This window comes from Kitasatospora sp. NPDC091335 (assembly GCF_044757205.1).
Lineage (GTDB): Bacteria > Actinomycetota > Actinomycetes > Streptomycetales > Streptomycetaceae > Kitasatospora.
In genome coordinates this window covers 55,709-240,511 of the sequence record NZ_JBIVUM010000005.1, presented here as the reverse complement: position 1 = coordinate 240,511, position 184,803 = coordinate 55,709, and the positions used below count along the sequence as shown (strand labels likewise).

The 184,803-nt window shown below is 74.5% G+C and carries 141 protein-coding genes and 3 pseudogenes; 68 read left to right on the top strand and 76 right to left on the bottom strand.

Annotation, left to right across the window (positions count from 1 at the left end; translation table 11 throughout):
* Positions 1 to 238: 238 nt before the first annotated feature.
* Positions 239 to 742: a GbsR/MarR family transcriptional regulator gene (locus tag ACIQOW_RS14760; protein ID WP_401084519.1), complete on the bottom strand. Its 504-nt coding sequence runs from the start codon at positions 740 to 742 to the stop codon at positions 239 to 241.
* A 97-nt stretch (positions 743 to 839) separates the two neighbouring features.
* Between ACIQOW_RS14760 and ACIQOW_RS14755 the strand changes: the two genes are divergently transcribed.
* Complete coding sequence (locus ACIQOW_RS14755) at positions 840 to 1,766, top strand: ATP-binding cassette domain-containing protein (protein WP_401084104.1); 927 nt, start codon at positions 840 to 842, stop codon at positions 1,764 to 1,766.
* The gene (locus ACIQOW_RS14750; protein WP_401084102.1) at positions 1,763 to 3,415 is read left to right on the top strand and encodes an ABC transporter permease; all 1,653 of its coding nucleotides are present in this window, start codon (positions 1,763 to 1,765) and stop codon (positions 3,413 to 3,415) included. Before ACIQOW_RS14755 ends, ACIQOW_RS14750 begins: the two co-directional genes overlap by 4 nt.
* Positions 3,416 to 3,445: 30 nt before the next feature.
* On the opposite strand, the gene ACIQOW_RS14745 is transcribed toward ACIQOW_RS14750, so the two are convergent.
* Entirely contained in the window at positions 3,446 to 4,033 is a 588-nt protein-coding gene (locus ACIQOW_RS14745; protein ID WP_188296929.1) for a TerD family protein, read from the bottom strand.
* A gap of 329 nt (positions 4,034 to 4,362) precedes the next feature.
* Here ACIQOW_RS14745 and ACIQOW_RS14740 point away from each other — a divergent pair, with 329 nt between their 5' ends.
* Positions 4,363 to 6,660, top strand: coding sequence for a hypothetical protein (locus ACIQOW_RS14740; RefSeq protein WP_401084100.1), 2,298 nt, complete (start codon positions 4,363 to 4,365; stop codon positions 6,658 to 6,660).
* Between the two features lie 7 nt (positions 6,661 to 6,667).
* On the opposite strand, the gene ACIQOW_RS14735 is transcribed toward ACIQOW_RS14740, so the two are convergent.
* Together ACIQOW_RS14735 and ACIQOW_RS14730 are read right to left on the bottom strand one after the other, a co-directional pair.
* Positions 6,668 to 7,744 (bottom strand): TolB family protein, encoded by a 1,077-nt coding sequence (locus tag ACIQOW_RS14735; RefSeq protein WP_401084098.1) that lies wholly within the window; start codon positions 7,742 to 7,744, stop codon positions 6,668 to 6,670.
* Positions 7,745 to 7,849: 105 nt separating this feature from the next.
* Positions 7,850 to 8,515 carry a class I SAM-dependent methyltransferase gene (locus ACIQOW_RS14730; RefSeq protein ID WP_401084096.1) on the bottom strand — a complete coding sequence of 222 codons (666 nt, stop codon included), beginning with the start codon at positions 8,513 to 8,515 and terminating at the stop codon, positions 7,850 to 7,852.
* 286 nt (positions 8,516 to 8,801) lie between these two features.
* On the opposite strand from ACIQOW_RS14730, the gene ACIQOW_RS14725 reads away from it, so the two are divergent.
* Complete coding sequence (locus tag ACIQOW_RS14725; RefSeq protein ID WP_401084095.1) at positions 8,802 to 11,156, top strand: glycosyl hydrolase family 18 protein; 2,355 nt, start codon at positions 8,802 to 8,804, stop codon at positions 11,154 to 11,156.
* Positions 11,157 to 11,231: 75 nt separating this feature from the next.
* Here ACIQOW_RS14725 and yidD read toward each other — a convergent pair whose 3' ends face one another.
* The 5 genes from yidD to ACIQOW_RS14700 all read right to left on the bottom strand — a co-directional run bounded on the left by yidD (position 11,232) and on the right by ACIQOW_RS14700 (position 18,791).
* Positions 11,232 to 11,789, bottom strand: a complete 558-nt coding sequence (yidD, locus tag ACIQOW_RS14720) for a membrane protein insertion efficiency factor YidD (RefSeq protein WP_401084093.1) — start codon at positions 11,787 to 11,789, stop codon at positions 11,232 to 11,234.
* Between the two features lie 96 nt (positions 11,790 to 11,885).
* A complete protein-coding gene (locus ACIQOW_RS14715) occupies positions 11,886 to 12,656 on the bottom strand; it encodes a hypothetical protein (protein WP_401084092.1) in 771 nt (256 codons plus the stop codon).
* A gap of 1,828 nt (positions 12,657 to 14,484) precedes the next feature.
* The gene (locus ACIQOW_RS14710) at positions 14,485 to 15,891 is read right to left on the bottom strand and encodes a family 2B encapsulin nanocompartment shell protein (protein ID WP_401084090.1); all 1,407 of its coding nucleotides are present in this window, start codon (positions 15,889 to 15,891) and stop codon (positions 14,485 to 14,487) included.
* A 729-nt stretch (positions 15,892 to 16,620) separates the two neighbouring features.
* Positions 16,621 to 18,075, bottom strand: a complete 1,455-nt coding sequence (locus ACIQOW_RS14705; protein WP_401084088.1) for a PLP-dependent aminotransferase family protein — start codon at positions 18,073 to 18,075, stop codon at positions 16,621 to 16,623.
* Between the two features lie 125 nt (positions 18,076 to 18,200).
* The gene (locus ACIQOW_RS14700) at positions 18,201 to 18,791 is read right to left on the bottom strand and encodes a universal stress protein (protein ID WP_401084086.1); all 591 of its coding nucleotides are present in this window, start codon (positions 18,789 to 18,791) and stop codon (positions 18,201 to 18,203) included.
* A 484-nt stretch (positions 18,792 to 19,275) separates the two neighbouring features.
* Here ACIQOW_RS14700 and ACIQOW_RS14695 point away from each other — a divergent pair, with 484 nt between their 5' ends.
* Positions 19,276 to 19,671 (top strand): transglycosylase family protein, encoded by a 396-nt coding sequence (locus tag ACIQOW_RS14695; RefSeq protein ID WP_401084085.1) that lies wholly within the window; start codon positions 19,276 to 19,278, stop codon positions 19,669 to 19,671.
* Between the two features lie 124 nt (positions 19,672 to 19,795).
* Here the strand turns inward: ACIQOW_RS14695 and ACIQOW_RS14690 are convergent, their stop codons facing one another.
* A complete protein-coding gene (locus tag ACIQOW_RS14690; protein WP_401084083.1) occupies positions 19,796 to 20,419 on the bottom strand; it encodes a pyridoxamine 5'-phosphate oxidase family protein in 624 nt (207 codons plus the stop codon).
* Between the two features lie 188 nt (positions 20,420 to 20,607).
* On the opposite strand from ACIQOW_RS14690, the gene ACIQOW_RS14685 reads away from it, so the two are divergent.
* Entirely contained in the window at positions 20,608 to 21,519 is a 912-nt protein-coding gene (locus tag ACIQOW_RS14685) for a helix-turn-helix domain-containing protein (RefSeq protein ID WP_401084081.1), read from the top strand.
* Positions 21,520 to 21,653: 134 nt separating this feature from the next.
* On the opposite strand, the gene ACIQOW_RS14680 is transcribed toward ACIQOW_RS14685, so the two are convergent.
* Positions 21,654 to 22,088: a CBS domain-containing protein gene (locus ACIQOW_RS14680; RefSeq protein WP_188300275.1), complete on the bottom strand. Its 435-nt coding sequence runs from the start codon at positions 22,086 to 22,088 to the stop codon at positions 21,654 to 21,656.
* Positions 22,089 to 22,263: 175 nt separating this feature from the next.
* Here ACIQOW_RS14680 and ACIQOW_RS14675 point away from each other — a divergent pair, with 175 nt between their 5' ends.
* The 5 genes and pseudogenes from ACIQOW_RS14675 (at position 22,264) to ACIQOW_RS14655 (ending at position 25,882) form a co-directional block, all read left to right on the top strand.
* Positions 22,264 to 23,169, top strand: coding sequence for a helix-turn-helix domain-containing protein (locus ACIQOW_RS14675; protein ID WP_401084079.1), 906 nt, complete (start codon positions 22,264 to 22,266; stop codon positions 23,167 to 23,169).
* A gap of 3 nt (positions 23,170 to 23,172) precedes the next feature.
* A complete protein-coding gene (locus tag ACIQOW_RS14670; protein WP_401084077.1) occupies positions 23,173 to 23,607 on the top strand; it encodes a VOC family protein in 435 nt (144 codons plus the stop codon).
* 4 nt (positions 23,608 to 23,611) lie between these two features.
* Positions 23,612 to 23,959 (top strand): MmcQ/YjbR family DNA-binding protein, encoded by a 348-nt coding sequence (locus ACIQOW_RS14665; RefSeq protein WP_401084075.1) that lies wholly within the window; start codon positions 23,612 to 23,614, stop codon positions 23,957 to 23,959.
* 69 nt (positions 23,960 to 24,028) lie between these two features.
* A pseudogene (ligD, locus tag ACIQOW_RS14660) lies at positions 24,029 to 24,898 on the top strand (non-homologous end-joining DNA ligase); the annotation flags it as partial.
* Positions 24,899 to 25,027: 129 nt separating this feature from the next.
* Positions 25,028 to 25,882, top strand: coding sequence for a DNA ligase (locus tag ACIQOW_RS14655; RefSeq protein ID WP_401084516.1), 855 nt, complete (start codon positions 25,028 to 25,030; stop codon positions 25,880 to 25,882).
* Positions 25,883 to 25,914: 32 nt separating this feature from the next.
* Here ACIQOW_RS14655 and ACIQOW_RS14650 read toward each other — a convergent pair whose 3' ends face one another.
* Genes ACIQOW_RS14650 through ACIQOW_RS14635 form a run of 4 tightly spaced genes read right to left on the bottom strand, consistent with a single transcriptional unit; the run spans position 25,915 to position 27,738 of the window.
* Positions 25,915 to 26,499, bottom strand: a complete 585-nt coding sequence (locus tag ACIQOW_RS14650) for a type 1 glutamine amidotransferase domain-containing protein (RefSeq protein ID WP_401084073.1) — start codon at positions 26,497 to 26,499, stop codon at positions 25,915 to 25,917.
* Between the two features lie 11 nt (positions 26,500 to 26,510).
* Positions 26,511 to 26,807, bottom strand: coding sequence for a PRC-barrel domain containing protein (locus ACIQOW_RS14645; RefSeq protein WP_401084071.1), 297 nt, complete (start codon positions 26,805 to 26,807; stop codon positions 26,511 to 26,513).
* A 4-nt stretch (positions 26,808 to 26,811) separates the two neighbouring features.
* Complete coding sequence (locus ACIQOW_RS14640; protein ID WP_401084069.1) at positions 26,812 to 27,234, bottom strand: hypothetical protein; 423 nt, start codon at positions 27,232 to 27,234, stop codon at positions 26,812 to 26,814.
* A gap of 57 nt (positions 27,235 to 27,291) precedes the next feature.
* Positions 27,292 to 27,738: an HAD family hydrolase gene (locus tag ACIQOW_RS14635; protein ID WP_401084067.1), complete on the bottom strand. Its 447-nt coding sequence runs from the start codon at positions 27,736 to 27,738 to the stop codon at positions 27,292 to 27,294.
* A 299-nt stretch (positions 27,739 to 28,037) separates the two neighbouring features.
* Here ACIQOW_RS14635 and ACIQOW_RS14630 point away from each other — a divergent pair, with 299 nt between their 5' ends.
* Complete coding sequence (locus ACIQOW_RS14630; RefSeq protein ID WP_401084065.1) at positions 28,038 to 28,745, top strand: DUF4328 domain-containing protein; 708 nt, start codon at positions 28,038 to 28,040, stop codon at positions 28,743 to 28,745.
* Positions 28,746 to 28,773: 28 nt separating this feature from the next.
* Here ACIQOW_RS14630 and ACIQOW_RS14625 read toward each other — a convergent pair whose 3' ends face one another.
* The 3 genes from ACIQOW_RS14625 to ACIQOW_RS14615 form a co-directional block, all read right to left on the bottom strand.
* The gene (locus tag ACIQOW_RS14625; RefSeq protein ID WP_401084063.1) at positions 28,774 to 29,457 is read right to left on the bottom strand and encodes a GNAT family N-acetyltransferase; all 684 of its coding nucleotides are present in this window, start codon (positions 29,455 to 29,457) and stop codon (positions 28,774 to 28,776) included.
* An 83-nt stretch (positions 29,458 to 29,540) separates the two neighbouring features.
* On the bottom strand, positions 29,541 to 30,197 hold the full coding sequence (locus tag ACIQOW_RS14620) for a TNT domain-containing protein (RefSeq protein ID WP_401084061.1): 657 nt from the start codon (positions 30,195 to 30,197) through the stop codon (positions 29,541 to 29,543).
* Between the two features lie 229 nt (positions 30,198 to 30,426).
* Positions 30,427 to 31,806: a geranylgeranyl reductase family protein gene (locus ACIQOW_RS14615; RefSeq protein ID WP_401084059.1), complete on the bottom strand. Its 1,380-nt coding sequence runs from the start codon at positions 31,804 to 31,806 to the stop codon at positions 30,427 to 30,429.
* 495 nt (positions 31,807 to 32,301) lie between these two features.
* Here ACIQOW_RS14615 and gap point away from each other — a divergent pair, with 495 nt between their 5' ends.
* From gap to ACIQOW_RS14540, 15 genes are all read left to right on the top strand, one after another.
* Positions 32,302 to 33,312, top strand: a complete 1,011-nt coding sequence (gene gap / locus ACIQOW_RS14610; RefSeq protein ID WP_401084057.1) for a type I glyceraldehyde-3-phosphate dehydrogenase — start codon at positions 32,302 to 32,304, stop codon at positions 33,310 to 33,312.
* 397 nt (positions 33,313 to 33,709) lie between these two features.
* Complete coding sequence (gene penM / locus ACIQOW_RS14605; RefSeq protein WP_401084055.1) at positions 33,710 to 34,906, top strand: pentalenolactone synthase; 1,197 nt, start codon at positions 33,710 to 33,712, stop codon at positions 34,904 to 34,906.
* A 199-nt stretch (positions 34,907 to 35,105) separates the two neighbouring features.
* On the top strand, positions 35,106 to 35,957 hold the full coding sequence (gene ptlH, locus ACIQOW_RS14600; protein ID WP_401084053.1) for a 1-deoxypentalenic acid 11-beta-hydroxylase: 852 nt from the start codon (positions 35,106 to 35,108) through the stop codon (positions 35,955 to 35,957).
* Between the two features lie 60 nt (positions 35,958 to 36,017).
* On the top strand, positions 36,018 to 37,472 hold the full coding sequence (locus ACIQOW_RS14595; RefSeq protein ID WP_401084052.1) for an MFS transporter: 1,455 nt from the start codon (positions 36,018 to 36,020) through the stop codon (positions 37,470 to 37,472).
* Between the two features lie 127 nt (positions 37,473 to 37,599).
* A complete protein-coding gene (gene ptlF / locus ACIQOW_RS14590; protein ID WP_401084050.1) occupies positions 37,600 to 38,439 on the top strand; it encodes a 1-deoxy-11-beta-hydroxypentalenate dehydrogenase in 840 nt (279 codons plus the stop codon).
* Positions 38,436 to 40,190 carry a neopentalenolactone/pentalenolactone D synthase gene (ptlE, locus tag ACIQOW_RS14585; RefSeq protein WP_401084515.1) on the top strand — a complete coding sequence of 585 codons (1,755 nt, stop codon included), beginning with the start codon at positions 38,436 to 38,438 and terminating at the stop codon, positions 40,188 to 40,190. The genes ptlF and ptlE overlap by 4 nt, the downstream gene beginning before the upstream one ends.
* A 35-nt stretch (positions 40,191 to 40,225) precedes the next feature.
* Positions 40,226 to 41,125 (top strand): neopentalenolactone/pentalenolactone F synthase, encoded by a 900-nt coding sequence (gene ptlD, locus ACIQOW_RS14580; protein ID WP_401084048.1) that lies wholly within the window; start codon positions 40,226 to 40,228, stop codon positions 41,123 to 41,125.
* A gap of 34 nt (positions 41,126 to 41,159) precedes the next feature.
* Complete coding sequence (locus tag ACIQOW_RS14575; RefSeq protein WP_401084046.1) at positions 41,160 to 42,173, top strand: polyprenyl synthetase family protein; 1,014 nt, start codon at positions 41,160 to 41,162, stop codon at positions 42,171 to 42,173.
* Positions 42,174 to 42,295: 122 nt separating this feature from the next.
* On the top strand, positions 42,296 to 43,309 hold the full coding sequence (gene ptlA / locus ACIQOW_RS14570; protein ID WP_401084044.1) for a pentalenene synthase: 1,014 nt from the start codon (positions 42,296 to 42,298) through the stop codon (positions 43,307 to 43,309).
* 113 nt (positions 43,310 to 43,422) lie between these two features.
* Positions 43,423 to 44,817: a pentalenene oxygenase gene (ptlI, locus tag ACIQOW_RS14565; RefSeq protein ID WP_401084042.1), complete on the top strand. Its 1,395-nt coding sequence runs from the start codon at positions 43,423 to 43,425 to the stop codon at positions 44,815 to 44,817.
* Entirely contained in the window at positions 44,814 to 45,812 is a 999-nt protein-coding gene (ispH, locus tag ACIQOW_RS14560; protein WP_401084041.1) for a 4-hydroxy-3-methylbut-2-enyl diphosphate reductase, read from the top strand. Before ptlI ends, ispH begins: the two co-directional genes overlap by 4 nt.
* A 29-nt stretch (positions 45,813 to 45,841) precedes the next feature.
* Entirely contained in the window at positions 45,842 to 47,629 is a 1,788-nt protein-coding gene (locus tag ACIQOW_RS14555) for a 1-deoxy-D-xylulose-5-phosphate synthase (protein ID WP_401084039.1), read from the top strand.
* Between the two features lie 147 nt (positions 47,630 to 47,776).
* Positions 47,777 to 48,916, top strand: coding sequence for a flavodoxin-dependent (E)-4-hydroxy-3-methylbut-2-enyl-diphosphate synthase (gene ispG / locus ACIQOW_RS14550; protein ID WP_401084037.1), 1,140 nt, complete (start codon positions 47,777 to 47,779; stop codon positions 48,914 to 48,916).
* A gap of 107 nt (positions 48,917 to 49,023) precedes the next feature.
* A complete protein-coding gene (fdxA, locus tag ACIQOW_RS14545; protein WP_401084035.1) occupies positions 49,024 to 49,344 on the top strand; it encodes a ferredoxin in 321 nt (106 codons plus the stop codon).
* Positions 49,341 to 50,291, top strand: coding sequence for a 4-(cytidine 5'-diphospho)-2-C-methyl-D-erythritol kinase (locus ACIQOW_RS14540; RefSeq protein ID WP_401084033.1), 951 nt, complete (start codon positions 49,341 to 49,343; stop codon positions 50,289 to 50,291). Before fdxA ends, ACIQOW_RS14540 begins: the two co-directional genes overlap by 4 nt.
* Before the next feature lie 352 nt (positions 50,292 to 50,643).
* Here ACIQOW_RS14540 and ACIQOW_RS14535 read toward each other — a convergent pair whose 3' ends face one another.
* Positions 50,644 to 51,744: a calcium:proton antiporter gene (locus tag ACIQOW_RS14535; protein ID WP_401084031.1), complete on the bottom strand. Its 1,101-nt coding sequence runs from the start codon at positions 51,742 to 51,744 to the stop codon at positions 50,644 to 50,646.
* Between the two features lie 294 nt (positions 51,745 to 52,038).
* Between ACIQOW_RS14535 and ACIQOW_RS14530 the strand changes: the two genes are divergently transcribed.
* The 3 genes from ACIQOW_RS14530 to nagB all read left to right on the top strand — a co-directional run bounded on the left by ACIQOW_RS14530 (position 52,039) and on the right by nagB (position 54,677).
* A complete protein-coding gene (locus tag ACIQOW_RS14530; protein WP_401084029.1) occupies positions 52,039 to 53,028 on the top strand; it encodes an SDR family NAD(P)-dependent oxidoreductase in 990 nt (329 codons plus the stop codon).
* Between the two features lie 171 nt (positions 53,029 to 53,199).
* Positions 53,200 to 53,607: a hypothetical protein gene (locus ACIQOW_RS14525; RefSeq protein ID WP_401084028.1), complete on the top strand. Its 408-nt coding sequence runs from the start codon at positions 53,200 to 53,202 to the stop codon at positions 53,605 to 53,607.
* A gap of 287 nt (positions 53,608 to 53,894) precedes the next feature.
* Positions 53,895 to 54,677 (top strand): glucosamine-6-phosphate deaminase, encoded by a 783-nt coding sequence (gene nagB / locus ACIQOW_RS14520; RefSeq protein ID WP_188299614.1) that lies wholly within the window; start codon positions 53,895 to 53,897, stop codon positions 54,675 to 54,677.
* 140 nt (positions 54,678 to 54,817) lie between these two features.
* Here the strand turns inward: nagB and ACIQOW_RS14515 are convergent, their stop codons facing one another.
* The 3 genes from ACIQOW_RS14515 to ACIQOW_RS14505 form a co-directional block, all read right to left on the bottom strand.
* The gene (locus ACIQOW_RS14515; protein WP_401084025.1) at positions 54,818 to 55,948 is read right to left on the bottom strand and encodes an aminotransferase class I/II-fold pyridoxal phosphate-dependent enzyme; all 1,131 of its coding nucleotides are present in this window, start codon (positions 55,946 to 55,948) and stop codon (positions 54,818 to 54,820) included.
* Positions 55,945 to 56,604: a transcriptional regulator gene (locus ACIQOW_RS14510; RefSeq protein ID WP_401084023.1), complete on the bottom strand. Its 660-nt coding sequence runs from the start codon at positions 56,602 to 56,604 to the stop codon at positions 55,945 to 55,947. Before ACIQOW_RS14510 ends, ACIQOW_RS14515 begins: the two co-directional genes overlap by 4 nt.
* Positions 56,605 to 56,705: 101 nt before the next feature.
* Positions 56,706 to 58,355 carry a beta-propeller fold lactonase family protein gene (locus tag ACIQOW_RS14505; RefSeq protein WP_401084021.1) on the bottom strand — a complete coding sequence of 550 codons (1,650 nt, stop codon included), beginning with the start codon at positions 58,353 to 58,355 and terminating at the stop codon, positions 56,706 to 56,708.
* A gap of 285 nt (positions 58,356 to 58,640) precedes the next feature.
* Here ACIQOW_RS14505 and ACIQOW_RS14500 point away from each other — a divergent pair, with 285 nt between their 5' ends.
* The 5 genes from ACIQOW_RS14500 to ACIQOW_RS14480 all read left to right on the top strand — a co-directional run bounded on the left by ACIQOW_RS14500 (position 58,641) and on the right by ACIQOW_RS14480 (position 63,487).
* Entirely contained in the window at positions 58,641 to 59,084 is a 444-nt protein-coding gene (locus ACIQOW_RS14500; RefSeq protein WP_401084019.1) for an RrF2 family transcriptional regulator, read from the top strand.
* A gap of 107 nt (positions 59,085 to 59,191) precedes the next feature.
* Positions 59,192 to 60,373 (top strand): globin domain-containing protein, encoded by a 1,182-nt coding sequence (locus ACIQOW_RS14495; protein ID WP_401084017.1) that lies wholly within the window; start codon positions 59,192 to 59,194, stop codon positions 60,371 to 60,373.
* 158 nt (positions 60,374 to 60,531) lie between these two features.
* On the top strand, positions 60,532 to 61,296 hold the full coding sequence (locus tag ACIQOW_RS14490) for a (Fe-S)-binding protein (RefSeq protein ID WP_401084015.1): 765 nt from the start codon (positions 60,532 to 60,534) through the stop codon (positions 61,294 to 61,296).
* Positions 61,293 to 62,738 carry a lactate utilization protein B gene (locus ACIQOW_RS14485; protein ID WP_401084013.1) on the top strand — a complete coding sequence of 482 codons (1,446 nt, stop codon included), beginning with the start codon at positions 61,293 to 61,295 and terminating at the stop codon, positions 62,736 to 62,738. The genes ACIQOW_RS14490 and ACIQOW_RS14485 overlap by 4 nt, the downstream gene beginning before the upstream one ends.
* Positions 62,735 to 63,487 (top strand): lactate utilization protein C, encoded by a 753-nt coding sequence (locus ACIQOW_RS14480; RefSeq protein WP_401084011.1) that lies wholly within the window; start codon positions 62,735 to 62,737, stop codon positions 63,485 to 63,487. The genes ACIQOW_RS14485 and ACIQOW_RS14480 overlap by 4 nt, the downstream gene beginning before the upstream one ends.
* On the opposite strand, the gene ddaH is transcribed toward ACIQOW_RS14480, so the two are convergent.
* Complete coding sequence (gene ddaH / locus ACIQOW_RS14475) at positions 63,474 to 64,301, bottom strand: dimethylargininase (protein WP_188299605.1); 828 nt, start codon at positions 64,299 to 64,301, stop codon at positions 63,474 to 63,476. The genes ACIQOW_RS14480 and ddaH overlap by 14 nt on opposite strands.
* 215 nt (positions 64,302 to 64,516) lie before the next feature.
* Positions 64,517 to 65,410 carry a 4Fe-4S domain-containing protein gene (locus tag ACIQOW_RS14470; RefSeq protein ID WP_401084009.1) on the bottom strand — a complete coding sequence of 298 codons (894 nt, stop codon included), beginning with the start codon at positions 65,408 to 65,410 and terminating at the stop codon, positions 64,517 to 64,519.
* A gap of 217 nt (positions 65,411 to 65,627) precedes the next feature.
* Between ACIQOW_RS14470 and ACIQOW_RS14465 the strand changes: the two genes are divergently transcribed.
* Positions 65,628 to 66,410, top strand: a complete 783-nt coding sequence (locus tag ACIQOW_RS14465; RefSeq protein ID WP_401084007.1) for an SGNH/GDSL hydrolase family protein — start codon at positions 65,628 to 65,630, stop codon at positions 66,408 to 66,410.
* Between the two features lie 7 nt (positions 66,411 to 66,417).
* On the opposite strand, the gene ACIQOW_RS14460 is transcribed toward ACIQOW_RS14465, so the two are convergent.
* Positions 66,418 to 66,858, bottom strand: a complete 441-nt coding sequence (locus ACIQOW_RS14460; protein ID WP_401084005.1) for a DUF2809 domain-containing protein — start codon at positions 66,856 to 66,858, stop codon at positions 66,418 to 66,420.
* Positions 66,859 to 67,035: 177 nt separating this feature from the next.
* On the opposite strand from ACIQOW_RS14460, the gene ACIQOW_RS14455 reads away from it, so the two are divergent.
* Positions 67,036 to 68,481 carry a DUF2252 domain-containing protein gene (locus ACIQOW_RS14455; protein WP_401084003.1) on the top strand — a complete coding sequence of 482 codons (1,446 nt, stop codon included), beginning with the start codon at positions 67,036 to 67,038 and terminating at the stop codon, positions 68,479 to 68,481.
* A gap of 77 nt (positions 68,482 to 68,558) precedes the next feature.
* Here the strand turns inward: ACIQOW_RS14455 and ACIQOW_RS14450 are convergent, their stop codons facing one another.
* Genes ACIQOW_RS14450 through ACIQOW_RS14440 form a run of 3 tightly spaced genes read right to left on the bottom strand, consistent with a single transcriptional unit; the run spans position 68,559 to position 71,347 of the window.
* The gene (locus tag ACIQOW_RS14450; protein ID WP_401084001.1) at positions 68,559 to 69,251 is read right to left on the bottom strand and encodes an alpha/beta fold hydrolase; all 693 of its coding nucleotides are present in this window, start codon (positions 69,249 to 69,251) and stop codon (positions 68,559 to 68,561) included.
* A gap of 27 nt (positions 69,252 to 69,278) precedes the next feature.
* Positions 69,279 to 70,787, bottom strand: coding sequence for an MFS transporter (locus ACIQOW_RS14445; RefSeq protein WP_401083999.1), 1,509 nt, complete (start codon positions 70,785 to 70,787; stop codon positions 69,279 to 69,281).
* Positions 70,784 to 71,347 carry a helix-turn-helix domain-containing protein gene (locus ACIQOW_RS14440; protein ID WP_188296282.1) on the bottom strand — a complete coding sequence of 188 codons (564 nt, stop codon included), beginning with the start codon at positions 71,345 to 71,347 and terminating at the stop codon, positions 70,784 to 70,786. Before ACIQOW_RS14440 ends, ACIQOW_RS14445 begins: the two co-directional genes overlap by 4 nt.
* 324 nt (positions 71,348 to 71,671) lie before the next feature.
* Here ACIQOW_RS14440 and ACIQOW_RS14435 point away from each other — a divergent pair, with 324 nt between their 5' ends.
* A complete protein-coding gene (locus ACIQOW_RS14435) occupies positions 71,672 to 72,910 on the top strand; it encodes a DUF5685 family protein (protein ID WP_401083996.1) in 1,239 nt (412 codons plus the stop codon).
* Between the two features lie 4 nt (positions 72,911 to 72,914).
* Here ACIQOW_RS14435 and ACIQOW_RS14430 read toward each other — a convergent pair whose 3' ends face one another.
* Positions 72,915 to 73,121: a hypothetical protein gene (locus ACIQOW_RS14430; protein WP_401083994.1), complete on the bottom strand. Its 207-nt coding sequence runs from the start codon at positions 73,119 to 73,121 to the stop codon at positions 72,915 to 72,917.
* Positions 73,114 to 73,257, bottom strand: coding sequence for a hypothetical protein (locus ACIQOW_RS14425; RefSeq protein ID WP_188296285.1), 144 nt, complete (start codon positions 73,255 to 73,257; stop codon positions 73,114 to 73,116). Before ACIQOW_RS14425 ends, ACIQOW_RS14430 begins: the two co-directional genes overlap by 8 nt.
* A 363-nt stretch (positions 73,258 to 73,620) precedes the next feature.
* Here ACIQOW_RS14425 and ACIQOW_RS14420 point away from each other — a divergent pair.
* Positions 73,621 to 73,890, top strand: a pseudogene (locus ACIQOW_RS14420) (site-specific integrase); the annotation flags it as partial.
* A gap of 15 nt (positions 73,891 to 73,905) precedes the next feature.
* Here ACIQOW_RS14420 and ACIQOW_RS14415 read toward each other — a convergent pair.
* The 4 genes and pseudogenes from ACIQOW_RS14415 to ACIQOW_RS14400 form a co-directional block, all read right to left on the bottom strand.
* Positions 73,906 to 75,123: an MFS transporter gene (locus tag ACIQOW_RS14415; RefSeq protein WP_401083992.1), complete on the bottom strand. Its 1,218-nt coding sequence runs from the start codon at positions 75,121 to 75,123 to the stop codon at positions 73,906 to 73,908.
* Positions 75,120 to 75,467: an ArsR/SmtB family transcription factor gene (locus ACIQOW_RS14410; RefSeq protein WP_401083990.1), complete on the bottom strand. Its 348-nt coding sequence runs from the start codon at positions 75,465 to 75,467 to the stop codon at positions 75,120 to 75,122. Before ACIQOW_RS14410 ends, ACIQOW_RS14415 begins: the two co-directional genes overlap by 4 nt.
* Before the next feature lie 65 nt (positions 75,468 to 75,532).
* A pseudogene (locus ACIQOW_RS14405) lies at positions 75,533 to 76,591 on the bottom strand (Tn3 family transposase); the annotation flags it as partial.
* Positions 76,592 to 76,654: 63 nt separating this feature from the next.
* Positions 76,655 to 77,221 (bottom strand): TetR/AcrR family transcriptional regulator, encoded by a 567-nt coding sequence (locus tag ACIQOW_RS14400; RefSeq protein ID WP_401083988.1) that lies wholly within the window; start codon positions 77,219 to 77,221, stop codon positions 76,655 to 76,657.
* A 103-nt stretch (positions 77,222 to 77,324) separates the two neighbouring features.
* Between ACIQOW_RS14400 and ACIQOW_RS14395 the strand changes: the two genes are divergently transcribed.
* Both ACIQOW_RS14395 and ACIQOW_RS14390 read left to right on the top strand, forming a co-directional pair.
* Complete coding sequence (locus ACIQOW_RS14395) at positions 77,325 to 77,807, top strand: DUF1348 family protein (RefSeq protein WP_401083986.1); 483 nt, start codon at positions 77,325 to 77,327, stop codon at positions 77,805 to 77,807.
* Positions 77,808 to 77,938: 131 nt separating this feature from the next.
* On the top strand, positions 77,939 to 78,997 hold the full coding sequence (locus tag ACIQOW_RS14390; protein WP_401083984.1) for a trypsin-like serine peptidase: 1,059 nt from the start codon (positions 77,939 to 77,941) through the stop codon (positions 78,995 to 78,997).
* Between the two features lie 100 nt (positions 78,998 to 79,097).
* Here ACIQOW_RS14390 and ACIQOW_RS14385 read toward each other — a convergent pair whose 3' ends face one another.
* Positions 79,098 to 79,319, bottom strand: coding sequence for a hypothetical protein (locus ACIQOW_RS14385; RefSeq protein ID WP_401083982.1), 222 nt, complete (start codon positions 79,317 to 79,319; stop codon positions 79,098 to 79,100).
* A 120-nt stretch (positions 79,320 to 79,439) separates the two neighbouring features.
* Complete coding sequence (locus tag ACIQOW_RS14380) at positions 79,440 to 80,336, bottom strand: alkaline phosphatase family protein (RefSeq protein WP_401083980.1); 897 nt, start codon at positions 80,334 to 80,336, stop codon at positions 79,440 to 79,442.
* A 319-nt stretch (positions 80,337 to 80,655) separates the two neighbouring features.
* On the opposite strand from ACIQOW_RS14380, the gene ACIQOW_RS14375 reads away from it, so the two are divergent.
* Complete coding sequence (locus ACIQOW_RS14375) at positions 80,656 to 81,918, top strand: serine hydrolase domain-containing protein (protein ID WP_401083978.1); 1,263 nt, start codon at positions 80,656 to 80,658, stop codon at positions 81,916 to 81,918.
* A 117-nt stretch (positions 81,919 to 82,035) separates the two neighbouring features.
* On the opposite strand, the gene ACIQOW_RS14370 is transcribed toward ACIQOW_RS14375, so the two are convergent.
* Both ACIQOW_RS14370 and ACIQOW_RS14365 read right to left on the bottom strand, forming a co-directional pair.
* On the bottom strand, positions 82,036 to 84,384 hold the full coding sequence (locus tag ACIQOW_RS14370) for an ATP-binding protein (RefSeq protein ID WP_401083976.1): 2,349 nt from the start codon (positions 84,382 to 84,384) through the stop codon (positions 82,036 to 82,038).
* Positions 84,385 to 84,750: 366 nt separating this feature from the next.
* Positions 84,751 to 87,381 carry a BTAD domain-containing putative transcriptional regulator gene (locus ACIQOW_RS14365; protein ID WP_401083974.1) on the bottom strand — a complete coding sequence of 877 codons (2,631 nt, stop codon included), beginning with the start codon at positions 87,379 to 87,381 and terminating at the stop codon, positions 84,751 to 84,753.
* A 358-nt stretch (positions 87,382 to 87,739) separates the two neighbouring features.
* On the opposite strand from ACIQOW_RS14365, the gene ACIQOW_RS14360 reads away from it, so the two are divergent.
* Positions 87,740 to 90,628: a BTAD domain-containing putative transcriptional regulator gene (locus ACIQOW_RS14360; protein WP_401083972.1), complete on the top strand. Its 2,889-nt coding sequence runs from the start codon at positions 87,740 to 87,742 to the stop codon at positions 90,626 to 90,628.
* Between the two features lie 100 nt (positions 90,629 to 90,728).
* Here the strand turns inward: ACIQOW_RS14360 and ACIQOW_RS14355 are convergent, their stop codons facing one another.
* Together ACIQOW_RS14355 and ACIQOW_RS14350 are read right to left on the bottom strand one after the other, a co-directional pair.
* Positions 90,729 to 91,367, bottom strand: a complete 639-nt coding sequence (locus tag ACIQOW_RS14355) for a sigma-70 family RNA polymerase sigma factor (protein ID WP_401083970.1) — start codon at positions 91,365 to 91,367, stop codon at positions 90,729 to 90,731.
* A 283-nt stretch (positions 91,368 to 91,650) separates the two neighbouring features.
* Positions 91,651 to 92,001, bottom strand: coding sequence for a hypothetical protein (locus ACIQOW_RS14350; protein WP_401083968.1), 351 nt, complete (start codon positions 91,999 to 92,001; stop codon positions 91,651 to 91,653).
* A gap of 300 nt (positions 92,002 to 92,301) precedes the next feature.
* On the opposite strand from ACIQOW_RS14350, the gene ACIQOW_RS14345 reads away from it, so the two are divergent.
* Entirely contained in the window at positions 92,302 to 93,288 is a 987-nt protein-coding gene (locus ACIQOW_RS14345; protein ID WP_401083966.1) for a hypothetical protein, read from the top strand.
* 379 nt (positions 93,289 to 93,667) lie between these two features.
* On the opposite strand, the gene ACIQOW_RS14340 is transcribed toward ACIQOW_RS14345, so the two are convergent.
* From ACIQOW_RS14340 to eccCa, 6 genes are all read right to left on the bottom strand, one after another.
* Complete coding sequence (locus ACIQOW_RS14340) at positions 93,668 to 94,930, bottom strand: S8 family serine peptidase (RefSeq protein ID WP_401083964.1); 1,263 nt, start codon at positions 94,928 to 94,930, stop codon at positions 93,668 to 93,670.
* A complete protein-coding gene (locus tag ACIQOW_RS14335) occupies positions 94,927 to 98,292 on the bottom strand; it encodes a right-handed parallel beta-helix repeat-containing protein (protein WP_401083962.1) in 3,366 nt (1,121 codons plus the stop codon). The genes ACIQOW_RS14340 and ACIQOW_RS14335 overlap by 4 nt, the downstream gene beginning before the upstream one ends.
* 77 nt (positions 98,293 to 98,369) lie before the next feature.
* A complete protein-coding gene (locus tag ACIQOW_RS14330; RefSeq protein WP_401083960.1) occupies positions 98,370 to 99,911 on the bottom strand; it encodes a hypothetical protein in 1,542 nt (513 codons plus the stop codon).
* Positions 99,912 to 99,990: 79 nt separating this feature from the next.
* Entirely contained in the window at positions 99,991 to 100,428 is a 438-nt protein-coding gene (locus ACIQOW_RS14325; protein WP_401083958.1) for a hypothetical protein, read from the bottom strand.
* A gap of 127 nt (positions 100,429 to 100,555) precedes the next feature.
* The gene (locus ACIQOW_RS14320) at positions 100,556 to 102,994 is read right to left on the bottom strand and encodes a hypothetical protein (protein ID WP_401083956.1); all 2,439 of its coding nucleotides are present in this window, start codon (positions 102,992 to 102,994) and stop codon (positions 100,556 to 100,558) included.
* Positions 102,991 to 106,956, bottom strand: coding sequence for a type VII secretion protein EccCa (gene eccCa / locus ACIQOW_RS14315; protein WP_401083954.1), 3,966 nt, complete (start codon positions 106,954 to 106,956; stop codon positions 102,991 to 102,993). Before eccCa ends, ACIQOW_RS14320 begins: the two co-directional genes overlap by 4 nt.
* Positions 106,957 to 107,158: 202 nt before the next feature.
* Here eccCa and eccD point away from each other — a divergent pair, with 202 nt between their 5' ends.
* Entirely contained in the window at positions 107,159 to 108,541 is a 1,383-nt protein-coding gene (gene eccD, locus ACIQOW_RS14310; RefSeq protein WP_401083952.1) for a type VII secretion integral membrane protein EccD, read from the top strand.
* 60 nt (positions 108,542 to 108,601) lie between these two features.
* On the opposite strand, the gene ACIQOW_RS14305 is transcribed toward eccD, so the two are convergent.
* The 8 genes from ACIQOW_RS14305 to eccB all read right to left on the bottom strand — a co-directional run bounded on the left by ACIQOW_RS14305 (position 108,602) and on the right by eccB (position 135,479).
* Entirely contained in the window at positions 108,602 to 129,262 is a 20,661-nt protein-coding gene (locus tag ACIQOW_RS14305; protein WP_401084512.1) for a protein-glutamine glutaminase family protein, read from the bottom strand.
* Positions 129,263 to 129,401: 139 nt separating this feature from the next.
* Positions 129,402 to 129,701, bottom strand: a complete 300-nt coding sequence (locus ACIQOW_RS14300; RefSeq protein ID WP_188296902.1) for a hypothetical protein — start codon at positions 129,699 to 129,701, stop codon at positions 129,402 to 129,404.
* Entirely contained in the window at positions 129,694 to 130,143 is a 450-nt protein-coding gene (locus ACIQOW_RS14295) for a YbaB/EbfC family nucleoid-associated protein (protein WP_401083950.1), read from the bottom strand. Before ACIQOW_RS14295 ends, ACIQOW_RS14300 begins: the two co-directional genes overlap by 8 nt.
* A gap of 195 nt (positions 130,144 to 130,338) precedes the next feature.
* On the bottom strand, positions 130,339 to 132,768 hold the full coding sequence (locus ACIQOW_RS14290; protein WP_401083948.1) for a hypothetical protein: 2,430 nt from the start codon (positions 132,766 to 132,768) through the stop codon (positions 130,339 to 130,341).
* Between the two features lie 100 nt (positions 132,769 to 132,868).
* The gene (locus tag ACIQOW_RS14285) at positions 132,869 to 133,234 is read right to left on the bottom strand and encodes a hypothetical protein (protein ID WP_401083946.1); all 366 of its coding nucleotides are present in this window, start codon (positions 133,232 to 133,234) and stop codon (positions 132,869 to 132,871) included.
* 19 nt (positions 133,235 to 133,253) lie between these two features.
* Complete coding sequence (locus ACIQOW_RS14280) at positions 133,254 to 133,553, bottom strand: WXG100 family type VII secretion target (protein WP_401083944.1); 300 nt, start codon at positions 133,551 to 133,553, stop codon at positions 133,254 to 133,256.
* Between the two features lie 32 nt (positions 133,554 to 133,585).
* The gene (locus ACIQOW_RS14275) at positions 133,586 to 133,897 is read right to left on the bottom strand and encodes a hypothetical protein (protein ID WP_401083942.1); all 312 of its coding nucleotides are present in this window, start codon (positions 133,895 to 133,897) and stop codon (positions 133,586 to 133,588) included.
* A gap of 100 nt (positions 133,898 to 133,997) precedes the next feature.
* Positions 133,998 to 135,479, bottom strand: coding sequence for a type VII secretion protein EccB (gene eccB, locus ACIQOW_RS14270; protein WP_401083940.1), 1,482 nt, complete (start codon positions 135,477 to 135,479; stop codon positions 133,998 to 134,000).
* 367 nt (positions 135,480 to 135,846) lie between these two features.
* Here eccB and ACIQOW_RS14265 point away from each other — a divergent pair, with 367 nt between their 5' ends.
* From ACIQOW_RS14265 to ACIQOW_RS14240, 6 genes are all read left to right on the top strand, one after another.
* Positions 135,847 to 137,379, top strand: coding sequence for a flavin monoamine oxidase family protein (locus ACIQOW_RS14265; protein WP_401083938.1), 1,533 nt, complete (start codon positions 135,847 to 135,849; stop codon positions 137,377 to 137,379).
* Positions 137,376 to 138,734: a glutamate-cysteine ligase family protein gene (locus ACIQOW_RS14260; protein ID WP_401083936.1), complete on the top strand. Its 1,359-nt coding sequence runs from the start codon at positions 137,376 to 137,378 to the stop codon at positions 138,732 to 138,734. Before ACIQOW_RS14265 ends, ACIQOW_RS14260 begins: the two co-directional genes overlap by 4 nt.
* Before the next feature lie 151 nt (positions 138,735 to 138,885).
* The gene (locus tag ACIQOW_RS14255; RefSeq protein ID WP_401083934.1) at positions 138,886 to 139,143 is read left to right on the top strand and encodes a hypothetical protein; all 258 of its coding nucleotides are present in this window, start codon (positions 138,886 to 138,888) and stop codon (positions 139,141 to 139,143) included.
* A 114-nt stretch (positions 139,144 to 139,257) separates the two neighbouring features.
* Positions 139,258 to 140,469, top strand: a complete 1,212-nt coding sequence (locus ACIQOW_RS14250) for an MFS transporter (RefSeq protein ID WP_401083933.1) — start codon at positions 139,258 to 139,260, stop codon at positions 140,467 to 140,469.
* A 153-nt stretch (positions 140,470 to 140,622) separates the two neighbouring features.
* The gene (locus ACIQOW_RS14245) at positions 140,623 to 141,345 is read left to right on the top strand and encodes a class I SAM-dependent methyltransferase (RefSeq protein ID WP_401083931.1); all 723 of its coding nucleotides are present in this window, start codon (positions 140,623 to 140,625) and stop codon (positions 141,343 to 141,345) included.
* Between the two features lie 264 nt (positions 141,346 to 141,609).
* Positions 141,610 to 142,965, top strand: a complete 1,356-nt coding sequence (locus ACIQOW_RS14240; RefSeq protein WP_401083929.1) for an MFS transporter — start codon at positions 141,610 to 141,612, stop codon at positions 142,963 to 142,965.
* Positions 142,966 to 143,028: 63 nt separating this feature from the next.
* Here ACIQOW_RS14240 and ACIQOW_RS14235 read toward each other — a convergent pair whose 3' ends face one another.
* Genes ACIQOW_RS14235 through ACIQOW_RS14225 form a run of 3 tightly spaced genes read right to left on the bottom strand, consistent with a single transcriptional unit; the run spans position 143,029 to position 145,201 of the window.
* On the bottom strand, positions 143,029 to 143,430 hold the full coding sequence (locus ACIQOW_RS14235; protein WP_401083927.1) for a pyridoxamine 5'-phosphate oxidase family protein: 402 nt from the start codon (positions 143,428 to 143,430) through the stop codon (positions 143,029 to 143,031).
* A gap of 59 nt (positions 143,431 to 143,489) precedes the next feature.
* Positions 143,490 to 144,119, bottom strand: a complete 630-nt coding sequence (locus ACIQOW_RS14230; RefSeq protein WP_401083925.1) for an MBL fold metallo-hydrolase — start codon at positions 144,117 to 144,119, stop codon at positions 143,490 to 143,492.
* Positions 144,116 to 145,201 carry an S-(hydroxymethyl)mycothiol dehydrogenase gene (locus ACIQOW_RS14225; protein ID WP_401083923.1) on the bottom strand — a complete coding sequence of 362 codons (1,086 nt, stop codon included), beginning with the start codon at positions 145,199 to 145,201 and terminating at the stop codon, positions 144,116 to 144,118. The genes ACIQOW_RS14230 and ACIQOW_RS14225 overlap by 4 nt, the downstream gene beginning before the upstream one ends.
* A gap of 642 nt (positions 145,202 to 145,843) precedes the next feature.
* Here ACIQOW_RS14225 and ACIQOW_RS14220 point away from each other — a divergent pair.
* From ACIQOW_RS14220 to ACIQOW_RS14210, 3 genes are all read left to right on the top strand, one after another.
* A complete protein-coding gene (locus tag ACIQOW_RS14220; RefSeq protein ID WP_401083921.1) occupies positions 145,844 to 147,058 on the top strand; it encodes a cytochrome P450 in 1,215 nt (404 codons plus the stop codon).
* Positions 147,055 to 147,312 carry a ferredoxin gene (locus tag ACIQOW_RS14215; RefSeq protein WP_317620079.1) on the top strand — a complete coding sequence of 86 codons (258 nt, stop codon included), beginning with the start codon at positions 147,055 to 147,057 and terminating at the stop codon, positions 147,310 to 147,312. The genes ACIQOW_RS14220 and ACIQOW_RS14215 overlap by 4 nt, the downstream gene beginning before the upstream one ends.
* Positions 147,313 to 147,459: 147 nt before the next feature.
* A complete protein-coding gene (locus ACIQOW_RS14210; RefSeq protein WP_401083919.1) occupies positions 147,460 to 148,656 on the top strand; it encodes an MFS transporter in 1,197 nt (398 codons plus the stop codon).
* A gap of 45 nt (positions 148,657 to 148,701) precedes the next feature.
* Here ACIQOW_RS14210 and ACIQOW_RS14205 read toward each other — a convergent pair whose 3' ends face one another.
* The 3 genes from ACIQOW_RS14205 to ACIQOW_RS14195 form a co-directional block, all read right to left on the bottom strand.
* Positions 148,702 to 149,622, bottom strand: coding sequence for a LysR family transcriptional regulator (locus ACIQOW_RS14205; RefSeq protein WP_401083917.1), 921 nt, complete (start codon positions 149,620 to 149,622; stop codon positions 148,702 to 148,704).
* A gap of 9 nt (positions 149,623 to 149,631) precedes the next feature.
* On the bottom strand, positions 149,632 to 150,855 hold the full coding sequence (locus ACIQOW_RS14200) for an aminoglycoside phosphotransferase family protein (protein ID WP_401083916.1): 1,224 nt from the start codon (positions 150,853 to 150,855) through the stop codon (positions 149,632 to 149,634).
* A 185-nt stretch (positions 150,856 to 151,040) separates the two neighbouring features.
* Positions 151,041 to 151,898, bottom strand: a complete 858-nt coding sequence (locus ACIQOW_RS14195; RefSeq protein ID WP_401083914.1) for a PhzF family phenazine biosynthesis protein — start codon at positions 151,896 to 151,898, stop codon at positions 151,041 to 151,043.
* A gap of 679 nt (positions 151,899 to 152,577) precedes the next feature.
* Between ACIQOW_RS14195 and ACIQOW_RS14190 the strand changes: the two genes are divergently transcribed.
* The 3 genes from ACIQOW_RS14190 to ACIQOW_RS14180 all read left to right on the top strand — a co-directional run bounded on the left by ACIQOW_RS14190 (position 152,578) and on the right by ACIQOW_RS14180 (position 155,212).
* Positions 152,578 to 153,381 carry an MBL fold metallo-hydrolase gene (locus ACIQOW_RS14190; protein ID WP_401083912.1) on the top strand — a complete coding sequence of 268 codons (804 nt, stop codon included), beginning with the start codon at positions 152,578 to 152,580 and terminating at the stop codon, positions 153,379 to 153,381.
* A 7-nt stretch (positions 153,382 to 153,388) separates the two neighbouring features.
* On the top strand, positions 153,389 to 153,820 hold the full coding sequence (locus ACIQOW_RS14185; protein ID WP_401083910.1) for a nuclear transport factor 2 family protein: 432 nt from the start codon (positions 153,389 to 153,391) through the stop codon (positions 153,818 to 153,820).
* 117 nt (positions 153,821 to 153,937) lie between these two features.
* Entirely contained in the window at positions 153,938 to 155,212 is a 1,275-nt protein-coding gene (locus tag ACIQOW_RS14180; RefSeq protein ID WP_401083908.1) for an NAD(P)/FAD-dependent oxidoreductase, read from the top strand.
* Positions 155,213 to 155,217: 5 nt separating this feature from the next.
* Here ACIQOW_RS14180 and ACIQOW_RS14175 read toward each other — a convergent pair whose 3' ends face one another.
* A complete protein-coding gene (locus tag ACIQOW_RS14175; protein WP_401083906.1) occupies positions 155,218 to 156,192 on the bottom strand; it encodes a right-handed parallel beta-helix repeat-containing protein in 975 nt (324 codons plus the stop codon).
* Between the two features lie 167 nt (positions 156,193 to 156,359).
* Between ACIQOW_RS14175 and ACIQOW_RS14170 the strand changes: the two genes are divergently transcribed.
* Positions 156,360 to 156,776, top strand: a complete 417-nt coding sequence (locus ACIQOW_RS14170) for a DUF3592 domain-containing protein (RefSeq protein ID WP_401083904.1) — start codon at positions 156,360 to 156,362, stop codon at positions 156,774 to 156,776.
* A 78-nt stretch (positions 156,777 to 156,854) separates the two neighbouring features.
* Here the strand turns inward: ACIQOW_RS14170 and ACIQOW_RS14165 are convergent, their stop codons facing one another.
* The 3 genes from ACIQOW_RS14165 to ACIQOW_RS14155 all read right to left on the bottom strand — a co-directional run bounded on the left by ACIQOW_RS14165 (position 156,855) and on the right by ACIQOW_RS14155 (position 159,379).
* Positions 156,855 to 157,532, bottom strand: coding sequence for a GPP34 family phosphoprotein (locus ACIQOW_RS14165; protein WP_401083903.1), 678 nt, complete (start codon positions 157,530 to 157,532; stop codon positions 156,855 to 156,857).
* A gap of 47 nt (positions 157,533 to 157,579) precedes the next feature.
* Positions 157,580 to 158,500 (bottom strand): Clp protease N-terminal domain-containing protein, encoded by a 921-nt coding sequence (locus ACIQOW_RS14160; RefSeq protein ID WP_401083901.1) that lies wholly within the window; start codon positions 158,498 to 158,500, stop codon positions 157,580 to 157,582.
* A gap of 321 nt (positions 158,501 to 158,821) precedes the next feature.
* A complete protein-coding gene (locus ACIQOW_RS14155) occupies positions 158,822 to 159,379 on the bottom strand; it encodes a universal stress protein (RefSeq protein WP_401083899.1) in 558 nt (185 codons plus the stop codon).
* Positions 159,380 to 159,653: 274 nt separating this feature from the next.
* On the opposite strand from ACIQOW_RS14155, the gene ACIQOW_RS14150 reads away from it, so the two are divergent.
* The 5 genes from ACIQOW_RS14150 (at position 159,654) to ACIQOW_RS14130 (ending at position 165,150) form a co-directional block, all read left to right on the top strand.
* Positions 159,654 to 161,444 carry an oleate hydratase gene (locus ACIQOW_RS14150; protein WP_401083897.1) on the top strand — a complete coding sequence of 597 codons (1,791 nt, stop codon included), beginning with the start codon at positions 159,654 to 159,656 and terminating at the stop codon, positions 161,442 to 161,444.
* Between the two features lie 131 nt (positions 161,445 to 161,575).
* Entirely contained in the window at positions 161,576 to 161,923 is a 348-nt protein-coding gene (locus tag ACIQOW_RS14145) for a GntR family transcriptional regulator (protein ID WP_401083895.1), read from the top strand.
* On the top strand, positions 161,920 to 162,945 hold the full coding sequence (locus tag ACIQOW_RS14140) for a DUF1648 domain-containing protein (RefSeq protein ID WP_401083893.1): 1,026 nt from the start codon (positions 161,920 to 161,922) through the stop codon (positions 162,943 to 162,945). The genes ACIQOW_RS14145 and ACIQOW_RS14140 overlap by 4 nt, the downstream gene beginning before the upstream one ends.
* A gap of 513 nt (positions 162,946 to 163,458) precedes the next feature.
* The gene (locus tag ACIQOW_RS14135) at positions 163,459 to 164,211 is read left to right on the top strand and encodes a hypothetical protein (protein WP_401083891.1); all 753 of its coding nucleotides are present in this window, start codon (positions 163,459 to 163,461) and stop codon (positions 164,209 to 164,211) included.
* Positions 164,212 to 164,310: 99 nt separating this feature from the next.
* The gene (locus tag ACIQOW_RS14130) at positions 164,311 to 165,150 is read left to right on the top strand and encodes an SAM-dependent methyltransferase (RefSeq protein WP_401083889.1); all 840 of its coding nucleotides are present in this window, start codon (positions 164,311 to 164,313) and stop codon (positions 165,148 to 165,150) included.
* A 60-nt stretch (positions 165,151 to 165,210) separates the two neighbouring features.
* On the opposite strand, the gene ACIQOW_RS14125 is transcribed toward ACIQOW_RS14130, so the two are convergent.
* Together ACIQOW_RS14125 and ACIQOW_RS14120 are read right to left on the bottom strand one after the other, a co-directional pair.
* On the bottom strand, positions 165,211 to 165,870 hold the full coding sequence (locus ACIQOW_RS14125; protein WP_401084509.1) for a response regulator: 660 nt from the start codon (positions 165,868 to 165,870) through the stop codon (positions 165,211 to 165,213).
* A 50-nt stretch (positions 165,871 to 165,920) separates the two neighbouring features.
* Positions 165,921 to 167,192, bottom strand: coding sequence for a sensor histidine kinase (locus ACIQOW_RS14120; RefSeq protein ID WP_401083887.1), 1,272 nt, complete (start codon positions 167,190 to 167,192; stop codon positions 165,921 to 165,923).
* A 158-nt stretch (positions 167,193 to 167,350) separates the two neighbouring features.
* Between ACIQOW_RS14120 and ACIQOW_RS14115 the strand changes: the two genes are divergently transcribed.
* Together ACIQOW_RS14115 and ACIQOW_RS14110 are read left to right on the top strand one after the other, a co-directional pair.
* Positions 167,351 to 168,283 carry an ATP-binding cassette domain-containing protein gene (locus ACIQOW_RS14115; RefSeq protein WP_401083885.1) on the top strand — a complete coding sequence of 311 codons (933 nt, stop codon included), beginning with the start codon at positions 167,351 to 167,353 and terminating at the stop codon, positions 168,281 to 168,283.
* Complete coding sequence (locus tag ACIQOW_RS14110; protein WP_401083883.1) at positions 168,280 to 169,131, top strand: ABC transporter permease subunit; 852 nt, start codon at positions 168,280 to 168,282, stop codon at positions 169,129 to 169,131. The genes ACIQOW_RS14115 and ACIQOW_RS14110 overlap by 4 nt, the downstream gene beginning before the upstream one ends.
* 59 nt (positions 169,132 to 169,190) lie before the next feature.
* On the opposite strand, the gene ACIQOW_RS14105 is transcribed toward ACIQOW_RS14110, so the two are convergent.
* Positions 169,191 to 170,705, bottom strand: a complete 1,515-nt coding sequence (locus ACIQOW_RS14105) for an MFS transporter (RefSeq protein ID WP_401083881.1) — start codon at positions 170,703 to 170,705, stop codon at positions 169,191 to 169,193.
* A gap of 242 nt (positions 170,706 to 170,947) precedes the next feature.
* Between ACIQOW_RS14105 and ACIQOW_RS14100 the strand changes: the two genes are divergently transcribed.
* Positions 170,948 to 173,014, top strand: a complete 2,067-nt coding sequence (locus ACIQOW_RS14100) for a DHA2 family efflux MFS transporter permease subunit (protein WP_401083879.1) — start codon at positions 170,948 to 170,950, stop codon at positions 173,012 to 173,014.
* Between the two features lie 8 nt (positions 173,015 to 173,022).
* Here the strand turns inward: ACIQOW_RS14100 and ACIQOW_RS14095 are convergent, their stop codons facing one another.
* The 3 genes from ACIQOW_RS14095 to ACIQOW_RS14085 form a co-directional block, all read right to left on the bottom strand.
* Positions 173,023 to 173,556: a Uma2 family endonuclease gene (locus tag ACIQOW_RS14095; RefSeq protein WP_401084507.1), complete on the bottom strand. Its 534-nt coding sequence runs from the start codon at positions 173,554 to 173,556 to the stop codon at positions 173,023 to 173,025.
* 160 nt (positions 173,557 to 173,716) lie between these two features.
* Entirely contained in the window at positions 173,717 to 174,988 is a 1,272-nt protein-coding gene (locus ACIQOW_RS14090) for an MFS transporter (protein WP_401083877.1), read from the bottom strand.
* Positions 174,989 to 175,135: 147 nt separating this feature from the next.
* The gene (locus tag ACIQOW_RS14085; RefSeq protein ID WP_401083875.1) at positions 175,136 to 175,804 is read right to left on the bottom strand and encodes a GntR family transcriptional regulator; all 669 of its coding nucleotides are present in this window, start codon (positions 175,802 to 175,804) and stop codon (positions 175,136 to 175,138) included.
* Between the two features lie 196 nt (positions 175,805 to 176,000).
* Here ACIQOW_RS14085 and lysA point away from each other — a divergent pair, with 196 nt between their 5' ends.
* Positions 176,001 to 177,353: a diaminopimelate decarboxylase gene (lysA, locus tag ACIQOW_RS14080; protein ID WP_401083873.1), complete on the top strand. Its 1,353-nt coding sequence runs from the start codon at positions 176,001 to 176,003 to the stop codon at positions 177,351 to 177,353.
* A 28-nt stretch (positions 177,354 to 177,381) separates the two neighbouring features.
* Positions 177,382 to 178,305 carry a LysR family transcriptional regulator gene (locus ACIQOW_RS14075; RefSeq protein ID WP_401083871.1) on the top strand — a complete coding sequence of 308 codons (924 nt, stop codon included), beginning with the start codon at positions 177,382 to 177,384 and terminating at the stop codon, positions 178,303 to 178,305.
* 74 nt (positions 178,306 to 178,379) lie between these two features.
* On the opposite strand, the gene ACIQOW_RS14070 is transcribed toward ACIQOW_RS14075, so the two are convergent.
* From ACIQOW_RS14070 to ACIQOW_RS14045, 6 genes are all read right to left on the bottom strand, one after another.
* A complete protein-coding gene (locus ACIQOW_RS14070; RefSeq protein WP_401083869.1) occupies positions 178,380 to 179,243 on the bottom strand; it encodes a serine hydrolase in 864 nt (287 codons plus the stop codon).
* On the bottom strand, positions 179,240 to 180,898 hold the full coding sequence (locus ACIQOW_RS14065; RefSeq protein ID WP_401083867.1) for an amidohydrolase family protein: 1,659 nt from the start codon (positions 180,896 to 180,898) through the stop codon (positions 179,240 to 179,242). Before ACIQOW_RS14065 ends, ACIQOW_RS14070 begins: the two co-directional genes overlap by 4 nt.
* Positions 180,898 to 181,698, bottom strand: a complete 801-nt coding sequence (locus ACIQOW_RS14060; protein WP_317620529.1) for an amino acid ABC transporter ATP-binding protein — start codon at positions 181,696 to 181,698, stop codon at positions 180,898 to 180,900. The genes ACIQOW_RS14065 and ACIQOW_RS14060 overlap by 1 nt, the downstream gene beginning before the upstream one ends.
* 5 nt (positions 181,699 to 181,703) lie before the next feature.
* Positions 181,704 to 182,723 carry an amino acid ABC transporter permease gene (locus ACIQOW_RS14055; RefSeq protein ID WP_401083865.1) on the bottom strand — a complete coding sequence of 340 codons (1,020 nt, stop codon included), beginning with the start codon at positions 182,721 to 182,723 and terminating at the stop codon, positions 181,704 to 181,706.
* A 31-nt stretch (positions 182,724 to 182,754) separates the two neighbouring features.
* Positions 182,755 to 183,645 carry an ABC transporter substrate-binding protein gene (locus tag ACIQOW_RS14050; protein WP_188301782.1) on the bottom strand — a complete coding sequence of 297 codons (891 nt, stop codon included), beginning with the start codon at positions 183,643 to 183,645 and terminating at the stop codon, positions 182,755 to 182,757.
* Between the two features lie 142 nt (positions 183,646 to 183,787).
* Positions 183,788 to 184,639 (bottom strand): hypothetical protein, encoded by an 852-nt coding sequence (locus ACIQOW_RS14045; protein ID WP_401083863.1) that lies wholly within the window; start codon positions 184,637 to 184,639, stop codon positions 183,788 to 183,790.
* Between the last annotated feature and the right edge of the window lie 164 nt (positions 184,640 to 184,803).

The following is a 184,803-nucleotide window of genomic DNA, read 5'->3' as shown; positions in this document are numbered from 1 at the left end:
GGCGGGGGGGGGGCCGGGGGGGGGGGGGCCCCCCCCCCGCCCCCCCGCCGCGCCGGGGGGGGGGGGGGGGGGGGGGGGGGCGGGGGGCCCCCCCCCCCGGCGTCCGCGAACCACTCGACGAGGCGGAACGAACCACCCACGCCCGCAAGTGAGTCGGAGGCTCCCGGCCCGCCCGAACCGGCGCCATGCCCCGCCGCTCCTTGCCCCGCCGGAGGGGGTGGGCGGGCCGCGCCCGCGTCTAGGCCCGCGCCGCGCGGTGCTCGCGCCAGCGGCCCAGCATGCCGTGCAGCTCGTCGATCATGAACTCGAAGAAGGCGGCGCTCTCCGCCAGCCGCTCCCCCGCCACCGTGCCGGCGCCGACGGTGGCCTCGCCCTCGCGCAGCACCCGGATCCAGCGCAGCATGATCTCGTCGCGCCGGGTCAGCGACTCGAACCAGACGTCGTTGAGCACCCGGTAGCGGTCGCGCCGGGAGCCGGGCTCGCGTTCCTTGGCGACCAGGCCGACCTGGATCAGGTAGCGCATCGCGCCGGAGACCGCGGCCGGGCTGATCCGCAGGCGTTCGGAGAGTTCGGCGGAGGTGAGCACCCCGCTCTCCTCCGCCATCAGGCAGGAGAAGATCCGGGACGGCATCCGGCCCATGCCCGCGACCACCAGCTCCGCGGCGAAGCGCTCGACGAAGTCCGACACCGCCCTGTCGCCGCGCCCCGCCTCGGTGTCGCCCGCACCCTTCGTCTGCCGCACCGCCCTGCGCCCCTTCCCGGTGATCGCTTTCCGCTGCTCGAACTTTAACGCCTTCCCAATCTTCACGTTTTTCTGAACTTACGCTAGCTTCAGAAGTATGACCAAGGCCATCATCCTGTCCGGCCTGCGCAAGGCCTTCGGCCGGACCACCGCGCTGGACGGCCTCGACCTGACCGTCGAGACCGGCGAGGTCCACGGCTTCCTCGGACCCAACGGGGCCGGGAAGTCCACCACCCTCCGCGTCCTGCTCGGCCTGCTGCGCGCCGACGGCGGCAGCGCCCGGATGCTCGGCAGGGACCCGTGGCACGACGCCGTCGAGCTGCACCGTCGCCTCGCCTACGTCCCCGGTGACGTCGAGCTCTGGCCCGACCTCACCGGCGGCGAGGCCATCGACCTGCTCTCCCGGCTGCGCGGCCGGCCCGACCGCCGCCGCCGCGACGAACTGATCGAGCGCTTCGACCTCGACCCGACCAAGAAGGGCCGCAGCTACTCCAAGGGCAACCGGCAGAAGGTCGCCATCGTCGCCGCCCTCGCCTCCGACGCCGAGCTGCCCCTCCTCGACGAACCGACCTCCGGCCTCGACCCGCTGATGGAGGTGGTCTTCCAGGACCTCGTGCGCCAGGCCAGGCACGACGGCCGCACCGTCCTGCTCTCCAGCCACCTCCTGGACGAGGTGGAGAAGCTGGGCGACCGGGTCAGCATCATCCGGCACGGCCGGGTCGTGCAGAGCGGCACCCTCGGCGAGCTGCGCCACCTCACCCGCACCACCGTCGAGGCCGAGACCCTCCGCCCGGTCACCGGACTGGAGGCGCTGCCCGGCGTGCACGACCTGCGCACCGAGGGCCACCGGGTCCGCTTCGCCGTGGACGGCACCCGGCTGGACGCCGCCGTACGGGCCCTGAGCGAAGCCGGGCTGCGCAGCCTGGCCAGCCACCCGCCCACCCTGGAGGAGCTGATGCTGCGCCACTACGGCGACGAACTCGCCGCCAACGGGCACCGCGCCGAGGACGAGGCCCCGCGATGACCGCCACCGCCGCCACCGCCGGACCGGCCGCCCCACCCCGCGGGGCGGCGCCCGGCAGCACCCTGGCCGGCACCGCCGCGCTGCTCCGCTTCGCCCTGCTCCGCGACCGCGTCCGGCTGTCCGCCTGGGTGCTCGGCCTCTGGCTGGTCACCCTGGCCACCGCCGACAGCGTCCACAGCCTCTACCCGACCGCCGCCGACCGCGCCTCGATCGCCCACGGCTCGGACAACCCGGCACTCCTCGCGATGAGCGGCCCGGCCCACTACCTGGCCGACTACACGTGGGGCGCCATGCTGAGCCACCGGATGCTCGGCCTGCTGGCCGTCCTCGCCGGGCTGATGGGCGTCCTGACCGTCACCCGGCACACCAGGGCCGAGGAGGAGAGCGGCCGCGCCGAACTCGTCCGCTCCGCCGCCGTCGGCCGGCACGCCCCGCTCGCCGCCGCCCTGGCCACCGCCGCCGTCGCCGACCTCGCCCTCGGCCTGCTGCTCGCGGCCGGCCTGCCCGCCCTCGGCGTCCCCGGCCTCTCCGCCGCCGGATCCGCGCTGTTCGGCGCCGCGACCGCGCTCGGCGGGCTGCTGTTCGCCGCGGTGGCCGCCGTCACCGTCCAGCTCACCGCGCACACCCGCACCGCTTCCGGGCTGGCCCTCGCGGTGCTCGGCGCCGGCTACGCCCTGCGCGCCGCCGGGGACGCCGGGTCGGGCGCGCTGTCCTGGGCCTCCCCGATCGGCTGGCTCCAGCGCGGCTACCCCTTCGTGGACGACCGCTGGTGGCCGCTGCTGCCCGCGCTCGCCCTGACCGCCTCGACCGGCGCCGCCGGATTCGCGCTGAGCAGCCGCCGGGACCACGGCGCCGGCCTGCGCGCCGCCCGTCCGGGACCGGCCACCGGCAGCGCGGCCCTGGGCACCGCGTTCGGCCTCGCCCTGCGCCTGCACCGCGGACTGCTCGGCGGCTTCGCGGCCGCGCTGCTGGTGGTGGGCGCGATGTACGGCTCACTGCTCGGCGACGCCGACTCGCTGCTCAGGGACGTCGACCGGATCAGGGACGCGCTCGCCCGGCTCGGCGGGCCCACCCTCGCCGACTCCTACGCCGCGCTGACCATGCTGGTGGTCGCCGTGATCGGCGGCGTCCACGCGGTGCTGGCGACGCTGCGCCCGCGCGCCGAGGAGAGCGCGGGACGGGCCGCGCCGGTGCTGGCCACCGGCGTGTCGCGGTCCGCCTGGCTGGGCGGACACCTGACGGCCGCCCTGCTGGGCTCCACCGCGGTGCTGCTCGCGGCGGGCGCGGGCTACGGCCTGGCCGGGGCGCTGTCCAGCGGCGACGGGGGCGCGCTCCTGCGGCTGACCGGCGCGGCGCTGGCCTTCGCGCCCGCCCAGTGGGTGACCGTGGGTTTCGCCGCCGCCGTGTACGGCTGGCTGCCCAGGGCGACGCCGCTGGCCTGGCTGGTGCCCGCGTACGCCTTCGTGATCGGCTACCTGGGCCCGCTGCTGGACCTCCCCGCGGGCCTGGAGCGGCTCTCCCCGTACGGCCATGTGCCCCGGCTCCCGGCGGCCCCGATGGACTGGACGCCGCTCGCCGCGCTCACCGCGGTCGCGGCCGCCCTGATCGCGCTGGCCCTGGCCGGGTTCCGGCGCCGCGACGTCCACTGACGCCCGGCGCCGGGCACACCCCGACCGGGATCAGAGGTGCTTGACCAGCTCCGGCATCAGGTCCTGGAAGGTCCGCCCACTGGCCGGCTGGCCGATCGCGGCCATCTGCCAACCCGTCGCCGTGCGCTGCACCTTGGCCATGATCTGGGCGGTGTACGGGCCACCGCCGGTGAGCGTGTAGCGGGCCAGCTCGGTGCCGGTGGTCTCGTCCACGAGCCGACAGAAGGCCGCCTCGACCTCCTGGAAGGTCTGCCCGGTGAAGGAGTTGACGGTGAAGACGATCTGGTCGACCTCCGCCGAGACGGTGGTCAGGTCGACGGTGATGGACTCGTCGTCGGTCGCGGCTCCCGAGCCGCCGACCAGGTTGTCCCCGCTGTGCCGGACCGAACCGTCGTTGCTGTTGAGGTGCTGGAAGAAGACCACGTCCACCGGGCGCCCCTGGGCGAACAGCACCGCCGAGGCGTCCAGGTCGATCTCCCGGCCGGCTGCGAGCAGCTTGGAGAAGAAGCCCTTGCGCTCGGCCGCCTTCCAGCCGAGGCCCATCCGGACCAGGCTCAGCTGCCCACCGCCCGGCTTCTCCAGGCTGATCTTCTGCCCCTTGGCCAGCGAAACGCTCATCGCGCCCTCCTCGTTCTGCCACCGCCCGTGCCGCGAATCTACAGCACTGTAGAAAATTATGATCATCAACGGTGTCCTGCGAGCACCTGTACCCCGTAAGCCCCCGGACCTCACCCCGACGACGGTCCGCATACTGAGGGAACCGGCGGTCCGACGTCTGGCGTAGCCGCGGACCGTGACCGGACGACCGGGACTGCGCACAGTCTAGGGTCGGCCCCGGGGCCGCGCCCGGCAGCGACCGCGCGTCGCCTCCGCACCGATCGCAGTGCTCACGACCGTTCCCGGGCCACGCCCACCCGCGCCGGCCCACTGACGCTGGGGGGACCACCATGCCCGAGCAGCACGAAGGAACCGAGCAGCACGAAGGAACCGGCAGGCCCGACAGAGCCGGACAGCACGCCGCACCGCAACGCCCCGGGGAGTCCCGCCTCGGGCGCCGCCGCCTGCTCCGGGCCGGCCTCGGCGCGGGCGGCGCACTGGCCACCGTCCGGCTGCTGCCCGGCGGCACCGCCTGGGCCGAGACACCGCCCACGTTCCCCGCCGTGGAGTACGACAGCGCCGAGTACGGGAACTCCCAGTACGGCGGTCTGTGGCCCTCCTCCCACCTGGCAGGCCCGCGCGGCACCGCCGGGCAGGCCTGGCCGGACTGGACCCGCTACGCCCGCATCGCCGACGGCACCTTCAACGAGCCCGCCGACATGCAGAGCGCCGTGGACGCCCTCAAGGCGCAGGAGGTCAGCGTCATCGAGCTGGACACCCTGCTCTCCGACTGGCTCACCGACGCCCAGTTCGCCGCCCACATGGCCGAGGTGAAGATGTTCACCGGCCTGGCCCACGCCGCCGGCCTCAAGGTCGTCATGTACTACCCCTCCCTGGAGCTGATCTCCCCCGGCGGCGAGAAGGGCCGCTCCTTCTACAAGAACGACCAGGGCAAGAACTGGGTCCAGCGCGACATCGCCGGCAAGCCCAACGTGTTCTACGGCAGCGTGGTGGTCTGGGTCGACCCGGGCGACGAGAGCGTCTGGCTCAGCCCCAACTCGCCCTGGCGGGACTACTACCTCAAGCGGATCAAGGGCGTGGCCGCGACCGGCGTGGACGGCATCTGGCCGGACGTGCCGATCTACTTCGACGGCGTGCTCTCCTGGTGCGACGCCTCCACCTGGGGCGCGGCCGCGTTCAAGGCGGACACCGGCCTCGCCCTGCCGAAGGCCGCGAACTTCGCCGACCCGGTCTTCCGCCGCTACGTCGAGTGGCGCCACCGCAACCTGCTCCGGTTCCAGCTGGACATCGCCGACGCGGGCCGCTCGGTCAACCCCGACCTGGTCACCTTCGTCGAGACCGTCTCGATGGACTACCGCTACGCCACCTCGATCGGCCTGGACGGCGGCTACCTGCGCCAGGCCCCCGGCGCCGTCAGCCAGGTCTGGGAGGTGGACATCCTCGGCAACTACGACGGCATGCGCCACGCCACCGCCTCCGACTGGGTCTGCCTGATCTCGATGTACAAGTACGCCCGCGCCGCCAGCGGCACCAAGCCCGCCTGGGCGTTCTCCTACGGCTGGCAGGCCGACGACGCCTCACTGGTGATGTCCCAGCTGCTCGCGGCGGGCTGCAACCCGTACGAGGTGAAGACCCCGTTCAAGAACGACACCGTGGACGCCCCGATGCGCACCCGGATGTACCGCTTCGTCCGCCTCAACCAGGCGAAGCTCTACGACCCGGCCTCGATCGCCCAGGTCGGCGTCTACCACTCCGCGCCGTCCCGGGACTACGTGGCCCCCGGCGAGGGCAACGGGATGTACGTCAACGCCAAGGCGCCGGCCGGGATCACCGACTGGTGGGGCGGCGACGACCCGGCGATGAGCTGCGCCTCGCTCTCCTGGCTCGGCGAGTTCCGGGGCACCGTGAAGGCACTGGTCTACGCCCACGTCCCGTTCGACACGGTGCCCAGCCCCGGCCTGACCGCCGACGACCTGGCCCGCTTCAAGGTGCTGCTGCTGCCCAACCTCCAGGCGGTCTCGGACACCGAGGCGGCGCTGCTGCGCGCCTTCGTCTCGGCCGGCGGAACGATCGTGATCACCGGCCCCGCGCCCACCGCGCTGGACGAACTGGGCGGCCAGCGCACCGAGTTCGCGCTGGCAGACGTGCTCGGCCTGCGCAGGGCCGACCCGCTGCCCGCCACCAAACAGAACTCCTACGGCAGCGGCAGCTGCTGGTACGTCAAGGCGCTGCCCGGCCTGAGCTACCTGACCAAGACCGACCAGGCCTCGGCGGACCAGCTGCTCACCGCCGTCCGGCAGTCCGCCCCGCCGGCCGTCACCCTGGCCGGGGACCGGCGGATCTTCCTGGACGCCCGGCGGCTCGACGCCGACACCGTCGTCCACCTGGTGAACTTCACCAACTTCGGCGACACCCCGGCGGCCTTCCACAGCGCACCCGCCAACTGCACGCTCTCCTACGCCCTCCCGGCGGGGGCGGGCGTCACGGCGGTCACCGTCGCCAGTCCGGACGGCACCGACCCGACGCCCAAGGCCGTCCCGTACACCGTCACCGGCGGGACGGTCAGCGTGCCGCTGACCGTCGCGCAGTACTCGGTGGTGACGATCACCGTCGGCCCGGCCGCCTGACGGGGCCCTATCCGGCGGGCGCGGGAATCCGCCAGAGGGCGGCGGGGTGGGTCTCGCCGCCCGGGGCGGACTCGAAGGCGATCCACTGCCCGTCCGGGGACCAGCTCGGCGCACCGTCGTAGGCGGAGTCGTCACGGGTCACCCGGACGGGCGTGCCGCCGCCCGCCTCCACCACGAAGACCTGGGCGTTGGGCAGATCGCCGAGGTTGGAGGAGAAGACCAGGAAACGGCCGTCCGGGGACCAGCTCGGGTCGGTGTGCTCGCCCGGCGCCTCGGTGACCTGCCGCAGTCCGCCGCCGTCCGCCGCGACCGTCCACAGCGACCAGTCCTCCCGGCCCGCGGTCCGCCGCTGGAAGACGATCCGGTCGCCCCGCGGGGACCAGTTCGGCTGCCGGTTGTCGGTCCCGGTGGCCGGGCCGTCCACCAGCGGGACGGGCGTGCCGCCGGTGCGGCGGACCTTCCAGAGCGAGTCCCGCCCAGCCGCGTCGCCCGCGGCGGCGCGCTCCGGCTCGTGGCTCTGCTGGAAGACGATCCACTCGCCGTCCGGGGAGAAGCTCGGCTCGCTGTAGCCGCTGTCGTCGGCGTGCCTGGTCACCCGCTCGGGGGCGCCGCCGGGCTTCATCAGCCAGACCTCGTCGTGCTCGGACTCCCGGTCGGTGGCGAAGGCGAAGGCGTCGGCGGCGGCGTTCCAGCTGGTGCCGGGAAGGTTGACCGCCGCCTTGTCCGGATCCTCCACCACCTTGCGCGGCGCGCCGCCGTCCAGTGGCAGGACGCTGAGGGCGGCGGCGCCCTGGTTGTAGCCCCCGCTGAACTCGGTCAGCAGCACCGACCGGCCGTCCGGGGCGAAGGCCGGATTCTGGGCGCTGTGGCCGCCCGCGGCGCGGTAGAGCAGCCGCGCGCCGTCGGCACGGCGCTCGGCACCTTCCCCGGTCGGCCACCGCCGTTCCGCATCGCCGGAACCCGAAGCGGAAGCGGAGCCGGAGCTGGGGCCGGGGCCTGGGTCCGAGCCGGAGCCCGAACCGCTGCATCCGGCCAGCAGCAGCGCGGCGGCGGCCACCGCCGCCGGGAGCACACGAGTCCTCATGCCCCACAAGCTAGTTGACGATACGTCAGTTGTCTTACGCCGCCAGGTGGATCGGGCCTCGCCGTCCGGCAGGTGTGGCCGCGCCGCGCGGAGGGCGCCGGTCCGTCACCCCGCGCCGCGCTCCAGCCGCACCAGCGCGTCCACCGCGACCCTGGCGTCCTCGCCGCCCTTGCCTCCGGTGCCACCCCCGCCGCCCCGGTGCCCGGGCTCGCCGCCGACCGTGCGGTGCACCCGCTCGGCGCGGACGGTGCGCAGCCCGCGGTCGGCGAGGTCCGCCAGGACGTCCTGCGGGGTGAAGAGCAGCGCCGGGTCCTGCGGGCCGCCGACGCCCTCGGTGAGGTTGCTCAGGTCGTGCCCGACGACCAGCAGGGTGCCGCCGGGGGCGAGCGCGTCGGCGGCGCGACGCAGGGCGGTCCTGCGGTCCGCGGCGGGGATCTGGAGGTAGGCGACCAGGACGAGGTCGTAGCCGGCGGCGGGGGCTTCGACGGCGCGGGCGTCGCCGTGGCGCCAGGTGAGCCGGTCGGCGACCTCGTCGGGCAGGTCGGAGGTGAGCCGTTCGGCACGTTCCAGGGCGACGGCGGAGAAGTCCAGTCCGGTGACCTCCCAGCCCTGGGCCGCCAGCCAGATGGCGTTGCGGCCCTCTCCGGCGGCCAGGTCGAGGGCGTGGCCTGGGGTGCGGCCGGTCAGTTCGCGGACCACCCACTGGTTGGGCTCGGCGCCCCACACCAGCTCGCTCGCGGCGTAGCGGTCGTCCCAGTCCTGGCTGTCCATCGCGCCTCCTCGTCCGGCGGGCCTGCTCGTACCGGTCAACCTACCGGGCCCCGGCGCCCCCGGTCGGGAACGGTCCAGCGGGCGGACACCCTTGACGGCGAATATTGGTCCAGTCCAATCTGTTCAGTCGTGACGTGAACGGGTCGGAGGCCCGTCCCGTCCGCGCACCGTTCGTCAGCACGCGTCACCAGCCCGCGGCGCCCCCACCGCGCCCGGGCCGGCTCCCCACGGCCCACCCGGGCCACCGCACCGCCGGAACCCCCCACACATCCGGAGGACCCACCGCATGCACGACCGTGTCCTGCCCGCACAGCCCGCCCACCCCGCCGGGGAGCGCGCCGGCCGTCGGGCCGCCCACCGCAGAAGGGCCACCGCACTGGCCCTGGCCGCCACCCTGACCACCAGCGGTGCCGCCATCGCCCTCACCTTCGGCTCCGCCTCGGCCGCGCCGGTCAACCTGCTGGCCAACGGCGACTTCGAGGCCGGCACCCTGGCCGGCTGGACCTGCTCCAACGGCTCGGTCGTCACCAGCCCGGTGCACGGCGGGAGCCGCGCGCTCAGCGGCGCCGCCTCCGCCGGCGACACCGCGCAGTGCCAGCAGACCGTCGCCGTCCAGCCGAACACCACGTACACCCTGGCCGGCTGGGTGCAGGGCAGCTACGTCTACCTGGGCGCCACCGGCACCGGTGTCAACGCCTCGGCCTGGACGCCGGGCGGGACCGGCTGGAACCAGCTGAGCACCACCTTCACCACCGGTGCCACCACGACGTCCGTCTCGGTCTTCACCCACGGCTGGTACGGCACCGGCACGTACTACGCGGACGACCTCACGCTGACCGGCCCCGGCGGCCCCACCTCGACCGCCAGCCCGACGGCCACCGCCAGCCCCACCGCCAGCCCGACCGCGACGGCCAGCCCGACGGCGACCACCAGCCCCACCGCGACCGGCAGCCCGACCGCCACCGGCACCCCGACGGGCACCCCCACGAGCACCACCCCGACCCCGACGGCCACCGCGAGCGGCCCGGCCGGGGACGGCAAGGTCACCACCCCGACCGGCTTCGCGGTCACCAAGGCCACCTCCAACGCGGTGGTGCTCACCTGGCAGCCGTCCACGCTGACCAGCGGTGACGGCCCGGTCTCCTACAAGGTGTGGTCCAACGGCCAGCTGGTCGCCACCTCGATGGGCACCTCGGTCGCGGTCAGCTCGCTGCTGCCGGGCAAGAGCTACACCTTCAGCGTCCAGGGCTACTCCGGCAGCCACGCCTCGGCCCAGTCCGCGCCGGTGAGCACCACGACCGCGGCCGCCCCCGCCCAGCAGCCGATCCGCTCGGCCTACTTCGACCAGTGGGGCGTCTACGAGAACGCCTACAACGCGAAGAACGTCGACACCAGCGGCGCGGCGGGCAAGCTGGACGTCGTCCACTACGCGTTCGCCAACATCGACCCGACCAAGTTCACCTGCTTCCAGGCGGTGAAGGCCTCCGACTCGGGCAACGAGAACAACCCCAACGCCGGTGACGGCGCGGGCGACGCCTACGCCGACTACCAGGCCGACTACAACTCCGGCACCAGCGTGGACGGCAGCGCCGACACCTGGGAGCAGCCGCTCAAGGGCAACTTCAACCAGCTGCGCCAGCTGAAGGCCAAGTACCCGAACCTGCGCTTCACCATCTCGATCGGCGGCTGGACGTACTCCAAGTACTTCTCCGACGCGGCGGCCACCGACTCCTCCCGGAAGGCCTTCGTCTCCTCCTGCGTCGACATGTTCCTCAAGGGGAACCTGCCGACCGGCGTGGCCGGTGACGCCTCCGGCGGTCAGGCCTCGGCGGCGGGCCTCTTCGACGGCATCGACCTCGACTGGGAGTACCCGGGCTCGGCCGGCGGCCACACCGGCAACCACTACTCCCCCGCCGACAAGCAGAACTTCACCCTGCTGCTGAAGGAGTTCCGCACCCAGCTGGACACCCTCGGCGCCGCCCAGGGCAAGCGCTACCTGCTGACCGCGGCGCTGCCCAGCGGCCAGGACAAGGTCGCCCAGCTGGAGACCGACAAGATCGGCAACTACCTGGACTTCGCCGACGTGATGTCCTACGACATGCACGGCGCGTGGGACGCCACGGGCCCGACCAACCACCAGGACCCGCTGCACGACAGCCCGGCCGACCCGACCACGCCGATCACCCCGGGCACCCGCAAGTACAACGTGGACACCACGGTCGCCGCGTACACCACCGGCCTGCCCGAGTACGGCATCCCCGGCGGCTTCCCGGCGAACAAGATCGTGCTGGGCATCCCGTTCTACTGGCGCGGCTGGACCGGCGTGCCGGCCGGCTCGAACTACGGCCTGTACCAGAGCGCGACCGGCCCGACGGCGAAGAAGCCGCTGAGCCAGGAGGCCGGCCTGGCCGCCTGGAAGGAGCTCAACCCGACCGCGGCGCAGACCCACTGGGACCCGGTCACCGAGAGCAGCTGGGTCTACGACGGCACCAACTTCTGGACCGGTGACACCCCGCAGGCCGTCCAGGCGCGCGGGGCCTACGCCAAGAGCAAGGGCCTGGGCGGGCTGTTCGCCTTCTCCCTGGAGAACGACGACGCCTCCGGCACGATGCTCAACTCGATGGACAGCAGCCTGCGCTGACGTCTCGTCATGAGAACGAGCGATGGCCCGCGCGGAACTCCGCGCGGGCCATCCGCGAGCCTGCGGTGCCGCCGTTCAGCGCGGCGGCACCGGGTCCGTCCCGCCGGCGCCCGGGCGGCAGCGCAGCAGCCGCCCGGCCGTCAGCCGGGCCCCGCGCAGCGCGCCGTGCCGGTGCAGCGCCTGCACCGCGTACGTCGAGCAGGACGGGGTGTACGGGCAGCAGGCCGGACGGCGGGGGCTGACCTCGGTGCGGTAGTGGCGCACCGCCCCGTACAGCACCCCGGCCGCGAACCCGCGCGGGGCAGGGGCGGACGGGTCGGCCGCCCGGTGCCCCCGCGCCCCGGTGAGGGCGAAGCGGACGCCGGACACCATCATCACGGGGATCAGCGCGATCAGACAGGGGTCGGCGAACTCGCAGCAGCCGTCGGCGCAGCAGTCCGACCCCTCCCTGCCCAGGCGCTTGCGCCGCTCGGCCTTGGCGTGCTCCTTCTTGCGGTAGAGCTTCCGGTACTCCTCCCATGCCCGGCGCTGCTTGCGCCGTCGGAGCCGCTCGGCGGCGGGCAGCCACCACCAGGCGCGCTCCGGGCGGGCGGGCGGGTGGTGGGCGCCGAGATCCGGCGTCGGGTCGGACACTGCTGACGATCCCCTCGTTCGCTCCGCCGGGGGCCGACCCCCGACGATCCGGGCAAGATTATCCGAGGATCATCTGCCCGGATCCACGCCGGCCGGTCAGCCGCTGAGGTCGAGCGAGGGGAAGAGGTCCTCGAACGGCTGGGTGGTCACCGAGACGCTCCGGGAGAACGGGTTGTCGAAGTCCCAGATGATGAACAGCAGGAAGGAGATCAGCACGCTGAAGCAGAGCGCCAGGATCAACTCCCGCGGCGTGCGCCGGATCTGGAGCGCGAACAGCATGCCGACGGTCACCACCGCACCGCCGATCAGGCCGAGCCAGACCACCCCGGGCATGCTCGGCCCGGCGTTCTGTCCACGCTCGTTGCGGGCTTCGGAGGCCTGGCTGATCCGGTCCATGATCGGCTGGTAGCCCTGCGACTCCAGGTCGGAGGCGGGCGACCGGGTGGCCACGTCGTTCCTGAGCTTCAGGAGCAGCTGGTCACCCTTCTCGGTGATCGAACCGGTCTCCTTCATGTAGGACCACTCGGTGTTCACCACGTACGTGACGTAGGCATCCACATCGGCGCGGACCTGGTCCCGGAACTCCGCCGGGTAGACCACCGCCCGGTCGCTCACCTCGCGCAGCGACTGCGCCTCGTTGAACAGGTCGTCCTGGGCGGAGCCGCGCGCCTCCCAGACACCCGCGATGGCAAGACCGAGGACGATCGCGTAGACCACCCCGATCATCATCGTGATGTACTCGATGACGTCCGGGGTCTCGTCGGTGTTCTCCTCCGCGGTCGCGCGGCGCTGCCTCAGCAGCACCACCACCAGGACGACGGCGCAGGCCGACGCCATGGCGATGATCAACGCTACCAGCTCGGACATGGGAACTCCCTTCTCTGGCTTGGCTTGTGGCGGAACGGAAAGGCAAGGGGGACGGCCCCGGCCCGGTCCGCCGACCGGCTCCCGGCCGGCGGACCGTCAGGGGTCGATCAGGACCGGCCGGAGCGGCCACCGCCGCGCGCTCCGCCACGGCCCGGACGCAGGACCGCCGCCGCGAGCACGCCGGGCAGCATGATCACCAGCAGCGTGGTGGTCATCGAGGTGCTGCGGCTGGGCTTGGCCTGGGACAGGGGCTGCGCCGCCGGGACGCGGTAGGTCGGCCGCGCCGACGGGGTCGGCCACAGCGGGCTGGGACGGGCCGGGCTCGGCGAGGCGGCGGGACTGGGGGCCGCCGGACTGGGCGCGGCCGGGCTCGGAGCCGCCGGGGCCGGGGTTGCCGGGGCCGGGGTTGCCGGGGCCGGGACGGGTACGGCCGGCGCGGGAGCGGGCGCCGCGGGAGCCGGGGCTGCCGGTGCGGGCGCGGCCGGAGCCGGGGCGGGTGCCGGGGGCGGTGCGGGCGCGGGCGGTACCGAGGGTGCGGGTGACGCTGGAGGCGCGGGCGAGGCCGGAGACGGGGTGGGAGCCGGCGTCGGACTGGGGGAGGGTGCGGTCGGCGACGGCGTGGGGGTCGGCGACGGGCTCGGGGTCGGCGACGCGGTGGGCGTCGGGGTCGGACTAGGTGTCGGGGTCGGCGTGGGGGTGGGAGTCGGCGTGGGGGTGGGAGTCGGCGTGGGGGTGGGAGTCGGCGTGGGGGTGGGAGTCGGCGTCAGGGTGGGGGTGGGAGTCAGTGTGGGCGTCGGAGTCGGGGTGAGGGTCGGTGTCGGGCTGGGCGTGTGACTGGGAGTCGGCTTCGGACTGGGGGTCGGCTTCGGACTCGGGCTCGGACAGGGGTGCGGGTGGTGATGGTGATGGTGGTGGTGATGCCCGCCGTGGCCGCCGTACCCGTCGCCCTCGTGGTCGTCACCGCCGTACCCGTCGCCGTCCGGCCCCTCGTCGTGCCCTTCGCTCGGGTTCCCGGACTCGCTCCGCAGACCCGCCGGACGCGAGGGCGTGGGGAAGGACGCGGTGGGCACCGGACGCGAGGGCGTGGGGAAGGACGCGGTGGGCACCGGACGTGAAGGCGTGGGGAAGGACGCGGTGGGCACCGGACGTGAAGGCGTGGGGAAGGACGCGGAGGGCGCCGGACGCGAAGGCGTGGGGATGGGCGCGGAGGGTGTCGGGGTGGCCTTGGGGGTGTGGCAGGGGTGGTGGCCGTGCGGGGGCTTGGGCTTGTGGTGGCCGAGCCCGGCGCCCGGGCTGACGCTGACCCCGACCTGGACGTCCACGTCCACGCCGACCGTCACCTGCCCGCCCGGCCGCACCGACATCGACACATCGGTCTCGCCGCACACGCAGGTGTCCACCACCGGGCCGTGCGGGTGCCCGCCCGGGTACCCGGCACCGGAGGCCGTCGCCCCGGTCACCAGCGCGCAGATCGCCACCACGCCGGCCGCCGCGCCGATCAGCCGCACCTGCCGCCCGGGGGTCGCGCCCCCGCCGCCGTCGGGCGGTATCCGGCGGATCTGCCGAAGCTGGGGCATGGGCTCCACACACCTCTCGGATCGTCCGGGGAGGACGGAACGGGCTCGGGCCGACCGGCCGCGAGGGAATGGGCAGAATGGGCAAGGCCGTCGAATGCGGTCACATTTCCGACAGAAACCCCTTCGGGCACGACCAGAAGTGATCAGAAACGATCAGGCGGACGGCCCGCCTTCGGGGGCGGGCCGTCCGTCATCAGGTCAAACGATCTTCGAGCCGGCCGGTTACGGTCCGCGCCCGCTGTTCCGTGCGCTCAGCTGCGGCGGTTCGCGATCTCCACGTTCTCCAGCACACCGACCGCGTCCGGCACCAGGATGGCGGTCGAGTAGTAGGCGCTGACCAGGTAGGAGATGATCGCCTTCTCGTCGATGCCCATGAAGCGGACCGACAGCGACGGCTGGTACTCGTCCGGGATGCCGGTCTGGTGCAGGCCGATGACGCCCTGGTTGTCCTCGCCGGTACGGATCACGAGGATCGAGCTGGTGTTCTCCTTGGTGATCGGGATCTTGTTGCACGGCAGGATCGGCACCCCGCGCCAGGCCGGCACCTGCTGCCCGCCGAGGTCGACATGGGCGGGGTACAGCCCGCGGGCGTTGAGCTCCCGGCCGATCGCGGCGATGGTCCGCGGGTGGGCGAGCAGGTAGTCGGGGTCACGACGGCGGTTGAGCAGCTCGTCCAGGTCGTCCGGGGTGGGCGGGCCGGACTGCGTCTGGATCCGCTGGTCGAAGTCGGCGTTGTTGAGCAGGCCGAACTCCGGGTTGTTGACGATCTCGTGCTCCTGGCGCTCGCGCAGGGCCTCGATCGTCAGCCGCAGCTGGTGCTCGATCTGGTTCATCGGCTGGTTGTAGAGGTCCGCGACGCGGGTGTGGACCTTCAGGATGGTCTGCGCGACGCTCAGCTCGTACTCACGCGGCTTGAGTTCGTAGTCCACGAAGGCGCCGGGCAGCTCGTACTCGCCGTGGTGGCCGGCCGACATGGCGATCTCGGCCTCGCCGCGCTCGTTCTGCGCCTGGAGCGGCAGGGCGAGGAAGGCCTGGAGGTGCTCCTGGAGGCCAGGCGCGTTGTCCCGGATGGCGGCGAAGTCCGCCCGGGTCAGCGTCAGCGCGACACCGGCGGTGGCGGTCTTGGCCGTGAACTCCCAGACGGCGTCGGGGTTCAGCAGCGCGTCCTCGCCGAACCGGTCACCGTCGCCGGCCACGCCGACCACGGTGTCGTCGCCGTACTTGCCGGTGCCGATCTTGTTGATCTTGCCGTGCGCGATCAGGAAGATCCGGTCGGCGGCCTCGCCCTGGGTGGCGAGCACCTCACCGGGGCCGAAGTCCCGCTGCTGGCAGCGGTCGGCCAGGGCGGTGAGGACGTCCTCCTCCTCGTAGCCGCGCAGCAGGGCCAGCTCACCGAGCTCGGCCGGGATCACCCGGACCTGCGAACCGGTCTTGATGAACTCCACGACGCCGTTGCCGACGGCGTAGGTGAGCCGGCGGTTGACGCGGTAGGCGCCACCGGCCGCCTGCACCCAGGGAAGCACCTTGAGCAGCCAGCGGGAGGTGATCTCCTGCATCTGCGGTGCGGACTTGGTCGTGGTGGCAAGGTTCCGGGCAGCGGCCGTCGCAAGGCTCTGCTGCTTGACCTGCTCTGTCTCCGGGCTCGTGTCCACGGGCATCGGCAGGACTCTCCATTCCTGTGGTCTGGTCACACGCCCGGGGGCACACCGGCCGCCCTGGCGCATGCCGTGACGGATCATCAGATCCGATTACTGGTGGGGGCGCTGGCGAAATCAAGCGAAGAAGCGGCCGCCGTCTCCCGGCGACCCACCCGGAACCCTAGATCACCAAGGCCTCGCCGGGCCCGCACGGAGGCCGACTACCCCCCGATAGGGTGAATCTCGCCCAGTCCACTTCCACTGCGCCGAGGACTGCAGGAACAATCGTTCGCCACTGCGATCCCCGTGCTGCCCAAGGCCTCCCACCCTGGCCACGGCCCTGCCGGAGCACCTGGGAATCCGCCGCCCGGCGTCAACCCGGCGCACACCACCCCGGCGGTTCGCGCTGGTGCCGGCCGGTGCCGGCCGTGTCGCCCGTGGTTCCCGTACCGCCCGCGGCCGCGCGGTCGGCCACGGCCGCGCGAAGGGCCCGCCAGGTGCCGGCACGGGGGAAGCCGGCACCTGACGGGGGATCGGGGGCACGGACGTCGTCGGCCTCGCCGCCCCGAGGAGCGTAGGCGCCACTCCCCCGGGGATCACCCTCCTCGGCCCCGGTCCGTACCGACGCGGGAGCGGCCTGCGGACACCGGGCACCCGGCGGTCGCGTTCCGACCGCGCGGGCGCGCCCGGGGGCCTATCCTTCGCCGCCCTCCCCCGCCGCACTCACCGCCCGCGCAACCCGCGCAGCCCTCAGCCGCACGGCGGCAGGATGTCGCAGAGCGCGGTCAGCGCCGCCTGGTAGGCGTGGTCCGGCGGGGTGGCGTAGCCGACCACCAGGCCGTCGGCGGCGGGCATCAGTTCCTCGCCGATCGCCGGGTGCCGGTAGTCGGCGAGCCCCTCGACGGCCAGGCCCCGGTACGCGGCGGCCTTGAGCACCGAGCGCTCGGTGCCCGGCTCCAGGCGCAGCACCGCGTGCAGTCCGGCCGCGATGCCGGACACCTCGACGTGCGGGGCGCGGGCGGCGAGCGCGGCCACCAGCCGGTCGCGGCGGTCCCGGTACTGGCGGCGCATCCGGCGCACGTGCCGGTCGTAGCCGCCGGAGTCGATGAACTCGGCGAGCGTGAGCTGGTCCAGGGCACTGGCCCAGCCCTCGCGTTCGCCCTTGGCGGCGAGCACCCGGTCCACCAGGTGGTCGGGCAGCACCATCCAGCCGAGCCGCAGCGCGGGGCTCAGGCTCTTGCTGGTGCTGCCGAGGTAGACCACCCGCTCGGGGTCGAGCCCCTGGAGGGCGCCGACCGGCTGGCGGTCGTAGCGGAACTCCCCGTCGTAGTCGTCCTCCAGGACCAGCCCGCCGCGTCCGCGCGCCCAGTCGACCACGGCGGCGCGGCGGCCCGGGTGCAGCGGACCGCCGGTCGGGAACTGGTGGGCGGGGGTGAGCAGGGCCGTCCTGACGTCCCGGTGCCGCGCCAACTCGCCCGTCCGGGCACCCCGTTCGTCGATCGGCAGCGGCACGGTGGCGACGCCGGCGGCGGCCAGCAGCCCGCGGTGGAAGCCCAGCCCGTACGCCTCGACGGCCAGCGGTCCGTGCTCGGCGGGCGGCAGCGCCGGCGCGGCGCCGTCGAAGAGCAGCCGCAGCGCGTGGGCGAAGCCGGAGCAGACGACGATCCGGTCCGGGTCGGTGCGCACCCCGCGGGCGCGGGAGAGGTAGTCGGCCAGGACGGTGCGCAGTTCGCGCCGGCCGTGCGGATCGCCGGGCCCGAAGGCCTCGTTGGGGGCCGCGGTGAGCGCCCGGCGGGCGGCGGCGAGCCAGGCGGCGCGTGGGAAGGAGGCGGCGTCGGGCCGGCCCTGGCGCAGGTCGTGGGTGGGGCCAGGCCGGCGCGAGGGGCGGCGGGCCCGGGCGGGCGGGACGGGTTCGGCCCGCTCCGCGACGGTGGTGCCGGAGCCCTGACGGGCGGTCAGCCAGCCCTCGGCGACGAGTTCGGCGTAGGCCTCGGCGGCGGTGTTGCGGGCCAGGCCGAGGTCGGCGGCGAGGGCCCGGTAGGGCGGCAGCCGGGTGCCGGGGGCCAGTCTGCCGCTGCGGATCGCCTCGCGCAGCGCCGCCATCAGCGCCGCGCGGCGGCCGCCGCGTGCGGGCAGGTCGAGGTGCAGGTCACTGCCGGTCGGGTGGGCGGGCCCGGAGGGGTGCGTGCCCCGCGTGTCCGTCATGGTCACGCACCCTACCGGCCGCCGGGACACGGCCCTGCGGGCGGCCCGGCCCGCAGCCCGGGCCACCGGCTACGGGCTACGGGCTACGGGCTACGGGCTACGGGCTACGGGCTACGGGCTACGGGCTACGGCACGACGGTGACCGGCCAGCGGCCCGCCTTCACCAGCCGGACGGCGACCGACCCGATCACCTTGTGTCCGGCCTGCTCGGAGACCCCTACCACCACGGCGTCGGCACGCAGCTCGTCCGCGAGCTTGGCGAGGCCGGTGTACGGGTCACCGCGCATGGTCAGGAAGCGCCACTCCACCTGCCACACCTCGCGCACCCGGTGCTCGGCCTCGCGCAGCGCGGCCAGCAGCTCCTCGGCGATCTCCTGGGTGGTCTCCTCCACCGCGGCCCCGGCCAGGGCGGTCGCGGCGCCGAGGATCGGCTGGATGTAGGCCACCGCGAGGACGGCGCCCTGCCGGCGGGCCAGTCCGGCGGCGTAGGCGGTGGCGCGCCAGGAGGAGTCGGAGCCGTCCAGACCGGCCAGGACCACCTTGGGGCCGTCGGTGCCCAGCTCGAAGCCCGTGGGCGCGGCCGCGGCCTCGTGGTGCCCGGCGCCGGTCGGCAGCCCGGCCGTGGCAGCCCCTCCCGGGCCGGCCGCCGCCCCGCCCGTACCGGCGGGCGCCTCTCCCGCGTCCGCCGTGTCCGCTGCATCGCTCTCGTTGCTCATGCGCCGAGGCTATGCCCGCCACCGGGAGTGACCGCAGGGGGCACGGCGGGTGAGGGCTGTGGTGCGGGCCACCCCGGTCGCCGGCCGACGCGGCGGAATCGGCACCGGCGGCGGGCGGCCCGTCACGCACCGTCGACCGTGTGGGCGGCCTCACAGCGGTTCCGGGGCCGGTTCGGAGTGGCGCGGGCCACTTCCGGGGGTGCTTTGATCTTGGAAATGGGTGCAAATCGGGCGAAATTGGCACATTTCCTTGATCTTTACCGTCGGTAACAGCCCTCTGACGTGGCTAAACCTTCAAATCCTTGAAACCGGCACGACCACCCCCGTAACTTCGAACTCGTTGCACCGAGCGATCCGCTCCGGCCGGGCCTCCGAGGCCCCCGGGCAGGACGGTGCAGGACCACGCGAGTGACGTGTCCCCGAAACCGACGGCCTTCCGAGGGCCTGGTTCCGCGTGCTCGCAGACCCCTCCGAAAGGAACTCCATGACCTTCCGTAACGAGACCGCCGCTGCCACCACCACCGCCACCCCGAAGCGCCGCAACCGCGTCCGGATGGCTCTGATGGCCGGGGCGTTCACCGTCCTGCCGGTGGCCGGCCTCGTCACGGCCACCAGCGCCTCCGCCGCGCCGGCTTCGGTCTGGGACAAGGTCGCCGCCTGCGAGGCGACCGGCAACTGGGCCATCAACTCCGGCAACGGCTTCTACGGCGGCCTGCAGTTCACCTCCAGCACCTGGGCCGCCTTCGGTGGCACCGCCTACGCCCCGCAGGCCCACCAGGCCACCAAGGACCAGCAGATCGCCATCGGCGAGAAGGTCCTCGCCTCGCAGGGCCCGGGCGCCTGGCCGGTCTGCTCCGTCAAGGCCGGTCTGACCAAGTAGGACCGCAGGGCCGTACCGGCCGAGGCCGCCGCACCCCATCGGGGGTGCGGCGGCCTCGTCGCGTTCCACCGGCGTCACGTTCCGTCCACGTCCCGTTCCGTCGGCGGGGCGCGACCCCCCGGCCTCAGTCGTCGGTGCCGGACCCGCCGGTGCGGGCGGCGGCCGGGGCGGGTCGGGGCGGCAGGGGCATCGGGACGGCCGGCAGGCCGTCGATGCTGGTGCCGACCAGTGGCTTGCGCTCGCAGTAGGCGCCGAACTCCTCCTCGCCCTTGCGGTCGAAGTACTGGGCGTGCAGGTCACGGTCGGTGCGGTAGTCCATGAACGGCACCGCGTACCCGCAGGAGTCGCTCACCCGCTCCGCCCTGACCAGCACGATCGCCCGCAGGCCCGAACCGTCGGCGGCCCGGCCGAAGTGGCCGAGCAGCCCGGCGAAGCGCGGGTCGTCCCGGAAGACGGGCTCACCGCACCCGTGCACCCGCACCACGGTCGGCGGCCCCTCGAAGGCGCACCACATCAGGGTGATCCGGCCGTTCTCCCGCAGATGGGCGACGGTCTCGGCCTGCGAGCCGCCGAAGTCCAGGTAGGCGAGGGTCAGCTCGTCGATCACCACGAGGGTTCCGGAACGCCCCTTGGGCGAGAGGTTGACGTGTCCGTCGGCGGCCAGCGGGGCGGTGGCCACGAAGTAGACCGGCTGACGCTCGATGAACTGACGCAGCCGACCGTCGATGCTTTCGTACTGCTTTCCCATGGGCGCGATTCTGCCCGCTTCCCCACCACCGGGAAAGCACGATCCGGCCCTTGGGACGCGAGGCCGGGCGCCTCCGTTCGCGCCCGTTCGCGCCCGTACGCCGCCCCGCGCGGCCGCCCGACCGGCGCGGGAGGGCGCCTACCATGGGGCTGCACCTGTCACCCGCCGGTCCCAGCAGGGGAGTTGCGATGATCCGGAGCACCCTCCCGCCCACCGCGCCCGGGACGGTCCTCGGCGTCCCCGCCGCCCCGCTGCGCGGACACGTCCTCGGCTACCGCGGCTACCGGCTGGCCCTGCGGCAGCCGCGGCGCCGGCTGGAGGTGCCGACCGACGTCGTCACCGTGGCGCTCGCCTTCGAGGGCGGCGTGCGCCTCGCCGACGCCGTCTCCCTCGCCCCCGCCGCCGCCTTCGGTTCGGTCGTGGCAGGGCTGCGCCGCACCGCGACGATCGCCGAACACGCGGGCGTGCTGTACGGGTTGGCCGTGTCACTCACCCCGGAGGGCGCGTTCCGGGCGTTCGGGCCGCTGGCCGGCGAACTCGGCGGGCAGTGGGCCGAGGCCGGGGACGTCCTGGGCCCGCGACTGCGGGCGCTGACCGACCGGCTGGCCCACGCCCCGAGCTGGCCGGCCCGGTTCGCCATGCTGGACGGCTACTTCGGCGCGCTGTTCGCGTACGGGCCTGACTGGGACCCGTCCGTCCACTGGGTCTGGCGGCAACTGCGGCGCTCCCACGGGCTGGTGCCGATCCGCACCCTGGTCGAGGGCACCGGGTGGAGCCGCCGCCGGCTGGAACTGCGCTTCCGCGAGCACCTCGGAGTGGCCCCCAAGCAGGCGGCGGGAATCCTCCGGCTCCAGCACACCCTCACCGCCCTGGCCGCCCACCAGGACCGGCACACCGGCGACCGCCCCACCGGCGCCGACCTGGCCGTGCGCTGCGGCTACTACGACCAGTCCCACCTCGACCGCACCTTCCGCACCATGGTCGGCTGCTCGCCCCGCGAGTTCCTGGCCTCCCGGCACACCGCCGCCGCGGCCCTCCCCGAACCCGCCGACCGGGTCAGCGGGCGGGTGACCAGCGCCGTCCTGGACGCCGGAAGCTAGGGCCGCGGCCGGGCGCTGCGCGTTTGTACAAGACGCGCCGGTGCCCCGCCCGGCATGCTCGGAGGGTCCGGCCGGTACGGGGGTCCGGCCGGTCACCGGGGCGGCGGGGGCGGGGCACGAGGGGTGTCGGCCGGTCAGTGCTTCATGTAGACGCTGTCCATGAACTCGATGATCTGCTGATCGGTCAACCGCTGGCCCTCGCGGTGGCCCATCGCCAGGTCGGCCTCGCTGATCATGCCCACCAGCCGGTCCCCGTCGATCACCGGGATGCGCCGGATCTGGTGCTGCTCCATCTTGCGCAGCACCGCCTCCATGCTGTCCTCGGCCCGCACGCAGTGCAGGTGGCCGGACAGCTCCATGGCGGTCATCGTGGCCGGGTCCTTGCCCTCCGCGATACATCGCAGCACGATGTCGCGGTCGGTGATGATGCCCTTGAGCTTCTGGTCGTCACCGCAGATCGGCAGTGCGCCCACGTTCTTGTCACGCATCATCCGCGCGGCCTCGGCCAGCGTCTGGTGGGCGCCGATGCACTGGGCGCCGGTGTGCATGATGTCTCGGGCAGTGGTCACGGGGACTCCTTCGTCGATGGTTCCCCCCACCAGGTCCCCCCGCCCCCCGGCGGTGCTCCCGGACTCCCGCCGTCGGAGCGGGAGGGGTGTGACCGCGCCATCACCATAAGCAACCCCGCCTCGGCCCGCGACCGCTGCCCGGCGCCGGACCGCCCCGACCGCCGATACTGGAAGGGTGACCACGGATGCCCGCGAGGCAGTCGACGAGGCCGTCCGGGCCCGGCCCGCGACCGCGCTGCGCCCGTACCTGGCCTGGTACTCCGGCTACCGGCAGCGCGGCCTCGCCCCCGCCCTGCACCGCGGACTGCCCTCCCCGTACCTGACCTTCATCCTCACCCTCGACGAACCGCTGGTGATCGCCGGGCACCCCGACCCCGCGCAGCCGCCCGGCAGCTACCCGACCCTGCTCGGCGGCCTGCACACCACGCCCGCGCTGATCACCCACGACGGCGCTCAGTCCGGGGTGCAGATCGCCGTGCACCCGCTCGCCGCCAGGGCGCTGTTCGGGCTGCCCGCCGGGGAGTTGGCCGGGATCGACATGTCCGCCGAGGAGGTGCTCGGCCGATCCGCCGAACGGCTCCGGGAGCAGCTGCTGGCGGCCGGCGGCTGGGCGGAGCGGTTCGCCGCACTGGACGGGGCGCTGCTGCGGGCCGCCCGCCCCTCCGGCCGGGTGCCGCCCGAGGTCGGCTGGGCCTGGCGGGCGCTGCGGCGCAGCGACGGCGCCCTGCCGGTGGCCGAGCTGGCCAGGGAGACCGGCTGGAGCGCCCGGCACCTCCAGGATCGGTTCCGCCGGGAGACCGGGCTGACCCCGAAGGCCGCCGCCCGGGTGATGCGCTTCGACCGGGCCAGGCGCCTGCTCTCCGCGGGATCGCCGCCCCGGCTGGCCGAACTGGCCGTGCGCTGCGGGTACTTCGACCAGGCGCACCTGGCCCGTGAGTTCCGCGCGCTGGCCGGGGCGGCACCGAGCACCTGGCTGGCGGCGGAGGGGCCGGAGCAGGCGAAGTTCCGAAACGTCCAAGGCGGGGCCCGGGCGGCGGCCGCACAGTGGGAGGCAGAACGACCCGCGCTTTCCGAGGAGTGAGCCATGGACACCACCGAGACCCCCGCCCCGCAGGTCTGGCCCAACCTGCGGGCCACCGACGCCCGGGCCCTGATCCGCTTCCTGGTCGACGCGTTCGGCTTCCAGGAGGTCGTCACCTACGGTGAGGACGAGGTCGTCCGGCACGCCGAACTCGCCTGGCCCGAGGGTGGCGGCGTGATGCTCGGCTCGGTCCGTGAACCGGCCGAGGGCGCCGAGCCCTGGCCGGGCCGGCCGGGCGGCTTCACCGCGTACGTGGTCACCGCCGATCCGGACGCCGTGCACACCCGCGCGGTGGCCGCCGGGGCCAGGATCCTCATGGGGCTGTACGAGACCGACTACGGCTCGCGCGACTTCGCCGCCATCGACCCGGAGGGCAACCACTGGTACTTCGGCACCTACCGGGGCGCGCCCCGGCCCGCCGCCCGCCCGCGGGGGTGACGTCATGCGCACTCCGGTGGAGCGGCTGCGCGCGCTGTGCCTGGCGCTGCCGGAGGTCGAGGAGCGGGTCAGCCACGGGGAACCGAGCTGGTTCGCGGGCTCCGGACGCCGGGCCCGGATGTTCGTGATGGTCTCCGACCACCACCACGACGACCGCCTGGCCTTCTGGTGCGCGGCGCCCGGCGGGGCGCAGCAGCGGCTCGTCGGGGAGGACACCGAGCGCTACTTCCGGCCGCCCTACGCGGGGCACCGGGGGTGGCTGGGCGTGCGGCTGGACGGGCCTGCGCCGGACTGGGGCCGGATCGGGGACCTGGTCGCGGACGCCCACGCGCTGGTCGGCCCGGGGCGGTAGCGCCCGGGGCGGGGCAGACTGGCTGCGGGGGCCACCCACCGGAGGCTTCGGAGGCGGACCGTGCCGCAGATGACGGTGGACGGGCGCACCCTCGCCCTCTCCCACCTCGACAAGGTGTACTACCCGCGCACCGGCACCCCCAAGGGCGAGGTGCTGCGCTACTACGCCGCCGTGCACACCGTGCTGCTCCCCCACCTGCGCGACCGTCCGGTCTCCTTCCTGCGCTGCCCGGACGGGGTCGAGGCGGCGGTGTTCGTCGCCAAGAACCCGCCGCCCGGCACCCCGGACTGGGTGCGCACGGTGGCGGTGCCGAGCAACACCGGCGAGCTGCGCCAGGTGGTGCTGGAGGACGGCGCGGCGCTGCTGGCGGTCGCCAACCTGGGGTGCCTGGAGCTGCACGTCCCGCAGTGGCACGCCGCGGCGCCCGCCCTCGCCGACCGGCTGGTGCTGGACCTCGACCCCGGTGAGGGCGCGGACGTGCTCACCTGCCGGACGGTCGCGCTGCTGCTGCGCGAGCGGCTCGCGGCGGACGGGCTGGCGGCCTGGGTGAAGACCTCGGGTTCCAAGGGCCTGCACCTGCTGGTCCCGATCGAGCCCACGCCGAGCGCCCGGGTCTCCGGGTACGCGAAGGCGCTGGCGGCCGCCCTGGAGGCGGAGCACCCGGAGCTGGTGGTGCACACCATGGCCAAGGCCAGGCGGGTGGGCCGGGTGCTGGTCGACTGGTCTCAGAACAACGCCAAGAAGACCACCGCCGCGCCGTACACCCTGCGGGCCCGGCCGCTGCCGACCGTCTCCACCCCGCTGGCCTGGGCGGAGCTGGCGCGGGCCGGCGCCGAGCGGGACCTGGTCTTCACACTGGCCGAGCTGCCCGACCGGCTGGCCGCGCGGGGTGACCTGCTCGCCCCGCTGCTGGACCCGGCGCGGGCCCGCCCGCTGCCCCCGGCATCCCCGGCGTCCCCGGCGTCCCCGGCGTCCCCGGCACCCTCCGCGCCCCCGGCCTCGTCGGCGTCCTCCGCGCCGGGCCGGGAAGCGCCGCCGCGCCAGGTGCTGCACCCGCCCGTCGAGGTGATGCGCCCGGCCGCCGTGACCGCCGTCCCGCCCACCGACGGCCTGGGCGGCGGGGGCGTGCGGTACGAGCTGAAGCTGGACGGCTTCCGCTGCGTCGCCTTCGCCCGGGGCGAGCGCCCGGCGTACCTCCAGTCCCGCAGCGGCCGCGACCTCGCCCCCGAGTTCCCGGCGATCGCCGCCGCCGTCGCCCGGCTGCCGGAGGGGCTGGTGCTGGACGGCGAACTGGTCGCCTGGCGGGACGGCCGGTTCGCCTTCGGCGAGCTGCTGCACACCCGCCGGGCCCGCGCGGCGGCCCCTGAGGTGGTGCTCGGCCTGATCGCCTTCGACCTGCTGGCGCTGCCCGGCCGCGACGTCCGCCGGCTGCCGCTCACCGACCGCCGCCGGCTGCTGCTCGCCGCCCTCGCCGACGTCCCGCCGCCGGTCCGGCCGGTCATGGCCACCACGGACCGGACGGAGGCGCTGGAGTGGATGGAGCGGCTCGCCGACACCGGTGTCGAGGGCCTGGTCTGCAAGGCCGCCGCCTCCCCCTACCGCCCGCGCGGTGCGGGGCACGTCTGGGTCAAGTACCGCCGCGGCGACACCCTCGACGCCACGGTCCGCGCGGTCACCGGACCGGCCGGCCGGCCGCACGCGCTGATCCTGGGGCTCGACGACGGCCGGGTGTTCCTCACCGCCCCGCGGCTCACCCCGGTGCAGTCCCGCGAGGTCGCCGAGGTCGCGGGCCCGCTGCTCGGCCCGCCCGTCGCCGACCCCGACCACGGCCGGGTCCACCCGCTCACCGCCGTCCTGCGCGCCGAGATCACCCTCACCGGCCGCCCGCCCACCGCCACCTTCGTCCGGCTCAGGGGCGACTGACGGCCGCGATCGCGCGGTGGGCCCGCCCGGCCTCAGGTCCGGCGCCTCCCCGTCGCGTGGGCGAACTCCGTCACGAAGGCGTCGTCGAACAGCGGCAGGTCGGCGGGCTTGCGGCTGGTGACGAGCGGTCCTGGGCCGTCGTGGCAGACGTGGACCGGCTCGTCGACCCAGTGCGCGCCGGCGTTGACCAGGTCGGTGCGCAGGCTGGGCCAGGAGGTGAGGGTGCGGCCGCGCACGGCGTCGGCCTCGATCAGGGTCCAGGCGGCGTGGCAGATCGCCGCGACCGGACGGCCGGCGGCGCAGCAGGCGTGCACGAAGGCGACCGCCGGCCGGTCCAGGCGCAGCCGGTCGGGGTTGGCGACGCCGCCGGGGAGGACCAGCCCGTCGTAGTCGGCCGGATCCGCCTCGGCGACCGGGACGTCCACGGCGAAGGTGTCGGCCGGGGCGTGGTGCCGGACGGCCTGGACCCGGCCCCCGGCGGTGGACAGCAGTCGCGGGGTGCCGCCGGACTCGGCCACCGCCTGCCAGGGGTCGGTCAGTTCGACCTGCTCGGCCCCGTACGGCGCGACCAGGAAGGCGATCGTCCGGCCGGTCAGGGTGGTGGACGGCCAGCCCATGGTCCCCGGCCTCAGCGCGGGTGCGGGGCGGTCAGGTCGACGGCCGCGGGCGGGGCGGAGCTGAGCCTGGCGCGCGGGCAGTCGAGGTGGACGGCGCGGTCGAGGTGGTCGAGCCTGGCGACCAGGCCGGCCGGGACGAGCACCCGGGTGCCCGGCACCCAGGGCTCGGCGTCGACCAGCAGGTGGTCCCCGGCGTCCTGCTCGACCCGGCCGACCGGGCCGTCGGTGGCGTGCACCTCGTACCCGACCAGGGTGACGTCGGCGGCGGGATGGGAGCCAGGGCGGTGCTCCCACAGTTCGGTGGTCATCGCCTCACGCCTCCGGCCGGTCCCAGGGGCGCCGTTCGCGGCGCTCCCGACGTTCCCCGAGGTCCTCCGGGTCCGCTGGTTCGACGCGGCGCCGGGCCGCGCTCCGGCGGCGCAGCAGCTCCGCGGTGGCGACCGCGGCCGCCACCGTGGCCGTCCAGACCACGCCGAGCGCGACCAGCACGGCGGTGGTCGGGGTCCGTACCCCCACCCCGAGGCAGATCACCGTCATCACCAGGGCGGTCAGCACCACCCCCGTGGAGATCCGGCGTCCGATGCCGCGGAGCACGCCCCTGAACCGGCTGGGCGGCTTCTCGCCCATCGTGCTCAACTTGCGGTCGAGCCGTGTGTCCTGGCGCAGATCGGACTCGATCTCCTCAAGGAGCCGCCGCTCCCATCCGCTCAACGCGGGTCCGTCCATCTCGGTCACCTCCGACACCTCCGGTGACGTGCTGGCACCGGGGCGGTTGCCCGGTGCGGGCAGGCGCTAACCGTTCCGGGCACCACCTGTTCCGGCGCCGACCGGCCCGAAGGCCCTGGGGCGGGCGAGCAGGCTGTCGTCCAGGATGCCCAGCAGGGCCGCGGCGTCGCGGTGGACCTCGGCCGCACCCGCCGCCCGCAGCTCCGGGCCCGCGTCCCGGCCGGCCGCCAGGGCGACGCACGGCACCCCGGCCCGCCGCGCCGCCCGTACCTCGCGCACGCTTCCGGCGACGGCCACGGCGTGCCAGGGCCTGCTGCCCACCAGCTCCAGGGCGGCCCGCACCGGGTCGCCCCCGGGGTCGGCCACGGTCAGCGCCGGTGCCCCGGCGGGCCCGGGCCCGGTCAGCACGACCGTCCACCCCCGGGCGGCGCACTCGCGCAGCAGCTCGGCACCGCCGGGCAGCGCGGGCTGCCACCAGTCGGTACCGAAGAGAGCCGCCGAGATCACCGTCATGGCCACCGCTTCCGTTCGCGGGCGCCGCATCGAACGCGCCCTTCCAGGTTAGGCCGCTCCCCGGCCGCGCGCGCAGCCTGCGGCTCCGCCGGTCCGGAGCGTGGGCCGCCGTACCGGCGCGGGGCCCGGGTCCGCGCCGGGACGGCGGCCGCGCGCCGGTGCCCGCCGGGTATCCACCGAATCGCCCGCCGCCCCTCGCGGGTTCACCTCCGGGACCGCGAAACACACTGGTCAGCCATGATCCGCTGGCCCTAGGGTGTCGCTCCGTCCCATTGGTCCAGTCCAGGAGTCCCGCCCCGATGCCTTCCCCCGCCGTGTACCGCTCGCCGAGATCGAGCGCCATCGCCGCCACCGTCATGCTCGCCGTGAGCGGCGCCGTGTCGCTGGTCTCGCTCGGCACATCCGTCAACCTCTACGGGGAGGTCGGCACGTTCGCCGCGGACGTCGACCTGAGGCTGGTCGACGGGTCCGCAGTGCTGGACGCGTACGCGCTGCACAAGAACGTCGGCACGCTCCAGGTGGTGACCCTGGTGGCTTCGGTGGTCGCCTTCATCGTCTGGTTCCACCGGGTCCGGGTGAACGCCGAGATCCTCGACCCGCACGGGCACCGGCTCCGACGCGGCTTCGCGATCGGCGCCTGGTTCCTCCCCATCGCCAACCTCTGGATCCCCCGGCAGATCGCGGGCGACATCTGGCAGGCCGGCGCCCGGCCGGACGGCTCCGGAGTGCGTCCGCGGCTCCCGCAGACCCTGCTCACCCTCTGGTGGGGGGCCTCTCTGGGGGCCGGGGCGCTCGCCCGAATCGGCACCGTGTACACCGATTCGGCGGAGTACCCGGACACATACCAGCAGGGCGTCGCCTGGCTGATCGCCTCCGACCTGGCGATGGTGGCGGCCGCGGTCCTCGCCGTCCTGGTGGTCCGCAGGCTGACGGCCACGCAGGAGCAGCGGTTCGCCGAGGGCGCCACCGCCGCGTACGGGGTCCACGGCGGTACGGTCTGGGGCTGATCCCCGCCCCACGGGCCGGGTCCGGCCCTCAGTCCGTGAACGGGCCCGAGGAGTCCGGGAACGGGCCCGAGGAGTCCGGGAACGGGCCCGAGGAGTCCGGGAACGGGCCCGAGGAGTCCGGGAACGGGCCCGAGGCCAGCCGGGCGTGCAGGTGCTCGTCCACGTAGTCGCCCCCGCCGTAGGTGTAGGAGCCGCGCAGGGTGCCCTCGTACGGGAAGCCGGCCCGCTCCGCGACCCGGCAGGAGTCCTCGTTGGCGACGGCGTGGTAGAGCTCGACGCGGCGGACGCCGGCCTGCTCCACGCCCCAGCGGGTGACGGCGGCGGCGGCCCTGGTGGCCAGGCCCCGGCCGCGAGCGGCGGCGAGCAGCCAGTAGCCGACCATGGCGATGCCGTCGTCCCGGTTGGTCCACCCCAGGTAGGCGTTGCCGCACAGGCTGCCGTCTGCGGCGTCGGTGACGGCGAAGGAGGCCGCGGTGCCGTCGGCCCAGTGCTCGTCGCAGCGGTCGAGGTAGGTCTCGGGGACGACCCGGCCGCCGGTGCCGAGCGGGCTCCAGCGGGCGACGGCCGGGTCGGCCGCGGCGGCGACCAGGGCGGGCACCACGCCGCCGGGCAGGTCGAGGGCGCGTCCCCACGGGCGCAGCAGGACGTCGCCGAGGTCGAGGACGGTGGGGCGGAAGACGCGTCGGTCGGTGCCGGCATCGCTGATGGTCATCCGGCCTTCCTATCCCCGGCCCCCAGGCGCCCGCCAGCGAATATCCGTGGCGGGCGCCTGGTGCGGCACCGGGCGGAGCCGGGTCAGATCCGGGACAGGTAGCCGTTCTCCACCAGCCAGAGCACGTTCAGCTTGGCCGGGCCGCCGGGCAGCAGGGCGCCGTCGAGCTGGTACTGGAGGCCCCAGCCGGGCTGGTTGAACCACGGCGCGATCGGGCCGGCGTGCACCGTGAAGGCCTTGACCACCTTGTAGTCGTGGTAGTTGCAGGCGGCCGGCGGGTTGCCGTCCAGGCTCTGCGGCGGGATGGCGCGGTTGGCGTAGGGCAGGCCCTCGGGGGCGAGGAAGGCGCCGTACTCGCTGCCGTAGCGGTCGATGTTCTGGTTCGGGTAGAGCGTGAGGTCGAACTCGATCGGGCTGCCGTCGGGCAGGGTGACGTAGCCGTCGGAGGGCGGGTATATCCAGCCGCCCTTGCCGCCGTTGCCGGCCGGGTCGTAGTACTGGCCCAGGAAGGCCTGGTCGCTCGCGCCGCCGGTGCGCTGGTAGCCGGCGAGCTGGCGGCCGACCGGTCCCGTGGTCGGGAGGTCCGCGGGGCCGAGGCGGGCGTCGTCGTGGCGGAAGGCGGCGGAGCACTGGTCGGAGGGGGTGGCCGCCGGGGCCGCGCTCGCGGCGGGGGCGCAGACGGCGGTGAGGGCGGCGGCCGCGGCAAGCGGCGCGACGAGCAGGCGAAGGCGAAGGCGCACGGTGTCTCCGTCGAACGGGTCAGCGGTCAGGGGAAGAGCCACGGAGGGGTGCTGTGCTCACCCTCTGTGGCTGGTTCGACACCAGGCAATCGGATCATCTGATCATTCGTCAACATGATCCATGCAACCGCATGTTCGACTCGTCGGATTCGGCCGTATCCGGGACGCCGGGACCGCCCACCCGTCAGGATGAACGGTCCGGTGCGCCTCGCCGCCTCCGGGGCGGGCGTCACTTCCCGGGGGCGACCCGCCCGAGCAGGTGGAGCAGCCGGTCCAGGGCGTCCTTGGAGTTCGGCTCGGTCAGGTTGACCATCAGCCGGAACGCCACCTTCAGCAGCGCCGGGTGGCCGAGCCCGGCGGCACCGGCCGCGCCGAGCAGCCGCGGCCGCCCCAGCAGGTCGGCGGCGAGGCGCCCGAGCGCGAAGTAGCCCGCGTAGGCGGAGCGCAGCGCCTGCGGATAGGCGCGCAGGGCGAGTTCGCGGCCGCGGTCGGTGCGGCGGGCGAGCGCCTGGACGATGGTCTCGGCGGCGTAGCGCCCGGACTCCATCGCGTAGGCGATGCCCTCACCGGTGCCAGGGCTGACCGTGCCGCCCGCGTCACCGACCAGCAGCAGGCCGTCGGCGTAGTGCGGCCGGCGGTTGAGGCCCATCGGCAGGGCGGCGCCGCGGATCGGCTCGGTGACCCCGTCGGGGGTGTAGCCGTACTCCGGCGGCAGGCCGTCGCACCAGCGGCGCAGCAGCTCCCGCCAGTCCACCTCGGTCCTGGCGGTGTCGAGGACCCCGAGGCCGACGTTGGCGGTGCCGTCGCCCATGCCGAACACCCAGGCGTAGCCGGGCAGCAGGCGCCCGGCCGGGTCGCCGGGGTCGCGCAGGTCGAGCCAGGCCTCCAGGTAGCGGTCCTCGTGGCGCGGGGTGGTGAAGTACGTCCGGTACGCGACGCCCATCGCCCGGTCGGTGCGGCGGTAGCGCTTCATCGCCACCGACAGCCGGGTGGAGTTGCCGTCGGCGGCGACCACGACCGGGGCCCGGTAGGTGACGGGCCGGCGCTCCTCCCCCAGCCTGGCGGTCACACCGGTGATCCGGCCGGTCCGCTCGTCCAGCAACGGGCCCGTCACATTGGCGCGTTCGACCAGCCTGGCCCCCACCGAGGCGGCCTTGCGGGCGAGCAGTTCGTCGAAGTCGGCGCGGCGCCGCACCAGCCCGTACCCGGGGTAGGCGGAGAGCTCGGGCCAGTCGAACTCCAGCGAGCGGCGCCCGGAGATCAGCCGCAGGCCCTGGTTGTGCAGCCAGCCGGCCTCCTCGGTGACGTCGATGCCGAGGTCGGTCAACTGCTTGACGGCACGCGGAGTGAGGCCGTCCCCGCAGACCTTCTCGCGCGGGAAGGCGGACTTCTCCAGCAGCAGGACGTCCAGCCCGGTCCGGGCGAGGTGGGCGGCGGCGGTGGAGCCGGCCGGCCCGGCGCCGACCACGATGACGTCGGCGCTCTCCCCGGTCCGCCGCTCACCGGTCCGCTGCTCACCGGTCCGCTGCTCACCGGTCCGCTGCTCCCGGGTCCGCCGCTCACCGGCCTCGACGGTCGGCTCCGGGACGGTCTGCTCTGGGCCGGGCATCGCACTCTCCCACGGGTCGGATCGGCTGTACACGCAACGGAGTCCTCGGACTGGGCGGTTCCGGACGGACGATAGAGAACCGCGGCGCCCGCCGCCGCCCCGACACGCAGACCACCGCCGCGAACCGGCCAATACCGGCCACGCCGGCCACGCCGGCCGCCCGGTCCCACCCGGTCTCGCCCGTCGGCCCCGGCGACGAACCGGCCGCACCACACACGTGCGACCGCGTCGGATCGCCCGGGACGCGGCCACCCGTCCACGGGGCGACGCCGGGGCGATTTTCTGACGGACCGTCACCATCGTGGCCTGGCAGGCCTTGAGCAGTTCGGCCCGGTCGGCCCGTCCGCGGGAGATCGATACCCCACGGGGGAAGGCCCGGTGTACCCGCCGGCGTAATCGGCGATATCCTTTTGCGTGACGAGTGGATCGCCGCCCAGGAGCGCGACACTCCGCGCAGCCAGTGCTGCGAGGCTCCCAACAATCAGGACGGGAATCATGACAATCACTGTGGGAATCAACGGCTTTGGCCGCATCGGCCGTAGCTTCTTCCGTGCCCTGCTCGCTTCCGACGCGGACATCCGGGTGGCCGCGGTCAACGACCTGACCAGCGCGCAGGCCCTGGCGAACCTCCTGAAGTACGACAGCGTGTACGGGCCGCTGCAGCAGCAGGTCGTGGCGGAGGGATCGTCGATCAGGGTCGGGGACACCGTGGTCGAGGTCCTCAGCGAGCGCGACCCGGCGCAGCTGCCCTGGCGCCGCCTCGGAGTCGACGTCGTCATCGAGTCGACCGGCGTGTTCAACGACGCCGCCAAGGCCCGGGCGCACATCGACGCCGGGGCCTCGAAGGTGGTCGTCTCCGCCGCGGCGAAGAACGCGGACCTCACCCTCGTCATGGGGGTCAACGACGACCTCTACGACCCCGAGCAGCACACCATCGTCTCCAACGCCTCGTGCACGACGAACTGTCTGGCCCCGATGGTCAAGGTGCTCGACGACGCGCTCGGCATCGAGGTCGGCACCATGACCACGATCCACGCCTACACCCAGGACCAGAACCTCCAGGACGGCCCGCACCCCGACGCCCGGCGCGCCCGTGCGGCCAACCTCAGCACCATCCCGACCACCACCAATGCCGCCAGCGCGATCGGCCTCGTGCTCCCGAACCTCCAGGGCAAGCTCGACGGGTTCTCGGTGCGGGTTCCCGTCCCCGTCGGCTCGCTGACCGACCTGACCGTCCGGGTGGGCCGCGAGACGACGGCCGAGGAGGTCAACTCGCTGTTCCGCAAGGCGGCCGACGGCGAGCTCGCGCGGATCCTGCGCTACACCGCGGACCCGGTCGTCTCGGCGGACATCGTCAGGGACCCGGCGTCCTGCATCCTCGACTCCCTGCTCACGCAGGTCATCGAGGGGCGCCACGTGCACGTCTTCGGCTGGTACGACAACGAGTGGGGCTTCTCCAACCGCCTGATCGACACGACCCTGCTGGTCGGGGGCGCGACGGCGTGACGCTCCGCTGAGCTCGGCACGGCGAGGAGCCGCGCGGGGCCGCAGCCCCGCGGTCGGCCGGGAACCACGGGGGCGGCGGGGCTCCCGTGCCCGCGGCCGTCTGTTTCCCGCCATCGGCGGGGCCGGCCCTCGCCGTGCCGACACCCGGGCAGAGCGGTGAACGGACCGCGCCGACTCGGCGCACCCGTCCGTCACTTCGCGTACGCATCGCCTTTGCCACCGAACGTCGCCGGTGGGGGATATCGGGATGGCACCGGCAATCCGGGCCAGGCCGACGATGCCGAAGAGATCCCGCCCACTTCTCCGGTCCCGGGCCGGACAAACCCGGTTGTCTCAACTGACGAGAATGACCGGGTAGGGCTTGACGGCCCATCGTGACGCAAGTGACCATGATTACATGACGGTACTTCCGCGATTACCATTCGATAACCCGTCCACTATCGGCATCGCGCCGCAGATGCGCGCACTGCAACAGGAGGGGCCGGTCGCCAGGGTGCGGACCGCCGGTGAAGACGCCTGGCTGGTCACCCGTTACAACGAGGTACGGAAGCTCCTCGCCGACCGCCGACTCCGTCTCAGCAACCCCAACCCCGAGCCGTCGGTCGAGAACACGGCCCGGAGCACCATGGTCGCCCTCATGGCCGGGGACGACCACAACACCGAGCCCGCCCGGCACGCGCAGATGCGCGACCTGCTCGTACCCCGGTTCTCCACCCGCCGAATGCGTCTGATGAAGACCCGGATCGAGCACCACGTGGACGAACTGCTCGACCGGCTGGCCGCCGGCGCCGCGCCGGTCGACCTGCACCGCGCGCTGTCCTTTCCGCTGCCGACCATGGTGGTCTGCGATCTGCTCGGCGTTCCGCTGGCCGACCGGGAACTCTTCGGACAATGGGCGCGAGGCACATTCGACCAGAGTGACGACCAGCACTCGGCGAACACCTTCCAACAGGTCGTCGGCTACATCACGGAACTGGTGGTACGAAAGCGGAAGGAGCCGGGCGACGACATCCTGTCCGAGCTCATCGCCGAGAACGGCGGCACGCTGTCCGATGCGTACATCGCGGACCTGGGCTGCGCGGTATTGCTGTTCGGCTACGAAACCACCATTGTCCGTATCGACCTGGGCACCCTGCTGCTGCTGCGCAATCCGGTCCAGCGCGCCATGCTGACCGAGAATCCGGGACTCGCGCCGGCCGCGGTCGAGGAGATCCTGCGCCTGGCCGTCGGCGGCAAGGGATCCAACGCGCTGATCCCCCGCTACGCGCACGGCGACATCACCGTCGGCGAGACCGTGATCCGGACCGGAGACGTGGTCCTGCTGGCCATCGGCGCGGCCAACTACGACAGCCGGGCGTTCCCCGACGGCGACGCGTTCGACCTGACCCGGGTCAAGCCCAAGTCGCACATGGCGTTCGGGCGCGGCGCCCGGCACTGCGTCGGCCGCACCCTGGCCCGGATCGAGCTGACCGCGGTGTTCGAGCGGCTGTTCCAGAAGCTGCCCGACCTGCGGCTCGCGGTACCCGAGGAGTCGCTGCGCTGGCAGGAGCACCGGATCACCGGCGGGTTCGACGAGATCCCCGTCACCTTCTGAGCGGCATCGCACGAGCGAGCGCACGGCCGTTCACCGTCACGGGCGGCACCCGCCGCAGGGCCGGACCGGCACCCGCCGGTCGCCTCCCGGCGGCGTGGCGGACCAGCGGGACCCGCGTGGCCGGACTCCCCCGGCCCGCCGCTCCACCGTGACCTGACGCTCCTTCCCCCATGCCCGGACGTCACGAGGACAAGGAACCATGACGGACACTTTCCGCCCCTACGTCGACTGCACGCCCCTGCTCGACGACCGTGAGGCCCTGGACCGGTTCTACGACGAGCACGGCTACGTCTACCTCCGCGGCGCCCTGGACCGCGAACTCGTGCGCACCGCCGCCGAGCAGATGCTCGGAGGCCTGATCGCACTCGGCCACGCCGCCCCCGGCACCACGCTCGACACCCTCACCATCGACTCCTACGAGGCGGTCGACGAGGTCGCGATGCACGACCACGTCAGGTACGACGACCTGTGGAACCACCCCTCGACCCTCAAGGTCTGGGAGAAGGTCTTCGGCGAGCCCGTCTTCGTCTTCAGGTCGACGACGATCCGCTACTACCCCTCCGCCCCCGACTCCGCGGAGCCGGACTTCCTGACGCCGCTGCACCAGGACGGCTTCTACATCGGCCCGAACAAGGACTTCCGCACCGCCTGGCTGCCGCTGCTCCCGACGCCCACCGGCACCGGCGGCGTCGCCGTCGCCGACGGGAGCCACCGGCAGGGCCCGCGCGAGCACGTCGTCACCGAGAACTTCCGCCGCTTCGGACACCCCGTGCGCGGCATCCCGGCGGAGGAGCTCGGCGCGGACGAGGAGTTGCTGATCTCGCCCATGGAACCGGGCGACGTGCTCCTCTTCCACGCCTTCATGTGTCACAAGTCCGTCCCCAACGTCTCGGTGGACCCGGCCGGCATGCGGATGTCGATGGACACCCGCATCCAGCCCGCGTCCTCGCACCGCGGGTTCAACGCCCTGACTCCCTGGCCGGAGTCCGCGAAGGACCACTCCAAGGGGATCATGTCGAAGATCACCGGCACCCCCACCACCACCGAGTGACGCGGGTGCTCCCGCACCCGCTCCGACCGTCCGTTCCACAGAAGCCCTGGTAGGCAGCACATGACGAATCGCGAGGGACTCCCCCCGCTGAAGGAGCCCGACGCGGCACCGAAGCCCCCGGCCGGCACGAAGCCGGCCGCCGCGGGGCTCGGTGGCATCGCCCTCGTGGTGGTGCTCACCGGATACGCCCTGTCCATCGTGGACGCGTCCATCGTCAACGTGGCGCTGACCCCGATCAGTGACGACCTCCACGGCGGCCCCGCCGCACTGGAGCTGGTGGTGTCCGGCTACGGCCTCACCTACGCCCTCGGCCTGGTGCTGGGCGGACGGCTGGGCGACGCCTTCGGCCGCCGGCGCCTGTACGCCTACGGGCTCGCGGCGTTCACCCTCACCTCGGCGCTGTGCGGACTCGCCCCGACCATCGAGTTCCTGGTCGTGGCCCGGCTGTTGCAGGGCGCCGCCGCCGCCATGCTCGTCCCCCAGGTGCTGGCGACGATCCAGGCCGCCACCGAGGGCCAGGCCCGCGCCCGCGCGATCGGCATGTACGGCGTGACCGCGGCCCTGGGCATGGTCGTCGGGCAGATCCTGGGCGGGTTGCTGGTCTCGCTGGACGTCGCCGGGATGGGCTGGCGGTCGGTCTTCGCGATCAACGTGCCGATCGGGGTGGCCGCGCTGCTGGCCGTCCGGCGCGTCCCCGCGACCAGGGCCGACACGAAGCCGGGCTTCGACCCGGTGGGCACCGTGCTGTTCGGTGTCACCATGCTCTGCGTCCTGACCCTGGTCGTGGCCGGCCCCGACCTGGGCTGGCCGCTGTGGCTGTGGTCGCTGCTCGCGGTCGCCGCGGCGGGCGCGCTGGCACTGGCCAGGACCGAACGCGGGCTGGAGGCGCGGGGCGGCTCACCACTGCTGTCCCCCTCGGTGCTGTCCCACCAGGGGATGCGCAGGGGGCTGGCGGCAGTGGTCCCGTTCTCGGCCGGCTTCGGCGCCTTCCTGTTCGTCTACGCGCTGATCGCGCAGGGGCACTTCGGCTTCGACGGGCTCGCCTCCGGCGGGGCGCTGGCACCGTTCGCCGTGGCGTTCTTCGCGGTGGCGATGTTCACCCCGAAGATCGCGGCGGCCCTGGGCGCCCGGATCGTCACCCTGGGCGCCCTCGTCCAGGCCCTGGGCCTGCTGCTGCTGGCGCTGGTGATCCGGGTGGGCTGGCCGCATCCCTCCCTGGTGCTCGTGCTCGTCGGGATCGCCCTCTTCGGCGCGGGCGCGGCACTGGTCGGCCCGACGCTGTTCCGGCTGATCCTCGCCGACGTACCGCCCGCGCAGGCCGGCATGGGCAGCGGTGTGCTGGTGACCAGCCAGCAGATGGCGACCGCGCTGGGCGCGACCGTCGGCGGGACCCTCTACATCTCCCTGGCCGACTGGCTGTCGACGGTGTCCGCGGCCGTGCTCGTCCTCGGTCTGCTGACGTGCCTCTCGGTGACCGTCCTCGTGATCAGCCTGAAGCTCCCCGACCCCCGCTGACGTCCACCCCCTTCGAACGGCGCGACCTGATCCAGACCTTCTCGTTGGCAACGGCGCGCCGTTCTTCGGCGTGCCCGCGCACAGAAGCGGAGACAGCCAAGTGCAGTTACGGACAAGGACAGCCGTGGTGACCGGCGCGGCCAGCGGCATCGGCCTCGCCCTCAGCGCCCGCTTCGCGCGGGCCGGCGCCGACGTGGTCATGGCGGACGTCGCGGGCGACGCCCTGCACCGCCGGGCCGCCGAACTCGCCGCCCAGGGCGCCCGGGTCACCGCGGTGACCGCCGACCTGACCGACCCGGACGCCGTCGAACGGCTCGCGGACACGGCGTTCGGCCTGCTCGGCGACATCGACGTGGTGTGCAACAACGCCGGGGCCCTCGGCCCCGTCGGTCAACCCCTGTGGGAGGTGCCGCTGGAGCGGATGCGCCAGGTCTTCGAGGTGAACCACTGGGCGCACGTCCTGGTGGCCCGCGCCTTCGTCCCCCGGCTGCTGGAGCGCGGCCGGCCCGCCCACCTGATCCACACCGCCTCGATGTCCGCCTTCGTCGTCGGCGCCGGCAGCGCCGCCTACGCCGCCTCCAAGCACGCCGACCTCGCCGTCGCCCGCAGTCTGCGCGCCGATCTGCGGGGCACCGGAGTGCGGGTGTCCGTGCTCTGTCCCGGCCGGGTCGACACCCCCATGGTCCAGGGCCTGACGGCCCCGCGCGGCGCGGGCGGAGACACCTCGGTGAGCGCCGAGGACGTCGCCGAACTCGTCTGGGAGGCCCTCGACTCCGACCGCTTCTACCTCTTCAGCAACTCCGACTCCCCCCTGCGGCTGCGCGACCAGTTCGACGACGTCTGGCGTCATGTTTCCCATCCGCCCCCTTCCCCCGAGGAGGAACTGTGGCCCGCACCGACAGCGACGACCGCAACGACAGTGACGACCGCACCGACGGAACACCGGCCATCGACCTGGAGGCGGTGAGGGAGAAGTACCGGCAGGAACGGGACAAGCGCAACGTCGGCCGCACCTACCAGTTCGCCCGCGGTGACTTCGGCCGCTACGCGCGGGACCCGTACACCGAGCGGCGGGAGCGCGAGCCGCTCACCGACGAGGTGGACGTCGCCGTCGTCGGCGCCGGCATCGGCGGCCTGCTGGCCGGCGCCCACCTGCGCACGGAGAGTGGCCTGGAGCGCATCCGGCTGATCGACGAGGCCGGCGACGTCGGCGGCACCTGGTACTGGAACCGCTTCCCCGGCGTCCGGTGCGACGTCGAGAGCTACATCTACATGCCGCTGCTCGAAGAGGTCGGCACGACGCCCACCGAGAAGTACTCCACCGGGCCCGAGATCTTCGCCCACCTCCAGCGGATCGCCCACAAGTACGACCTCTACCGCGACGCCCTCTTCCAGACCTCCGTCACCGGGCTGCGCTGGGACGAGGCCGCCGGGAGGTGGCTGGTGAGCACCGACCGCGGGGACCTGATCCGGGCCCGGTACGTGGCCATGTCGATCGGTCTGATGCACCGCCCCAAGCTCCCCGGGCTGCCGGGCCTGGAGACGTTCGCCGGGCACGCCTTCCACGCCGGCCGCTGGGACTTCGACTACACCGGCGGCGACAGCACGGGCGGGCTGACCGGGCTGAAGGACAAGAGGGTCGGCGTCATCGGCACCGGCTCGACGACCATCCAGCTCGCTCCGCACCTCGCCGAGTGGGCCGAGCAGCTCGTCCTCTTCCAGCGCACCCCGGCCACCGTCGACGTCCGCGGCAACCGGCCCACCCCGGCCGGCTGGGCGGACGGCCTCGAACCGGGCTGGCAGCAGCGCCGGATGGAGAACTTCCACGCGCTGACCTCCGGCGTCCCGCAGGACGAGGACCTGGTCCAGGACCGCTGGACCCAGACCACGGCCAAGCTGGCCGCGGCGATCCTGCCCACCGGCGACACCGGGGGCGATCCCAGGGAGCGGGCACTCGCGGCCGAACGCGCGGACTTCCTCAAGATGGAGGAGCTGCGCGCCCGCATCGACAGCGTCGTCACCGACCCGGCGACCGCCGCCGCCCTCAAGCCGTACTACCGCGTGTACTGCAAGCGGCCCTGTTTCCACGACGGATACCTCCAGACCTTCAACCGGCCCAACGTGACCCTGGTCGACACCCAGGGGCAGGGCGTGGAACGGCTCACCCCGGCCGGAGTGGTCGCGAACGGCCGGGAGTACCCGGTCGACTGCCTGGTCTTCGCCACCGGCTACGAGCACGAGTTCGCCGTCCCGTACACCGACCGCGCGGGCTACGACATCGTCGGCCGCGGCGGCGTGAAGCTGTCCGAGAAGTGGGCGGACGGGGCGCGCACCCTGCACGGACTCCAGGTGAACGGCTTCCCCAACTGCTTCGTCCTGTCCAAGATCCAGGCCGGCCGGCACGTCAACATCGCCTACATGCTGGGCGAGCAGACCCGGCACCTCGCGCACATCGTCAAGTGCGTGGAGGAGCGCGGCCACCGGGTCGTGGAGGCCTCCGAGACCGGCGAGAAGGAATGGGTCGAGGAGATCCTCCGGCTCGCCTCCAGCGACCTCGGCTTCCTGGAGAGCTGCACGCCGGGCCTCTACAACAACGAGGGCGACCCGGGCGGCATGCCGCTGCTCAACTCCAGCTACGGCGGCGGCTCGGTGGAGTTCGTGAACATCCTCAGGCGCTGGCGCGAGGCGGGCGACCTCGCCGGCCTCGACCTGCGCTGACCACCCCCATCCCCCTGCGAAAGGCGGCAACACCCATGGACGTCACGCCCATACCCGGCGCCGCTCTCGGCGCCGTCGTACACGGCGCCCAGGTCACCGGAGACATGGACAGAACCCAGCTGGAGGAGCTCCGGGCAGCCGTCGACGCGCACCTCGTCCTCGTCCTGCGCGGCCACCGGACCCCCTCCCACGAGGAGTTCCTGGCCTTCGGCCGCCGCTTCGGGCACATCCCGAAGACCGGTCTGACCAGCGGCGCCCACCCCGACCACAACGAGATCCTGATCGTCTCCAACCTGGTGGAGGACGGCCGCAGGATCGGTGTCGGCGACGCCGAGTGGATGGACTGGCACACCGACTACTCCTTCCGCCCCCGGGTCTCCCAGGTCGGCTTCCTGGAGGCCCTGGAAGTGCCGTCCTCCGGCGGCGGCGAGACCCTCTTCACCGACATGTACGCCCTGTACGAGTCGCTCCCGCCCGAGGAGCGCCGGCGCCTGCACTCCTACCGGGTCCGCCACGCCCTGCGCACCGGGTACGAGGAGACCATCGAGGAGGAGCTCCAGGGCGAGGTGTCGCTCGGCGAGAGCACCGGACGGATCCAGCCCGAGGACGGCACCTCCACCGTCCACCCGCTGATCGCCCGCAACCCGCGCACCGGCCGCCAGTCGGTCTACGTCAGCACGCTGAACACCAAGCGGATCGTGGACCTCGCCCCCGACGACAGCCGCAGGCTGCTCGACGAACTGCTGTCGCACGCGGGCAGGCCGCAGTACACCTACGCCCACACCTGGCAGCCCGGGGACATCGTCGTGTGGGACCAGCTCGGCACCATCCACGCCAAGCAGGCCTTCGACCCGGCCGAACGGCGCATCATGCGCCAGGTCGTCAGCATCTTCGACGACCCGACCGCCCCCTGGCGCGCGAAGGTCGCCCCGTGAACGGGCGCGGCGGTCCCGTCGTCGGGAGGCACTCATGAGCGGCGCACCCGCCTGCCTCGGCCACAGCCGGGCCACGATCACCCCGGCGCTGCGCGCCGCCGTCGACCGGCTCGACCGGCACTCGCGCCACCAGGCGGCCTACCACTTCGGCTGGATCACCGCCGAAGGCCTGCCCGCCGACGCCGACGCCGGCAAGGCCGTACGGCCCGCGCTCGCGCTGCTGTCGGCCGAGGCGGTGGGCGCGCCGGCGGCGGTGGCCCTGCCCGGCGCCGTCGCCGTGGAGCTGGTGCACAACTTCTCGCTGGTGCACGACGACCTGATGGACGGCGACGAGGAGCGCCGCCACCGGCGCACGGTGTGGAAGCTGTGGGGGCCCTCCAGTGCCATCCTGACCGGTGACGCGATGCTGGCGCTGGCCCAGGAGGTGCTGCTGGACACCGGGCTGCCGACGGCGGCGCCCGCCGCCCGGCTGCTGGCGCGCACCACCCGGCACCTGATCCGCGGCCAGGTCCAGGACCTGTCCTTCGAACAGCGCTCGCACGTCACGGTGGCGGAGTGCGTCGACATGGCCGCCGGCAAGACCGGCGCGCTGCTCTCGGCGAGCGCCGCGATCGGCGCCGTCCTCGCCGGGGCACCGGAGGCGACGGTGGACGCGCTGGCGCTCTACGGCGACCAGGTCGGCCTCGCCTTCCAGCTCGTCGACGACGTCCTCGGCATCTGGGGCGACCCGGCCGTCACCGGCAAGTCGGTCCACTCCGATCTGCGCTCCCGCAAGAAGTCCCTGCCGGTGAGCCACGCCCTGAACCAGGACGGCCCGCTCAACGACGAGCTGGCCGCCTGGCTCGCCGCCCCCGGCGACCCCGAGGAGGAGGAACTGCGGCGCGTGGCCGGCCTGATCGAGGAGGCCGGCGGCCGGGCCTGGGCGCTCGCCGAGGCCGCCCGCCGACTGTCGCTGGCCGAGGACGCGCTGCGCGGTGCCGAGCTGGACGCCCGCGCCCGGGACGAACTCCTCGCGCTCGGACGGTTCGTCGTCGACCGCGAGGTGTGAGACCCGGCCCGCCCCGTACCCGTACGCCCCGTTCCGCCTCCCCGCTCCCGGATCAGCGCAGCACCCCCGCCAGGGCACCGCCATGCCCGCTGCCCTCCACCACCCACTTCCGAGGACTACCCATGCCCCAGGACGTCGATTTCCACATACCCCTGCCGGGCCGACAGAGCCCGGATCACGCACGGGCCGACGCCGAGCAGCTCGCCTGGCCGCGGTCGCTCGGGCTGATCAACTCCGAGGAGGCCGCCACCCGTCATCTGCGGGGCGGCTACGCCGACCTGGCCTCCCGCTTCTATCCGCACGCCACCGGCGACGACCTGGATCTCGGCGTCGACCTGATGTCGTGGTTCTTCCTCTTCGACGACCTCTTCGACGGGCCGCGCGGCGAGAGTCCCGAGGAGAGCAAACAGCTCACCGACGCGGTCGCGGCGGCGCTGGACGGCCCCCTGCCCGACACCGCGCCGCCGATCGCCCACGGCTTCGCCGACATCTGGCGGCGCACCAGCGAGGGCATGACCCCCGCCTGGTGCGCGCGCAGCTCCCGGCACTGGCGCAACTACTTCACCGGCTACGTCGACGAGGCGCTGAGCCGCTCCGGGAACACTCCGTACGACTCCGCGGCCCAGTACCTGGCGGTGCGCCGGCAGACCATCGGGGTGCAGCCGACGGTCGACCTCGCCGAGCGCGCGGGCCGCTTCGAGGTGCCGCACCGGGTCTTCGACAGCGCCGTGCTCTCCGCCGTGCTCCAGATCGCCGTCGATGTCAATCTGCTGCTCAACGACATCGCCTCGCTGGAGAAGGAGGAGGCCCGCGGCGAGCAGAACAACATGGTCATGATCCTGCGCCGGGAGCACGGCTGGTCCAAGGACCGCAGCATCGCCCACATCCAGGGCGAGGTGCGCGCCCGTCTGGAGCAGTACCTGCTGCTGGAGTCCTGCCTGTCGCGGGTCTGCGACATCTACCGGCTCGACGGGGCCGAGCGCGAGGCAGTGGAGCGCTACCGCCACGACGCCGTGCGCACCGTGATCCGCGGCTCCTACGACTGGCACCGCTCCTCGGGCCGCTACGACGCCGAGTTCGCGCTCGCCGCCGGCGCACAGGGCTACCTGGAGGAGCTCGGCAGCAGCACCCACTAGTGCCGCGCGCACGCCGGCCACCCGCACCCGCGCCCGACCGTCGCGGCGGCACCGCTGCCAACGGACCGGAGCACCTGTCAACAGACCAGTACAGACGGGAAGTTGGAAACCGAATGACCGAGCAGAGCACGTTCACGGCGGGAGCGGCGCCCGGGGCGCTCCCCGTCGTGGGACACGCCGTCCAGATGATGCGTCACCCGGTGAACTTCATGACCTCGCTGTCGGCCCACGGCGATCTGGTCGAGATCAGGATCGGCCCCACCACGGCCTACGTTCCGACCCACCCCGAACTGCTGCGGCACGTCCTGACCAACGACCGCCTCTTCGACAAGGGCGGCGTCTTCTACGACCGCGCCCGGGACATCGCCGGCAACGGGCTGGTCACCTGCCCGTTCGCCGACCACCGCCGCCAGCGCCGGCTGATGCAGTCGGCGTTCACCCGCGGCCAGCTGAAGCGGTACGCCGAGGCCATGCACGCCGAGATCGAGCACACCGCGTCGCGCTGGCAGGACGGCATGGTCGTCGACGCGTTCCAGGAGATGTACGGCATGGCGCTGCGCACGGTCGGCCGCACCCTGTACTCCACACCCGTCAGCCCCGAGCTGGCGGCGAAGGTGGAACGGTCCTTCGACGTCGTGCTCAACGGGCTGTTCCGGCAGATGTTCCTGCCGGCCGCGATCCGCCGGCTGCCGCTGCCCTCCCAGCGCCGCTACAAGAGCAACCTGGCCTTCCTGCACGAGACCACCCAGCAGCTCATCGACGACTACCGCAGCTCCGACACCGAGCGCGACGACCTGCTCGCCGCCCTGATCGCCTCCCGCGACGACGACGGCGGCCGGCTCGGCGACCGGGAGATCCACGACCAGGTCATCACCGTCATGGCGGCCGGCACCGAGACCGTCGCCGGCACCCTCACCTGGGTCTTCTACCTCCTCTCCCGGCACCCGGAGATCGAGGCCGCGCTCTACGACGAGATCGACACCGTCCTGGACGGCCGCGCCCCCCGGTGGGACGACCTGCCGAGCCTCTCCCTGACCGACCGGATCATCTCCGAGACGCTGCGGCTGCACCCGCCGGCCTGGCTGTTCACCCGCCGCACCGCCGCCCCGACCGAACTCGCGGGCCGCCGGCTGCCCACCGGCTCCACCGTCGTCTTCAGCCCCGCCGCCGTCGCCCAGTACGAGGAGGCCTTCGACAACCCCACGGAGTTCGACCCCGACCGCTGGCTCCCGGACCGCATCGCGCCGGCCGCCCGCCACGCCTACGTGCCGTTCGGCACCGGCGCCCGCAAGTGCATCGGCGACCTCTACGCGCGCACCGAGGCCGCCCTGGGGCTCGCCACCATCCTCGGCCGCTGGCGGGTCACCTGCGAGCCCGGCATGGACATCCGCCCGGTCCCGCTGGCCACCGTCTACCACCCGCGCCGGCTGCGCCTGCGGCTGGACGCCCGCACCCCGCACCGGACGGCCTCCGCCGTCCCCGCGCCGGCCGGGGGTGACGCGGCATGAGCGGGGGGAGCGTCGTCCTGGCCCAGCCGCGCGGCTTCTGCGCGGGCGTGCGGCGCGCCATCGGCATCGTCGAGCGGGCGCTGGACCTGTACGGGGCGCCGGTGTACGTGCGCAAGGAGATCGTGCACAACCACCACATCGTCTCGGAGCTGGAGAAGCGCGGCGCGGTCTTCGTCGACAGCGAGGAGGAGGTCCCGCACGGCGCGGTCTGCGTCTTCTCCGCGCACGGCGTCTCCCCCGGAGTGCGCTCCGCCGCCGCCGGCCGGCAGCTCGACGTCATCGACGCCACCTGCCCGCTGGTCTCCAAGGTCCACCAGGAGGCGGTGCGCTTCGCCCGCGACGGCCGCACCGTCCTGCTCGTCGGGCACGAGGGCCACGAGGAGGTCGAGGGCGTCGTCGGCGAGGCCCCGGACCGGATCGTCGTCATCGAGACCGAGGACGACGTACGGCGCCTCGGCCTGCCCGACGACGCCCCGGTCGCCGTGCTCACCCAGACCACCCTCTCGTTCGACGAGACCGAGCGCGTCGTCGAGGCCCTGCGCGCCCGCTTCACCGACCTGATCTCCCCCGGCGACGACATCTGCTACGCCAGCCAGAACCGGCAGAACGCCGTCAAGGACCTCGCCCGCGACCACGACCTGGTCCTGATCGTCGGCTCGCACAACTCCAGCAACTCGCTGCGCATGGTCGAGGTGGCCCGCGACCACGGCGCCGCCGCCCATCTGGTGCCCGACGAGCACCACCTCAGGGCGGCCTGGCTGGAAGGCGTGTCGTCGGTCGGAGTCAGCGCCGGGGCCAGTGCCCCCGAGGTCCTCGTCGACGGGCTCGTCGCCCGGCTCGCCGCACTCGGCTTCGACGGGGCCGAGCTCCAGCGGGGCATCGCCGAGGACGTCGTGTTCTCCATGCCGGGACGGCTGGCCGACCCGGTCACCGGCCGCGTCCCGCGGACACCGCTGGCCGGCGAGATCTCCCCCGCACCCGGTGGGGTGCGATGAATCCGCCACCGGAGAAGGAGGGCCGTGCCATGCCACGCCTGGAGGAGATCCGGGGGCCGGAGGACCTGCGCGCCCTGTCCCCGGCCGCGGCCCGCGCGCTGGCACCGCAGATCCGGCGGCTGCTGGTCGACACCTGCACCGCCAACGGCGGCCACCTCGGTCCCAACCTCGGGGTCGTCGAACTGTCCATCGCCCTGCACCGGGTCTTCGACTCCCCCCGCGACCGGATCCTCTGGGACACCGGCCACCAGGCCTACGTCCACAAGATCCTCACCGGCCGCACCGCGGCCCTCGCCACGCTCCGCCGCACCGACGGCCTGTCGGGCTACCCCAGCCGCGCCGAGTCGGAGCACGACGTCATCGAGAACTCGCACGCCTCGACCTCGCTGTCCTGGGCGGACGGCCTCGCCCGCGCCAACGCCCTGCTCGGGCGCGGCGACCGCGCCGTGGTCGCCGTGCTCGGCGACGGCGCGCTCACCGGGGGCATGGCCTGGGAGGCCCTCAACAACATCGCGGCCGCCCCCGAACGCCCCGTCGTCATGGTCCTCAACGACAACGGCCGCTCCTACGCCCCCACCGCGGGCGCCGTCGCCGGACACCTCGCCGAGCTGCGCGCGGGCGACGCCCCGCAGACCCTGTTCGAGAGCCTGGGACTCCGCTACGTCGGCCCGGTGGACGGCCACGACATCGAGGCCGTGGAGGCGGCGCTGCGCGAGGCCGTCGCCCTGCGCCGGCCCGTGGTGGTGCACTGCGTCACCGAGAAGGGCCGCGGCCACCTCCCCGCCGAACAGGACGACACCGACCGCTTCCACGCCGTGCGCGCCGTCTCCGCCCGCGCCCCGGGGGGCACCCCCAGCTGGACCTCCGTGTTCGGCGGCGAGCTGGCCGAACTCGCCGCCGACCGGCCGGACGTGGTCGCCGTCACCGCGGCCATGCTCGACCCGACCGGGCTCGGCGACTTCGCCCGCCGCCACCCCGAGCGCGTCATCGACGTCGGCATCGCCGAACAGCACGCCGTGACCGCCGCCGCGGGACTGGCCCTCGGCGGGCTGCACCCGGTCGTCGCGCTGTACTCCACCTTCCTCAACCGGGCCTTCGACCAGCTCCTGATGGACGTGGCCCTGCACCGCGCCCCGGTCACCTTCGTCCTGGACCGGGCCGGGGTGACCGGCGACGACGGCCCCTCCCACAACGGCATGTGGGACCTGTCGCTGCTGAACCTGGTGCCCGGCCTGCGGCTGGCCGCCCCGCGCGACGCCGCCACCCTGCGCCGCGCCCTGCGGGAGGCGGTGGCCTGCGACGACGGCCCCACCGCCCTGCGCTTCCCGAAGGGCTCCAGCGGAGCGGACATCCCGGCCGTGGAGGTCCGCGCCGGACTGGACGTCCTGCACCGCGGCGAGCGTCCGGACATCCTCCTGGTCGCCGTCGGCGCGATGGCCGCCACCTGCCTCGACGCCGCCGGGCTGCTGGCCGAACGGGGCGTCGGCGTCACCGTCGTGGACCCCCGCTGGATCAAGCCGGTACCGCCAGGACTGACCGCGCTCGCCACCGGCCACCTGCTGGTCGCCACGGTCGAGGACAGCGGCCGGGTGGGCGGCGCGGGGGCGAGCGTCGCCCAGGCGCTGAGCGACGCCGGGTCGGACCTGCCGGTGCACGTCTTCGGCATCCCGCAGCGCTTCCTGGAGCACGGCTCGCGGGCCGACCTCCTGGAGGCCGGCGGCCTCACCCCCCGCCGGCTCGCCCACGCGCTGCTGGAGGCCCTGCCCTCCGGGTGGCAGACCCGTCGGTCAGCCGCCGTCTCCCTGGCCGTCGGCTGACACCGGGCGCCCCGACGGGCGGTCGGCGGGGCCGCGCCCGCTCCCGCCCCGGCGCCCCTCTCCCCCGCTTCCGCGGCCCGCAACAGCACCCAGCCATCCGCCACAGCCCGGTCCGCCAGGACCGGCCGACCATCTTGGGGACCTGTCATGCCTGTCGCTCTCGGAGTGCCGACGGTACCGCCGAGGCTGGCCCGACGACGTACCAGCCGTCAGATCCAGGTAGGGACCGTACCGGTGGGCGGCGACGCCCCGGTCTCGGTCCAGTCCATGACCACGACCCGTACCTCCGACATCGGCGCGACGCTCCAGCAGATCGCCGAACTCACCGCGTCCGGCTGCCAGATCGTCCGGGTCGCCTGCCCCACCCAGGACGACGCCGACGCCCTGGCGACGATCGCGCGCAAGTCGCAGATCCCGGTGATCGCGGACATCCACTTCCAGCCGAAGTACGTGTTCGCCGCGATCGAGGCCGGCTGCGCGGCGGTGCGCGTCAACCCGGGCAACATCAAGCAGTTCGACGACAAGGTCCGCGAGATCGCGCGGGCCGCCAAGGACCACGGCACTCCGGTCCGCATCGGGGTCAACGCGGGCTCGCTCGACCGCCGGCTCCTGAAGAAGTACGGCAGGGCCACCCCGGAGGCGCTGGTCGAGAGCGCGCTCTGGGAGGCCTCGCTGTTCGAGGAGCACGACTTCAGGGACATCAAGATCTCGGTCAAGCACAACGACCCCGTCGTCATGGTCGAGGCGTACAAGCAGCTCGCGGCGCAGTGCGACTACCCGCTGCACCTCGGTGTGACGGAGGCGGGCCCCGCCTTCCAGGGCACCATCAAGTCGGCCGTCGCGTTCGGCGCGCTGCTCTCCCAGGGCATCGGCGACACCATCCGCGTCTCACTGAGCGCGCCGCCCGCCGAGGAGGTCAAGGTCGGTCTCCAGATCCTGGAGGCCCTGAACCTCAAGCAGCGCGGCCTGGAGATCGTCTCCTGCCCGTCCTGCGGCCGCGCCCAGGTGGACGTCTACAAGCTGGCCGAGGAGGTCACGGCCGGGCTGGAGGGCATGGACATCCCGCTGCGGGTGGCCGTCATGGGGTGCGTGGTGAACGGCCCCGGGGAGGCCAGGGAGGCGGACCTCGGCGTCGCCTCCGGCAACGGCAAGGGGCAGATCTTCGTCAAGGGCGAGGTCGTCAGGACCGTTCCCGAGTCGAAGATCGTCGAGACGCTCATCGAGGAGGCGTTCAAGCTCGCCGATCTGATGCGGCGGGAGGAGGAGGACGACTCGTCCGGGGCCTGAGCCCCGGCGGGAGCCGCGCACGGACAACCGCACACCGACAACAGCACCGCCGACGACACCGACACCGACCCTGATACCGACACTGATACCGACCGGAGGAAGCACCCGTGACCTACGTCATCGCCCAGCCCTGTGTGGACGTCAAGGACAAGGCCTGCATCGAGGAATGCCCCGTCGACTGCATCTACGAGGGTCAGCGGGCCCTGTACATCCAGCCGGACGAATGCGTCGACTGCGGCGCCTGCGAACCGGTCTGCCCCGTCGAGGCGATCTTCTACGAGGACGACGTGCCCGAGGACTGGAAGGACTACCACCGGGCGAACACCGAGTTCTTCGACGACCTCGGCTCGCCCGGCGGCGCCGGCGGCCTCGGCCTGATCGAGCGTGACCACCCGTTCGTCGCCGGACAGCCGGTTCGCACGGCGTGAACCGGGCCGGAGCGGGCCGCCGGGCGGGGGTCACCGTCCGGGCGCCGGGCAAGGTCAACCTGACACTGTCGGTGGGCCCCCTCCGCCCGGACGGCTACCACGAGCTCTCCACCGTCTTCCTGGCGGTCGGCCTCCACGACGTGGTGCGGATCGCCCCGGCAGCACGGCTCACCGTCACCGTCGGGGGCCCCGGTGCGGCCGGCGTCCCCGCCGGCGACGGCAACCTGGCGGCGCGGGCGGTGCGTCTGATCGCCCGCGCCGCCGGGGCCGACCCGGCCGTCGCCGTCCGCATCGACAAACGCATCCCCGTCGCCGGCGGCATGGCCGGAGGCAGCGCCGACGCGGCGGCCGCGCTGGTGGGCTGCGACGCGCTGTGGGGCCTCGGTCTCTCCCGGGAGGAGCTGCGCCTGCTGGCCGCGGAACTGGGCAGCGACGTCGGCTTCCCGCTGTACGGCGGGGCGGCGCTGGGCACCGGACGCGGGGAGCTCCTCACCCCGCTGGGGACCTCCGGCGCCGGGGCGTTCCACTGGGTCTTCGCGGTGTCCCCGCAGGGCCTGGCCACCCCGGCGGTCTTCCGGGAGTACGACCGGCTGGTCCGGACGCGGCCCGCGCACGGCGAACGGCCCGCGGCGGAGCGGGTGACGGCGGTGGCCGACGCGCTGGACAGCGGCGACGCCGCCCTGCTCGCGGCGGCCGTCAAGGACGCCAACGACCTCCAGGAGGCCGCCCTGTCCCTGCGCCCGGAGCTGGCGGACACGCTGCGGCTGGGACCGGAGCACGGCGCCCTGGCCGGCCTGGTCTCGGGCTCGGGGCCGACCTGCGCCTTCCTCACGGAGTCGGCGCCCGCGGCGGGGGCACTGGCCGGCGCCCTGTCCGCGACCGGCCGCTACCGCGACGTCCTCGTCGCGGCCGGCCCGGCCGGCGGCTGCACGGCGGTCCCGGACTGAACGGGGGGCGGTCGGGCGCCGCGGCGGAGCGGGCCCGGCGTGGAACGCCGGGAGGCCCCTGAGCCCCTGGCCCGCGAGCAGCTGCGGGACCAGGGGCTCCCCGTCGTTCCACGGCGGGAACCCTCTCGGGGGTTCACCGACGGTTGCACCGGGTCCGACGAGGGGCCCTGGCCACGGGGGTGAGCCAGGGCCCTCATCCGGAACCACGGCCACCGCCCTCCGCCGGGTTCACCACGAGCCCCACTGGCCCCACTGCCGACGGCGCCGGACCGCCCCCGGGAACGCCGGAAGCCCCTGGCCGCGCGGGGGAACGGGCCAGGGGCTTCCACTCTCGACTACGGGCGACGGGCCCTCACGGGTTCAGCGCCAGCACCATGTACCCCGCGAGCACCGCCAGGTGCACCGCGCCCTGGAGCGGGGTCGCCCGGCGCGGGATGACCGTGAGGGTGAGCAGCACGATGGTCAGGCTCAGCAGCACCATGTGCGCCGGGTCGAGGCCGAGGACGAGGGGCCCGGAGAGCCAGCTGGAGGCGATCGCGACCGCCGGGATGGTCAGGCCGATGCTGGCGAGCGCCGAGCCGAGGGCCAGGTTGAGGCTGGTCTGCACCCGGTTGCGGGCGGCCGCGCGCAGGGCCGCGATGGTCTCGGGCAGCAGCACCATCAGGGCGATCACCACGCCGACCACGGCGTGCGGGAGCCCGGCGTCGTCCACCGCCTTCTCGATGGTCGGGGACACGCCCTTGGCCAGGCCCACCACCGCGACCAGGGCGACGGCGAGCAGCAGCAGGCTGACCCCGGCGGCGCGCAGGGTGGGCGGGGAGGCGTGCTCCTCCTCGTCCAGCACCCGGCCCTCGGGGGTGACGGGCAGGAAGTAGTCCCGGTGCCGGATGGTCTGGGTGGCGACGAACAGCCCGTAGACCACGAGCGAGGCGGTGGCGGCGAAGACGAGCTGGGTGGTGGAGAACTGCGGGCCGGGCGAGCTGGTGGTGAAGGTCGGCAGCACGAGGCTGAGGGTCGCGAGGGTGGCGATGCAGGCGAGTGCGGCGCCGGTGCCCTCGGCGTTGAAGACGGCCGTCCGGTACTTGACCGCGGCGACCAGGATGGACAGGCCGAGGATGCCGTTGCAGGTGATCATCACGGCGGCGAAGACGGTGTCCCTGGCGAGGGTGGCGGACTTGTCCCCGCCGTCGGCCATCAGCGTCACGATGAGTGCGACCTCGATCACGGTGACCGCCACCGCGAGGACCAGGGATCCGAAGGGTTCCCCCGACCAGTGCGCGATGACCTCCGCGTGGTGCACGGCGGCCAGCACGGCGCCCACCAGGAAGCAGGCGACGACCGCCACCACCCAGCCGGGCAGCTCTTCGTGCCAGGTCAGGGCGAGGACGAGGAACGACAGCACCGGAACGACGACGGTCCATTGCGCGGCACCCGCGCGGAGCTTCGTGATCATGCCGCCGAGGATTCCAGACCGGAGGCCCGTCACCCGGGTGCCCGCGCCGGGATACGTATGGATGTGGCATAACTCATCCCATTTCGACGGTCACCCACCGTAGCCGCCAAGGCACTGAAGAGCTTTGTCGACATGTTGCCGAACCTGGCCCGGACATCCCCGGTGGTCGCCACGGTCCTCTCACCGGCGCGGGCCGCCGTCCTCCCCGGGGAGGAGGCGGTTCCTCCTTCCGGCCGGGAGGTCCGGCCGGTCGGCCGAAGCGGCCCGGGAGCGGGCCCTGCCAGGCTCTCCGCCATGGACACCGACTCCCCCTCCTCCCCCTCGACCTCCCCCGCCGGACCGGCCCGGCGGGCACTGCTCGGCGCCTCCGCGCTGGGCCTCGCCGGGGCGGCCGCCACCACGCTGGGCGCCGGACCGGCCCAGGCCGACCCGGCCGGGCGGCGCGCGACCACGGCCGACGCCGGGGAGCGCCAGGACGGGCGCCCCGGGGCACGCTTCGCCGGCCGTGCGGTGCTGATCACCGGCGCCACCTCGGGCATCGGCCGGGCGGCCGCGCTGGCCTTCGCCAGGGAGGGCGCCCTGGTGGGCTTCTGCGGCCGGCGCGCGGCGCTCGGCCGCCAGGTCGAGCAGGAGATCCGCCAGGCCGGCGGAGAGGCCTCGTACTTCCCGGCCGACGTGCGCGACCCGGAGCAGGTCGAGCGGTTCACCGGGCAGGTCGTGGCCCGGTACGGCGGGCCGGACGTCGCGGTCAACAACGCGGGCATCGGCAGTGCCAAGCTGCTGCACGAGCTGAGCGTGGCCGAGTGGGACGACGTGCTGGACACCAACGCCCGCGGGGTGTTCCTGGCGCTCAAGTACCAGATCCCGCACATGCTGAAGGCCGGGCGCGGGGTGATCGTCTGCACCGCCTCCTCCGCCGCCGAGCAGGCCCGGCCGAACGGCGGCGCGTACACGGCGAGCAAAAGGGCGATCCAAGGGCTGGTCAAGGCTGCGGCGTTGGCGTACGGGACGCGGGGCATCCGGGTCAACGCGATCCTCCCCGGCACCACGGACACCGCCTTCGTCCGCCCGCCCGGCATCCCGGACTCGGCGTGGGCGCAGTTCAAGAAGGCCTACGGGCCGCTGAACATCGAGGGGTTGGAGCGGATGGCCGAGCCGGAGGAGATCGCGAGGGCGATCCTGGCGCTGGCCTCGGAGGACTTCGCCTACCAGTCGGGGGCCTCGGTGCCGGTGGACGGCGGTGCGACGGCCGGGCGGCGGATGGCGCCGCCGCCCACGAACTGATCATCCGTCAGGACTGGAGTTGTCCGTGCGCTGAACAGAGGACGAATGGTTGCAGGATGTAGTTGAACGGTCACCATGAGTGTGACGCAACGCACACACCTGACGTCCATGATGTGTGCAAGACTCATCTCAAGGAGTGAGATTCCCTTAATTTCCAAGGAGGTTCGTATCATGCGCGCTCGGATCGCAGCTGTGGCGATGGTGGCGGCAGGGATCGCCGGCCTGACGGCGGCTCCGGCCATGGCGGCCGCGGCGACGTCCGGCACCGACACCGCGGTCTGCGCCACGGTGCTCAACCGGCCCTGCATCTCGCACCAGGCCGACGGCGAGGGCATCGTGGGCGTCGCCCAGGTCAGCGCCGACCCCGGCCAGTTGACGATGGTTCAGGTCGAGGTCCGCACCCAGGCCGCGTGGGGCAGCCCGTGGGAGACGGTCGCCACCGCGACCACCGTGCGGTTCGGCTCCGCCAAGGCGGTCACCCCGCGGGTGACCGCGACCGCCCCCCGCATCATCTGCGCCACCGCCGGACCGGCGCTGGACGTCAGCAAGCAGATCACCACCTGTACCAACCCGTTCTGATCACGGGCCGCTGACGCACCGCACCCCGCACCCCGCACCGTCCGTACGACCGGGCAGCCGTCCGGACGGCGGGGAGCGGAAAGCGGCGGACAGCGCCGACGCCGGGGCCGGCCGCCGGGACATCACGTCCCGACGGCCGGCCCCGGCCGTTCCACCAGGCAGAAGGGCCGGCGGCGCAAGATCGCCGGGAACCGGACCCGGGTGGACCTGGGGCACCCGTTCACGGCAAACTGGTCTAGACCTCGGAGGTCTAGACCTCAGAATCGCCTCAGAACGGTGGACCCAGTATGGAAATCGTGATCGTCCCTGACGCCCGGGCGGCCGGCGAACTCATCGCCGCGGCGATCACCGATCTGCTGACCGACAAGCCGGACGCCCTGCTCGGCGTGGCGACCGGCTCGACTCCGCTGCCCATCTACCAGGCCCTGGCCGAGCAGGTCCGTGACGGCCGGCTGGACGCCGCCAAGGCGCGCATCTGCCAGCTGGACGAGTACGTCGGCCTGCCCGCCGGCCACCCGGAGTCCTACCGTTCGGTGGTGCTGAAGGAGGTCGTCGAGCCGCTCGGCCTGACCGAGGACTCCTTCCTGGGCCCGGACGGCAACGCGTCGGACATCGCCGGGGCGGCCATCGCCTACGACCGCGCGCTGGCCGAGGCCGGCGGCGTCGACCTCCAGCTGCTCGGCATCGGCACGGACGGCCACATCGGCTTCAACGAGCCCTGCTCCTCGCTCTCCTCCCGGACCCGGATCAAGACCCTGACCCGGCAGACCCGCGAGGACAACGCGCGCTTCTTCGACAGCATCGACGAGGTCCCGCACCACGTCATCACCCAGGGCATCGGCACCATCCTGGAGGCCCGTCACCTGGTCCTGCTGGCCACCGGCGAGGCCAAGGCCGAGGCCGTCGCACTCGCCGTCGAGGGCCCGCTGGCCGCGGCCGTCCCGGCCTCGGCGCTCCAGCTGCACCCGCACGCCACCGTGGTGGTGGACGAGGCGGCCGCCTCCCGCCTCAAGCTCGCCGACTACTTCCGCGACACCTACGCGGCCAAGCCGGCCTGGCAGAAGCTCTGAGCACCCCGGGGCAGCGGCCCTGACTGCCGGGGCGCCGGTCACCGGATCATCCCGGTGGCCGGCGCCCCGGCCGTTCGCGGTCCCGGCCGTTCGTCGTGCGCGGCCGTTCGTCGTTCGCGGACGGCAGGCGCGGACGGTGCTCAGCGCCGGCGGAGCCAGTCGCCGAAGGCCTCCAGCCCCGGGCCCGGGTCACGGCGGCCGACGCCGATCCGGAAGCGGTCGGCCGGGGTCGGGGTCAGCTCCGAGCGGAAGATGTCCGCGGGCAGCAGCAGCACGCCCGCCTGCTCGACCAGCGCGGTGCAGAACTCCGCCACGCCGTCCGCGCCCAGGTAGCGCGGGAAGGCGACGCAGCCGCCGTCCGGCGCCCGCCACTCGAAGAGGTCGGCGAACTCGGCGAAGAACGCGTCGAAGAGCGGCAGGTTCTCCGCGATGACGGCCCGGTTGCGGGCCAGGATCCGCTCCCTGGCGGTGATCGCGATCCGGGCCAGCACCTCGCTCGGCGCCGAGTTGCAGATCGTGGTGTAGTGCTTGGCGCGCTCCAGGCGGGAGCGCAACTCCCGGTCGCGGCAGGCGATCCAGCCGATCCGCAGCCCGGGCAGGCCGAGCGACTTGGAGGTGACGTTCAGCGACAGGGCGCGCTCGGAGAGATCGGCGGCCTGCGGCAGGACGCGGTCCCGGTCGCGCTCCAGGCCGCGGTAGACCTCGTCCGAGAAGAGCCGGACGCCGCGCTCGTCGCAGAGTTCGGCCAGTCGCACGAAGTCGGCGGCGTCGATCACCTTGCCGGTCGGGTTGTTGGGGAAGTTGACCGACACCACCCTGGTGTTCGGCCGGAGCGCCGCCTCGACCGCGTCCAGGTCCAGCGCCCAGTCCCGGTCCTCGTCCAGCGCGACGCCGGTGACCTCGCAGAGCGAGAGCGGAACGGTCTCGGCGGACTGGTAGCCGGGCGTCAGCACCACCGCGTGGTCGCCCGGCTCCAGCAGCACCTGCATGGCGAGGTTGAGCCCCTCCTGGGCGCCGCCGAAGCAGATCACGTCGTCCTCGCCGACCCGCTCGTACATCCCGGCGACGGCGCGGCGCAGCCCGGGGTCGCCGAAGGTCTCGGTGTAGCCGAGGGCCAGGGTGTCCCAGGCCTCGCGGTCCTCGGGCCCGGCCAGGGCGAGCAGCTCGGCCATCGTCATGGTCTGCGCGTCGGAGGCGGTGAGGTGGTGCCGGGCGGTGAACTCCCAGCGGGAGAAGTGGGTTTCGAGCCGGAAGTCGGGGAGTCTGGTCACTGTCGGCCTTCCTCGGTGGGGCCCGCGGGGTGCTGCTTGAGCTCGGCGAGCAGGCCGTAGGCGGTGGAACGGGAGATCCGCAGCGCGGTGGCGACGACGGGGACGGCGCGCCGGACGGCGAACACCCCGGCCCGGTCGAGTTCACCCAGGACGGCGAGCCGGTCCTCGCGGGTGAAGCGCTCCAGCGGACGGCCCCGGGCGCGGACGTAGCCGCCGACCACGTCGTTGATCCGCTCGGTCCAGTCTCGTTCGAAGAGCGGTTCGGGGCGCGGCGCGGTGGGAGCGGCGAAGCCCGCCAGCAGGGCGGCGGCCTGCTCCAGCGGGCCCCGGTCGAGGTTGACGCAGAGGACGGCGGTGGGCCTGCCGTCGTCGTCGCGCAGCACGGCGCTGACCGAGGAGAGCCGCCGGCCGTCGGGCAGCAGCTTCTCGTACGGGCCGTAGACGTCGGGGGCGGACGGGTCGATCCCGTCCAGCTCGCCGAGCAGCGAGGGGTCACCGGGGACCCGGGGGGTCATCGGGTTCCAGATCGCGAGGACCCGGTCGGTACCGGTGTCGTGCAGCACCACCTCGGCGTACGGGCCGAGCAGCAGTGTCAGCGCGCGGCAGACCGGTGACCAGGTCCGGACGCGCGGGTCGTGGTTGTCCGCAGAGGGCATGACCGGACTGTACGTCCGACTCGGACGCTCCGTCCAGAGGGCACGACGGCCCAGGCCGCCGGAAGGTTCCGGCAGGGCCCGGGCCGGGGTCCGCGCGGGTGCTACTTGCAGGTGATCAGCAGTCCGAGGACGGAGGTACAGCTGCGGGCGGCCCGACTGGTGGCGGGCGAGGGGTCGGCGGGTGCCCCGGCGGTGCGGGCCACCGTGACGTCCCAGCTGCGGATCAGGTCGAACAGGCCGACCGTGATCGAGAGGTGTCGGGTGGTGCTCGCGCCCTTGGCCAGCGGGGCGGTCAGCGCGCAGCTGAGCTTCCCGGCGGCGACGGTGCAGTCACCGGAGGTCGCGGTCAGCCCGGCGGGCAGGTCGGCGGTGACGGTGGCGGAGGTGACCGGGTCGGGGCCCTGACCGGTGAGGGTGACGGTGTAGTCGACCCGGTTGGAGAACACCCCGGCCACCGGGGTCGCGGTGAGCGCGACGCCCAGGTGGGCGGCGGGGGCGGTGTAGGTGAAGCGGTCGGCGGCGACGGCCGCGCTGGTGCCTCCGGGCCCGGTGACCCGGACGTCCACCGGTCCGGTGACGGTGGTGGCGGGGGCGGTCGCGGTGCAGCCGGTCCTGGTGCAGCTGAAGGAGGTGGCGGCGCCGGCCGCGCCGAAGGTCACGGCGGTGGCGCCGGCCAGGTCGGTGCCGGTGATCGTCACCACGGTGCCGCCGGCTCCGGAGCCGCTGTTCGGGGCGATCCCGGTCACGGCGGGCACCGGCAGCGGGAAGTCGACCACGTCGACGGCGCCGCCGGTGAAGTCGGCCAGGTAGCCGCGCCGCCCGTCGGCGGTCAGGGCCAGGCTGTACGGACTCGCGCCCACCGGGACGGTCGCGGTGACCGTCCGGCTCGCGGTGTCCACCACGCTCAGTGTGTTGTCCGCGTAGTTCGAGACGTAGGCCGCCGCGCCGTCCGGCGAGAGCGTGACGGCGTACGGCCCCGAGCCGACCGCGACGGTGCCCAGGACGGTGCCGGCCGCGGTGTCGATCACCGCGGCGGTGCCGTCGTCACCGTCGGCCGCCCACAGCCGGGTGCCGTCCGGGCTGAGCGCCAGGCCGAAGACGCCGTGTCCGACGGGGACGGTGCCGCTCACCGTGCTGCTCACGGTGTCGACCACGGTCACCGCCCTGGCGCCGGAGGTGGCGACGTACAGCCGCCTGCCGTCGGCGGAGACGGCCAGCCCGTGCGGTTCGGCGCCGACCGGAACGGTCGCGGTCACGGTGCCGGAGGAGGTGTCCAGCACGCTCACGGTGGCGGCCCCGGCGTTCGCCACGTAGGCGTGCGAGCCGTCCGGGGAGAGGGCCAGGCCCCAGGGCTGGGCGCCGACCGGAACGGTCGCGGCGACGGCCCCGGTGGCGGTGTCCACGACGCTGACGGTGTTGTCGAGGTGGTGCGTCAGGTAGGCGCGGTGCCCGTCGGGCGACACGGCCACGGCGTACGACCCCGTCCCGGCGGTGAAGCTGCCGGACACGGTGTTGTTCGCGGTGTCCAGCACGCTCACGGTGCCGCTGCTCTGACTGGTCACGTAGGCGTGGCCGCCGTCCGGCGTCAGGGCGACGCCCGCCGGGTACGGCGCCACCGCCACGTGCGCGGCGACGGCGGGCGGCGGCGTGACGGCCTCGGCGGTCGCGGGCAGCGACAGCAGCACGGCCGTGGTCGCGGATATCGCGGCCACGGCCGTCAGGGTGCGACGGGGTGTGCGGGTTCTGCTCACGGATCTCTCCAGCTGCTCGGCGATACGGGCGGTGCGGTGGTGCGGTGGTGCCTGGCCGGTTCTGAGCCGGGGGAAGCGTAGAAGCAGTCCTGACGTTCCGTCAGGGAGTGGTGGTTAATGTCGCCAACTGTTCAGTTCCGATCGCGACGCGGACACCGGCCGGCGCCCGGCCCGGGGCGCCCGGCTCCACTCGGACGAGGGGTACGGGGCGACGTGACGAGTGTCTCGATCGAAGTCGTGCAGGAAATTGGAGTCGAGGAGTCGTATTCGGATAGCGTTTCGAACGTGAGGCTGACCAAGAGCACCGACATCGCCCTGCGGATCGCCATGCGACTGGCGGTCCTGGGCGAGGGCGACACCCCGACCACCCGCGAGGTGGCCGAGTCGGTCGGCGTGCCGTACACCCACGCGGCGAAGGTGGTCAGCCGGCTCCAGCACCTGGGGGTGGTGGAGGCCCGGCGCGGTCGCGGCGGCGGGCTGATGCTCACCTTCGCGGGGCGGACCGGTTCCATCGGCCTGCTGCTGCGGGAGCTGGAGGGCGTCGGGGACGTGGTCGGCTGCGAGGACGACCCGCCGTGCCCGCTGCGGGCCGCGTGCCGGCTGCGCGGGGCGCTCCGGGGCGCCCAGGAGGCGTTCTTCGCGGCGCTCGACCACCTCTCCGTCGACGACCTGGTGGCCTCCCCCACCGGGCCCGTCCTGCTCAGCCTCACCGCCCGCCCCACCGCCTGAGCCGTCCCGCCACCTGATCCGTCCCGCCAACCGATCCGCCCGACCGGGGCCGCGCACCATTCCGCGACCTTTAATGCGAATCTCAGATACCAATGAGGAGCTGTCTGATGCTGTCCGCGAAGTCCGCCGAGGTCGTCGAAGCCACCCTGCCCGTCGTGGGCGCCGCCATCGGTGACATCACCCCGCGCTTCTACGACCGGATGTTCGCCGCGCACCCCGCGCTGCTGCGCGACCTCTTCAACCGGGGCAACCAGGCCAACGGCTCCCAGCGCGAGGCCCTGGCCGGCTCGATAGCCGCCTTCGCCACCGCCCTGCTCGCCAACCCGGACCAGCGGCCGGACGCGATGCTCGCCCGCATCGCCCACAAGCACGTCTCGGTCGGCATCAGCGACGACCAGTACAAGATCGTCCACGAGCACCTGTTCGCCGCCATCGTGGAGGTGCTCGGCGAGGCCGTCACCCCCGAGGTCGCCGCCGCCTGGGACGAGGTCTACTGGCTGATGGCCAACGCGCTGATCGCCATCGAGGACCGGCTGCGCGCCGAGGTCGCCGCCGGCGGGGACCAGGCCGACCTGTGGCGCCCGTTCACCGTGATCGCCCGCCACCAGGAGACCGAGGCCGTCACCACCTACCTGGTCCGCCCGGCCGACGGCCGCCCCGTACCGGCCTTCCGTCCCGGTCAGTACGTCTCGGTCCGCACCGAACTGGCCGACGGCGCCCGACAGATCCGCCAGTACAGCCTCTCCGGCGGTGCGGACGGCGCGCTGCGCTTCAGCGTCAAGCGCGAGGACGGCGGCGAGGTCTCCGGCCACCTGCACGACCACCTGAAGGCCGGCGACTCCATCGAGCTGGCGCCCCCGCTGGGCGACATCTCGCTCGCCGACGGCGACGGCCCGGTGCTGCTCGCCTCCGCCGGCATCGGCAACACCCCGATGACCGCGATGCTCGACCACCTGGCCGGCACCGGCTCCACCCGGCGGGTCGTCTCGGTGCACGGCGACCGCGACCAGCTGAGCCACGCCTTCCGGGCCGAGCTGGCGCGGCTGACCACCACGCTGCCGGACGCCACCTCCCACGTCTTCTACGAGCAGCCGCTCGGCGCGTGGCCGGCCGAGCGTACCGGCCTGGTGGACCTCTCCACCGTCGACGTCCCGGCCGGCACCACCGCCTACCTCTGCGGCCCGCTGCCCTTCCTGCGCGCCGTGCGCGAGCAGCTGCTGACCGCGGGCGTCCCGGCGGCGGACATCCACTACGAGGTGTTCGGCCCCGACCTCTGGCTCGGCGCCTGAGAGTCCCTGAACCCGGCCCGGCGCCCGAGGTCCCCCCGCGGCACCGGTCCGCTCGGTACGATCACGAGCGGACCGGTGCCGTTCGGCGTGCGCCCGCACGCGCGTACGCCCTTGCGTCCGGCGGGAGTTCGGCGGGAATCCGGCAGAGGGGAGTCCGCGTGCGGGTCGCACTGTTCGCCACCTGCGTCAACGACGCGCTGTTCCCCGGCACGGCGGTGGCCACCGTCCGGCTGCTGGAACGCCTCGGCGTCACGGTGGACTTCCCCGCGGGGCAGACCTGTTGCGGGCAGCCGCAGTACAACACCGGCTACCGCAGGGCCTGCGAGCCACTGGTCCGGCGGACGGCCAGGGCCTTCGCCGGATACGACCACGTGGTGACGCCCTCGGGCTCCTGCGTGGCGATGGTCCGGGACAACTACCCCCGGATCGGCGCCAGGGCCGCCACCGAGGGCCGGGGCACCGAACTCGCCGACCTGGCCACCGGCCTGGTGCCCCGGGTGGTCGAGCTGACCGAGTTCCTGACCGACGTGCTCGGCGTCGAGGACGTCGGCGCGTACTTCCCGCACACCGTCACCTACCACCCCTCCTGCCACGGCCTGCGCCTGCTCGGCCTCGGCGAGCGCCCGCGCCGGCTGCTGGGCGCCGTCAGGGGCCTGGAACTGGTCGAGCTGCCCGGGGCCGAGGAGTGCTGCGGCTTCGGCGGCACCTTCGCGGTCAAGAACGCGGCGGTCTCGGCGGCCATGGCCGAGGACAAGATCGCCAACGCCCTGGCCACCGGCGCCCGGGTCCTGTGCGGCGCCGACAACTCCTGCCTGCTGCACCTCGGCGGCACCCTGCGCCGCCGGGGCGCACCACTGCGACCGCTGCACCTGGCGGAGATCCTGGCCAGTACCGAGGAGCACCCCTGGAGGCCGTCCGCATGAGCGAGCGGAGCAAGCGGACCGGAAGCCCCGCCGGGACCTTCCTCGGCATGCCGGCCTTCCCGCGGGCCGCCGCCGAGGCGGTACGGAACGGGCAGCTGCGCGCCAACCTGCGGCGCGCCACCCACACCATCAGGGACAAACGGGCCAGGGCCGTCGCCGAACTCGCCGACTGGGCGGAGCTGCGCGCCGCGGGGAAGGCGGTCAAGGACCACACGCTGCGCCATCTCGACCGCTACCTGGTGCAGTTGGAGGAGTCCGTCACGGCGGCCGGCGGCACCGTGCACTGGGCCGCCGACGCCGAGGAGGCCAACCGGATCGTCGCCGGGCTGGTCAGGGCCACCGGCGAGACGGAGGTGGTCAAGGTCAAGTCGATGGCCACCCAGGAGATCGAGCTCAACGAGGCGCTGGCGGCCGAGGGGATCACCGCCTACGAGACCGATCTCGCCGAGCTGATCGTGCAGTTGGGCGACGACCGGCCCTCGCACATCCTGGTGCCGGCGATCCACCGCAACCGCGCCGAGATCAGGGAGGTCTTCGCCGACCGGATGGCCTCCTGGGGCAGGCCGGCGCCCAGCGGCCTCACCGACTCCCCGGCCGAACTCGCCGAGGCCGCCCGGCTGCACCTGCGGGAGAAGTTCCTGCGCGCCGGAGTCGCCGTCTCCGGCGCCAACTTCATGGTCGCCGAGACCGGCACCCTGGTGGTGGTCGAGTCCGAGGGAAACGGCCGGATGTGCCTCACCCTGCCGCGCACCCTGATCTCGGTGGTCGGGATCGAGAAGGTGGTGCCGACGTGGCGGGACCTGGAGGTCTTCCTCCAGCTGCTCCCCCGCTCCTCGACCGCCGAGCGGATGAACCCGTACACCTCGCTCTGGACCGGGACGACCGAGGGCGACGGCCCGTCCGAGTTCCACCTGGTACTGCTGGACAACGGCCGCACCGCCGCGCTGGCCGACCAGGTGGGCCGCCAGGCGCTGCGCTGCATCCGCTGCTCGGCCTGCCTCAACGTCTGCCCGGTGTACGAGCGGGCCGGCGGGCACGCCTACGGCTCGGTCTACCCGGGGCCGATCGGCGCCATCCTGACGCCCCAACTGCGCGGCACCGCGAGCCCGGTGGACGCCTCGCTGCCGTACGCGTCCTCGCTCTGCGGGGCCTGCTACGAGGTGTGCCCGGTGGCCATCGACATCCCCGAGGTGCTGGTGCACCTGCGCGAGCGGGTCGCCGGGCAGGGCGGGCACCCGCTGGAGCGGGCCGCGATGGCGGCCGCCGGGTTCGTGCTGGACCACCCGGCGGCGCTCACCGCCGCCGAGCGGCTGGCCGGCCGCACCCGGTCGCTGCACCCGCGCCGGCTGCCCGGGCCCGGGCGGGCCTGGACCGACACCCGGGACCTGCCGGAGGTCCCGGCCGAACCGTTCCGCGACTGGTGGCGGAGGAACCGCACATGACCGCAGCCGACCACACCGCGTCCGGCCGCACCGGGCCCGGCCCCCCGGGGACCGGACACCCGGGGACCGAACGCTCCGGCAGCTCACGGGACGTGATCCTCGGCCGGATCAGGGCCGCACTCGGCGACACCGCCGACGTGGCCGAACAGCCGCTGCCCCGCGACTACCTGACGGCGCACGTGCCGGTCGACGACCCGGCGGCCGTGCTCGACCTGCTGCACCGCAACCTGGCCGACTACCGGGCCCTGGTGCACCGCTGCCACGAGGACGAACTGCCGTGGCGGATCGCCGGGTTGCTGGTCGAGCGGGGCAGCAGGACGGTCGTGGTGCCGACCGGCCTGCCGCCCCGCTGGCTCACCGCCGCCGAGGCCGCGGGGGTCGCACTCCTCCCCGACGACGGGACGCTGACCGCCGCCCGGCTGGACACCGTGGACAGCGTGGTGACCGGCTGCGCGCTGGCCGTCGCCGAGACCGGGACGATCGTGCTGGACGCCGGCCCCGGTCAGGGGCGGCGGCTGCTCTCGCTCGTCCCGGACCACCACGTCTGCGTGGTGCGCGCGCCGGAGCAGGTCGTCGCCTCGGTGCCGCTCGCCCTGCCGCGGCTCGACCCGGTGCGGCCGCAGACCTGGATCTCGGGGCCGTCCGCGACCAGCGACATCGAGCTGGACCGGGTGGAGGGGGTGCACGGGCCGCGCACCCTGGAGGTGCTGCTGGTCACGGCCGCGACGGGAGCCGTCACGCCGGCCTGAGCTCCAGGGTGCAGCACTTCGCCCCGCCACCGCCCTTCAGCAGCTCCGAGACGTCCACCGGGACCGGCTGGTAGCCGTGCTCGGCCAGGCGGCCGGCCAGGTTCTTGGCGGCCGTCGGCAGCAGCACCCGGAGGCCGTCCGAGACCGCGTTGAGCCCGAACACCTCGGCGTCGGCCCGGTCGGCGAGGATCGCGTCCGGGTGGAGCGCGCGCAGCACGGAGCGGCTGTCGGCGTCGAAGGCCTCCGGGTAGTACATGACGTGGTCGTCGGCGAGCACGGTGAGCGCGGTGTCCAGGTGGTAGAAGCGCGGGTCGACCAGGGTCAGGCTGACCACCGGGACGCCGAACAGCTCGCCGGCCTCGGCGTGCGCGGCGCGCGAGGTCCGGAAACCGGTACCGGCGAGCACCCGGCCGCCCACCAGCAGGTGGTCGCCCTCGCCCTCGTTGACGTGCCCGGCCCGGTGCACCTCGCGGTAGCCGTGCGCGCGGAACCAGGCCTGGTAGGCCTCCGACTCCGCGGCCCGCTCCGGGTAGCGGAAGGTGGCCACCAGGGCCCTGCCGTCCAGCACGGTGGCGCCGTTGGCGGCGTACACCATGTCGGGCAGGCCGGGCACCGGGTCGATCAGTTCGACGGTGTGGCCGAGCCGGCGGTAGGTCCGGTAGAGCTCCTCCCACTGGTGCAGGGCGAGCGCGGTGTCGGTGGGCTGGGTGGGGTCCATCCACGGGTTGATCGCGTAGTCGACGGTGTAGTGCGTCGGCCGGCACATCAGGTAGCGCCGCGGCCGGGCGTGGCGCTCCGGGGTCTGCGTGAGCATGGCTCAACCATCCTTGGGTCGAGGGGAGTCCGTCGCAGGGAGTTCGGGGTTCGCGGGGCCGAACACCTTCGTTCCCAAGGCGGCTGCCCCGATGGCACCGTTCGCACACCCGGGCAGACGCCTCCGACGGTCGCACGCCCCCGCGCACCCGGCGCAGGCACCGGCGCACTGCCCCCTGCGGCGCCGCGCCCGGCCGCGGCCACCACGGACCGTCGCTACCAGCGGTGCGCGCCGAAGTCCACCGGCCGGGGCCGCAGCTTCCGGCACCGCCCGGCCAGCGCGCGCAGCCGGCGGTCCGCCTCCGCCACGGGCATCCGGCGCCGGTCGCCGTGGCCGGGCAGCAGCCACTCGAAGCGCAGCACGCCGAGGCCGCGCTCCAGCGAGGCGGCGAGCTCCTCGATCGAGTACCAGGTCACCGACTCGGCCACCTCGATGTCCCCGGTGGTGCGGGACCAGTACAGGCTGTCGCCGCTGAAGCAGTACCGCTCGTCCACGACGTAGAGCACGCTGCCCCGGGTGTGGCCGGGGAACGGGTGGGCGACCAGGCCGGGCGAGACCTCCGCCGGCCCGGTGCCGCGCAGCACCCGGTCGGCGTCGGGCGCGGCGTCCAGGTCGCCCTCGTGGATCCGGAGCCGGGCGCCCAGCCGGTCGGCGTACGCCCGGCCGTGCGCGGCGTGGTCGCGGTGGGTGAGCAGGATGTCGGTGACCGGGCCGAGCGCGGCGTAGCGGGCCGCGAGGGCCTCGCTGTAGCGCGGCGTGTCGACCATCACCCAGCCGGTGGGGCGGCGGCAGAGGTAGGAGTTGGCGCCCGCGGTGTGGCGGGAGTTGTGGCCGAGCAGCAGCAGGTCGTCGGCGAGGGCCAGCGGGAACGGGTCCCCGGCCGGGTCGAGCGGCCCGGTGCCGGGGCGGACGGACCGGGTCGGGCAGGCGTGGGCGGCGGCGAGCAGTTGCCGGCGCTCGTCCGCGTCGCGCGGCTGGCGGATCAGCTCCGAGCGGCCCGCGTGCTCGCGGACCAGGTCGGGCGCGAGCTGCCGGGCGACGTCGCAGTTGGTGCACCGGTCGTCGATGAACCAGTTCTCGGGCGGGCCGGCGGGCGGTTCGGTGGTCATGGCTGCCTTCCCCCAGGAGGACGGCGGCCGGCGCGGCCGCTCCCTTCGAGCATCCGCCGGAGCGGCCGGAAAGCGGAAGGGGGCACGGATCTTGCCCTTTTCCGGGGGTGGCCGTCTGCGGGCGGGAACCGCCGGCGAGGGCACGTGGCCCATCTCACGTGGCGCCGAGGTCACCTACGGTGGCGTAGGTTACTTGATTGGGTGAACTATCTCTTTCATGCCGCATCTCCAGGAGACCCTCGACCTCGATTCGTACGCCGCCATCGGCGACAGCTTCACCGAGGGTGTGGGCGACCCCGCCGCCGACGGCAGATTCGCCGGGTGGGCCGACCGGCTCGCCGGAATCCTGGCCGACGGACGCCCGCCGGGCGCCTTCCGCTACGCCAACCTCGCGGTGCGCGGCCGGTTGCTGGACCAGATCGCCGCCGAGCAGGTGCCGGAGGTCCGCCGCCTCCAGCCCGACCTGGTCACCTTCTGCGCCGGCGGCAACGACATCCTCCGCCCAGGCAGCGACCCGGACGAGGTCGCCGGGCGCTTCGAGGCCGCCGTCGTGGAACTCGCCGAGAACGCCGGGACGGTGCTGATCTGCACCGGCTTCGACACCAAGGACGTGCCGCTGCTGAAGCACCTGCGCGGCAAGATCGCCACGTACAACGGGCACATGCGCGCGGTCGCCGACCGCAACGGCTGCGCGGTGGCCGACCTGTGGTCGCTGCGCGCGGTGCAGGACCGCCGCGCCTGGAGCGAGGACCGCCTGCACCTGTCCGCCGAGGGCCACCAGCGGGTCGCCCTGCTGGCCGCCCGCTCGCTGGGCCTGCGCACCGGGCAGGATCCGGAGGCCCCGTGGCCGGACGCCCGCGTGCTCACCCCCGCCGACCAGCGCCGGGAGAACATCCAGTGGGCCCGCGAGTACCTGCTGCCCTGGGTCGGCCGGCGGCTGCGCGGCGAGTCCTCGGGCGACCACGTCGAGGCCAAGCGGCCGGAGCTGCTTCCGCTCTGACGGTTCGTCAGGAAATCTTGCCGGGTACGGCGCCGGGTGCCGCGGTCCGGGAGGTCCGCAGGACCCGGTGGAGCACCCCGGCGCACCCCGCGCCGACCAGGTACCAGAGCAGGTCCGGCGGGTTGAAGGTCGAGCCCAGCACCAGCCGGGCCAGGGTGCTGTGCCGCCCCCAGTCGTCCGGCAGGCCGGTGAGCTGGAACAGCTCCACGGCCCAGCTGAGCCCGGCGGCCAGGGCCGCGGCACGGGCGGGGCGCAGCCGTGGTGCGGCCAGCACGAGCAGCGCGTGGAGCAGGACCGTGTAGAGCGCGTCCCCCGCGTACTTGGCGAGGTCCCCGCCCAGGACCGCCCGTACGCCGAGGCCGGCCGTCACCGTCAGCACGGCGGCGAGGCCGGCCGCCAGGCGGGTACGCCGGTGGGCCCGACGGGCGCTCCCCCCGAGATCGTTCATCCGCCCCACGCTACCCCCGCGCCCCACGCGCGCCGCTCCGGCCCCACTCCGCCACCGCGCCCCACAAGCGGACCCCCGCCCGCCGGAACCACCGCGCGGCGCCGGACGTCACTCCCCCCGACGAACGTCCGCGCAGGTCGCGGGCGGGGTGAGGACCGGAAGGGACGGGCGGGAACAGTGGCGCACGCGGGTGGGGCCGAGGCGGTCGGGACGCGGCCGACGGCGGCGGAGCGGGAGGAGCGGACCAGGCGCGGGTTCGCGGTGGCCGGGTTCGCCCCGGCGCAGGACGGGCGGGGGCGGGAGCGGGGCAAGGCGCTGCGGACCCGGGTGCCCCGGGAGCGGCACGCGGAGTTCGCGCCCGCGCCCGGCCGGCCGACGGCCGTGACCGCGCTGGAGGCCTCCAACACGGGCCGAATAGCCGGGCTGGTGCCGATCCGGGTCGGCCGGATGGCGGCCGGTCCGTTCGCGTTCCTGCGCGGATCGGCCGGGCTGATGGGCGCCGACCTCGCGGGCACCCCGGTGACCGGTGTGGACGCGCAGCTGTGCGGCGACGCGCACGCCGCCAACTTCGGCCTGTACGGCGACGCGCGCGGCCAGATCGTGCTGGACATCAACGACTTCGACGAGACCGTCCCCGGCCCCTGGGAATGGGACCTCAAGCGGCTCGCCGCCAGCCTGGTGCTGGCCGCCCGGGAGACCGGAGCGAGTGAGGACACCGCGCGCGAGGCCGCCCAGCACGCGGCCGGCTCCTACCGCCGGACCGTGCGCACCCTCGCCAAGCTGCCCACCCTGGACGCCTGGAACGCCATCGCGGACGAGCAGTTGGTCTCGTTCGCCGAGGCGCACGACCTCGCGGACGTGCTGCGCAAGGTCGGCGCCAAGGCGCTCGGCAACACCAGCGCCCGGTTCGCCGCCCGCAGCACCGCCCGTACCCCGGACGGCGGTTGGCGCTTCACGGCCGCTCCCCCGGTGCTCACCGAGGTGACCGACGCGACCGCCCGCGCCGTCGCGCACGCGCTCGGCCCGTACGTCGAGACGCTGCCGGCCGAGGTGCGCACCCTGCTGTCCCGCTACCGGGTGCAGGACGTGGCGTTCCGGGTGGTGGGCACCGGCAGCGTGGGCACCCGCTCGTACGTGGTGCTGCTCACCGACCACCGGGACCAGCCGCTGGTGCTCCAGGTGAAGGAGGCCCGCCCGTCCGCGCTGCTGCCGTACCTGCCGAACGCGCCGCAGCCGGCGCCGGACGGGCACGAGGGCCGCCGGGTGGTGCTCGGCCAGAAGCACATGCAGGTGGTCAGCGACACCCTGCTGGGCTGGACCACGGTCGACGGACTCCCGTACCAGGTACGCCAGTTCCGCAACCGCAAGGGCAGCGTCGACCCGGCCGCACTGCTGCCGGCCCAGTTGGACGACTACGCGCGGATCACCGGCGCCCTGCTGGCCCGGGCGCACGCCCACACCTCCGACCCCGCCCTGCTGGCCGGGTACTGCGGCAAGAGCGAGGTACTGGACGAGGCGGTCGCCGCCTTCTCGGTGGCCTACGCGGACCGCACCGAGGCCGACCACGCGGACCTGCTGACGGCGGTGCGCAGCGGGCGCCTGCCGGTCGAGCACGGCGTCTGACCGCCGCACCTCCGACCGCCGCACGGGGGACGGCCCGGCCGCTCACCGGGCCGGGCTCACCTGGTCCGGTGCCGGGCTCACCGGGCCAGGAACGGCGCCACCGCGGCGACGAACTCGGCGGGCCGGGCACCGTGCACCAGGTGCCCGGCCTCGACGGTGACCAGGCGGCAGTCCGGGATCAGCCGGGCGATTTCGGCGATCCGCTCCTGCGGGACGTGGCTGGCCGGGCCTCCGGCGACCACCAGCGTGCGGGCGGTGATCCCGGCCAGCCCCGCCCGCCAGGCCGGGTCGGGGTCGTCGAGCTGGGCCCTGACCGCCCGGACCATCGCCCAGTCGAAGTGCACGTCCGGGTCCTGCTCCTCGGGCAGCGCGGTCGCCGGGCGCGGGTGGAGGGCGGGGATCTCCTCCAGGACCAGCCGGTCGATCCGCTCCGGCGCGGCCTGGGCGAGCAGGTAGGCGACGGCGCCGCCCATCGAGTGGCCGGCCAGGTCGACGCGGGCGAGGCCGAGGACGTCCAGGAAGGCCAGCACGTCGTCCCGCATCGCCTCCAGCGAATAGCCGGCGGTGCGGGCGCTGTCCCCGTGGCCGCGCAGGTCGAGCGCGTACACGTGGTGGGCGGGGGCGAGGCCCGGCAGCACGGTGTCCCAGTCCGCGGCGCGCTCGCCGAGGGCGTGCAGCAGGACCAGCGGCGGGCCTCCGGGCGGGCCGCTCTCGCGGTAGGCGAGCGTCACTCCGGGCAGGTCCACGGTCCGGTTCCGTCCTTCGGTCATGCCGTCACGGTACGCGCCGACCACCGGTCAGCGGACCGGTGTTCGCCCTCGGCTCATCGCGACCGGCGCGCCCTCGCACCGCTCGCGCGCGGTGGCGCGGCCCGCGAACACCGAGGCCAGGACGGCGAGTCCGGCGACCGCGGCGCACACCACGCTCGCGGTCAGGAAGGCGGAGCGGTGCCCGCCGCCCCCGGTGGTCTCCCGCAGGTAGACCCCGGACAGCGCCGAGACCGCGACCGCCGCCGCGATCCGCTGGGTCATCTGCAGGATCGCCCCGCTCACCCCGGCCGCCTCGGCCGGCGCGTGGCGCAGCACGTACGCCTGGTTGGTGGAGCCCATCAGGCCGACCGAGGCGCCGCCGAGCAGTTGCAGCAGCGCCAGCAGCCAGGGCAGCACGGCGTCGGGTGCCCAGGCCGCGAGCAGTCCGCTGAGCAGCATGGCGAGGGCGGAGCCGGCCATCCCCGCGGTGACGGTGCGCCGGCCGTACCGCTGGACGACCCGCCAGGCGAGCGCGGAGGCGACGCCCATCGCCACGGCGGAGGGCAGCACGACCAGCGCGGCGCCCACCGGGGAGAGCCCGAGGCCGTCCTGGAGGAACATGGTCAGGACCAGCGAGGCGGCGAGCGAGGAACCGAACTGCGCCATCGCGGTGGCGGTGCCCAGCGCGTACGGCGCGGAGCGGGTGAGCGCGGGGTGGATCAGCGGGTGGCCGCCCTTCCTGGCGAGGCGGCGCTGCCACCGGGCGAGCGCGCCGAGCAGCAGCAGCGCGGCCGCCGCGAAGGCGAGCCGGCCGCTCCAGCCGGGCGGCCGGACGAAGGGCAGCATCAGGACCAGGGTGAGAGCGCCGACCAGCAGCAGGCCGAGCACGTCGAGGTCGGCGTTCCTGCTGCTGGGGCGGGGCTTCGGCAGGTGGCGGGCCGCCAGGACGACGGTGGCCAGGCCGAAGGGGACGTTGAGCAGGAAGGTCAGCCGCCAGCCGTCCTCGGGGCCGGCCAGGGCGAGCACCGCGCCGCCGATCGGCGGCCCGAGGGCGAAGGCGAGGCCGCCGGTGACGGCGTACATGCCGAGGGCGCGGGTCCGCAGCTGCCCGTCGAAGACGTCCTGGATGGTGCCGATCATCTGGGAGTTGACCAGGCCCGCGCCCGCGCCCTGGAGCAGCCGGGCGACGATCAGCACCCCGGGCTCGGTGGCGGTCGCGGAGACCAGGCTGACCAGGGTGAACAGGGCGAGGCCGGTGACGAAGAACCACTTGCGGCCCAGGACGTCGCCCAGCCGCCCGCCCGGGATGAGCGCGAGGCCGAAGGCGAGCGAGTAGCCGGCGACGATCCACTGGAGGTCGGCCGAGCCGGCGTGCAGGCTCTCGCGCAGGGCGGGGATGGAGGTGTTGAGGACGGACTGGTCGAGCAGCGTGGTGAAGCCGCCCGCGACGCAGACCAGCAGCACCCGGCGCCCGGCGGCGTCGAAGCGCTCCTTGGGCTCCCCGGGCTCCTCGTGCCGCCCGGGTTCCTTCGCTATCGGGCCGGTGGCGGCGCTCACGGTTCGACCACCACCAGCGCGTAGCGGGCCGCGTCCGGGCCGAGGCTGCGGAACCGGCTCGTGCCGCCGACGTAGCGCAGGCAGTCGCCGGGGCCGAGCGGCTGGGCCTCGCCGTCCACGGTCAGCTCCAGGCGCCCCTCGAACAGCCAGAGGTGGTGCTCCCGGCCGGGGGTGCAGGCGCGGTCGTACGCGATGTCCGCGCCGGCCGGCAACAGGCCCTCGATGATCTCCGCCCGCAGCGAGCCGTGCGGCGGCGAGACCGACCGGCGGACGAACCCGCTCTCCTCGTCCCGCCAGATCTGCTGTTCCCCGGCCCGCACCAGCCGGGCCGGGCCCGACTCCACCTCGGCGAGCAGCCGCGACATCGTCCGCCCGTACACGGCGCACAGCCGCCCGAGCAGCGCGGCCGTCGGGCTGACCTCGGCCCGCTCCACCCGGGACAGCGTCGAGCGGCTGACGTCCGCCCGGCGCGCCAGCTCCTCCAAGGTCCACCCGTGTTCCAGCCTCAGCTCGGCGAGCCGCTGCGCCAGCCGTTCGTCGCCGGCCATGTCGATTCCCATATTCGCGATGCTATCCCGGATATGAGATCCACTCCCGGGACTGCGCCGGCCTCACCGCCCACGGGAGGACCCGGAGGCGCCCTGCGCCGCCGCCGGCAGGTGGCCGGTCCGGTGGTCGCCCTGACGTTCCGTCCGGAGCGGAACGGGCGGGAGCAGGCGGGAGCGGAGCGGAACCGGCAGGTCAGGGCCGACGGCGGCGACGAAGCTCCCGGCCTGCCGCCGGAGGTTCCCCGGTTGGCGGACCCTCGGTCCGAAAGGGCCTGTGATCATATGATGTGCGGCGAATCGTGGCCGGTCGGCGGCCCGTGAGCAAGGGGGACCAGCGTGTTCGGCATCATCAGACCGTGCAGGCATCGATTGTCCGAGCGCCTCCAGACCTCCTGGATGGCCCACCTGTGCGGGCTCTGCCTCGCGCTGCGAGACGACCACGGGCAGCTCGCCCGGACGGCGACCAACTACGACGGCCTGATCATCTCCGTGCTGGTCGAGGCCCAGGCCGCCCGGGAGGACTCCTCCTGGCGCCGCACCGCCGGGCCGTGCCCGCTGCGCGGCATGCGGACCGCCTCCGTCGCCAAGGGCGAGGGCGCCCGGCTCGCCGCCGCCGTCTCGCTGGCGCTCGCCTCCGTCAAGATCCGCGACCACGTCGAGGACCGGGACGGCGTCTTCGCCCGCCGCCCGGTCGCCGCCGGGGCCAGGGCCGTCACCCGGCGCTGGGACCGGAAGAGCGCGGGCAGCGCCTCGACGATCGGCTTCGACACCGCCGTCCTGCTGGACGCGGCCTCCCGGCAGGGCGAGCTGGAGCGGTCGCTGCGGCCCGGCGGGTCCGTCCTGCTGGTCACCGAGCCCACCGAGACCGCCACCTCGGCCGCCTTCGCCCACACCGCCGTGATAGCCGGACGCCCCGGCAACGCCGCCCCGCTCGCCGAGGCCGGACGGCTCTTCGGCCGGCTCGCCCACCTCCTGGACGCCGCCGAGGACCAGAGCGCCGACGCGGCCTCGGGCGCCTGGAACCCGCTGACCGCCACCGGCACCGACCGGGCCGAGGCCGAACGGCTCTGCCGCGACGCCGTCCACGGCATCCGGCTCGCGCTGCGCGAGGTCGAACTGAGCGACCGCACGCTGGTCCACGTGCTGCTCGCGCACGAGACCGAGCGCGCGGTCGAGCGGGTCTTCGGCCCGGCCCGGCACACCGCGAGCTGCCGCCACCCCGACGCCGCGGGCACCGCCACGGGCAAGCACCCGCACCAGGCGCCGCCGCGGGAAACGCCGCCCGGCCAGGAGCCGGTGCCGCCGTGGGTGCCGCAGGGCCCGGGCTTCACCCCGCCCGGCCAACGGCCGCCGAACCCCCGCAACCTGCTCGCCGGGTGCGCGATGTGGGCGCTGATGGCCTGCACCTGCCAGTTGCTCTGCTGCGACCACAACGACCCGTTCAGCCGCGAACCCCGCAAGGGCTTCTGCGAGCGGCACGACTGCGACTGCCCCGACTGCTGTGACTGCGACTGCGACTGCGGCTGCTGCGACGGGTGCGATGGCTGCGACTGCTGCTCGTGCGACTGCGGCTGACCGGTCAGCCCTCCGGCTCCGCGCCCTCCCCGCCTTCGCTCCCGTACCGGCCGGCCGCCACCGGCCCGGGGTGCCCCCGCAGCACCCCGGGCCGGTCCGCGGTCCGGCGCTCCCCGTCCTCGCCCCGCCGCCAGAGCGGCAGCACCGCGACCTGCGGTGCCGCCACCACCGGCGGCACCGCCACCGGGCGCAGCTCGGCGCACTCAGGCATCGCGCCCCGCCGCCTTCCGGTCCACCACCAGCGAGTCCTCCAGCCGCGCCAGCAACTGCCGGAACCGCTCGGCGTCCTGCTCCGTCATCCGTCCCTCGGGCAACGCCCCCGGCCGTTCGGCCGCTCTCTCGTTCACGGGCCCGAGGCTAGACGGTGGCGATCAATGGGCGATAAACGCGCGTTCGGGCGAAAAGCGCTTGCCCGGTGCGGTCCGGCCCGGAACCATCACGCCTCATGACGCCCCATCAGCACCTTCCGGCACCCCGACTCCCCCGCCCGGTGGCCCTGGTGACGGGGGTGGGCCGGACGGCCGGCATCGGCGCCGGGATCGCCGGGCCGCTGCGCGGAGTGGCCCTGTTATCTGTGGCAAGGGGAAGTCGATGCCCGTCCTGCTGCTGCCGACCGGGAAGGCGCTGACCGTCCGGACGGCGGCCGACGCTTTCCTCGACTCGCTTGCCAACCCGAACACCGCCCGGAACTACGGCATCGCCGTCGGGAAGACACTGGCCTGGCCCGGCTGTCCTACGGCCGGGCCCGCGCGCTGCTCGACCAGCACACCGCACACGCCGGGCCGGGCACCGGCTGGGACCTGCACGAGTACCGCCACTCCGGCTTGACCCACCTCGGCGAGGCCGGCGCCTCCGAGCTGATGCTGATGGCCAAGTCCCGGCACAAGAAGCCGGAGAACGTGCGCCGCTACTTCAAGCCGTCCCCCGAGGCGATCTCCGAGCTGACCAGCCTGCCGGCCCCCGGCGACGCACGCCGCTGATCTCTCCCTGGGCCTCTACGGGCAGCGCGACTCGGCCGGCGCGTGCTGCGCCTCAGGAGTCCGTGAGACCGGGGCGGCGGCCGCCGCCGCCCGGACGGGCCGAGGTGTCAGCCGGGCGATGAGCACGGCCAGGACGAGGCCGAGCGCGGCGGCGAGTGCGGTCCATGCCGGCAGTGCGCCGGCGCTGATGCCTGCGGCGAGCAGGGCACTGCCGGCCGCCGATCCTGCGGCGGAGCCGAGGTACATCGCGGCCATCTGGAGGGCGATGACGGTCATCGCCTGTTCGGTCCGGTCGCGCGTGAGTGCCTGTTGCAGGACGGGCACGCTGATCCAGCCGCTTGCGCCCCACACCGCGGTGGCGATCAGCCACGCCGCGGGGTGATCGACGAGCCAGACGACGAGGAAGGAGGCGAGGAGGAACGCGGGGACGATGGGCATCAGCCGGCGGGGCCCCTGTGTGTCGAGGGGTTTGCCGATCAGGCCGGAGCCGAGTACGCCGCCGATGCCCCAGGCCCAGACGAGCGCGAAGCCCCAGCCGCCCAGGCCGCGTTCGTCGGCCATCGGCAGAAGGTAGGTGTAGAGGCCGAGGCTGGCCAGGCCCAGGACGAAGGACAGCGTGATGCCCAGCGCGATGCGCGGGCTGTGGAGCACGGAACGGGTCCCGGTGCCGCGAGCGGCAGGAAGCTGCGGCAGCGTGCCGGAGCGCAGGGCGAGGGCGACCATGCTCAGGACGCCGATGAGGACGACGAAGCCCATCGTCCCGCGCCATCCCACCTGTTCGCCGATCAGCATGCCCAGCGGCACACCGGCCACGGTCCCGGTGGACAGTCCGAAGGTCACCAGTGCCATCGCGCGCCCGCGTTCGTGGTCGGCCACGAGCGCTCCGGCGGTCGCCGTGGCGACCGCGGTGAGCACGCCGGCACCGGCGCCCGCCACGACGCGGGAGGCCAGGAAGACGCCGAGGGTGGGGGCCAGTGCGGTGGCGAGGTTGCCGAGGTTGAAGGCGCCGAGCGCGACCAGAAGGGCCGTTCTGGTCGACCGGCCGGCCAGCACACGAGAGAGGAAGGGGCCCGCCGCGGCGTAGGCGGCGGTGAAGGCGGTGACGCCCAGTCCGATCGCGCCGGCTGTGGTGGCCAGGGAGTCGGCCATGTCCGGCAGGACGCCCGCCAGGACGTAGGCGTCGATGCCCAGGGAGACCGCAGCGACGACCAGCGGCCAGATCTTCCCGATCACGCGGCACCCCTCTCGGTTTCGGCCGTGCCCTCGTCCTGGTAGCCGGCCAGAACGGTCTTCACCAGGCCGGGGAACCGGGCTTCGAGGTCTTCGGTGCGCAGCCGGATCATGCACTTACGTCCTTCGGCGCGGACGAAGACCACGCCGGATTCACGCAGCAGGCTCGTGTGGTGGGTCAGCGTCGAGCGCGGCAGGTCCGGGCCGAGCTCCAGACTGTCGACCTCTCCGCGCTCGGTGAGGATGCGCAGCATCGTCAGGCGCAGGGGCTCGCTGAGTGCGAACAGCACGCGCGGGAGCGCGATGTCGTCCGCGTCGGGATGGTGGTACGTGCGGGCCGCGGCCATCACACCACTCCAATCGTTCGAGAATTCCCGCACAATATAGTGCGGGAATTCTCGAACGATCAACCCCGGGGCCGGACTACTGACCCGGCGAGCGTGAGCAGTCCGAAGACGATGTCGGAGTAGCTCGCGGTGTCGGTGACGATCATCTCCGGGCGCTTGCCGCCGTCACGGTCGTAGAGGACGTCCAGCGCGTACAGGGAGTCGCGTGGGGTGCCGGCCACGACCTTCCCGCCGAGCCCGGCGGCCTGGTCGTAGATCATGTTCAGCCACGTGGCGCCGCCCCGGCGGCCGAAGTACTTCGGGTTCGGCCGCGCGTACACCGACGGAACCGGGACGACGAACCGCATCCCGTCGACCGACGCGACCAGGCCGCCGCCCCACGCGCGTGCGAGGCCGACGGACGCCTGGTGCTCGATGAGGGTGGCGTTCGCGGCCCGGTAGGTCGTGAGCCGCAGGTAGGTCTGGTCGACGTGGGACAGCCGCCCGTACTTCAGCGCGTCGACCCCGCCGATGACGGGGGTGTAGCCGACGTTGCAGCCGTGCGCGACCAGCAGCGCGGCGATCGTGGCGTGCAAGTCCTTCAACCGTGCCTCGCCGCCGGTGACCGAGGTGAACGCCTGGTCGGCGCCGGTCCAGGAGAACACCTCCAGCAGCACCTCGGGCAGGTCGACGCGGGGCAGCATCGCGTTCACCGCCGCCCGCAGATCGAGCAGGGACGCCGGCTCCGGCTCCAGCGCGGCGAAGTGCAGCCGGCCGTCGTCGTCGAAGGCGATCTGCGCGTTGTCCGGCAGGTGCCCGGCGACCTCCCGGTACGTGCCGTCCAGCAGCGCGGCCCGCGCCGCCAGGTGCTTGCCCGCCTCGCCGGGCAGCCCGAGCGAGGCCAGCACGGTCGGCCGGGCCTGCTCCCACGCCTCGCCGTCCAGCAGCTTCGCCCGCGGGTCGCCCCACTTCGAGGAGTTCCTCGCGAAGACCTGCTCGTTCCGTAGCATCCGGTGCAGCTGCTCCAGGACGCAGAACGCGTACGCCTTCCCGTCCACCGTGCCCGGCTCCAGGTGCGGGGCGGAGAGCACCAGGCGCCGCCACGAGCCGACGAGCAGGCCGGTGTCGATCTCAGCCGGGCCGACTGCTGACGAGCAACGGCGGCCTGGCGTAGCGCTCGTCCGACAGTTCCCGCCGGGTGCGCGGGGCTACCGGGCCGGCGTCGTCGCGTCCAGGAGCAGCCGGGCGGCCTCCCTGGCGTCGGCGGCGGCCGTCGGGTCGCCGTGGACGGCGGCGCTGGTGATCGCGCCCTCGGCCAGCAGGGCCAGGTGGACGGCCGTGGCGGGCGGGGCCCCGGCGGCCTCGGTCAGGCCCGCGAGGTAGCCGCCGAACTGCTCCTTGTGGTGCCGGGCGGCGGCCACCACCGCAGGGCTGGAGGCGCCCAGTTCGCCGAGGGAGTTGACGAACGCGCAGCCCCGGAAGCCGGGCTCGGCGAACCACCGGCCGAGCCAGTCGAAGACCGCGAGCAGCTGCTCCCCGGGGGTGCCGCCGGTGCGGGAGACGTACACCGCGAGGCTCGCCCGCCAGCGGCCGTCGCGGCGCAGCAGGTACGCCTCGACGAGTTCGCCCTTGGACGGGAAGTGCTGGTAGAGGCGGCGCATGGTCAGGCCGGAGGCGGCCCGGACGGCGTCCATGCCGACCGCCTGGATGCCCTGCCCGTAGAACAGCTCCTCGGCCGCGTCGAGGATCCGGGTCCGGGGGTCTTCCTGATCCATCTGCCGTGCCCTTTGCGTGAGAACGATGGTTCTCCTATCGTAGCCAGAGCAGCGAGAACGCTCGTTCTCGCCCGCGGAACACCCATTCCCCAGGGAGTCACCCATGCCCGAGACCGGCACCGAGCAGCGCCCGCCCCTGCCCCCGTTCACCGAGGAGACCGCCCGCCGGAAGGTGCGCGCCGCCGAGGACGCCTGGAACACCCGCGACCCGCGGCGGGTCGCCCTCGCCTACACACCGGACAGCCGCTGGCGCAACCGCTCCGAGTTCCTCACCGGCCGCGCGCGGATCGCCGAGTTCCTCACCCGCAAGTGGCAGCGCGAGCAGGACTACCGCCTGATCAAGGAACTCTGGGCGTACGACGGCGACCGCATCGCGGTCCGCTTCGCCTACGAGTGGCACGACGACGCCGGCCGCTGGTTCCGCTCCTACGGCAACGAGAACTGGGAGTTCGACCGCGACGGCCTGATGGCCCACCGGCACGCCTCCATCAACGACCTGTCGATCACGGCCGCGGAGCGCCTGTTCCACTGGCCGCTCGGCCGCCGTCCCGACGACCACCCCGGCCTCACCGGACTCGGCCTCTGAACCCGGGCCCCGAGGCCCGGCGCAGCACCGACACACGACGGGGACACCTTTACCGGACCCTGATCCAACCGATGGACGGATGAGACCCGGTCCACACAGAAGCCTGACGTGCCACGCCTAGCGTGCCGCACATGCCGAAGACACCTGGAACGTCAGCCACCGACCGGACCCTCCCCCGCGGGCTCGCCGCCGTGGGCGCCCTCCTGCTGAGCGCGGCCACGGCGGCGGTGCTGCTGCCGGACACGGCCCTCGCCGCGGAGAGCGAGTCCGTCACCACGCACTCCGGCGCCACGACCGCCGCGGAGCGCGGCCGGATCGACGCCTACTGGACCCCCGACCGGATGAAGCTGGCGGGCGCCCTGGTCCCCGAGATCACGCCCGTGCCCGAGGACGACAACACGCCCGACGACCCGCGGCCGCTGCCCGCCGACACCCCGGACCCCGGAGCCGTGTGGACCCACGGCGGAGCGGTGAACAGGAGCGTCGGCCGGCTCTTCTTCACCTTCTCCGACGGCTACGACGGCAGTTGCACCGCCACCGTCGTCGTCGCCGCGAACCGCAGCACCGTCGTCACGGCGGCCCACTGCCTGCGCGGCGTCGGAGCCTCCGCCACCGACGACACCTGGAACCACAACCTGTACTTCGTGCCCGGCTACCGCAACGGCACGAAGCCGCTCGGCGGCTTCACCGTCAGGAGCGTGGCCACCTCGTCCCGCTGGGACGCCGGCCCGACCTCGGACGCCGTCGCCGTGGCCGGCTTCGACACCGGGGTCCTCGTCGCGAACCGCTCGGCCGACGGACGACGGGTCGCGGACGTCACCGGAAGCCAGCGGATCGCGTTCACCCGGCCCGCCGCGGGCGAGTTCGTCCACGCCTTCGGGTATCCGAAGGAGCGGCTCAACGACCCGAGCGGCAAGTACACCGGTTCACGCATGATCCACTGCGCCGGTCCGGCCGGGCCCGGCACCACGGCACCGGTCCTGTGGGGCGAGGCCTGCGACATGTCGCACGGGGCGAGCGGCGGCCCCCACCTCACGCACTTCGACACCCGGACCGGCACCGGCACCGTCGTCGGCGTCACCACCACCACCGAGGAACTCGCGGGCGGCCCGGCCGGCACGCTCTACGCCACCCGCCTCGGCGACAGTGCCCGCCGCCTCTACGACTGGGCGCAGAGCCGGCCGGTCTGACCGCCCACGGCGGCCCCGCCCGGCCGAGGTCCGGTGGGCCAGGGCTGACACGGCCAAGGCCCATAAGGCCCGGCCCGGGCGGCCCGGGCCCGGGAGGGCGCTACGCCCCGCCCTCCTGAGCCGGCATCACCTTCCGCAGCAGGTCCGCCAGGGTGCGCCGCTCCCGCTCGGACAGCACCCCGAGCAGCCTGCGCTCCTCCCGGCCGACCACGTCCAGCGCCTCCTGCGGCCTCCGACGCCTGGCGGCGGCCGGGCTGGTGACGCCGGTCTGCGCGGGTACGGCGGTGGTGCCCGGGGTGCGGCGGTACGGCACCCCGGGCACCACCGGGACCGTGCCCGGGCCGGTGACCGCACGGCCACCGGCCCGGATCTGAGGCCGGTCTGAAGCCACCCTGCGGCCGGCCCCGGACCCGGACCGTCGGTCAGGACCCGATCACCGCGCTCAGTTCCAGATGCCGGTGATGTCGCTCGCGGAGGCCGCGTTGCCCGCGTGGCCGGTGGTGCCGGCCAGGTCCTCCAGGGTGCGCAGCACGTTGTAGTGGTTGTAGGTGGTGGCGCTGCTGCTGCCCGGCGTCACGTGCGCGCCGTAGATCACGGTCGGGATGCGGTTGCCGGACAGCTTGTTGTCCTCGTCGAAGGTGACGACCAGCAGGCTGTTGTGGGACTGGGCCCAGGTGGCGTACGCGCCCAGGTTGTTCTTGATCCAGGTGTCGCCGGTGCCGACCGAGCAGTCGTGCATGTCGCTGCAGAGGTTGGGCACCACGAAGGAGACGTTCGGCAGGGTGCTGTAGTCGGCCGGGAACTGGGCGAAGGTCTTCGCCGAGCTGAGCGGGACGTTGCCGAAGCCGAACCAGGGGTTGTGCTTCTGCGCGTAGCTGCCGCTGCTGCACACGGTGCTGCCCTGGCTGGGCAGGGACTCGTTGTAGCTGCCCCAGGTCTTGCCGGCGGCGATGACCTCGGAGGCGAGGTTGGCCGCCTGGAAGCCGCCGACGGTCACGCAGCTGTCGTCGACGGTGCCCTGGGTGGAGCCGGAGAACAGCGCGTAGTAGTTCGGCTCGCTCGGGTGGGTGATGCCGAAGGACTGGGTGAGGTTGGCGCCGCCCGCCTTCAGGGTGTTGTTGATGTACGGGGCACTGCTGCTGCCGATGACCTGGGTGTAGGCGTGGTTCTCCATCACCACGACGACGATGTGGTCGGGCGTGGGCAGCGCGGCGGCCTGGGCGGTGGTGGCGGTGGCCGCCCACAGGCCGGCGGAGGCGGCGACCAGGGCGACGGCGGAGCCGATCGCGGTCGCGGTGCGACGGGAGCGGGGATTCAGGGGCTTCGTGGACGAAGTCATGACAATTCCTCGGGTAGCAGACGGCCCGGCGAGGGGGGAGCTCCGTCGTCGGTGAGGGGGGAAGCCGGTGCGGCGAGCGCACCGGAGTGCGCGACAGCGCCCGAACAGCATGGGGCGCGTCGCTTGACGCGGGTAGACGACGGCAGGTGAAGCCTTGGCCCCGGAGCGGGAAACGAACGGTGCGGCCGCCGAACCCGGCATCGACAACGGAGAATGCGGGCGAATCGGTTCACATTGCCATGGACCGCCCATGCCGGTGATAGTGATCTCCGAACGGCGCGGTCGGACACCGCGTCAGCTGACGAGAGAGCCGAGAAACATGGCGAAGACCAGTCTTCTGCGTCCCCTCGCGGTGGCCGCCGCCGGCGCCGTCCTGGTGGCGACCGGTGCCCTGCCCGCCGCGGCCGCCGGCCAGGACGCCGCCGACCCGACCGCCCCCGACCTCGCCGGGGTGCAGGCCGCCCTCCAGGCCACCACCGCGGCCGGCGCCCCGGGCGCGTTCGCGGTGATCCGCGACCACGGCGCCGTCGACCGGACCCGCTCGGTGAACGTCGGCCTGGCCGACCTGGACGGGACCCCGATGAACTCCTCGTGGAAGTTCCGGGTCGGCAGCAACAGCAAGATGTTCACGGCCGTTCTCGTGATGCAGCTGGCGGAGGAGGGCCGGATCGACCTCGACCGCCCGCTGCGCGAGTACCTCCCCGAGGGCACCCTGCCGGAGGCCTGGACCATGACGGGCCGCCAGGTGATGGAGCACCGGGCGGGCGTCTACGACCACACCAACGACCTGCTGGAGCAGGCCGGCGAGGAGACCACCAGCGCGTTCGAGGCGCGCATCCGCACCAACGTGTACGACCCGCGCGCGCTGGTGGCGATGTCGGTGAAGCACGGTGTGCAGTACACCCCCGGCACCCGCTACTCCTACTCCAACACCGACTTCGTCCTGATGGCCCTGGCGGTCGAACACCTCACCGGCCAGCCGTTCGCCGAGGTGCTGAACGAGCGGATCATCCAGCCGCTCGGCCTGCGCAAGACCTCCTTCGTGGTGCCCGAGCAGGGGATGAGCGGCGCCCACGTCACCGGTTACCTGACCAACGACGACCGGGCCAAGCCGCTGCTGGACTCCACCGCGCAGACCGGCTCCTGGGTGTGGGCCGCCGGTGCCGTCATCTCCACCGCCGAGGACCTCGACCGCTTCCTCGGCGCCCTGATGGCCGGCGGCAACGGCGGGCTCGTCTCGGACGCCTCGCTCCAGCAGATGACCGCCGCCCTGCCCACCCCCACCGCGAAGATCTCCTACGGCCTGGGCCTGCGCCGCATCTCGCTCTCCTGCGGGGACGTGTACGGGCACGGCGGCATCGTGCAGGGCTTCAACACGCAGTCCTTCACGACCCAGGACGGGCGGCGCAGCGTGGTGGTCTTCGCCAACGCGTCGAACAACGGCTCGGTGACGCAGGGCCTGATGAACACCCTGGAGCCGGCCTTCTGCGGCAAGAAGCCCGCCGCCGCTCCGCGGACGGGCTTCGCCCCGGCCTCGGTGCCGGTCGACTCGCTGCCGGTGGTGGAGGACACCAGGATCTGACCCTCCGTCCGGCCTCGCGCCCGCTCCCGGTCCGACCGGGGGCGGGCGCCTGCCGGTTCCGGGGCACCTGCCGTCCCGGGCGCCTCCCGTTCCGGACACATGCCGTCCGGGCGCCGGTCAGTGCCTGGCGCCCGCCGAGCGCGGCCCCTCCGCGCTCAGGTCGGTGAGCGCCTCGGTGAGCAGCTCGCGGGCCTCCTCGGCGCGGCCCTGCTCGATCAGCGCGGTGCCCAGCTCGGTCAGGGTCTTGGTCATGCTGTCCGGCCGGCCCACCTCCTCGAAGTGCACCAGGGCCTGCCTGTAGGCCCGCTCGGCGGCCGGCCAGCGCTTCAACGCCGCGCGGTCCAGGCCGAGTTCGTGCGCCGTCATGGCCGCCAGCAGGTGGATCAGCGGCGAGGACCAGCGCTCCACCAGCTCCAGCGCCTCGGCCAGCGCCCGTCGGCGCGACTCCACCGCCTCCTCCGCCCGGCCGGACTCCCGCAGGCAGTTGGCGGCGCCGCGCAGGGTGACCAGCCGGCCGATCATCGCCGAACGGTTGTCGACCTCGGCGAAGGCGTCCGCCGCCCGGTGGAAGGAGTCGGTCGCCTCGCGGTACCGCTGGAGGTAGCGCAGGCCCGAGGCGAGGTAGGTGAGCGCCCAGCCCTGCTGTTCCCGGTCGCCCACCGCGCGGGCCAGCTCCAGCCCCTCGGTGGCCAGTTCGACCCCGCGCTGGTAGCGGTGCAGGCAGGTGATGTGGGTCCAGGCCAGGTAGTTGACGTGCACCGCCTCGACCCGCCGGTCCCCGATCATCCGGGCGGCGTCCGCCGAGAGCTGGAACACCTCGGCCCAGATGCCCCAGCTCAGCAGCCGGTCGGAGAACCAGTGCATCGCCTCGGCGGTGTCCACCACCTCGCGGTACCGGCCGGCCCGCTGCGCCTGGTACAGGGCGGCCAGCCACTCCGGGTGCTCGTACTCCAGCCAGGCGGCCGCCTCGGTGAGGTGCGTGGTCGCGGAGCCGCCGGTGCCGGCGCCGGTCCCGTCCGCGGCGTGGTCCGGGTCGAACCGCAGCCCGTACCCCGCCGCCCGGCCGAGGATCCGGCGGCCGGCCCGGGTGCGGGCCTCGGCCAGTTCCTCGGCCGTCTCGTCGGCGGCCAGCCGCTCGCCCGCGTAGAGCCGCACCAGGTCGTGCAGGCGGTAGCGGTCCGGGGTGGCCGGCTGCATCAGCCCGGCGTCGACGAGCTGCTCCAGCACCAGCTCGGTGCGGCCCTCCGGCCGGCCCGCGTAGGCCGCGGCGATCTCCGCGGTGAAGTCCTGCCCAGCGGTCAACGCGCAGCGACGGAGGACGAGTTGGGACTCGGCGGGCAGTCGCCGGTAGGACAGCTCGAAGGCCGGCCGGACGGCCAGGTCGCCGGTCTCCAGCAGGTCCAGCCGGTTCTCCTCGGCGGCGAGCTGGCGCACCAGGTGGGCGACCGGCTGCTGCGGGCGGGCGACCAGCCGCTGCCCGGCGATCCGCAGCGCGAGCGGCAGGTAGCCGCAGAGCCTGGCCAGTTCGGCGGTGGCGTCGGGCGCCGCCCCGATCCGCTCCTGGCCGGCGATCCTGGCCAGCAGGCCGGCCGCCTCGGCCGGGGAGAGCACGTCCAGGCTCAGCCGGTGCACCGACTCCAGGCCGGGCAGCACGTTGCGGCTGGTCACGATGGTCACGGCCGGGCCCGAACCGGGCAGCAGCGGGCGCACCTGGCTCTCGTCGGCGGCGTTGTCCAGCACCAGGACGAGTCGCCGCTCGCGGACCAGCGCCCGGTAGAGGCCGGCCCGCTCCTCCGTCCCCGCGGGCACCGCGGCGTCGGCGACGCCCAGGGCGCGCAGCACCTGGCCGAGCGCGTCCCTGGCGGGCAGCGGCTGCGCGGACATCCCGCCGAGGTCCAGGGAGAGCTGGCCGTCCGGGAAGCCCGGGGCCAGGACGTGGGCGGCGTGCAGGGCGAAGGAGGTCTTGCCGAGGCCGGGCTGACCGCTGACCAGCACCACCCGCGGGTGGGCGGGCCGCTCGTCCTCGGCCAGCCGGGCGAGCAGGGCGAGGGCGTCCTCCCGGGCGGTGAAGTCGGCGATGTCCCGGGGCAACGCGAGGGCGCTCTGGCCGGCCTCGGCGAGGGCGACGGGCGGGGCGTCGGTGTCGCGCGGGGCGGCCCGGCGCGGCCTGGCCGGGTTCCCGGCGGGCGCCGGGCCCGGGCGCGCCCCGCGCGGGCGTCCGGACTGTGCGGCCCGGTCCAGCGCCTCGGCCTGCGGCCCGTCCAGCCCGAGCGCCTCGGCCAGGGCCCGGACGGTGCGCCGCTGCGGTCCCCGGGTGCGGCCGCGCTCCATGTCCCCGAGGGCGCGCAGGCTGACCCCGGCGCCGGCGGCGAGTTCCTCCTGGGTCATGCCCGCCGCCACCCGGTGCCCTGCCAACAGCAGGCTGAACTCGTTCGCCTCGGTCCCCGTGCCGCCCCCGGCCGTCATGCCCCGCCCCCACTCGTTCGGTCCTGCGCAGTTCCGCACTTCTGCCTGAGCCGCCTCCGGCGGATCGCCCAAGGCAGAAGTATGCCCCGGCGGAGGAGTTCCTCCTAGCCCGCCGCTCTCCAGGGTATCCGCCCAGGTCAGGAGGGTTGTGCGCGGGTGGGACCGGCGGGCCGGGGCGGTTGTGCGGCGGGCGGGCCGCCGTTAGTTCCGCCTGTGGTTCCGCTGGTCGTTCAGCGGTTTTCCGCCATCGGTGGCCGGGGAACGGCACCCCGGGGCAGGCTCGGCGCAAGGACCGGGCACGGGTCCGGGCGCAGGGCCGGGCGCAAGGCCCGGGAGGCCGCGCGGAGGCGCCCCGCCGCCGGGCGCTCACGCCGGCCGCCTCGCCTCCGCGCCCTCGGTCGTGCGGCCGAGGGCGTCCAGCAGGTCGGCGAGCAGGCCGTGGCAGCGGACTTCGAGGGCCGGGTCGCCGACGGTACGGCCGAGGGCGACGGCGAGCCGGGCCGAGGACAGCGCCGCGTCCCGGCGGCCGAGGGCGTGCAGGGCGCGGGCCCGGCTGAGAGTGGCGAGGACGGCCTCGGCGCCGCCGGTCCGCGAGGTGGCGGCGCGCACCGCCTCGTCGGCGTGGCGCAGGGCCGGCCCGGGGTCGCCGGCCAGCACCAGCGCGTCGGCGAGACCGGTGAGCGAGCGGACCAGCAGATGGCCGGTGGCCGGGGTACGGGCGGCGGCCACCAGGTCGCCGAGCATGGGCACCGCCCGCTCGTACCGGCCGGCCCGCAGCAGCGCGGCGGCGACCCGGCTGCGGCAGTGGTGGCGCAGCGCCGGGTCGCCGGCCAGGTCGGCTGCCGCGACGGCGCGCTCCAGCCGGTCGGCGGCGGTGCGGTGGGCCCCGCGGTCGACGTGCAGGACGGCGAGGTCGGTGGCGAGCCGGGCGACCGCCGTCTCGTCCCGGTCCGCGTGCGCGGCGCTCAGCCCGGCCTCGACCACGGCCCGCCAGTGCGTCCGGTCGTGGCCGGTGGTCTCGTACAGCAGGCTCGCCCGGTGGGCGAGTCGCCAGGCAGCGGCGGTCCTTCCCGTCTGCTCGGCGCAGACCACGACGGCGCGCAGGGCGCTCTCCTCACGGCGGAACCAGGCCCCCGCCCGTACGCCGCCGTCGGCCGCCGTGCCCTCGGCCGTCCAGCCGGCGGTGACGTCGAGGTAGTGGGCGATCAGCCGGTCGAGCGCGAGGAACCGTTCGTCGCAGGTGAGTTCGGCGGCCTGCGCCGCGGCGTGGCGGCGGACCAGCTCGCGCCGCAGGTAGCGGCCGGGGCTGGTCTCCTCCAGCAGGTGGACGGCGTCCAGCCGGGTCAGCAGGGAGCGGGTGGCGGCGGGCCCGAGGTCGGCGAGGGCGGCGGCGGTGTCGGTGTCGATCTCCGCGCCGGGGTGCAGGCCGAGCAGGGTGAACAGCCGGGCGGCGGCGGGCGGCAGCGCGCGGTACGTCCGGTCCAGCTCGGTGGTGAGGCCGAGCGGGCCGCGGCCGGTGCCGGAGCCGGAGAGCGCGGCCAGGCCGGTCTGCTCGTCGGCGAGGTCGGCGGCGAGGTCGGCCGGGGACCAGTCGGGCCTGGCCGCCAGCCGGGCGGCGGCCAGCCGCAGCGCGAGCGGCAGGCGGTCGCAGCGCTCGGCGAGTTCGGCGACCGCCTCCGGTTCGGCGGCCGTGCGGTCGGCGCCGAGGGTGCGGGCGAGCAGGGCGGCGGCCTCGTCGGGGCCGAGCGCGCCCAGCGGCAGCGGGATGCCGCCGGTGCGGACCACCAGGTGGCGCAGCCGGCTGCGACTGGTGACGATCGCGACCGGGGCGGGTTCGCTGTCGGTGGCCGGCGGGTCGGGCAGCAGCGGGAGGAGCTGCTCGTAGGAGGCCGCGTCGTCGAGCACCACCAGCATCCGCCGGCCGGCGACCAGCTCGCGGTAGCGGCGGCCGCGGTCCACGGGGTCGGCGGGCAGGGCGTCCGGGGCGACACCGAGGGCGGTGAGGAACTCCCCGAGGACGTCGGCGGGTTCGCGCGGCCCGTCCGGGTCGAAGCCGCGCAGTTCGGCACCGAGGACGCCGTCCGGGAAGTACGCCTCGCCGCACCGGGCCACCCAGTGCCTGACCAGGCTGGTCTTGCCGGCCCCGGCAGGGCCGGTGACCAGGATCGGCCTGCCGTCCCGTGCGGCGGGCAACGCCTGGTCCAGCCGGACGAGTTCGGCGCTCCGGCCGACGAAGCCGCGGTCCGCGGCGGCGGCCGGGGCACCGGACTGCTCGCCGGCCCGGCGCAGTTCGGGGCCGGGCGGCCCGTTGAGCCCGGCCACCGCGCGCTCGTAGCGCTCCCGCGCCTCGGCGCTCCGTCCGCCCTGCTCCAGACAGCGCACCAGCCGGGCGGCCAGCGCCTGCCGGGCGGGGTGGGCGTCGGCCGCCGCGGCGAGTTCGGCGGCCAGCTCGCCGCCCCGGCCGGCCCGGTGCAGGCCGTCGGCCAGCCGCTCCAGGGTGCGCAGCCGCAGGTCGGTCAGGTACGGGAGCGTCCGCTCGCGCAGCAGGGCGGAGCCGCAGTCGGCGAGCGCCGGGCCGCGCCACAGGTCCAGCGCGTCGCGCAGCAGCGGCAGGGCAGGGTCAGGTGCGCCCGCCCGCTGCGGGGCGGCGGGCTCCGGGAGCAGCACGCCCGCCTGCTCGCAGAGCCGGGCGAAGCGCAGCACGTCGACCCGGTCGGGCTCGCCGGCCAGCAGGTACCCGCACCCCCGGGTGCCGAGCTCCAGCCCGGGGCCGTCCAGCAGTTGGCGCAGCGCCGCGACGTGGCCCTGGAGGGCGGCCCGCGCGGTGGGCGGAGCGCAGCCCTCCCAGACCAGCTCGATCAGCTCCTCGGTGGCCACCGTCCGGTTCAGCTGGACGGCGAGCGCGCTCAGCAGCGCCCGGCGCTTGGGGGCCGAGGGCGTCACCGCCGTCCCGTCCTCCCGTCGCACCACCACCGGTCCGAGCAGCTCGATGCGCACGCGACCGTCCTCCTCCCCCGTCGGCGAATCCCCGGCCGTTCGAGGACGAGGATAGGGCCGACCAGGCCCTTCGTGCCGGTTCCGGGCCGTCCCGGGGGCACCGTACCGCGCGGGTGGGACACGAGGTTCCGGTCCGTCCGCCCGCCCGTGCAACCTCGGCCCGCCCCGATGGCGTCCACCCGGGGGCGGGTCCTGTGGATCTCGCGCGGACCGGTGGAGGTCCACGGGACGCACCCTGGGGCGGGCGCGGCGGTCCGATGCCGACCGGACACGTTCTCGCACTACACTGCTCCACCCCGAGGGCCGTTGTGGCCGCTTCGGGTGTGATGCGCGCATTGCGGTGAGGTGGGGGGTACTGGTGCGGATTCGGCTGCTCGGGCCGGTGGAGTTGCGGGCCGGGGCGGACGGCTTCGCGAGCGTGGCGGGCGCGCAGCGGCGGGCGGTGCTGGCGCTGCTCGCGCTGCGGCTGGGGCACCTGGTCTCCATGGACCAGCTGTGCGAGCTGCTGTGGGACGAACAGCTGCCGGCCAGTGCCAGGGCGGCGGTGCAGGGGCACGTCGCCGCGCTGCGGAAGGTGCTCGCCGGCACCCCGTTCGAGCTGCACACCCGGGACGCCGGCTACCTGCTGACCGGGCCGTCCGGCCAGGTGGACGCGCTGCGCTTCGAGGAGCTCACCGGCACGGCCGAGGAGCGGGCCGGCCTCGGCGACCGCACCGCGGCGGTCGCCCAGCTGGAGGAGGCGCTGCGGCTGTGGCGCGGCGAGGCGCTGGCCGACCTGCCCGACACCCCGCTGCGCGCCGCAGCGGTGGACCGGCTGAGGCAGTCCCGCACCGCCGCCCTGCTCTGCTGGGCCGGGCTGCGGCTGGGCCAGGGCGCCGGGGCGTCGGCCGTACCGCTGCTGGAGCAGGGCGTGCGGGTGGACGGACTGCGCGAGGAGCTGGTGGCGATGCTGATCCGCTGCCTGCACCAGGCGGGCCGGCCCGCGGAGGCCCTGAACGCCTACCACCAGGCCCGGGTGCGGCTGGACGAGGAGCTGGGAATCCACCCCGGTCCCGCGCTGCGGGCCGCGCTCGCCGAGGTGCTGACCGACGGCCGTGCGCCGGAGCCGCCCGCCGCCGTACCGGCGCCGGGCCCCGCCCCGCAGCAGCACCGGGTGCCGCGTCAGCTCCCCCGCCGGCATCCGGACTTCGTCGGCCGCGTCACCGACCTGGCCCGCCTGGACCGGGCCTGCGGACCGGGCCGCGCCGGGGACGGCCCGGTGCTGGTGGTCGGCCCGGCCGGGGTCGGCAAGAGTTCGCTGGTCACCGCCTGGGCGCACCGGGTCGCCGACCGCTACCCGGACGGTGTGCTCCACGCCGACCTGCACGGCCTCGCCCCGGACGGCCCGGCGCGGCCCGAGGCCGTCCTGGCCGGTTTCCTGACCGCCCTCGGCGTGCCGCGGGACGGCATCCCTGCCGAGCGCTCCGCCCGGGCCGGGCTCTACCGCGAACGGACCGGCGGCCGCCGGCTCCTGGTGCTGCTGGACGACGCCGCCGACGCCGACCAGATCGCCGATCTGCTGCCCGCGGGGCCCGCCGCCACCGCCGTGGTCACCAGCCGGGGCTCGCTGGAGGGCCTGGTGGCCCTGGCCGGGGCCGCGCTGCTGTGCCTGGCCGCACTGCCCGAGGACGACGCGCTGCACCTGCTGGACCGCGCCCTGCCACCCGAGCGGCTGCGTACCGAACCGGAGGCCACCGCCCGGCTCGCGGCCCTCTGCGACCACCTGCCGCTCGCCCTGCGGATCGCCGCGGCCCGGCTGGCCGACCGGCCGGACCGGACGATCGCCGGGCTGGTCGCCCAACTCGCCGACGAGCGGACCAGGCTGACCGTCCTGGACGCCGACGGCACGCTCTCCGTCGCGGCCCAGCTCGACCTGACGCGACGTCAACTTCCCGACACCGCAGCCGAGCTGCTGACCGCCCTGGCCGCCCACCCGGGCCGCGAGGTGGACGCCCAGGCGAGCGCCGCGCTGCTGGGCAGCGACACCGCCACCGCCCACCGGGCGCTCGGTGAACTGGCCTCCCACCACCTGCTCACCGGCACCGTGCCGGGCCGCCACGCCCGGACCGACCTGGTCCGTCTGTTCGGCGCCGGCCTGCTCGCCGAACGGCCGGAAGCGCACCGGCTGCTGCTCCGCGAGCGCCTGTCCGACCACTACCTCGCGGCCCTGCGGCACTGCGGCCGCTTCCTCGACCCCTGCCAGGAGGACACCGCCGCCGAGGACACCGCTGACGAGGACACCGGCCGGGGGGCCACCCGTCAGGGGGCCGCCGGCGTGCCCGCCCAACCGGCGCAGGGCCTGCCCCCCGCCGTCGACATCCGCACCGCGCTCGACTGGTTCGACGCCGAGGAACCCGCGATCAGCGCCCTGATCGCGGACTCCGTCGACACCGATCCGGAACGCGCCTGGCGGCTCGCACTGACCTGCGGCTCGCTCTACTACGGCGCCAGCCGCTTCACCGACTGGCTCGGCTGCGCCCGGCTGGGGCAGCGGGCGGCCGAACGGTGCGGCGACCCGGCCGTGGTCGCGCTGCTGCTCAACTGCCGGGCACAGGCGCTGGTGGCGCTGGAGCGCCGGAGCGAGTCCGCGGAGGCGGCCAGGAGGGCGGTGGCCGCCGCCGAGTCCGCGGCCGGGCCCCGGGCCGCGTCCGCGCGGGTCCGGGCGCTCGCCACCCTGGCGCTGGTCACCGCGATGCTCGGCCACTCCGCCGAGGCCGAGCGGCTGGCGGCCTCCGCCACCACCCTCGCGCTGGAGTCGGGCAACCGCCGGCGGCTGGTCGACGCCAAGGTCCACCAGGGCTGGGTGAGCCTGGCCGTCGGCGACCGGGAGGGCGCCCAGCAGCTCTCCCGCGAGGCCAGGGAGCTGCTGCCGGCCACGCCGGTCACCCAGGTCCACCTCTGGTCGCTGCTGACCGAGGCGCAGGCCCTCGCGCCGACCGTCCGCGACGACGCGGCCGACCTCGTCTGGCACCGGCTGCTCGCCGCGTGCGAGGAGGCCGGCCTGCTGTACCTGCACGCGCTCGCCGAACAGTCCTACGCCGCCCACCTGCTGGCCCGCGGCCGGGAGCCCGAGGTGCGCGGCCGGCTGCGCACGGCGCTGGACCGCTTCCGCGCGCACGACCGGCAGGCGGGCTACCTGAGTGGGTTCACCACCAGCCTGGAGGAGTCGCTCGACCTCCGCTCCGGCCGGAGGCCGACGGCCGGCTGAACCCGGCGGCCGGCCCCCGGACCGCCGGTCGTGCGCTCAGCAGGTCATGCGCCCAGCCGTTCGTGCGCTCAGCAGGTCATGCGCTCAGCAGGTCATGCGCTCAGCGGGCGGCCGAGGCCGCCCCGCGCTCCGCAGGCGCGTACCCGTGCTCGGCCGCCAGCACCGGACGAAGCGCCCGGATCGCGTAGAAGTTGCGGGACTTGACCGTCCCCGGCGGCACCCCCAGCCGGGCCGAGGCCTCCAGCACCGAACGGTCCTTCAGGTGCAGTTCGACCAGCACCTCGCGGTGGTGCTTCTGCACCCGGCGCAGCGCCAGCGCGATGTCCCGGGCCACCACCACCTGCTCGTACGGGTCGTCGGAGACCGGCCGGTCCTCCAGCTGCTCACCGATCACCTCCTTGGCGCGGGCGGCGGCCATCCGGTAGTGGTCGATCGCGATCCGCCGGGCGACCGTGAACAGCCACGGCCGGCTCGCCTCGGGCCCGGCCGCCAGGGCCTCGGGGTGCTGCCAGGCACGCAGCAGGGTCTCCTGGAGGATGTCCTCGGCCTTGCCGCGGTCCCCGCCGGTGGCCCGCAGCAGCGCCCGCAGCAGGTAGCCGCCGTGCAGCCGGTGGATCTCGGCGAGCACATCGGGGTCGAGGGTCGGACGGGCCGGGGCGGTGGTGACCGCCGGTGCGTCCGCGGAGCCCTCGGACGGCTGGGTGACGGACGTGGGCTGGGCGTCGGACGGCTTCGACACGTGCTACCTCTCAGGTCGGGCAGGGGGGCACAGCACGGGCACGGCATGCTGGGCAACCCGCCGGACGTTCCCGGGGGCCGCAACCGCACACTGCCGGAGGCCGCCAAGTCCGCGCCAAGGATCGGCCAACGCCCCCGTCGCGGGCACCCGCCCCGGCGTCAGGTGCCGCCGTTGGCGGTCGCCGGCCACCGTTAGCCGGTCGTTAGCGGCCGTGACCTGCGGCGCCGTGCCCTCGGCCGGACGGCGCCCGGCCCCCCGCCGGGCGCCGTCCGGCCCGCGGGCGTCAGCCCCCGGTGAGCGCCAGGAACAGCTCCTGCACCCCGTCCTCGCCCCGGTGCTCGATCAGCACCGCGACCCAGCTCGCCAGCCGCTCCCGCTCCGCCGCCGACCAGCCCGGCGCCGACGGGTGCTCGTCCACCACCAGCGCCGTCGCCACGGCCAGCAGCTCCGGCTCCGGCCGCGGCCACCACCGGCCGTCCGGCACCGCCCGCAACGCCAGCCGCCGGGCGACGGCGATCACCTCCACGGCCGACCCCTCGGGCACCGCCAGCGCCGCCGGGCCGGCGGCGCTGGGCGTCGCCGTCCGCACCAGGGATGCCACGAACTCGCGCGCCTCACGCCCGTCCGCAGCCATCCCGCATCCCTCCCCCGTCCCGTTCACGGGACTTCACGCTCCTCTCGGCCTCGCCGGCACCCGGCGAACGCCGGGTGCCACCGAACGACGGTACCGATCGGTAGCCGATCGAGCGGGGGGTTTTTTCTACGAGACCCCTCCCGATCCGACGAGGGGTGCCACCTGCGCCCTGCCCCGCTCAACGGCCGTTCCACCACCAGCGGTTCACTGAACCGGAGGGGTTGCTTCACCCGTAGTCCCGGCTGTACGGGCCGGACCGGAGGCACCGGTGCGGCGCACCACGGACCGGGAGGTCATCCGATGGCTTTCTCCGACGGCACACCGGGCGCGGGCACCGCCGCCCCGGCCGCGCCCGACTACTCGCCGGCCGCCTGGCCCGAGCCGGTCACCCTGCGGCCCCGGCACCCGCTCGACCCGCTCGGCACCGTCCTCATCCCGCCCCCCGAACGACAGCTGTTCACCCGGCCCCCGGCCGTCGGACCGCCCTCGGCGGCGCCCTGGCCGCCCTCGCCCCCGGCCGTGCCGCCGGCCGGGGGCGAGGGCGCCCGGACGGCTCCCGGACCGCCTCCCGCCCCCACCGCCCCGCAGCCGGGGGCGGACAGCCCGCGCAGCCGCCGGCTCGCCCTCCCCGGCGGTGGGGAGGCACGGCGGCGGCGCCTGCTCGACCGCGTCCGGGTGCCGCTGCGGGCCTGCCACCGGATCGCCGTCCTGGGCGCCCCCGCCACCGGCGTCGCCGGCGTCCTCGGCGCCCTGCTCGCGGAGCACCGGGCCGACCCGGTGCTCGTCCTCTCCACCACCGGGCCCGCCGGAAGCGAGTGCCGGACCGGCGGCCGGCTCGTGCTGCGGTGCGTACCGCCGGACCCGGCCGCCCTGCGCGAGGCCCTCGGCGCGGCCGGCGGCCACTTCCCGGTGATCCTCGCGGACACCACCGGCGCCGACGCCGGGACGCAGCTCGCCGCCGCCGGGCAGGCCGACCAGCTGGTCCTCTGCGAGCAGGCCTCCGCCACCGGCGCCCGCAACACCGACGCCCTCCTCGACCACCTCACCGCCCTCGGCCACGACGGCCTGGCCCGCGGGGCGACGACCGTCTTCACCCCCGCCCCGCCCAGCGCCCGCGCGGTCGCCGACCGCGATCTCCTCCCCCACTTCCGCGCCCGCTGCCGCGGCGCCCTCACCCTCCCCGCCCACCCCCACGCCGGCCCCGCCGCCCTCCGCCCCCGGGCCCGCCTCGACTACCTCGAACTCGCCGCGCTCATCGGCGACGCCATGGCCGGACGCCCGCACTGACGGTCGTGCCCGGGCGGGTGCCCGGAGCCGCCCCACCGCCGCGTCGGGACCGAAGGGGTTCACTCCGGCGGACACCCGCGCCACGGCACCATCGTGCGGAACGAGGGCGGCACGACAACGCCCGCACCGGAGGAACCGGCGGGGCGGACGGCGGCAGCGGCCACCGAGGCGGTCCGACACCTCGTCAGCCCTCCTCCGCCCGCCCCGGACGCCGGCCCCGGGCACGGGCCCGCGGAGCCACCGCACCCCCCGCCGCCACGAAGGCGACAACCGCGAACGAGGGCGGCACGACAACGCCCGCACCGCCCACCGGGGTCACACCGGCAGGACGGACGCCGGGACACGACGGCAACGGCCGCCGGGGTAGGCCGACGTCCCGTCAGCCCTCCTCCGCCCGCCCCGGGCGCCAGCCCCGGGCACGGGCCCGCGGAGCCACCGCACCCGCCGCCGCCACGAGGGCGATGACGGCGAGCGAGGACAGCGCGACCAGGCCCGCCTGGCCGCCGGCGTCACCGGGGACCGGGGCCGGGGGCATGGCGAGGGCGACCGCCGGGGTGGGCGAGGCGGTGGCGGTGGGGGCGGCGAGCCGGGTGACGGCCGCGACCGGGTCGACGGTGCCGTGGCCGAACTGCGCGTTCGGGCTGCGGTAGGCGGTGGTCTCCAGGCGCCGGGTCAGCTGGTCGACGGTCAGGTCCGGGCGGTAGCCCAGGACGAGGGCGGCGGTGCCGGCCACGAAGGCGGTGGCGAAGCTGGGGCCGGCGCCGGTGTAGTAGCCGCCGGGGGCCGGGCCGGGGCCGGTGACGGCGTCGCCCGGGGCCGCGAGGTCGATCCGGCCGCCGACCTGGACGGCCGAGGTGCCTTCCGGGAGCGCACCGCCGGGGGCGAGGTCGCGGACGGCGAGCACCTCGGGGTAGGCCGCCGGGTAGGCGGGGCCCGGCTTCCCGCCGGACTGGCCGGCGTCGGAGGGGGTGGTGTCGGGGGCGGCCGGGGCGACGACGAGGGCGCCCTTGCCCCGCGCCGCCCGGACCGCCGCGGCCAGCGCGTCGCTGCCGTTCGGCAGCGCGACCCCGACGGCGATGACCCGCGCGCCCCGGTCGGCGGCCGTGGTGACGCCCTGGGCCAGCAGGTCGGCGGAGGCCGTCCCGGCGTCGTTGGTGACGGAGATGCCGAGGATCCGGGCGCGCGGTGCGATGCCGGCGAAGCCCGCGCCCTCGCGCTGGTCGGCGGCGATCAGGCCGGCCAGGAAGGTGCCGTGGCCGACGCAGTCCTGGGCGGAGTCGGGGCCGCCGGGCAGCGTGGCCAGGTCGAGCCGGCCGGTCAGCAGGCCGCCGCCGTCCTTCACTCCGGAGCCGAGCACGGCGACGGTGACGCCCTCGCCCCGGCTGAGCGGCCAGACCCGGTCGGGCCGCAGGAAGGTCTGCGGCCAGGGGGTGAGCTGGGTGCCCTTGGTGGACGCCGGCAGGCAGCCGGCCGGCCGCCCGCTCGCGTCGCGCCGCTGCTGGCTGACGCCGGGCAGCGCGTCCGGGGCCTCGGCCGCGGCGGCGCCCGCGGGGAACAACGGTCCTGTGGCCAGCACCCCCACCGCCAGCACCCCCGCCGCCAGCGACCCGGCCGCCGTCCGGGTCCGGGGCGCCGTCCTCACGTGAGGCCGCCGATCCGCTCGACCGGGATGTCCTGCGGCAGCAGCAGGCTGAGCTCGTCGAGGTCCGCCACGTCCAGCCGGGACAGCCGGCCCGCCTGCCGGGTGATCATCGCCTCCAGCACCTGCCGGGCGAACCGTCCGTTGCCGAAGGAGCGGTCGCGCGGGACGGCGCCGAACAGGGTGCCGAGCGCGGCCAGGGTCTCCGGGGTGCAGGTGTAGCCGGCGGTCTCGGCCTGCACCCGGACGATGGTGACCAGTTCCTCGTCCCCGTAGTGGTCGAAGGTGATCTCCCGGGAGAACCGGGAGGCCAGGCCGGGGTTGGAGGCGAGGAAGCCGCGCATCTCCTCCTGGTAGCCGGCCACGATCACCACGACCTCGTCGCGGTGGTCCTCCATCAGCTTCATCAGGGTGTCCACCGCCTCCTGGCCGAAGTCCCCGCCGGAGCCGTTGCGGGGCGTCAGGGTGTACGCCTCGTCGATGAACAGCACGCCGCCGCGGGCGCGTTCGAAGGCGTCCTTGGTGAGCTGGGCGGTGTGCCCGATGTACCGGCCGACGAGGTCGGCGCGGGCGGTCTCGATCAGCTGTCCCGAGGGCAGCACGTCGAGTTCCGCGAGGAGCCGGCCGTAGAGCCGGGCCACGGTGGTCTTGCCGGTGCCGGGCGGGCCCGAGAACACCAGGTGGTGGCTGATGGTGGCGGAGGGCAGTCCGGCCTCGATCCGGCGCCGGGTCTGCCTGGTCAGGTTGACCAGGTCCTCGACCTGCTCCTTGGCGGCGGCCAGGCCGACCATCGCGCGCAGCCGGTCGAGCAGCCCCGGCTCCTCGTCGCGGCCCTCGCCGGCGGCGTCCGCGGCGGCCTGCTCGCCGACGTCGGCGGGCAGCAGCTTGGTGAGGGCCTCGTTGTCGAAGTGCTCCAGTTCGGCGAGCCGGGAGGCCTGCCGGTCGACCATCTCCTCGAACACCTTGCGGGCCGCCCGGCCGTTGCCGAAGTCGGCGCCCTTGGGCATCCGCTCGAAGTGCGCGGCGAGCGCCTCCCTGGTGCCCTCGGCGAGTTCGTAGCCGTGCCCGCCGGCGGCGTGCCCGACGATCGTGGTGAGCTCGTCGTCGCTGTAGTTGGCGAACTCGACGGTGCGGCTGAACCGGGAGGCCAGACCCGGGTTGGAGGCCAGGAACTCGCGGATCTCGGTCTCGTACCCGGCGACGATCACCACCAGGTCGTCGCGGTGGTCCTCCATCAGCTTGACCAGGGTGTCGATGGCCTCGCGGCCGAAGTCCGGGCCGGTGCCGCCGGAGCCGGCCGACAGGGTGTACGCCTCGTCGATGAACAGCACCCCGCCGAGGGCCTCCTTGACCACCTCGGTGGTCTTGAGCGCCGTCCCGCCGATGATCGAGGCGACCAGGTCGGCCCGGGCGACCTCGACCAGGTGGCCGCTGCGCAGCACGCCGAGTTCGGCGAGGATCGCGCCGTAGAGCCGGGCGACGGTGGTCTTGCCGGTGCCGGGCGGGCCGGCGAAGACCAGGTGCCGGCTCATCGGCAGGGCGGGCAGCCCGGCCTGTTCGCGGCGGCGGGCCAGCTTGTTGAGGTTGACCAGGGTGGCGACCTGCTCCTTGACGCCCTGCAGCCCGACCAGGGTCTGGAGGACGGCCTGCGGGCCCTGCGGCCCGGCCGGGGCGGCGCCGGACCCCGCCGTCCCCTCGGCCGGGGCGTCCGCTCCGTCGGCGGCGGGGGCGGCACCGGGCTCGGTGGTGGCGACGGCCGCCGCGCCGTGGGCGTCCGGCGAGCGGTTGTCCCGGCTGTCCAGGTTCTCCACCGCGAGGCGGTCGGTGGGCTCGGTCTGCCGCAGCCCGGCGCCCTGGTTCTCGGCGGCCACGCAGTCGGTGAGCCGGACGGGCTCGGTGGTCTCGGAGCGCAGCCCGTCCACCGTGTTGTCGCCGAGCTGGCAGGAGGTCAGCGTGGCACGGGCGCCGGGCAGCAGGTGCAGCCCGTGCCGGCGGTTGGTCCGCAGCCGGGTGCGGGTGGCGGTCAGCTCGCCGCCGTGTTCGACGCTCGCGCCGTCGAGGGTGTTGTCGGTGGACTCGACGTCGCGCAGGGTCGCGATGCCCTCGGCGCCGACCGAGATCCCGCAGGATCCGCTGCCGCGCACCAGGCTGCCGCCGAGGTAGGTGTTGGCGCCGTCGGCGATCCGCACGCCGTGCTTGCCGGCGTCGACGACGGTGACGTCCTCCAGCCGGCCGCGCCCGTCGTGCAGCACCTCGATGCCGTGGCCGCCGGCGGCGGTGACGGTGCTGCGGCGCAGCAGCGGGTTGGCGCCCTCGCGCACCACGATGCCGACGCCGGCCGCGTCGCGGACCTCCAGCCGGTCGAACTCGGCGGCGCTCTCCCCGGTGAGTTCGACGCCGTCGGCCTCGGCGTCGCGCACCACCGCCCGCACCAGGCTGGGCCCGGCCGACTCGCCGACGTGGATGCCGGTCCTGGCGGGGGCGGTGACCTCGCAGTCCTCCAGGGTGCCCCGGGCCCGGTCGGCGATGTGCAGGCCGTGGCCCTGGGGGCGGACGGCGCGGCAGCGGCGCAGCAGCGGGTCGGTGCCGTTGGTGAGGACGAAGCCGTGGCCGCGCACGGCGGTGACGGTGCAGTCCTCCAGCACCACCCGGGCGGTGGAGCCGACGAAGACGCCGAGCGCGCTGTCCCTGATCTCGGTGCGCAGCAGCCGTGTGGTGCTCTGCTCCTCCAGGGCGACGGCGGGCTTGTCGGTGGCGGAGATCTCGCAGTCCTCGACCACGCCGCGCGACTCGCCGTTGGCGCACAGGCCGTTGCCGCGCGCGTCGCGCAGCACGCAGCGCCGGACGGTCGGGTTGGCCCGCTCACCGATGACCACGGCCGAGGTGCCCAGGTGCTCGATGACGCTGTCCTCGATCACGCTGGTGCCGGTGGAGGTCTCCACCAGTCCGGCGCCGGCCGGGTTGGTCACCCGGCTTCCGCGCATGGCGAGTTCGCCCTGCTGGCGGGTGAGCACGGCGGTCCACGCGTTGCCGATCACCTCGCAGTCCTGCATGGCGAGCTGGCCGCGCGGGACGTCCACGGCGGGCAGGTCGTCGTCCTGCCCCTGGAGCACCAGGCCGGTGAGCTGGACGGCCTCGGTGAGCACCTGGACCACCGAACCGCGGCGGGGGCTGATCCGCACGCTGCCCCTGACGTCCTCCGCGGTGATGCTCACCACCTTGGTGAGCACCAGGTTCTCGTCGTACCGGCCGGGGCGGACCGAGATCACCGCGCCACTGCGGGCTGCCTGGAGGGCTTCGCCGATCGTGCGGTAGGAGCCGGGCTCCCGCTGCTCCGCGCAGACCGTCAGCACCGGGCGCGACATTGCCTGGGGTTCCCTTCGTCGTGGGGCGTTGAGGTTCGGTGGTTCGGTGGGCCGGCGGTTTGGTGGGCCGGACGGGGTCAGGCCGTGCAGGTGGCGCGGACGGCACTGGCCGCGTGGTGGGCGAAGGTCGTGGTGCCGCCCGACCAGTCCAGGCCGCGGCTGTGCAGCGTGACCGAGATCGGGCCGCGGTAGGAGAAGGGCCCCTGGTTCACCCAGCTGCCGCGGCTGGCGGTCTGGTTGATGCTGAAGGAGCCGACCTGGCCGCCGCCGCTCTGCACCGTGTAGTAGCTCGGGCTGCCGCCGACCTGCTTCACGTCGCCGCTGGACGGGATGTAGACGGACAGGGTGCAGCTGCTGACCTTGTCCAGGGTGAAGGTCCAGACCACCGAGTTGCCGTTGTCGTCCTTGTTGGCGTCGCCGGACATCGGCATCGAGACGTAGCTGCCGTTGCAGCCGTCGCCGCTGTAGCCGCCGGAGTTGTTGCGCCAGCCCTTGTCGCCCTGGTCGAACCAGCCGTTGGCCTTGTACACGCCGCCGGGCTTGCAGTACGGGCCGGCGACCGCGATGACCGGTGCGGGCGGCTTGGCGGCCGCGGGCGTGGTCTGCTGGGGCGCCGGCTGGTTCGGCACGGGCGGGTTGGGGGCGGGCTGGTTCGGCACGGGCGGGTTGGGGGCCGGGTTGGCCCCGCCGGAACCGCCCGCGCTGCCCGAGCCGCCCGTGGCGGCGCTCGAACCGCCCTGGGACCGGGCCGCCCCGCCGGTGGAACTCCCGTTCGCCGGCGCGGGGTTGGCCGCGCCGGGCTTGGCGGCCTCGCCTCCGCCGCCACCACCGGACCCGCCGGACCCGCCGGCGCCACCCGCGCCGTTCGGGGCCGACGCGGGCTGGTCGCCCGGCGCCGCCGAGGCCGACGTCACGGGCAGCGGGACCGCCGCGCCCGGCTGCCCCTCGGGCGGGGGGCCCGCGGGGTCGGTGCTGCCGCCGTGCTCGTCGAAGCCGGGGACGAAGCCGTTGCCGCCGTCCCCGCCGCTCTGTCCGTAGCCGGGCGGGGCGTCGGCCTGGGCGGGCCCGTGCTTGGGGTCGTTGCCGCCGAGCTGGGTCACCACCACGGAGGTGCCGACCAGGACCAGGCCGACGGCGACGGCCGCGGCGATCATCGGGCGGGAGACCTTGCCGGGGCGCGGCCCGGGGTCCGCGGCGCCCTCGCCGACCGGCTCGGTGGCCTCGACGGCGGCGAGCGCCACGGCCTCGGGTGCGGCGGGCGCGGCCGGAGCCGTCGTGGCGGCCCGGGGCGCGGCGGGAGCGGTGGGCGCGGCCGGACTCGCGGGCCCGGTCGTGGACGCGTTCTCCGGCTCGGCCCCGGCCTCAGACTTGGCCCCGGCCCCGGTGGTCGCGGCGGCACCGGCGCCGGCCCCGGTGGTCGCGGCGGTCCGCGCCCCGGTCGGCGTGGCGCTCGCGGTCCCGGCGCCCGCCGGTGCGGGCAGCACCGCGGTCGCGGCGCTCGCGGACTCCGCCTCCTGCTCCCCGGCGTCCGCCTCGGCCGCCATCGCCCAGTTCACCGCCGGGAGCCGGAAGCCGCCCGGCCTCCGGCCCGGCTCGCCGCGCTGTTCCTCGCCCACCATGCATCCCCTGCGCTCGACGACACTCCCGTGGGGAGGTACGGACGGCGTGGCCGAACCGGTTCAGCCGGATCGGCGCAGTTCAGGAGCCGACCGTCCAGACGGGTTCCTCGACCGCCTCCGGCGGGGTCAGCACGAAGGACACCGCCAGCTCCAGCACCTCCGCCGGCGGCTCCGCCCACGGGCCGTCGCCCTGCTCGCGCACGTGCGCGAGCAGGGCGGGGTCGGGTGCCAGCCCGTACTCCTCCAGGTAGTACGCCACCGTGTCGGTCCAGATCCACCGGCCGTCGGTACGGAAGCCCATCGGCACGACGCCGCGCCGGTCCGGGTCGACCACGTCGTCCATCAGCATCGGTGTCAGCAGCACCGCCGCCCCGGCCCGCAGGTACCGGAGGACGTCCTCGCGCTCCGCCCCCGCCGCCAGCCGCGGCCGGTCCGCCGCGAACCCGGGCCCGGTCACCGGATCCACCACGTCGAACACCGCCGCGAGCCGGAACCCGCTCCGTACCGTCTCGGCCATCCCCGCACTCCTCACCGCCGGTCACATCCCTACGCTCCGTCCGACGGGCGGACGGCGCCTCGGGGTTCACCGGGCCCGCCCGTCGGTCCGTCGGTCTTGCCGTCCTTCCGCCCTTCCGCCCTTCCGCTCAGACGAGACCGGCGCCGAGCGCCAGGACGTAACGGGAGGGGTCGGCGGGGCGGGTGCGGTCGGCGGGGGCGACGGCGTCGCGGCGGGCGAGCCAGGTACGCAGGCGGTCTGGGCCGGGACGGACCCCGCCGATCTCATGGAGCAGCACCCGGGCCGGGCGGCCCCCGTCCGGGTCCGCCGGCTCGACCTCGACCACCTCGAACTCCGTGCCCGGGGCGAAGATCACCGTCGGCTGGTCGCCCGGTTCGCCGAAGGCCGAACTGCGCCGGCCGCCGACGGACCAGATGGCGAACTCGATCCCGACGCCCTCCCCCAGGTCCGCGCCCGGCGCCGCCAGACCGGTGAGCGGGGCCCGCTCGGACAGCACCGTGCCCGGGGCGTACGCGGCGAGGTCGCACGCCTCCGCCGGGCCCGCGACCAGCACGCCGCCGTAGTGGCTGGGCAGCCGCCGCAGTCCTGCGGCGAGGCACCGCAGGTACGGGCCGTAGCGGCCGGGCGCGTCGGACCGGGCCGCCGCGAGGAGTTCGGCCCGGTCGGCCAGGGGGCTGGAGTCGCCGTGGTGCAGCAGTACGGCGACCAGTTCGGGCCTCGGGTCGGTCTCCTCCGTCCGGGCGCGCAGGGCGGGCAGCCGGGTGGCGACGTCCTCGGCCCGGCGGGCCAGGCGCTGGTAGGCGGAGCCGAGTTGGGTGACCAGGGCCGCGCGGTCCGCGGCGGGGGTGGCGGGTTCCGCGGGTTCCGCGGGCTCCACCACCGGGGGCGTCACGGCGGGCGCCGCGGGCTCGGGTTCGGGCTCGGGCTCGGGTCCCGGTTCGGGCTCGGGTTCCGGAGCGGGTTCCGGAGCGGGTTCGGGCTCCGGAGCGGACGCGACGGCCGGGGCTTCGGGAGCCGGTTCCTCCGCCACCGGCTTCTCGGCGGCGGCCTCAGGGGCCAATATTGTTCCTTCGACCGCTTCCTCGGGAGCCTCCTCCGCGAACGTCCCTCCCGAAGTCGACACCGTGACAGCGGGCTCCGGCACCGGCACCGGCACCGGCCCGAAGTCAAGGTCAGGGTCAGGTACGGCCACCGGCCCAGACTCAGGCTCCGGCACCGGCTCCGGCACCACCGCGGCCGCCACGACCACCTCGGCCTCGGCCTTCACCGCCACCTCGGGCAACGGCTCCGCACCGACCCCGACCGCACCCCCGGCCGCCTCCGGCCCGACCCAGTCCAGTCCGTACAGCCGCGCGCAGAACCGCCCCACCGCCGCCGACCCGATGTCCAGCGCCCCCGCCACCGCGAGCGCGAGCCGGGCCGGGCCCGGCGGGACCGAGCCCAGCACCGCACCGAGGTGGTCCCAGAGCGTCTCCGGTACCGGCCGGCCCGGCGCGCCCACGACCAGCACCGGCTGCGCCGGGTCCGGCCTGCGCAGCCGGGGGCCGCGGTCGGAGGCGCCGGCGGGGCGGAGCCACAGCCCGGCCGCCACCGCCTCCAGCTCCCAGCCGGGGAAGGCCGGGTAGCGCGCCGTCCCCGGCGCCGCGGGCAGGTCGGGGCGGGTGCGCCAGCCGACGGCGGTGACGGTGCGCTCGCTCGGGCGGGCCACCAGCTCGGTGAGGTACGGTTCCCAGCCCTCGCCCCCGTCCGGCGCGGGCTGGACGTGCCGCGCGCCGAACCCGGACGCCCCCGCCGCGCCCACCGGCACGCCGATCGCCGCCCGCACCTCCTGGCCGAGCGAGGCCGCCAGCACTGCCGCCAGCTCGATGAGTTCGACCGGAGCGGCCCACGGCGCGCTCACCGTCAGGCGCTCCCGCCGCCCGGTCGTGTCCTGCAACAGCGCCGCGGCGTTGGCCAGTTGGACGGCACTGGGCAGCGGTCCCGCCGGACCGCCGAGGATCAGCAGCAGTCCGTCCGGTGGCGCGACCGCCCGGTCCAGCACGGCGGGCCTGACCGGCCCGGCCACCGTCTCGGTGATCCAGTGGGCCCCGCCGCGCAGCGGGGTGACGGTCGCGGCGGCGGGCCAGCGGCCGCCGAGCGGTTCCGCTCCCCCGCCCGGCCGGCAGCGCCACCACGTCCCGTCCACGGCCGGCAGGGTGCCGTCCGGCTCGACGCTCACCACCGCGTCCGGTGCGACGACCGTCAACCCGCAGCGCCTGGCGAGCAGTTCGGCGGGCCGCCGGCCGTCCGGGCCGAGCGCCGCCAGCCCGGAGGCGGCCAGCACCAGCACCTCGGCGCCGCGCTCGCGCGCCGCCCCGGCGAGTTCGTCCAGCGAGGCGAGCAGGACGGGCGCCGCGTCCGCCGCGGCCGCGAGCAGCAGCAGCGCCCGCGGCTCGGCCCGCACCGGCGCCAGCGCCTCGGCCAGTCCGTCCGCCTCCGCGCCGGGCGGCGCGATCACGTAGTGCGGGCCGAGCGCCCGCAGCGTCGAGGCGTTCACCGTTCCCGGACCCTCCGTGGTCGCCGTCACTGCTCGACCTCCACCAGGTGCCCGGTCTGCACCTGCACCGTCCGCCGCCGGGTGATGTACAGCCCGCGCCCGGTCGGCAGCACCCGGGGCCGGATGTTGCCGAACAGGAAGCCCTCCGACGGCGGGCAGGACATCAGCAGCGCGGGCGAGTTGACCTCCTGGAGCTTGCGCACCAGCGGGTCGCCGAGCGCCCGCCCGATGCCGTTGGCGCCGCGGGCGACGACCAGGTGGAGGCCGATCTCGGCGCCCTGCGCCAGGTCCTCCAGCAGCGCGGCGAAGGGGTGGCTGCCGCTGCCCGGGCCGACCAGGTCGTAGTCGTCGACGAGGATGAACAGCTCGGGCCCCGTCCACCAGTCGCGTTCCCTGAGCCGGGAGGGTGCGATGTCGGCGGGCGGGATGCGGTTCTTCATCGCCCGAGAGGCCCCGTCGACGATCTGGCGGAGCTTGTCGACGGCCACGGCGTAGCCGAGCCGGTACTCCTCCGGCACCGCGTCGTAGAGGCCGCGCCGGTAGTCGACCAGCATGATCCTGGCCTCGGCCGGGGTGTAGGCGGTGGTGATGGCCTTGATCATCAGCCGCAGCAGGTTCGTCTTGCCCGACTCGCTGTCGCCGACCACCAGCAGGTGCGGGCTCTCCTCGAAGTCGTGCCACAGCGGCGCGACCTCGGTGTCCTCCAGGCCGATCGGCACCCGCAGCCGGCCCGTGGGGGCGGGCAGCCCGGCGGCGTCCAGGGTGAGCGGCAGCATCCGCACCTCAGGAGCGCGCGGCCCGGTCCAGTGCGCGGCGACGGCGTCGACCAGGTCGGCGACGCCCTCGCCGAGGTCGTCGGTGCTCCCGGAGCCGTCGATCCTGGGCAGCGCGGAGAGGAAGTGCAACTGCTCGTCGGTGAGGCCTCGGCCGGGCAGCTTGGGCACCTTGGCGGCGGCCCGCATGTTGATCATGGAGTCGACGGAGTCGCCCAGGCGCAGCTCGAAGCGGGTCTGCAGCTGGTCGCGCAGGCCGCCGGTGATCTCGCCCCAGCGGGTGGTGCCGATGACCAGGTGGACGCCGTAGTTGAGGCCGCGCTGGGACATCAGGGTGAGCGGCTGGACGAGGTCGTTGAACTCCTGGCGCAGGGTGTTCCAGCCGTCGACCACCAGGAAGACGTCGCCGTGCGGCTCGTCGGGCAGCTCGCCCGCGGCGCGGCGGCGCCGGAAGGACGCGATGGAGTCGATGCCCAGCTCGGCGAAGTACTGCTCGCGGCGGGTGATGATCCCGTTGACCTCGGCCACGGTCCGCAGCACCCGCTCGCCGTCGTGCCGGCCGGTGACCCCGCCGACGTGCGGCAGGGCGCGCAGCGTGGAGAGCGTGCCACCGCCGAAGTCCAGGCAGTAGAACTGGACCTCGCGCGGGGTGTGGGTCAGCGCCAGGCCGGTGATCAGGGTGCGCAGCAGGGTGCTCTTGCCGCTCTGCGGGGCCCCGGCGATGCCGACGTGGCCGCCGGCGCCGGAGAGGTCGGCGGTGAGCAGGTCGCGCAGCTGGTTGAACGGGCGGTCGACCACGCCGACCGGCAGGGCGAGGGCGCCGTGCCCGGCCGCGTCCTCGGTGGTGAGGCCGCGCTCGGGGTGCGGGACGAGCGGCGGCAGCAGCTCGTCGAGGGTCGGCGGGACGCCCAGCGGCGGCAGCCAGACCCGGTGGGCGGGCGGCCCGGCGTCGCGCAGCCGGCCGGCCGCGACCTCCAGCAGCGAGCCGGCCGCGGTCTGCTCCTCCTCGGCCCCGGTCTCCGCCACCGGCCGCTGCCTGGGCACCACGTAGTCGGTGCCGTACGCGACGACCTGCCCGGCGATGGCGGCCTGCTGGGCGGCGCGGCGCTTGGGGCGGTACGGGCCGGAGACGTAGGCGGCCTTGAACCGGGTGAGGGTGGAGATGTCGCTGCGCAGGAAGCCGTTGCCGGGCTGGGAGGGCAGCTGGTAGGCGTCCGGGACGCCGAGCACGCCGCGGCTCTCCATGGCGGAGAAGGTCCGCAGGCCGATCCGGTAGGACAGGTGGGACTCCAGCGCGCTCATCCGGCCCTCGTCGAGCCGCTGCGAGGCCAGCAGCAGGTGCACGCCGAGCGAGCGGCCGAGCCGGCCGATCATCACGAACAGCTCCATGAAGTCCCGGTGCGCTGACAGCAGTTCGCTGAACTCGTCGACCACCACGAAGAGCGTGGGCAGCGGGCGCAGCGCGGTGCCGGCGGCGCGCGCGGTCTCGTAGTCCAGCAGCGAGGCGTACCCGGCGTCGCGCAGCACCTCCTGGCGGCGGACGAGTTCGCCGTGCAGGGCGTCGCGCATCCGGTCGACCAGGGCGGCCTCGTCGGCCAGGTTGGTGATCACCGCGGAGGTGTGCGGCAGGGTGTCCAGGCCGAGGAAGGTGGCACCGCCCTTGAAGTCGACCAGGACGAAGTTGAGCACCTCGGAGGAGTGGGTCACGGCGAGCGCCAGCACCAGGGTGCGCAGCAGCTCGGACTTGCCGGAGCCGGTGGCGCCGATCAGCATGCCGTGCGGGCCCATGCCGCCCTGGGCGGACTCCTTGAGGTCCAGGTCGACGGGCCGGCCGTCCGGGCCGAGGCCGAGCGGGACGCGCAGCCGCTGCGGGATGCCGCGCTGGGCCCACATCCCCTCGACGTCGTGGGCGTGCAGGTCGGGGATGCCGAGCAGGGCGGTGAGGTCGAAGTCGGTGGCGAGCGGTTCGGCGGCGTCGACGCCGTCGGCGATCCGGTAGCGGGCGAGCCTGGCGGCGAGCCGGGTCACCGCGGGCAGGCCGAGCGCGTCGGGCCGGCCGAGGTCGGTGGCCACGTCCTTGCGGTTGCGGTCGGCGCCGACCATGGTGAGCCGGCCGTCCTCTATCCGCAGCCGCAGGGTGGTGCGGGCCGGGCGCCACTCCAGGGAGTCGGAGAGGTCGATCAGGACGGCGTTCCGGTAGCCGGTCAGCGCGGCGCGGCTGCCGGTGTGCGCGCCGGGGCCGTCCAGGACCAGGACGGTGAACGGCTCGTCCCGGTCGGGCACGGCGTCCGGCTCGAAGCCGGGGCGGCCGGTGAACTCCTCGCCGAGCAGCTGCTCGACCTCGCCGAGGCTGCCGGCGACCAGCCGGACCGGGCCGGCGCCGTCGGTGTCGGTCGGGTGCAGGGCGTGCGGCAGCCACTTGGCCCATTCCCACTCGGCCCGCCGCTCCGGGTCGGTGACGACGGCGATGCGCAGCTCGTCCGGGCCGTGCACGACGGCGAGCTGGGCCAGCACCGCCCGGACCAGCGCGCGGGCGGCCCCGGGGTCGTCGGAGCGCAGCAGCAGGTGGGCGAAGCCGCGCAGGTGGATCGCCATCGGCTGGTCGGCGAGCGTGCCGTAGGCGTGGATGAAGCGGCGCAGCGCGTGGGCGCAGAGCGGCTCCAGGTCCTCGACCGGCTTGGTGGCCAGCGGTGCGAGCGGGGTGGCCAGGCGCTGGGCGCCCTGCGCGATCCGGACGTCGCTGAAGTCCGGGTGGGCGGCCCGCCGCTCCCACAGCCGGGTGGTGCCGACCAGCGAGCCCAGTTCGGCCGGGGCCGGGTGCCGCCAGGCCAGGGCCCGGCGCTGGGCGTCGATCGAGCGGCGCACCTGACGGCGCATCTGGGAGAGGTAGCGCAGGTAGTCGCGTCGCTCGGCGCGCAGCTGCTGCTTGCGGTCGCTGGAGCCGCGGATCAGCTGGGTGACCAGCATGCCGACGGCGGACAGCGCCATCATGCCCATCGCGACGTAGCTGAGCATGCCGCCACTGCCCTCGCCACCGCCGGGGTGCAGGAACATGAACACCATCGACAGCGAGCCGAGCGCCATCGGGGCCATGCTGATCACACTGGCCATGCCGCCCTGCTTCTCCGGCAGGCCCGGCGGCTCCTGGAGCTGGACCTCACCGTCCGGCATCTCGGGCCCCGGACGCCGGGGCGTCCGGTTGATCAGCTCCACGCTCACTCAGGGCTCCTCACTGCAACGGGCTGCTCACGGCCCCGGGCTGCTCGGGGCGGCCGGCGCTCCCGCGCCCGAGGCCGTCCCCGTTCTGACCCACGGACGGCACCGTGCCTCCGGTTCACGGGGCCGGTTGAACGCGGCACGCCGGGCAGGCCGTTCATCCGGGCGGAGCAGCGGACCAATCCCACCGAACCGGAGGACCGGCGTGAGCAGCAGTGTCGTGGCAGGACTGTGCCGATTGAGGTTCCACGCGCCGGGGACGGCCTTCGAGCTGGCCGTCCCCGCCGACGTACCCCTGGCCGACCTGCTGCCCGCCGTCCTCGGGCACGCCGGCCCCGGGCTCGCCGAGGAGGGCCTGGAGCACGGCGGCTGGGTGCTGCAGCGGCTCGGCGAGGAGCCGCTGGACGAGGAGCGCACCGCCGAGGCGCTGGGCCTGCACGACGGTGACGCGCTGTACCTGCGGGCCCGTCACGAGGCCCTTCCCCAGGTGCACTTCGACGACCTGGTGGACGGCCTCGCCACCGGCATGGACGAGCGCGGCGACACCTGGCGCCCGGCGCTCACCCGGATCCTGGCGCTGGCCCTGGCGCTGGCCGCGCTCGCGGCCGGCTGGGTGCTGCTCGCCCTGCCAGGACCGGCCGCCCCGCGCGAGGCCGCCGCGGCGGCGGTCGCCCTCCTGCTGCTGCTCGGCGCGGCCAGCGCCTCCCGGGCGATGGCCGACGCGGGCGCGGGCGCCGCGCTGGGCGCCGCCGCCGTCCCGTACCTGGCGCTCGCCGCCCTGCTGCTGCCGAACGGGCCGGGCGGCGGTGAGCTGCTCGGGGCCCGGATCCTGGCGGCCTCCTCGGCCGGGGCCGGAGCGGCGGTGCTGGCCCTGGCGGCGGTCGGCGCCGCGGCGCCGCTGTTCCTCGGGGTGGCGCTGGTCGCCCTGCTCGGGGTGGGGTCCGGGGTGCTGGTGCTCTCCGGGATGACGCTCGCCCAGCTGGTGGCGGTGATCGCGGTGGTGTCCGTCCTGGTCGGCGCCTTCGTGCCCTCGCTGGCCTTCCGGCTGTCCGGGCTGCGGCTGCCGATGCTGCCGCGCAACGCGGAGGAGCTCCAGCAGAACATCGAGCCGGTCCCGGCCTCCGCCGTACTGCCCCGGGCCCTGGTCGCCGACGACTACCTGATGGCCCTGTACTCCGCGATCGGCGCCGTCTGCGCCGTCTGCCTGGCCGTGCTGCCCTTCGCCGACGGCTGGGCGGGCCCGGCGCAGGCGGGCGCGATGAGCCTGCTCCTGCTGCTGCACGGCCGGGCCGTCGGCAGCATCCGCCAGCGTCTGGCCGTCCTGCTGCCCGGTGTCCTCGGCGGCCTGGTGCTGCTCGCCCGTGCCACCACCGACGCCTCCGGCACCGGCCGGCTGCTCCTGCTGGCCGCCCTGCTGACGGTGGCGGTCGCCCTCCTGGTCGCCGCCTGGACCGTCCCCGGCCGCCGGCTGCTCCCCTACTGGGGGCGCCTCGCCGACATCCTGCACACCCTCTGCGCTCTGTCCCTGCTCCCGCTGGCCCTCCAGGCCTGCGGGGTCTACCACACCCTGCGCGGCCTGGCCGGCTGACCACCGCCCCGCCCGGCGGGCCCCGGCCGGACGCCTCCGGCCGGGGCCCGTCCCGTTCTCCTACGGGAACCCGCCGTACTCCTCCAGGCAGCTCCTGAGGACGGCCCGCAGCTGCTCCGGGGACAGCGCGCCGACCCTCTCCTGGGCCGTGTCGGAAACCTCCTTCCGGAAGTCCTTGAGGGCCTTCCCGGTCAGCTCCGGCCTGCCCGCCAGCTCCTTCTCGACGAACGCCTGGACGAGTGCCTTCCGGATCTCGCCGATGAACCTCGTCGCGACCTCCCCGATCGGGTGCTCCGCCGCGAGCGGACCGGGCCCGACCTTCGCCAGGAGGTCGGCCGCCTGGGTGACCCCGAGCGCCGCCAGCCCCCGCTCCGCGAACCCGGCCACGTTCCGTCCGCAGGTTTCGGCGGCCCGCGACTCGTGCGCGGCCGCCGCGTCCTCCGCCTCCATCAGCTTCGGTTCCACCAGCTCCCACACCTCGGGGATCTGGGCCTTGAAGCCCTCGAACTCGCGCAGGTAGGGCAGCGTCCTCCGGGCCAGGTCGAGGCCGGTCATGTCCTGGACGTCCCCCAGCCGGTGCAGCGCCTCGTCCACCTGGCCCGCCTCGTGCGGGTGGGAGACGTGCCGGACGGCCCCGGAGTTCCCGGCGCCGTCGAAGTAGAACTCGATGGCGTCGCGCACCGTGGCGGCGTCCCGGTCACTGAACCGTCCGTCGAAGTGGACCGGGGCGCCGCCCGGTTCCGCGTAGGTGGTGTCCTGCGCTCGCGGGTCGGTGACGAACGCCCGGCCGTAGTACCGCTCGTACGCCTCCTCGAACCGGAGACCGCGGGTCCATCCCTTGGACTGCTTGAGGTTCGGCAACCCGTCCGCCTCGTCGCGGTGCGGGCTGATGTCGATCGAGACGATCTTGATCCCGGCGAAGGCGAGTTCGTCCATGACGCCGCTGCGCATGCCGACCGCACCGACGATGCGGTAGCTGTCCGCGAGGTACCTCAGGAGGGCGAGTTCCTTGCGCCTGTTCCCGACCGACGGCCAGTTCCAGTAGTTCTGCAGGGCCTGCCCGGTCCACCCCTCCGGCTGCTCGCCCATCACGACGACCTTGAAGCGTCCGCCCGCCGCGCCCTTGACCTGGTCGATGATCTGGCGGACCCCCACCAGCCCGGTGTCGAGCGCCGGTGCGTTGGCGCCGGCGCGGTTGCTGTGGCCGCTGTCCCGGTACGTCACGATCACGTAGTCCTGGTCCGGTTCGAAGCGGCCCAGGGCCGGGTGCTCCAGGTCCCGCTGGAAGGCCTCGGCCTCCTGCGGGGTGTAGTGCCCGTAGCTCCGGGCGAGCTCGGCTATCCGGGCCGCCCGCAGTGAGCGGTCGCCGGCCTCGTCCCGGTGCTCCTCGACGCCGGTCTGGAGCCTGTCCAGCTGCCCGGCCAGGAATCCCAGCCGGGGCTCGGCGGTCGCGGGCCTCGGCCTCGGCATGATCTGCTCGACGAACCTCCAGTGGTCGCCGGCGATGCTCCTCGTCATGCGCGTCGCGATGTCCTCCGAAGCCGCCGTCTCGTTCCGCCAGGAATGGGCGGGCAGACTCGTCTCCGTCGTGTAGTGGATCCTTCGCCCCTGGGTGAAGAGGTCGTCGTGGAGGTTGATGATCCCCTCGACCTGCCTCCTGGTCGCCTCACTGACGTTCCACACCAGCAACGCCCGGTCCGGATGGGCGAGCAGGGCGGCGCGCATGTGGTACATGTCGCCGGAGTTCTCCGCCCTGATGGTGTAGGCGTTCGCCCCGAGCCCGGTCAGCTCCGTCCTCGACACGTGGTCGTTCGACATCGTCACCCACAGATGGGTCTCGGACGTGACCCGGGCCACCTCCCGGGGGGCGGGCGCGGCCGGGCCGTCGGCCTCGCCGGGGACCTCCAGGATCCGGGTGGCCGGCTCCGCCGCGTCGGTGCGGATGGTGACGACCCGGTCGCCCCCGTCCACGAGCCTCAGCGAGCCGTCCGCGTCCCGGCCGAGACGCAGCAGCACGTCCTGACCGTCCGGCCGGGTGAGCGCCACGGTGGCCTCGGTGCCGACGGGGCGCTCGCGCAGCCGGTCCGTCAGCGCCGTGAGGGCGTCCGTCCCGGTCCCGTAGTCGTAGGCCAGCCGCTTCAGGTTCTCCGCCCTGATCGCGGCGGCCGCCGCCACCTCCGCCTCCGTCCGCGGCCCCGGCTGCGGCGCCGGTTCCGGCTGGAGCAGGTCCAGGGCGCGCCCCCGCTGGAGCTTCCAGGTGGGCTGCTCGACCGGCGGCACGACGACCGGCGCCGCGTCCTGCTCCGCCACCGCCTCCTCGCCGATGAGCCGCACCGCCGGCCCCTGGCCCGGGTCGATCGGGTCGTTCCCGGTCGCGAGGGGGACCGGCTGCTGGTCGTCGCGGAGGAGTTCCTGCCCGAGCGCGGTGGCGTGGACCCGGCCGTCCTCGACGCGCAGGCGGTGCCAGTCGCCCGGGCCCTCGACCAGCGGGAGACCGTCGGCGCTGTAGCCGACGTTGCGGGCCACGACGGCCCGGGGGTTCGCTCCGCGGGTCAGGAAGACGGAGCCGTCGCCGGCGACGGCGGTCACGTCGGCGAGCCGGGCCAGGTTGGGGCTGAGCGGCACTCCGGTGCGGTCCGCCTCGGTCCGGCGGGCGGTGACCAGGTCGTGCACGAGGCCCAGGGTCCTGGCCGCGAAGGAGTCCGCCACGCCCTGCCCGGTGTTGCAGGACAGGAAGCGCAGGTCCTCGCCCTGCCACTGGCCGCCCTCGGCGAGCCTGAGCAGCGCGCCCGCGAACTGTTCCGGGGTCACCTCCTCGCCGAGCCAGGTCGGGGCACCGCTCTCCGCCCTGCCGTGGAAGACGACGGTGAAGTGCCCGTCGTCGTGCGGGAGGCCGGCCAGCGCCGCCGACAGGTCCGGCGAGGCGTTCCGCTCGGCCAGGTCGGCGAGCCAGTGCACCCGGCCGCCGGCGCCCTCCACCGGGGTCGCGAGCACCTTGGCTATGGCGTCGGGGACGGAACCCCGGCTGATCCGCTCCCCGCCGGGGTGCAGGGTCGTGAAGAGCACCCGCTGGCTGTCGTCCGAGGTCACCATCTCGGTCCGGTCCCGCGGGACCTCCATCTCGATCGGCACCAGGCCCTTCTCGGTGAGCGTGCGGTCCCCGTCGCGGAAGGTGACCTCGATCTCCGCGTAGCCGGTGTACCGCACGCTCGGGTCGGCGTACTTGGCCCCGGCGACGATCTTGCCGGAGGCACCCGTGGACGCCCCGTCGCGCCACCGCTGCCCGTACCCTCCGGTCACGGTGCCGGTGAGGTCGGTACCGCCCTCCAGGCCGGCCTTCACCCCGGCCTGGACCTGGGCGTTCCACAGGCCCCAGTCCAGCCGGGTGCGCCGCCCGCCGCCGGCCGAGTCGTTGGCGGGGCTGAGGGCGGCCGCCGCGTTCTCCCGCTGGAACTCCAGCTGGACGATCGAGATCCTGGCCGTGATGTCGGCGTCGGCGACGAACAGGCGCCCGCCGGGGGACGGGGTGCCGACGCTCCGGCCGTCCCGCACCATGACGTCACGGTCCGGCCCCCCGGGCTCCGGGGAGGGCAGGACCTCCCGCCCCCGGGAGACCGAGCCGAACAGCGCGGACAGCTGGGCGTGGCTGTGGGTGTTCCGGGCCACGGACTCCAGCCAGGACCAGGTGCGCCCCTTGAAGAAGCTCGACCCGAACACGGTGAGCAGGTCCCGCACGCCGGACGTGTCGTCGATCCAGCGCAGCACCCCGGCCTCGCGCGGCCCCTCGGTGAACAGGGACGCCGGTGGCCGCCGCAGCTCCTGCGCGACGACCGCCTCGGCCGGGCGCAGCGGCGGGAACCCCTCCTTCGGGGCACCGTAGCGCGAGGGCACCACGGGCTGGTCCCGGTCGGCCTCCATCACCACGTCGGCGTGGATCGTGGCCTCGACGACCCTGCGCTCGTAGCGGCCCAGCCCGGTCACCCGGTCGCCGAACCGGCTCAGGCTCCGGTTGATCCTGCCGAGCACCGAGCCGTTCGCGTCCGGGGGCTGCGCCGCCCGGTCGGGACGGATCGCGTCCGACGGGTGCAGCCGGACGAACGGGCTGTGCTCGAAACGGATCCTCAGCAGCACCGCGGCCTCGTGCGCCACGCCGGGGACCTTGCTCTTGACGGCCGTTCCGGCGGCCGAGGAGTCGCTGCCGTGCTCCAGCCGGTCCACGCCCTTCGCCCCGGTGCCGCTGACCCCGCCCACCGCCTTGGGGCCGACCGCCGTCGGGTTGCCGGTGCCGAAGAGGCTGACGGTCACCGCGGTGCCGTGGCCGCCGCCGGTGTTGGTGCCGCCGTCGGCGCTGGTGAGCGAGGTCTGGTGGCCGGTCCCGATGTTGAACTCGACCTGCGGCAGCTGCCCGGTCCGGTTCAGCGTGACCAGCTCGGCGGTGACCAGCGCCTTGCTCCTGCCGTGCTCCACCACGAGCGGGTGGCCGGACATCATCGACTTGAGGTCGATCTGGAGCCGGTCGAAGTCCAGCCTGGTGGCCAGTTTCTCCGCCAGGCCCGACCAGTCCCTGCCCAGGAAGGCGGCGGCGGTGCGGCCGCGGGCGTCGACCGGGGAGTCACCCAGACCGCGGACCAGGTCGTGCACCGTCCCGCTGCGGTCCTGGTTCAGGTGGACGGCGGTGACCACGTCGGAGGAACCGAACCGGTGGTTCGCCGGCATCCGCGGGTTGTTCGGGTCCGGGGCGGTGCGCCGGGGGGCGGCCACCACGGCGGGGACCGTGACGGGATCGGGCGGGGCGATCGCGCCCGACCGCTTGCCCGGCTCGAAGGTGGTCGTGAACACGGCGTCCGCGTCGGTGAACTGGGCCGCCTCGACGCTCTTGCCCCGGCTGTTGGTGCCGCCCGTCCGGTCGATCGAGATGCCCTTGACGTAGTCGCGGGTGTGGGTGGCCTGCACGGCGGCGTCGACCCACGGGAGGGAGATCCCGACCCGGCCGCGGACCCGGATCCGGGTGCGCGAGTCCGCGGTGGTGCCGGTGGTGGTGCGCTGCTGGCTGCCGGACTCGAACTCGAAGCCGGTGACCGGCGTCTCACGCGGCCGGGGACGCTGCAGCTCGCCCCCGACCACGACGGTGCCCTTCCAGCCGTCGAGTTCGACCGGCACCCGGATCCGCCCGCCCCGGGTGAGCCTGGACATCTCGGACTTGAGGCCGTCCGCGTCGATCGACCTGGCCAGCCTCGCCTCGACGTCGGCGGGCACCGGCCTGCCGGTGTGCCCCTCCAGCGTGGCCAGGACGTTGCGCAGCACCGAGGTGTCCCCCCGGCCGAGACTGAGCACCACGTCGGACTGGCCCAGCCGCAGCGGCGCCGGGGCCCCCTCGCCGGCCTGGTGCGCGACGGGCCGCGGCAGCGGCGGGACGGCCTCCACCGGGTTCTGCGGCGGCCGGAAGCCGGTCCGTTCCTGCTCGTCGATCGCGCGCAGCGCGGTGTGCACCTGTTCCAGGCTCAGCTCCGCGGTGAGCACGACGGGCCGGCGGTCCGTGCCGTTGGCCCTCAGCAGCACCTCGAACTCGACCCGGTACAGCTCCTGCGGGCTGGCGTACTTGCCGTTGGCGAAGCTCTTCCCGGACTCCCCGCCGCGCCAGCCATCGCGGACCCGCGACTCCACGGAGCCGGTGACGGTGCCCTGGAGGCTGTCCCCGAACGGCTTGTCCGAGGTGTTCCGCACGTTGTCCCAGGTGTGCACCACCCCCTTGCCGCCGCCCTGGACCTGGCCGTTGAGGGTGTCGGAGCGCAGGTGGCGGGACGAGTCGAAGGTGCTGGTCTCGCGGACCGGGTTGAGCTCGGCGCCCTGCTGGGTCCGCACGTGGGTCATCCGCAGCATCCGCACGGTGGTGGCGAGGTGCAGGTCCCGCAGCGGACCGCCGGTGACCTCGGGGCCGCGCAGCGCGGAGCCGCGGGACATGCCGACGAGGTGGGCGCTCACCGCGGCGTGCGAGTAGGCCTGGAGGACGTCCCCGCGCACCTGCCGCCAGGCCTTCTCGCCGAGCAGCAGCGCGCCGACCCGGTCGAGTTCCCGGTGCAGCGGGGCGACGTCGCGCAGGTCCCGCACGACGGTGGTGTCGGGCAGGCCCGACCACACCTCGTCCACCGGGGCCGGGACGTCCCGGTCCAGCGGGTGCACGGGGTCGGCCGGCGGGCCGGGAAGCTCCCGGGCGACGAACTCCGGCGGCCGCGCCCCGGCCACGGCCTGATCGGCCGCGGGGACCGGGACGGCCTCGTCCTGGTCGATCACGGTGCGGAAGCCCAGCTCGGCGTGGGCGGAACGGTCGGCGGGACGGGCGAGCGGACCGCCCTGCCAGCCGAAGGTGACGGTCAGCTCGGCCGTCCCCTCGAACAGCACCGCCGGCCGCTTGGTCTTGGTGCCGCTCCCCAGGTCCGAGCCGGAGCCGACGAGCCCGACGCCGTCCCGCCCGGCCCTGATGCCCGCGCCGCCACCGCCGCCGCCCTTCTTGTCCGTGCCGTTCCCGACCGCCGACGCCTGCCACTCCTTGCTGGTCGTCCGCTGCTCGACGTGCGAACGGGCGGTGGCGGTGGCGATGTTGAACTCGGTGCTCGGCAGCGTGTGGACCTGCCGCATCCGGGTGACCGACCCGCCGCCGATGGTGATCACGGCGGTCGCCCCGGTGAGGCTCTCGTCCGTGATGACCAGCTTCTGACCGGACATCGTCCCCTTGAGCTCCTGGTGCAGCGTGTCGAGGTCGAGCTCCGACAGGATCCTGCTCCGCAGCTCCTCCCAGCGACCGCCGAAGTAGGCCTTCGCCTCGGCCTCGAAGTTCGCCACGAACTTCTCCATGGCCGACGCGTTCGACCGCTCGGCCAGGTTCTGCAACTGGACGTCGCCCTGCTCGTCCACCCGGGGAGCGGGCCGGGGCGGTTCCACCGGCCACACGTCGGTGACGATGTGCGAGCCGGCCAGCCGGCGGTGCCCGGAGACCTCCAGGGGCACCGCGAAGTGGCTCTGCTCCTGCTGCGGGGCACCGGCGGTCTCCCGGCTCGGGACGGCGACGTGGCCGGTGAGCGTGAGTTCGACCGGCTGCGGCGACCGCCAGGTGCCCGGAGCCGCGTGGTGACGGGCGTCCAGGAACTCCACCTTCAGGACGAAGGGGGTCGCGAAGAGCTCGGTCGGCTCGGTGGTCTTGCCGCGGGCCATCGTCCGGCTCGCCTCGGCGGTGGTGCTGCCGTGCATCCAGCCGTGCTGGTAGCCGAGGGTCGCGGTGAGGTCCCCCGAACCGCCGAACTTCGACTTGAACTGAAGACCCATGTTCGCCTGCTTGAGCCGGTCGGCCACGATGCCGACCGTGCTCTGCTGCTCCGAGCCGTACTCGAACTCGAAGCCGGACAGCTGCCTGAGGTGTCGGCCCTGCCCGACCGTGGCGGTGATCCTGACCTGCCCGGACCACCGGCCGGCCTGGAAGTACACCTCCCGGACGTCCCCCCGGGACAGCGCGGACACCGTCGGACGCAGCGTCTCGCCGCCGAACAGGCTCTGCGCGAGCGACCGCGCGGCCTCCTGGTCCCCGTGCAGCGCATCGGCGAACCGGCTGACGAGGGTGTCGAAGTCCTGCGTCCTGGGGTTCTCCAGGTGCACCAGCACGTCGGACGCGGCCAGCCCGCGCTCCGTGAAACGGGTGGGCGGGGCAGGAACAGGCGGCGGGGTCGGAACGGGCAGCGGCGCCTCCTCCGAGACGACGGTCGTCGTCACCGCCGTGACGGGAGCCGGCTCGGTCACGGGGTGCTGGGCGGAGGTGGACGGGTTCAGGATCTGCGTGATCACGTCGTCGAGGGGGACGTGGTGGCCGGGCTGCTCCGGGGCCTCCTGGACGGGCTCCTGCGCCTGCTCGACGTGCTCCTGCTGCTCCTCGACATGCTCCTGCTCGACGTGTTCCTGCTCGACGTGTTCCTGCTGCTCCTCGACATGCTCCTCGTTCTGCCGGACGACGTCCGGCTCGTCCGACCGGGTCGCGGAGTCCATGAACTCCCGGAACCCGTCGAACAGTTGCTCCTCCGCCCCGGTCCGGCTGACCTGGTTGGCCGGCTCCGGACGCTCCGTCCGCGGGTCGCTCCCGAACAGGCGCTCCAGCAGCGGCACCAGCTCGGGCACGTTCTCCCGCACCCACTCGGCCCCGTTGTTGCGCGGCAGCCCGGTGGCCGGGTCACTGCCGTGGTTGTGCCCGAAGTACGCGGTGACCAACTGCGCGAAGAACTCGTGCTCGTTGCGCGCCGAGTAGTTCCCGACCCGGTCGCCGGCACCGTCGCGCAGCCCGCCGTCCGGCCACGCCGTGACGCTCTCCTCGCCGAACAGCTCGGCCAGGGCGTCGGAGACGCTCCGATCCCGGTAGGCCTGCCCGACCAGCTCCCTCTGCGCCTCGGTCATCCCGAACTCGTGGATCGCGTGGGCCAGTTCGTGCGCCGACGTGGAGTAGCCCTCGGCGTACGCCAGGTGCGGCCCCACCGACGTCCGCGCACCGAGCAGGTTCTCCTCCGTGATCAGCACGAGGCCGTCCCCGCTGGAGCCCCGGACCACCGACCAGTCACGCCCGTCACCCGTGCCGTGCCCGGACGCCACGAAGCCGGGGACCTCCGTCATCGGGACGTCCCGCGGCACCACGACGACTCGCGGTCCCGCGGCCACCAGCCGCTCCGCGACCTCCTTGTCCGCCAGCATCCGCGCGACCAGCTCCTCGGCCGTCCGCCGCGCCGCCACCGGCTGGTGGGTCCGGGGATCGACGTCGATCAGCAGCCGCGCCGCCGCCTGCGCGAAGTCCTCCGGCCCCAACTCGGCGCGCAGGCCCGCCATGAAGGCCTCGTCCGCCGCCAGCCGGCGCCGTTCCTCCGAGGACAGGTGCTCCAGCTCCCGCACCCGCTCGTGCAACGACCCGGGCACCGGCATCTCGCCACCGCCCAGCCCGACCGGCGGCCGGCCCACGACGACCTGCCCGTCCTGCCCGGTCGGCGCCGGTGCCGGCCGCATCGACGTGTCCTCCCGCATCGCCGTGTCCGACGCTGCCGGGGCGTCGTCCGTCTCCATCGCGGTGTCCATCGCGGTGTCCGTGGAGGTGTCCGTGGAGGTGTCCGTGGAGGTGTCCGTCGGCTCCGACTCCGACGACGGATCCACCCTGGGCCTCCGGGCGGGCGGGCCCTCGCCGTCGGCGCCGCCCCCGTCCCCGTCCCCGTCCTCACGGCCCCGCTTCTGGGTGGGGACCCACGCGCTGTAGTGGTCCGCCTCCAACTGGAGGTGTACGTCCCGGGTGGGCGCCGGGCCGCTCAGCGGTTCCAGCACGTGGACCGGCTGACCGGTCCGGTGGATGTGCAGCCGCACCCCGAGCGCGGAGGCGACCACCCGCGGCGCGAGGTCCCCGGCCGCCGTGTTCCAGTTGCCGGTGTGGCCGATGGTCCGGGCGAGTTGGCCGACGGTCGTCCCGAACTCCCGGGCGAACCGCCGCACCATGCCGAAGTTCTCGGGCAACTGCATCCAGTCGACGACGCGCCTTCGGAGTGCGGCCGCGTCCGCGCCCTCCGGGGCGAGCACCGCGTTCACGGCGTGGTAAAGGCAGTCTCCGTCCGGCGGCACTTCCTGCAACCGGAAGAGTTCGGGCCGCTGCCGCTCGTCCGACATGTGGTTGTCGAAGGTTCCCTCGATGATCCGGTCGAGGCCCCGCACGGCCGCGTCGGCGCGGCGGTCGTCGGTGGTGGCCAGCTGCCTCTCCCGGAAGAACCGTTCGGACCTGCGCAGGCTCCGCCCGCCGGGCTCGTCGTTGCCGGGCTGGCTCCGGTCGTTGGCCGCGGCGGTCAGGAAGTACGTCTCGCGCTCGACGAAGTAGTGGCTCGCGGCGCCCGTGGGGAAGCCGAGGCCGTCCGTCGTGACCGCGGGGTCTCCGTGGAGCCGGGCCAAGTGGTCGACCACGTCCGCGTACCGGGATCCGAGGTGGGTCGAGGTCCCGACGCCCACGCCCATCAGGGCCATCCAGTGGTCCACCAGCAGCGGCCGGTCGGCCATCGAGGGGTCCATCACCATCGGCACCGGGCTGTCGGCCCCGCTGAGGAGGACGTCGACGGTCACGGCGACGTGGAACCCCCACCGGACCAGCCGCGGCCCGGTCCCCGAGAGCGGCGCCGCCGCGTTCGCCGAGGTGACCTCCAGACCCGCCCCGCCCGTGGCCGTCTGGTAGCGGACGAAGACCTTCTGGTTGGTGACGCCGAGCTCGGTGAGCCGCACGGCCATCAGGTGCGCCCGGTCGAAGCAGCCGTTGTCGGGGAAGTCGAAGGGGATCCGGTGGCTCTGCCCGTCCGCCGCCTCGTAGTGCAGTCGGCTCAGCTGGTGGAAGAGGTCCATCGCGCCCGCCTCGTCGACGACCGGGTGCTCCCACAGCTCGCCGTTCCTGACGTAGGCGTGCAGTTCGGCCGCTTCGGGGAACCGCGTCCGGAGCTCCTCCAGGAGCGGGCGCTCGCCCCCGCGGTCGTAGAAGTCGAGGGCCCGCCACAGGGTCCTGAGGTCCTCCCGCAGCGGCTGGATCGCCGCGAGCACCCGCTCGGACTCCTCGCCGTTGATCAGGGACGTCCGGAGGCGGCCGGACACCGCCAGCTCGTCCGGGTGCAGGAACACGTCGGCGAGGTGCGCGGGCGGGGCGACGTCCGGCCGGCCGAACCGGCCGAGCACCCGGGCCGCGGCCCCTTCACCCAGGAGCCCTTGCTGCGCCGCGTCGTGCAGCACCCGCACGAGGTCCTGGCCGTTGTTCCGTTCCGCGTAGCGGATCACCAGGCGGTCGAAGTTGCCCGGGGCGCCGTCGAGGAGGTCGAGGAGGGTGAAGACGTCCCCGGCGTTCGGCGTCCCGGTGGCCAGGCTTCCCTCCAGTCCCTGGGCCGTCAGGTCGATGAGGGTGTCCTCGGCCGGCACCGGCCCGAGGTTCATGTCCCCCATGACGGTCGACAGGTCCATCGAGAAGAGGCCCGAGAGGTCGCCGAACGGCAGCACCGACTGATCGGCCTCACCGGCGAGCTGGTCCGTGCCGAAGAGGTCCGCGTACGGGTTCACCGGGGGCTGTTCGCCGTTCTCGTCGCCGCCGTGCCCGGGCCGCGGGGCGGTGTCGAGCGGCGGCGGAGCGGGGGCCCGCTCGGTGAACCGCAGCTCCGGGGGCAGTTCCGTGCTGACCTGGTCGGCGTGGACCTCCGAGTAGCCGGCCGGGACCTCCATGGTCGCGGTCGCCATCTGCACGTTGGCGCCCTGGCCCGCGAAGGGCTCGACGACCTCCCAGGTGCCGCCCTCGGCGATCACCGGGAAGCCGTGCGAGTCGTAGCCGACCGAGGCCGAGGAGACGAAGGTCCGGCCGCCGCCGGGATGCGCGGGGTCGTCGGCGTGCCGGGCGGGGAACGGCGCGAACCAGACGTCCTCCCTGGGTGCCCGGATGGTGACGCTCACGTTCCTCATGTAGAGGTGCACCTGGAGTGCGGCCAGGTAGGCGCCGTTCTCCGTCCCACCGAGCCGGCAGGCGGCGAACTCGATCTCGTCCCTGCCGTTCCAGTACCTCTGCTGCCTGAGCGAGAGGATCAGACCGGCCATCTCCTCGGCGGTGACCCGGTGTCCGCCGACCGTCGGATAGCCGTCCGCGTCCGTGTGGACCACGATCTCGTACGTTCGGGCCGATCCCTCGATGTACCCGAACTCCGGCAGCACGCTGCCGTCCAGCACCCAGCCGTGGAACCCTCCCGCGCCGTCCGTGAGCGGCCGGCCCTGCTGGACCCAGTCGGGGCCCGCCAGCCGGTGCGCGGGCGGACCGGGCACCGGCGGCAGGGTCTGCGGCACCGGCGGGGCGGGTGCCTGGTTCTGCTGACCCCCCGCGGCGCTCCCGTCGCCCGGCTGCGGTCCGTGGCCGGAGCCCCCGCCGCCGTCCACCAGGTCGTCCAGCTCGATGATCTGCCCTGCGGGATCCTGCTCCGCCTCGTGCGGCGGCTGGGCCCCGGCCGGGTCCGCACCGGGGTGGGCGCCCCCCGGGGAGAGCGTGTCGACGCCGAGTCCGATGGTGTGCGGCGCCGGACCGACGAGGGCGGTTCCCTCACCGTTGCCCACGTTGAACTCGGTGAACTCGTCCGCGAAGTACGGCCCGACCTCCTCCGGCCGGCTCCCGTGCTCCAGCCAGACCCAGTTCCCGGGGCCGACGTACACCGGCTGCCCGCCGGCGGACAGGCCGACCCGGTCGGCGACCACGAGGTGCGTGGTGCCGAACGGCGAGGTGGTGATCCAGACGTTCCCCGCCGCCGCGTAGGCGACGATCTTCCGGTTCATCCGCCACAGGTGGCTCAGCACCTGGTCGGCGTACGACCGGTGGGCCTCCGACGCCAGGTCGCCGGCCAGCAGGCGCAGCGGCTTGCGGACGTCCCAGCTGCCGTCCTCCACCAGCTTGAACAGGGCGTGCGCGGCCTCGGCCGGGGTGAGGGCGGTGCCGTGCAGGCCGGGGCGCCCGCCGACGGTGTCCAGCACCACGGTGAGGAAGTTGTCCCGGTACTGCAAGGTCGTCAGGAGCGCCGCCAGGGCTTCGTGGTTCGCGGGCCGGTCCCCCAGCAGGTACACACCCGGTTCGCCCGGGGTCACCGGCTCGGCGGCGGCCCGTCCGACGGCCGCCCAGGCCGTGCGCAGGTCGGCCAGGGCCGGGGCGTGGCCGGTGTACTCGACGTCCTGGGCGACCGCCAGGAGCCGGCGCAGGTCGTGGTCGCCCGTCCCGGCCCTGCCGGTCACCCGGTCGGTGAACCGCCGCAGGTCGTCCTGGGTGATCCGGTGGTCCGGCGGCAGCAGCAGCTCGGTGCGGGCCAGGGTGGCGACCAGGGACACGCCCGTGAGCTCGGCGAGGGTGTGCCCGACGGCCTCGTGCAGGGTGGCGGCGATCCGGGCGGCGTCCCACAGGTGCTCGGTCGTCCGGCGGACCAGGGTGGTGTCCGGGGTGGCCGCGTCGGCCCGGTGCGCGTCAGGCAGCCCGAGGTGGGCGCCCGCGGCCTTGGCGAGCGGCCAGAGGTCCTGGTGGAACCGCACCTCGGACGTGTTGGCCAGCAGCGCCACCTGGGACCTGAGCTGCTCGTGGAGCCTCTGCGGCCACTCGGCCGCGTCGTTCCGCCACTCGAACGGCCGCACGGATCCGGTCTCCACGTAGTCGATCCGCTCGTGCGGTCCGACGGCCGTGCTCCCGGTGCCGCTGCCCGTGGCGGTGAGGACCGCACCGGGCCTGATCAGGATCTCCCGTTCCCCGTCCCGGTACCGGGAGAAGGGCGTGATGTCGACACCGCTCTCGCCCCCCAGGCGGATCCGGGCCAGGACCCGGTGGGCCAGGCCGAACCGGTCCAGCTTGACGTCGGGCGGCAGGAACTTCTCGGCCGCCTTCGGCAGCCGGCTGGTGCTGAGCAGCCCCGAACTGCTCATCACGTCCCCGGCCTTGCCGGCCGTGAACACGCTCTCCGGCCCGTCCAGGCGGCCCAGCGCCCAGTCGCCCCGGTAGACGACGCCGGTCACCGCCGGCAGCCGGTCCAGCGCCTCGACGATCATCTCGGCGTGGATCCGCAGTTCCCTCTCGATCTCGGGAAGCAGTTCCCTGGCCATCCGGGAGATCTCCGCGGAGTGCTCGGGCGTCCGGTACCGCGGCTCGGGGCTGGCGATGAGCCCGCCGAGTTCCGGGTGGTTCAGGAGCATCGAGGGCACCGCCGACACCGGTCCGGCCAGCAGCGCGTCGATCTGCCGGCCCAGCGCGGTGTGCAGCCACGGTCCGCCGTCGTACTTCAGCAGCACGTTGATCAGCGGGTACGCCGTCCCGGTGTAGATGTTGAACGCCTCGACGTGGGCCAGGCTCAGCCGCTCGGCGAGCGTGGCCCGCGTCAGCCCGTTGTCGGCCAGCCACTCCCGCTCGTACGGGTACGGCTCCCGGCCCGGCTCGACCATCCGCTGCCACACCCGGCGCACGGATTCCAGGCCCGCCTCCTCGAAGCCGCCGTTGCGGCGTGAGCGGCTCACCAGGGCGTGGTACACCGCCTCGTGCGGGAGCATGCCGAGTTCCCGGCGCAGGGTGCCCTCGGACAGGCCGGGAACGTGGCGGTACATCGCGGCGGCCTCGGTCAGCAGGTGCGACGGCACCGGCGGGAGCTCTCCGGCGAGTTCGGCGCCCTTGAGGATCTCGTAGAGCGAGTGGTCGCCGAGCGGCAGCATCCAGCCGACCAGGGCGAGCAGCATGTCCTGGGCGGGGACGTCCGGGACCTTGAGCGCGCGGAACGCGCCGAGCATCTTCGCCGTGGTCGCCGAGACGCCGGTGCTGAGCTGCATCCCCTTGGTGTTCCGGGTCTCGCCGTACCAGGTGGAGGCCGTGTTGACCTGCTGCCTGACGTTGCCGGGTTCCCAGTGGAGGGCGCGGGAGGAGTCGGTGCGCTGGAAGTCCAGCTCCCGGACGCTCAGCGGCATCCGGACGTTGATGAGCTTCTCGTCCGGCTTCGGCGGATCCGTCTCGGTCCGCGGCGTGCGGGCGTCGGAGCTGGCCCGGTACTCCCGGTGGAGCGCCAGCGGGGCCTGGTGCGCGACCGCGCCGGTGGCGAAGTAGTCCTTGTCGAAGTAGCCGAGCCCGCCGGTCAGCTTGTGCGAGACCTTCCGGGTCACGCTGTTGAGGTAGTCCAGCTGCTGCGGCACCCGGGCGGTGTCCAGGCCCAGTTCGCGCAACCGGACGACCGGACTCTCGTGGTCGGCCAGACCGGTCAGCAGCCGCTTGAGGCCGAACGAGCCGGGCGCCTGCACGGCGTCGTGGGCGTAGGCGGCGTTGAAGAAGGCCGTCATCAGCTCGCGGAGGTTGCCCGTCGCCAGCAGCTCGTGGAACCCCTCCTGGGTGAGCTGTTCGCCGACCTGGCCGGCCGAGGTCAGCTCCCCGCTCAGGAAGACCCGGTAGACCTGCTCCCCGGTCGGGTCACCGTGGGCCGCCTTCAGCACCTCGTACAGCCGGTACGCGCTCCCCCGGGCCGCCTGCACCGCCCGTTCGTTCCGGTAGGCGAGCAGGCCGACGGACTGTTCGAAGTTCCTCGCGACGGTCTCGTACTCCGGCGCGTTGTACAGCTGCCTGCGCCCCGCGCCGAACTCGTGCGCCTGCGGGTCCGGCGCGACGATCGGGTGCTCGGGCGTGGCGACCAGCGGCGCGGACTCGCCGTCCAGGTGGGCCGGCAGCTCGGTGGCCACCACCGGGGCGTGCTCGTCCGGGGTGGCGAGCCTGACCCAGTGGCCGCCCGCCTCGACGCGCGGGAGCCCCCTGCTGTCGAAGCCGACCTCGCGGGTGACGATCAGCCGGCGCGAGCCGGCGCCGGCGGCGTGGTCGCGCACCGACCACAGGGTGCCGCCCGGGGCGTCCACCTCGACCTTCAGCGCCGGCCGCTGTTCGCGCAGGGCGGCGACGAAACGGGCCGCGTACGAGTCCGCGCCGCCGCGCCCGGCGTCGCAGCCGGCCAGGCGCAGCGGACGGCCGTCCCACACCCCCCGGTCGTGCAGGTCGAGCGCGGTCCTGGCCAGCTCGTGCGGTGTGACGGGCTTTCCGTCGAGACGCGGTGCGCCGTCGGATCCGGTGCCGTGGAAGACCAGGGTGAAGTGCGACGGGTCGGACGGGAAGTGGGCGAGCGCCTCGTCGGTGGCGCGCGGGTCCGCCCCCCGGTCGGCCAGCCAGTGCACGCCGGGGCGGACCTCGGTGGTGGCCGGCGGGCGGTCGTGGAGGGAGGCCGGGGCGCCGGACGCCGGGCCGAGGGCCGTCGCCAGGTCGTCCCCGCCCGGCTGGTCGGCGGTGTCCCGGGCCCGGACGATCATCTGGCCGTCGGCGGGACCGTGGTCGCCGCCGGTGGTCCTGACCGGCGCCTCCGTGACGTCCGGGTGCCTGCCGAAGGCGTCCTCGTGGCCGCGTTGGTGGGCGGACCAGCCGGCCTCGTCGAAGTGGGCGAGCGTCCACAGTTCGCGGTAGCGGGCGACGAAGTCGTCGCCGTACTCGCGCTTGAGGTGGTCGGTCAGGGCCTCGTTGAGGGTGTGGCGCGCCGCGAGCCCGTCGAAGCCCCTGGCGGCCTCGCGCAGGGCGGGGGCCGCGGCCTTCTCGAAGGCGGCGTGCTCGGCCAGTTCCCCGGTGAGTTCGCGGTGGCTCTCCTGCCAGTGCTCCTGGCGGCCCGCGAGGTCCTCGTGCGAGCGGAAGGACTCGTCGAAGGCGCGGGCGATCCGGTCGCCGTGGCCTTCCGTCAGGCGCTCGGAGGCGTGGGTGGACAGGCCGTGCTCGCGGGCGACCGCCTGGGCCTCCGCGGTGGCCTGCCGGCGGACGGCGAGGCGGGCGGCCTGGTGGGTGAGCCGGTCGTGCAGGGCGGCGGGGTCGGTGAGCCGGTCGAGGGCACCGCGGAGCGCGGCCGGCTCGCCGACGCGCTCGGCGGCGGCCCGGTCCAGCTCCCCGGCGAGTTCGCGGAGCACCGTGTCCTTGGCCCGCGGCACGTCGGACTCGCCCGCGCCGAACTTCTCGGCGAACTCCTTGCGCGCGGCGTCCTCGGCCCAGGAGTCGGCCGCCTTCTCCGTCTCCGCGACGGCCCGGCGGATCGCCGCCTCGCGGACCGCCTGTACGGCGAACTCGTGCGGCAGCGCCTGCTCGTGTCCGGCCAGCGACCGGGTGAACAGCTCCACGGCCTCGTCGCGGTCCCGGCGCTTGCCGGTCGCCTCGTCGAGCGGGCCGGCCGCCCGCTCGACGTCGGCGGCGATGCGGTCGCGCAGCCGGTCCCGGATCGCCTGCGTGCTGCTCGACGACAGGTCGGGACGTCCGGTCACCCCGGCCGCGTCGAGCAGTTCCCGGTCGGCCGGGGAGAGCCGGTCGTACCAGTCGGCGGCGGCCCGCTCGACCCGGTCCTGGGCGAGGGCCGCCGCGTTCGCGCGGTCGGTGGCCAGGACGAGTTCGTCGCGCGCGTGCTCGGTGAGCCGCTGAAGGGACTCCCCGGCCCGGGTGTTGGCCTCGGGGGTGAGGCTGTCCGGGTCGGCGTAGATCCGGGCGGCCTCCGCCTCCGCGCGCGCCGTGAAGTCCTGCCGGACGAGGTCCACGACGGCGGCGGGGGTGCGGTCGGGGGTGTGGGCGGTCCCGGTGGCGCCGTCGGTGATCCGCGGGGCGTTCCAGGCGGCGGCCGCCCGGTCGAAGTGCTGCACCGCCACCCGGACGGCCGCCTCGCGGACGGAGGCGACCCGCACCAGGCCGTCGAGGTCGCCGAGGATCCGCTCGCGCTCACCGGGCCGGGCGGCCAGCTCCTCGTACATCATCGCCCGGGCCCGCTCGTGGACCGCCCCGCGCAGGTTCGCCGGCGCCCCTTCGGGGAACCGGCCCGGGGCGTCGAGGGCTTCGTCGAGGAGCCGCTCGGCCTCGTCCTCGCGCCGGTGGCCGCTGCCGTCCGGGTCCGCCCGCAGTTCCTCGGCCGCCTCGGAGAGCTTGGCCTCGTACCGGTCCTGGAGGTCCCGCTGGGTCCTGCGCCACTGCTCCGCCCGCGCGCCGTCCGCCTCGGCGCGGATGTGCTCGGGGGCGTCGGTGTAGTGGTAGGCGTCCGGTTCGGAGTCGGTGCCGAAGCGCTCGGCGCCCTCCATCGGACGGTGGTACTCACCGCCGGGGAGGTACTCGGCCGGCGTCTGCGCGGTGGACCTGGTGACGGTCGGCTCGCCGCCCTCGGGCGACTTGGCGTACTCGTGCCACTCCCCGCCGCCGACGACCGTCGGGCGGCCCTGCGCGTCGAAGCCGACCTTGTCCGCGACGATCACGTGACCGGTGCCGGGGCCCGTCCTCATGGTGTGCGACTCGTTGAACCCGGGGGCCACCCAGACCGGGCCGTTCGCCGCCACCGCTCGCAGGTCGGCGGACTTCGGGTTCGACCAGACCTCGGCCATCACCTGCCGGACGTAGCCGGGGTTCGCGCTGTCGAGGTTGCAGGAGACGAACTCGATCGTGCGGCGGCCGCCCGACAGGTGCCCGAGGCTCTCCAGGCCGAGGATCACGGCGGCGAGGTCCTTGGCCGGCATCGGTTCGCCGTTCCCGTCGGTGTGGATCACGACGGTGTAGCGCGTGGGGTCGACGGGCAGCAGCGAGAGCACGTCGGGGAGGTGGTCGCCCGGCGTGCCCGCGACCCATCCGGGCTGCCGGTTCTCCCCCTCGGGCAGGAAGTTGCCGCGGGTCCACGGGACGTCGCCGGCGTCGCCCGTGAGGAGGTAGTCCAGCCGCTCGTGGACGACCGGCTCGGGCTGGTCCCGGTGCGCGGCCGGCTCCGGGTCGGGCTTCGGCTGTACGTCCGGCTTCGGCTGCGCGTCGGGCTTCGGCTGTACGTCGGGCTTCGGCTGTACGTCGGGCTTCGGCTGTACGTCGGGCTTCGGCTCGTGGTTCTGCTGCCGGTCGCCGTTCCGGTTCCCGTCGCCGGCCGGCTGCTGCGGCGTCCGCCGTTCCTCGGCCGTCGGCACGGGGACCGACGACTCCGTCCTGGGGGCCCTCGCCGACGAGGCGGACCCTTCCGCCGTCCGCTCCGCCGTCTGCTCCGCCGTCCGTTCGGACGTCCGCTCCTGTTCGCGCTTCGGCGCCTGCTCCGGGGTCTCCTTCGGACCCCCGGTCGTGTCGGTGGGCTTCGGCGCCTCCGGCCGCTCGTTGCCGGAGGAGGACTTGGACCCGCCCGGCGACGTCTCCGTCGCCCTGTCCCCACCGGTCGTCCTCGGGGTGCCCGCCGGGGGCCTCGCCGACCTGTCCCCGGACGCCTTGTCCCCCGACGGCTTGTCCCCGGACGACGCCGAGGAGCCGTCGGAGTCCGTCCTCAGGTGCTCCGGCCGCAGGCCGTCCAGCGGGCCGGTCCCGTGCAGCCCGGCGCCGCCCCCCGCCCCCTCCGGGCGGGAGGTCCACAGGGAGGTCGGGTGGCCCATCAGGGTGGACACCACGGCCAGCGGGAAGCGCGCGTAGTTGGGGAGGTGCACGTCCTCCAGCCGCAGCCGCAGCGGGCCGCCGGCGATGTGCCCGAGGTGGCCGAGCGCGCCCATCGCGACGCCGCCGTAGAAGCTCTCGACGCTGACGGTGAACTCGTGGTTCTCGCCGAAGGTCAGGTTGTACGCGCCCTCGCTGACGACGTTCTGGACGCCGCCCTTGAGGTAGTTGCCGACGCCCTCGCCGAACTTGTACAGGAACTGCCCCGCGGTCTGCGGGTGCAGGCCGTCCAGCAGGCTCACCGCGCGCCCCGCGAGGTCCTGGGTGGCCTTGACGGTGTCCCTGAGGTGCTGCTGCTCCGCCTGGAGGAACTTCAGGTTGTGCTCCGCGCCGGACAGCGCGCTGCCGCCGAGCTGCCTCAGCTCGTTCTGCAGGTGGCCGATCTGCCGGGTGACGCCCTGCAGTTCGGCCCGGAGCGTGCCCGACTCCATCTTTCCGCCGGCCGCGACCAGCGTCGACACCAGCTTGTTGACGGCCCCGAGGTCGATCGCGTAGCGGGCCCCCTCACTGGCGACCCGTGAGGCGATCAACCGCCCTGCAGCGTTGGAGAGTTCAGCGTCGACGCCCAGCTTGACGAGCTCCCGCTCGAAGGTCTCCCCCATCGTCTGGGTGAGCTTCTCGACCTTGCTGAGGTGCTGGGCGACGTTCTCGATGCCCTGCTCGCCGGCCTCCTTGCCGGCTTGCTTGCCGACCTTCTCCCCGACCTTGTCCGCGAGGTCCTTGAGGGCGTTGTTCCGGACCTTCTTCCCGGCGTTCCCCGCGACTTCCTTGACCGTGTTCTTCCCGACACCCTTGGCGGTGTTCTTCGCGAGGTCCTTGGCGACGTTCGCCTTGGCCTGCGCGATGGCCTCCTTGAGCGTGAGGCTGCCCTCCTTCCGCATCAGGCTGAGGGCTTCCCGCAGCGTGCCGGTCGGGAGGTGCTTCAGCTCGTTCTGCGCCAGGTTCTTGAACTCGGAGCCGGCCAGCGCCTTGAGGTCGGCCTGGAGGTCCTTGCTGAGGCCGCGCCCGAAGATCCGCCCGAAGGCCTTGCCGAGACCGAAGGTGAGCAGTTCCAGCGGACCGGTGAGCAGGCCGTTGATCGCGCCCATCTCGACGGCCTGGATGAAGGACTCCTTCTCCCAGCCGTCCTTGTGGCCCTTGCCGATCTGGATGCCCTGGATGATCCCGTCCATCAGCATGGCGGTGGTGATGGAGAGGAACTCGTGCAGCAGGAGCTGTTTGAACAGCCAGATGAAGACCTGCTTGATCACCGCGCCGGCGGTCTCGTAGGCGACGAAGATCCCCGCGAGCGAACCGCCGAAGGTGATCGGCGACATGGCGATCGCCCAGGCGATCTGGGCCACCAGCTGGATGAGCTGGGCGATGATCATCCACTTCGCGTACTCGACCTGGTTGGCCACCTTGTGGGCGAAGTCCCCGAGCTGTTTGGCCATCACGCCGGCCGCGGTCACGTAGTCGGTGCCGCCTGTTCCGCCGATGAGTGGCAGCATCCGCTCGTAGAACCGGTCGGCCGCCTCGCCCGCGAACTCGTCGTTCTCGTGGATGGTGTTCAGCAACCGCCTGAGCTGTTCCCGGAGTTCCGGAATCTCCGCGGCGATGGCCAGGTAGTCGTCCCCGGCCGTGCGCAGCCGGTCCTCGTCGGCCTCCGGCCACTTCATGCCGGTCACGATGCCGAAGAACTTCGCCAAGCCCGGCGGCAGCATGATCGACACGGGGCGCACTCCTGGCGTTCGGGGAGCTCGGGCGGCGCGCGGCCGCGGGCGGGAGCCGGTGGGGACGGTGAGGGGGACGGAAGGCGGGGCGGGGAGCGGGGCGGGGAGCGGGGAGGTGCGGTCGGGCCGGTCAGACCTGGCCCTTGGCGTCGTCCTCCGCGTTCTGCAGGATCACGGAGGTCCGCTGGCCCTTGAGGCCGAGCTTCTCCACCTCGGTGCTCACCTGCCTGAACAGCCTGAACAGGTCGGCGGTCGCGCCGTCCACGTTGTCGTGGTAGGTCTTGCCGATCTCGTCGTGACCGGCCGACTCCTTGTTGAAGGTGTTGATCTCGTCGGTCCGCCGGCCGATGTCGTCGAGGATCTCCGACACCCGCGCGAACCTCTTGAACTTGTTCTGGAGGTCCGCGGAGGCGTTCAGCTGCTCAGCCACGGAACTCCTCCTGCCGGTCGCGCCTGCGCCGCTCCTCCGCGGCCGCGTCCTCGGCGAACCCGGGGCGCATGTCCCGCAGCGGCGCGAAGAGTTCGTCCAGTTCGGTGCCGCCGGTCATCGAGGCCCTGAGGGTCTCGCCCAGCCCGCTGAACGCCCCCATCCGCTCGGCCATCCGCTCGCCGAGGTCGGCCCGGGCGGTGTTCAGCACGTCGGCGAGCACCGTCCCGAGCTGGGCCGGCGCCATCGACCGGTACGCGGTGGTGTGGAAGACCAGGGACACCACCTGGCCCTGTGCGCCGACCGTCGCGGTGACCATCCGGTCCTTGGTGGTCGCCGAGGCGGTGGCCGCCTGCAACTCCTTCGCCGCCTCGGCCATCTTGACCTGCTGCTCCGCCAGAGCGGCCATGGCCTGCTCGATCTGCTCGGCGTACGAGAAACTCATCCGTCCGCGCCTCCCGTCTCTGTCCCGGTGTCCCGTTGGCGCGTCCCGGGCCCGGGGGATCGGGCCCGGAACGCGCCGGCTCGTGGGGTCGTACGGTTCTCTCTACGGACGGGGCGCGGCCCGCGGTTCGACGCCGGGCCGGATCGGTCCGGCCACCCCGGGCCGGCAGGCCGGATCGACCGGCCGGGCGGTCCGTCAGCGACCGATGACGCCCGTCACGGCGTCCGAGTCGGTGCCCCAGACCTCCTCGTCCTCGGCCAGCCAGGTGGTGCGCTGCCGCTCCTTCTCGCCCTGGCCGGGCGCGCCGCCGGCCCCGGCCCCCATCGGGGGGACCATCGGTCCGCCCATGCCGCCGGTCGTGGACATGCCCCGGCCCATCAGCTGGGCCTCCTCGGCGGCGGCGCCGGCCGCGGCCCGGCCGGCCGCCGTGGCACGGCTCGCGGCGGCCTCCTCGGCGGCCAGCACGGCCGTCGGCTTGACGCCCATGGCCTCCGCCAGACGGCCGCCGACGCCCAGCCCGGGCGGGCCGGAGGCGATCCCGCCGACGGTCTTCGGGCCGGCTCCGCCACCGCCCACGGGCTCGCCGAACAGGCCGGACCCGGTCCTGACGGAGCCCGCGCCGTCGCCGGAGCCGCCCGAGCCGAAGGAGACGCCGCTGCCGCCGATCGAACCGGGCAGCCCGGACCAGTTACCGGACCAGCCGCCGCCCCCGCCGCCGGTGCGGATGTCTCCGACGCCCTTGGAGAGCGCGTACTCCTCGTCGGTGAGCAGTTGCTCGAACTGCGAGACCGGCCGCCCGTTCGCGTCCCGGACGGTGCCGTCCTCGCCGATGGTCCGGTCCTTGCCGAGCACCACCGGGTTGCCGTTGCGGTCCTTCAGCAGCGTGCCGTCCGGGGTGGTGACCGTTCCGTCGTCGTTGCGCTTCGAGCCCGGCGGCACCTTGAACGGCGTGCTGGAGCTCGAACCCGTGCCGCCCGACCCGGTGGTGGAGCCGCCGGAGCCGGTACCGGGCTGGCCCACCACGGTGCCCGCCGGCACCTGCCGGGGCTTGCCGTCCTTGTCCAGCAGCGGCTTGCCGTCCTTGTCGACCAGCTGGCCCTTGTCGTTGACCCGGGTGCCGGGCGGGACCATCTGCGGCTTGCCGTCCTTGTCGAGCAGCGGCTTGCCGTCCTTGTCCAGCAGCGGAACCATGCCGGTGCTGCCGCCGCCACCGGTGCCGCCGATGCCCCCGGTCTTCCCGCCCTTGCCTCCGCTGCCGCCGCCCGAACCGCCGCCCGTACCGCCGCCGATCCCGCCGATGCCGCCCGTACCGCCGCCGGTGCCACCGATCCCGCCGGTGCCACCCCCACCGGTGCCGCCCCCGTCACCGCCGGCGCCACCGCCGAGGTTCGGGTTGCTGACGTCGGTCTTCGGCCCGTTCCCGTCACCGCCCTTGCCGTCGGGGGTCTCGACCTTGTCCTTGGGCAGGTCGAGCGTCACCGGCCTGATCGGCAGCAGGAGCCTGCTCGCGGCGTCGTAGGCGTCGGACAGGGCCCTCCCCGCGGTGGTCGCGGCCGCGTCGAGCTTGTCCACCACCCAGGCGTTCCACTTCTCCTTCGCCTTGGCGTCCAGCTGCTTGACGAAGGCGCCCAGGGACTCCTTGTTGACGCCGTCCTTGGTGGTCGCCAGGGTGACGCCGTTGCCCGAGACCGTGGCGTCGGCCGAGAGGCTCCCGTCGTCGTAGCTGATCGTGGTGAGGGTGAGGACCGCGGTGAAGTTCTTGACCAGCTCGGTGAACGCGAAGTGCACGCAGGTGTACGGCGAGGAGAAGCTGCCGCCGGCGGAGCCGTCGGTGTACTGCCAGTGCTCGCCCTTGTCGCTGTTCGGTCCGGCGCTCTCCAGGGTGGAGTTCCCCCTCCACGCCTCGTAGCCCGAGGTGTACATGTGCGCCTGCTGGGCCCTCAGGGCGTCCCCGGCATCCTTCAGCTTGGTGACGATGGGGTTGGCCGCGGGCGGGTCCCCGGCCTTCCCCTTGTACGCGCCGAGGTCGCCGCTGAGCCCGAAGTGCATGGCCAGGAACTCGTTCTCCAGGCCGTACAGGACCTCCTTGAAGCGGCCGGCCGCCGTCCCCTGGAACTCGCTGTCCGAACCGCCCACGTCGTTGAACCAGGTGTTCACCTTCTTCCGCTGCTCCACGAAGAAGGTGTCGACCTCGCCGACGATCCGCGAGGCGTCCCACAGCGTCGGGGGCGCCGTGACCTCGTTGCCGGTGCAGTTCCCCCAGATCGACGGGCCGAGGATGTCGCCCGGGTTGGACTTGAACCGGGTGAACAGGGTCGCCGTCGCGTCGCCCTCCTTGCCGTCCCAGAACGGCCAGTTGCAGGTCACGCCCAGGATCGTGCTGTAGGTGCCGCCGCCTTCGACCAGGTACACCCACTCGGCCCACATGTCGTATCCGGCGTCGCCCTTGGCGATGCCGTTCTGGACCTTGCGCCTGTCGTTGTTGCTCTTGGTGTCCGTGATCAGGTAGTAGGCCTGGATCCAGTCGGCGCCGGTCACGTCGGTCCGCTTCACGACATCGCTGTGGTCCGTCCCGGCGAACACCTTCAGCATCTGCTCCCAGGTGTAGGGCGTTTGGTCGGCCATGGTCATCCTCCGGGCAGGGTGGAACGGTTCTCGGGCAGCGGTGTGCCGCCGGCTCCGGAGGGGCGCGTGGCCCTCCGGAGCCGACGGCGGTCTCCCGACGTCAGGGGAGCTTGCTCGTCGGGGCGACGCCGCCGAGCACGTCGTGGAGGATCTCCAGCATCTGGGCCTCCGAGAGGGCTTCGCCGTCCCCCTCGTGGAGCGTCCTCCCCGCCTTCAGCAGGTCGTTGACGATGTCGTCGATCGTCTTGCGGACGACCTCGATGCCGTCCCCCACGCTCTTCGCGTACTCGACGTAGGCCTGCTTCAGCGCCTTGGCCGACGGGAACGAGTCCTGGCCCGCCTTCAGCGCCGCCGGCGCCTTCAGCCAGGCCACCTTCTGGCCGTTCACGTCCTGCTCGAAGCTCCGCAGGTCCGCGAGCCGGCCCTCCAGGTAGGCGACCGTGATGTTGGTGGTGTCACCGCTCATGCGTGGGCCTCCGTCCTCGTCAGGCGAACTGCTTGCCGGCCTGAGTGTCGGACTCCTTCATGGTCTCGTGCATGCGGTCGAGCGTGGCCGCCGCCGCCGTGATGTCCTGCTCCATCTGCTGGTCGTTCGCCGACACGGCCGCGGAGAACTCGTGGAACGCCGTGGCGGCGACACCCTGGAAGTGCCCGTTGTCGATCACGGCGCTCAACTTGCTGAGGAGCTCCTTCAGGTTGGTCTGCATCATGGAGCCTGCCGCGCGCAGTTCGTTCGCGGACTGCTCGACCGTCTCGTGGTGGAGGTGGATGTTGCCGAAGTCCATGGGTACCTGATCCTTTTGTTCGTGACGAAGCGTCAGTCGCCCTGAAGGCCGTAGTAGATGCCGTCGGCGGCGTGGGCGCGCGCCTCGTCCTCGGCCGCGGTGAGGATCTGGTTGGCCCCCTGGGTCGACTGGACGAAGCGCTCGAAGGCCCCGATGACCTGCTGGTAGCGCGTCATCCAGTCCTCGACCCGCTGCTGGAACACGGTGCTGGCGCCGGAGATGTAGCCGCCGGCCAGCTCCTCCTTGATCCGCTCGACCGTGCGGCCGGCGGTCACCATGCTCTCGATCTGCTGCTCCAGGCTGGCGAGGACCTGCCTGATCGCCTCGTCTTCCTTCGTCAACATGCCCGGTGTGGCCATGCTCTGCTCCCTTCCCTTCGCTCGCCGGGCGGGCCGCCCGGCGGAGACATCTGATCGGCTCAACGGCCCTGCGGCAGGCCCTGGTTCAGCTGCACGAAGACGGCCCCTGAGCCGCCGCCGGGGTGGCCGCGAGGGTGCCGGCGGCCGAGGACGGGGCCCCCGTGCCGTCACCCAGCGCCGCCGGGTCCAGGCTCGGCCCGGCCGGCAGCAGGGCCACCACCGCGGCCGGGACGGACACCGGTGTCGTACCGCCGTACCCGAGCTGCTGGGCGACCGCCGCCGAGGGCAGCGGGTAGCGCACCCCGCCCTCGGTGACCAGGTACTCCGTGCTGCCCGCGCCGGCGCCCGACACCGCCCGCACCAGGGCGCCGCGCCCCGGCCGGACGGCGATCCGGTCGGCGACCACGCAGGCCCCGCCCGCGGTGCCGGCCGGCACCGCCGGGGGGCGGCCCGCGTCCGCCTGGGCGACGGGCAGCACGGTGACGGCGGTCGTCGGGGCGGTGCCCGCGGTGCGCAGGTCCGCGCAGACGCCCTCGCCGGACAGCGGCGTGACCAGCGTCGGCGGCGCCTCCGGGAGCCCCTGGGACGGCGGGCCGCCGGGCGCGGTGTGCCCGGCGAGGTCCATCGCGCCGATCGACGCGGGCACCGGGGCGGCGCTGCCGTACGCGTCCTTCTGGGTGCGCGGATCGCCGAGCAGCAGCGCGTACAGCGTCGGGGTGAGCGGCACGAGGCCGTCCTTGGTGAGCAGGTGGTGGGCGCCGCCCGGGGCCGTGAAGAGCTGGCCGATCCGGGTCGGCTTCCCGCCCAGCGCCGGGCCCGCCTCACCGCGCCTGGCGACGGCGGGCGCGGCCAGGTCGGGCCCGGCGGGCAGCGCGTTCAGCACGCCGGCCGGCACCGGGAAGGGGGCCGTGCCGCCGTAACCGAGCGCCTGGAGCGCCTGGTTGGCGGTGTCGACCCGCAGTCGCTGACCCTGCCAGAGCAGGTGCACCGAGCCGTCCGGGACGGCCACCAGCAGGCCCTGGGCCGGCGTCAGCGCCCGCCCCTCGGCGGCCGGGTCCACCAGCAGGCCGAGCCGCGGCGCGGGGGCTCCGGTCGGGCCCGGCTGGACGGTGCCGCAGACCAGCCAGGTGCCGCCGGCCAGGTCGGCGGCGGGCGGCAGCCCGTCCGGGGCACCGACGATCCCGACCGGGGTACCGCGCGGCGCGTCCGCGATCGACGCCCGGCTCACCTGCCGCACCGTCATCCGGTCGCCGGCCAGCAGCCTGGCGCTGGTGTCGTTCAGCACCGGATGCAGCTGCCCGCCGACGGACAGGTACCTGGCGCCGGTCTCCTCGACCACCACCAGCGTGCCGGGCTTGGCCCAGCCCTCGCCGCCGCCGGGCCTGATCACCCCGTACACCGTGACGCCCAGCCCGATCAGCACCCCCACCGCCAGGCCCGTCATGGTGCCCCGGGTGGTCCGCCCGGTGGGGGTGTCCGGCGCGTCGGGCTCCGCCCGCAGCATGCCCGAGGCCACCCTGCTCATCACGAACAGGTGTGCCTGCACCTGGTCGCGTCGGGACTGCATCCAGTTCCTCCCCGGTTCCTCGCGGACGCGCGCGCCGCTTCGCGGCCGCACCGCTGCGCGCGCCCACTACGGACCTACGGCCCGCGCCACCGGCCCGGTTCACCGGCCGGGACGGCGCCCCGGCGGACCGCCACGGACGGGACGGGCGGGGCGCAGGCGAACCACGCGTACTGGACGCCATCGCCCGGATGCCTCAGGGTGAGACCGGCGCCCGGCGCCCGGCCGGGCGCACCGAGGCCCCGCCGGACCCCGTCGCCGTCGCAGTCCGTCCCACCCCCGTCACCCACGTCGGCGCCGCGCAGTGGCGCCCGCGGGAGGCCTCGCCGAGGCTGGGACGGGGGTCCCGCCTCAGATGGGTACGGTGCCGATGTTCGATACGAGCTTTGCGTTCCCGCGTTCGCTGGAGGAGCCCGTCGCCGGTGCCAGGGGCCGCGTCGCCGTGATCGGGGCGGGCATCGCCGGCCTGGTGTGCGCGTACGAGCTGCAGCGCCGCGGGTTCGACGTCGTCGTGTACGAACGGGCGAACCGTCCGGGCGGGCGGGTGCGCACCCACCGGTTCTGGGACGGCACCCACGTGGACCTCGGCGCCATGCGCATCCCCGGCAACCACCACTGCGTGCTGCACTACGTCTCCCGGTTCCGGCTGGCGACCCGCCCGTTCGTCAACGCCAACCCGCGCGCCTACTACCACCTGCGCGGCCGCCGGGTCCGGGTGCAGGACGTGGCCGCGCTGTTCCCCGCGTACGAGCTGCGCCCGGACGAGCGGCGGCCCCCGACGCCGGTGCTGGACCAGCTGCTCGGCTCGGTGTGGTCCACCCTGACCCTCGAACAGCAGCGCCGCACCCTGGAGGGCCACTGGGACGACCCCGCGCTGGAGCGGGCGGCCTCGGTGTCGCTGTGGCAGTTCGTCCACGAGCACCTGTCGCAGGACGCCTGGGAGCTCTTCGGCCACGCCAGCGGCCTCGCCCACTACGAGCAGTCCTCGCTGCTGGAGGTGCTGGTCGACTACTTCGGCCTGTTCCACCGCGGTCAGGTCGAGCTGGTCGACGGGCTGGACGCGCTGGTCCACGCCTTCGTCGCCGCGCTGCGCCCCGGCACGCTCCGGCTCTCCACCCAGGTCGACGAACTGGCGCTGACCACGGACGGCGTCCGGCTGCACGGCCGGCGGATCGGCGCCCGGCTGCACGAGGACGTCGACTACGTGGTGTGCTGCGTCCCTGCGCCCGCGCTCGACCGGATCACCGTCACCCCGGGCCTGCCGCACGCCCAGCAGCACGCCGTCCGCGGCATCAGCTACGCGAGCAGCAGCAAGACCGTCCTGCACCTCACCCGCCGCCGCTGGGAGCTGGAGGACGGCATCCACGGCGGCGGCAGCTTCACCGACCTGCCGATCCAGCAGTGCTGGTACCCGTCCGACAACGCGGTACGCGGCAAGGGCGGGGCCAACGGCAGCCCGGGCCCGCGCTGGACCGCGCGCGACCCGCTGCGCTCGGCCGAGCCGACGGCCCTGCTCGGCGCGTACCTGTGGGGCGCCAACGCCCGCCGCTTCGCCGCGCTGGAGACGGCCGACCGGGACGCGCTGGTGCTGGACTGTCTGGAACGGCTCCACCCGGGTATCACCGGGGACGTGGACGACATCGTGCACTGCAACTGGGACGTGCAGACCGGCATGGGCGGCGGTGCCTTCGCCCATCTGACACCCGGCGAGCACACCCGCTACCTGAGCGTGCTCGGCTCCCCGTACCCGGCGGAGCGGCCGCGGGTCTTCTTCGCCGGCGAGCACCTGTCCGGCGCCCATGCCTGGTGCCAGGGCGCGGCGCAGTCCGCCCTGAGCGCGGTCGGCGCGGTGCTCGACCGGGCCGGGCACCCCCGGGTCACCACCCGGGTGGGGGCGGTGTGACGGGCATCGGGGCCGGAGCGGAGCTGGGACGGGCCGAGCTGCTCGCGCCGTTCCGCCCCGGCCGCAGTGAGCAGGTCGGCATGGAGGTCGAATGCGGCCTGGTCGACCCGGCCACCGGGCTGGCCGCCCGCTACTCCGGCGAGCGCGGCGTGCTGGCCGTCCTGGAGGCGGTGCTGGACGGGTGGGGCGGCGAGCGGCAGGAGGACGCCGGGCGGCTGACCGGCGTCCTGCTCCCGGACGGCAGCCAGATCACCCTGGAGCACGGCGGCCAGATCGAGTACTCCTCGGCGCCGGTCCCCTCGGTGGCCAGGGCGGTGGACGACATGCGCGCCGCCCTGGAGCGACTCGCCGAGCTGGTCGGCCGGTTCGGCCTGGCCCTGCTGCCCGGCGCCAACCTGCCCTTCGACCGGCTGGCCGACGTGCGGTGGGTGCCGATGACCCGCGGCGCCATCATGCGGGACTACTTCGCCGGACTGGGCGAGCCCGGCGGCCGGGCCCGGTACGTGATGGCGCTGTCGCTGTCCACCCAGGTCACCCTGGACCACCTCTCCCCCGAGGACCTCGCCCGGAAGCTGCGGATGCAGATGGCCGCCGCCCCCGTGGTCTCCGCACTGCTCGTCAACTCACCGATCCAAGAAGGCAGTTCGAGTAGCGGCCTGCTGTCCCACCGGTGCTGGGCCTGGCTCCGGATGGACCCGCGCAGGGGCGGGGTGCTGCCGCCCGCGCTGCGCCCCGGCGTCACCGCCGAGGAGATCGCCGACTGGGCGCTCGGCCTCCCGCTGATCCACTACCGCACCCCGGACGGCCGCTACCACCGGGCGCCCGACCGCCCCTTCGCCGAGCTGCTCCGGCACGGCTACCCGGACGGCTCGCGGCCGACCCGGGCGCACTGGGCCGCCCACCTCAACCAGATCTGGACCAACACCAGGGTCCGCGGCACCCTGGAGCTGCGCGCCTCCGACGGTCCGCCGTACCCGTTCATCCCGGCCGTCCCCGCGCTCTGGGCCGGGCTCACCTACCACCCCGGGTCCCGGGAGGCCGTCTGGGAGCTGCTCGGCCGCCACACCCTGTCCGACCACCGGGCGGCGCTCGCCGAGCTGCCCGCCCTCGGGCTCGCCACCCGCCTGGGCGGCGAGCCGGTCCGGCCGCTGGCCGCCGAACTGCTCCGGCTGGCCAGGGCCGGTCTGGCCGCCCGGGTGGCGGCGGGCCTGGAACCGCCGCACGTCCTCGGGTACCTGGACCCGCTGGACGAGATCGTCGCCACCGGGCGGACCTTCGCCGAGCAGTGCCGCGAGCGCTGGCACGGCGACCTGCGCCACGACCCGGCCCGCTACGTCGCCGCGTACCGGGTCTGAGCCCGCGGACCGGCCGGGAGCCGCCCGCGCGTCAGCAGACCGTCAGCGCGGTGTCAGCAGTGCGTCAATCCGGGCTCCGGCGGGCGCGGGGCGGCGGAAGCTGGACGGACCGCACCTGCACGCACCGCAGGTCGTCCCGGAGGTGATCCGCATGTCCGTCCTCGCCGCGTTCCATTCCGCCGTCCCCGACGTGCGCCGCCGCGGCCACGACCTGCGCACCGCGTGCGGGCGGGTGCTGGACCGCCTGGCCGCCAGCCCGCTCGACAACCCGGTGCTCGGCGCCATCGGCACACCCCGCCCGGCCGGTCGGCCGAGCAGGGTACCGGCCGGGCTGCGGGCCCACTGGCACCCCGTGACCAGGGAGGACGGCCGCACCGCCCTCGAAGCGGAGTGGCAACCGGAGCACTGACTCCGCGAACGCCCCCGACCCGTCCCGCATCCGCCGGGCGCGGACGGCCGTTCGGCCCAGCGCTCCCCCGGGCGACGGCGGGCCGGGGCCGGAGCGCGCGCCTATGGTGGGCGAATGACCGACCGTCGGCCCGCTCGGCCCCCTCGGACCGCCGTCGCCCGGGCGGGCCACCTCGTCGCCGCCGCCGCCTTCGCCGTCTGCATGGCCGGCACCACCCTGCCGACCCCGCTCTACGGGCTGTACCAGGAGAAGATCGGCTTCTCCGAGCTGACGGTGACGGTCGTGTTCGCGGTGTACGCCTTCGGCGTCATCGGCGTCCTGCTGCTGGTCGGCAACGTCTCCGACGCGGTCGGCCGCCGGCCCGTCCTGCTCTGCGGGCTGGCCTGCTCCGCCGCCAGCGCCGTCGTCTTCCTGGCCGCCGACAGCGTCGCCCTGCTCTGCCTGGGCCGACTGCTGTCCGGACTGTCGGCGGGCCTGTTCACCGGCACCGGGACGGCGTACGTGCTGGAGCTCGCCCCGCCCGGGCGGCGGGCCCGCGCGAGCTTCGTCGCGACCGCCGCCAACATGGGCGGGCTCGGCTGCGGACCGCTGCTGTCGGGCGTGCTCTCGCAGTACGCGCCGCACCCGCTGGTGCTGCCGTTCGCCGTGCACCTGGGGCTGCTCGCCGTCTCGTTCGCGCTCACCCGGCTGCTGCCGGAGACCGTCGCCGGGGCCCGTCCGCTGCGCACGGCCAGACCCGTCCGGCCGTCCCTGCCGCCGGAGGTCCGCCGGGTGTTCGTGCCGGCCGGAGTCGCCGCCTTCGCCGGCTTCTCCCTGCTGGGCCTGTTCACCTCGGTCAGCCCGGCCTTCCTCGCCGTCGACCTGGGCGTCCACAACCGCGCGGTGGTCGGCCTGGTGGTCTTCACCGCGTTCTTCGCCTCCACCCTCGGCCAGCTCCTGGTGCCCAGGCTCGGCACCGCCAGGGCGATCCCGCTGGGCTGCCTGGTGCTGATCGCCGGAATGGCCCTGCTGGCCTCCTCGCTCGCCTGGGAGGTCCTGCCACCGCTGGTGCTCAGCGCCCTGGCGGGCGGCGCCGGGCAGGGCATGGGCCTGCGCGGGGCGGTGGGCGAGGTGGCCGCGGCCGCTCCCGCCGAGCACCGCGGCGGCGCGCTCTCGGCGCTCTTCGTGGTCGCCTACTTCGGCATCTCGATCCCGGTCATCGGGGTGGGCCTGCTCACCGGCCCGCTCGGACTGGCCCACGCCGGCCTGGTCTTCGCCGGCTGCATGGCCGTGCTCGCCGCCGTCTCCGGGGTCTACCTGCTGCGCCAGGCGCGCACCTTGAACTGAGCGCCGCGCTCCGTCCGCACGAGCCCCCCGGGCCCTCCCGCACGCCCGCACGCGGTTGCCGCCGGGGCCGGGTGCCGATAGACACGGTCACAGCACCGCCCTTGACGGCACTGGGCGCGACAGCACTGGGCGTGACATCCGGAGGTCCCCGCCATGAGCGTGACGAATCGGTACCGGGACGCCTGGGAGGGCTTCTGGCGCGACGCGCCCGAGGAGCCGGGCTCGGTGATCTGGGACGCGGCGCCGGCCCTCAGCGCCGAGCGCCACCTGACGCTCTTCCGCCCCCACCTGGCCGACCCCACACTGCCCGTCGTCGACCTGGGCTGCGGCAACGGCACCCAGACCCGCTTCCTCGCCGAGCACTTCCCCCTCGTCCTCGGGGTCGACCTGTCCGCAGCCGCCCTCGACCGCGCCCGGCGCGGCGACCCGGCCGGGCGGGCCGAGTTCACCCGGTTGGACGCCACCGACGCCGAGGCCGTCCGGGCCCTCCACCACCGCCTCGGCGACGCCAACGTGTACGTGCGCGGGGTGATCCACCAGAGCGATCCGGCCGACCGGCCGGCGGTGGCCGAGGCCGTCGCCACCCTGCTCGGGGTCCGCGGCAGGGCCTTCGTGTTCGAGCTCTCCGAGGCGGCCAAGGAGGTCCTGACCGGCCTGGCCCGCGGCGCGGACGGACCGCCGCCGAAGCTGCGCCCGGTGTTCTCCCACGGACTGACCCCCGCCGAGGTGGCCGACGCGGCCTTCCCCGAGTTGTTCCGCGCCGCCGGCCTGACCGTCCTCGCCACCGGCGACCTGCCGCTGGCCACCACGGAGACCGCCCCCGACGGCACCCGGATCGACCTGCCCGCGCACTGGCTGGTGGCAGGCCCGGCCTGAACCCGGCGGGGCCTCCTCCCACGCCGGCCCGGCTGACGCCACGTCGGTTTCCGGCCATCCTCCCGGCCCCGCCCCTTCGGGACGGGCGGCACCGGCGAGCCCGCCGTGCCCGGTCACCGCTGGTCAGGCCCACACCCCTCGCGTACGCCAAATCCCCCTCACCGCAGGTCTCCTGGCGCGTTCACGGGCCGGAGCAACGACGGTGGTCGAATGATCGGACCCGTCGTGTTCTGCTGGACCTCGCCCGACACAGGAGTCTGATACATGGGATCCTCCACGGCCGAGGAATCGTCCGTACCCGCGGAGTCCGGCCCACCCGCGACACCGGCCCCGGCCACGACCTCGGGCCAGGTCCCGCCCCCGGCTCCGGTCCCGGAGTCCGTGCCGCTGCGCCGGCACCGCCCCCTGCTGCTGCTGGTCACGGAGCAGATGACGAGTTCGGTGGGGCGCCAGGTCACCGCGCTGGCGCTGCCGCTGCTGGCCATCGCCCATCTGCACGCGGGCCCGCTGGGCTCCTCGGCGCTGATGGCGATGACCTACCTGCCCGGCGTCCTGCTCAGCCCGCTGATCGGCGTCGCCGTCGACCGGGCCCGGCTGCGGCGGATGCTGGTGGCCGTCTCCTGGTTGCAGGTCCCCGCCGTCGGCAGCGTGCCGCTCGCGGCCGCGCTGGACGGTCTGACCTGGCCGCACCTGTTCGCCGCGGCGGCCGCCTCCGGGGCGCTGGGCTCCTCCCAGAGCATCGCCCTGCAGTCCTGCCTGCCCCGCGTGGTACCCACCGGACGCCTGCTGCCGGCCAACTCCTCGCTCACCGGCGCCAGGACCGTCGGCCTGATCGGCGGACCGGCGCTCGGCGGCATCCTGATCGGCGTGGTCGACCCGGCCCCGGCACTGCTGGTCGAGTGCGCCGCCTACCTCGTCGGCGGGGCCCTGTTCCTCGCGCTGCCGGCCGCGCTGAACCGGCCGGCGCAGGAGCCTGGCGGCGGTGCGCGGTCCCGCGTCGAGGCCCTGCGGGAGGGCCTCGCGGTCATCCGGCGCGAGACCCTGCTGCGCCGCCAGGCCCTCGCCGCGGCCGGGCTCAACCTGGGCGGCGGGGCCGGCGGCGGCCTGTTCGTCCTGTACGCCGACCGGGAGCTGCACCTGCTCCCGTGGCAGCTCGGCGCGGTCTACGCCGGGTACGCCGTCGGCATGGGCACCGGTGTGCTCGTCGCGACCTCCGTCACCCGGGCGCTGGGGATGGCCCGGGCCATCCGGCTGTGCGCCGTGAGCGCGGGGGCCGCTCTCTTCCTCATCCCCGCGGCCTCCCTGGGGGCGGCCTTCCCGGTGCTGGTCCTGTACCAGCTGCTGTTCGGGCTGCTGGCGACGGTGTGGTCGATCGCCATGACCACCGGACGTCAGCTGGTCACCCCCGCCCACCTGCTGGGCCGCGTCAACGCCTTCCTCCAGGCCGTCCTGACCGCCACCCTGCCCGTCGGCGCCTTCGTCGGCGGGTGGCTCGCCTCCCGGGTCGGCATCGTGCCGGTGCTGGTCGGTGCGGCGGCCGTCGCCCTGGCGGGCGCGAGCAGTCTCTGGTTCCCGCGCGACATGCTCGCCGGGATCGAGCGGGCCGCGCAGCCGTCCTGAGGCCCCGGCGCCGGAGAACGGTCGTTCCGGTAGTGAGAACGGCCGTTCCAGGAACGGGGGTTCTCAGGCCCGGCCGAGGACCCGGTCGACGGTGATCTCGATGACCACCCGGTCCGGGTTGACCCGCGGCTCCCGGTAGCGCTCGGTGTAGCGGCGCTCCGCCTCGGCGACCTGCCCCGGCTCGTCGCGGACGACCGCCACGCCCTCCAGGGTCGACCAGCGCGCCCGGTCCACCTGGCAGACCGCGACCCGCTGCCCCTGGGGCCCGGCCTCGGCGACGTTGCGGGCCTTGCGGCTGGTGCGGCTGGTGATGACCCGGGCGGTGCCCGTCTCCGGCTGGTACGTCACGCCGACCGGCACCACGTGCGGGGTGCCGTCCGGGCGGGTGGTGGTCAGCGTGGAGATGTGCCGCTCCTGCCAGAAGGAGAGGAAGGAGTCGTCGAGGTCGCGCGGGTCGTGGGCCATGACCGGGATGGTACGGCCCCGGGGGAACGGTCGTTCCCCCGGGGCCGTACGGGCGGGCGTCAGTGCCCGCGGGCGATCCACTCCGGCAGCGCCGGGGCCTCGGCCCCGATGGTGGTCGGGTCACCGTGGCCGGTGCGCACCACGGTCTCGGCCGGGAGCGTCAGCAACCGCTCGCGGATCGAGTCGATGATGGTCGGGAAGTGCGAGAACGACCGGCCGGTGGCACCCGGGCCGCCGTGGAACAGGGTGTCGCCGGTGAAGACGGTGCCCAGCGCGGGCGCGTACAGGCAGACCGCGCCGGGCGCGTGGCCCGGGGTGTGCAGCACGGTCAGCTCGATGCCGGCCACCTCGATCCGCTGACCGTCGGCCAGCTCGCCGTCCGGGAGCCGCTCGGGGTGGGTGAGCTTCCAGAGCGGCAGGTCGTCGGGGTGCAGCAGGATCGGCGCACCGGTGCGGGCGGCGAGGGCCGGGGCCGCGTCGATGTGGTCGTTGTGCGCGTGGGTGGAGACGATCGCCACCAGCCGGCGCCCGCCGAGCGCGGCCTCGATGGCCTCGGCGTCGTGCGCGGCGTCGATCACCACCGCCTCCTCGTCGTTCCCGACGATCCAGACGTTGTTCTCCACCTCCCAGCTGCCGCCGTCGAGTTCGAAGGTCCCGGCGGTGACCAGCCGGTCGACGCGCCCGCTCACAGGACCACCACCGAACGGAGGACGTCGCCGTGGTGCATGCGCTCGAAGGCCTGCTCCACCTGGTCGAGCTCGATGGTCTCGGTGACGAAGGCACCGAGGTCCAGGCGGCCCTGGCGGTAGAGGTCGATCAGCATCGGGAAGTCCCGCGAGGGCAGGCAGTCGCCGTACCAGGAGGACTTCAGCGCGCCGCCGCGGCCGAAGACGTCGAGCAGCGGCAGCTCCAGGGTCATCTCCGGGGTCGGCACGCCGACCAGGACGACGGTGCCGGCCAGGTCGCGGGCGTAGAAGGCCTGCTTGTAGGTCTCCGGCCGGCCGACCGCCTCGACCACCACGTCCGCGCCGTTGCCTCCGGTCAGCTCGCGGATCGCCTCGACCGCATCGGTGGTACGGGAGTTGACGGTGTGGGTGGCGCCCAGCTTGCGGGCGGTCTCCAGCTTGCGGTCGTCGATGTCCACCGCGATGATCTTCGACGCGCCCGCCAGCCGGGAGCCCATCACGGCCGCGCCGCCGACGCCGCCGCAGCCGATGACGGCGACCGAGTCGCCCCGGCCGACGTTGCCGGTGTTGATCGCGGCGCCGAGGCCCGCCATCACGCCGCAGCCCAGCAGGCCCGCGACGGCCGGCTCGGCGGCCGGGTCCACCTTGGTGCACTGGCCGGCCGCGACCAGGGTCTTCTCGGCGAACGCGCCGATGCCCAGCGCCGGGGACAGCTCGGTGCCGTCCAGCAGCGTCATCTTCTGCTTGGCGTTGTGGGTGGCGAAGCAGTACTGCGGGCGGCCCCGCTTGCACGCGCGGCACTGGCCGCACACCGCACGCCAGTTGAGGACCACGAAGTCGCCGGGCTCGACCTCGGTGACGCCCTCGCCGACCGACTCCACGATGCCCGCGGCCTCGTGGCCGAGCAGGAACGGGAACTCGTCGTTGATGCCGCCCTCCCGGTAGTGGAGGTCGGTGTGGCAGACGCCGCAGGCCTGGATCCGGACCACCGCCTCACCCGGGCCGGGGTCGGGCACCACGATCGTGGTCACCTCCACGGGCGCGCCCTTGGCGCGCGCGATCACTGCCTTGACCTGCTGGGGCATCCGATTCCACCTCCGTCTGCCGGTGCGGCTCTGCACCCGGCGTGACCTGCGAAGAAAAACTGCGAGAAGACCTGCCCACGAAGCGTAACGCCCACCCGGCCGGCCACCGGCGGAGCCCCGTGGGGCGCCCGTCCCGATCCGGTGTGATACGGCGCGCCACACCTGCCGCCGACAGGTCCGCCCCCCTGTGACGGGCTCACGAGGCCTCCTGTGGCAAGTGCCACCCGAGTACCCGTCGAGGGCTCGGAGACAGCCGGGCGCGCTGGTGGCGACAGGGGCGCACAGGTGGCGCTGAGCGCCCGTCAGTGCGCCTCGAAGTGCCCGGAAAGCACCGGCGTTGGCTGGAAGTGCCGCAGACGGGCGCCCCGCCGCCCACGTACGGTCGTAGCAGAGACGGTCCACGCGACCACGCTCAGCACACCCGCCCCATCAGACGGCGCGCGACCGTGCGCCGTCCGCGCCGGGTGCGTACCGACCGTGCGCCCCCGCACATTTCGCGCCATTCCCCGTAGGAGCCCGACCGACCCCCCGGCCCGTGTCGAGCCGCCAGCCGGCCGCATCACCCGTCCCCCGCACCATCCCCGGATCCACCCCCCGTCGGGCCGCGCCCCGCGGCCCACCGCCCTGGAGTCTGGAGTACGGATGTCCACCGAGAACAGTGCGACCAGTGCCGGCACCGCCCCGCTCCCCCCGCTGCACTGCATGCGCAAGCTCGAACCCGGCCCGCCCCGCCTGGCCGCGCTGCCCACCGGCACCCCGGTCTGGCTGGTCAGCCGGCACGCGGACGTGCGGCAGGTGCTGACCGACCCGCGCCTGGGCCGCGCCCCGCTCTACGCGCCGGACGCCCCGCCGATCACGGTCACGCCCAACATCCTCGACGACCCGCAGAGCATGCTGAACATCGACGGCACCGAGCACCAGCGGCTGCGCCGCACCGTGCAGCGGGCCTTCACCCCGCGCGCGATCGAGCGCTGGCGGCCCTGGGTGGCCTCGGTGATCGAGTCGCTGATCGACGAGCTGATCGACCAGGGCTCCCCCGCCGACATCATCGCCGGCTACTCCCGCCCGCTGCCGGTCGCGGTGATCAGCCGGCTGATGGGCCTGGACAACCTGGACAGCAAGCGGCTCGCGCACTGGAGCGACCACGCGCTCTCCACCACCGCGTTCTCCGCCGAGGCGATCGTCACCGCGATGACCGAGTTCGCCGCCTTCGGCGCCGAGGTGATCGCCGAGCGCCGGGCCGCCCCCGGCGAGGACCTGGTCAGCAGCCTGCTCTCGGCCGCCGCCGAGGACGGCTCGATCGCCGAGGGCCAGCTGGTCGCACTGGTCATCGGCCTGGTCGTGGCCGGACACGAGACCACCATGACCAGCCTCGGCAACGCCCTGGTCTACCTGCTCCAGGACGGCCGCGAGGCCTGGCAGCGACTCTCCTCCGACGAGGCCAGCGCCGCCGCCGCGACCGAGCAGCTGCTGCGCGCCGTGCCGCTCGGCGACGCCCAGGAGCACATGCCCGGGCTGATGCGCCGCACCGTCGAGGACGTCGAGATCGGCGGCGTGGTCATCCCGGCCGGCAGCGTGGTCGCCGCCGACGCCTCCGCCGCCAACCAGGACCCGGCGGTGTTCACCGAGGACCTGCGCACCGAGCTGTTCTCCCCGTTGGCCGCCCCCATGCTCACCTTCGGCGCCGGGCCGCACCACTGCCTGGGCGCCTGGCTGGCCCGGATGGAGCTGGAGCTCGCCCTGCACCGGCTGGCCCGGCGGCTGCCCTCCCTGCGGCTGGCCGACGCGGTCGAGCAGATCGACTGGCGGCGCGGCCTGCTGACCCGTAGCCCGAACTCGCTGCGGGTGACCTGGTGACCGGCCGCGCGGACACCGACCCGGTGGTCGTCCGGGTCGACCAGGACCGCTGCATCGGCTCCGGGATGTGCGCCATCAGCGCCCCCGACTCGCTGGCCCTCGGCGCCGACGGGCTGGCCGCCCCGCTGGCCGAATACGCCGACGGTGGAGCGGAGTTGACGGACGGCCTGAGCGACGCGGTGGACTTCTGCCCGGTCGAGGCGCTCAGCCTCCACTCGGCCCGCGGCGGCTACCGGATCGCCCCCGCGGACTGAGCCCGCCCGGGTGGCTCCCGCCGCGGTCGTCGCGACGGGAGCCACCGGGAGGCACCGGGAGCCACCGAATGATCGATGAGCCAGGCTGATGGGTCGATGAGCTTATCGATCTTGTTCGACCCGTCCGCCGGCTGGTGAGCTGGCCGCATGACAGACGCGGAAACCCTCGCCCCACCCACCGGTCCACCCGGTGCCCACCGCTGGTCCCCGGTCCTCGCCGTGGCACTCGCCACCTTCACCGTGGTGTCCTCCGAGATGATGCCGGTCGGCCTGCTCACCCCGATGTCCCACAGCCTCGGGGTCACCGACGGGGTCGCCGGGCTCTCCCTCACCATCACCGGCCTGATCGCCGCCGTCCTCTCAATCTTCGCCCCGCGGCTCGTCGGCCCACGCGACCGCAGGACCGTCCTGGTCGCCTTCATGCTGCTGCTCGCCCTGGCCGACGCGGTGACCGCACTGGCACCGGACTTCGCGGTGCTGTCCGCCGGCCGCGTCCTGCTCGGCGCCGCCATGGGCATCGTCTGGGGCCTCGCCGCCGGCGTCGGCCCCCGTCTCGCCGACGGCCCGCGCGTCGCGCTCGCGATGACGCTGATCTTCTCCGGCGTCTCCATCGCCTCGGTGCTCGGCATCCCGCTGGGCGCCTACCTGGCCGCACTGCTCGACTGGCGCGCCGCGTTCTGGGCGCTCGCCCTGCTCGGTGTCGTCTCCGCCGCCGTCCTCGCCGTCACCCTGCCCGCACTGCCGGTGCACGAGCGCGGACGGCCCGGCGGGCCGGGCGGCGCCCCGCGCCACCGGGGCGTCGCCGCCGGGATCGCGATCACCGCCTTCGTCGTGCTCGGCCACTTCGCCGGCTACACCTACGTCCGCCCGGTCCTCGAAGCCGGCGCGGGCCTGAGCGGCGGCGTGATCGCCGCCTGCCTGCTGGTGTACGGACTCGCGGGCGTCGCCGGGAACTTCACCCTCGGCCCGCTGTCCGGGCGCCGCCCGAGGACCGCCGTCGCCGTCGCCCTCGCGGGGGTCACGCTGGCCGCCGTCCTGCTCCCGTACGCCACCGGCGGAGTCGTCACCGTGCTGCTCGTCCTGGTCCTCTGGGGCGTCTCGTACGGCGGGGTGTCGGTCTCCACCCAGACCTGGGTCCGCATCGCGGACCCGGCCGGGATCGAGGCCTCGGCGGCGGTCTGGGCGGGCGTGTTCAACGCGAGCATCGCGCTCGGTTCCCTCGCCGGCGGGCTGGTGGTCGACCGGGCCGGGAACCACGCCGTCCTGTTCACCGCGGCCGGGCTGGCGGCGGTCGGGCTGCTGATCGCCCTGTTCGCCAGGCCCGACGCCCGACCGGCAGCATGACCGGCGGCCCGGCCGGCTGCTCGACCGGCCGGTGTCACCGGGGGCTCAGTCGACGTGTCCGGCCAGCAGCTCCACGAACCCGGCCGCCATCGGATGCGGCCGCCGCTCGTTCGCGACCACCTCCAGCGTGGTCGGCTCCAGCTCCGGCACCGGCAGGAAACGGATGTCCGGCCGCTGGACGTACGTCGTGCTGCGCTCGCACAGCAGCAGCCCCCGGCGGGTGCCGGCCACCATCGACAGCCCCTCCTGGATGGTGGCCGCACCCGCCGCGTACGTCAGTTCGCGCCCGCCCGTCGTCCGCCGGGGCGCGTTCACCTGCCGCCAGTACTCGGGCGCCGGGCCACTCGGCCCGACCAGCGGCAGCGCGGCCAGGTCCTCGGCGCTCACCCCGTCCGCACCGTCCGCCCCGTCCATCCCGACCGGGCGCTGCGCGGCGGAGACCGCCACCCACACCGGCTGCCGGGAGAACTCCATCAGCACCTCCAGCCCCGGTTCCCGGCACGGACCGAGCACGATGGCCAGGTCGACCTCGCCCCGGGCGAGGTGCGAGAACGGGTCCGCCCACGGCAGTTCGACCAGCCGCGCCGACCCCTCCGGCAGGCCCGCGATCACCCGGGCGACCGGCTCGTACACCGCGCACTGGAAGCCCAGCCGAAGCGGCCTCGCCGTCGCGGCCCCGGCCCGGGCGGCGTCGTAGCCCTCCCTGAGCCGCTCGAAGGCGGGCACCACCTGTCCGGCCAGCGCCCGTCCCAGCTCCGTCGGCTCGACCCGGCGGCTGGTGCGTCGGAACAACGGCGCGCCGACCCGGTTCTCCAGGCGCTTGATCAGCTGGGAGACCCGCCCCTGCGAGAGGCCCAGGCGCTCCGCCGTCCGCCCGAAGTGCAGCTGGTGGACGAGGACGGAGAAGCACTCCAGCTCCTGCAGGGGAAGTTCGGGCAGGACGGGGGCCGGTGTCGGTCGTTCCACCTCGGCAGTCTACGCCCGCCGGTCACTCGGGCCGCAGGCCAGCACGGCGCGCAGCTCGGCGGCCGGATCGCCCTCGTGGTAGGGGCGTTCGCTCGGCTCGATGTGGTCCAGGAACTCCTGGTAGCGCAGGGCGTAGGACAGGTGGTACAGCGGCTCGGCGAGTTCGAGCGCGCGCCGCGGGTCGCAGCCGGGGGCGTGCCGTCGCCAGGCCTCCGTCCAGACCCGGGCATGGTGCTGCCAGGCCTCCGGGGCGAGGTAGGCGCGCGGGCGCAGCCCGTCCAGGGCGGGGTGGCCGAGGCAGGAGTCGGCGTAGTCGACGACCACCGCGTTCGCGCCGTCGGAGCGCCAGTTGCCGGGGTGGAAGTCGCCGTGCAGCAGCGTCTCGGGCAGGCCGCAGGCGGCGAGCCGCTCCAGCAGCCCGGACAGGCCGGCCGCGAAGGCGCCCAAGCGGTCCAGTTCCCCGGGCGTCAGGCCGGTCTCCGCGGCACGCCGGTCCAGCAGGGTCGTCAGCTGGGCCGCCAGGGTGCGGGGGGTGCGGTCGCGCAGGGCGGCCAGGTCGCCCCGGCGGTCGGCGAGCGCCGCCTGGGCGGCGACCAGGCGGGGGACGACGTCGGCGACGGTGCCGGCGGACGGGCTCCAGCAGTCCTCGCCGGGGACGTGGTCGAGCAGCAGCCGCCCACCGGCGGGGTCGGCGGCGAGGACGGTCGGGACGAGCCCGCGGTCGACGCCGCCGAGCAGCGCGATGACCTCACCCTCAAGGGCGTTGAACGTGGGCGTCGTGGTCTTCAGCCAGGCGTCGGCGCCGGTGGCGGTGGGGAGGCGGAGGAGACCGGAGAGGTTCCAGGTGCGGATCTGCCGCGCGGGCCCGGCCAACGGGCGCCCGGCGGCCGCGAGTTCGGCCTCCGCCCAGGCCAGCGCCTCGCCCAGGCCTCGCGGCGTGGCCCAGGCGGCGCGGCGCTCGGCGGGGCCGAGCAGCGCGGCCGTGTCACCGTCCAGGGGGCGGGAGCCGAGCGCGGCCGGCCGGCGCAGCGCCTCCGCGTGGTAGCGCACCCACCCGCCGTGGCCGGGCTCCTCGCTGTGCCCGTCGACCAGCCGCGTCACCAGCACCGGCACCCCGGCCGCCTCCGCCGCCCGCGCGACCACCCCGTCCACGGAGGACCACCAGCCGACCTCCACCTCGTAGGGGCCCAGCAGCCCGAAGTACTCGTCGCCGAAGGTGAGATCGACCGTCACGGTCCGACTGCTCGCTCGCTGCATCCGAGCAGCTTCACCCACCGGGGCGGGCACATGCCAACGCTTTTCCGACCGCGTCCGGTGCGGTGACCGTCGACCGGGCACGGGGGCGCCGAGGTGCCCGGCCCCGGGGCGAGGGCGAGCAGGTCCTGCTGCCGCCCCCGCCCTGAGGCCCGCGCCCCACGTCAGCCGATCGCCACCGCCGTGCCCGAGACGCGCACCCGGGTGTCCTCCGCCCGCAGTTCGACCCGCAGGACGCCCGGACGGCCCAGGTCCTCGCCCTGGTGCAGCGTCAGCACCGCCGGGGCCGCCACCGCGCCGAGGTCGCGCAGGTAGGCGCCGAAGGCGGCCGCGGCGGCGCCGGTGGCCGGGTCCTCGACCACGCCGCCGACCGGGAACGGGTCGCGGACGTGGAAGACCTCGGGGGCCTCCCGCCAGGCGAGTTGGAGGGTGGTCAGGTCGCGGGCGCGCATGTGGGCGGCGAGGCCGTCGAAGTCGTAGTCGAGCCTGGCCAGCCGCCCGCGGGTGGCGACCGGCAGCACCAGGTGGCGGGCGCCCGCGTAGGCGATCCGGGGCGGCAGCGCCGGGTCGAGGTCGGCGGCGGACCAGCCGAGCAGCGCGAGCGCCTCCTCGACGTCGGCCGCCGGCACCTCCTCGACCTTCGGCTCCACGCTGGTGAGGGTGGCACGCAGCAGCCCGTCGGCGCCGCGCTCGACCTCGACCGGGACGTCCCCGGCCGCGGTCGCGAAGACGTACCGCCCCGGCCGGGTGTGCTCGGCCACGGCGACGGCGGCGCCGACCGTGGCGTGCCCGCAGAACGGCACCTCGGCGAGCGGGCTGAAGTACCGTACGCGGTAGGCCCCTTCGGCCGGTCCCGCGGTCAGGAAGGCGGTCTCGGAGTACCCGACCTCGGCGGCGATGGCGAGCATCCGCTCGTCGCTCAGCCCGGTGGCGTCGAGCACCACGCCGGCCGGGTTGCCGCCCTCGGGGCGGGTGGCGAAGGCGGCGTAGCGGAGGATCTCGGGGGTGCTGTCGTCGGTCATGACCGGACGAACGTGTTCCGGGCGGCCGCTGTTCCCGCGTCCCCGAGCTCCCGGGCTCCCGGGTTCCCGGGCGGCCGGGGCCTTCAGTCCGTCGACGGGCTGCTCGGCATCGGCTTCGCCGTCCACCCGGAGAGCGGGCACGACCTGGTGCTGACCGTCTCGCACGGCGGGCACGGCCTGTTCGACGCCGTGACCGGCTTCAAGCCGGCCCGTGACCACGACCCCGCCGAGCACCCGGACGGCGGCGACCTCTCCTGCCCCGGCCTCGGCCAGGTCACGGACGTGCGCATCCCGGTGGCCGGGCTGTGGGGCGGCGGACTGCACACCGGCGCCGAGGGCGGCTGGCGCATCGAGGTGGTCGCCCCGGAGTGGCCGCACCACCGGGTGCTGCTCGCCGGCGGCCGGGGGCCGTGGCAGGGCGAGCACGGGGAGAGCTGGTGGCTGGTCCTCGACTCCGGCCGGTCCACCTTCCGCGCGGCCGGCTTCTCGCCGACCGGCCGGACCCTCGCGGTGGCCACCAGCAGCGACCTCTCGCCCTGGACCCGGGGGTGGGGCGCGCCCCGGTGTCGCGGCCCCGGCGGAGATCCGCCGGGCAGGCCCCGGCCCTTCCGGATGCGGATGGCGCGCCCAGAGCCGATCCTGGCGGCGAGGCGTGCCCGACCGGAGGAAGGACTCAAACGTGAGTGCACTCGACTTCGAGATCGTCGACAGCCCCGACAGCTCGCTCAACAAGACCTCCGTGCTGGTCACGGGGCCGCACGACGCGCTGCTGGTGGACGCCGGATTCACCCGCTCGGACGGCCGCCGTCTGGTCGAACGGGTCCGGGCGAGCGGCAAGCGGCTGACCACCGTCTTCGTCAGCCACGGCGACCCGGACTTCTACTTCGGCGCCCAGGAGGTACAGGACGCCTTCCCGCAGGCCCGCTTCCTGGCCACCGCCTCGACCGTCGAGCACATCCAGGAGACGTACGAGGCCAAGCTGGGCGCCTGGGCGCACCTGGGCCCGGAGCTGCCCACCCGGCTGGTGCGGCCCGAGGTGCTGCACGGGGACGAGCTGGTCTTCGAGGGCCACCGCTTCGAGCTGCGCGGCGCCGACTTCCACCTGCCGGACCGCCACTACCTCTGGCAGCAGCACCACCGCGCCGTACTGGGCGGGGTGCTGCTCTTCGAGGGCCTGCACGTGTGGACCGCCGACACCCCCACCTCCGCCCAACGGGCCGCCTGGATCGACCTGCTGGACGGCATCGAGGCGCTCCACCCGACCTGGGTGGCGGCCGGCCACCGGATCGCCGGCGCGCCCACCGACCTGAACGCCGTCGACCACACCCGCGCCTACCTGCGGGCCTTCGAGACGGAGATCGGCCGGGCCGGCGACGCGGCCGCCGCCAGGGAGGCGCTGGAGCGGCGGTTCCCGAAGCTGGGACTGCGGATCGCGGTGGACATCGGCACCAAGGTCGCCCTGGGCGAGATGGCCTGGGGGTGAGCGGGCGGTGATCGAGATCCCCAGGGACGTCGCCGAGTTCGCCGAGTCGACCGTCCCCGCCGACGTGGTGCGGCGCCAGTACCTGGCCTCCGCCAGGGGCGACCTGGCCGCGCTGCGCGCCACGCTGGCCGAGGACGTCGAGTGGACCGAGATGGCTGGCTTCCCGCTGGCCGGCACCTACCGGACCCCGAAGGGCGTCACCGCCAACGTGATGGAGCGGCTGGCCGCCGAGTGGGACAACTGGACGGCGCACGACGACACCTACGTGGTGGACGGCGAGACCGTGGTGGTGCTGGGCCGCTACACGGCCGTCCACCGGGCCACCGGGAAGCCGCTCGCGGTCCGGGTCGCCCACCGCTTCACCGTGCGGGGCGGCCGGATCGTGCGCTTCGAGCAGTTCACCGACACCGCGCTGGTCAGGGAGGCGATGACCGCCTGAGGCCTCGGGTTCACTCGTACGGGCGAGCGCGGCACGGCGCGCCAGGTGCGCTCTCGACAGGCCACCCGAACGGAGGCAGGCTGGCCCCGATCACGGTCGGAGAGCGAGGAGTCGAGCATGGCGGGCACGGACACCGGGACGACCGGAGCGGGCGGCACGAGCGGCGGGCGGGAGCGCCCGGTCGTCATCGTCGGGGCGTCCCTGGGCGGCGCCAAGGCCGCCGAGGCGCTGCGCGAGGCCGGGTACCGGGGCGGCATCGTCCTGATCGGTGAAGAGCACGAGCGCCCGTACGAACGGCCGCCGCTGTCCAAGGGCTACCTCCAGGGCAAGACGCCCCGGGAGAAGATCTACGTCCACCCGCCGCAGTGGTACGCCGAGCACGACGTCACGCTGCGGCTGGGCACGGCGGTCGCCGCGATCGACCCGGCCGGGCACGCCGTGACGCTCGCGGACGACGGCCGGGTGGAGTACGCCAAGCTGCTGCTGACCACCGGCTCGGTGCCGCGCCGGCTGCCGGTGCCGGGCGCGGACCAGGACGGGGTGCTCTACCTGCGCCGGGTCGAGGACAGCGACGCGATCAGGGCCGCGCTGCGGCCGGGCGCCCGGATCGCCGTGATCGGCGCGGGCTGGATCGGCCTGGAGGTGGCGGCCGCGGCCCGCGAGGCCGGCGCCGAGGTGACGGTGCTGGAGGCGCTGGAGCTGCCGTTGCTGCGGGTGCTCGGCCGGGAGGTCGCCCAGGTCTTCGCCGACCTGCACCGGGAGCACGGCGTGGACCTGCGCTTCGGCGCCAGGGTGGCCGCGCTGACCGGCGAGGGCGGCACGGTGAACGGGGTGGAGCTCGCCGACGGCACGACGGTGGCCGCCGACGCGGTGGTGGTCGGCATCGGCATCTCCCCCGCCACCGGCCTCGCCGAGGCGGCCGGTCTCGACGTCGACAACGGCATCAAGACCGACCGGCACCTGCGCACCTCGGACCCGGACGTCTACGCGGCCGGCGACGTCGCCAACGCCTACCACCCGCTGTTCGGCAAGCACGTCAGGGTCGAGCACTGGGCCAACGCGCTCAACCAGCCGCAGACCGCCGCCCGCGCGCTGCTCGGGCAGCCGGACGCGGTGTACGACCGGGTTCCCTATTTCTTCACGGACCAGTACGACCTCGGCATGGAGTACGTCGGCTACGTCGAACCGGACGGCTACGACCAGGTGGTGTTCCGCGGCGACCCGGCCACCCGCGAGTTCATCGCGTTCTGGCTGTCCGGCGGCCGGGTGCTCGCCGGGATGAACGTCAACGTCTGGGACGTCACCGACCCGATCCGCGAACTGGTGCGCTCGGGGCGGGTGGTGGACACCAAGGCGCTGGCCGACCCGGACGTGCCGCTCGACGCGCTGTAGCGGCCTCAGCCCACCGGGACGCCGGGGTTCACCAGGCCCCGGCCCCCGGTGACGGTGTTGCCCGCGCCGATCGTCACCGGGCACGTCGCCGGGTCGTGGTTGGTCACGTCGATCGCGTACCGGTCGGGCCCGGTGGCGCCGGTGAGGTCGGAGCGGTTGCCCCGGAAGACGGTGCCGCAGCCCCAGCCCGGCTGGACGCCGTGGGTCTGGTAGCCGTCGTCGGTGGTGCGCCTGCCGGTGTTGTTCTCGACGACGTAGCCGTTGCCCTTCACGTCGATCCAGGAGTCGTCGTGGTTGCGGCCGGTGAGGCCGTCGCCGTCGAAGGTGTTGCCGGAGACCAGGCCGCCGGTGGTGCCCTCCTTGAGGTCCACGTTCTCGCCGCCGATGTTCGGGCCGAAGGTGTTGCCGGTGATCCGCACGAAGTCGCTGCGGTCGGAGAGGGTGTTGGCGGTGCCGACGTAGACGCCCTCGCCCATGCCGTCCCGGCTGAGGCCGGTGTCGTGGACGCGCGAGTCGCGCAGCGTGCCGTGGGCGCTGGAGTTGCGGAAGTGCACGCCCTCCATGGTGGTGTGGTGGACCGTCACGCCGTCGAGCAGCACGTATTCGGCGGCGTCGGCCATGATGCCCTTCTGGGCGCCGGTGACGGTGAGGCCCTGGACGGTCCAGTAGCCCGCGCCGTTGAGGTGGAGGCCGTAGCCGCCGCCGGTGGGAGTGGTGAGGACGGCGTTCGCGGAGCCGGTGAGGGTGATCCTGGCGGTGGCGGTGCCGGGGGTGGTGGCCTTGAAGTTGCCGGAGTAGGTGCCGTCGGCGAGCTGGATGGTCTGGCCGGGCACGGCGGCGGCGAGCGCGGCCTGGAGCTGCTTGGCGGTACCGACCTTGACCACGGGCGGGGCGGCGGCGCCGGCGGCCGGGGCGGCGGAGCCGAGGGTGAGGGCGGCGAGGGTGGTGAGCGCGGCGAGGACGGCGGGGCGCTTGGTCACGGACGGTGCTCCTTGCGGTGGTCGGGGCCGGCGCCGGGGTGGCGGGAGGCCGACGGTGACAGGAACATGCCGCCGTCCAGAGTGGACTGGACCGTTCCGGGGCGTCAAGAGCGCCTCGTCCGCGTGATACTGGAGCCCTGGGGGGAGTCGCGGACAGGGAGGCGGCGATGGGCGGTACGGCCGGGTTCGCCGTGGTGGTGTTCGGTGCCCTGGGCGGCGTGGTCGCCTACCTCGCCGGGGCGGTCGGGCTGCGCGAACTGCGGCGGCTGCGCCGGGTCGGCGTCCCGGTGCGGGCACTGGTGCGCTCCCGCGCCCTGGCCCCGGAGGACATCGCGCTGCCGCCGCGGCCCCTGCTCCAGTTCGAGACCGAGGACGGCCGGGTGGTCGAGGTCTTCTCCCCCGTCCCGTCCACCACCCGCCACCCGCTGCCGGACGGCGGCTTCGTGCCGGTCCGCTACGACCCGGCGGACCCTCGGCAGGTGCTGGTGGACGGCCGGGAGCGGGCAGCGCTGGAGTACGGGTTCCTCGCGCTCGGGGTGCTGGTGGTGCTCGGCGCGATCACCCTCGGCGCCACGGTGCTCTGACGCTCCGAGCGCCCCGGCCGGACGGGCCGGACGGGCCGGACGGGCCGCACGCGTCGGCGAGCGGCCCGCCCGGCGTGCTCAGGCGGAGGCGGCGGTGGTCGCGGCCGACGTCGCCGCGATGACGGCGGCCATGGTGAGCTGCATGGTCCGCATCGCCTGGCGGACGGACTCGGCCGCCCCGTCGCCGGCGGCGATCTCGGCGAAACGCGGCTCGACCTTCCTGCGGGGCAGCTCCGGGAAGGCCAGCCGGTGCAGCCTGGTTCCGTGCAGCACGGCCACCAGGGTGGCGGTGCGCACGTCCGGTTCGACGCCGTGCAGCACGGTCGCGGCCAGCCGCTCGCGCAGTTCGCGCTCCACGCTGCCGTCCGCCTCCGGGTAGCGGCGGACGGGGAAGATGCCCAGCGCGCGGCGGCGCTCCTCGACCACCAGACCGCGCTCGCACAGCCGGCCGACGGCGTCGGCGACCGCCGTGGACCGGTCCTTGGTCAGCCAGTCGGCCGCCTTGGCCCGGCCCGCACGGCGTCCGGCGACCCATGCGTCGAGCCGGGCCAGCCGGCCGTCCAGCAGCGGCTCGCCGGTCGGGGTCCGGTCGGTGACGGTGAGCCGTCCGTCGTCGAGCGCGACCCGTTCGGCCAGCACCAGCTCGGCCAGGATGCCTCCGGTGACGGCCCAGGCTGCGGTGGCGGCGTCCTTCGCCACGCCGGACTCGTCGTCCAGCGAGAGCAGCATCAGCTCCTCGGCGAGGGTGACGTGCATCGGGTGTCCCTTCCGTTCGGTGCCCGCGGATCTCGCTGCCGCGGCGTTCAGGCGCGCAGGGCTTCGACCAGCCGTCGGGCCCTGGTGTCCTCCTCCAGCAACGTCCGGAGCAGCTGTTCGGTGCCCTGACCTGCGACGTCCGCCAGGTAGGCGTCCACCGCGCGCGGGTCCGCGGCCAGCGTGACCTCGCCGGAGTCGAGCGCGGCGCGCGCCCTGGCGTAGCCGAGGCCGAGCCCGGCGAGCAGCTCTCCGACGCCGCTCTCCTCCGCCGACCGCGGCTCCCTGAGGGCCACTTCGTGAACGGCCAGCAGGGCGAGCAGGACGTGCTCGGTGCCGGGCGTGCGGCGGCCGAGGCGTTCGGCCTGGGCGTCGGCCTCCAGTCGGATCCAGGCCGCCGGGCCGCCGGGCCCCGACCGCAGCAGGCGCTTCCAGCGCGGGGCCGGGTGGGCGCGGCGGGCGAGCAGCGCCTCCCGGGTGGGGAGCAGCAGCGGGTCGAGGGCGCCCGGGCCGTCCGGCTCATCCGGCCTGTCCAGCCGGTCCAGCACCGCCTGCGGCGCGACGCCGGCAGCGCGCAGCAGTTCGGCGGCGCGGGTGTCCTCCTCGGCGAGCAGGGCGCGCAGCAGGTGGGCGGCGGTGCAGGCCGGTTCGCCGTCCCGGCGGGCCCGCTCCGTCGCGGCGGTGAGCGCCCGGGCGGCGGACGCGCTCAGCAGCGGGCCGCCCTCGCCGGCGGCGCCGAGCACCTCCCGGGCCGGCACGGCGGCGGCGTGCCCGTCCTCCGCGGTCCAGCGGCCGTCGCGCTCCCCGAGCAGGGCGCGCAGGGTGTCCGCGCCCGCCCCGGCGTCGGCGAGGGCCGCACCGGCGGGGCCTGCCTCCCGGGCCACGGCGAGCAGGAGGTGTTCCGTCCCCCGCAGCCCGCCACCCGGCCCGCCGAGCGCGTGCCAGTCCGGCTCCAGCATGGTCGTCTCCATCGGGCCCCTCCCACGACTGTTGCTTTACTCGAACTGTATGCCCGCTTTCCCCATTCTTGAGAATCATCCGCACGACAAGAACGCGTCAATACGGCACCCTGAGCCGGACGCCGTGCGCGGGCCCCGCTCCCTGTCGGAGCACCCAGGTGCTCGGCACCTCCGGCACGTCCCACCCGGTGACCGGGCGGCCGACTTCGGCGGCCCGATGGCCGGGCCTCTCGGTCCGGGCGGACGGCGCGTGGACGATCACCCACCGGTGCCCGCTCTGCTCGCCCTGCGACGTTCCACCCGCGTCCCCGGGCGGCGCCTGCGCGTCGCGGACTACCGCTCCACCGCGAGGAGTTCGGGTGCCGGTCCGGCCGACAGGTGCCGGCGGGTGCGGCGGTGGGCCGTCTCCATCCTGCGCAGGTCGCGCAGCAGCTCGGGCACCGGGACGGTGAGGACCGGGCAGCCCGCCCGCCGGGCGCAGTAGCCGGGCACCGCGCGCCGCAGCCCGCGGCGCAGCGGGCCGCCGGCGTGGCCGAGCACCAGCAGGTCGTCCGGCCGGTCGGCGACGTGGAGCAGGGCCGGGCCGGTGTCGCCGCGGATCACCACCGGGCGCAGCGGCACACCGGGGTCGGTGCCGCCGAATGCCGCGTCGAGGGCGTCGCGCAGGCGCTGTTCGGCGGCCTCCCTGACGGCCGCGAGCAGCGGCGGGCAGGGCGAGCGCCGGTAGCCGTGTTCGCCGCCGGGCGGCTCCCAGGCGAGCACCGGCACCAGGAGGGCACCGCGGTCGCGGGCCTCGGCGACGCCCCGGTGCAGTGCGGCCAGGCTCGCCAGCGACCCGCTGACCCCGACCACCACCCTGGGCCCGGTCTTCGGACTCCCGTTGCCCTGCATGATCCGTCCTCGTGTGGTCCGCGTTCTCCGTCGTGCTCCACCCAACCGCCGCCACCGGGTCTGACCTGCCCTCCTTGACGGCTTCCTGACGCTCCGGGCCGGGTTCCCAACGCCCTCCATACGCGGCCCGCCCAGCACCCGCGCCACCCGCACCTCACCCGTTCGGCCGATTCAGCGGGCGAAGATCATCACCGGATGGGTGGATGGAGACGGCCCGCCGGGAGCGGCATGCCCGACGGGCGGTTCGATGTCGAACTTTCTAGGGAGCACGGGCTTGTACTACAGCAGCGGCAACTACGAGGCGTTCGCCCGACCGAGGAAGCCGGAGGGGGCCGAACGCAAGCGGGCGTGGTTCGTGGGGTCGGGGCTCGCGGCGCTGGCCGGGGCGGCGTTCCTGGTCAGGGACGGACAGGTGCCCGGCGAGCGGGTCACCGTCCTGGAGCGGCTGAAGCTGGCCGGCGGCGCGCTGGACGGGATCGAGGTGCCCGAGAAGGGCTTCGTGGTCCGCGGCGGACGCGAGCTGGAGGACCACATGGAGTGCCTGTGGGACCTCTTCCGCTCGGTGCCCTCGCTGGAGGTCGAGGGCGCGTCCGTCCTGGACGAGTTCTACTGGCTCAACAAGGACGACCCGAACTTCTCGCTCCAGCGGGTCACCGAGCGCCGCGGCCAGGACGCCCGTACGGACGGCCGGTTCGCGCTCGACGACAGGGCGCAGAAGGACCTGGTCCGCGTCTTCCTCGCCACCCGCGAGGAACTGGAGGGCAAGCGGATCGACGAGGTCTTCTCGCGGAACTTCCTGGACAGCAACTTCTGGCTGTACTGGCGCACCATGTTCGCCTTCGAGGAGTGGCACGGCGCGCTGGAGATGAAGCTCTACCTGCACCGCTTCATCCACCACATCGGCGGGCTGCCGGACCTGTCCGCGCTGAAGTTCACCAAGTACAACCAGTACGAGTCCATGGTCCTGCCGCTGACCCGCTGGCTGATGGGCCAGGGCGTGCGGTTCCGCTACGAGGTCGAGGTCACCGACATCGACTTCGACCTCTCGCCGGCCGCCGACGGCTCCCCCGTTCGCAAGCAGGCCACCCGGATCCACTGGCGGGAGGCCGGCCGGGAGGGCGGTGTGGACCTCGGCCCGGACGACCTGGTGTTCACCACCATCGGCTCGCTGACCGAGAACTCCGACGACGGCGACCAGCACACCCCGGCCCGGCTGGACGAGGGTCCGGCCCCCGCCTGGGACCTGTGGCGCCGAATCGCCGCCAAGGACCCGGCGTTCGGCCGCCCCGAGGTGTTCTGCGGCAACATCGCCGAGAGCAAGTGGGAGTCGGCGACGGTCACCACGCTGGACGCCCGCATCCCGCACCACATCCGGAAGGTGGCCAGGCGCGACCCGTTCGGCGGCGGCGTCGTGACCGGCGGCATCGTCACCGCCCGGGACTCCTCCTGGCTGCTGAGCTGGACGGTCAACCGCCAGCCGCACTTCAAGCAGCAGCCCGCCGACCAGGTCGTCGTCTGGGTCTACTCCTTGTTCGTCGACCGCCCCGGCGACTTCGTGAAGAAGCCGATGCAGGAGTGCACCGGCGAGGAGATCACCCGGGAATGGCTGTACCACCTGGGCGTGCCGGTCGGGGAGATTCCCGAACTGGCCGCGCGGGCCGCCCGTTGCGTGCCGGTGATGATGCCGTACGTGACGTCCTTCTTCCTGCCCAGGCACGCGGGCGACCGGCCGGACGTGGTGCCCGAGGGCGCCGTCAACTTCGCCTTCATCGGCCAGTTCGCGGAGACCACCCGGGACTGCGTCTTCACCACCGAGTACTCGGTGCGCACCGGCATGGAGGCCGTCTACCGGCTGCTCGGGGTCGAGCGCGGCGTGCCCGAGGTGTTCAACTCCACCTACGACGTGCGCAAGCTGCTCGCGGCGACCACCCGGCTCCGGGACGGCGCCGAACTCGACCTGCCGGGGCCCGAGTTCCTGCGCAAGCGACTGCTGCGCCGACTGGAGGCCACCGAGATCGGGGAGCTGATGCAGGAGTTCGGCCTGATCGAGGACGAGCGGAAGTAGCGGTCGGCGAGGGAGGGGGCGGGCCCGCGGGGTCCGTCCCCTCCCTCGCCGCGCCCGTCCCCTTCCGGTCCGCCGCGTCCCTCCCCGGACCGTCGCACATAAACACGCATGGTGCTATCGTCAGTAGCACCATGTTGCTGAAGCTGGATGTCGGAGACACCCGACCGTTGCACGAACAGGTCGCGGGCGCGATCAGACGGGCCGTCGCCGAGGGCGAGTGCGCCCCCGGGGACAAGCTGCCCCCGGCCAGGGAGCTCTCCCTGGCGCTGGGGGTGAACACCAACACCGTCCTGCGCGGGCTGCGCACGCTGCGCGACGAGGGCGTACTGGAGTTCCGCCGGGGCCGCGGCATCACGATCGCGGCCGGCGCCGACACTCGCTCCGAACTGGTGGACCGGGTACGGACGTTGGTCGCGGACGCGGCCAGGGCCGGCTACAGCAGGAACGATCTCGTGGACATGATCAGGGGGATCTCGTGACGGACGAGGGGACGATTTCGAAGGGCGCCACGGCACAGCCGCCGGCACACGGGCCGGCACGCCCCGGCGCCCTCTGGGCCGCGGCGGTCTGGTCGGCCGGCGTACTGGCGCTGCTGATCGCACTGCCGCTGACGGCACGCCACCGGCTGCCGGACCCGCTGGCCACCCACTGGGGCGGGCGGGAGCCGGACGGCTCGATGTCGGTGACGGCGGCCACGCTGTTCCCTGCCGCGTTCTGGGCCGTCCTGGTGCTGGTCTCGGTGGCCCTGCGACGGTACGGGGCCGGCCGGACGCCCGGGGCAGCGGCGGTCACGCTGGCGACCGGCGGGGTGCTGCTGACGGGGGCGCAGACCTCCATCGTGCACGCCAACCTGGACCGCGCCCGCTGGCAGGACGTCGCGCCGATGGGCATCGAGGTGGCCCTGGTGCTGCTGGCCACCGGCCTCGCCGGACTGCTGACCTGGCTGGCCTGCCGCCGCTACGGCGCCCGGCCCGAGCCGCTCCCGGCAGCCGGGGAACCGGCGCTGGAGGTGCCGCCGGGCGAGCGGTTCGTCTGGCTGTCCCGGGCCGCCAATCCGTGGCTGCAACTGGTCGCGGCGGTGTCCGGACTGGCCGCGGCGGCGGGAGTGGTGGCCGCCGCGAGCGGGGTCGCCGGTCCTGGCTGGCCGCTGGTGGTGCCGTGCGCCGTCGTCTCCCTCGCCTCGCTCGCCTGCTCCTCGGTGCGGGCGCGGGTGACCGCCCGCGGCCTGACCGTCGGCTTCGGCCCGTTCGGCCGGCCCGCCCGCCACTGGTCCCCCGCCGAGCTGGACTCCGCCCGCGCCGAGCGGCGCACCGCCGCGCAGGCGGGCGGCTGGGGTTACCGGGTCAACGGGCTCGGCACCACCGTGATGCTGCGCGGGGGCGTCTGCCTGGTGGTCCGCACCCGCCGGGGCACGGACTTCGCGGTCAGCGTCGACGACGCCGAGCGCGGCGCGGCACTGCTCAACGCGCTGATCGCGCGCACCCGGCAGCCCACCGGCTGAGCGGTCCGCGCGACGGGGTACCAGGCGGTCCGGTCACCATGACCGGGCCGCCTCGCCGTTACCCGCTCCGCCCGTCCTCACGGCTCCCCCTCCCCCGCGCGCAGTTCGGTGGCGATCTGCCGCCGGCCGGCGACCAGCGTCTCCAGCACCACCCCGAGGCAGGACAGCGGACGATGCCGTCAGATCCGATCAGTGATCGGAAGGGAATGGCGTGGATCAATTCGGCTTCGGGCAGAAGGTGTCGGCCTATTGGGAGCCGCTGATCCGGACTCCCGCCGGGGAGTTGAACCGAGGGGGTGCGCACAGCCGTAGCAGATGGCCACCCCGGGTTCTCCGGGCGGCCACCTCGGGCGTAAACCACTCAAATCGGTGGTGCGTCGAACGCCGATGCGGGTACACAAATGACGGTCGCTCAGTTGTGCGGCGGTGCCCGTCCGCACCGCCCCACGCCGTCCCCCCGCGACCGGAGGATCCGCGGGCCCCGGTGCCCGCGCGGAAGGCAAGGAGGCGTCCGTGACGCACGACTCTCTCGCGCAGAATCCCGCCGGTGTCCGGCGGAGCATCCAGGACGTTCGGACCATCGCGATGCTGCGCCTCGGCGTCGGCCTGACAGGCATCCTGCTGCCCCCGGCCCTGCCGTTCGGCAACTGGCTGGCCGCCGAGGTGACGGGGCGCGGCACCGACGACTTCTGGCCGGGCTCGATGAGCGCCTCGTACTACACCGACACCCGGAACCTCTTCGTCGGCGGGCTGTGCGCGCTCGGGGTCTTCCTGATCTGCTACCGCTTCGACCGCAGGGACGACCGCTGGAGCACGGCGGCCGGGGTGTTCGCGCTCGGGGTCGCGCTGTGCCCGACGTCGCAGGCCGGCAGCTCGGGCCTTGAGCGCACCGTCGGGATGTTCCACCTGGCCTTCGCGGCCCTGCTGTTCGTCATGCTGGCGATGTTCTGCCTCTACTCCTTCCGCAACCCGCGCTCCACCCAGCCGGCCCGGGTGGGCGCGGCCTACCTGGTGGCCGGGGTGGTGATCCTGGCCGCCCTGGCGCTCTCCGTCCTGGCCGGGGTGACGGGCGTCGGCTCGGGCTGGCCGGTGCGGCCGCTGTACCTGTGCGAGTGGCTGGCCACCTGGGCCTTCGGCCTGGCCTGGATCGGCGCCGCACTCGAACTCGCGGCGCACGGCCGGGGCGGCTCCGACCCGGCGGCGGCCCTCCCGCGTCAGGCCGGGCCCGCACTGTCGGCACCGATCCGCCCGGAGGCCCAGGCCTGAGGCCCCGTCACCCTCCCTCACCGGCCGACCGTTACCATGCGCACCATGGGCCGCCACCGCGGCGGCCGGTGACGGAACCCCAGCAACGGGAGGGCGAGCATGGCGAACGAGGTCCGGGCAGAGCACGGTCCGCAGGAGGATTACCCGTCGGTGGACCTGCGGATGGACGTTCCGCACTCCGCCCGGGTCTACGACTACCTCATCGGCGGCAAGACCAACTTCGAGGCGGACCGGGTCGCGGCGCACGCCTCGGTGCAGGCCTGGCCGTCGCTGCCGATCTCGATGCGCACCACCCGCGAATTCATGCAGCGCTCGGTGCGCCGGCTCGCCGAGGAGTACGGCGTGCGGCAGTTCCTGGACGTCGGCACCGGCATCCCCACCTCGCCGAACGTGCACGAGATCGCCCAGTCGATCGCTCCCGAGGCCCGGGTCGCGTACGTGGACAACGACCCGATCGTGCTGACCCACGCGCGCGCCCTGATGGACAGCAGCGCGCAGGGCCGCACCTGTTACGTCAACGCCGACTTCCGCGACCCGGAGTCGATCATCGACAACCCCCGGCTGCGCGAGGTGCTAGACCTCTCCCAGCCGGTGGCGCTGTCGCTGATCGCGATCGTCCACTTCGTGCTGGACGAGGACGACCCGCAGGGCATCGTGCGCCGCTTCATGGACGCCCTGGCACCCGGCAGCTTCCTCGCCCTGACGGTCTTCACCGGCGACACCGACCCGGTGGGCGTGGGCGGTGTCGGCCGCGAGTACAACGCGCGCGGCATCCCGTTGCAGATCCGCGACAAGGCCGAGACGGAGGCCTTCTTCGAGGGCTTCGAGCTGCTCGACCCGGGTGTCACCCTGGTGCACCGCTGGCAGCCGGACGCGGACGCGGCGCCCGTCCGCGACCGGGACATCGCGATGTACGCGGGTGTGGCGATCAAGCGCTGAGCGCAGAATCGTTTCTGCCTCTCGTTTTCTGGAGGCGGGCATGGTCCTCCGCCCCTCCGGTCAGCCGGACACGGAGACCAGGCCCGCCTCGTACGCCAGGATCACCAGCTGTACCCGGTCCCTGGCGTCCAGCTTGGCCAGCAGCCGGGTCATGTAGGTCTTGACGGTCGCGATGCTGAGCACCAGCTCGGCCGCGATCTCGGTGTTGGACAGCCCCCGGCCGACCAGGGTGAGGATCTCCCGCTCGCGGGCGGTGATCGCCGCCAGCCGCCGCTCGGCGGCCGCGGTCAGGCCGGCCGGTGAACCGGGGCCTGCCGCCGGGGCACCGGGAGCGGGCGCGGACCGAGGGTGGCGACCGCCCACGATGGCCCCGATCAGCCGCCGGGTGACGCTCGGTGCGATCAGCGCGTCCCCGGCGGCCACCACCCGCACCGCGCCGAGGATGTCGTCCAGCGCCATGTCCTTGACCAGGAAGCCGGACGCCCCGGCGTGCAGCGCCGCGTACACGTGCTCGTCCTCGTCGAAGGTGGTCAGCACCACCACCCTGGTCGGGCCGCCCTCGGCGGTCACCTGCCGGGTGGCCTCGATGCCGTCCATGCCGGGCATCCTGATGTCCATCACCACGACGTCCGGCCGCAGTTCGGCGGCCAGCCGGACGGCCTCGGCCCCGGTGCCCGCCTCGCCGACCACCTCGACGTCCGCCGTCTCGGCGATGACCATCTCCAGCGCGGCGCGCACCAGCGGCTGGTCGTCGGCCAGCACCACCCGGATCACGCGCCTGCCCCCTCGCCCGACGGGGCCGCCACCGAGGCGGCTTCGGGCACCGGCAGCCGGGCCGCGACCCGGAACCCGCCCCCGGGCAGCGGCCCGGCCTCGAACTCGCCGCGCAGCAGGGCGACCCGCTCCCGCAGCCCGACCAGTCCGAAGCCGGCACCCGGCCCGGCGCCGACGTGCCCGACAGTACGTGACACGGCACCACGTGGCCCGGCAGCACGCGCCCGGCCCCGGCCCTCGTTGGTGACCTCGACGGACAGCTCCCCCGTCGTCCGGTGGTCCAGCGCGACCACGCAGGCGCCGACGCCCGCGTGCCGCACCACGTTGGCCACCGACTCCTGGACGACCCGGAAGGCCGCGAGATCGACCTCCGGCGGCAGCGGCCCCGGCTCCCCGTGCCGCCGGACCTCCACCCGCACCCCCGCGGCGGTGGTCGCCCCGGCCAGCCGGTCGATGTCGGCGAGGCCCTGCGGCGCCACCTCCGAGGCCTCGCCGTCGGCCCGGCGCAACGCGACCAGCATCCGGCGCAGCGCGGCCAGGGTGTCCCGGCCGGCGGTCTCGATCTCGCCGAGCGCCTCCTTGGCCCGCTCCGGCCGACGGTCGATCACCCGGCGGGCCGCGCCGGCCTGGAGGGCGACGATGCCGAGGCTGTGCGCCACGGTGTCGTGCATCTCCCGGGCGATCCGCAGCCGTTCGGCCGCGACCGCCTCCTCGGCCGCCCGGGCGCCGAGCGCCTCGGCGTGCTCCCGGTTCTGCCGCACCGAGCGGCCGACCAGCCAGGCGACCAGCGCGAGCAGCGCGCCGCCGTCGGCCGAGCCGATGTGGGTGCCGGTGAAGATGCCCACCGTGGTGCCGCTCACCATGCCGATGTGCAGCACCAGGACGACCATGACCAGGGCGAACACGGCCCTGGAGCTGCGGCGCGGCCGGGTGGCGGTGATCAGGCAGAGCGCGGTGTCCACGGCGAGCAGCGCGCCCGGCGCCACCTGGGCCCGGGCGGACCAGCCGTCGGTCTCGGTGAACGCGGCGACCAGCAGCAGGGCGACCGAGAGCACCGGCAGCCGACGCACCAGCGCCGCGCCCGCGAAGGCCACCACGGTGTCGGCCAGGGTGAAGGCCAGGCCGCCGTGCGCGGCGGCGCCGGGGTGCTGGGCGGCGTCACCGCCCATCCGGACGGCGGGGTAGCCGGCGGCCACGCACCAGGCGAGGCCGACCCAGACCTCGGGCGGGACGCGCCGGACCAGCGGTTGAGCGGGGGACGAGGGCATGGTCCATGATCGTAACGGCGGCCCGGAACGCCGTCATCCAGCCGTGGTTGTACGGCCTGGTGACATCCACGGTCGTACGGCCCCGGGTGACCTCCGCCCCGGGAGTGTCGACGCCGGTCCGATGCGGGCCGCCGGCTCCCCCAGGCACCGTGGAGCCCATGATCGAAGTCACCGAGCTGACCAAGCGGTACGGCCGTGGACGGCGCGCCCGCACCGCCGTCGACCGCCTCACCTTCACCGTCCACCCCGGCCGGGTCACCGGCTTCCTGGGCCCCAACGGCGCGGGCAAGTCCACCACCCTGCGGCTGGTCCTCGGCCTGGGCGACCCCACCGCCGGTGCCGTCACCGTCGAGGGCCGTTCCTTCCGCGACCGGCCGCGCGGTCTGCGGCACGTCGGCGCCCTGCTGGACGCGGGCGACGTGCACGGCGGGCGCACCGGCCGGGCACACCTGACGGTGCTGGCCCGCGGCAACCGCATCCCGCTCGGGCGGGTGGACGAGGTGCTGGCGGAGGCCGGGATCGCCGAGGCGGCCGAGCGCCGCGTCAGGGGCTACTCGCTGGGCATGCGGCAGCGGCTGGGCATCGCGGGCGCGCTGCTCGGCGACCCGCCGGTGCTGCTGTTCGACGAGCCGCTGAACGGGCTGGACCCGGAGGGCGTGCGCTGGCTGCGCGGACTGTTCCGGCGGCTCGCGGACGAGGGGCGCACGGTGTTCGTCTCCAGCCACATGATGGCCGAGATGGAGCACACCGCCGACCACCTGGTGGTGGTCGGGCGCGGCCGGCTGATCGCCGACGAGAGCCTGACCGAGTTCTCGGCCCGGGCCGGCCGGGCCTCGCTGGCCACCGTCACCGTCCGGGCCGCCGAACCCGACCGGCTGGCGGCCGTGCTGACGGCGGCGGGCGCCACCGTCGGGACCGGCCGGGACGGCGCCCTCGCGGTGACCGGCCTGGACGCCACCAGGATCGGTGAACTCGCCCTGGAGCAGCGCCTGTTGCTGCACGCCCTGACCGCCACGAGCGCCTCCCTGGAGGAGGCGTTCATGGAACTGACCGCCGACAGCGTCGAGTACCCCGCCGGAGGGCCCCGTTGAGCACCACGACCGTCGACCACCACGCCGGGCCCCGCGCCCGCCCCGAGCCCCGCGCCCGCTTCGCCGACCTGCTGGCCGCCGAGTGGATCTCGTTCTGGTCGCTGCGCTCGGTCCGCTGGGTGCTCGGCCTCAGCGCCCTGGCGATCGTCGCCGCCGGCCTCAAGTCCGCGCTGTACACCCGCGACCACTACACCCCGGGCGAGGGCGACCCCGCGGTCATGGCGCAGGTGGCGCTGAACGACGCGTTCAACCTCGCCGCCGGCGACATCCTGATGCTGGTCGCGGGCGGCATCGGCGCGATCGTCATCGCGGGCGAGTACGCGACCGGGCTGATCCGCACCACGCTGGCCGCGGTGCCCGACCGCCGGGCGGTGATCGTCGCCAAGGCCTGCGTGTCGGCGGCCGTGCTGTTCGGCTACGGGGTGCTCACCGTGGGCGTCTCCTTCGGCCTGACCCAGGCGATCCTCTCCGACGCCGGCATCGGACAGTCCCTCACCGACCCGGCCGCCCTGCGGTACGTCGCGGCGGCGGTGCTGTTCGGCCCGGTCTGCGCACTGGTCGGGCTGGGCCTGGGCACCCTGATCCGGCACGGCGCCGGCGCCGTGGTCGGCACCGTCGTGGTGCTGTTCTTCGTCCCCTCGCTGGTCACCGAGCGCTACCGGTGGAGCGCCGACCTGCTGCACGCCCTGCCGCTGCCCGCCTGGCAGCGGCTGGCCAGGACCACCCTGGTGGGCCAGCGCCCGTCCGAGTACCCGGCCACCGTCGCGGGCTCCTGGATCACCTTCGCGGCCTGGTCGCTGGCCTCGGTGGCCGTCGCGGCACTCGCGATCCGGCGCCGGGACCACTGACGGCCACCAGGACCACCGGCCGCCACCGGTCCGGCCCGGGCATCCGGGCCGGCCCCGGGTCAGGGCCCGTCCCCCACCCGGGGCCCGCGGGCCCGGAAGCTGCCCCGGCCGGAGGACATGTCGGTGACCGCCACCAGCAGCGCGGCCAGCACCAGGCCGGCCGCGACCGTCACCCCGAGCCGGAAGGCGAGCGCCCAGTCCGGGCGGGGCCCGGCGGCGTGGGCGAAGAACACCGAGCCGACGACGGCGATGCCCACCGCCGAGCCGACCCGCTGCGCGGTCTGCAACACCCCGCCCGCGCTGCCCGCCCTGGCCACCGGCACCTGCTGGAGGGTCAGCGTCTGGTTCGGGGCGATCACCAGCCCGCTGCCGATCCCGGCGACCAGCAGCGGCAGCGCCGTCGTCCAGCCCACGTGCGGCCCTGACCACAGCTGCACCGCGAGCGCCGAGGCCAGCAGGCCGGCCAGCACCAGCACCAGTCCGGCCACCACCAGCCGCCGCCCCAGCCGGCTCACCAGGCGCCCGCCCACCGCCGCGGCCACGCCCGAGCCGACCGCGAACGGGGTGATCGCCAGGCCCGCCGTCAGCGCCGAGTAGTGCAGGCCCGCCTGGAGGTAGAGCGTGAAGATGAAGAAGATCGCGGTGAACCCGGCGAAGTACACCAGCGACAGCAGGGTCCCCGCCGCGTACGAGCGCACCGCGAACAGCGCCATGCTGACCAGTGGTTCGCGCCGTCGCCCGTAGTGCAGCTCCCAGCCGACGAAGGCGGTGAGCAGCACCGCCGCGAGCGGCACCAGCAGCCAGCGGGTCGCACCGTGCCACTGCTGCGCCTGGACGAACGGCAGGAGCAGCGCGACCGTCCCGGCGCCGAGCAGCAGCACCCCGACCGGGTCGAAGTCCCGGTGCCCGGCCCGCTCGGCGGCGGGCGGCGGCGCCGGCAGCAGCCGGTAGGCGATCGGCAGCGCGGCGACGCCGATCGGCAGGTTGACCAGGAACACCCAGCGCCATCCGTTCTCCGGGCCGACGACATGGATCAGCAGGCCGCCGAGCAGCGGCCCGACGGCGGTGGACAGCCCGATGGTCGAGCCGAGCGCGCCGAAGGCCCGGCCGCGGTCGGCGCCCTGGAACAGCACCTGGATGAAGCCGGACACCTGCGGCACCAGCACCCCGCCCGCGGCGCCCTGGAACAGCCGCGCCAGCACCAGCCACTCCTGGTTCTGCGCCGCGCCGGCGAGCGCGCTCGCCACGGTGAACAGCGCGAGCCCGGCGAGGAAGACGGCCCGCCGGCTGCGCGCGTCGCCGAGCCGCCCGGAGGGCACCAGCACCAGGCCGAAGGCCAGCGCGTAGCCGCTGAGCACCCACTGGAGGCCGCTGTCGGACATGTGCAGCTCGTCCCGTACGGTCGGCAGCGCGACGTTGACGATGCTGACGTCCAGCAGGGTCATGAACCCGGCGACCAGGCAGACCGCGAGCGCCCGCCAGCGGCGGGCGGCGGCCCGGCCGCCGACGGCGGTGGCGCCTGGCTGCGTCGGCTGCGTCGGCTGCGGGGAACTGCGCGGGGGGTCGGCGGTCATGGGAGCCCCTTCCCGGGGGTCCGGGGGCGTCCGGGCCGACGGGCGGCCGTCGGTCGACTTCGCTCGGCCCATCCTCGCCCGGCCCTCCCGGGGCCGCCACCCCGGGTCGTCACGCCGCGTCACCTGCCCAGGGCCGCCCCCGGATCACGCAGCCGGGCCGCTCCCCCGGGCCGCCACCGGCCGCATCACCCGAACGGCCGAACCGGATCGCGACCGGCGCCGGTACCCCGGAGGCTGACGGCATGACCGTCGCCACCGAGACCCCGCCGTCCGCCCCACCGGTGCTGGACGTCCGGCAGCGGAACGTCGTCTTCGGCACCATCGTGCTCGGCATGCTGCTGGCCGCCCTGGACCAGACCATCGTCGGCACCGCGCTGCCCACCATCGTCGCGGACCTGGGCGGGGCCGCCCACATGTCCTGGGTGGTGACGTCCTACCTGCTGGCCGAGACGGTGGCCACCGTGCTGGCCGGCAAGTTCGGCGACCTGTACGGCCGCAAGCTGCTGTTCCAGGTCTCGGCGATCGTCTTCGTCGGCGGATCGTTCCTGTGCGGCCTGGCGACCGACATGACGCTGCTGATCGCCTGGCGGGCCGTGCAGGGCATCGGCGCGGGCGGCCTGATGGTCACCTCGATGGCGCTGATCGCGGACGTCATCCCGCTGCGCGAGCGCGGCAAGTACCAGGGCGCGATCGGCGCGGTGTTCGGCGTGGCCACGGTGATCGGGCCGCTGCTGGGCGGGCTGTTCACCGACCACCTGTCCTGGCGCTGGGCGTTCTACGTCAACGTGCCGATCGCGGTCGTGGTGGTGGCCGCGGCCGCCAGGACCATCCCCTCGGTCCGCTCGGCGGTCCGCCCGGTCGTCGACTACCTGGGCATCGTGCTGGTCGCGGCCGGCGCCGGCGCGCTGATCCTGGCGACGAGTTGGGGCGGAAACCAGTACGCCTGGGGCTCCGGGGTGATCATCGGCCTGTTCGTCGGCGGCGCGCTGGCGCTCGGCCTGTTCTGCTGGGTGGAGACCAGGGCGGCCGAACCGATGCTGCCGATGCGGCTGTTCCGCAACCCGGTGTTCACGGTCTGCTCGGTGCTCAGCTTCATCGTCGGTTTCGCCATGCTCGGCGCGCTGACCTTCCTGCCGACCTTCCTCCAGTACGTGGACGGCGACTCGGCGACCGTCTCCGGCGTCCGGACGCTGCCGATGGTGATCGGTCTGCTGATCGCCTCGGTCGGCAGCGGCAACGCGGTCAGCAAGACCGGGCAGTACCGGCTGTTCCCGATCGTCGGCACCGCGGTGATGGCCGTCGGCCTCTACCTGCTCTCCCGGCTGGAACCCGGCACCGGCACCTTCCTGGCGTCCTGCTACATGTTCGTGCTCGGCGTCGGCATCGGGCTGAGCATGCAGGTGCTCACCATCGCCGTGCAGAACACCGTCGACTACGCCGACCTCGGCACCGCCACCTCCGGGGTGACCTTCTTCCGCACCATCGGCAGCTCCTTCGGGACCGCGGTGTTCGGCACCATCTACGCCAACAGCCTGAACACCGAACTCGGCCGGGGCGTCGACGCCGCCGCCCGGCTCACCGGCGCCGACCCCGCCGTGCTCGGCCGCGCCGCCGAGAGCCCCCAGGGCCTGCACCAGCTGCCGGCCGACCAGGCCGCGCCGATCGTCCAGGCCTACTCCGACGCCCTGCACACGGTGTACCTGTGGACCATCCCGGTGGCCGTGGTCGGCTTCCTGGTGGCGCTCTTCCTCAAGCAGGTGCAGCTGCGCGACACCGCCAGGGCGGGCTCCACCGACATGGGCGAGGGCTTCGCCCAGCCGACCACCCCCGACTCCGACCCGCACCTGGAGTACTCGGTCTGCAGGATCGTCCGCGGGGTGGACCTCGACACCGTCCGGACGATCGTCTCCGACGCCGGCACCCGGGTGGACCTGGCCGGAGCCTGGGCGCTGATGGAGGTGACCGGCCACACCAAGGCCGTCGGCCACGCCTCGCTCGACCTCATCGCCGCCCGCAAGCGGGTGCCGCCCGAGGTCCTGGAGCCGGTCTTCGACCGGATGTCCGCCGAGGGCTACCTGCTCCGTGAGGGCGACCGGCTCTCCCCCACCGAGGCCGGCACCCAGGAGATCCGCTCCCTCGGCCGCGCCTGGTCCGACTGGCTCAACGCCCGCCTCGACGCCGACGCCGGCCGCCCCCGCAGCCCCGGGCTCCGCGCCGCGGCCGACGCCATCGCCTGGCGCCTCCTGGTCGAGGACCTCACCAACGGCCTCCCCGCCCACGCCCGCCCCAAGGACGCCGCCAGGGCCTGACCCGGCCGCTACAGGCGGGTGGTGTCGAGGTCGATGTCGAAGGGCTCCGGGAGGCGGACGGGCGTACCGAAGGGGTGCGGGCCGCTCTCGGCGGCGTAGCCGAGCCGGGTCGGCTCGCTGTACAGGGTGCAGCTGCGGTTCTGCCGGTCGACCAGGAGGTAGAGCGGAGCACCGTACTGGCCGTAGCGGCGGCGCTGGACGAGGCGGTCGGTCTCCGCGGTGCAAGGGGAAATGACCTCGACGATCAGGAGGGTCTGATCGGGCAGCAGCGCGCCTTCGGTCTTCTCGGCGAGTTCGGCCGGCACGACGGCCAGGTCCGGGATGTACCAGTTCTCGCTGCCGGGCAGGTCGAGGTCGCCGGACCCGGACACCAGATCCAGCTGCTCCAGACGCGGGGTGATCTGGCGGCGGACGACCTCGGCGGCGGACTCGTGCGCCCACGATGGCGACATGGGGGTGATGACTCCCTCGATGATCTCGGTGCGGTCGCCCGCCGTATGCCGGATCGCGTACTTCAGTGCCCTCTCGGGGTCGCTGACGATCTGTAGTCGCCAGGGACCTGGGGTGCCGTACTCACAACGCGTCTCCTTCCCATCGCGGATTCTCTCCCAGACCGTATGGCCATTCCCTCGATCGACCGGGATTGGACGTGTCTCGACCGCCTGACCTCCTTGTACGACCGGTTCGTGCCGGAATCCGTTGTCAGTCGGCCGGAACCTCCACGAGGACCGGGGCCGCCGGGGCGGGGAGGTGGCGGCGGGAGGAGAGGACGATCACGGCGAGGCTGGCGAGGGCGAGGGCCGTCACCACGCCGAGCATCACGGTGTAGGAGGCCAGCGGGGAGAGCGCCGCGAGCGCCGCGGGGAGCAGGAAGCCCGAGTAGCACAGCGCGTAGTAGACGCCGGTGATGCCGGCCAGGTCGTCGGGGGTGACGATGCGCTGGATCTCCAGCAGGCCGGAGACCACCCCGATGCCGTAGGCGGCGCCGAGGAAGACCGCGCCGCACAGGCCGAGCAGCGGGGAGCGGAGCGCCGCGTCGCCGGCGCAGACCGCCATGCCGCAGGCCATCAGCACCATGGAGACGATGACGCCGCGCGCCGAGGAGAAGGAGTCCAGGCGCTTGGCGAAGGGCTGGACGAGGGCGCCGGTGCCCAGGGTGAGGACGGTCAGCAGGGTCGCGTAGGCCAGCGACCAGTGGCCGAGCCGGTCACCGACCAGCTGCGGGGTCACCGCGTAGGCGACGCCGGCCGAGCCGAACACCCACGGGGCCATCGGCAGGATGACCCGGACGAAGCGCCGGTGCCCGGCCGCCGGCACCTTGAGGTCGGCCCAGAGGCCGCGGACGGCGACGGTACGGGCCCTGGTCTCCACGGCCTTCGGGAGGAGGAACAGCGCGGGCAGGGTGACCAGCAGGTGGGCGAGGTACGGGGTGACCATCGGCCAGGGGCCCCACTGGGCGAGCACGCCGGCCACCCCGGCGCCGAGGCCGAAGCCGAGGGTCAGGGCGAGCGAGGCGCGGCGGGCGCCGGCCCCCGGGTCTGCGGCCGGGTCGTGCGGGGCCTGGGAGAGCTCCTTGACCCAGCTGGTGCCGACCGCCATCGCGATGCCGACGGCTATGCCGGTGAGGAACCGACCGGCGTAGATGGGGAGTTCACCGGTGACACCGCCGCACAGCACTCCGCTGGCGGCCAGCGAGACGGCCACCGCGCCGATCATCAGCGGGCGCCGCCCGTAGCGGTCCGAGGCCGCGCCGCCGACCAGCAGCCCGGGGACCAGCCCGAGGACGTACGCCCCCAGGAACGCGTCCACGGTGACCTCGGAGTAGCCGCCGAGGTCGCGGTACATCAGCAGCAGCGGGGTGAACTGGTTGCCGCCCCACCCGCAGCAGAGCATGGCCAGGGCCGCGAGCAGCCAGGGCCTCCCCCGGCCTGACGGTGCGACGGGACCGGCGGACGGCTGCCGGGTGGTGCTCATGGTGGTGCTGCTCCTTGTCGGATGGTCGGATGGTCGGCGTACCGGCCTGACGGTGCGTCAACATGACGGCAGGACGGATCGCCGGGTGCCGGCGGTCCGTCGGGGCGGGCGCGCGAACGGGTGCCGCGCGCCGGAAGGACGGGAAGCTCAGCGGTCGGTGACGGTGCGGTGGGCGTCCAGGTGGGCGCGCAGCGCGGCGGTGAAGCCCTCCGCGTCGCGGGCGGCGATCCGTCCGACCAGCACGGTGTGTTCCTCGACCAGCGAGGCCAGTCGCTGCGGCTGCCGCTCCGGCCGTTCCTGGAGCAGCTGGACGGCCATCCGGCGCTGGCGGTCGCGCAGCGTCCCGTAGAAGCGTTCGGCCAGCTGGTTGCCGGCGGCCGTCACGATGCCCCGGTGGAAGGCCTCGTCGGCGTCGGCGAAGGCGCCGAGGTCGGCCAGGCGGGCGGGTTCGCGCTGCTGGTCGATCAGCCCGGTCAGCTGCCGCACCAGCGGGTCGAGGCCGTCCGGGCGGCGGGTGATCCGGCGCACGGCGGTGCTCTCCAGCGCCTCGCGCAGTTCCAGCACGTCCTCGGCCTCACCGGGCCCGACCGGCACCACGACGGCTCCGCGCTTGGGGAAGAGCTGGAGCAGGCCCTCGGCCTGCAACCGCAGGAAGGCCTCCCGGACCGGGGTGCGGCTGAGCGAGGCGCGCTCGGCGATCTCGCCCTCGCTGATCAGCGTGCCGCCGGGGAGGCCCCCGCCGAGGATGAGGTCCTTGGTCAGTTCGTACGCGCGGTCCGCGGCCGGGACGCGGGCGGGAGGCGGGGTGTCGGCCATGGATCACACCGTAGCACCATAGATGCAAGCTTGGATGCAACATCCCGGACGGGCCGTGGTGACCACCGGCAGCATCGATTTCCGCAGCATCGATTTCCGTACTGCTCAGGGCCGGAACAATGCGCTTTCTCACTCCCTCCCCCAGGACCGAGGATGGGCGGGCCAGCCAGCCAGCCGGGAGGAAGCCTTGTCCCCTGTGTCGCCAGCCCTGCCGCCCGTCGATCCGGGCCTGCTGCCGCTCACCGCCGAGTACCGCCCCGAGGGCCTGTCCGTCGGCGGCGTGCTCCTGAGCGAGGCGGCCCGCCGGTACGGCACGCCGCTGTTCGTCTACGACGAGGAGCACCTGCGCCGGCGCTGCCGGGAGGCGGTGGCCGCCTTCGGCCGGGGCAACGTCGCCTACGCCTCCAAGGCCTTCCTGTGCACCGCGATGGCCCGCCTGGCCGCCGAGGAGGGCCTGCTGCTGGACGTCGCCTCCGGCGGCGAGCTGCGCACCGCCCTGTACGCCGGGGTGGCCCCGGACCGGATCGTGCTGCACGGCAACAACAAGGACGAGGCCGAACTGCGCACCGCCCTGACCGTCGGCCTGCGCCACATCGTGGTGGACAGCTTCGACGAGCTGGACCGGATCGAGCGGCTGCACCACGAGGAGGGCCTGCCCCCGGCCCGGATCCAGCTGCGGGTGGCGCCCGGCGTCGCGGCCGGCGCCCACCAGGCCATCCAGACCGGCGGCCACGACTCCAAGTTCGGCTTCGGCCTCGCCGACGGCGCCGCCGCGGCCGCGGTGCGCCGGGCCGAGGCCTCCGCCGCCGTCCGGCTGGAGGGCGTCCACGCCCACGTCGGCTCCCAGGTGCTGGACCCTGCCGAGCTGGCCGACGGAGCCGCCGCGGTGGCCCGGTTCGCGGTGGAGCACGGCCTGCGCCGGCTGACCGTCGGCGGCGGCCTGGGCGTGGCCTACCTGAGCGGGCAGAGCGCCCCCTCCTTCGCCGTCTGGGCCGAGCGGGTCCACGCGGCGGTGCGCGGCGCCGGCTGGAGCGGCGAGGTGGGCGTCGAGCCCGGCCGCTCGATCGCCGCCAGGGCCGGGCTGACCCTGTACCGGGTCGGCACCGTCAAGCGGATCGAGGACGTGCGCACCTACGTCAGCGTCGACGGCGGGATGAGCGACAACCTGCGCCCCGCGCTGTACGGCGCCCGCTACGAGGCCTTCCTGCCGCGCTGCCCCGAGGCCCCCCGCCCGCGGCGCGCCCGGCTGGTCGGCAAGCACTGCGAGAGCGGCGACGTGATCATCGACGACGCCGCGCTCCCCGCCGACCTGCGGGTCGGCGACCTGCTGGCCACCCCGGTGACCGGCGCCTACGGCTACGCCATGGCGTCCAACTACAACAAGCTGCCGAGGCCCGCCGTGGTCTTCGTCCGGAACGGCGAGGCCCGTCTGGTGGTGCGCCGGGAGACCGAGCACGACCTGCTCCGGCTGGACGTCGCCGCCACCGGGGACGGCACCACGGGCAGCACCGGGGAACCGGTCGCTGCGGCGCGGGCGTACACGTCCTGATCCACGACACAGGCCTTAGCCTGGGCCGATGCTGAACAGCGCCCGCCTGCTCGTCCTCCTGGAGATCGCCCGCCGGGGCACCATCGTGGCCGCGGCCCAGGCCCTGCACCTGAGCCCGTCCGCCATCTCGCACCAGCTCGCCCGCCTGGAGCAGGAGCTGGGCGTCGCCCTGGTGGAGCGGGCTCCGCAGTCGCTGCGCCTGACGCCCGCCGGTGTCCGGCTGGCCGAGCACGCCCAGGCGATCGCCGATCTGATGGCCGTGGCGCAGGACGACCTGCGGGCGCACTCGGAGGGCGCGGCGGGCGTGCTGCGGCTCGGCTTCTTCGCGTCCGCGGGGCTGGATCTGCTGCCCCGGGCGCTGGCCGCGTTCGCCGCCGGGCACCCCCAGGTGGAGCTGGAGCTGATCATGGGCCAGCCGCACGAGCTGGTCCCCGACCTGGAGGCGGGCCGACTGGACGCGGCCGTCGTCTTCGAGCACCCGCTGGACCCCTGGTGCCGCCAGGCGGCGGTGGACGTGCGGATGTACTTCGACGAGCCGCAGCTGGTCGTGGTGCCGCTGCGGCACCGGCTCGGGCGGCGCTCGGTGGTGCGGCTCGCCGAGCTGGAGGGCGAGAGCTGGATCGGCACCCACGGCGGCAGCACCGGCGAGCCGGTGCTCGAACGCGCCTGCGCGGCCGAGGGGTTCCGCCCCCGGGTGCGCTGCCGCAGCGACCACTACCAGGTCACCATCAACCTCGCGCGGGCCGGCATGGGCGTCGCGCTGATCCCGGCGCTCGGCCTGGCCGACAGCGCCGGGGTACACGTCTGCCGGCTGGACCACCCCCAGCTGCACCGCCGGATCGGCGTGGCCACCCGGGCCACCAACCTCAACCCGGTGCTCCAGGCCTTCCTCGCCGAACTCGGCTCCGCCGCGGGGGAGATCAGGTCACTGCTCGACATGCAGTGGGCCTGAACCCCCGGCGGCGGTTCGTCGTTCTCCGGCCTCCGGCCGGCCACGTCGTGGCCGGCCGGTTCGGCTGGGCCGGTTCAGGCGGCCCGCTGGGCCCAGGCCGCGAGGGCCCGGCCGACGTCGCGGATGGCGTGCACGGCGGCCCGTTCGGTGCTGGGGCCGAGCGCCACGTCCCAGTGCGCGACGACCGCGTAGGCCACCCGCCGGGCGCCCACGATGACGCCCGCGTCCGCCCGCACCCCGGTGTCCGTGCCGGTCTTGTTGGCCACCAGCAGGTGGCCCGGCAGCGGCTCCGGGAAGCCGGGCGCGTACGGGTCGTGGTCGATCAGCGCGGGCACCAGACCGTGGTCGGTGTTGGCGCGCATCCAGTCGAGCAGCCGGGCGGACGCGCCCGGGGAGGCCATGGTGCCGCGGACCGCGAGGGCCACCAGGCGGGCCAGGTCGCGGGCGGTGCCGGTGGCGAACACCGGCGGGACGTCCGGCCCGCGCTCGTCGCGCACCCGGTCGTGCAGGGTCAGCCGGTCCAGTCCGAGCCCGCGCGCCAGCCGTTCGACGGCCGACAGGCCGACCAGGCGCAGCAGCGCGTTGGTGGCGGTGTTGTCGCTGACCGCGGCGGTCAGCCAGGCCAGGTCCTCCACCGTCCAGCCGGGCCGGCTCAGCCGGCCGAGCAGGCCGGTGCCGCCGGTGACGTCCTCGGGGAGGATCGCCACCGGCTGCCCGGCCGTCAGTTCTCCGCTGTCCAGCCGCCGGGCGACCTCGGCCAGCAGCAGCAGCTTGGAGGCGCTGGCGACGGGCAGCACGACGGTGTCGTCCACCCCGACCGCGCCGCCGCCGTCGGGGGCCTCCGCGTCGGGGGCGTCCACGTCGACGGCGGCCACCGCGAGGGTCAGCGGCAGCGCCGCCGAGCTGCGCGCGGCGGCCGCCACCTGAGCGAGGCTCATCGGACCCGCACCACCTCTCCGGCCCGGCTCGCGGTCGGCCGGCCGCCGCGCACCGCGACCCGGCCGGCCACCACGACGGTCTCCACGCCCACCGGCGGCAGCAGCGGCTGCTCGAAGGTCGCGCTGTCCAGGACGGCCTGCGCGTCCAGCACCACCAGGTCGGCGACGGCGCCGTCGCTGACCACTCCGCGCCCGGCCAGCCCGAACCGCCCGGCGGGCAGGCCGGTCATCTTGTGCACCGCGAGCTCCAACGGCAGCAGCCCCTGCTCGCGCCCGTAGTGGCCGAGCACCCGGGCGAAGCTGCCCGCCCAGCGCGGGTGCGGACGGCCGGGTTTGGGCACGCCGTCCGAGCCGATCATCGACAGCGGGCTGGCCAGCACCCGGCGGACGTCGTCCTCGCGCATCGAGTGGCTGATGATGGTCACCTCGCCCTGTGCCTCCAGCAGCAGGTCGCAGACGTAGTCCACCGGGTCGGCGCCGCGCTCGGCGGCCAGGTCGGCGATCCGGCGGCCCTCGGCCGCCCGGCGGGCCGGGGCGGCGGCCACCGAGATCAGGTCCCAGCCGCCGTTGCCGACGGTGTTCTCCCAGCCCTCGACGCCGTTCGCGATGTCCGCCCGGACGCGGTCCCGCACCTCCTTGCTGCGCAGCCGCTCCAGCAGCGCGGCCGGGCCGCCCTCGCTGGTCCACGGCGGCAGCATCGCGTGCAGCACGGTGCTGCCGGCGGTGTACGGGTAGACGTCGCAGAGCACGTCCACGCCGTCGGCGCGGGCCTGCTCCAGACGCGGCAGGGTCCGCAGGGTGGCGCCCCAGCCGTGCCGGCCCGCGGTCTTGTGGTGGGAGACCTGGAGCGGGGCGCCGGAGCGCACCGCGATCTCCAGCGCCTCCTCCAGCGCCTTCTCCACCTGGGACATCTCGTCGCGCAGGTGCGTCACGTACGGCTTGCCGTGCCGGGCGGCGACCTTCGCCAGGGCCACGATCTCCTCGGTGTCGGCGTAGACGCCGGGCGGGTAGATCAGCCCGGTGGAGAGCCCGGCCGCGCCCTGGCCGAGCGCCCGGTCGAGCAGCCCGCACATGGCGTCCAGCTCCTCGGGGGTGGGCGGCCGGTCCTCGAAGCCCATCACCCCGGCGCGCAGCGTGCCGTGGCCGACCAGCGAGGCGATGTGGTTGCGCCGCAGTTCGGGCCGCTGGCCGGCGGCGAAGGCGTCGAAGTCCTCGGCGGGCAGCACCGGGCCGAGGCCGAAGGAGACCCGCAGGTGCCCGGCCAGCTCGGGCAGCCGCCCGGGCAGCGCGGGGAACAGGCTGATCCCGCAGTTGCCGCTGATCTCGGTGGTGACGCCCTGGAGCAGCGGGGCCAGCCGCAGCTCGTCCAGGGCGTCGCCGTCGGTGTGGGTGCCGCCGCCGAACGGGGCGGCGAGCGCGTCCGAGTGGGTGTGGACGTCGATGAAGCCGGGGGTGACGACCCGTCCGGTGACGTCCAGGGTCTCGGCCGCGGTCACCGCGCTGCCGGGCGGCAGGACGGTGACCCGGCCGCCCCTGACGGCGAGGTCGGCCGGGCGGGCGGGTGCCCCGGTGCCGTCCACCAGGGTGCCGCCGCGCAGCAGCAGGTCGGCCGGGGTCGTGGTCACGTCCGCTCCCATCAGTCCCATCGTTCCCATCAGAGCACCGTCGAGAGGAAGGCCCGGGTGCGGTCGTGCCGGGGGGCGGTGAACACCTCGGCCGGGCTGCCGGCCTCCACCACCGCGCCCTGGTCCATGAAGACGACCCGGTCGGCGACCTCGCGGGCGAAGCCCATCTCGTGGGTGACCACGATCATCGTCATGCCGCTGCGGGCGAGGTCGCGCATCACGCCGAGCACCTCGCCGACCAGCTCCGGGTCGAGGGCCGAGGTCGGCTCGTCGAAGAGCATCAGGGTCGGTTCCATGGCCAGTGCCCTGGCGATGGCGACCCGTTGCTGCTGGCCGCCGGAGAGCTGGGCCGGGTAGTGGTCGGCGCGGTCGGCCAGGCCGACCCGGTCGAGCAGTTCGCGGGCCTGGCGCTCGGCCTCCGCGCGCGGGCGGCGCTTGACCGCGATCGGGCCCTCCATCACGTTCTGGAGCGCGGTGCGGTGCGGGAAGAGGTGGAAGCGCTGGAAGACCATGCCGATCCGCTCGCGCTGGTGGCGGATGTCGCGCGGCCGGCGCTCGCGGAGCTTGTCGCCGGTGGTGCCGTGCGGCTCGTAGCCGACCGGTTCGCCGTCCACCTCGATCCGCCCGGCGTCGATCTTCTCCAGGTGGTTGAAGCAGCGCAGCAGCGTGGACTTGCCGGAGCCCGAGGGCCCGATCACGCAGAGCACCTCCCCCGACCTGACCTCCAGGTCGATGCCGCGCAGCACCTCCAGGTCCCCGAAGTGCTTGCGCACCTTCCGGGCCGACAGGACCACCTCGGCGGCCGTCCCTCCCGGCGCGTCCAGGTCGATCGTCCTCACTTGCCCTCCCCCTTCTTCGTCACACGCTTGCGCGCTCCGCCGCGCCCGGGCCGCAGGTTCGCCAGCACCCTGCGGTGCAGCGGCGGCGGGGCACCGGCCGGATTGAACTTCCGCTCCACCGCGTGCTGGGCGATGCTCGCGATGGTGGTGAGCACCAGGTACCAGATGGACGCGACGATCAGCAGCGCGATGACCTCGAAGTTGGCGAGGTAGAGGTGCTGCGAGACGGTCATCAGGTCGGCGCCGGCGATGACCGAGACCAGCGAGGTGGTCTTCAGCATCGAGATGAACTGGTTGCCGAACGGCGGGATGATCACCCGCATCGCCTGCGGCAGCATCACGCGGGTGAGGATCTGCCGGTTGGACATGCCCAGCGAGGCGCCGGCCTCGCGCTGCCCGGGGTCGACGCTCTGGATGCCGGCCCGGACGATCTCCGACATGTAGGCGCCCTCGTTGATCGACAGGCCGAGCAGCGCCGCCACGAAGCCGGTGATCAGGGTGTTGGACTGCCAGCTGACCAGCTTGGGCCCGTCGAACGGGATGCCGATGCTGATCTCGGGGAACAGCAGCGCCAGGTTGAACCAGAAGATCAGCTGGACCAGCAGCGGGGTGCCGCGGAAGAACCAGGTGTACGCCCCGGCGGTGGTCCGCAGCACCGGGTTGTCGGACAGCTGCATCACCGCCACGACCACGCCGATGACGATGCCCACCACCTGGGAGATCAGGGTGAGCTGGACCGTCACCCAGAGCCCGTCCAGGATCACGCCGTCGAACTGGTACTTGGCGACGATGTCCCAGTGCAGGTTGGGGTTGACGATGACCGTCCAGGCGAGCCAGACGGCGAAGAAGGCCGCCGCCAGCACGGCGAACCAGCGGGCCGGGCGGGGGCGCCCGGTCACCTCGAAGGCCAGGTCGTCGTCGACGGCTCCCGCGGCGGACGGCGCGTGGCCGGCCGGGACGGCCTTCGGGGCGCTGTCGGGCTTCAGGGGGTCGGCGGGCATCGCGGGGTCTCTCATGTCGGTGCTCATCTCGTCGGTGCCGCCGTTCTCACTGCGCCGCGTTGACGGTGGCGCGCTCCACCGCGCTGCCGCCGACCTGGTAGGTGTCCAGGACCTTGCGGTACTCACCGCTCTCGATCAGCTCCTGGAGCGCCTTCTGCACCGCGTCGCGCAGCCCGGAGTCCTTCTTCGCCACCGCGATGCCCCACGGAGCCGTCCCGTACTGGTCGGGCAGCACCTCGTAGGAGCCGCTGTTCTGGACGAACATCTGCGCCACCGGGTAGTCCACGATGGTGGCCACGGCCCGCTCGCTGTCCAGCTGGAGGAGCCCGGTCGGGGCGTCCTCGCTCTGCGAGATCGTCATCTTGGTGGCGCACTTGGCGTTCTGCTGCTCGCCGATCTCCAGGTTGGAGCTGCCCTTGGCGAGGACCACCTTCTTGCCGCAGAGGTCCTCGATGGACTTGATGCCCTCCGGGTTGCCCTTCTTCGTCATGATCACGCCGCCGGTGCGGAAGTAGTCGACGAAGTCGACGGCCTGGCGGCGCTGGGCGCTGTCCGTCATGGAGGACATCACCAGGTCGTAGCGGCCGGCCTGGAGGCCGGGGATCAGGCCGTCGAAGGAGGAGTTGGAGAGTTCGAGCTTCAGGCCGAGCTTCCCGGCGACGGCGGCGGCGAGGTCCGGGTCGACCCCGGTCAGTTCGGTGGTTCCGGGCTTGTACATCTCCATCGGCGGGTAGCCGACGGAGGTGGCCACTCTGAGCACGCCGCTCTGCTTGTTCTTCTCGGGGAGCAGCTCGGTGGCGCTCTTCCCGGAGTTCTGGCCGGCCTGCGCTGCTCCGGCGGCCGGGGAGCCGCCCTGGTCGGAGCGCCCGCAGGCGGTGGCGGCCAGGACGACCAGGGACAGTGCGGCCAGACAGCGCAGGGAACGGGGGCGGTTCATCGGCTACTCCCTCGGGCGGTGACGGTGCGCCGATGCTGGCAGCCGAATCCCGGTGAACGGAAGATGATGAAGCTATTGCTGCCTCACCAACGATTTTTGTACGGCTGACCGCTCTGTCCTGCGGACTTCCGCCCGCGCCGGGTCAGCCGGTGAGCCAGGGGGCCTCGGGCAGCTTGGCGTCCGCCTGCCGTCCGGTGAGGTCGACGGTGGTCGGGGTGCCCAGCCCCGGCATCCGCATCGTGACCCGGCGCAGTCCGCCGTCGCCGTCGACCCAGTAGGTCAGCGGCGAGCGGGCACCGTCGGGCGCGGCGCCCTGGGCGCGCGGACCGGCGATGCGGTCGTGGTCGCGGCCGTCGATCCGGTCCCGGCCCAGCCAGCGGGCCCCGGACTGGGCGAGCAGCAGCGGGTTGTCGGGACGGTCCGCGCCGAGTTGGACCAGCAGGTTCAGCCCGGCGTCCAGCGGGTCCGCCGTGTAGGTCCGGGGTGACCAGCCCTGACGCGGGATGTGCTCGGCCAGCTGCCAGGCCGGGGCGTCGGAGCCGGTGCCGGTGCTCGTGCCGGTGCCGGCCGTGGGGGCGGCAGTGGGGGCGGCAGTGGAGGCGGTGCCGGCCGGCTCGGGGGCCAGGCCGAGGCCGCCGGTGTCCCAGACGATCAGCCCGTGGTCCATCGGGCCGCTCGCGCCGGTGGTCCGGTAGCGGCCCACGCCCCGGTGGTTGCGGTAGTCGACGATCCCCTCGACCCGGATGCTCACGCCCCCGCCCTCGTCGGCCGTGAGCACCACGGACACCGGGCTCGCCTGATAGAGGTTCAGCCGCGACAGGGCGAGCCGGCCCGCCTCGTCGGTGGTCACCGGGCGTTCGGTGGCCTCGTCGGAGACCGCCCGGTAGGCGACCAGGCCGCCCGCCGCGGCGCCGCACACCAGGATCGCGATCAGTGCCGTGAGCCGGCCGGCCCGTCGGGGCGCGCGGCCGTCGGCCTTCGTCTTGCGGGGCATGCGGTCCGCTCCCTTTCCTCGGTCGGTCATGACGGTCGGGGGGGGGGGGGGGGGCCCGGGGGGCCCCCCCCCCCCCCCCCCCCCCCCCGCGGGGGGGGGCCCCCCCCCCCCCCCCCCCCCCCCCCCCCCCCGCCCGCCCCGCCCCCCCCCCCCCCCCCACACAC

Excerpts from the sequence above, each read along its gene's own strand:
- ACIQOW_RS14670 (WP_401084077.1), top strand. The coding sequence starts at position 23,173 with ATGGACACCACCGAGACCCCCGCCCCGCAGGTCTGGCCCAACCTGCGG.
- ispH (WP_401084041.1), top strand. The coding sequence starts at position 44,814 with ATGAGCGGGGGGAGCGTCGTCCTGGCCCAGCCGCGCGGCTTCTGCGCG.
- ACIQOW_RS14665 (WP_401084075.1), top strand. The coding sequence starts at position 23,612 with ATGCGCACTCCGGTGGAGCGGCTGCGCGCGCTGTGCCTGGCGCTGCCG.
- ACIQOW_RS14235 (WP_401083927.1), bottom strand. The coding sequence starts at position 143,430 with ATGGCCCACGACCCGCGCGACCTCGACGACTCCTTCCTCTCCTTCTGG.
- ACIQOW_RS14685 (WP_401084081.1), top strand. The coding sequence starts at position 20,608 with ATGATCCGGAGCACCCTCCCGCCCACCGCGCCCGGGACGGTCCTCGGC.
- ptlA (WP_401084044.1), top strand. The coding sequence starts at position 42,296 with ATGCCCCAGGACGTCGATTTCCACATACCCCTGCCGGGCCGACAGAGC.
- gap (WP_401084057.1), top strand. The coding sequence starts at position 32,302 with ATGACAATCACTGTGGGAATCAACGGCTTTGGCCGCATCGGCCGTAGC.
- ACIQOW_RS14465 (WP_401084007.1), top strand. The coding sequence starts at position 65,628 with ATGCCGCATCTCCAGGAGACCCTCGACCTCGATTCGTACGCCGCCATC.
- ACIQOW_RS14440 (WP_188296282.1), bottom strand. The coding sequence starts at position 71,347 with ATGGGAATCGACATGGCCGGCGACGAACGGCTGGCGCAGCGGCTCGCC.
- ACIQOW_RS14045 (WP_401083863.1), bottom strand. The coding sequence starts at position 184,639 with ATGCCCCGCAAGACGAAGGCCGACGGCCGCGCGCCCCGACGGGCCGGC.
- ACIQOW_RS14075 (WP_401083871.1), top strand. The coding sequence starts at position 177,382 with ATGCTGAACAGCGCCCGCCTGCTCGTCCTCCTGGAGATCGCCCGCCGG.
- ACIQOW_RS14155 (WP_401083899.1), bottom strand. The coding sequence starts at position 159,379 with ATGCAGGGCAACGGGAGTCCGAAGACCGGGCCCAGGGTGGTGGTCGGG.
- ACIQOW_RS14710 (WP_401084090.1), bottom strand. The coding sequence starts at position 15,891 with ATGCCCGTGGACACGAGCCCGGAGACAGAGCAGGTCAAGCAGCAGAGC.
- ACIQOW_RS14555 (WP_401084039.1), top strand. The coding sequence starts at position 45,842 with ATGCCACGCCTGGAGGAGATCCGGGGGCCGGAGGACCTGCGCGCCCTG.
- ACIQOW_RS14630 (WP_401084065.1), top strand. The coding sequence starts at position 28,038 with ATGCCTTCCCCCGCCGTGTACCGCTCGCCGAGATCGAGCGCCATCGCC.
- ACIQOW_RS14065 (WP_401083867.1), bottom strand. The coding sequence starts at position 180,898 with ATGGGAACGATGGGACTGATGGGAGCGGACGTGACCACGACCCCGGCC.
- ACIQOW_RS14575 (WP_401084046.1), top strand. The coding sequence starts at position 41,160 with ATGAGCGGCGCACCCGCCTGCCTCGGCCACAGCCGGGCCACGATCACC.
- ACIQOW_RS14350 (WP_401083968.1), bottom strand. The coding sequence starts at position 92,001 with ATGGCTGCGGACGGGCGTGAGGCGCGCGAGTTCGTGGCATCCCTGGTG.
- ACIQOW_RS14730 (WP_401084096.1), bottom strand. The coding sequence starts at position 8,515 with ATGGACAGCCAGGACTGGGACGACCGCTACGCCGCGAGCGAGCTGGTG.
- ACIQOW_RS14380 (WP_401083980.1), bottom strand. The coding sequence starts at position 80,336 with ATGACTTCGTCCACGAAGCCCCTGAATCCCCGCTCCCGTCGCACCGCG.
- ACIQOW_RS14195 (WP_401083914.1), bottom strand. The coding sequence starts at position 151,898 with ATGACCGACGACAGCACCCCCGAGATCCTCCGCTACGCCGCCTTCGCC.
- ACIQOW_RS14700 (WP_401084086.1), bottom strand. The coding sequence starts at position 18,791 with ATGAGCAACGAGAGCGATGCAGCGGACACGGCGGACGCGGGAGAGGCG.
- ACIQOW_RS14220 (WP_401083921.1), top strand. The coding sequence starts at position 145,844 with ATGTCCACCGAGAACAGTGCGACCAGTGCCGGCACCGCCCCGCTCCCC.
- ACIQOW_RS14055 (WP_401083865.1), bottom strand. The coding sequence starts at position 182,723 with ATGAGAGACCCCGCGATGCCCGCCGACCCCCTGAAGCCCGACAGCGCC.
- ACIQOW_RS14400 (WP_401083988.1), bottom strand. The coding sequence starts at position 77,221 with ATGGATCAGGAAGACCCCCGGACCCGGATCCTCGACGCGGCCGAGGAG.
- ACIQOW_RS14275 (WP_401083942.1), bottom strand. The coding sequence starts at position 133,897 with ATGTTGACGAAGGAAGACGAGGCGATCAGGCAGGTCCTCGCCAGCCTG.
- ACIQOW_RS14290 (WP_401083948.1), bottom strand. The coding sequence starts at position 132,768 with ATGGCCGACCAAACGCCCTACACCTGGGAGCAGATGCTGAAGGTGTTC.
- ACIQOW_RS14160 (WP_401083901.1), bottom strand. The coding sequence starts at position 158,500 with ATGGAGACGACCATGCTGGAGCCGGACTGGCACGCGCTCGGCGGGCCG.
- ACIQOW_RS14645 (WP_401084071.1), bottom strand. The coding sequence starts at position 26,807 with ATGACCACCGAACTGTGGGAGCACCGCCCTGGCTCCCATCCCGCCGCC.
- ACIQOW_RS14430 (WP_401083994.1), bottom strand. The coding sequence starts at position 73,121 with ATGCCTGAGTGCGCCGAGCTGCGCCCGGTGGCGGTGCCGCCGGTGGTG.
- ptlH (WP_401084053.1), top strand. The coding sequence starts at position 35,106 with ATGACGGACACTTTCCGCCCCTACGTCGACTGCACGCCCCTGCTCGAC.
- ACIQOW_RS14240 (WP_401083929.1), top strand. The coding sequence starts at position 141,610 with ATGGGATCCTCCACGGCCGAGGAATCGTCCGTACCCGCGGAGTCCGGC.
- ACIQOW_RS14145 (WP_401083895.1), top strand. The coding sequence starts at position 161,576 with ATGTTGCTGAAGCTGGATGTCGGAGACACCCGACCGTTGCACGAACAG.
- ACIQOW_RS14750 (WP_401084102.1), top strand. The coding sequence starts at position 1,763 with ATGACCGCCACCGCCGCCACCGCCGGACCGGCCGCCCCACCCCGCGGG.
- penM (WP_401084055.1), top strand. The coding sequence starts at position 33,710 with ATGACGGTACTTCCGCGATTACCATTCGATAACCCGTCCACTATCGGC.
- ddaH (WP_188299605.1), bottom strand. The coding sequence starts at position 64,301 with ATGCTCACGCAGACCCCGGAGCGCCACGCCCGGCCGCGGCGCTACCTG.
- ACIQOW_RS14085 (WP_401083875.1), bottom strand. The coding sequence starts at position 175,804 with ATGGCCGACACCCCGCCTCCCGCCCGCGTCCCGGCCGCGGACCGCGCG.
- ACIQOW_RS14635 (WP_401084067.1), bottom strand. The coding sequence starts at position 27,738 with ATGACGGTGATCTCGGCGGCTCTCTTCGGTACCGACTGGTGGCAGCCC.
- ACIQOW_RS14180 (WP_401083908.1), top strand. The coding sequence starts at position 153,938 with ATGGCGGGCACGGACACCGGGACGACCGGAGCGGGCGGCACGAGCGGC.
- ACIQOW_RS14485 (WP_401084013.1), top strand. The coding sequence starts at position 61,293 with ATGAGCGAGCGGAGCAAGCGGACCGGAAGCCCCGCCGGGACCTTCCTC.
- ACIQOW_RS14530 (WP_401084029.1), top strand. The coding sequence starts at position 52,039 with ATGGACACCGACTCCCCCTCCTCCCCCTCGACCTCCCCCGCCGGACCG.
- ACIQOW_RS14525 (WP_401084028.1), top strand. The coding sequence starts at position 53,200 with ATGCGCGCTCGGATCGCAGCTGTGGCGATGGTGGCGGCAGGGATCGCC.
- ACIQOW_RS14510 (WP_401084023.1), bottom strand. The coding sequence starts at position 56,604 with ATGCCCTCTGCGGACAACCACGACCCGCGCGTCCGGACCTGGTCACCG.
- ACIQOW_RS14305 (WP_401084512.1), bottom strand. The coding sequence starts at position 129,262 with ATGCTGCCGCCGGGCTTGGCGAAGTTCTTCGGCATCGTGACCGGCATG.
- ACIQOW_RS14375 (WP_401083978.1), top strand. The coding sequence starts at position 80,656 with ATGGCGAAGACCAGTCTTCTGCGTCCCCTCGCGGTGGCCGCCGCCGGC.
- ACIQOW_RS14090 (WP_401083877.1), bottom strand. The coding sequence starts at position 174,988 with ATGAGCACCACCCGGCAGCCGTCCGCCGGTCCCGTCGCACCGTCAGGC.
- ACIQOW_RS14255 (WP_401083934.1), top strand. The coding sequence starts at position 138,886 with ATGTCCGTCCTCGCCGCGTTCCATTCCGCCGTCCCCGACGTGCGCCGC.
- ACIQOW_RS14225 (WP_401083923.1), bottom strand. The coding sequence starts at position 145,201 with ATGCCCCAGCAGGTCAAGGCAGTGATCGCGCGCGCCAAGGGCGCGCCC.
- eccB (WP_401083940.1), bottom strand. The coding sequence starts at position 135,479 with ATGCAGTCCCGACGCGACCAGGTGCAGGCACACCTGTTCGTGATGAGC.
- ACIQOW_RS14735 (WP_401084098.1), bottom strand. The coding sequence starts at position 7,744 with ATGAGGACTCGTGTGCTCCCGGCGGCGGTGGCCGCCGCCGCGCTGCTG.
- ACIQOW_RS14070 (WP_401083869.1), bottom strand. The coding sequence starts at position 179,243 with ATGAGCCTCGCTCAGGTGGCGGCCGCCGCGCGCAGCTCGGCGGCGCTG.
- ACIQOW_RS14690 (WP_401084083.1), bottom strand. The coding sequence starts at position 20,419 with ATGGGAAAGCAGTACGAAAGCATCGACGGTCGGCTGCGTCAGTTCATC.
- ACIQOW_RS14105 (WP_401083881.1), bottom strand. The coding sequence starts at position 170,705 with ATGACCGCCGACCCCCCGCGCAGTTCCCCGCAGCCGACGCAGCCGACG.
- ACIQOW_RS14115 (WP_401083885.1), top strand. The coding sequence starts at position 167,351 with ATGATCGAAGTCACCGAGCTGACCAAGCGGTACGGCCGTGGACGGCGC.
- ACIQOW_RS14250 (WP_401083933.1), top strand. The coding sequence starts at position 139,258 with ATGACCGACCGTCGGCCCGCTCGGCCCCCTCGGACCGCCGTCGCCCGG.
- ACIQOW_RS14480 (WP_401084011.1), top strand. The coding sequence starts at position 62,735 with ATGACCGCAGCCGACCACACCGCGTCCGGCCGCACCGGGCCCGGCCCC.
- ACIQOW_RS14245 (WP_401083931.1), top strand. The coding sequence starts at position 140,623 with ATGAGCGTGACGAATCGGTACCGGGACGCCTGGGAGGGCTTCTGGCGC.
- ACIQOW_RS14325 (WP_401083958.1), bottom strand. The coding sequence starts at position 100,428 with ATGGCCGAGACGGTACGGAGCGGGTTCCGGCTCGCGGCGGTGTTCGAC.
- ACIQOW_RS14130 (WP_401083889.1), top strand. The coding sequence starts at position 164,311 with ATGGCGAACGAGGTCCGGGCAGAGCACGGTCCGCAGGAGGATTACCCG.
- ACIQOW_RS14705 (WP_401084088.1), bottom strand. The coding sequence starts at position 18,075 with ATGACGGACACGCGGGGCACGCACCCCTCCGGGCCCGCCCACCCGACC.
- ACIQOW_RS14390 (WP_401083984.1), top strand. The coding sequence starts at position 77,939 with ATGCCGAAGACACCTGGAACGTCAGCCACCGACCGGACCCTCCCCCGC.
- ACIQOW_RS14755 (WP_401084104.1), top strand. The coding sequence starts at position 840 with ATGACCAAGGCCATCATCCTGTCCGGCCTGCGCAAGGCCTTCGGCCGG.
- ACIQOW_RS14460 (WP_401084005.1), bottom strand. The coding sequence starts at position 66,858 with ATGAACGATCTCGGGGGGAGCGCCCGTCGGGCCCACCGGCGTACCCGC.
- ACIQOW_RS14100 (WP_401083879.1), top strand. The coding sequence starts at position 170,948 with ATGACCGTCGCCACCGAGACCCCGCCGTCCGCCCCACCGGTGCTGGAC.
- ptlD (WP_401084048.1), top strand. The coding sequence starts at position 40,226 with ATGGACGTCACGCCCATACCCGGCGCCGCTCTCGGCGCCGTCGTACAC.
- ACIQOW_RS14050 (WP_188301782.1), bottom strand. The coding sequence starts at position 183,645 with ATGAACCGCCCCCGTTCCCTGCGCTGTCTGGCCGCACTGTCCCTGGTC.
- ACIQOW_RS14345 (WP_401083966.1), top strand. The coding sequence starts at position 92,302 with ATGGCTTTCTCCGACGGCACACCGGGCGCGGGCACCGCCGCCCCGGCC.
- nagB (WP_188299614.1), top strand. The coding sequence starts at position 53,895 with ATGGAAATCGTGATCGTCCCTGACGCCCGGGCGGCCGGCGAACTCATC.
- ACIQOW_RS14335 (WP_401083962.1), bottom strand. The coding sequence starts at position 98,292 with ATGTCGCGCCCGGTGCTGACGGTCTGCGCGGAGCAGCGGGAGCCCGGC.
- ACIQOW_RS14165 (WP_401083903.1), bottom strand. The coding sequence starts at position 157,532 with ATGCACGTCACCCTCGCCGAGGAGCTGATGCTGCTCTCGCTGGACGAC.
- ACIQOW_RS14120 (WP_401083887.1), bottom strand. The coding sequence starts at position 167,192 with ATGCCCTCGTCCCCCGCTCAACCGCTGGTCCGGCGCGTCCCGCCCGAG.
- ACIQOW_RS14330 (WP_401083960.1), bottom strand. The coding sequence starts at position 99,911 with ATGGTGGGCGAGGAACAGCGCGGCGAGCCGGGCCGGAGGCCGGGCGGC.
- ACIQOW_RS14285 (WP_401083946.1), bottom strand. The coding sequence starts at position 133,234 with ATGAGCGGTGACACCACCAACATCACGGTCGCCTACCTGGAGGGCCGG.
- ispG (WP_401084037.1), top strand. The coding sequence starts at position 47,777 with ATGCCTGTCGCTCTCGGAGTGCCGACGGTACCGCCGAGGCTGGCCCGA.
- ACIQOW_RS14655 (WP_401084516.1), top strand. The coding sequence starts at position 25,028 with ATGCGCCCGGCCGCCGTGACCGCCGTCCCGCCCACCGACGGCCTGGGC.
- ACIQOW_RS14170 (WP_401083904.1), top strand. The coding sequence starts at position 156,360 with ATGGGCGGTACGGCCGGGTTCGCCGTGGTGGTGTTCGGTGCCCTGGGC.
- ptlI (WP_401084042.1), top strand. The coding sequence starts at position 43,423 with ATGACCGAGCAGAGCACGTTCACGGCGGGAGCGGCGCCCGGGGCGCTC.
- ACIQOW_RS14535 (WP_401084031.1), bottom strand. The coding sequence starts at position 51,744 with ATGATCACGAAGCTCCGCGCGGGTGCCGCGCAATGGACCGTCGTCGTT.
- ACIQOW_RS14280 (WP_401083944.1), bottom strand. The coding sequence starts at position 133,553 with ATGGACTTCGGCAACATCCACCTCCACCACGAGACGGTCGAGCAGTCC.
- ACIQOW_RS14450 (WP_401084001.1), bottom strand. The coding sequence starts at position 69,251 with ATGACCGAAGGACGGAACCGGACCGTGGACCTGCCCGGAGTGACGCTC.
- ACIQOW_RS14650 (WP_401084073.1), bottom strand. The coding sequence starts at position 26,499 with ATGGGCTGGCCGTCCACCACCCTGACCGGCCGGACGATCGCCTTCCTG.
- ACIQOW_RS14495 (WP_401084017.1), top strand. The coding sequence starts at position 59,192 with ATGCTGTCCGCGAAGTCCGCCGAGGTCGTCGAAGCCACCCTGCCCGTC.
- ACIQOW_RS14715 (WP_401084092.1), bottom strand. The coding sequence starts at position 12,656 with ATGTCCGAGCTGGTAGCGTTGATCATCGCCATGGCGTCGGCCTGCGCC.
- ACIQOW_RS14370 (WP_401083976.1), bottom strand. The coding sequence starts at position 84,384 with ATGACGGCCGGGGGCGGCACGGGGACCGAGGCGAACGAGTTCAGCCTG.
- ACIQOW_RS14470 (WP_401084009.1), bottom strand. The coding sequence starts at position 65,410 with ATGACCACCGAACCGCCCGCCGGCCCGCCCGAGAACTGGTTCATCGAC.
- ACIQOW_RS14595 (WP_401084052.1), top strand. The coding sequence starts at position 36,018 with ATGACGAATCGCGAGGGACTCCCCCCGCTGAAGGAGCCCGACGCGGCA.
- ACIQOW_RS14295 (WP_401083950.1), bottom strand. The coding sequence starts at position 130,143 with ATGAGTTTCTCGTACGCCGAGCAGATCGAGCAGGCCATGGCCGCTCTG.
- ACIQOW_RS14725 (WP_401084095.1), top strand. The coding sequence starts at position 8,802 with ATGCACGACCGTGTCCTGCCCGCACAGCCCGCCCACCCCGCCGGGGAG.
- ACIQOW_RS14740 (WP_401084100.1), top strand. The coding sequence starts at position 4,363 with ATGCCCGAGCAGCACGAAGGAACCGAGCAGCACGAAGGAACCGGCAGG.
- ACIQOW_RS14745 (WP_188296929.1), bottom strand. The coding sequence starts at position 4,033 with ATGAGCGTTTCGCTGGCCAAGGGGCAGAAGATCAGCCTGGAGAAGCCG.
- ACIQOW_RS14125 (WP_401084509.1), bottom strand. The coding sequence starts at position 165,870 with ATGGTCATCGCCGAGACGGCGGACGTCGAGGTGGTCGGCGAGGCGGGC.
- ACIQOW_RS14265 (WP_401083938.1), top strand. The coding sequence starts at position 135,847 with ATGTTCGATACGAGCTTTGCGTTCCCGCGTTCGCTGGAGGAGCCCGTC.
- ACIQOW_RS14695 (WP_401084085.1), top strand. The coding sequence starts at position 19,276 with ATGACCTTCCGTAACGAGACCGCCGCTGCCACCACCACCGCCACCCCG.
- ACIQOW_RS14625 (WP_401084063.1), bottom strand. The coding sequence starts at position 29,457 with ATGACCATCAGCGATGCCGGCACCGACCGACGCGTCTTCCGCCCCACC.
- ACIQOW_RS14410 (WP_401083990.1), bottom strand. The coding sequence starts at position 75,467 with ATGGCCGCGGCCCGCACGTACCACCATCCCGACGCGGACGACATCGCG.
- ACIQOW_RS14615 (WP_401084059.1), bottom strand. The coding sequence starts at position 31,806 with ATGCCCGGCCCAGAGCAGACCGTCCCGGAGCCGACCGTCGAGGCCGGT.
- ACIQOW_RS14210 (WP_401083919.1), top strand. The coding sequence starts at position 147,460 with ATGACAGACGCGGAAACCCTCGCCCCACCCACCGGTCCACCCGGTGCC.
- ACIQOW_RS14395 (WP_401083986.1), top strand. The coding sequence starts at position 77,325 with ATGCCCGAGACCGGCACCGAGCAGCGCCCGCCCCTGCCCCCGTTCACC.